Here is a 190626-nt window from a genome sequence, read left to right as displayed (position 1 = left end):
TGTAGGTGATGTCCGTGACCCAGGCCTTGTCCGGAGCCGCGACGTCAAATTGCCGATCGAGTGTGTTGTCGATAGTGACGGCAGGCCTGCCGCCATAGATGCCGGGACGGCGTTTGTAACCGATCTGCGCCTTGATCCCGGCGAGACGCGTCAGACGCGCGACCCGGTTCGGGCAGCACATCTCTCCCTGATCGAGAAGATCGTCGTGCAGCTTGCGATAACCGTAGACCTTGCCGCTCTCTTCCCATGCCTTCAGGAGCAAATCGGTCTGTCGCCTGTCCTCGTTGGCTCGCCTGCTCAGCGGGTTCTTCAGCCAGGTGTAAAATCCACTCGGGTGAACCCGCAGGAGACGGCACATCGTCCGCACCGAAAACTGCAAGCGATGCAGGGCAATGAACGCGTACTTCACTTTGCATCCCTGGCGAAATACGCGGCCGCTTTTTTTAGGATGTCTCGCTCTTCGGTGACGCGAGCCAGTTCCTTCTTCAGCCGCCTGATCTCCTCGGCCTCGTCGTTGCCTTTGGCGTTCGACGCGGCAAACTTCTTCTTCCACTCATACAGGGAATGCTGGCTCACGCCGAGGCGCTGAGAAACCTCCGCAACCGGATAGCCTCGCTCCGTGATCTGACGCACAGCGTCGCGCTTAAAATCTTCGCTGAAATTCGATTTGCTCATGATGCTCTTCCTGCCTCAAAATTAGGAAAGAAGGCGTCTACAAATCTAGGGGCTATTCATGCCATGCTTTCAGTTCTTGATGACGCCGTCGGCTTACGAGAAAATCCCCACTGTTCTCAGACTTGTTCACCAAGGTGCTGTTGGACCCAATCGATTGGGCGTTCATGCGGCGACAGAAGTATCGTTTAGGAACTTGCGATACGACATTGACGGTACCGATTTCGAAGAATGATCGGGGAGCGAACCGTGGCCCCGCGGGCTTGACCGCAGGCAAGCAAAATTTCCGCCCCATACGTGAAGAAACGTGCTTCCCTAAAGCGATGTTATGCCTACATTTGCCGAAAACATTTGAATGGTCCCGCAATGTCCGACGATTTCGATTTCCTTGCCCACCAGGGCAACCTTGCAGGCTTGATCCGTGCCTTCCATTGGTCGAAGACCTCGCTCGGGCCTCCCTCTCGCTGGCCGCAAGCGGCGAGGGTGACGACAGCGACAATCCTTCAATCACCTGTCCCGATCGTCACCCTTTGGGGCGAGGACGGGATCATGATCTATAATGACGCCTATGCCGTTTTCGCCGGCGGCCGCCATCCTGCACTACTCGGGTCGAAGGTCCGTGAAGGGTGGCCTGAGGTCGCAGCCTTCAACGACAACGTCATGAAAGTGTGCCTCGCCGGAAGGACATTGGCTTACGAAGACCAGGAATTAACCCTCCATCGGAGCGGAAAGCCCGAGCCAGTGTTCATGAACCTAGACTACTCGCCTGTCATGGACGAAAGCGGTACGCCGTGCGGAGTGATAGCGATCGTTATCGAGACGACGGCCAAGGTCGAAGCAGAACGCTGGCGCCAGGACGAGCAGAACCGTCTTCGTCGTATGTTTGAACAGGCCCCCGGCTTCGTCGCGATGATGCAAGGCCCGGACCATGTTTTCGAGTTGACCAACGCCGCATACCAGCGGCTCGTCGGCCGTCCCGATGTCGTCGGCCGGTCTGTGCGGGAGGCTTTGCCAGACCTGCAAAGCCAGGGCTACTTCGAGATCCTGGACGAGGTTTATTCCACCGGCGTGCCATACGAAGGCAAAGCGCTTCCCGTCGACCTGCAATCAGAAGTCGGTGCCCAGGTTGAGCGCAAATACATTGATTTGATTTATCAGCCCGTTTTGGATCCAGATGGCGCTGTCGTCGGCATTTTTGCGCAAGGTTCTGATGTCACTGACCGCGTAATCGCCGAACAAGCACTGACAAACAGTGAGCGGCAAAGCCGCCAGATCCTCGATGGGGCGGTCGACTACGCCATTATGGCGTTGGATATGAACGGACGTATCCTTCGCTGGAACGAAGGCGCTCGGCACATCTTCGGTTGGACGGAACAGGAAGCGGTCGGGATCCACTGGGAGATGCTGTTCACGCCCGATGACCGGGCAGCAAACCGGCCGCGAGAGGCGATGGAAGCTGCCTTGCAGCTGGGGACTGCCCATCACGATCGCTGGCATGTTCGAAAGTCTGGCGAGCGGTTCTGGGCGAGCGGCGAGATCAGCCCGATCATCCGCGATGAAGACGGTCATCCGATCGGTCTGGTCAAGGTCTTGCGTGACCAGACTAGCCAGCATCTGGCGGAGCAGGCGCTGGAGGAGGCGGACGCGAGGCTGCGCCGGGCGCAAGAAGCTGGAAAGGTCGGGGTATTTTCCCTCGACATCGAGACCAACATCCTGACGCCAACGCCGGAATTCTGCAAGATCTATGGGCTCTCCGAGGCGAAGGCGGTCGATATCTCGACGGTCGAGGCGCTCGTCTTCGATGAGGATAAGGAGATCGGCTCCAACGCCAGGACACGCCGCACCGGTCAGTCGCCGCTCAATGTCGAATACCGGATCCGACGGGCCGATAACGGCCAGAAGCGCGTGATCGCCCGCCGCGGCGAATTCGAGTTCGATCCTGCAGGAAAGCCTATCCGCTTCGTAGGTGTCGTCCAGGATGTGACGGATGAGCGCAAGATTCGGCGAGACCTGAAGAACAGCGAAGCGCGCTTTCGAGCCCTGGCTCAAGCGATACCCAACCACGTCTGGACGGCAACGCCCGACGGCCAACTCGACTGGTTTAACGAGCGGGTCTACGAGTACGCACGTGCCCGCCCGGGTGAGCTGGACGGCGCGCTGTGGACAAGCATCGTTCACGAGGAAGACGTGGCCAGTGTCGCAGAACGCTGGCAATCAGCGCTGCTCTCTGGTCACGACTACGAAACGGAGGTCCGGCTCAGGCGGTCTGACGGGCGCTATCGCTGGCACATCGTCCGCGCGGTACCCGTTCGAGATGATGGTGGAAGCATCATTCGTTGGGTTGGGACGAACACGGACATCGAAGACCAGCGCGATGCACGCGCCAGACTCGAAGAGCTGAACGAAACGCTCGAGCAAAGGGTAACGGAGCGGACGGCGGACCGCGACCGAATGTGGCGGCTATCGACCGACATCATGCTCGTGGCAGACTTCGGTGCGAGGATTACTGCTGTCAATCCAGCGTGGAAAACCGTATTCGACTGGGAGGAGTCGGACATGGTCGGGCGATCCTTCATGGACCTGATCCACCCGGATGATATTCAGGCGACACTGGCGGAAGTCGGCAAACTCAGCGAGGGCGCGACAACATTCTCCTTCGAGAACCGATACCAGGCCAGGGATGGCGGCTACCGGATGATTTCGTGGACGGCCGTTCCTGACGACGATTATATTCATGCGGTCGGACGCGACGTGACCGAGGAACGTGAAGCCGCCGCGGCCCTTCGCAAGACCGAGCTCGCGCTGCAGCAAGCACAGAAGATGGAAGCCATCGGCAATCTGACGGGTGGTGTGGCCCACGATTTCAACAACCTCCTACAGGTGGTTGCCGGCAATCTCCAGCTGCTGGTCAAGGATGTTGCCGGCAACGATAAGGCAGAGCGAAAAATCTCGAACGCTCTGGCCGGCGTTAATCGCGGATCAAAGCTTGCATCGCAGCTGCTCGCCTTCGGACGCAGGCAGGCCCTTGACCCGCGCGTTGTCAATGTCGGGCGTCTCATCCAGGGGATGGACGAGATGCTGCGACGCACGATTGGAGAGGGCGTCGAGGTCGAAACCGTAGTATCGGGCGGGTTGTGGAATACACTTATCGACCCGATGCAGATTGAAAATGCCGTGCTCAATCTCGCAATCAACGCGCGCGATGCCATGGACGGGTTTGGAAAGCTGACGATCGAGGCTGGTAACGCCTACATAGACGATGCCTATGCCCGTCAGCACCAGGAGGTCGAAGCCGGTCAATACGTCTCTTTATCTGTCACCGACACTGGAACCGGCATGTCACCGGAACTGATCGAGAAAGTCTTCGAGCCGTTCTTTTCCACCAAGCCTGAAGGCAAAGGGACGGGACTTGGTCTTTCCATGGTCTATGGCTTCGTCAAGCAGACGGGAGGGCATGTCAAAATTTACAGCGAGCCCGGGCAGGGTACCACGGTGAAGATGTATCTCCCTCGGTCCGTCCAGCAGGAAGACGTCGAAGTCGCATTGTCCGAAGGCCCCGTGGAGGGCGGCCAAGAGACCATTCTGGTTGCCGAGGATGACGAAGGCGTCCGCACGACCGTAATCGAGATGCTGCAAGAGCTCGGATACCGGGTCCTGAAGGCGAACGATGCCGCGGCCGCCCTCAGCATCATCGAAAGCGGCATTCAGATCGACATGCTGTTCACCGATGTCGTCATGCCGGGGCCTCTAAAAAGCAGCGAGATGGCAAAGAAGGCAAAGGAACGTTTGCCGCACCTCGCTGTGTTGTTCACATCCGGCTACACGGAAAACTCGATCGTCCATGGAGGGCGTCTCGACGCAGGTGTGCAGCTGTTGTCAAAACCCTATACGCGCGAAGCGCTGGCCCGCAAGATCCGCCATGTCCTCAACAATGAGAAGCAGCGCGGGGTAGCTCAGGAGCGCCAGGACCAAGTGTCCACATCTACGCCCAGACCGGTAGCGCAAACTACATCTCGTGTGCTTCTCGTCGAGGACGATCCGTTGATCCGGATGGCGAGTGCCGACATGCTGGCAGATCTCGGCGTCGACGTGTTGGAAGCCGGATCGGCGGAAGAAGCGCTGCCCTTGTTGGAGCAGGGTGGTTTCGACGTTCTGGTGACGGATCTTGGACTGCCGGGAATGTCGGGGGAAAAGTTCTGCCAGGTTGTCAGGCAACGCTGGCCTGAGATTGGCATCGTGTTTGCGACGGGCGCAAGCCACGGCCCGCAACTTGTCGATCAGTCACGGACGGCCTTGCTAATGAAGCCGCACGGTATCAATGATCTTAAACGAGCTCTGGAGGCGGTCCGGTAAGGGGCGTCGGTTTAAAGCGATGCCGGACGCGGGTTTTCTACGAGAGGACAACCAAAAGGAGAAAGGTGCGTTCGTCGAAAACTAAGCGTTGACGAACGCTGTATCCTGACGTATAGAGTGCTTATCGATCTTTTGCTTGCCGAGCTTTGGTTACCACGCGACTGGCACCGCGTTCTAAACGAACTTCTCTCTCAAAAATAGTCGTTACAACCGTCCTCGGAGCGCTGCTTCGCGGATCCTCTCTCTATGCTTTGAAAGGGTTCATCATGACCACTGGCACAGTAAAATGGTTCAATTCCACCAAGGGCTTCGGCTTCATCCAACCTGACAACGGCGGCGCTGACGCCTTCGTTCACATCTCTGCCGTCGAGCGCGCCGGAATGCGCGAAATCGTCGAAGGCCAGAAGATTGGCTACGATCTCGAGCGGGACAACAAGTCGGGAAAGATGTCCGCTTGTAATCTCCAGAACGCTTAAATCGATCTCTGCTTCCCTTTGACCACGGATGTACTGGCACTGCCGGAAGCAATTATCAGTTTGAGGCCAGGCAGATCGCCTGGCCTTTTTCGTTTTGGCCTCATAGCCAACATTGAGGATATCCAATGACAGAGACATACAGCAAGTCTCGCCAGCAGGCCGAGACCGCCTTCGGCAGTCTTCAGACGGAGTTCTTCGCCAAGAACAATGCTGCGGAAGAACTCGAATCCGTGGCTCAGGCGCGCGATGCCAAGACAGTCAGGTTGCGCGAAGCGCGGCTCGCTAAGGAGCAAGCCGACCGGATGTCCGCAACATCCGCGCTGCTTGCCAAACGATCCAAGGCCAGCTGAACATCCGAAACGCAATAGTCAGGATATTGATTTGAGAAACGCTAGAAACAACGAATTCACCGATGGACGCTCCGCTGCGGGGGATGCCAAGGCATCCCTTCTCATTGCCTACCGCGCAGCAAAGACGGCAAACGAGCCGTCGCAATCCGCTAGGCAGGCCGAGCGCATCTCGCTTGTTGAAGCTCGTGAAGCGCGCCGTGCAGAACGGGAACGACTGAAGCAGGAGGAGCGCTCCCGTATTGAGTCCCTTGCGGCTCAAGAGCAAGCAGTCCTCGAGGCCGCGGCGACAGCCGAGATCGAGGCGCGACAACTGGCCGAAAACGCCCGGATATCACGAGTTGTTGAAGACGAGCCCGCCCGCAAGGCTGAACGAGACAGACGCTACGCCGCACGAAAGGCCCGGCAGGTCTAGCATTTAGGCGTCCACCTTCTAAAGGGTTGGTCTGTGCAACAGATCAGATCGTGACATCGTCATGCCCCAATTCACGCTTTTTCAGGAACCTTTTATGGCACCCGATACAAACGAACTGCAGGCGATCAACACGGCCTGGCAAATTGCGATCCAGGAAATCCTGCGCATGATCATCAGAGACATGTATCACGCCGGCGGCGAGGCTGCATTTAACACACATATCAAGCGGATCGAAGAAGCGGCGGTGGACAGCATCCACACGGATTTGCGACTTCGCGGCACCGATGAATGGACCGAGGTGTTGGTCAAGGAACGGGCCAGCAACTTCGTGACGACCCTCCTAACGTCCTTTACCTACGACCGCGCTTGATGAGGATGCGCATCTCTGCAGGCGTTGAAACTGCTGAGAAGTGAATTCTCATGTGGGCTCGCAAGGCCGACTGGCAGCGAGGCGACGGATGACTGACCAAGGCTGGTCAAACAGCGGCTTCACTGGCGTGGCATTCCGCAATCCGAATCCTTTGGATCCGCGCCATCCGGCATGCTAAGTACCGGACGATAAATGGCTGTGAGTTGCAAATGACTGCTGAAGAATCGCCGATGAGCCCTGAGACTGTGGCCGACCTTCCCCATCTTGGTGAGGCGTTGGACGATGACCGCTTCCGGCAATTCCTTGATCATGTCCCGTTCGGTGTAGCGGTGGCGGAACTCGCGCCGCAGGAGGTGCTGGTATACGCCAATATCGAGTTCGAGCGCCTGATGGCGGCTTCAGCTGAGGAGCTGCAGGGTAAGCCATGGTCCTCGCTCCCTCTGGCGCGCTCTCTGAGTGGAGATCAAGACCTCGCAAGTGCCATTGTGGCCGGCGAGGAGTATCTCGGGGTGTTTGCGACACCCTTCCATACGGAGCCGCAGTCGCACATTGACGCGTGGTCGAATACAATCGTCAATGACGCTGGCGCCCCACTCTTTCGTCTTGTGGCCATCGCGACCACGAATAGTGGCCAGACCGGGACTGATCTGGCCAGCACGCTGGCGGAAAAGGACGTGCTTCTCAAAGAGTTGCAGCATAGGGTCAAAAACAATCTCCAGATGATTACAGCGCTGATCCGTATGGAAGCCCGCAACGCTCAACATCCGGAGGAAGGCGAGCGCTTCAACCGACTCGCGGGTCGAGTGGACGCGCTGGCGATCCTCTACCGTTCCCTTTCCGATACCAACGCGGATGAGACGGTCGATCTCGGGATATATGTCAGCCAGATTGCTTCGGCGGTTATGGCCGCGCATGCGGTTCCGGGTATTCGGCTCGATTTGAAAGTCGACACCTGGCCCGTCTCCGTCAACATTGCGATGCCTGTCGGTTTGGTCGTCAACGAGCTAATGACGAACGCCCTTAAACACGCATTCAAGGACCGTGATGGCGGTGAGATCGTCTTGCGCTGCGTGGTGGATGATACAGGCTGCAGGATCTCGGTGGCAGACAATGGCATCGGTCTCAGCAATCCGTCCGACTGGCCGCGTCGCGGTAAGCTCAGTGCGATGATCGTGCAGTCGATCAAGCATAACGCCAAGGCGGACGTTCAGGTAGAAACGGCGTCCGGGATGGGGATGCAAGTCACCATCGTGTTTGAAAAGCGGGAAGCAAATCAAACCTAACTCCGTGAATGCGAACTCGGTGATCAATGAGTGCGGTTTTCAGGTGAACTCGTCGCATACGCAACGGGCGTTCTACATTGAAAATCAGGGCAAGTTCTCTGCACCGTCGATCGCGGTCAACGGCAAGTCCAAGCTTGGGTCAGGCAAAATGATCTCGCCGCCGCCTGTGGATGGCTCTCCCGTTGTCCCCGATCCTCTGGCTGGCATGCCTGAGCCAGATGCGCGAACGGTTTGTACCTCGAACGGCCTGAAGACGATCAACAGTCAGGCAAAGATGTCAATTGAACCGGGTGTATATTGTGGTGGCCTGACGGTGAACGCCGCCGACGAGGTTACGCTGAAGCCTGGCGTATACGGTTTTCGAGACGGTGCCTTCACCTTGAACACATCCGCCAGGGTGACAGGAAAGGACGTGCAGTTCTATTTCGAAGATGCACAGTCACCATTGCTGTTAAACGGTGCCGCGATCCTGCAAGTATCGGCTCCGACCAAGGGTGAGCATGCCGGTATCCTGATGTTTCAAGGGCGCAAGGCAATGGATGGCAATGTGCAATTCCGTATCAACACATCTGCGGGTAGCTTCTACAATGGCCTGATCTACCTGCCATACGCGGTAATCGACTGGAACGTCAGCGGCAGCCTCAATACGGAATCGAGCTATACGGCGCTGATCGCCAAAGTGTTGAACCTTTATGTATCGGGCACCGCGCTCGTCAAGAAACCGACGCAAGACGGGAATGATTTTATACCCACCGGGCTGTCCGGCGGCCGCGGTATCCGGCTGGTGGAATAGTGCTGACACCGCACCCGGAAACTGGTGCGGTGATAAAGAGGATCGAGCAACGTGTGTCACGCTACAAGGTCGCACGGCTCGATCGCCGACCGGCTAACTTTACGGCGCCACGAAAAAAGCCGGCGTGGCTCGTTTTGTTCAATGCTGTGGCCACTTTTATCAACGAACAATGCTGTGCAGGCCCGTTAAAAACGAGGGGATTACTCCTTCATAAGACCTCCACTCATGTGGCAGACCAGACCTCCAGGCGTGCTTGTTCAAAGCGGCCCATCATGGCGTGGATCGGTTCGACATCGGGCATCAGGCAAGCGGCTGTCGACAGTGCATCGGCGATGGCCGCGGAACGGGCTGATACCGAAATTGCGCGCCATTTTGCCGGCGCAGGCATTCCTGTCTCAGGATCGAGGATATGTCCGTCTCTTCCAGCCTGATCGAAGGTCGTGCCCAGAGGAGCGGATGTGGCGAGCGCGCGCTGGCGCAACGCCAAATGTTCGCCGGTTTCCAGTTGCACCGGCCATTCGCCGCCCTCTGGCCGTCCTCCGAGGGCACGTAACTCACCGGTGTCGATCAGTATGTCGGTCAGGCCCTCGGCCTCCAGAAGCACGGCAACCCGGTCGGCGACGTAGCCCTGACCGATCCCGTTCAGCGTCAGCGCCATGCCGGGCTGCAGAGTGATCGCCGCAGCGTCGAGTTTCACCTTGTCCCAGCCGGTCTTGCGCCGCGCCTCTTCGATGGCCCGCGCATCGGGCCGGCTGCTCCGTGCGGCGGCCTCTGCCCAGAGCATCCAGAGAGGTTGCACGGTCGGATCGAACCGCCCGTTGCTCGCTCGCTGAACGGCGCCGGCGATTGACAGGCATTCCAGCAGTTCGAAGGGCGGGGCGTCGAGATGGCCCTCGCTGTTCAGCCGGGAAAGCGCGCTTTGCGTGCGGTAGAGGCTGAGAATGTTTTCCAGTCTGTCGATCTCGGCCACGACGCGGGTCGTGATGGCTTCGGCCTCGGGATGGTCGAGCCTGATCGAGGCGCGTGCGCCGAGAGCTTGGCCGGTCCAGAGCCGGCTGGCTCCCGTCTTGGCGTGGGCAGCGGCAGGCAGAGCGGCCATAACGGCGGAAATGGCGAGCAGGCGGCGTCTTGTCAGCATCATGGGTCAACCTCCGGCTGGATTTGGCAGGGAGCGCAGACGGCCGAGATAATCATCGTCGTCAGGTGCAATTTCCGTATCGGTTTCCACCGGGGCCAGGACCATGGCATCGGTGATATCAGCAAGCGCCAGCACATGGCCGCCCTCCGTCAGGGTGAAAGCGGCAGCGCGCTCCCGGCTGGAAAAGGGCACGGTCTCGGGCGCGCCCATGCCGCCTCGCCGCGCGGAATCGACAACGTAGAATGCCTTGTCGGCGGCAATCCAGTTGCCGTCACCGGGCTTATCCCACGTTGCTCCGGCAATCCCCATGTCATTGACATAGACGGCGAGGATTGGTGCGACCTGCTCGGGTCCGCGCATATAGGCGATGGCGTCGCGTACCTGGCTGAAGAACAACGGCGCGGGATTGCCTTCAAGGAAGACCTGGGCCTTGGGTCCGGGATGCTCCAGAAGGTTCATCTGGCAGTAATGGCCGAGGGTCTCGGGTGTCAGGTCCTGCGGCGTGGTATTGTTGGCCACGTCCTCCTTGCAGGCGGACAACAGCGCGAGCATTGCTACGAGCAGTACGGGGCGAAGGCGGATTCTCATGGCATCACCTTCCGGAAGGCTGCGACGGCAAATGCGATGGCGGCAAGCGGCCATAAAAGAAGAGAAGCCGCCGATTGCCAGAGGGGGATTGCGCCCGCGGCGCCACCGATGCCGCCGGCAACGGAGACAGCTTCCGCTGCCGAAAGATTGAAGACGCGGAAGGCGTCGGCCGGATTGGCGAGCAGTGCCACAGGCAGGGCCTGCGTTGTGAAAGCCCCGCCTCCGTCCGTGACGATCAGCGCCAGCAAAGCGAGGTCGTAAAGCACAACGGCCACCAGCCAGAGTGCTATGGCCAATCCCGCCGCGCCGGAGGGGCGCCGCGCCAGCGCGGAGAGTGCATAGCCCGCACCGAGGAAGGTTGCACCCAGCAGGATCGAAGACCAGATCAGCCGCCACAGCGAGCCAAGCCCTGTGATTGCGCCTGGATCTGACCAGATGGCCGCCAGTGCTGCCGCGCCATAGCCGAGCGTCACCGCAAGACCGAGGATCGCTAGGTGGGCCAACAGCTTGCCGAGCAGGATCTGCAGGCGCGAAACAGGATAGGTGAGCAGAAGCGACAGCGTGCCACGCTCCACCTCGCCTGCCACCGCGTCGAAACTCATCAGCAACGCCAGCAACGGTACCAGATAAACGGCAAGCGACGTCAAGGACGCAACGGTTACCGAGAGCCGGTCCACGCCGACATCGCCCGTTGGGGCAGAGCCAGCGGCGGCTAGAACCAGCGCGAACAGCACCATCATTCCGGTGGCGATGGAGACCCAGCGATTGCGGAAGGCGATGCGGAATTCGCTCATCGCGATGGCGAGGATGCGGCTCATTGTCCATCCCTCCGGCTGAAATGGCTATAGATGTCTTCAAGGCTGGGCGGGATCACATCGAGATCGGCAACAGCGCTCTCAAGCGCTGCGATACGGGTGAGGAGCGGCAGTTTTTCCGCCTGCGAGCAGGAAAGACGCAAAAGACCGTCATCCCCTTGCACGCCTTCGGGAAAAGCCGCCGCCAGGGAAGCCGCATGGCCGGGCGCGGGACGAACAGAAAAGGCGACCGGCAGCGCGGCGCGGGTGCGCAAATCCGCAAGCGTACCTTCCGCCACCAGTTCCCCGCCAGAAAGAATGAGGATGCGGTCGGTGCGGGCTTCCACCTCGGTCAGCACATGGGAGGAGAGCAGGATCGCGGTTCCCTCGGCGGAAAGGCCGTCGAGCAGATCGTAGAAGTCGCGTCGCGATACGGGGTCGAGGCCCGAGGTCGGCTCATCCAGCACCAGCAGACGCGGGCGGCCGATCAGCGTCTGGGCCAGGCCCACGCGCTGGCGCATGCCCTTGGAATAGGTGCCGATCCGCCGCCGAGCGGCATGGGTCAGACCCACGCGGGACAGAAGCTCCGTAGCCTGGCGCGGGTTTTCGCCGCGCAGGGCCAGATAGTGTCGCAGCTGCTCTTCCCCTGTGAGGGCGGGATGGAAGGCGACGTTTTCCGGCAGATAGGCAACCTGCGCCCGTGCGGACGCCGAGCCCGGATGCGCGCCGCAGACTGACACCTCGCCGCCATCGAAAGGAATGAGGCCAAGCACGATCTTCATCATCGTCGATTTGCCGGCGCCGTTGTGGCCGAGCAGCGCCGCACGTTTTCCCGGCGCAAGCGTCAGCGAGACCTGCTTCAACGCTTCGACGGAATGAAACCGCTTAGTGAGCCGAGAGATTGTCAGGGTCGGTGTCATCATAATTTCCTTCGGCCCAGCGACCGGCGGCCTCGGCTTCGGAGCCAAGAATTTCGGGAGGGACGGATATGGTCAGGGGGCGCATCAGTGGCGCGCTGTCGCGCACGCCTCCGGGCAGCGTGGCGGGAAAGTCCCGCTGGCTCCAGCGTACGAGTTGCACGGCGGGCGAGCCGATCAAAAGGCTCGCCGCCGGCTGCGACCAGAGAATCTGGTCCATCAGGTCGTTGGGGCGGTAGAAACTGTCAGCGATGCCGTCGCCGTTCAGGTCGAAGGCAGGATGGTCGGACCAGAAATTGCCTCGACCCTCATGGCTCCATTCCATGTTGCGGGTGCCGACATATTTCACCTGCTCGCGATTTGCGATGAAGGCATTGCCGGTCAGCACGTTCTTCTCCGAGCCGGCGGTGAAGTGAATGCCGATACCGCAGGTCTCGAACCGGTTGTCCCAGATGAGGTTCTTGTGGGCATTGTAGATGAAGAAACATTTCTTCGTACCGCCGCGCACGAGGTTACCGGTAACGTCGGCATTGTTGGCATAGTTCAGCATCAGCCCGTGTTCGCGGTCGCCAAGGCTCAGATTGTTGAGGATCTTCGCCCGGTTGGAGAACATGATGGCGAAGCCGAGATGGTTTCCAACGGAGACATTGCCGGAAACCTCGGTGTTACGGGTGTACATGAAATGCACGGCGAAGCGCAGGTCGCGCATGATGTTACCGCGATAGACACTGTCGGAGCTGGCGTTGGAGAAGATACCGTCGCGGCCGTAACGGATAGAATTGCCCTCCAGCAGCGTGCCGGGGCTATTCCAGACGTAGATGCCGTTGCCGCGTTCGTTCATGCGCGGGCTGTTCGTTCCGACGATCTCGTTTTGCACGACGGTGGCGTTTCGGCCGCCATGCACGTCGATGCCATGCATGTTACCCGTGACGAGTAGCTTTTTGATATGGGCGCGGTCGGCGCCCTGAAGGATTTTCACGCCGGAATCGAGGTCCTGGTTCACCCGGCCCGACCCGATGACGGTAAAGCCCGTCAAGGTCACATCCGGCGCGGAAACCGTCATCACGCTACCTTGGCCCTCTCCGTCCACCACCGCTCCGCGGGGGCCGAGAATGGTGAGCGGACGGTCGACGATGACGGAGCCGCGATAGGCCCCGTCGGTCAGTTTCAGCACATCGCCGGGGGCAGCCCCGGCGATGGCCGCCGGGAGGCTGCCCGTTCCCGGCACAACAGCGCGCTCCGCCGCTGTAAGCGGCGACGCGAGAAGAAGGCCGGTCAGGAGAACGGACAGACGTATCATCGCTCAGGCGCCCTTCGGTTCCACGAACATGCGACCCCGCATTTCCATATGCAGGGCGTGGCAGAACCACTGGCAGTAGTACCAGTAGACGCCGGGGTTGGCCGCGACGAAGGTGACGGAACTCGTCTGCTGCGGCCCGACCTCCATCGCCACGCCGTGATTACCCATGGTGAAGCCATGGGTAAGGTCATCGATCTCGTCGAGATTGGTGACGATCACCGTGACCTCGTCGCCTTCCTTCACCGTGAAACTCGGCTGACTGAAGCTCGGCGCGACCGAGGTCATGTAGACGCGAACCTTGTTGCCGTCGCGGATCACCGCCTCGGTCCATTCGTCGATGTCGACATCGTCGGCTTCGGCCTGCTTGCGCGTTTCGGCCCATAGCGGATCCTTGCGATCCCAGACCGAGCGGATGTTCGGCAGGATCGAGGGGGCGACGGCGATTGCGTCATGTGGCTCGGCGAAGGTCGGGCCGTCATGCACCAGCACCATCTTGTCGCCGGAAATGTCGATCAACTGATCGTTTTCCGGCTTCAGCGGGCCGACGTTCAGGAAGCGGTCCTTCGAGAATTTGCACAGGCAAACGAGCCAATCGTTAGCGGCATCCAGCGTCTCGCCCATCACCGTCTTCAAGTGGCCGGGCTGATACTGAACGTCCAGCTTGTCCTTGATCGGATTGATCTTCTCGCCGGCATAGGCGCGGATGGCCTCGTCGATGTTCCACTTCACCACCTGGCTGTCGAGGAAGAGGGAGGTGTAGGCGTTGCCGCGTCCGTCGAAGGCGGTATGAAGCGGACCGAGGCCCAGTTCCGGCTCCGCCACCACAGCGCTGCGGGGCTCGGCATTGTCGTAGAAGATGGCATCGAACTTTGTCACATCAAGCACGGTGACGGTGGGCGACAGCTTGCCGGCGACGCAGAGGTGCTTCTTGTCCGGCGCCATGTTGCAGCCATGGGGGTTGTTGGCGATCGGGATGTAACGGGTGAAGAGGGATTTGGCCTCCTTGCGCCCGTCCACCACTTTGACGCCGTTGATCTCCTCGTACTGGCCGGCCGCGATTGCCTTCTCGATCTCCGCGAGGTTGAAGACGACGACATGGTCCATTTCGGACTTGGTCATCTCTTCCAGCGTCATGCCCATTTCGGAGTTGTAGCTGGTGGAGAACGCCCACTTGCCCTCGTAGTCGGCATCACAATTGTCGAGATTGCCCGATACCTTCACCTGCCAGGCCACGTCCCACTTGTCCGCATCGACAGCCGTGAAGATATTCACATAGGTTGACACGTCCGTCATGGTCGAGCCGTCATTGATGAGTGGCGCTTCGTCCTCGCCGTTGCAGAACACATAGTTAGACCGCGGCCATTTCTGCGGGCGCATGCCGTGGATACCCTTGGCATTGGGGATTTCCAGGATAGCGTCGGTCTTCATCACGTCACAGCGCACCCGCGCCACGCGGGTGTTGGCCTTGTCGTTCATGAACAGGTAGCGGCCGTCATATTTGCCCTCGGTGAAGGACATGTGGACGTGGTGAAGGTCACCGTTGTCGTGGATCTGCTTGCCATTGGCTGCAAGCTGCTTTTTGGTCTTTTCCGACATCGAACGCTGGTGAATGCGGATCGATTCATTGGTCTGGCCCCAGCCGGTGGCCGAGCAGCGGTTGAACACCGGTACCCGTATCAGTTCACGCATGGAGGGGATGCCGAGAATACGCATCTCGCCGGTCTGGCCCGAGGACCAGAAACCGTAATAGTCGTCCAGCTTGCCGGGTGCGACCGATCCGTCAGCCCCGGTGGCGGCGCGCGCCGGGGTCGCCAGCCCCACTGTGCCGAGGCCCAATGCGGCAGGACCCATCGTCCCGGCCAAAACGGCACTGCCCGCTGTGGCGCTGAACAGCGCTCGGCGGCTCAATCCTTTGTTTTCCTTCGATTCCATAATCGGACTCCTGTTTGTAAACCTTGGGTTCAATTAAACTTTGGCTATGGGTTGGTGGATTGGGGCGCCGCCGGGGCTCGCGGCCAGTTTTGCCCGCGATTTCATTTTCTTGATCACGACCGGGCAGATGGTTTCGGACTGGTAGAGCACCTGGCAGTGAAGGCAGTTGATGCATTCGTTCGGGTTGATCTCGCCGGTCCGGTGGATTGCCTGGACCGGACACTGGTTGGAGCAGCTCTGGCAGGGATTTCCGCATTCATGGTAGCGTTTGAGCCAGTCGAACATGCGCATGCGCGCGGGGATCGCCAGCGCCGCGCCCAGCGGGCAGAGGTAGCGGCAGTAGAACCGCTCGACGAAGAGCCCAGCGACCAAAAGCGCGACGGCATAGGCTGCGAACGGCCAGGCGCGGATGAATTTCAGGATGATCGCGGTCTTGAACGGCTCGATCTCGGCCAGATGCTCGGCCTGCTCGACGCTGACCAGCGATACCCCGAAAAGTCCGAGGAAGATCATGTATTTGATCGGCCAGAGCCGTTCATGCAGGCCCCAGGGCAGCGTCCACTGCGGGATGCGCAGCTTGCGCGCGATCTGGTTGGTCAGTTCCTGCAGCGCGCCAAAGGGGCACAGCCAGCCGCAATAGGCGCCCCGACCCCAGAACAGCAACGCGGCGGCCAGGGAGAACCACAGGATGAAGGTCAGCGGGTCCAGCAGGAAAGCCTGCCAGCTGAAGCCGTTCACGAAACTGCCAAACAGTGCCAGCAGGTTGACGACCGAAAGCTGTGCGTTGGCGTACCAGCCGAGGAAGAAAAGCGTCACCACCAGGAAGCTCATGCGGAAGATATAGAAGCCCCGCGCGTTGAGGACCGCATAGGTCTGGAAGAAGAACACCCCGGTCAAAACCACGAGCATGGCGCCCAGCACGGCGATCTTCAGCTTCGAGTCATTCCAGATGCGTTTCCACAGGTCGGCCTGGGCGGTCCCCTCGTCAGGCTCGGCAACGGTGGTGATGGCCTTTGCCGGCGGCGCGACGGCGCGCAGGTACTTCTGTGGCAGCTGGTAACCGAGATCGAAGGTATGGAAGACCTTTTCGATCGGCCCGACCTCGCGCTGCGCCAACAGTTGGATGCGGAAGGGCTTTGCCGGATCGAAGCCGAGGCCGGCGGGAATGCGGAACAGGTCCATCTCGTTGAATTCCGGCGCGCCGGCAAGCGCAATGGCGCCAAGACGGCGATGGTCGCGGTCGCGGAAGCGGACGGAAACGTCGTCCTGAATGAGTACGATGCGGTCAAAAATGCCACCACGTACATAGCCCGAGCCCTTGAAGGAATAGAGCCCCCGCGCCATCACCGCCACGGCATTCTCGCCTTCACCCAGCCATCCCTCAAGGTTGGACACCTCGTCCGGACCGAGCAGCGCCTTGCCGATAGCGGGAACGGAGACCAGTGCTGCCTGCATCTCGATGAAGGTGGTTTCTGGCGGTTCCCCAATCGCGCGCTCGCGGGCACGTTCGTCGGGATGTTCGGCAAAGGCAGCGTTTACCTGCGCCACGTCGAGCGACAACCGGCGTAGCGTGCCATCCCCCTCTGCCTCGACCCAGTCTGCCGGCGAAGCGGCGGCAGGATCGATCTCGAAGCGAGGCCCCGCATTTTCCACGTCCGGAGCCAGTCCGCCAAGGCCGAGCGCACGTGCGACTTTCAGCCCCGAACGAACGATCGAATCGTCGATCACCATCACCGTCACCGTCGCGCCGGAGATGATATCTACCTCATGGCCCGTGCCGCCGGATTTCGCCTCGGCGACGAGGTCGAGGCCGGCATAACCGGCGACCAGGGCCTTGATCTTCGCATCCGGAATGCCAATGAGGACGATGGGCTCGGAATGTTTCACCAGCCGGACGTTGACGATCCTCGCATCCTTGTCCACCGCCACGAGCGTATGGATCGGCTTGCCGGAATAGCCGGTCGTTCCCACAAAATCCGAGGTGATAAAGACCCATGCGACCGTCTGGCCGCCCTTCAGCACCGGGGCCACCGCCACATCATCACGCACCGCACCGAAACCGTCCGCATCCGGCACAAGATCCGAGGCAGTCACCGCAGGCAGATACTCCTGCAAAATCGATGCGGCGCTGGCCGGGGCCGCAAGGCAGAGGCTGACACAGAGCAGAAAGACAAGACGAAAGATTTTCATTCCAAGGTAATCCCGCGGTTCATTAGCGAAGCATTGGAACGTTCGCGCGGGCCGGTCGTTGATCTAGGACAAACAAGTGATGATTGCGCGACCAAAATCTTGACGCCAGATTTGGAGGCTCGCGTCGTGCTTTTTTGCGAAAACCCCGGAGCGGAGAATCGGCAACCGGATTCCCCGATTTGTTTGCGCGCCGTCAAAGTGGCGTGGCGTGCGGGCGGTTAGCGTTGGCTGGTTCCGGTCGCGCCAGTCTGGAACGGGTTCGCAACGGCAGGGACGGAGCACACAAATCATGTCAGATTTACAGAGCAAGCCTTCCATTGACGTCCGCATCATTCCGCCGTGTGAACGTCATCCGCGCATTTTCGCCATGCTCGGCGCGCTTTTGCCGGGAACTTCGATGCTGATCACCAGTGACCATGACCCGTGTCCGTTGCGCTCCCAACTCGATACGAATTTTCCGGGCCAGTTTGGCTGGGACTATCTCGAGCAGGGGCCGGAGATCTGGCGCGTCGAGGTCGACCGGCTTGCGAACGCCGCTAGCTGTGGAAGCTGATGCGGTTCAGGCCACTGAACCGCTGAAGCCAGAGCAGGTTCGGTGAAATGCGATGCACTCTTTATTCGGAGCTGCATGACAAACAAAAGGATAGGCGGCGGGGGTAAAACAAGATGCAGGGTGGAACGCTATCCCGCTGGACCATGTCTTATTTCGCCGCCGCCTGCCTGATGTTCGTCCTAGGCCAGGGCATGATGCTTGCCGGTTATGGCTACCCTGCCGCTGCCGCCAGCGCGCCGGAAACACTTGTGCTCGTCCACGTCATCGCGATCGGCTGGCTGAGCCTGCTGATGGTGGGTGCGCTGCTGCAGTTCGTGCCGGTGCTGGTCGCCCGCTCGCTTGTCGGTGGGCAGCTTGCGGCCCCGGCCCTTGTTCTTCTTCTCGTCGGCCTCCTTTGTCTCGTTGCCGGCTTTGTCGCGCTTTCGGGTGCGTTGGACCTGGCGCTCGGTCTCCTGCCGTTTGGTGCGGCGCTGCTTGTTCTTGGTTTTGGTCTCATCGCCGCTGTTCTCACGGTGACGCTGATCGCTGCACGGCCACTGCCGCTTCCTGCCAGTTTCGTGGCAGTGGGGCTTGTTTCTTTACTGGGCACGATCCTGCTCGGCGCGGTCTTCTCGTTTGCCCTGTCAGGCCTGACAGGGGGTACATGGCCGCTCCGGCTCGTTACCGGCGGCGTGCCGCTGCATGCAATGCTGGGTCTAGGCGGATGGTTGAGTTTGACGGCTGTCGGTGTGAGCTATCGCCTGCTTGCCATGTTCCTGCTTGCGCCAGAGGTGGAGCGGCCAACGAGCCGGGCAGTGTGGTGGGCGGGCAGCCTTGCGATCGCGCTGGTTGCCGGCTGCGTTCCGCTCGTGGTTTTTGCGCTCCCCGGCACGGAGATGCTGGTTTCCGTGGCGATGGCCTTTACGCTTGTGGCCGTGCTCCTCTATGGCGGCGATGTCGTGAAGCTTTATCGTACGCGCAAGCGCAAGCAGGTGGAGCTCAATATCCATGCTAGTTTTGCCGCCTTCGCGGCGCTCACGCTCTCCGTGCTTTTCTTCAACCTCCCCGAATTGAGGGCAGGCGAGGTAAGCGCGGCCCTCGTCTATCTCTTCGTCTTCGGCTGGCTGAGCGGGCTTGGGCTCGCCCAGCTTTACAAGATCATTGCCTTCCTGACGTGGCTGGAGACCTACGGACCGGTTCTCGGTCGGGTGCCGGTGCCGCGTGTGCAGGATCTTGTGGACGAGCGGCAAGCGCGCCTCTGGTTCTGGCTTTACTATGGCTCGGTGGCCGCTGCCGGATTGGCGCTCTTTGCCGGAGCCGGGCTGTTTTTCCGTGCCTGTGTTTTCCTGCAATTGATTGCGACACTCGGGGTGATGCGGGAGTTTGTCCGCGCACGCCGGCTCTCTTCGGTGCCGGCAGCGTTGCGAGTGCCGCCGGGCGTGATACGCCCAAACCTTTTTCTGCCAATGTTCACTTTATGGAGATGACCGATGTCCGATGTTTCAAACCAGATTGCACCGAGGGTGCTCGACGTACGGCCCATCCTGCAAAGCGGCGGCGAGCCGTTCCAGGCGATTATGGAGGCCGTTCAGGGGCTCGGGCCCGGACAGGGGCTTCGGTTGCTCGCCACCTTCCGCCCGCAGCCTCTATTCCAGGTCATGGCCAACCGCGCCTTTGACCACGAAGCCCGCGAGATCGAGGGTGGCGACTGGGACGTGCTGTTCACGCCGCGGAAAGAGACGATTGCCGTTGCGACTTCGCCCGATACGGATCGCCCCGAGATCTGGCCAGATCCGTCCACATACCTGGATCTGGCCGATCTCGATCCGCCCGAGCCTATGGTTCGTATTCTTGCCGCCGCGGACCGGCTGGAGCCGGGTGAGATTCTCTTCGCGCTCCTCTCCCGCGAGCCGCTTTTCCTGTTTCCGGAGTTGACCAAGCGTGGATACCGGTGGGCCGGTAATTTCGACGCGACCGGTGAAGCCTACCGGATCCTCGTTCGTGCCGGCTCGACGAAGGTGTGAGACGATGGATGAAGAGAAAGAAGCACTGAAAGCGACCATCCGCGATGCGCTGCGGATGATCGTCGATCCGGAAATCGGAGGCAGTCTCGTTGATCTCGGCCTGATCTACGACATTGCCGTGGAGGAGGGCGGCATCGCCCGCATCACGATGACCACGACGACGCGGGGATGCCCGGCGAGTTCCTTCCTCAAGGAGGCGGTCGAACGCTGCGTGTCGGATGTTCCGGGGATCGAACATACGCACGTGCGGTTGACCTACGAGCCGCCCTGGACCCCGCAGATGATGGTGGAAACCTGAAGCCTTGCCGGGCTGACTTGCGTTTACAGCGGTGTGCGGCGCGTGCGAACGAGGATCGGTCCGTATTCCAGGCTGAAGACGCCGAAGGCCGCGATCCAGAGCAGGCCGGAAACGGCGTAGATGACGGGGGCAACATCGGGAAATACTTCACCGAGAGGGCGCAGAAGTGCACAGAGGATCAGCGCGCCATAGGCCGCAACGGTCATGCGCGAGGCCAGAAGCGGCCGGCCCGTGTGGCCGAGGCTTGCCCGCGTCATGACGGCCAGCATCATGCCGGCGATTGCGCCGACCGACAGCAGATGCAGGACGGAACGCTCCTCAATCAGACCCAGCGCATGCAACCCGATGGCGAGGAAGCCAAGTGGCACGAAGGCGTAGGCGACATGGAGAATGAGGAGGAGCTTTTCCGGCCGGGTTGCCCACCCTTGCCAACGATGCAGGCGCACGCAATGTATCACCGCGACGGCAAGGCCGAGCCCGGCCGTCCCGGGGTGTTCCGGGGCAACGGTCCATGCGGCGAGCGCGCCAACGCCTGTGAGAATGGCGACCGTGTCGAAGCCGTTGTAGGGTACGGGAAAATTGGTGCGGCCGGACTTTGCGAGCCAGTTGCGGGTGAAGCTTGGCAGGATGCGGCCGCCGACGATCATCACCAGCACCACATAGGCCGCGACAGCGAGCCGGATCGCCACATGGTCACCGCTGCCATTCATGACCGCGACATGGAAGAAACCGTTGGCCAGGGTAAGCGCCTGCAGGCCGGCAATCACCTTCAAGTCCTTCCACTTGCGCCCGGCGACGATTTCGCGCGTGCAAATCGCAAGCAGAGCCGCCAGGAACAGCCCATCGATCGCAGCGGCCGCGCTGACGCCGATGATGTCTGTCGCGAGCAAGGCGACGCGTCCCGCGCACCAGAGCCCGAAGAGGAAAGCGAGCGGCCAGCCGGAAACGGGCAGGCGGCCGGTCCAATTCGGCACTGCCGTCAGCAGGAAGCCGGCCAGTGCCGCCGGGGCGAAGCCGAAGAGCATCTCGTGGGCATGCCAGTTGTGGGCGCCGTAAGCTCCGGCAAGGTCGAGGTGTCCGGTGATCGCCGCAATCCAGAGCGCCATAGCGCCGACCGCCCAGAGACCGGCGCCGAGGAAGAACGGTCGAAAGCCGTAGGAAAACAGCACCGGACCAGTGTGCGAAAGGCCGCGCGGGACGGCGCGTCTGACGCGTTCCGCATTTTGAATGGTGGGCATGATCGTCTTCCTTTCACATTTATCATCCTTTCCTAGGCCGATCAGCGTGGTCCTTCTTTGCGGGACGGCAAAGAGCGGGGCTGGTCGCCTGACGGGATTCCGCATTTGCGAGAAAATCCCGTTTGTCGCATCACAAAGAGGTCGGCGCGAGTGATTCTGGAAAAAAGGGGCAAGGCGTACACCGCCCCTTCAAACGTGAGAAACAATGCCCCACCCGAAGGGTGCGGCTGTGCCGTTGGCGTGCCGCCGGACAATGTCGAGCTCGTCTTGACGTGGATAAGCGCTGGCATGCGTTGTTGGTGGTGGCGTGCCGGGAAATAGGCCTTCCGGTGCGGCGAGATGATCTGCTTTCTGTTGGAGGAGAGGCGTGGTAGGGGCATGGCACGTATTGTGCGAGAGGGATCTGCCAGTGAAAATCGACCGGACAGTCGTCCGGTCGCTCCTCCTGTTCGACAGGATAAGCGACGCGGACCTTGACAGACTGCTCACCCATGCCACCGCACGTCGCGTGACGGCGGGCGATGCCGTGTTCGAGCAGGGGCAGGTGGCGGAGAATTTTTTCCTGCTGGTGCATGGCCGGCTGAAAGTGACGCAAGTGACGCAGGACGGTCAGCAGATCATCGTGCGTATCGTCCATCCCGGAGACCTCTTCGGTTTTGCCAAAGCGCTGCAGCGGCTGGATTATCCGGGAACGGCCAAGGCCGCTGCGGAGAGCATCATCCTATGTTGGCCAACCGATTTATGGCCACAGTTCGTTGAACAAAACCCGCGCCTTGCCGTCAGCGCCATGCAGACAATCGGACAGCGGCTGGAGGAAGCCCACACCCGTATCCGCGAAATGTCGACCCAGGAAGTCGAGCGCCGCGTCGCCCATGCGGTCCTGCGTCTTTCGCAACAGGCGGGACGGCAGGAAGGGCATGGTATCCGCATCGATTTCCCGATTACAAAGCAGGACATCGCGGAAATGACCGGCACGACTCTCCACACGGTCTCGCGCATATTGACCTCCTGGGAAGAGCGCGGGCTTGTGGAAGGCGGCAGACAGAAACTTCTTGTCATCGATAGCTCAGGGCTGAGATCGCTCGCCGAGGGCGCGCGCGATTAACGCTGCCAAACACCGGTCCTGTTTGATCACGATCAAAGAGCCAGGTCCTATTCGGGCGTATTCCTTGCCCATGGGACCCGCCGGGTTCGGTGAAAAAGGAAAATGAAATGCTAAGAGTTTTCAACGGTCTTGCTGGCGCTGCTGCGATCCTGGTCGCGATGGCCGTTCCGGGGTTTGCCGCGGATTTCGAAGTTCATATGCTCAACAAGGGCGACAGCGGCGCCATGGTGTTCGAGCCCGCTTTCATCAAGGTAAGCCCCGGTGATACTGTAACGTTCATCCCGACAGATAAAGGTCACAATGCTGAGACCGTGAAAGATATGATCCCGCAGGGGGCTGCGCCGTTCAAGAGCAAGATAAACGAAACGTTCAAGGCGACTTTCGATCAGGCCGGTGACTACGTTATCAAGTGCACACCTCATTTCGGAATGGGAATGGTCGGTTTGATCGTCGTGGGCGACGACCCGACCAATCTGGAGGCTGTCAAGACCGGCAAAATGCCAAAAAAGGCCCGCGAACGGCTTGATCTGGCCATTGCAGCCGCAGGCCAATAGACCACGCCGGCACCAGATTTCCGGTAAGCCGGTACAGAAGCCATAGCCTTGGCTTTGGTGCGCGGATTTTTAAACGCGCTGGCGTAGGTGATCGTGGAACGTAAGAACTGGTTTCTCGCACCTATGCCTTTCAAACACCATTCCGGCTGCCGTCAAGCCGCGGCTCGTAGGCTTTCGAGAACAAACAGACATGTGCGGTGCACTTAGGGTATGTAATTGTGCTCTGTATCCAGCCACGGTGGGTTTTCGGCGTACATTTCCTGGATGAGCTTTTTGACCAGGTCGATGTAGGGGGAGGTGTCGCCAGCGAGCGGCCGGTAATGCACGTCGGACCGCATCTGGCGGGCGGAGGCTGGGATCAGGCACAGGCCTGCATCCGCGGCGACGAGGCCAAGGGCAGTCTCGATTTCACGGACCTCGTGAACCTCGGCGGGCCGGGCATCATGGCCTTGCAAAAGGCTCAATACCTGATCGGCATAGCTCGGCCGCGGCTCCTTCGGGTAGACGATGATCTTCCGGTCGGCGAGCGCCACAATGGGGAGGGGGGCATTGCTTTCGGCGAGTGGTGTGCCCTTGGGAATGGCGACGACCAGCCGTTCCTCGCGCAGCACGATGCCGGTGACATTGGGATCGCTGTGGCGCAGACGGCCAAAGCCGATGTCGATGCGTCCTTCCTTCAAGGCGGGGATCTGCTGCACCGAGACCATTTCGAGAAGCTGGATATCGAGTTCCGGCGCGTGCTGGCGCAGCTTGCGGACCAGCGACGGCAGGCCGCCATAGAGGGTTGAGGCGACGAAGCCGATAGAGAAGTGAAATGCATATTATATGGTCGATCGCCGTTTCCGGGAATTCAAATGAAGCTGACGCTGTTCACCGACTACTCGATGCGGGTGCTGCTCTATCTGGCAGCACGTCCGGATCGCCTGTGCTCGATTGCGGAAGTGGCGCAAACCTATCGGATTTCGCAGAACCATCTCATGAAGGTGGTCACCGAACTGGTCCAGTCCGGATACGTTGAAAAGCATTCGTGGGCGGAACGGTGGTATCCGGCTTGGAAAGCCTCCAGAAGACATCAACATTGGCGCACTCGTCCGCCGTACCGAAGGCGGTTTCGATCTTGTGGACTGCGGAAACTGCATCGTCGCTCCCGCCTGCCGTCTAACGGGTATGCTCAAGGAAGCGCTGTCTGCTTTCCTGGCGGTTCTGGATCGGTATTCGCTGGCGGACCTCGTGACGCGGCCCGAGGACTTCGCGCTGATTTTCGATAGCTTGGGCCACAGTCCTGAATTGGCCAACCCGTGAACGCGGCGAGTTGAGACTGCGAGGTTTGTTTCCCTTGATTGCTTCGCGCTTATATCGGTCGGAAAACAATAGGCGGCATGGCTTCAGGGTTCGCGGGATATTGGCTTAGGTCTTGATGTCACCGGAGCTCCCAAGGATTTATGATGCTCAGGGCAAGGCCCTCGAAATCTGCTGCATTCCAGGTAACAAGTGCGGCGCTTCGCGACAGGTAATGGCGGCAATCTGCGCGTCAAACTGCAGCACGCGCCCGGCGAGATTTTCGGAAAACATTGGTAAAATGGCTGCCTCCAAGTCATGCGGCAGCGACCGTCGGGGGAGCAAACGAAGACCGTGTAGAATTTCAGCTTCAGTCACGGCAGTGGTGAAGATTACGCCGGCTCCGGTTCTCCAGCCTCACCCGCGGCGTCATTTTTTATCGTCCAAGATCCTTCTTTGGATGCGATGGTATCGAATTGTATCCGAACGGATACTTCGATCTTGCCTGCTTTCGGACGTATTCTCTCTTGGGATGCGGTATCGAAGTCACAAATCGCGCTGCAAATCACGAAGGATGTCGATCAGCTGTGGTGCCAACTCTTTAATCTCAGCAATGTGTGTTTTTGTCAGCCGCTTCAAAACTGCGTCGGCTTTCTCGGTCAGCGCTAATGTTTGCTTTCTCTTGTCTACGAGATCAGTGGTCCGTGAGACATATCCCGCAGCGACGAGCCTTCCAACAAGTTCGGTGGCCGAATGCGGCGCAATAAGCAGGCGCTCAGCCAGGGCTCCAATCGTCATGGCTTCGAAGCCGCGATGCCCACGGATCGTAAGGAGGGCCTGATGCTGTTGCGCAGGCAAGCCTTCCTGCTGCGCCGCCGATGCGCTAAAATACATAAAGCGGCGAAGCGTATAGCGCAGGTTGGACAGCGCCTCGTAATCGGCGTCCGCTAGATCGTCCTCCAGTTTTTTCACCTTTCCTCCCCGCGATTTGTGCCTTCGAAGCCCATATACGGCCACACCTGTTGGCAGGTAACCCACAGATAGGCGGCCGTCGTAAAAATTCCGGCACCTTATGCGCGTTTCGTAGAAATCGCCTGCCCCAGCAAACCTGCAGCGTTGCGCGCTCATTATCAACTCTCTGATGCCCGCGACATTCGGCCGGTTGCAGGCAGAGATCGCCTGACTGCAACCAGTTCTCTTCGCCAGTTGATATATGTCGTAATACGATATATATGCGCGCCAACCAATATTGGCAGCAGGACCTACAATGTCATCACAAGAAAATCCGCACCGTACCCATGATTTCATGGGCGGCCTCTCCCGGCGCGAGGCCGGGGATTTTACCACCGACAAGCGCGTTCTCGCGTTAACCGGAATGGCTCTGGTTGTTGGCACCGGCGGCGCCTTTGCTGCCTGGGTTCTGGTCAGTCTCATCTCGCTGGTGACAAACCTTACCTGGTTTGGCCGCCTCAGCGTTGCGCCAGCGTCCTTGGCCGAAGCGCATCGCTCGGTCTGGATGGTTCTCATCCCCGTCATCGGAGGCCTCGTGATCGGGCTGATGGCCCGCTTTGGATCCGAAAATATCCGCGGTCACGGCATACCGGAGGCGATCGAGGCGATCCTGATCGGCGGCAGCCGCATGTCGCTTAAGGTCGCTATCCTGAAACCGCTCTCATCGGCGGTCTCGATCGGAACCGGGGGGCCGTTTGGTGCGGAAGGGCCGATCATCATGACGGGCGGTGCGATCGGCTCATTGTTTGCGCAGTGCTTCAATCTAAGCTCGGCCGAGCGCAAGACGCTGCTGGTCGCTGGTGCTGCCGCTGGTATGACTGCGATCTTCGGCTCACCGATCGCGGCGATCATGCTGGCCGTTGAACTGCTGCTCTTCGAGTGGAAACCGCGTAGTTTCATCCCTGTCGCGGTTGCCGCCTGTGTCTCCGTTTGCTGGCGGCCATTCCTGTTTCAGACGGGTCCACTCTTTCCCAAGCAGTTTCATATGGACCTGCCATGGTGGGGCATCTTGCTTTGTGCGGCGATGGGTATCATCGCGGGCATCCAATCTGGCATCCTGACAACGCTGCTCTATAAGGTTGAAGACCTTTTCGAAGCGCTGCCAATCCATTGGATGTGGTGCCCTGCGCTCGGCGGGCTTGTCATTGGCCTCGGCGGTCTGATCGAGCCAAGGGCGCTTGGCGTCGGTTACGATATTATCGACGGTCTGCTGAACAGCAGCATCTTGCCCGCGTCGGTTTTGACGATTTTGCTCGTAAAGGCGGCAATCTGGCTGGTCGCACTCTCGTCGGGAACTTCGGGCGGCGTCCTTGCGCCGCTCCTGATTTTCGGAGGCGCGCTTGGTTGGCTCGTCGGTCTTGTCCTTCCCGGAGATCCCGGTTTCTGGGCGCTGCTTGGTATGGCGGCAATGATGGGTGGCACCATGCGAGCGCCACTGACGGGAACCTTCTTTGCCGTCGAGTTGACCGGCGATGTGTCGGCCCTGCTGCCGCTTCTGGCCGCGACAGTTGCCGCCTATGCCGTGACTGTGCTTCTGCTCCGCCGATCGATCCTGACCGAGAAAATCGCCCGCCGCGGCCAGCACATCACCCGCGAATACGGCATCGATCCGTTCGAATTTGCGCGTGCTCGTGACATCATGATCAAGGAGGTCGACACGCTTCCAACCGATATGACCGTTGATACAGCCACCAGCTTTTTTGTAGCGACGGCAAACGCCCACCGTATCTATCCCGTCGTGGACAGCAACGGCGTTCTTAAAGGATTGGTCTCGCGCGCGGATGCCTTGCGGTGGCAGCAAGAGAAAGAGTTTTCCGGCCAACTCCTTGGAGATCTCGTCTCGGACGCCTCGCTGCCAGTTGCCCATCCCGACGACACGGTTGGTTATGTCGCCGACCTCATGCTCATCACGGACGCTGGTCGCATTCCGATCGTAGATCCACAAAGTGGTCGGCTTAAGGGTCTCATCGCGCGCAAAGACCTGCTCCAGCTTCGCCATACTCTTAGAGCAAGCGAGACAGAACGGCGCCCCTATTTCGGATCGCGCAAGGGCGTGGACAAAGAGCAGATATGAATTTGAAGCAACGGCGAATGCTTGTGTAGACTGGCCCACCATTCACGTGGTGATGGCAGCACAGGCATTCGGCTTGAGGCAGATGCTTGGACAATGTATCCTAATGATCATGGGAGTTTCATTTCATTCGTATCGGTCGTCAATTTCAGAAAGCATCTACAACACTGGTCTGGGTTGCATCTTAAACGTTATTGGAGGTGACCATATTGGGTGTTCGCGACCGTGATACCGTCAGCGCAGCGGTGCACCGAACACTGTATCTTCACTTCAATGGGCGGCCCGAGGAGATATTTGATGTGAAAAGAATCAGGGTACTGATTGCTGACAATACAGTTGCAACAACCGGCGATCTTGCACTGGAGGCGGACATCTCTGCCCTTATTCGCGAAACGATCGAGGATCATATTGCCTTTTTATGGAGAAATGGAGCGTCTCACACGTTTCACCGCGTGAGTGCGCCGGGCGCACCCCCGGCATGGAGCTACGCAAGCGGGGGATCAATTCGACATGGCTGAGCGGCAGGATCGTCGACGTCATTGCCAACTGATCAAAGAACTGGCGACTGTTGGGCAGGAGGGCTTCTCCATTCGCGCAGACCTTTAAAAGATCGCTAGATTCGGGTTAGTGCCGGGTCGTCGAGTGCCGGATTGTAGAAAAGCGAAAGCGTCAGGCTTCGTGCTATGCGATCCGCAGTTTCAGTAAACCAGGCTCTGGCTTCCGGATTAGGAACGACTTCGTCAAGCGTTGCAGCAAACAGCTCCAGCCATTGCGGAAAAAGCTCTGGCGTCATGTTTGCAACGCCAAGGTGAGCCTGAACCGGCTTTCCGCAATAGGCGCCACTGCGGAATGCAACGGCGGACCAGAAGCTCTTCATTTTCTCCATGTGCTCCGGCCACCGCCCCGCCAGCTTCGCATCAAATACTGGTCCGAGCTGCGGATGTGAAAGCACGCGAGCATAAAACGCCTCCACCAACACGCCAATTAAGAACTCATCGATGCCGAGCGATTTCATCTCGGCTTCCGCACGTTCTCGGATTACCGCGCTGTGGGCGCCACGCCCCTGTAGTTTGTCGTCCATTTATCACCCAGCATCTGCCGCATCGGCACACACAATATAGTTGCTGCGAACGCCGTGCCAAGCGTCAAATGGGTGTCAAGGAGTTGTAGCGGCCGGCTTTGATTGCAAGTTTTCTCTCCCTGGCTTGCTAGGCCGTGAACCCATTAATTTCAGCGCAATGAAGCTGCCGAGTTTGATGCGGGGGCGCCAATCAGTTCACATGTTCTAGGTGGATGAGTGGATATGGCCTGCCCTGGCCGTCGATTGGCGAGCGACCTGTCTGTTTGAATCCCATTCGTTCATAGAAGCGGACAGCTTGATCATTCTGCTCGTTGACATCGGTTGTCATTTTTGGATGAAGCACGAGGCCGTGCTTCACAAGGGCAGCACCAATACCGTTTCCACGCAGGGCGGGATCAACGAATAGCGCTTCCATGTGTCCTTCGTCGATCAGCATGAAGGCCAGCGGATAGTCAATTTCATCAACCGCTAGCCAGAGTGGAGCGTGCGGAAGGAACTCGCACACCATTTCGTCAATGGCGAGACGATCGTCAGGCGTTAGAAAATCGTGAGTAGCGTCAACTGCGCCCCGCCAAACTTCAATGATACGGGTGCCCTCGTGGGGGCGGGAAGGTCGGATCATAATCATGGTCTCCGGATACAATGCTTTGATCAAGCGAGTAAAGCCAGTTGCCGAATAGACTTACATTTCACAGCCAATTCTGACTTAGGCTCAGCATGATCAGAGCAGGCAAATCAGTTGATAAGTGGAAGATCTATCGGGACGTCTGCGACGCGCGCGCGTTCCTGGTGTGAGGGACCGTGCCTTGTCGGTCCTTAATGCGCTTCTGTCCTTTTATCCGGAGACATACCTTTTCGATGGAAAGAAGCTTGTTGTCTTTCCATCGAATGCGCAGCTCTCCACGCGAGCCAATGGAATCGCCGGAACGACGCTTCGCGAAAACTTGGCAATCCTCGTGAATGCAGGCATGATCCATCGCAAGGACAGCCCTAATGGCAAGCGATATGCCCGCAAAGATCGCGCAGGGGACCTTGAGGATGCCTTCGGGTTCAGTCTGGCGCCGCTTCTGGCCCGATCAGAGGAACTGGCTCGTTTGGCTCAGCAGGCCGCTGCCGAACGGCAACAGTTAAAAGTCATCTAGGAGAAAATCTCGCTTTGCCGGCGGGACATTCGCAAGATACTCACAGTTGCAGTGGAAGAGGGCGCATCAGGCGACTGGGAAGATTGAAGCCCATTATGTTGGAGTGGTGGCTCAAATACCCAAAGCGCGAACAGCTGATGCCCTGAGCAGCATTCTCGATGAACTAGCGATGTCGCTCGGAGAGACGCTCAACGCGCTGGAAAATCAGTTAAATTCAGAAAAATCCGACACCAATGGTGACGTAGGCCGTCAGCACATACAGAATTCAAATACCGAATCCATCAATGAATCTGAACCTCGCTCAGAAAAAGAGCAGGGCGCGAAATCGAGTCAGGCCATCCGGCCGTTGAACGAGCCAATCAAGGCCTTTCCACTCGGACTGGTGCTCAGGGCCTGCCCGGAGGTGGCTATGTATGGCCCGAACGGGTCGATCAGCAGTTGGCGTGAACTGATGTGGGCCGCGATTACGGTTCGGTCGATGCTGGGGGTGAGCCCGTCGGCGTATCAGGATGCCTGCGACACCATGGGTCCTGAAATGGCGGCCGCGGCGATCGCCTGCATTCTCGAACGGGGAGGCCACATCAACTCGGCGGATGGATATTTGCGGGATCTGACACGGCGAGCCGAGAAGGGTGAGTTCTCGCTCGGTCCGATGCTGATGGCGCTGGTGCGAGCCAATGGCAGTGCTGAACGGCAGACGGGTTAGGGAAGATCATGGCCTACGATGCAGGGCAAGTCCGCAGCGTGCGGGTATCTGAGATCTTCGGTCAAGCCAGCCATGGTCCATCGCGTTACTGCCGTTGCCATCGAGCCCAGATGATCTGATACCGTGAACCCCGAAAACAGTTTTAGGCGGCTTGAGGTTGTGGTCCTCATCTTCTAGCCAGATGATGGCGATTCGATCGGATAGGGCGTCGTTTGAAACATCGGTACCATTTCTGAATTCGTCCCTCGCGCCTGGCAGATCAGCGTGGGTGTCTGAATCGTTCCGAGATGTTGTGTTCTAAACTAAGGCTCAAAAGCTTGCCGGGAGGATGGGATGGATAGCCGAGGCAAAGCAAGCCGACGATTTTGTGTGAGGCATGGAACTCGTCGGAGATCATGCTGGCCACGCGGCTACCCATCGACTTACCGGCGATGATGACTGGCCCTTGGACGCAAAGCGACTCAATGGCAGAGCAATACACGGGCATCGGTTTTTTTGCCTTCGGCGACGGTTTCCTTGAAACAGATATTCTGCGTGACGCCATATAATCGAATTCGAAGCGGGTATCCTGCGAACACGACGTCTTCCGAGGTGCCCCATTTCCGATTGCTATCTTCCTCATGTGAGGCTACATTCCGCCTCAACTGAAAGAGGAAGAGACGATGCTCGCATTCTCAGGTGTGGCCGATGTGCTTGGTCTTCCGGCAAAGGAGATCGCTGCGCGTTCTCCGTTTGGATTGATTTCCCGGATCGAGGACGGATTGCCAATTGGAGCCCTTGAGCGTGTTGCTCACCTTCTCGCACCGAGCGATGCGCAGTTCAAATATCGATTAATTGCTAAGGCGACATATGAGAGACGCAAGACCGCGCTCCGACTGTCTTCGGACGAGGGCACGCGTCTTGCGCGGGTGGCTCGCGTCTGGAGCCTGGCGCTGGATGTCTGGCAAACGGAAGGGGAGGCTCGGGATTTCCTGTTTCGCTCCCACCCTATGCTGGAGGACAGGCGCCCTATCGACGTCGTTATTCAGAGTGAGATCGGCGCGGAGCTTGTTCTCGACGTTCTTGGAAGTCTGAAATATGGCAGTGCTGCGTGACGTGACAGCGCAGGTTCTCGACCGAACATTAACCAGCTTCAAGATTGGCGATCCCAGTGGCGCCTATCCTATTTATGACGCAACCGGCTCGACGATCGCGCCAGGCCGGTGGAACACGCCCGGCAGTCCTTTAATCTATACCAGTGATCACTATTCCACGGCGTTGCTCGAGAAACTGGTGCAAGGTAGTGGCCGTCTGCCACCGAACCAGCACTACGTTGAGATAACGCTTCCCCTCGGCTTGTCGTACGAGGTTTTTTCTCCGCCAGCGCTACCGGGATGGGACAGCATGCCGGCGACGGTCAGCAAGGAATTTGGTGAGCGGTGGTGTTCGCGACGGCGCAGCGCCGTCCTCTTGGTACCGAGCGTCGTGGCCAGACTCGATCACAACATACTGATCAATCCGGCCCATCCGGAGTTCGCAATGATCCGCGCCAGTCTGCATCAGCCGGTATACTGGGATCGCCGTCTTTTCGGAACCTAGGCGCGCGGGAAACCCATCATGTCATCGTCATCCACTGAGTTGGTCGTCGATTTGCAAAAGAGCCTGCCTCCCATTCGAGACGCAAGGGCCCGAAACCGGCGTCAATAAATCAGTCGCATTTGGTCGGCCATCGCGCGTTGTTCGTCACCCCCTTGGGCGATGCTGCCGCTCGGCGATCTCATGAAGGATGCCGGCGTCGCCGACCATCTCGACTTCTATCCCGTCGCATGGGAGGCGGGACAGTTCCGAGATGAACTTTATACCCTGCTCATACGAAGTCGCGGCGGAACTGCTCTGCTATCGCAAGAGCATCCTTGCCAAAGCCGAGATCGATCCTCCCAAGACGCTTGACGGCGTGCTGCATGCGGCACGCCGACTCACGGACAGAAGCCGCGACTTTTACGGCATCGCCTGGTGCGGGAAACGAGGCACGCCTCTTGCGCAGACATTTCTCCAGCTTCTTGCCGATTTCGATCAGCCGCCTCTCACGTTCCCGCGGCATCTCGGCCATGTCGATCTGAGTGCGGCTGAAGATGCCTCCTTGTCGGCGTGTCTTGAAACCGAGGCGGCTTTCGCCGCGGCCGAGCATCTGAAAGCGCTGTTGCCGTTTTCTCCCCCCGAGGTTCTTGAGACCGGGTGGGACGAGCGGCTGTACGCGTATGCCACCGGCCGGGTGGCGCTCGCCTATAATTGGTCGGTCAGGATAGGGGAGCTACAAAGCAGCCCCGGCTCGCCTCTGGCCGATACAGGCTTCCTTGCCCACCCGAGCGCGTTCCCCAGACCGGGCACCGCCCCTCTTGGCGGGTTTGGGCTCGCCATACCGGCAAACCTTGCGCCGGATCGGATCGATGGTGCCGTTCGCATGCTGCGATGGCTTACTTCTCCGACCGTGACTAAACTCGCCGCGTTAAATGGAGGCTCATCCAGTCCCCGCATTACGGTTAGTCGGGATACGGACGTGGCGGAATCGAATCTCGTCATTCCAGTGATAGATCGGTTGGCGCGAAGCGATTTGATCCAGCGGTGGTCGAACCCTCCCATTCCGCACTACTCTGTCTTGCTTAAAGCGCTTGGCAACGAGCTACATGAGATGCTCCTGGGACGTACTTCAATCGCGCATGCCCTAGAGTCGGCACAGAAACGAGTGAACAACGTGCTGGGAGTGGAGAAGGGGTAGAATACTGACGCGCAAGGACCGGGCTCGCCATATCGCATAAATGAGTGCACGTTCGCATCCGTTCAAGAGCGGTCAGCGTGGTTCATTCCTGTATCCGGAGCGCTGCGCCGCTTTTGCGAACAAGAAAAACCCCACACGGGCTCATACGGCAACTCTGCTCTTTTGGCGAGGCGGTCCCGAGTCTCCGGGGACTACGCCGAAATCGCCCCGGAATACTTCCCAGCGCACAGCTTCATTGGAGGCGGCAGAGTCACTCTTGATTTAACGTCCTCCAATCACGCTTCTGCGCGTCGATCCCCTCCCAGATCGTGGCGACATCGCCCATTGGAATTTCGCGGTCGGTGCAAAAGTGCTGTTTCTCCACGAAAAGACCGATTTCAGTGAGTTGCGCTTCCAATATCTCCGTCCCGTAGCTGACTGACGCTTTCTCGACATCCGGATTTTGCGCAAAACGGCCCAAGGGGTCATGATCGACACGGTCGGCCCTACTCATTTCGACCAGATCGGGCCGGATCGCCAGCAACTGAGACAGTTCGTAGCGGCCCGCGTGATCGCCGTCGAATTTTCCCGAGACCAACTCGGGGTCAGTACGAACGAATGTCGAAAAGTCGTATGCGGCTTCGAATGCCGACGAAACCCGGCGAAGGTCCTCTTGGCTACCATGGTGGCCGCTGATGACAACGGCGGCCTGAAACCCGGCATTGTAGAACGCCCTGAATTGGTAGAGCAGCGTCTCGAGCACCAGGTGCGGCGGCAGGGCGGCGAGGCGGGGATTGACGCCACCCATGACCTCCCTCAACCAGGGTTTATGATAACCTGTCTCGTGCGTGTGATAAGCCATGGTCGGCGCTACGATACCGCCAAAACGGCGCGCTGCCTGATCGCAGAGCCAATCGGCTTTGATCGTGTCGAGGCCGAACGGCGCGATATGGCCATGCGGTTCACAGAGCCCCATCGGCAAATACACGACCGGCTTTTCCGCCTGCCGGGAAAGAAACTCGGCAGGCTTCAGCATCTCCCAGCGCACACCCTCGTCGAAGATCATGGCGCACCCTCCACCTGAATGAAGACTTCGCCATCCTGCACCCGGGTCGGATAGGTCCGCAGGTTCACGTAAATGGGTGCGCCCTTCGCCTCTCCCGTTCTGTAATCGAAGCGACCGTTGTGCTTCGGACATTCGATGATGTTCTTCATCACGAGACCATCGGCTAGATGTACCTTTTCATGCGTGCAGAGGCCGTCCGTCGCGAAGAACTCGTCGTCGGGACTGCGGTATATGGCGAAGGTGCGGCCGGAGAAATCGAACCTGATGACGTCCTCTTCGTCCACGTCATCGATTTCGCAGGCTTTGATCCAGTTCTCTCCCATCTTGTCCCCCATCATTCGGCTGGTATTGCATTGGCTGGATACGACCCTGCAGCCTGGCTTCGAGGCTTCGGCAGCGTACGGGTAACGAAGTAGCCAGGGTCATGCGCTTGCCGCCACAGGGCCGGCAGAACCTCGCGCATCACCTCGAAGAGACTGCGATAGGTATGGGGCAACTGCTCCTTCACCAGGCGGTGCAAGACGGGAAGATTGTAGTACGGGATCGACGGATAGACGTGATGCTCGATATGGAAGTTGAGGTTCGCGTAAAGGAATTCGGCAAAGGGGTTCATGCGGAAAGTGCGAGTGTTCTGGCGATGGTCGTGGGAATCTTCGGCGAGACCCGCATGCTGTGTCAGGAACCCGAAGAAATAGAAGCCATTGGCGTAGAACCGGGGACCCCAGATGAACAGCAGCGGGATGATCGTCTGTGCGACGATGCAGTAACCGACGACGGCCAGCATGCAGGCGAGATAGAAGCGGCTCGACCAGAACATCTTGCGCCATTCACTGCGGGGCACGTAGAACTTTGCGTCGCTGCTGACGATGCCGAGGGCGTGAAGAAAGATGCCTTTCAATTCACCCTTTGCCTGCATGAGGAAGAAGAAGTCGGCTCCCACTTTCAACAGGTCGGCCGGTCGTGTGACGAGGATTTCGGGATCGAGGCCCACATGGATCGTATCCGTGTGATGGCGCGTATGCCGCCAGCGCCAGTCGATCGGCTCCTTCATCGTCATGAACAGGCAGAGATTGCAGAAAATCGAGTTCAGCCAGCGCGATTTGAACGTCGCTCCATGCCCGAGGTCATGAGAACGGGGATCGCACGAGCTGTAGATCGTGCCGTAGAGCAGGAATGCGGCGATCGCCCACCATGTCCCGATCGTCTGGTAAGCCAGGACACCCGAGGCGATCAGCAGGGCCAGCCACGTCAGATAGTTGATCAGAGGCCGCCGATCCTCACGCTTCATCAGAAGCTTCAGTTCCTTCCGCTTGATGTCGAATGTCCACCACTCTCCCTGAGAGGGATCGGCGATTTCGAGGTCCGAGTCGGCGTCGAAAGCTTTTGACAGCTCATACTTCTCAGGCCGTGTCTTGAACAGCATGATCTTTTACTCCTCCAATTGAGCAGGCCGGATCATTGCAGTGCATTGCCAAGTCGGCAACACGGGTGATACTTTTCGGCTCATCACATGCCATGCTGCTCAGAGCAATGTTTCAGAAAGTGTCAATCATGAAGCGTGTCACAATCGCCGAGCTGGCGAAAGAAGCGGGCGTCAGCGTCTCCACCGTCAACAGGGTTCTCTCCGGGAAACAGGTTCGCGACGACATGGTCCAACATGTGCTGTCCATTGCGCAAAATGTCGGATTCTACGGGATAGCGACAATCCGAAGCCACCTGAAAGGCGATCTCCCCGTGAAGCGGCTCGGTATTATCGTGCAGCAGGAGAGCATGCCTTTCCACAAAGAGCTTGGCATACGCTTCAAGCAAGCATGTGAGGCCCGCGAAGATAACCGCGTGATTGCCAGCGTCGAGCATATTGAAGACCTCGAACCCCTCGTCGTCGCCAATACGCTGCGGAGGATGGCAGAAACATTCAGTGCCATCGCAATAACCTCCGCTGACCATCCAATCGTGAACCGAGCCGTCGATGAGCTAGCGGATCGTGGGGTCTTGGTATTCACCGCCGTGTCGGATTTGAGTTCTACCGGACGCGCCGGCTATGTCGGTTTGGACAACAGAAAGTTCGGTCGGGCTGCTGGTTGGTTTGCCGATAACCTCCAGCGCAGGGGCACTGAAGTCGCCATTTTGATGGGGACGCACCGACATGTCTGCCAGGAGCAACGCGAAATGGGGTTTCGGTCCTATCTCCGCGAACACGCGCGGGCGCTTAAAGTTCTCGAAGCCGTCACCACCCATGAGACGGACCTGGGAGCCTATGACGCAACCTCAGACCTCCTTCGCAGACATCCCAATCTCACCGCGATTTACGTGACCGGAGGCGGCATCAGAGGCGCAATCCGTGCAATACGAGAAGCCGATGGGAAGCCTCCGCATCTGATCAGCTGCGAATTGAATGATGAAACACGCCATGCCCTGCTGGACGGAGACCTGGCCGTCGCGCTGAGCCATCCCTTGGCAGACCTCGCCGAAAAGCTCGTTACGACCATGATCGAGGAGATTGACGCCGACCGCGCAGTTCGCTTCAGAGCCGAAATCATTCTTCCGTTCACGACATCGACCGCAGAAAGCATCTTCTGAGACAAGTTGAAACAAGGCCTCCGCACGACACGAGATGACATGAGACGAAACAGGTCACGCCAATTGCTTTTATCGCCGTTCGCGCTTTAGCTGACCCTGTTTTTGACAATTGGCAGACGAGGAGGTCTGCCGAAGGAGGAGAAATGCTTAATCTTCGCAACGTCGCATTCGCTGCGGCGGCCGCCACCACTTTGTTCTGTTCCACTCTTTCGGCGCGCGCCGACGATATCGGCGTTTCGATGCCGTACTTCGACGATGTCTGGCTGACGAACCTTCGTAACAGCATCACAACGAATGCGGAGGGTGCCGGCCTTGGCGTTCAGGCCGAAGACGCCCAGGGCGACGTCAGCAAGCAGGCGGACCAAGTCAACAACCTCATCGCGTCGGGCGTCAAAGCCCTCATTATCTCACCCGTCGACACGTCGGCAACCCAGCCGATGACGGCCGCCGCACAGGCGGCCGGTATTCCGCTCATCTACGTCGCGCGCAAACCTGATCAGGAACTGCCGAAGAATGTCATTTATGTCGGCTCCGATGAGCGGACATCTGGCGTGATGCAGGCTGAGGAGTTCGCAAAACAGCTGAACGGCAAGGGTCAGGTAGTGATTTTCCAGGGTGAACTCGCGGTGAACACCACGACCGTCCGAACCGGTGGCATCGATCAGGTTCTGGCGAAATTCCCCGACATCAAAGTCATCCAAAAGCCTGCCGCCAACTATCAGCGCCAGCAGGCAAGCGACATCATGACCAACATTCTCTCATCGGGTGAACACGTCGATGGCGTAATCGCCAACAATGACGAGATGGCAATCGGTGCAATCCTCGCGATGATCGCCGCAGGGGCCGACCCGAAGCCCGTCGTGTTCGCTGGTATCGACGGGACTGGCGAGGCGCTCCACCAGATGTCGGAAGGCAATCTGGATATCACGGTGTTCCACAATGCCAAAGGCCAGGGCGAAAAGGCCGTGGAAGCGGTCACGAAGATGGTCAAGGGCGAGCCTGTCGAGCCCGTTTACTGGGTCCCGTTCGAGCTTGTTACCAAGGCTAATGAGGCTGAATACGCGTCCAAGTGAACATCACGAGACCTGTCGGAAATGATAGAAGGCCCGCCAATTGACGGGCCTTCTTGCTGTGTAACCAATTATGCGGGGCCGCAAACGAGCTCAGTTACCCGCGCTCAGAGATCACCTTCGAACAGGACCAGTTCGCGACGCGACGCGCGGAGTGCAAACTTCAAGGCATCCGCGTATTCCAAGTCTTCGTAGCAAGCCTTGGCGAGCTGATGGCTGGGAAATTCCACGATGATCAGGCGGGGAGCGTCGCGTACTTCTTTCAGGACTGGCTCGGTCTTCGGCGTCGCCATTCTCGCTTGGTATTTTTCGGCAATTGGTTTCCACAAGCGGCCATATTCCGCTTGGGCCTCTTGATCGGTGATCTCGGTCCCGATGATCAGCCAGTACCTTTCATTCCATTTTCCATTCTTCCAACGACCGGTTTGGGAACCTTGGTTCCTGTTTATTCGAGGTCTAGCTTCTCGCGTCTGCGTATGATGGGGAGTTTGCGGGTGCATCCGGCTTCACCAATCCACACGGCCCCATATCGGTCGCTCCACGGAAGATGCGCCGACTTGTGCCGTTGAGCAATTTCCGGGCGTTAGCTCTACTCTTACGACGGGGTCGACGGTTCGTATCGGTTCAAGGCGTGAGAGCCGCCGCAAAATCCTGCCGATTTCCGAGCATTTGATTTCCGCACAGGCCGATCATCTCAGCTGCTTTTGGAAAGCCGGTAAGACCGGTCCGAAAATCTTAATCTACATACTGGGCTGATTGGTCATTTGCAAAGTCCCGGGCAGCCTGAATGAACGCACTAAAGGCGGCCGGTGGGTTTTTTCTGCCGGGGTAATACAGCGCGAGAGGTGCTAAGGAGGGGGTCCAGTCCTCGAGAACGCGTACCAACCGACCGGCCGCAATGTCATCGCGCACGTCTGCCTCCATCACGTACCCCAGCCCAACGCCATTTTGAGCTGCTATCCTGACCAAACTTGACTCGTCGAGAGTTATCGAGCCTTGCACGTCAATCTGGAGAGCGATCCCGTCCTTTTCGAATTTCCACCGAAACAAGGCGTTGTTGGGCAGACGGGCGCGGATGCAGCGAAACCGGTATAGGTCAGCTGGTACGGTAGGCCTGCCGTGAGTGCGCAGGAAGTCTGGTGATGCGACCACGGCATTGCTGCGGTTCAAACCGAGTGGCACGGCGATCATGTCCGTAGGCACCAGATCGGCCGGCCTCAAGCCCAGGTCGAAGCCCGCCGCGACGATATCGACGATCCTCCCCTCTGTGACCAGATCGATATGCACCTGCGGATAGCGCCGCATGAATGAGAGTATCAGCGGTTCCATCACCTCACGGGCTGCCGTCGCGAAGGCGTTGATGCGCAATGTGCCCGTCGGAATTTCCTGAAGAGACTGGACCGTGAGCATGGCATCGTGGATGTCCGTCATCGCCGGTCCAACCCGCTCGACAAACGTTGTTCCAGCGTCGGTGAGCGAAACGCTTCGTGTCGTGCGGTTAAACAGGCGAACACCCAAGCGCTGCTCAAGCTTTGCGATGGCATTGCTGAGTGCTGTCGTGGACATGCCAAGCTCAAGCGCGGCAGCCCGGAACGAGCCCAGGCGCGCGATGCTGAGAACGGCGTCCAGATCAACTAGAACAGAGCGTGTCATTATCCCTTTTTTCGTAATGCCTCATCCTTCTTTATCCCAGTTATCGTGTCAACCGTCTTGCCTTAGATTGTCCTTATCGAACTCAACGGGGGACGATGCCCCCAGCGGGTAACGCTAGAAATTGATGGAGGACTATAATGACAATCTAACTGCCGAAGGGCATCGAAGCCTATTTCGTTGCCGACCGAGACGGCAGTCCCGACGCGATTGCGGCCACTTTTACCGAAAACGGCATCGTCAAGGATAAGGGCAAGACCCATCGGGGCCGTGGTGCCATCCGCGCGTGGATGGCTGATGAAGCTCAGCAGTACAGCTACACGGTAGAACCCTTCTTGTTTGCCACCGAAAACGGGAAAACCCAGGTAACGGCCCATGCCGTCGGTGACTTCCCGGGCAGTCCGATTGATCTGCGCTTCTATTTTGTCCTCGCGAACGACAAGGTCGCTGAACTGGAGATTACCGTATGACACAGTTCCTCACCTTGCAGGGCCGTCGCGCCCTCATCACTGGTGGCACTTCGGGTGCCGGCGCGGCAACCGTGGCGCTGTTCAAGGAGCTTGGCGCCCGTGTCCTGACGACCGCCCGCAAGAAGCCGACGGATTTCTCCGGCGCGGCATTCGTTGAAGCCGACATGACCACTGGTGATGGGGTTCAGACCGTCGTTGATGCGGTGCATCGGGAGCTCGGCGGGCTCGACATCCTCGTAAATGTGCTGGGCGGCTCTTCGGCCCCTTCAGGCGGCTTTGCAGCGCTCACCGACGATGAATGGGAAAAAGAGTTCAACCTCAACTTCTTTCCAGCGGTCAGACTGGATCGCGCTTTGATCCCTGGCATGGTCGCTCAGGGAAGTGGTGTCGTCATCCACGTCACCTCGATCCAGAGAAATCTTCCGCTACCGGAGGCTACGACCGGCTACGCTTCAGCCAAAGGAGCCCTTAACACCTACAGCAAGAGCATCTCCAAAGAGGTATCTCCGAAGGGTGTGCGGGTGGTGCGAGTTTCTCCTGGCTGGATCGCGAGCCCTGGGTCCAATGGTCTTGCACTGCGCATAGCCGAGCAAGCCGGCATCAGCTACGATGACGCGATCCAGGTCATCATGAACTCGCTCGGCGGCATACCGCTCGGACGACCGGCCGCACCAGAAGAGGTCGCCGATCTGATCGCGTTCCTTGCCTCGGATCGAGCATCTTCTATCACCGGCACGGAGCATGTCATCGACGGCGGGACTGTTCCGACCGCCTAAGCGCTTAGGCTATCTGACGCCATTGCAGGTCAGGCGGGTACATCCCACCCGCCGATCTGGGAGTAAATTGCGTCACGAAGATGCCGCACGTCGCGGTTCAAGGCAGCGAGTTCCGGTGGTGTCTGGGTCGAGGCCGCAAGCAAGGTATCGCTGAGGCAGCCTGCCCTGTGTTGCAGGGCACGACCCTGGTCTGTCAGCGCCACCAGAACCTGTCGTTCGTTGTTTGCGTTGCGCGTCCGACTTAAGAGTCCTGCTGCTTCAAGCCGCTTTAAAAGCGGGGTGAGTGTGCTCGATTCCAGAGCAAGCTGATCTGCGATGGATACCACGGTCTGCTCGTCCTGCGCCCAGAGAACGTTGAGGACGAGATATTGCGGATAGGTCAGCCCCAGCTCGTCAAGCAGGGGCTTGTATGCCCGCTGTATCGCGATGCCGGCGGTGTAAATCGCATAGCACAGCTGGTCGCGCAGGGGCGGGGGATCTTTGTGGCGTTTGGTCATTTTGAACTCCTGTCCTCATTTATATAATCGAAATTATCACGAAAACAAATATCGCGATAAGAATCATGTTGACGTGCAGATCAAGATATGAAAACTTACAGATATCGCGATAACAGTTATCGCACTTAAACAAAAGAGAGAGCTATGACACGCAAGTCCATCACCACCATCTCGGCAATCGCAGCTGCAGCCGCATTGTCGGTTGCACTACCGGCAGCGAATGCCGCCGACATCAATCCTAAAGATCAATCCGTAAGAAACGTCGTTCTGGTTCACGGCGCCTTTGCGGACGGATCCGGCTGGAAGGGTGTTTACGACAATCTGACGAAGCGCGGATATCGCGTCACCATCGTGCAGAACCCGCTGACGTCGCTTGCAGACGATGTCGCCGCCACCGAGCGTGCGCTGGAACGGCAGGATGGCCCGGTCATTCTGGTCGGTCATTCCTGGGGCGGCACGGTCATCACGGAAGCGGGCACCGATGCCAAGGTTGCTGGCCTAGTCTACGTCTCGGCTCTCTCACCTGACGCAGGCGAAACCACGGCTCAGCAATACGAGGGATTTGCGCCCTCTTCGGAATTTGTCATCGAGACTACGAAAGACGGTTTTGGCTATGTCAGCCCGGCAAAGTTCAAGGCCGGTTTTGCGCATGACGTCAGCGATGCCGAAGCTGCGTTCATGAGCGCTTCGCAGGTGCCGATCAACATGTCGGCGTTCGGCACTAAGCTCGAACATGCGGCCTGGAAGACTAAGCCAAGCTGGGCCGTCATCGCCACCGAAGACAAGGCGTTCGATCAGGCAATGCTGATCCACATGGCTGAGCGCATCAAGGCCAAGATCACCAAAGTATCGGCAAGCCACGCCCTGTTCATGACGCAGCCGGCGGTCATTGCCGACACCATTGATCACGCAGCCAAGGCCACATCGTCGAAGCAGTGAAAGACTTCGCGCTATCGGGACGGTCAGACCTTTCCCGATAGCGCTTGAACCAAAACTTTAAATGGCTCGGCACGGGCCAAAGCGACTTGTCGCGAGAGGACGGATTCTTGACCGGAATCCAATGGCGTTCCATCGCCTGCCGAAACCCAGACTTCCAAAATCTATCTGAATCAATTCACGGAGGAACTCACGTGAAACTGTCTACCCATGAAAAGAATGCACCCGCGAACTCGACCTTTTCTCATAATACCGTCGGCGATGTCTTTGACTTCATCGTCTGCGGCGCCGGATCCAGCGGATCGGTTGTCGCAGCACGACTTGCAGAGGATGGCAACGCGAGCGTACTGCTGCTTGAGGCAGGTGGCGATGATCAGTCCGAGACTGTATCGAACCCTGCGCAGTGGCCACTCAATCTTGGATCGCAACGCGACTGGGGCTTTGTCGGACAACCGGCACCTGGACTGGATGGCCGGCGGCTCCCGCTCAGCATGGGAAAGGGGCTTGGCGGCGGTTCAAGCATCAACGTCATGGTCTGGGCGAGAGGACATAAGGAAGACTGGAATCATTTTGCAGCCGAGGCAGGCGATGATGCCTGGGGATATGAATCGATCCTCCACTATTATCGCCGGATCGAGGATTGGCAGGGCGCTGCAGACCCGGTTCGTCGCGGAACGCGCGGGCCCGTCCATGTAGCGCAGCCATCGTCTCCCCAGCCGATAGCGCAAGCCTTGTTGAGCGCTGCGTCAGCTATGGGCGTTCCGATCTTCGATTCAACCAACGGCGAGATGATGGAGGCCCCCGGCGGCGCATCGATTGCTGAATTGCGCATCCGGGATGGCAAGCGGGAATCGGTATTCGATTCCTATGTCCGTCCGCTGCTATCACGCTCGAACCTGACCGTAATCACCGATGCGCTGGTCACGCGTCTCATTCTCGATGGCACGCGGGTGAGAGGCGTGGAAGCTGTGATTGACGGTCAACCGCGCCGGTTCATGGCGTATTGCGAAACGGTGCTGTCACTGGGGGCTATCAACACACCAAAGGTCCTGATGCAGTCCGGTATCGGCCCGGAAAACGAGGTGCACTCGCATGGCATTCCGGTGGTGCAACACCTGCCAGGCGTCGGTCGCAATCATCAGGATCATATCGCGTTCGGTTGCACGTGGGCCTACCGAAAGCCAGAAGCCATCGGCGGTAGCGGCTGTGAGGCCAACATCTACTGGAAGAGTGATGCGCGCCTGTCCCAGCCGGACATCCTTCAGTGCCAATTGGAGTTCGCGGTGCCTTCGCCGGCCGAAACGGGTCTTGAGACGCCGGAGCATGGCTGGACGATGTTCAACGGCCTCGCCCAGCCAAAAAGCCGTGGCCGCTTGCGGCTTTCCGGTCCTAATGCAGGCGATCCCGTTTTGATCGACCCAAACTCACTCAGCGTGCCGGAAGACATGGCTGCCGCATTGGCCGCGGTCGAATTGTGTCGCGAACTCGGCAACAGCGAGGGCTTTTCCCCGTTGGTGACAGGCGAAACAGCTCCAGGTACACGCGACAAAGCAGGAATGATCGATTTCATCCGACGCTCGGCCGTCACCTACTGGCATCAAACCTCCACCGCCAAGATGGGACGCGACAACATGTCGGTCGTCGACAATGAGCTCAAAGTCTATGGCATCGAGGGTCTTCGCATTGCGGACGCCTCGGTTATGCCCCGGATCACTACCGGCAACACGATGGCGCCCTGTGTTGTCATCGGTGAGCGGGCGGCCGATCTGATCGGAAATTCACATGGACTAAGCGCTCAGCGCGAACTCGTCGTTCCGTTTGTCTGATCCTGACAGTTGGGACTTAGCGCTTTGTTCCGCATGGCGCTGTGTTTCCGAACTGGACGATCATGGAATACCATGTCGTCAAGAGCGTTCGGCGCTGGGATATGATACGGTCAGTAAACGGGTGCGATGGTTTTTATCCGTTTAAGCCAACGGGAGGCCCCGAAAGCGGCCTCCCGTCGGACGAAGTTTAACCAGAGAGCACCGCCGATTAGGCATCGGCGAAGTCGGTCGAGACCGAGACGGCGCGCCATTCGGAGAGAATAGCAGCATCCTGCGCATGCTTTTTCTCAATCGCGGCAACCGTGTCGCTTCCCAGCGGCAGGCGGACCGGCGGATTGGGGGCATCAGTAAAGGCGATGAGCGCATCTGCCAGCTTTTGAGGGTCGCCGGGTTGGTTATGGCTGAGACCGGCTGCTATCGTGCGCACCTTGCCGACGGTTTCTGCATAATCGCCGATGATGTTGCCGCTGACCGACAAGGACGAGCTGTCGAGGAAGTCGGTGCGGAAATAGCCCGGCTCTACCACGGTGACGTGGACGCCAAGCGGCGCCAGTTCGTCATGCAGGGCTTCGCTCAGCCCTTCGACCGCGAATTTCGTCGAGGAGTAGACACCGAAGCCAGCGGCGCCGCGATAGCCGCCGATCGATGAGATATTCAGGATGCGGCCGGAACGCGCCTGACGCATTGAGGGCAGGACGGCGCGGGTCACGTTGAGGAGGCCAAAGACATTGGTGCGATAGACGGCCTCGATCTCAGCCACGGTTGCTTCTTCGACGGCACCCATCAATCCGAACCCAGCATTGTTGAGCAGGATATCGATGCGGCCGAAGCGCTCGATCGCGACTTTCACTGCTGCGGTCGCCTGGCTTTCGTCGGTCACATCGAGGGCGACCGGAAGCAGGTTGGGATGTTTGCCGAACCGCTCGGTAATCGCCTTTGGATTACGAGCGGTGGCGACGACGGCGTCGCCCTGTGCAAGAGCGCGCGTAGTGATGAGGGCGCCAAAGCCGCGCGAGGCGCCGGTGATGAACCAGATTTTCATGGAGATGTTCCTTGATGTTCGATTTGATAGGGAGAGGTTGTCTGGCCACCGCGATGTCGGGATGGCCAGCCGGGTTGGAAAGGGTCACGGCAGGATTTCTGCCAGCTCGATCAGATTGCCGAAGGGATCGCAGAAGAAGGCGAGGCGACGGCTGATCGCCAGCAGTTCGAACGGCTCGGTGACGATGGTGACGCCACGTGCCCGCAGTTCCTCGACGGTGGCGTCAACGCTTGCGACATTCAGGCAGAAATGGTGGTAGCCCGCATATTTGAGACTGTCGCCAAGATCGGTGTAGGGGCGGACGTCTGCCGGCGACGGATCGCCACCACCAAGGATTTCCACATAGAAATGGTCGTCGGTGGCAGGTGCGAGATAGGCGAGTTGCTCGTCGGCATAGTCCCATTCGGCAACGACACGAAAGTCGAGCTTTTCCACATACCAGCGCTTGGCGGTTTCGAGGTCCGGCGTGCGGACGGCGACGTGATGACCGCGCATGTCAGCGAAGGGCGATGCCGTGTTGTGGGCGGGAGGAATGAAGTCGGCCATTGTCTTGTCTCCTGTGTGGTCCGGCACCAGCGCCGGTTTGCAAGGAGAAATCTGGACCTTTTCGACGATAAGAATTAGAGAGATAATCTTCCTCTCAATGATGAGTGAGATTTGACAATGCGCAGCACGGATCTCTCGGAACTGGCCGCATTCGATGCCGTCGCCCGTCACCGCAACTTTCGCCGCGCCGGCGAAGAGCGTGGGGTGACGGCCTCGGCGATCAGCCATGCGGTGGGCAATCTCGAGGCGCGCGTCGGCATTCGCCTGCTCAACCGTACGACCCGCAGCGTGTCGCTGACCGATGCCGGCGCGATGTTGCTTGCGCAACTGTCGCCCGCCTTCGGGGAAATCGGGTCGGCGCTCGATGCCCTCAACCAGTTTCGCGACACGCCGTTTGGCAAGGTGCGCATCAATGCGCCGAATTCGGTCGCGCCTTTCGTGTTCCGCTCGGTCATCGGCCCTCTGATCTCAAAAAATCCTGGTCTCCAGCTGGAAATCGTCGCCACTGACCGCCTCGTCGATATTGTGGAGGAGGGGTTCGATGCTGGCATCCGTCTCGGCGAAAGCCTGCGCGATGGCATGACGGCTGTGAAGATCAAGCCGCGACTGCGGTTTGCCGTCGTGGGCTCAACAAGCTACTTCGAGCTCAATCTGCTCCCCAAAACCCCGGATGAGCTGCGTCACCATGTCTGTATCCGCAATATCTATCCAAGCGGCAAGCCGTATGCCTGGGAGTTCAGCCGCGCAGGCAAGATCATAGAATTCGAGCCGACCGGGTCTCTGTCGCTCGATGACCATGAACTGATGGTTGAGGCAGCGCTTGCGGGCGTGGGGCTGGCTTATGTCTGGGAGGAGCGGGCGCGCGCCTATATCCAGAATGGCAGCCTGGTAGAATGCCTGGCACCCTGGAGTGCGCCCGAGGACTGGCTTTATCTCTACTACCCGACGCGGAAATACCTGTCGGCCGGCCTGCGCGCCGTCATCGATGCGCTGCGTGTATGAATGGAGGGGGTGCGCCGGTGTTTGGTTTTTTATCAGAAGCTTGCAGAGTGCGCATCGTCCGGCCAATGGACGTCGGGAAGTTAAGCGGCTCAAAGGCGTAATGCTTGGACCGAGTAAAAATTCGGGGAGACGCCGCCAACATCGACGATAAATTGCTGGTCGGCGGTATCTGTAACGGCGAGCTTTAGCAGGCTCCAGTCGTCGTGCTCTCCATCTAGTGTTACTTCGCGGCCGTCGATCACAGCAAGTTGGTCACCTGCTGAGAGCTCGGCCCAATAGCCGTCCGTGGAAATTAGATAGACTCCAGGGACAGTATCCGTTTCGATGATTTCAGGCGCTATATATTCGCGGGACCGGAAGCTTTTGGTGAGGCGATGTCGAGCTGGTATCTTTGACAATTCATCAAGTGCAACTTCGGTGAAAACGTTGGCGAGCGTGTGAGGGTGAGTTTGCCACTGAATTCTGTCGCCTTGGGTGATCTCGCCCAGAAGACAGTCGCCAGCATGGACAACGGCCGTGCGTCCTTCAGTTGCTATATGCACGATAATAAAACTGGCCGAACCCCGAGGAAAACGGGCCTGCAAATCCGCGTGGATCCTGCGCAGCTGTTTCATGAGTGCGTCGGGATACAACGCTTCCTTCAGGCCGATGAACCAGTCGACCATTTCCCGTACGATCGCGCCCGCGTATTCGCCATTGTCGGCGCCTGCGGTAGAGCCATCAACGACGATGCTCATAACGCCGCTTGTACTGACGCCAAGCCCTGCATGGTCACGATTGTCAGCGGTCTTTGTGCCTTTCCGGCTATACCAGTTTGCTTCAATGCGCATCCGCGCCACCGTCTGCGCAGTGGTTTATTGCAGCATAGCGCTCGCGCACGATAGCTGTGCGTCCGGGCTGCCCACGCAAATTTCCCTCAAGGAAATCGTCAAAGTCGCGATGCTTGAGTAGCGCCTGGAATTGTTCAGCGATGTATGTCTTGACGTCGAGATCGGCATTCGCCAACTCCTGACCAAGTTCCTCTCTCCCATCAACGACGAGAAGTATGTCTTCGGCATCTCTGCTAGAATAAAGGTCATCACCGCCCCTGCCGGCGAATGCTTCCAGTTTCGTCGCTATAAAGAGGGCCGGCGTGAGGAGCCGGATGGTGAGACTTTCAGTGAGTTGGTGAACCTCAGCGGTTTCGATACCTTTTGCGTACCAGCGATTGCTAAAGCCAAGGATCGCTTCATCATCCGGCATGAAATCGACTTTGAGCGGGCCGAGGCGCATTCGGCAAATGACGTCGTCATCCGAGGACTCTTTGAACCCCCTTTCTCGCAGCTGTTCCAAAAGCTGGCCCCATTCGGCAAGCCCCGCAAGATCGACAATAACGTCAATATCGTCGGTAGCCCTGACATCTTCGAGGGTCACGGGGTCTGTGATGAAAAGCGCCGTTGTGCAGCCCCCAACGAACACAAGGCGATCGCGCAAATCTTGTTCAAGCGCTGTGGCGACGACTTTTAACATTTCAAGCAGTTGGCCGCGGACAGTTGTCATTTGCCGAGTATCCGTGTTGAGAGGCGCTCACTTGCCAAACCCACTTCCCTCTGGTTTCCGAGACGGATTGCGTCGCAGAGTGCGAGATATTCGTAGAGGCGGTCGTCTCTTTGGACAGCTTCCGGCACGCTTTTAAACAATGGATCGACTGACTGGCCCATTTCACGGCCGCTCGCATGCGGCCACACGTAATTGTAGTTGCCGGCACTCATCAGAAGACCTTCAAGCATGGGAGCGGCGAACGCGGTAGGCATACCCCGTTGCATTGATCCAGGCTTTGCCGGAAAGGTGAATTTCAAACCGTGGACGACGAAATTGAACAGATTCCGTCGGCTCGGCCTGGGTCGGCCAAGTTCGCGATCTTTGCTGGCAATACCAGACGCTAGGCTCCTCTTGATCGACTCATTGACCTCGGTCTTGCTTATGCCGAGAGATGCCTCCAAATTCCGGACGGAGTATGGGTCATCGCCCTGCGCCTCTAGGCGCAAGTGCTTGCCCCCTTGGTCTTGTTCCTGCTCTTGGAGGCTAATGAGCTTGAGCAATATGACGATGTCCTGGCTTTTCATATGGGTTCCGCTTTGATGTCCTCTGTCCTAGGACCAGGGACAGAAAAGCACGCCAAGGCTCCGTTGTCAAAGTCCACGCCTCGAGCATGCCGGTTTCTCCACTTCAGCAGTGGTCTAGCGTGCCTGGAAAGGGCTTCAAAAACAGCCTTGCGGCATACTTAAAAACATCTAAATGATGCCTTCGCCCGCCGTATCGTCGGTTGGCGGGCAAGCCGAACGGCCCATGCGGGCCGATTGACACTATTGCGGCAGTATGTCTGCGGTGAACCGGTAAACTCCACCCCTAAAGGCACTCAGTTCCATAAATCGCGTTATCTGATACACGCATAAAGGGTAAATCTATAAATAACACTAAAAGATGGCAACGCAAATTTCAAGCTAACTGGCACAGGATTTGTCAAATCATTATCGGTGGATTCGAGCTTACGTGCCGCCGTAGCGGTCAATCATACGACGCAACTGGGCGTTCTGCTCAAGCAATTTCGCAGACAGCGTCAATCGAAGACTTTTGATTTCAAGGTCTAGCTCACTGGCTTCGGCAGTGGCCGTTTTCTTCGTCGCCACAGGCTGGGCTAACGCTGTCTTGAAAACCGCCCGCTTACCTAGGTTTTCTCGCGGTGAAACCGCTTTCGCCCGTCGCCCTTTTGATTTTTTGGGAACGGTCTCTGTCCCACCGATCCCATCGATAGTCGTCACGGCCGTCGCTACCGGTGCGGGCTGGTCAGGTGCTTCCGGTGCAACGCTAGCTGCCGGCTGCGAAGGCACGGGATCGGTTTGCGCCGCAGGTAAGGATTGCTGGGCGTCTGCTCCGACGGAAGCGGGCTGCCGGTCTGTTTTGTTCCCGTCAGCGATCGATTGAGGGCGCCCTTCCAATTCCCTTTGCCGTGCATTGAGCTGCTCGAACAAATCAACTTGCGGGTCAGATGTACGCGCGGCCTCATCGACCGATGCAACGGTAACATCTGACTTGCGGCGTGATGCAAAGTCTTTGAATAGTTGCCAGGGTGATCTCATCGTCGTCTCCCGACTCGTTTCCTGGCCGATTGTACAGAGCGGGAAACCGGGCTTGCAATGCAAGCCCGGTTTTTAATCGCCAAGCGGCTTTAGATCGGCGGCTGTTGGCGATCGTCTACGATCAAGCTATCCCGAGCTTTTTACGGAGATCAGCGTTTTCGGCGCGGAGTTTGCCGGAAAGCTCTTTACGAAGCTTCTGGTTTTCTTCTTCGAGCTTGAGAAGCTCGGCAAAACCGTCCGTATCAACCGGCGCGGCCTCGGGTTTCGGCGCGCGCTTGCCGGGCTGTGCCTTCGCAGCTTTGGCCTTCTTTGCCGGAGCTGGTGCCTTTGCGGCCGACTCTGCTGCAACAGACGCGCTCACAGCCACTGCTTTCTTTGCGGGACCGCGGGTCTTCTTTACCGGCGCGCTTACCGAAGTGTCAGCCACAGCTTCCGCAGCGGCTTTTGGCTTCCGCGGTGCGCGCGTCTTTTTTTCTTTTGCCTTCGAAGCCGCCTCAGCGGACGCAGTGTCGACTGCAGGAGGTAAATTCGTATCATCAGCCATTGGTGGGTCCTTGCTTAGGGAAAATCGTTCACGACCGTTTTAAGTCGCTGTCAATATGCACAGAATATTATTTCGAGTTTATTGACGAGAAATTTCAGAGCGTTGTCGCCCTGCGCGGAGGCTTCTTGGTATGCGTCATGTCACGAACACTTTTTCCCAGACACGGTTGCCTATAGCAGCAACTGATCAGCGGGTGGGCTTGCAATCGAAATCGGGCATTCAAGTACCCCTGCCGGTCCTATTGTCAGTCGCACAACAGATCACCTTCGGTACTGCCACGATCCGGATCGGGTTGTTATTGAATTATTGGTGAAACACTCATTGGGATCCATTAATTCTCGATAGATCGACGCGGGGATCAGCGCTCGCTGGGTGGTCCCCGTGGCTGGTCACATCTTTCGCGGGGGTGGCCAGCGTAGATGGGGCACCATCGTGGTTCTCCGACTTTATGTTAGCAGCGCCGGTCTCCGGCTTCCCGGGCTCCGGCTCAAGAAACACGGACCTACCCTCGAAATACCCCCTCTGCCAAGCATAGACGGCATCATCGAACGCCTCTGGCGGCTCAGACCCATACCATTTCGTGACGATGCGATAGACCTTCGCGAACAGTCCGGTCCCCACACGAATATTTTCGCAGGCGTCAACGAGGTCGACCTTTAGCTCGGAGGCTTCGTTCACACCGATCCCGGCGGGGTATCGCGTAACTCCAACTCATGACGACCGCGTGGCCAACATATTTTGACACGAACGCCATCGCCTCCTCGCTCGTCCTTGCAACGGGCACGAGAACGAGCCGATCGCCGGATTTCACGGTAACTGATAGGGGGTTCTCGGAACCGGCCTCGGCAATGAACCGTTCGATGATGGCGGGCTTCAGGGCTGGATCCGCGCATTTGGTGATCAAGGCAGGATCAAACATAGATGTTCCAAAGGCTCACGTGTTGAAGGATACGATGATGGGGGTGTTGAACAGAGTTGCCCAGGCGAGTGCACTCGTGCGCTGGATCTGGACGATTGAGGTTCCAGCCGTCCACCAGCCGTTCCCGCTTGCGACGATTACATCAGGCTTATGAAGCTTCGACTGCAGGACGGCCACGTGAGCAGCTGCTCGTAGCAAATCAGAGTGGCAACGCGAGCGCCGGCCACGACGACGATCGGATTGGCGAAGAAGTTGGCCCGGGCGCCGCCACTTCTTCCCAACCATGACAGCCATGGTTGCCACATGGACACGGGTACCGGCATGCGCTGGCGATACCCTGGCGATCCGCCATCCCTGTTCACTGCGACCATGACGTTGTCGTAACCGGCAAGATCAACCACCGAAGCGCCGGCGAACACCGTGACTTCGCTTCCCTCCAGAGCTGTTCGCCAATATCGTTCCATCGTCGGCGTCCAGAAGCCAAGCGCGCTCCCGGGAAGGACCACCACTCGAGCTCTGAGTGCCGCTTCCGCTCGCACTGCCCTGATAAGTAACTGTTGCTGCTCAAGATCAAAACCGCGGCCCATTGATTGGCCAAGAAGTGTGTGGACACCCACCCAGCCTTTCGGCGAGGAAGGAGGCGCCCAGCTTGCGGCAGACCAGCGGGCGATGTGGAGAGGCTCAAGGCGGCGGGGCAAATGGATATGGCGCGAGACATCGACGCTGTAATCAAGTCCATGCGACGGCTGGTTGACCATGAAATGGCGCGGGCGAGAATCGCCGATAGCAGCCATCATGCCAGCTCCAATCTGGCCAAGGTAATCGCCAGTGTCATCGCCGTTGTCCAGCGTACCCCGGCCGGCCAGAACATCGAGTGGATCGTCGTTGTTCCCGTAAATCTGAAGGTGCGGATTGATCCTGACGATCTGGCTGAACTCATTGGAATCTCTGCGAAAACGCGGCCCGCTATGTCAGGGAAGAAGTCTCCATCCAGGCGAAACTTAACGGGGCGATGGTGGAGATTGACATTCGCGACGATGGTCCCGGAATTCCGGAAACGCTTCTGCCTTACGTGCTTCGGCGCGGCGGCCGTCTGGATACGACAAGCGGGGGAGCTGGCCTCGGACTTTCAATCAGCGAAAGCATCGTTCAGGCCGCAGGGGGCACGATCACTCTTGAGAACGCCGGGCCGGGGCTCAGGGCTTCCGTCCGATTGCCCGGGATAGCGTAGTGGTGGTTTAGTTCAATGCCGCATTTTGGCCTCCGCCGAGTGAGCGGGTAGCGTCCATCAATCTAGCTTGAAAAGATTGAACGCGTGTGCAATATGAACACGTGTTCAACGCGCTATCTACGGTTAGAGTCCATGGAATCAAAGTCCTACCCAGACACATTGGAAGCTCGTGCCGACCTCTGCCGCGACGTCATTCGCTCTGCCGGAGAGCTGGTATTGAACGGGTTTCACGGCGAGGCAACGCGCAACTATTCGATGAAGGGCCCCCAGGATTTCCTGACGGTCACGGATGCTGCTTCCGAAGCGCATATTCGAGATGCGCTTTCAGCGCATTTTCCGAATGACAGCTTTTTTGGGGAAGAGGGTGGTGGCGATATTGCCGAGCGGGTCTGGGTCGTCGATCCGGTCGATGGAACAGCCAATTTTGCCCGTGGCATCCCGCATTTTTGTATTTCCATCGCGTATGTCGAAAATGGCCGCACCGAAATCGGAGCCATCTACAATCCTGCCCTCGATGAACTCCATTTCGCCCGCCGCGGCGAAGGCGCAACGCGCAATGGGCTGCCGATCAAGGTCGCTGACACAAAGCGCTTCGATGCGGCCTCCATCGAAATGGGATGGTCGACCCGCGTGCCGAACGCCACCTATCTCGATGTCATCAAGAATCTGCTCGATATGGGCACCAATGTCCGCCGCGCGGGGTCTGGCGCTTTGGCGCTCGCTTATGTCGCCGATGGCCGCTCGGATGGTTATATCGAGTTGCACATGAATTCCTGGGATTGCCTCGCAGGCCTGCTACTTGTCAGCGAAGCTGGTGGGGACGTCTGCCCGTTCCTCGATATCGGCAGCTTGAAGGATGGCGGGCCGGTGCTCGCCGCCGCCGCGGGCGTCGCGCGGGGTGTCAGCAAGGCTTCGAATATTCCGCTCGCCGCATCGCAAGTGCAGGACTTGCAGTTGGCAACGTCGGCCTGATTTGTGAAGACGAGCCTGTGAAGGGCGCGCCGCGTGCGTGCGAAGGAGTAGAAATGGATGGACCCGTTTATAGCCGGCCTGCAATCAGCCTGATTGGCGAAGGCCTTGGCCCGCATGGCGCAGCGCTTTACATCGGTGGCAGCGATGGTGCACGCGATCTTGGGCTTCTGCGCCAGCACGGTATTACCACGGTGGTCAATTGCGCGGTCAATCTCGATATCAATTTTGTGCCGGGGGCAGGGGAAGAGGGCGATCTGCGGGCAAGCGGTTACGGCGACATTCGGTATTACAAGCTCGGCCTGATCGATGGAGAAGGCAGCCCGGACACGATGATGCTTGGCGCCTATTATATTCTCGATGGCGCGCTGCGGCAGACGATGCCGAAGCGGGAAACCTATCCCTTTCCGGACGGCGGCAACGTGCTCGTCAATTGCCGGAGCGGTCGCAGCCGGTCCGTCTCGCTGGTGGCGCTTTTTCTGCACAAGCAGCAGCCGCATCTTTACCCCACTTTGGACGATGCAGTCGCCGTGATCCGCGAAAAGCGGGAATTGCGGCCGGATGAATGGTTCGAAACGCCAAAACCGATGCTCTACGCCGCCGCCCGTCGCGCTTCTGAATGGATTGATCTCATCGAAGGCAGGAAGCAGCCGCAATCATGTTGACACGCAGCCTCCCGTCAGTCGCCGTCATCGCCGACGCTCATTTCCATGACACGGCTGCCGATTTCGGCTTTCCCGGTATCGAGATCGATGGCCAGCGCATAACCATGCGCAGTTGGTCGGACACCCGCCAATCGACCCGCGTCTTCAACGAAAGTGCCGATGCGCTGCATGCGGCGCTTGACGAGGTGCAACGCCGGGGTATCCGCCATGTCGTGCTGCTCGGCGACTATACCGACGATGGGCAGCGGGCCACCACCGGAATGCTGAAAAGCATCCTGCAGCGCCACAGCGATAAGTATGGCACCGGCTTCTACGCGCTGCCGGGCAACCACGATATCTTCGGCCCGCGCGGTCGGCACCATATCAAGGAATTCCTGGCGGAGGACGGTAGCGGCCTTTCCGTTTCCAGTGATGCCCGCCTTGCTGGTGAGCGTGTCGTTATCAACGGTGGCATGTATTGCGAAGGCTATCCCGCGGGCCTTACCCCCATGGCCGCCTTCGGTTATTTTCGTCGCCCTGACTACTTGCACTGGGAAACACCTTTCGGCGGATCCGATGCGCCGGAAGATCGTCTCTACGACGTTTGCTCGCCGGATGGCAGGAATGTCTACCGATTGATGGACGCTTCGTATCTCGTCGAGCCTGAAGCCGGGCTCTGGTTGTTGATGATCGACGCCAACATCTTTGAACCACACGACGGCATCTTCGAGGCAGGAGAAGAAGCGGCCTTCACCGACAGTACATCGGGCGGCTGGAATGCACTTTTGCGCAGCAAGCCCTTCATCATCGACTGGATTGCCGATGTCAGCCGCAAGGCGCAGGCTCTTGGCAAGACGCTGCTTGCCTTCTCTCACTATCCCGCCCTTGATCCCTTTGTCGGAGCAACCCGTGCCGAAGGCGCGCTGTTTGGTGAAACCAATGGTGTGCGCCGGACGCCGCGCAAGGCGGTTGAAGATGCCTTGCTGCAGGCGGGACTCGCCGTCCATTTTAGCGGGCATCTGCATGTCGAAGGCGTCACGCGGCGCGAAGCTGCGGATCGATCGTTGACCAATATCGCCGTGCCATCGCTTGTCGCCTTCCCACCCGCGTTCAAGGTCGTTCATCCATCGCAGGATGCGATCGCGATCGAAACCGTGGAAATGTCCGCATTGCCGGTCAACGGCCAAATCAGTGCCGGATATGCGCGGGAAACTGCGTTTGCCGGTGAGGGGATGGACCCTGCCTTCACGGCCGGCAACTACGGCATCTTCCTGCGCTGCCACAAGCGCGCGCTGGTCCGGCATCGCTATTTCCTGAAAGAATGGCCGGCCGACATCGTGGCAGCGCTCCAGGATCGCACCGTTGCGGAGGTCCTTGGCTCGTTCAGCAGAAAACCCGGGCCGCCGGCCGACGCAGTTCTGTCTGCCGCTCTGCCGATGCTGGATTTGATCGCCGACTGGTACTGCCTTCGCCAGGGAGCAGCGTTGGCATTGCCACATATCGAGCCCGAAAGGCTCGTCCTGTATCGCGCACTGGCGGAGCGCTTCGGCCACGAACCTGAGGATCACGACGGCACCCTTGAGGGCTTTCTTGGCATTTTCTTCGGCGCACTCGGGCTGTTTCTCGACCGCGCCGAACGCGGGTCGCGGAGGATAACGGTAGACCTTGCACCGCGGCACGAACTGCTCGCGGTATGACCGCGGACCGCCTTCCGACGGGCGAGGCCGTCCATGAATTGCGTATCTGCGACCCCCGACAGCAAGCGAGGTGATCTGATGGAATCGATTGTTATCAGCCTCAATCTCTTCGGCGCCGTTGCACTGCTGCTGTTTGGGCTCGGCCAGATCAAGGAGGGCATGACGCGTGCCTTTGGCGCCAAGCTACGCATCGGGTTGGCCGCCGGCACGCGTGGCGGGCTCCGCTCCTTCATCGCCGGCTTCATCGCAACGGTCGCCCTGCAGAGTTCCACGGCAACAGCCTTGATGGTGGCCTCTTTCGTCGAGAAGGATCTGATCGTTCCGGCCATGGCGCAAATCGTATTGCTTGGTGCCAATGTCGGCACGGCAACAACGGCGTGGATCGTTGCCCTTGGCCTCGGTTGGCTTTCGCCGATGTTGATCCTTGCCGGTGTCATTCTTTCGCGCACCAAGTCGGCACCGCGACACGGGGCGGGTGCCGCTCTCGTCGGTGTCGGCATGATGCTGCTTTCGCTGCACCTGCTTTCCGCGGCGACCGATCCCATACGGCAATCCCCGGCGCTCAGCCTGTTCATCACCATGCTCGGCAATGCCTGGCCCGTCGCGCTGATCTTCTCGGCGGTTCTCGCAGTCCTGGCATCCTCAAGCCTTGCCATCGTCGTCCTCATCCTGTCGCTTGCGGCAAACGGCAGCATTGATAACAGCCTGGTCATCGTGCTGGTTCTCGGTGCCAATCTTGGAGGCGCTATTCCGCCCGTGCTGGCAACGTTGAAGGCGCCGGTTTCTGCCCGCCGGGTCACGCTTGGCAACCTCATAGTACGGGCGATCGGCTGTGTTGCGGCCCTTCCACTCGCCGGGTACGGCGCCGGGCTGCTGGAAATGTCGCCTTTCTCGCACACCAATTTCGCTGTTGATGCGCATCTGCTTTTCAATGTCGCCGTTGCCATCATCGCCTGGCCGCTATCGTCGCTGCTTTTGCGCGCAACCACGGTCCTTCTTCCGGAGAAGAAGGAAGACGATGGCGATCGTAGTTATCTCGACAGCCATGATCTCGACCGGCCGGTCGCAGCCCTGGCTGGGGCAAGCCGTGAGGTCATGCTGGTGGGCGATTTGATCGAGCGCATGCTGGTACAGGCCAGTGAGGCCATGCGCCACAACGATCTGTCCAAGCTCGCCGGCATCAGCGTATTGGAGGGGCGGGTGGACCACATCCAGCATGGGATCAAGGTCTATGTCTCGAAGGTCGGTCAGGACGGGTTAAGCGGCAAGGACCATCGCCGCGCCATGGATATCGTCGAATATGCCATCAATCTCGAACATATCGGCGACATCATCGAGAAGGGGATTCGCCCGGAAATTGCCAAGAAGATCAATCTCGGCCTGCAATTCTCCGGCGACGGCAAGAACGAGCTCGAGCAGCTTTTCACCATCACGCTCGACAATATCCGCATGGCGCAAACGGTATTCGCGACCCAGAATGCGGATCTCGCGCGCCGGTTGGTTGAAGTGAAGGAAGATGTGCGCCGGCTGGAAAAGCAATCCGCCGAACGGCACCTGCAGCGCCTTCGCGACGGCCGGGCCGACAGCATTCAGACGAGTTCCGTGCATCTCGACATGCTGCGCGATTTGAAGCGGATCAATGCCCATATCGCCTCGGTCGCCCACCCAATCCTGGACCAAAGCGGCCTTCTGAGCGAAAGCCGGATCAAGCAGGCGCTTTAACGGGCGGTAATGCGCTCGACCAAGGCGACAGGTACGATTTGGAGCCGGGTTTCCGGCTCGTCGCTTGCAAGCGCCGTCAATACCTTCTCGGTCAAGGCGTCGACGGACTGCCTGACCGTCGTCAATTGATAGCTCTTCCAACCGGCCTGCGGAATGTCGTCAAAGCCGACAATCGACAGGTCTTCCGGTACACGACGGCCCATTTCCAACCGGGCAGCATCTGTAAAGCCCAGTGCAAGCAGATCCGTCACGCAGAATGCGCCATCAATTGCTTTATCGCCTAACAGGTCGCACCCCGCCTGATAGCCACTTTCATAGCTTGTCGGGCCGTCGAACCAGGAAACGACTTCGGCACCTTCCATGGCCATGCGTTTGCTGAAGGCCGTCGCTCGCCGCACCTGTGCCGGTGTCTGGCTTGCGCTGGATATCACCGCGACTTTTCGGCAGCGAGCCTCGATCAGCCGCATCGCGGCGAGATCGGCTCCATGGGAATCGTCGCTCAGCACCATATTTGTATCCGTGCGGTCGAGCCTCTGATTGATCAGGATGAGCCTGACACCATTGGCCATGCACTCGTCGATAATCGATGCTGGCGGCTCGCCGGAAAGGACCACGATTGCCTGCGCACGGAATTCGAAGAGAAGCTCGATGAGCGGCGCGATATCCTTGCGGGCGTCTGCCGCATTCAGCAAAAGACATTGCAGCCCGCGCCGCAGGAGGCCGAGGCTCAGGAGATCAAGCTGCTTGGAAATGAAGGGCGAACTGAGATTTGTTCCGACAACGCCAATCAAGTTCGACCGGTCGTTGTTCAGCCCCTGGGCCAGACGATTGACACGGTAGCCCAAGTCACGGGCAGCTTTTAGGACCTTGCGCCGAACCGACTGTGAGACGCTACCGCCGGGGGTGAATGTGCGCGAAACAGCCGAGCGCGAAACCCCGGCCTTCTTGGCCACTTCCTCGGCCGTTACGAAGCCTCTTGCCATGCACGTCCCCAATTCAAATCAAGTGCCTGATATTACAGGCCACATTGTATTGGTTTTTCCAACCTAAAAATTTGCGCCGATGCAGAGTCGGAGCAGCGAGACACGCGCAATCCACCGTCGATGAACGTGCATCCGGCTTCAGGCGATTGCGATGCATCGTTTGCGAAGAGGCACACGTTCGCAGAGCGCGCGAAACTTTGTGCAAAACACGCAAAAATAATCACATAAAATCAAATAGATAAACTAATGACCGCGTGTGCATTTTTTCGTTGACAAAAGGGCGATGCCGATAGATCATGTATTCCAAGGTGATCCAAAAAACGGAATATTTATTCCATTTTTCTGAAGAAACGATGCCTCTGGGAGGAGCCGCATCATCGCCGTCAAGTAGGCCCGGCCTGATGCTGGAGGATTGAAACCATTGCCCGCGCCCAAGCGCATCGTGTCAGCCCGTCACGGGAGAACGCGACGTATTTGAAGGTATCTGCCGGAGGGCAGGGGCAATGCTGTGGTTGCGAGGGAATATAATGGCACTTCTAAGTGAAACAGCGAAAGTGGAGGGTCTGGTTCGAAAGCCGGTCGCCACGCCTTCGGCATGGCAGGCCTGGCGATACCGCTTAAAGGTTGCGTTGCGCGAACCAACGACACTCGTCGGCGTCCTGACGGCTCTCATCTTTACCTATCTGATCGTTGTTCCGATCATCTCGATCGTTCTCGACGCAGTGCGCGTGCAATTCGGGCATGAGCGGCGTCTCGGCAAGGATGTCGGCGATCTCACGCTTTACTACATTGAGCGGGCATTCTTCTCACCGGTCGCACACGATCTCTTCTGGCGGCCGCTGTTCAACACCCTCACCGTGGCGCTCGGGGCCATCTCGCTGTCCCTTGTTATCGGCACCGTGCTTGCCTGGCTGATCAGCCGTACGGATATGTTTGGCCGACGCTGGTTCGCAACGGCCCTGATCGTGCCTTACATGCTGCCCGCCTGGACGTTTGCGCTGGCCTGGACGACGCTGTTCAAGAACCGCACGATCGGCGGCCAGCCCGGCTGGTTCGAGGCCATGGGTTTTACGCCGCCGGACTGGGTCGCCTATGGCCGCTTTCCGATCACCATCATTCTGGCGCTGCATTACACGCCTTTCGTCATCCTGCTGTTCGGCTCGGCGCTTCGTCGCTTCGATTCGCAGCTGGAAGACTCCGCTCGAATCCTCGGTGCTCACCGCTACCAGGTTGCCATCCAGATCATCATGCCGCTGATGCGTCCGGCGCTTTTGTCTTCGATGGTGCTGATTTTCGCAAAATGCCTTGGCGAATTCGGCGTTCCCTATGTGCTCGGCCTTCCGGTCAAGTTCGAAGTCCTCTCGACCTCGCTGTTCCGCAGCATCGCATCCCGCCAAACCGGCGTTGCCGGGGTCGTGGCCGCATCGATCATGCTCATTGGCATAATCACACTGATGATCGACGCACGGCTGGTGCGCGAAGCCCGCCGCTTTGTCACCATTGGTTCAAAGGGCTCGATGAACAGGCAGAGCCGCCTCGGCAAGATGCGTCTCCCGGCGACGGGCTTTGCAGCAACGGTCTTCATTCTCTCCGTCGGCCTGCCGCTGCTGACGCTTGCGCTGTCGACCGTGATGAAGATGCCGGCGAAATTCACGCTCGACAATTTCACCCTCGACTACTGGATCGGCACCGACCTTCATACCGTGGCGCTGCAGACAGGCATCCTGCTCAGCCCCGAGCTATGGGCTGCAGCCAAAAACACGATGATGATCGTTGGGCTCGCGTCCCTGGTGTCCGGGGTCCTCGGTCTGCTCGTCGGCTATGTCGTCATTCGCACACCGGTTCGCGCCCTGTCGGTCTATCTGCGCCAGGTCACATTCCTTCCCTACCTGGTTCCCGGAATTGCCTTTGCAGCGGCCTATCTTTCGCTGTTTGCCGTTCCGCGCGGCCCAATGCCAGCTCTCTATGGCACGGTAACCATCCTTATTCTGGCTCTCATCGCCGACCAGATGCCTTACGCTTCACGTGCAGGCATCTCCGCCATGACCCAGCTCGGCAAGGATCCGGAAGAAGCAGCCCAGATCGCTGGTGCCGGCTGGTTCCGCCGCATGATTTCCATCGTCATCCCGATCCAGAAGGGATCGCTGGTGACAGGCGTGCTCCTGCCGTTTATCTCGGGCATCAAGGGGCTCAGCCTCTTCGTCATCCTGGCTGTGCCGAGCACGGACGTGCTGACCACCTATTCCCTGCGGCTGGTCGATTATCACTACACGCAAGCCGCAAATGCCGTGGTGCTGATCATCGCCGCCATCGCCTATTTCGGTACGCTTTTGGCCCAGAAGCTGACCCGTACAAATCTTGCAGAAGGACTTGGAAGCTGATGCCTACCATCAACTTGCGCGGTGCGCAGAAGAACTACGGTGTAAACTCCGCCAACGCGGTTTCCGACCTCGACCTCGAAATCCGCGACGGTGAATTCATGTGCCTGCTTGGCCCGTCCGGCTGCGGCAAGACCACGACGCTGCGCATGATCGCCGGCCTCGAAAACCTTTCCGGTGGCGAAATCCGCGTCGGAGACCGGGTCATCGATTCCGTCGCGGACGGGATCTTCATCCCGCCGGAAAGGCGCGAAATGGGCCTCGTCTTCCAGAGTTACGCGCTGTGGCCCCACCTGACGATCGAACGCAATACCGATTTCGGCCTGCGCCTGCGCAAGCTGCCGAAGGCCGAACGTGAGGCGCGCGTCGAGCGCGTCATGCAGGCACTCGACATCGCCAAATACCGCGACCGCTATCCGTCACAGCTTTCGGGCGGGCAGCAGCAACGCGTGGCGCTCGCCCGCATGCTTGCCGTCAATCCCGGTGTGCTTTTGCTCGATGAGCCGCTGTCCAATCTGGACGCGCGGCTGCGGCTGGAAATGCGTGCCGAGTTGAAGCGGCTGCACAAGGAGTTCAAGACGACCATCGTTTTCGTCACCCATGACCAGTGGGAAGCCATGACGCTGGCGACGACGATTGCCGTCATGAATGAGGGCACGCTGCAGCAGATGGGTACGCCCAACGATATCTACGACCGCCCGGCCAACCGTTTCGTCGCGGAATTCGTCGGCAGTCCGCCGATCAACATCCTGACGTTTGGAAAACCTGGCGCCTCCGATATCGCCGACAAGGCCGAGACCTATTTCGCGGCTCGCTATCCGCAGCTGCGCGGCATCGGCTCCATCGGCATGCGGCCGGAAGCCATGGGTTACGCAGCCAAGATCGACGATGTGCCGCAGGGCAGCTTCTCCGGCGAAATGACAGTGACTGGCGTGCTGCCAACGGGGGGCAGCTGGATTCTCGAATTGAGGAGCGAGAACCATACGCTGTTCCTGACCACGCATGCGCTGCCGCGCGTCGATAGCGGCGATCGCGTGTTTTTCCATGTTCCGGCCGAAGCCCTTCATGTTTTCGATGCGGACGGTCAGCGCATAACCGAAGCCGACGCGCTGCTGAGGAGCAGTACCTACAACTAAGATCACCAGGAAACGGACATAAGCTTGCTGAAGGAGGAGCAGTATGAAGCGTAAAATGACAGGCGGCAGGCACACCCTGCTATGTGCAACGGCCATCTTAACATTGCTTGGCGGTGCGGCGAAGGCGGAGGAGCCTTTCGACCTCAATGCGCTGATCGAGGCAGCCAAGCAGGAAAAGCCGATCACGGTTTATGACAGCACCGGCAAGATCGTCGAAATGGCTGAGAATTTTGCCAAGAAATACGGCGTCGGGGCCGAAGGCTCGAAGGTCAAGGCAACGGCCCAGCTTGAGATGATCATTCGCGAAGCGCGCGCCAACAACATCCAGGGCGACGTGTCGATCATCAGTGATGCACCGGCCGCCATGGCCCAGCTCATCCCGCAGGGGTTTGCCGAAAGCTGGCTGCCGCCGGATCTCGCCAAGACCATTCCCGCCGAGTACCAGGACCCTCTGACGGTCGTCACCAGCGCCAATGTCTGGGCCTACAACACCGAACTCTTCGACAAGTGCCCCGTTGCCAATATCTGGGAACTGACGGAGCCGAAGTGGAAGGGCAAGGTCGCCATGCAGGATCCGCTCGGCAAAGCGTCCTATGTCGACTGGTTCAACCAGATGGCCAAGCATGGCGACGACAAGGTCGCCGGTGCCTACAAGGAGTTTTATGGCAAGGACCTCCAGACCGGAGAGACGAGCGCCACCGCGGCCTGGATCAAGGCGCTCGCCGCCAACGCGCCGCTGCTTACAGATGCCGATGCCGCGGCAGCCGAAGCCGTCGGTGTTCCCGGTCAGAAAGAGCCTTTCATGGGCCTGATCAGTTCGGCGAAATTCCGCGACAATGCCGACAAGGGCATGAAGCTCGGTCTCTGCAAGGACCTGAAGCCATGGCTTGGCTGGCTCTATCCCGGCGTCGGCCTGATCACCAAGGGCACCAACAGCCCGAACGCCGCCAAGCTGTTCATCCACTACGTGATGACCGAAGAGGGCATCGCACCGCAGGCGATCGACGGCAAGATGTCAACCAATACCGAGGTCAAGCCCCCTGCCGACGAGCCGTCCGGTATCGGCGCCGTTCTCGACCACGTCCTGCCCTACAGCATGGCAACCAGCCTCGATGACTGGGATCAGCGCGAGACCTGGCAGGACTTCTGGCGGTTGAACTATCAGAAATAACGGGAAGATCAGGGAACAGTCACCATGACCCAAACCATGCAGGCAAACAAGCGGAGGCGGCGTGCAGCCGCCTCCGCACTGGCCCTCATTCTTGCAACGGCGATCGGCGGCGCAGCGCATGCCGACGAGGCTTTCAATCTCGACGCCCTCATCGATGCAGCGAAGAAGGAACCACCGATCACCGTCTATGCCGTGACCGGTAAGATCGTCGACACGGCCGAGGCCTTCACCGCCAAATACGGCGTGCGGGCCAGTGGCAAGAAGGTCAACGAGGCGACTCAGGTCGAATTGATGATCCGCGAGTATCAGGCCGGCAACATCGTCGGTGATGTCAGCGTCGCAACCGATGTTGCTTCGGCCATGGGTGAGCTTCTGCCGGAAGGCATCGCCACCAGCTGGACGCCTGGCGACCTGGCAACCGACATTCCGGAAAAGCTGCGTAGCCCGCTCGTCGTCGTCTCCGATCCGCATGTGTGGACCTACAACACCGAGAAATACGACAAATGCCCGATCACCAACATCTGGCAGCTGACGGAGCCGCAGTGGAAGGGCAAGCTTGCCATGCTCGACCTCTTCGACAAGCCGCTCTACGCGGATTGGTTCAACCAGATTGAAACACATCATGATGCGGATGTGGCCAAGGCGTACGAAGATCTCTACGGCAAGGCGCTGGCGACGGACGAAAAGAGTGCGACAGCAGCCTGGGTGAAGGCCTTTGCCGAAAACGCACCGCTGCTTTCGGATTCAAGCACTGTCGCGGAAGCCGCCGGTGCACCGGGACAGGCAGAGCCATTCTTCGTCATCACGTCAACGGCGAAGTATCGCGACAACGAGGCCAAGGGGCTGAAGCTCGGGCTTTGCGATGGCGTAAAACCCTTTTCCGGCTTTCTATATCCCGGGTTTGGCCTGATGGCCGCCCAGACGAAAAGCCCCAACGCAGCAAAGCTCTTCTTGCGCTACCTGATGACCGAAGAGGGCATCGCGCCACAGACAATCGATGGGAAGATCTCCGGCAATTCCAAGATCGGCCTGCCGGCGAACGAAGCTTCGGGCGTTGGCAAGCATCTTGACGAGTTGATGGCCTTCGATGCCGCAACCGCTGCAGACGATCTCGACAAGCGCGAGAGCTGGCAGGATTTCTGGCGCGTGAACTACAAGAAGTAAACCGGAGGCAGGTCCAAGCCTGCCTTCACTTTTCCTTGGGAGGGGAAACGATGAGAAAAAGCACATACGCGACGATGACGGCGATCGCCATCATTCTGACGGCGGGGATTTCCACTGGCCCGGCTGCGGCGGACGACGCCTTCGATCTCGATGCTCTTGTTGCTGCGGCAAAGCAGGAAAAACCGATCAATATCTATGACAGCACCGGCAAGATCGTCGAGATGGCCGAGAATTTCAGCACCAAATACGGGCTGAAGGCGACGGGCATGAAGGTTTCGGCCAATAGCCAGCTGGAAATGATCATCCGCGAAAGCCAGGCGGACAATGTCCAGGGCGATGTCGTGCTGATCACCGACGCACCAGCCGCACTGGCGCAGCTGCTGCCGGAAAACTTCGTCGAGAACTACCTGCCCGGCAACATGACCTCGAAGATCCCGGCTCAGTTCCAGAATCCGCTGGCGATCTCCACCAACGCCAATGTCTGGGCCTATAATACAGAAGCCTACGACAAATGCCCCGTTTCCAATATCTGGGAACTGACCGAGCCGAAATGGAAGGGCAAGGTCGCCATGGTCGACCCGCTGACCAAAGGCAATTACACCGACTGGTTCAATCAGCTCGAAACGCACAGCACCGACAAGGTGGCCGCAGCCTACAAGGCGCATTTCGGCAAGGACCTCGAAACAAGCGAAAAGAGCGCGGCCGCGGCTTGGATCAAGGCGCTGGCACAGAACGCACCGCTGGCAACGGATGGTGACGATCCGGTTGCCGAAGCCGTTGGCGTTGCCGGCCAGAAAGAGCCCTTCATTGGCCTGCTCAGCTCCGCCAAGTTCCGCGACAATGCGGACAAGGGGTACAAGCTCGGCATCTGCACTGATCTCGATCCCTGGGTTGGCTGGAGCTACATCAAGCTTGGCCTGATCGCTTCAAAGACAAAGAGCCCTAACACCGCCAAGCTCTTCATCCACTATATCCTGACCGAAGAAGGCATCGCGCCACAGATGAAGGACGGCAAGCTGCCGACCAGCACTGACATCAAGATGCCGGCCGACGAGCCGTCAGGCCTGATGAAGGTCGCCGGCAAGCTGCTTGGCTACGATTCATCCACCGGCCTCGACGATTTCGATCGCCGCGAAGAGTGGCAGGATTTCTGGCGCGTAAATTACACCAAGTGACCCCCTTGCCGGCGCGTCCTCCACCGCGCCGGCCCTTTTATCGAACGAGCAGACTGGACATGCCGATGCCAAGCCCTTCCTCAACCGAACCGAAATCCGTAACCGGGGAGCCGCTTTCCCGCTCGATACATTTGATGGAAATCGCGAAATCGGCAGCCCTTGCCGTGCGCGACCCGCTGCTTGAAGCGTTCCGCTCGGATATGGCGGTCGACTACAAGGTCGATCTCCATGACATCGTCACCATCCACGACAAGCGCGCCGAAGCGACCATCCGGGCTTTTATCCTTGAGCATGAACCCAACTCGGCAATCATGGGCGAAGAAGGTGGTCAGATCGGCACCGGCGAAATCCAGTGGTATGTCGATCCTATCGACGGGACAGCAAATTTCGCCCGCGGCCTTGCCTTCTGGTGCATTTCGATTGCAGCCGTCATCGACGGTGAGGTCGTTGCCGGCGCGATCTACGATCCGGTCGCTGACCTGATGTTTGCTGCCGATCTCAAGGCATCCTATGTCAACGAGAAGAGATTGCGTTCCTGCGCAAATCCTGAGGAGACCCGTGCCACGCTGATCACCGGCTATCCGGTGTCGCGTGATTTTCGGCTTGATGGCCGTGAGGTGGCGCTCACCAATCTCGGCGCGCTGGTCGAGACCTTCTCGACATTGCGGCGGCCGGGAAGCGCAGCCCTCAGCCTCGCCCATGTCGCCGCCGGCTGGACGGATGCGGCCACCGGCTTCGGCGTCAATGCCTGGGATGTGGCGGCGGCCACACTTATCCTCAGGAACGCGGGCGGACGTTACGAACCATTGACGCTTGGCAAGGTGGCGGAAGGCTCCGCCGACTTTCTTTGCCCCGGCTATATCGCAACGGGGGAGGGGGCCAACTATCAGACACTTGAACGGGTCGCCCGCTCCATTTCCGAAGGCCGGATCGCAAAGGCTGCGGCACAGCGGGACCAGATTGCGGCTCGCGCTTGAGCAGGCCCTAAACACCAGAGACTTGAAAGGCAGCCGCATCGGCGCCGACGGAGATATGACATGCAACAGCTGGAACGGGATATCGCCCAACAACCGGAATCGCAAGAACTGCCGAAACTCAGCCTCATCTACGAACGCCACCCGCTGTACGGCGTCGATCTGTTCATCTCCGGCAAGGAGGGGGCAAGCGACCTCAATCTCCTGCGCAGCAGGGGCATCACCACGGTTGTCAATTGCGCCGTCAATCTCGACTTCAATTTCGTTGAGCAGCCACAGGTCGTCTCAGATCATGAGGGCAGTGTCTATGGGCCGGGCGAGATCCGCTATTTCAAGATCGGTCTGATCGACGGCGAGGGCAATCCGGAAACCCAGATGGTCGCGGCCCATTATATCTTGCGCGCTGCACTCGAGCAGGTACTCCCGGAAAAGCCCTCCTATCCGAGGCGCGAACGCGGCAGCGTGCTGATCAATTGCCGCGGCGGCCGCTCCCGTTCCGTTGCCGTTGTTGCGCTCTTTCTCCACCTGACTGTGCCACAGGAATTCCCGGCGCTCGACGATGCGATAGCCTTTGTTCGCCTCAAGCGCGACCTGCCGGAAAACGAATGGTACAAGGCGCCTAAACCCGTTCTGGCCAACGCCGCCCGCCGGGCAGCCGCCTGGGTCACCATGATTGACGCTGCCCAGTGAAAGGCAGGCGGCGTTGGCGCCTAGAGGCAATGTCCTGAAGCTTCGGAGAAATCCTGAAAGACAAATAAGTGCCGGCGTTTTACCGCCGCCCTGACGGGTGATCGTGCAAGCCGATTGACGGAATTCCTCTGACTTTCTTCCATCGCCCTTTGCCAGGCGATCGCTGTTTTGGAGTTGTTCTCAGACGCCAGAACCCAGTTTTCAAGGGTGCCCTAACGGACTGGAATCCGATGTTCACGCTGTCGGGAAATTGGTGATCCGGCCAAGAGGCCAGGCGTCCGGCAAGGCGTGTTCGAGCGCTGCCTTTAACCACATCAGGTCCTCCGCCGCGCCATCGTGAAGCGCCTCCGCAACGATCAGGACCGATGCCGTTTGCGGCCGTATGATAGAGCGGCCGCTCTGACGATTCGACCAGCGGCGTGCATGCGCATGGCCCGCATGGTCTGCGAAAATCACTTCACCCGCTTCCGGCGTCTCGGTCTCTCCGGAGAAGGTCTGATAGACCTCGGTTCCTTCGGCTTGCCGGACTTCTAGCTGAGTGTGCACTCGTGCCGTATCAAAGAGCGCGATGGGGATGGCGAAAGCGACGGATATCGCATTGCACAGATCGACAAGGGGATGGATGGCGGGAAGGTTTTGTTCCTTTCGCAACCGGCGAAGCAGTGCTTCTGCGGCGCACCTATATTGTGTCGGCTTCAAGCCCATCTTGGCGAATGTACGCCGCCATGCCTGGACTTCCGGGAATTCGCCCTCTGATCCTGCCTCGAGCCGGACATTGGCGATGCGGGTGAACTCTCGCACTGGCCCGGAGACATCTGCCTCTGTGGTGATGCCATAGAAAAGTATCGCCTGCGAGGCCAACTCCGGAAATCGATGTTTGATGGCGGTGGAGTAACCGAAGGTGATCAAGGGCGTTCCTGTCTTCATGCGGAGTTCCGGTGATTGCAGCTCGAAGACGCGCCAGTCTTGAACAAAATTGCAGCGTCCAAAGCGTCGCGCCCGTTCAAGACGGATGAACGGCGACGGCGATGTCACGTTGTCTGCGGCTTAAAGGTTCGCGGATAATGGTTTGGGATGAACAATCCCACCGTCAGCTACAAGAACCACCGCTTTCCGAGGCAGATCATCGCGCATGCGGTCTGGCTGTATTTCCGGTTCCCTCTTAGCCTGCGGCTGGTCGAGGAAATACTGTTAGAGCGCGTTATGGTCGTGTCGTATGAAACGATCCGGCGATGGGGCCGCAAATTCGGCCCCCTTTACGCCAAGCAGCTACGCAGAAAGAAACCGTCGCGCGAGGATATCTGGCATTTGGACGAGGTCGTGATTTCCATCGGCGGCACAAAACATTGGCTTTGGCGTGCCGTTGACGAGGACGGTTACGTTCTCGACGAGATCGTCCAAGCCCGCCGCGATACCAAAGCTGCCCAGCGATTGCTGGTCAGGCTGCTGAAGAAGCAAGGCCTGACGCCGAAGCGGATCGTCACTGACAAGCTGCGCTCATATGGAGCGGCAAGGCGGACCGTCATGCCCGCTGTCGAACATCGCTCGCACAAGGGGCTGAACAATCGTGCAGAGAATTCTCACGTGCCACTTCGAAAACGGGAGCGAATGATGCAGGGATTTCGATCTGTCGGTGGCTTGCAACGCTTCGTCTCGGTCTTCTCAGCACTCCGAAATCTTTTCGTCTATCCGCGCCAAAAAAGCTCAGCTCTCACCACCCACATTCATCGGATCCGCGCAATGGCACAGTGGAAAGCCGTGACCGGTGTAACTGACTGAGATAACAGTCAAACGCCTTGTCCGGGCGTTGATGAAACAACGTGACAGCGCCTTCATATCCCTTCAAGGCGAAGGCGCTGAGCTATAACGTGTATCGAAAATTCGCGGCGCAGCCGGATGTATATCCCATTGACATATCCCAGGTGAGGCATTATGTATATTATATAGTCGGAGATGTAATCCGGAGGGACGTCGGTGGAGCAGGGTGCAGTATTTCAGAGCAATCGAAGCCAAGCTATCCGTCTTCCAAAGGCAGTCGCTTTGCCTGACCATGTAAAGCGCGTCGATATAGTCGCCGTCGGACGCACCCGCATTATCGCACCTGCTGGCGAGGTCTGGGACAGCTGGTTTGAAGGAGCGGCGGCTACATCCGACTTCATGAGCGAGCGTGATCAGGCCTCCTCCCAGGAGCGCGAGGCATTTTAGTGCTGAAGTACATGCTAGACACCAACATTTGCATTTTCACAATCAAAAATAGACCGCAGCAGGTGCGCGAGGCGTTCAATCGTTTCTATGATCAATTGTGCATCAGTTCGGTTAGTTTGATGGAGCTGATTTACGGAGCGGAAAAGTCAGTCAGCCCTGAAAAGAACCTTTCCGTGGTGGAGGGCTTCGCAGCGCGTCTTGAAGTGTTATCGTACGATGAACCCGCCGCAAGCCATACGGGGCAACTACGAGCCGAACTGGCGCGCAGTGGAACTCCAATCGGTCCATATGATCAATTGATTGCGGGACACGCTCGCTCGCGGGGGTTGATTGTGGTTACTAATAATCGCAGGGAATTTGATCGCGTTCCCGGATTACGGGTGGAAGACTGGACGAGCTAGTCTCAAGCGTTTCACGACAGCCCCGGATAACGCCTCTCTGTCGGCATCTACTGCCGGGCCGCAGGTTCATATAGGTTCAAGAGCTTAAAAATCCGGTCTTCGATTTGGCAGGCAGTTGGGGCGAGCGGCAAATAGTTGTGGCTTTGAACAGATGGCCGCCTATGCTGGCGGCCATCTGTCTCGGCTGCTTCTAAAGGATCAGCTTTCCTTGACGCCGGCGACTGCGGTGATTTCGATGAGCCGGCGAGGGTCGCCCAGGTCGGCGACGCCGATGGTGGCGCGGGCCGGCAGGTCTTCGCATTGGCCTCATCGATACGGCGATCAATGCCGGCCACGTGAGCCTGACGAATACGCAGCTGGAGGTCATACGTCTTGGCGAAGGGGAAGAGACGAAGTCGGGCGCGCAGCATGGTACTGCCGTCGCCGGCCTCTTGATCGGAGCGTCAGACAGCCGGGTCCCGGGCCTGTTGCCTGGAGCGGAACTCATCGCCGTCGACGCCTTTCAACGGTTCGGAAAATCCGCGGATATCGCCAGTATCTACGACCTGGTTCGTGCGCTGGATCTGCTCGTTCAGCGTGACGTCAAGGTCGTCAACATGAGCTTGACCGGTCCGGCGAACGCGGTGCTTGAGACCTCGGTGAAAACGGCGGCCGATCGCGGGATGATCCTCGTGGCTGCCGCCGGCAATGACGGGCCGAACGCCAAGCCGGTCTACCCCGCAGCCTATGACGACGTGATTGCCGTGACGGCCGTGACAAGGGGCGCAACCCTTACCGCCGCGCCGTGCGTGGCGAGTATGTTGATATTGCCGCTCCTGGCGTCGGGGTCTGGACTGCCGCGTCCGTTTCCGGCGCGCGGCAAAAGACCGGCACATCCTTCGCGGCCGCCTTCGTAACGGCGGCGGTCTCGGTGCTGATTGCCAGCGAGCCGGATATGTCGCCTGAGAAGCTGGAGGTAAGAATAAGGCAATTTACCGATGACATCGGGAAGCCCGGCAAGGACCCGGTGTTCGGATGGGGGCTTTTCAACGCAAGCAGGCTTTGCGACGGTGGCAGCGGCATCAAGCCGTCGGAACTATAAATTCAGGCCGCTGACGCTTGCGCCGGAGCGTAGCACTGGTACTTTCCGAGACGCGGCACAGCACCCAGGTCATTCTTTATTGCGACAGGCGCGCGACAGCGCCAGAGCGGGGCTGGATCGACAGGTCTTCATCCTTCTGACCGCTTTCGAGGCTTTGCAGGATTGGGCAGTGGGGGCGGTGGTCGCCGTGGCAGGCGTTGACCAGGGTTGTCAGCGTATGGGCCATGTCCTGCAGCCCCTTGATCTTGTTTTTCAGTTCATCGATGTGGCCTTGTGCCAGCCGTTTGACCTCAGCGCTCTGGCGGGTCTCGTCGCGCCAAAGACCCAGAAGGTCGCTGATCTCGGCAACGGAAAAACCAAGATCACGTGCGCGGCGGATGAAACGCAGCATATGGACATCGGTGTCGGAATAATCGCGGTAGCCGGACAGCTTCCGGTCTGCAGCCGGAATGAGGCCGGTTTGCTCGTAGTAACGGATCATCTTGGCCGAAACGCCCGATGCCTTTGATGCCTGTCCGATGTTCATCTGTATTCTCCCTAAAATGGAACAGCAGCCGCCCCGTATAGAGGGCCGGCTGCTGTGGTTTGTCAGCTTACCATTTTGAACGTGCGTAGCCGCAGCGCATTGCCGAGCACGAACACACTCGACAGTGCCATGGCGCCGGCGGCAAAGACCGGCGACAGCAAAATGCCGTAGGCTGGATAGAGAGCGCCTGCCGCAACCGGGATCAAAGCCGTGTTGTAGGCAAACGCCCAGAACAGGTTCTGGCGGATATTGCCGATCGTCGCCTTTGACAGCGCAATCGCGTTGGGCACACCTTGCAGGCTGCCCGACATCAGGACGACATCCGCCGCCTCGATGGCGATATCCGTACCCGAGCCGATGGCAAGGCCTACATCCGCTTCGGCCAGTGCGGGGGCATCATTGATGCCGTCGCCAACGAAGGCAACCTTGCCGTACTTGGCCCGGAGATGGCGAACCGCATCGACCTTGCCGTCCGGCAGCACTTCCGCCACCACCTCGTCGATCCCCAGCCGGGCAGCGATGGCCCAGGCTGTGCGGGCGTTGTCGCCGGTGATCATCGCGACTTTGAGACCAAGAGCATGCAGCGCGTTGATGGCCGCAGGCGTGGTCGTCTTGACCGGGTCAGCCACGGCGATGATCGCTGCGAGCTTGCCGTCGATCGCGGTATAAAGCGGCGACTTGCCCTCATCGCCCAGACGCCCGGCAACCTTGGAGAACGCTGCCACATCATGGCCAAGCTCGACCATGTAGCGGTCCGCACCGATCTCGACACGCTTGCCTTCGACCACGGCCTTGACGCCGAAACCCGTCACCGATTCAAAGTCCGACACGGCGGACAGCGAAATGCCTTCCGCAGCGGCCGCATCGACGATCGCACTGGCAATCGGATGTTCCGACTTGGCCTCGACAGCGGCGACTAGACTGAGGACAGCCCGGCGGTCGAAGCCATCAGCCAGCTCCAGATCGGTCAGGGCCGGCTTGCCTTCGGTCAGCGTGCCAGTCTTGTCGAGCGCCACGACCTTGGCGTCCTTCAGCAACTGGAGCGCTTCCCCCTTGCGGAAGAGCACGCCGAGTTCGGCACCCCGGCCGGTACCCACCATGATGGAGGTCGGTGTCGCCAGACCCATGGCACACGGGCAAGCGATGATCAGCACGGCCACAGCATTGACCAGCGCGAAAGTGAGTGCGGGCGACGGGCCAAAGGTGAGCCAGGCGGCAAAGGTCAGCGCCGCGACCGCAAAGACCGCCGGCACGAACCACATGGTGACTTTGTCGACCAGCGCCTGGATCGGCAGCTTGGAGCCCTGGGCCTCTTCCACCATACTGATGATTTGCGACAGTACCGTATTGCCGCCGACCGCCGTTGCCCGGAACGAGAACGCGCTCTTCTGGTTGACCGTGCCACCGACAACCTCGCTACCCACCGATTTCGAAACCGGGATCGGTTCGCCTGTGATCATCGACTCGTCGACATAGCTGGCGCCTTCGACCAAGTCGCCATCGACGGGCAGGCGCTCGCCGGGACGAACCTCGACGATATCGCCATAAACGACCGAACCGATCGGCAGATCGATCGTCTTGCCGTCCCGGCGAACGCGTGCCGTCTTGGCCTGAAGGCCGGCCAGGCGCTTGATCGCTTCGGATGTCCGGCCCTTGGCGCGAGCCTCGAGCAGACGGCCAAGCAGAATAAGCGTCACGATGACTGCCGCTGCTTCAAAATAGAGGTTGATCGTGCCGGGCGGCAGGAAGCCGGGGGCGAAGGTCGCGACCAGCGAATACCCGTAGGCGGCAAGCGAGCCGACCGCCACAAGCGAGTTCATGTCCGGGGCAAGACGCCAGAGCGCCGGCAATCCCTTGTCATAAAACCGGATGCCCGGAATGAAGAGGACGAGCGTTGTCAGCGCAAACTGGATGTACCAGCTCCACTGCATGCCGATCGTCGCTTCGATAATGCCATGCACGCCCGGAATGAGGTGCGACCCCATCTCAATGAGAAAGATCGGCGCTGTCAGCACGGCCGCAATGGTGAAGTCTCGGGTTAGCTCGCGGCGCTCTGCGTCCTTCTTTTCGGCACGTTCGGCATTCTCGTCCTCAACGTCATTGGCGGCAGCACCGATTACCCTTGCATCGTAACCGGCATCCCCAATCGCGGTAATCAGGGCAGCAGTACCGGCTGTTCCGTGGATCGTTGCGCGTTCTGTCGCCAGATTGACAACTGCTTCCGTCACGCCGGGGACTGCCTTCAGTGCGCGCTCGACGCGGCCAACGCAGGATGCGCAGGTCATGCCATCAATCGACAACTCTGTGGGACCGACGGAAGCGGCGGATTTGACCGGCACGGAGTATCCGGCGGTTTCGACTGCAGCGACAAGTTTTTCACGGGCAACAGCCGATTTTGTCGTGATGCTCGCCCGTTCCGTTGCCAGGTTGACTGAAACGGTGTCGACGCCAGGCACGTCTTTCAATGCTCTTTCAATACGGCCGACGCAGGACGCGCAAGTCATGCCCTCGATGGGTAGCGATATCGCTCCAGATAAGTCTGTTGGTCGAACGGGGGCATTCATAGCCGCCTCCTTTTCTCGTTCCGAAATTCAGGTTCGGACGGAAGATGGGGCTTCCAACCATGGGAAGGTCAATAGCAGATTTTTCTTTTCCGCACCACTTGACCTTCCCATGGTTGGAAGCCCCACCTTCAGCGTCATAGGACCCAAGCAAGGAGAATTCCAGTGAAACTGAAAATCGAGAACATGACCTGCGGTGGCTGCGCCAGATCCGTCACCAAGGCGATCCAGTCCGTCGATCCCAACGCGGTGATCGAGACCAATCCCGCCGCGCGCATCGTCAGGGTCGAAACGACTGCGAGCGCGGTTGTTGTTCAAAAGGTTCTCGATGATGCCGGCTATCCGGCAACCGCGAACTGAACAGGAGCGTTTGCATGAACAAGCTCACTCCGATTTTCATCGCAGGCTCGCTCGCGATCAGCGCGGGTCTGGCGACAGCACAGAGCCAAATGAACAAGAACAATCCGATGCAAGAACACGACATGACAGGAATGGAGATGCCAGCATCCGGCAGTCCTTCCACGAAGGCCTACATAGCCGCCAACGATCGCATGCATAAGGCCATGATGGTCGAGTTCAGCGGCGATGCCGACATCGACTTCATGCGGGGCATGATCCCGCACCATCAGGGCGCGATCGACATGGCAAAAATCGTGCTTGAGCACGGCAAGGACCCGCAGGTCCGCCAACTCGCCGAGGAGGTGATCAAAGCTCAGGAAGGCGAGATTGCAATGATGAGGGCATGGCTTGCCGCACAAGGCCACTGATAGCCGGAGGGCGGCTCTTTGGAGCCCTTGCCTTCCGGTCCTGTCCACTAGCCATCAACGCTCCAGATCAGATAAGCCGTCGGCGGCGAAGGGCAATGGTCGCAGCCACGGTCATGATGGCAAGCGCATACCAGGTGATCGCATAGACGAGATGGCTGTTGCGGAAGTTGATCACCGTCAGCCCACCGACTGGCAATCCGCCGGGATTGGGGGTCGCATCTGCGTCGATAAAATAGGGCGCGACGGAGGGGCCAAGGCCTTTAGCGAGCGCGATGGCAGCAACGTCACGGGAATACCAGCGGTCATTGCCCGGGTCGTTTAAGCGCAGAAAAGCGCCGCCGGGTTCGCTTATGCGCAGCAGGCCGGTGACTGCGACAGGTCCGGCCGCGATCTCGCTTGCGACGCGTGACGTGGAATCACTTTGTCCGCTCGGCAAAAAACCACGATTGACGAGAATCGTCGACGCATCCGAAAGATGCAGGGGCGTCAGCAGCCAGAATCCGGCGCCGCGCTCGGTCACGGCCTGAACAAGGACCGATTTGTCATGCTCGAAGAGGCCGGTCACGGTAACGTGCCGGTATTCGTCTTTTTCCGTGCTGATCGTCCCCCAATCCGCCACCGCCGGCGCCGGATCGGGAGCCGCGTGGATACGGGCTTCCACGCGGGCAATGAGGTCAAGCTTCCAGAACAACCGCTGGACCTGCCAGGTACCGAGCGCGAGGAAGGCAGTTGTCAGCACCAGCATGACGCTGACGAAAACCAGCCGGGCGCGGCGCGGGTTGCCCGTGGTCGCGGGATGTTCTGCGGCCACCGTGACCACCCGTCAGGGCATATTCTTCATCATCTCCGGCGACATCGGCATCATGTTCGCATTGAGATGATGCATGACCCAGAGTGAGCCGGCGAGCGTAATGCCGACGATGACAAGCGTGAAGATCAGCGCCATCATCGTCCAGCCGCCCTCTGAGCGCGGGCTCATGTGCAGGAAATAGACCATGTGGACGATGATCTGGACGACGGCAAGCGCCATCACGAGGAAAGCCGTCAGCAACCTGCTGTCGAAGGTCCCGGCCATGACGAGAATGAACGGAACGGCCGTCAGGATGACGGAAAGCCCGAAACCAATCATATAGCCCTTCAGTGAACCATGCCCTGCCTCGTGACCATGGCCGTGGTGAGCGTCGGCGGCATTTTCATGCGCGGGGGCGTGCGGGTGTGAGCTCATCCGAGGACTCCCATTAGATAGACAAAGGAGAAGACGCCGATCCAGATGACGTCAAGGAAGTGCCAGAACATCGACAGGCACATCAGCCGGCGGCGGTTTTCCGGAATCAGACCGCGCTTGGAGACCTGAACCATCAAGGTGACCAGCCAGATGATGCCGAAGGTGACGTGCAGGCCGTGGGTACCGACCAGAGTGAAGAAGGACGACAGGAACGCACTGCGCGTCGGGCCGGCGCCTTCGTTGATCAAATGGGCAAACTCGTAGAGTTCGAGGCCGAGGAAGGCCAGACCGAACAGGCCGGTGATGGCGAGCCAGAACAGCGTTTCAGCCTTGGCGTTCCGCTCCATCTGCAACATCGCGAAGCCATAGGTGATGGAAGAGAACAAGAGCATTGCCGTATTGATCGCTACCAGCGGCAGATCAAAGAGGTCAGCTGGCGATGGACCGGCCGCATAGTTGCGGCCGAGCACGCCGTGGGTGGCAAACAGCACGGCGAAGATCAGGCAGTCGCTCATCAGGTAGAGCCAGAAGCCCAGATTGGTGCTGCTTTCCGGATGATGATCTTCGGTCAGGTAGAAGACCGGCTTCTCGCCCGCTTGCGTTTGAATGTCGTGTGCCATGTCAGGTCCGCTCCGCGAGCAGTTTCGTGCGCGCATCTTCCGTCGACGTAACGGTTTCCGCCGGGATGTAGAAGTCGCGGTTGTAGTTGAACGTATGTCCGATCGCGACAGCGACGAGAGCGACGAAGGAAAGGATGGCCAGCCACCACATGTACCAGATCATAGCAAAGGCAAACGCAATGCTGATGGCGGACAGAATGAGGCCGGTGCCCGTGCTCTTCGGCATGTGGATCCGCTTGAATCCGGTGAGCGGACGCTCATAGCCGCGGTTCTTCATGTCGTACCAGCTGTCATGATCGTGAACCACCGGCGTGAAGGCGAAATTGTACTCCGGCGGCGGCGATGACGTCGACCATTCGAGCGTGCGGCCATCCCAGGGATCGCTGCCGCAAGCCAGCTGGTCACGGCGCAGGAAGCTGACGACAAGCTGGATGACGAAGGAAGCAATGCCGAGCGCGATGAGGACAGCACCGAAGGCCGCGATGATGAACCAGATCTGCAACGAGGGATCTTCGAATTGCGAGACGCGCCGCGTCACGCCCATCAGGCCGAGCACGTAGAGCGGCATGAAGGCAAAGAAGAAGCCGATCTGCCAGAACCAGAAGCTCATCAGGCCCCAGAACCGGTCAAGCTTGTAACCGAAGGCCTTTGGCCACCAATAGACGATGCCCGCCATCAACCCGAACAGCACGCCGCCGATGATGACGTTGTGGAAATGGGCGATGAGGAACAGCGAGTTGTGCAGGACGAAGTCCGCTGGCGGAACGGCAAGCAGAACACCGGTCATGCCTCCGATGACGAAGGTGATCATGAAGCCGATCGTCCAGTACATCGGCAATTCGTAGCGAATGCGGCCGCGATACATGGTGAAAAGCCAGTTGAATATTTTGGCTCCAGTCGGGATCGAGATGATCATCGTGGTAATACCGAAGAAGGCATTCACCGAAGCGCCCGAACCCATCGTGAAGAAGTGGTGCAGCCACACGAGGTAGGAGAGGATCATGATCACGCAGGTCGCGTAGACCATCGAGGCATAACCGAAGAGGCGCTTGCCACTGAAGGTTGCCACCACTTCGGAGAAAATGCCGAAGGCCGGTAGCACGAGGATGTAGACTTCCGGGTGACCCCAGATCCAGATGAGGTTGATATACATCATCGGATTGCCGCCGAGGTCGTTCGTGAAGAAGTTCGTACCGGCGTAACGGTCGAGGGTCAGCAGAGCGAGCGTTGCGGTCAGGACCGGGAACGTGGCGACGATCAGGATGTTGGTGCAGAGCGCGGTCCAGGTAAAGACCGGCATCTTCATGAAGGTCATGCCTGGCGCGCGCATCTTGACGATGGTGGCGATCAGGTTGATCCCGGACAATGTCGTTCCTACGCCGGCGACCTGAAGCCCCCAAATATAATAGTCGACCCCGACGCCCGGACTGTAATCTGAGCCAGACAATGGCGGATAGGCAAGCCAGCCCGTGCGGGCGAACTCGCCGACGAAAAGCGACATCATGATGATGATCGCGCCAGCGGTGGTCATCCAGAAGGAGAAGTTGTTGAGGAACGGGAACGACACGTCGCGCGCGCCGATCTGCAGCGGCACGACATAGTTCATGAAACCCGTGACGAACGGCATTGCCACGAAGAAGATCATGATCACGCCGTGGGCGGTGAAAATCTGGTCATAATGATGCGGATTGAGATAGCCCTCATTGCCGTTGAAGGCGATCGCCTGCTGGACCCGCATCATGATCGCATCGGCAAAGCCGCGCAGCAGCATGATGATCGCCAGGATGATGTACATGATGCCGATCTTCTTGTGATCGACGCTGGTAAACCATTCCGTCCACAGGTAGCCCCAGAGCTTGAACTTGGTGATGAGGGCGAGAACCGCGATACCGCCAAGTGCCACGCCAAGGAACGTCACGACGAGAATAGGCTCGTGATAGGGGATGGCCTCCAAGGTCAGCCGCCCAAAGATGAATTCCGTCAAGGTATTATAGCCGAACATTGTTTTGTCCAAAATGTCGCGGGCGCGGCCTCACGGCTGCGTCGTGCTGTTGGTATTCAGTTGCGCCGGAGCAGGGCTGTTCTGATCGTTTTCGGGCATGGAGTGGCCCTGATGCATGTCGTGGTTCATCGGCTGCTCATCCACACCCTCTGCCGGCTGCTCGCTGCGTGCCGGGTTGCCGGTTGCGGGGAACGTGGCAGCCGGTGCCTGTTCGGTGCTGTGGCGGGTATCGTATTCGAGGCGAGCCCGGTTTTCATGGCTCTCGACACCGGCGCCCCCCATCATGTCGATATGCATCATCTCGCTCATGCACATCTTGCCGGGATGTGTGCACATGTTGAGGACCGCGTCGTAGAGCCCGTCAGCAACGGTGGCGTAGTAACGCACTGGTTCCTTGGCGCTCGGCTTTTCGAGCTTCAGATAGGTGTCGCGGTTCAGCGCCGTGCCCTGCGCCTTGACCCGTGCAACCCACTGGTCGAAGCCTTCCTGTTGCAGGCCATGGAACTTGAAGCGCATATGAGAGAAGCCGTCGCCGGAATAGTTGGCGGAGAGGCCTTCATATTCGCCTTCCTTGTTGATGACGGCATGAAGGCGCGTCTGCATGCCCGGCATGGCGTAGATCATGCCGGCAAGAGCAGGCACGTAGAACGAGTTCATCACCGAGGATGCCGTGATCTTGAAATTGATCGGCACATCAACGGGCGCCGCCATCTCGTTGACTGTGGCTATGCCGTATTCCGGATAGAAGAACAGCCATTTCCAGTCCAGCGCGACCACTTCGACGGTGATCGGCTTTACATCGGCAGGAAGGGCGCGTTCCGCGTCGATCCGGTCCAGCGGGCGATAGGGGTCAAGCTTGTGTGTGCTGATCCAGGTGATCGCGCCGAGCGCGACGATGATGGCGAGAGGCGCAGACCAGATAACCACTTCCAGCGCCGTCGAATGATGCCATTCGGGGGCGTAGGTGGCGCTGGTGTTGGAGCCGCGGTACCTCCAGGCGAAAAACACGATCAGGAACAGCACGGGCACAATGATCAAAAGCATCAGCACCGTCGAGATGATGATAAGGTCCCGCTGCTGCATGGCGATATCGCCGGACGGGGCCATGACAACCATGTTGCACCCGGCCAAAGCCAAGAGTGGCAACAGGGCGAGAAAGCGGCTGGCGGATTTCCATTTTGACATAGCGGGCTCGAGTTTTTGCGTTCGTCTGGTCCGCACTAACGAAGCACCTCGGATGACGGAATGAGGTGGTTCGTCGCAGTGCAGCAATTTGTCGCGTTGCAAAAAGTGTGGCTGCGATCGAAGTCGAATGTCTGGCTGGGCTAAGGTATAGACGGTCTTTGGTTGAGGTCAAAGCGTCTGTTGCATTTCCTGAATGGTACAATCGTTTATAGGATGGACCGCAACGGTTTTGCACCATATTCTTGATCAAAGCCCGGCCTGGGTTCACATTGTGATGAAATCGCAATCCTGCGAGGAGAAAAGATTATGGGCGTGGCTGGAAATCCATCGTCATCAGGGCTCGAACAGGACGCCCGGCGAATGCACGGCGACAAGCCGCTTTCTGCCGGCAGTATTGCCCTCGGTGTGATCATCGGCCGCATGTCGGAATTTTTCGACTTCTTCGTCTACGGCCTTGCCTCCGTCCTTGTCTTTCCGCGGCTGGTTTTTTCGTTTGCGCCCAACCCGGTTGCGGCAACGATGATGTCCTTTGCAGTCTTCTCGCTGGCATTCCTGGCGCGTCCGGTCGGTTCCTTCGTCTTCATGTGGATCGATCGCAATTACGGACGTGGCACCAAGCTCACCATTGCCCTTTTCATTCTCGGCGGCTCCACGGCCTCCATCGCGTTCCTGCCGGGCTATGAAACCGTCGGATACTGGTCGGTCGCACTTCTGGCGCTGTTCCGGCTGGGCCAGGGGTTCGCGCTCGGCGGGGCCTGGGATGGTCTCGCGTCGCTGCTCAACCTCAACGCGCCGTCGCATCGCCGCGGCTGGTACGCCATGATCCCGCAGCTCGGCGCACCCATCGGGTTTGCGCTTGCAAGCACGCTCTTCGGTTATTTCGTGACCAATCTGCCCGACGCGGACTTTCTGTCCTGGGGATGGCGTTATCCGTTCTTCGTCGCCTTCGCGATCAACGTCGTGGCGCTGTTTGCCCGCCTGCGCATCGTTGCCAGCCAGGAGTTCGGCTCGGCACTGGAAAACAACGAGCTGCAGGCGCGGCCGGTTTTTGAGATGCTGAGCAAGCACGCGTCTGACGTTGTGCTCGGAGCCTTCGCGCCGCTGGCGAGTTTTGCGATGTTCCACCTCGTCACGATCTTCCCGCTGAGCTGGGTCACGCTGTTCGGCGGACAGTCGGCGGCGCAGTTCCTCTGGGTACAAGTAGCGGGTGCGGCCGTCGGCCTCATCGGCATTGTCCTGTCCGGCGTCATTGCCGACCGTATCGGACGCCGCAATCAGCTGATGATTGGCGCGATCATCATCGCCATCTTCTCGTTCTCGGCACCGTTCCTGCTGGATGCAGGCCGCACGGGGCAGGATGCCTTCATCATCATCGGCTTTGGCATTCTGGGGCTGTCCTTCGGCCAGGCCTCCGGCGCCGTTTCGTCGCGCTTTGGCCAGTATTACCGCTATACCGGTGCGGCGCTGACCTCCGATCTCGCATGGCTGATTGGCGCAGGCTTTGCGCCACTCGTTGCGCTTGGCCTCGCCAGCAATTTCGGGATCATCTTCATTGGCGGTTATCTGATCTCCGGCGCGATCTGCACGATCATCGCGCTGAGCGTCACCCGGGCGCTGGATTTGAGCGGCGAACCCGACGCGAAATCAGACGCATCTTCGAATGCTAGATGATGCGGCAGAGTCGGATTTCCGATCTCTGGGCTAACGCTTGACAAGAATTGCGTTGACGCCAACACGCTGGCCTAAACGCTCTTGATCCAAAGCATCGTCGGATGAGAATATCGTAGGATAATTGAGGCTCTCGTCCGACCCATACCCTGCCGTCTTATGAGACCTTTGCGCAGGGAGCGTTTTGCGTTGATTTGTTTTCTCTTTTTGGCTTCCAAGGCAAATTTCACAAAGACACCGGCGCCGACGAACTGGCTGTGGTTTGTGAAGCTCTCGTGGTGTTCTTGCCCGCTCTCCAGCCATGGCGATGACCATTGTATTGTAGGCGATGGCGGTGAGATGAATTTGAGCGCCGGCCTTTGCATCTTCCCGCGATCGCATTCAGCGAAGGTCGTACCATCGTTTCCAGGTGCCGAAGATCCTCTCCATCCGGCCTCGAATTCGGTGGATCGGTTGGTCAAAGGTCTCACGGCATGCGCGTGTTTCGGCTTCGTCACGTCCCTATGCCGGTCGCGACGAAGCGCGGTGTTCCACGGCGCATACCGCACCTCCGAAATGATTGCCCCGGTAGGCGCTGTCAGCAAAACACATCGCCGGAAGAAAAAAGGAATCGGCTTCCCGCTGTAGGAAGTTTGTTATCGCCAACATGGAGCCGTTGTGGGGTGCTCCCGATTCCGGCGGCATTCAGCCAAGCTATTGAACAACGATGAAAGTTTGGCTGGGGAACCTGGATTCGAACCAGGACTAACGGAGTCAGAGTCCGTGGGTCTACCGTTAACCTATTCCCCAAAACTGCGTGGGCGATGTTTGTGCCCAGCCGGTGAGGCGGGCTTATAAACAAAAGATCGGGGGATGCAATAGATATTGGCAAAAAAATCCGCGGGCTTCGGCAAAAACTGTTGAAGGCGGCCGCGAAGGTGGGTTCTCCGACGGGTATTGCTCGGTGTGCAAAAAGAATTTGGCGATTTGGGAAGGCGCTGGTAAAGTCCATCCAACGAAAATCAAGAGAGCGCCTTGAGCGGCTAACGTTCCGCGCGGCGCAATGGACAGACACGTGAGAGACCCCGACAGCGGCGAACAGCCGTCCGTTTCCGGGGCGTCGGCAGCAGGCCGCAACGATGGGCAGTCAGAGCCCCGTTCCGGCAAAGGTAAGCGCAGGCGGGGAAAACCGTCCCGCGCAGCCTCTGCGAATGCCAGTTCCTCCGTTGGTAACGGAGAAACACGGCGTCCCGAAGTGACAGAAGCGACCGGAGAACCGGTGCGCAAGCGCAAGCGCAGGCGGCGCTCCAAATCCGGTCAGCCGCAAACATCCGTGACAACGGGCGTCAGTGCTGAGGCTGCTGGTGCAAAACCGGCCTCAGGGCCGGGCGCGGACAATTCAGGCCGCAAACGTAGCAAGAAGAGCCGGCAGCGCCGCACTCTGCAGGGACGCCCGTTGGCGGTCAGCGATAAGCCGCGCCAGATCAGCGACACCACACGGCAACCGGCGCCTCAGCCGGTTGCGTCCGGTGCGCGGACCGAGGAGCGCTTTGGCGCGCCCAGCCATGACCGGCGCAACAATGGCCAGTCCTTTTCCTATGGCTCTGATTCGGGTTCGTCGCTCTATGCGGCGCTCGATCTTGGCACCAACAATTGCCGACTGCTGATTGCACAGCCGACCCGCCCCGGCCAGTTCCGCGTCGTCGATGCCTTTTCGCGCATCGTGCGGCTGGGTGAGGGGTTGGGTTCATCCGGTCGCCTGTCGCAAGATGCGATGGATCGCTCGATCGAGGCTTTGAAAGTCTGTGCTGCCAAGCTGAAGACCCGCGATATCCGCAAGACACGGCTGATCGCCACCGAGGCCGCACGCGCGGCTGAAAACGGCGAGGAGTTTCTTGAGCGCGTTCTGGCTGAGACCGGACTGGAACTGGAGATCATCAACCGCGAGACCGAAGCGCGGCTGGCCGTCTCCGGCTGCTCGTCGCTGGTTGGGCGCGAAACCAAATCGGTGGTTTTATTCGATATCGGCGGTGGTTCCTCGGAAATTGCCGTCATCAAGATCGGCGAGAACCGGTCGAGCCGGCTTGCCAATCATATCACCCACTGGACATCGCTGCCGGTCGGCGTCGTGACGTTGTCGGAGCGGCATGGCGGCCAGGACGTTTCGCCCGCCAGCTTCGAGGCGATGGTGGTCGAGGTGCAGGGCATGCTCTCCAATTTCGATTGCCCGGCTATCCACACGCTGGAAAACCCAGGCGACGAGAATGGCTTCCATCTGATCGGCACCTCCGGCACGGTCACGACGCTGGCCGGAGTGCATCTCGATCTGCCGCGTTATGACCGCCGCAAGGTCGATGGCCTCTGGCTGTCGGACGACGAGGTTTCGGCGATGCAGGCGCGTCTGCTCTCCTGGGATTTTACCGCGCGTGCTGCCAATCCGTGCATCGGACCGGACCGGGCCGATCTGGTTCTGGCCGGATGCGCCATTCTCGAGGCTATTCGCCGCCGCTGGCCTTCGGAGCGCATGCGCGTTGCCGATCGCGGATTGCGCGAAGGCTTGCTCACAGACATGATGGCCGATGACGGTGTTTGGCGGCGCGGACGCGCCCGCCGCCACGCGCGCGGCCCGTATGGTTCCCACGAAGGAAACACGCAATGACAAAACCCCCGATCGGCGGAAACCGCACCGGGCGCAAGCTTGGCCAGAAGGTCAAGAAGGGCAAGCTCAAGGCGTCGTCGCGGCGCTGGATCGAGCGGCATATCAACGACCCCTATGTGCAGCGTGCTCAGCTCGAGGGCTATCGCGCCCGTGCGGCCTTCAAGCTTCTGGAGATCGACGAAAAGCACAAGATTCTCTCCGGTGCCAAGCGCATCATCGATCTGGGGGCGGCGCCCGGTAGCTGGTCGCAGATCGCCGCCAAGGTGACGAATTCGACCGATGCCGAGCCCCGGGTGGTGGCGATCGACTTTCTCGAACTCGATCCGCTGGCCGGTGTGCATATCCTCCAACTGGACTTCCTCGATCCAACGGCGCCGGAAAAACTGATGACGGCACTCGGCGGTACGCCCGACCTGGTGTTGTCCGACATGGCCGCGCCGACGACAGGCCATCGCCAGACCGACCATATCCGCACCATGCATCTTTGCGAGGTCGCCGCCTATTTCGCGATCGACGTGTTGGCTGAGGGCGGGCATTTTCTGGCGAAAACCTTCCAAGGTGGCGCCGAGCGCGAATTGCTGACGCTGTTGAAGCAGAATTTCAAGCAGGTCATTCATGTGAAGCCAGCGGCGTCGCGGGCCGAATCGGTGGAAATGTTCCTGCTGGCGAAGGGCTTCAAGGGCCGCAAGCCTGGCGCCCGCTCGCTCTATGACAGCGAAACCGAAATCGATGACCGCGACATGGTTGACGAGCGGGATTCCGTCGAGGCGGATTAAACCGTGCTGCTCTATGTGACCATTGGCAGTAACGATCTTGCCCGGGCGCAGTCGTTTTACGACGCTGCACTTGCGCCGCTGGGTCTCAAGCGCCGCAAGCAGGATGAGATCGAAATCGGTTATGGAGCCGAGGATGACAGCCGTTGCCGTCTCTGGGTGGTAACACCGCACAACCGTAAGACCGCCACGATCGGCAATGGGTCGATGGTGGCGCTGGAAGCGGAAAGCCGGGCGGCTGTCGATGCCTTCTATCAAGCCGCGCTGGCAAATGGCGGCACCGATGAGGGCGCGCCGGGCTTGCGGCCGTTCCATGCGCATTTCTACGCCGCCTATGTCCGCGACCCGGACGGCAACAAGCTTTCGGCGGTCTGCGAGCGGCCGGAGTAATCGGCCCACTTCTATTTGACGCCAATGGTCTCCGCTTCCGGATCTGCCCGCATCTTATGTCCGGACACGGATGCTCCGGCGGTTTTCGACATGCGGATAAGCGGGATGATCGCTGAAAGAGTGATCGCTGAAATCAGCATGAAAGCCAGCTGGAAATCTCCCAATTCAAGCTTTGATCCCGTCAGTGTCGTCTCGATTTCAAGGATGGCACCGGCAACGGCGACGCCAAGCGCCAGGCTCATCTGCTGCAGCACGGCGGTCATCGAGGTCGCTTTGCTGGCGTGCGAATCCGGAATGTCGGCGAAAGCCAGTGCATTGACGCTGGTGAAGAAGAACGAGCGGGCAAAACCGGCGAGCAGAAGGATGAACATCATAACGGCATAGGGCGTTGCCGGGGTGAACAGGCCGTTGACGAAGGTCAGGATCGCGCCGCTGATACAGGCAAAGATCAGCGTCGTGCGGAAACCAGCGAAGATCAACACGCGCTTGGCAAAGAATTTTGTCGTCAGCGCCCCGACTGCGCCGACAAAGGTGATCATGCCGGATTGAAACGGCGTCAGGCCAAAGCCGACCTGCAGCATCAATGGCATCAGGAAAGGCACGGCGCCGATCGAGATGCGAAACAGCGTGCCACCGATTGCTGCCGCTCTAAACGCACTGTCCTTGAACAGGTTGAGATCGAGCAGCGGCGCCGGGTGGCGGCGTGCGTGCCGGACGTAGAGCACCGCGCAAATACCGCCGATGGCTACGGCGGCAGCGCCGAATTGCGGCGGCAATGCCGGCAGGCTCATGACCGAGAGCCCGAACATTGTGCCGGAGGCGGCAATCGCGCTGAAGAAGAACCCCTTGATATCGATTGGTGGCGGGGCGTCGCTCTTGATCTCCGGCAAATAGATGCCGGACAGAATGTAGCCGAGGATGCCGACCGGAACGTTGATCAGAAAGATCCAGTGCCAGGAGAAATAGGTGGTGATGAAGCCGCCGAGCGGTGGGCCAGCCAGCGGCCCGACAAGGGCTGGGATGGTCAGCAGCGCCATGGCGCCAACCAGTTCGCTGCGCTGCGTCGAGCGGACCAGGACAAGGCGAGCCACCGGCGTCATCATCGCGCCGCCCATGCCCTGCAGAAAACGAGAAACGACGAAGGCGAGCACGCTGTCAGCGATGGCGCAGAGGATGGAACCGCAGATGAAGACCAGAATGGCGGCGCGAAAGATGCGTTTGGCGCCAAAACGGTCGGCCATCCAGCCGCTCAGGGGAATGAAGATCGCCAGCGATACCATGTAGGAGGTCAGCGCCAGCTTGAGGGTGATCGGCCCGACGCCGAGATCATGGGCGATTGCCGGCAGCGATGTGGCAATGACGGTCGAGTCCATCTGCTCCATGAACAGGGCGACGGCGAGGATCATCGGGACGATGCGGTTCATGCGAAATGGCCTTGCGCGACTGCGGAGCGACCGGAACATAGGGCTTTTGGGGCAAAAGTCGTCATGCGGCGCTCACTTTGCGATCACATCCGTGTGAATCCAGCGGCCATCTCCTGTCAAGACGCTAGATGTTGCCTTGCCGGATGAGCGGACCCGCCGTTCAATCCGGATAAGCCCGCCCCCAAAAAATGGAGAACAGCATGACGCCGTCTATTCCCTTGAGCCGCCGTGCCTTATTTGGAGCAACAGCCGTTGGTGCGCTGGCGGCGCCGTTCGTGATGACACGGATGGCTTTTGCGCAGATCGAACCGAAAGCGGACACAATGAAAATACCGGCAGGCAGGACCAGCAGCTTCAAGATCGGCAATTTTGGCGTCACCGTCATCAGCGATGGCATCCGCATCAGCGAAAAGCCGGAAGAAACGTTTGGTACCAACCAGACGCCACAGGCGGTCGGTGACCTGCTCAAGGCAAATTTCCTGCCCACCGACAAATTCGTCAACGGTTTCTCGCCGACGCTGATCGATACCGGCTCCGAGGTGATCCTGTTCGATACCGGCATGGGTGAGGGCGGCCGGGAGGCTGGTGCCGGCCATTTGCTGGAGGGCATTGCCAACGCCGGTTATACGCCGGATCAGGTCAGCATCGTCGTGATCACCCATATGCACGGCGATCATATCGGCGGCCTGATGGAAGGGGGAGCACCGGCGTTCAAGAATGCCCGCTACGTCGCAGGCCAGGTGGAATATGATTTCTGGAAGGATGAGGCCCGCGTTGGAACTCCGGCCGAGGGCGGGCACAAGGGTGTTTTGAAGAATGTCGTGCCGCTGGCCGAAAAAATGACCTTTATCGGTGACGGGGCCGAGGTCGTTCCCGGCATCACCAGCATGGCGGCGTTTGGTCATTCGCCGGGTCACATGATCTTCAAGGTCGAATCGGAGGGCAAGGGGCTTGTGCTGACCGCCGATACCGCCAACCATTTCGTCCTGTCGCTGCAGCGGCCCGATTGGGAAGTGCGGTTCGATATGGACAAGGCCAAGGCCGCCGCCTCGCGCAAGAAGGTTTTCGACATGATCGCTACCGACCGGCTGCCCTTCGTCGGTTACCACATGCCGTTCCCGGCTGCCGGCTTCATCGAAAAGCAGGATCAGGGCTATCGTTTCGTGCCGGAAAGCTATCAATTCGAAATCTGATATCGCATCTGCGAAAAGAATCTTGGCTGGCCCGGCACTCTTGCCGGGCTTTGCACTTTCCAACCCGTCATATCCGTGTTACCAGCCCTCGCCAACTTCCAAGAAACTCTCGCCCGCTTGAGCGCGGCGAGTCTTCGCCGCACTGTTGACCAACTGTGCGGGGAGAACACCTTTTACTGAAGGGATTTGGCCATGGCACGCATCATCGAAACGGCGACCGGTTTGGAGGCTTTGACCTTCGACGACGTTCTTCTGCAACCCGGACATTCCGAAGTCATGCCGGGGCAGACGAATATCGCCACCCGCATCGCCCAGGACATCGACCTCAACCTGCCGATCCTGTCGTCCGCGATGGATACGGTCACCGAGGGCCGCCTGGCCATCGCAATGGCGCAGGCGGGTGGTATCGGCGTCATCCACCGCAACCTCACCCCGATCGAGCAGGCCGAGCAGGTCCGTCAGGTCAAGAAGTTTGAAAGCGGCATGGTCGTCAACCCGGTCACCATCGGCCCGGATGCCACGCTGGCAGATGCCCTGGCGCTGATGAAGATGTACTCGATCTCCGGCATCCCGGTCGTCGAAAACGCAACCGGTAAGGTTCCAGGCCGCCTCGTGGGTATTCTGACAAACCGCGATGTGCGTTTTGCCTCCGATCCGGCCCAGAAGATCTATGAACTGATGACCCGCGACAACCTGATCACGGTCACGGAAAATGTCGAGCAGCAGGAAGCAAAGCGTCTCCTCCACGCCCACCGCATCGAAAAGCTGCTGGTCATCGATGGCGACGGCCGTTGTGTCGGTCTGATCACCGTCAAGGATATCGAAAAGTCGCAGCTTCACCCGAACGCATCGAAAGACGCGCAGGGCCGCCTGCGGGCCGCCGCCGCCATCAGCGTTGGCGATGACGGTATCGAACGGGCCGAGCGTTTGATCGATGCCGGCATCGACCTGATCGTCGTCGATACGGCCCACGGCCATTCGCAGCGCGTTCTCGATGCCGTGACCAAGGTCAAGACCATGTCGAACTCGGTTCGCGTCATGGCAGGTAACGTTGCCACGGCTGATGGTACCAAGGCGCTGATTGATGCCGGTGCGGATTCAGTCAAGGTCGGTATCGGCCCGGGTTCGATCTGCACCACCCGTATCGTCGCCGGTGTCGGCGTGCCGCAGCTCGCAGCCATCATGTCGGCGGTCGAGGCTGCCCAGGCTGCCAATATCCCGGTTATTGCTGATGGCGGCATCAAGTTCTCGGGCGATCTCGCCAAGGCGATCGCAGCCGGTGCGTCGGCCTGCATGATCGGCTCGCTGCTGGCCGGTACGGATGAAAGCCCGGGCGAAGTGTTCCTCTACCAGGGCCGTTCGTTCAAGGCCTATCGTGGCATGGGTTCTGTCGGCGCCATGGCGCGCGGCTCGGCTGACCGTTACTTCCAGGCGGAAGTGCGCGACACGCTGAAGCTGGTACCGGAAGGCATCGAAGGCCAGGTTCCGTACAAGGGGCCGGTTTCCGGCGTTCTGCACCAGTTGGCCGGCGGTCTGAAGGCCTCGATGGGCTATGTGGGCGGCAAGACGATCAAGGATTTCCAGGAACGGGCCACGTTCGTGCGGATCTCCGGTGCGGGCCTGCGCGAAAGCCACGCCCATGACGTGACCATAACTCGCGAAAGCCCGAACTATCCGGGCTCGATGTAAGCATCGGCTGCAAACCTGAACCATGAAAAAGCGGCGGAGTTGTCTTCGCCGCTTTTTCTTTGTCAGGCTTCCAACGCACGTTGAAGCGCGGCGTTACCGTAACGATGGCCCTTGATCTCGTATCCGACCACGGGAACGAGCGGCGCGAACATCAGGATGATGAGGCAGGTGGTCATGTTGATGCCCCCGGCCGCACACAGGATGGAAAGCACCACCACTGCGGTCATGCCGATCATCAGCCCGAGATAGAAGGTCTCCATCTTGCGCAGCAGATAAACGTAGTGTGCGAAGACCAGGGTCACATAGGCAAACACCGGCACCGCGACGGTGAGAACGGCGGCAACCTCGCCGATATGTGCTTTGTGCTCGATATAATAGGCGGCCACATGCAGGCCGGCGCCGGTCGCTGCAATGGAGGCGAAGATCAGTATGTGGCCATAGCCCCAAGGGAAAGCGCGGTTGCGGAAGCGATGCAGGATCTGGCCGGACGGCAACAGAAAATACAGCCACCACATGCCGAAGGTCAGTCCGGTCCCGGCAACACAGATGAGGATGGCGTCGAGGCTCCATCCCTGCTCACCGACGATGGCCGAAATCGACGCCACCGTTCCAACGACACCTTCCCCAAGCGTTATAATGGCCAGTAGCCCGTAACGCTCGGCAATATGGTGCGCATGCCAGGGCGTACCGCCGCCGCGGCGTTCAGCGAGAATGGGACCAAGCATTTCGATCAGAGTCAGCGTGACGACGCAGAGAAAGGTCGGCAGCAGCGGCATGTCGATGAGGATCACCGCGATCCAGCCGATCTGGGCAATGGCGATGGCGGTCACATAGGACAGGCAGGCGGAACGCCGGTCCGCCGTTTGCCGCGCCGCGCGCAGCCACTGGAAGATCATCGCCACCCGCATGACGACATAGCCCAGCACCATGACGCCGTTATCGACATGGGCGCCCTTGTCGATGGACTCGAACATTTGCGGCAGGCCGAGCGCTAGGATCAGCACACCGGCCATCTGTACCATCGTCGTCAACCGGTAGATCCAGTCGTCCGTGTCGAAGGCGGAGGCGAACCAGGAGAAATTCACCCAGGCCCAGCAGATGGCGAATATGGCAAAGCCAAAACCCATCAGGCCGGCGGCATAATGGCCTTCCGCCAGCAGATGCGCCAACTGCGATCCGGCAACGCCGAACGCGATGACGAAGGTCAGGTCGAACAGCAGCTCGAGTGGCGTTGCCACCCGGTGGTGTTCATGCGGGTCACGCCCGCGCATCGCAGCGGCATGATGGGTAGGCAGCGGGACGGCGGCGGCATGTGGATCGGACATACGGTTCTTTCTCTCTGAGGCTGCTTCGTTGAACATCGTTCATTGGTAAAACAGCTGTCAAGCATGGAGCGCTGCACGGGCGCGGCGGCGGGCGGTTCTGGATTTTCCACACGTCCGCTATAGATCAGGGGCAATTCTAAACGACGGAGTGACCATGCCCACATCGACTGCAATCTTCTGGCCGGTCATTGCGCAGGTCGCCCTCATCCACCTCATCTATTTCCTGATGTTGAAACGCCGCTCCGGTGCCATGCGGGCAGGAACAGCCAAGGCCTCGGATTTCTGGGTTCCTGCCATCGAACCGGAGCCGAGCGCGACGGTCGCGCGCAGCCTGATCAATCAGTTCGAGTTGCCGATGCTGTTCTTTCTGGTCTGCACGCTGTTATACGTAACGGACGGCGTCAATCACGTCGTGGTGGCCATTGCCTGGCTCTTCGTGCTCAGCCGTTACGCGCATGCCTGGGTTCATGTCACCTCCAACCGGCTGCGGATACGGCAACGCCTGTTCGTCTCTGGCTTTGTTCTCAATTTCAGTCTGTGGTTGCTTTTCGCTACCCACTTGCTCGGGATCTGAAGGTTGCTGCTGTCACATTGTCTTGCATTGCGCAGTGCACAAGACCGGACTATCATCCGGTTTCCACGTGCGGGAACAAATGGCGCTTCATGTGCAACCTATTGAATTAACGGATTATACCACCTCAAAATTGCCTTTCCACGTTACCGAAACTTAATCTGTGAATGCGGAACCGGACAACCCTCCAGTCGTTGTCTGTTCGCAGGTGCAGTCGTCCGAAGGAAAGCATTCAGTGAGCATACCCACAGAGAAGACCGTTCTGGTGTTTCAGGGCGGCGGTGCTCTCGGCGCCTATCAGGCTGGAGCCTACGAGGCGCTGCACGAGGCCGGTGTCCGGCCCGATTGGCTGGCCGGCATTTCCATCGGCTCGATCAATTCCGCAATCATCGCAGGCAGTCCCGTTGACCGGCGCGTCGATAATCTGAGGGCATTCTGGCACCGGGTTTCGTCGGGATTGCCGGGCCATTTCCTCGGCAATGGCGATGCGATGCGCAAATGGTTCAACGAATCCTCCGCGTTTCTGGGGTCACTCACCGGCGTTCCCGGCTTCTTCACGCCGCGCGCCTTTGCACCGTGGAAAATCCCCGGCGATCCGATGGCGGCCATCAGCCTTTACGACACCGCGCCACTCGAAGAGACGCTTTCCGGTCTGGTGGATTTCGACCTGATCAATTCCGGCGCCATCCGGCTCAGCCTCGGCGCCGTCGATGTGATGAGCGGCAATTTCAATTACTTTGACAATCACCACTGCGCCTTCTCAGCCAAGCATGTCGCCGCCTCCGGCGCCTTGCCGCCGGGGTTTGCACCGGTCGAGATCGATGGCCGCTTCTATTGGGATGGCGGCATCGTTTCCAACACGCCGCTGCAGCGGGTGCTTTCAGGCCAGGAACTGGAAACCGATCTCTGCATCTTCCAGGTCGATCTATTCAGCGCAAAGGGGCCGCTGCCGCGGGATCTTTTCGACGTCGAAGCGCGTGAAAAGGAAATCCGCTTTTCCAGCCGCACGCGGTTGAACACCGACCAGTTCCGCAAGCTTCAGTCGGTACGCATGGCCGCCAAGCGGTTGATGGAAAAGCTGCCACCGGAATTGAAGGATGATCCTGATGCAAGGCTCCTTGAAAAGATCGGCAACGATTGCGCCGTCACCATGGTGCACCTGATCTACCGGCATGCGGCCTATGAAACCGGTTCCAAGGATTATGAGTTTTCGCGCCTCTCGGTGGAAGAGCACTGGAAGGCAGGACATGACGATGTGGTCGAGACGCTCAATCATCCCGATTGGCTGAACCGCACGCGTCCGACCAACGGAATCCGGGTTTTCGATCTTGCCGAGCAACGCCTGCGTGGGAAAAAGCCATGAAAATCGAAGATGTCGTTCGCAATGCCTTTGCCATGCCGCTGACGAGCCCGTCCTATCCGCCGGGGCCGTACCGGTTCGTCAACCGCGAATACATGATCATCACCTATCGCACTGACCCCGAAGCCTTGCGCCGGGTGGTGCCAGAGCCGCTGCAATTCGATGAGCCGCTGGTGAAATACGAGTTCATCCGCATGCCGGATTCCACCGGCTTTGGCGATTATACCGAGTCCGGCCAGGTCATTCCGGTGACCTATCAGGGCGTTCACGGCGGTTATGTGCACTCGATGTATCTGAACGATGACGCGCCGATTGCCGGCGGCCGCGAGATCTGGGGCTTTCCAAAGAAGCTGGCCGAACCGTCGCTGACCCCGGTCAAGGATGCGCTGGTCGGTACGCTCGACTATGGCGGCCAGCGGGTGGCAACCGCGACGATGGGCTTCAAGCATCGTACGCTCGACAAGGCCAAGGTGCTGGAAAGCCTGAAACAGCCGAATTTCATGCTGAAGATCATTCCGCACGTGGACTGCACGCCGCGCATCTGCGAGCTGGTCCGCTATTATCTCGAAGACCTGACGGTGAAAGGTGCCTGGGAAGGGCCGGGGGCTCTGGCGCTGTTTCCGCATGCGCTGGCGCCGGTTGCCGACCTGCCGGTGCTGGAGGTCAAATCCGCCGTCCATATTCTCTCCGACCTGACGCTGGGCCTCGGCGAAGTGGTCCATGATTATCTTGCAAAATAGGGAGTTAAAACCATGAAACTCAAGGACAAGGTCTGCATCGTCACCGGCTCCGCCAGCGGTATCGGTCTGGCGATCGCCAAAAAGTATGTTTCGGAAGGCGCCAAGGTCGTCATCGCCGACCTGAAGCTCGAAGCGGCGGAAGCAACGGCCAAGGACCTGACGGCGGTGGGACCGGGCGAGGCCATGGGCCTTGCCATGGACGTTACCAGCGAAGACGCTGTCAACTCGGGCGTTGCTGTGGTCGTTGCCAAATGGGGCAGGGTCGATGTGCTCGTCTCCAATGCGGGCATCCAGATCGTCAACAAGATCGAGGATTACGCTTTCTCCGACTGGAAGAAGATGCTCGCCATCCATCTCGATGGCGCGTTTCTGACGACGAAGGCCTGTGTGCCGCATATGAAGGCACAAAAGGGCGGGGCGATCATCTATATGGGCTCGGTGCACTCGCATGAGGCCTCGCCGCTGAAATCGGCCTATGTCACGGCCAAGCACGGACTGTTGGGCCTCGCCCGCGTGGTTGCCAAGGAAGGCGGCCCGGACGGCGTTCGCGCCAACGTCATCTGCCCCGGTTTCGTTCGCACGCCGCTGGTCGACAAGCAAATTCCGGAACAGGCCAAGGAACTTGGTATTTCCGAGGATGAAGTAATCAAGAAGGTCATGCTCGGCGGCACGGTGGACGCCCAGTTCACCACTGTCGAGGATGTTGCCGAGGTGGCGCTGCTGTTTGCCGGTTTCGAGACCAATGCGCTCACCGGCCAGTCACTCGTCGTCAGCCACGGCTGGTACATGCAATAAGCAAAAACCGATCCGGCCGTGCTTTCATGGCCGGATCACTTTTGCGTCAAGTCAACGGTGTTGCCGTTGTCTAATGCCGCCACTGCCGCAATTCTATGATCCTGACCGGTGATGCTCTTGCTGCCTCTACCGGGTACCATTCACAGCGCGCCTGGATGTCCTTTGGACCGAACGGCGCCGGTTTCAGGAGGAACGCATGGAAAAGCCGCAGATCACCCAGGCGATGATCAACGCCTATGACGAGTACACCCATCTGAGCCTGGACCGGCGCGCGTTCATGCGCACCTTGACGGCGCTGAGCGGATCGGCCGCGGCCGCCGCCGCTATCGCGCCGCTGCTGGCGGCCAACAGCGCGCAGGCGGAAATCATTCCCGAGGCCGATGCGCGCGTGAAAACCGAGGATGTTACCTATTCCGGCGCCGGTGGTGATATGAAGGGCTATCTGGTGCGCCCGGCCGATGCGGCCGGAAAGCTGCCCGCCGTCATCGTTATCCATGAAAACCGCGGCCTCAATCCGCATATCAAGGATGTCGCCCGCCGTATGGCGCTGGAAGGTTTTGTGGCGCTTGCCCCGGATTTCCTGTCGCCCGCAGGCGGCACCCCGGCTGATGAGGACAAGGCCCGCGAAATGATCGGGGCGCTGGATGGCAAGCAGACGGTCGATAATGCGGTTGCAACCGTCACCTATCTGGAAGGCAACGACCTCACCACCGGCAAGGCCGGGGCGATCGGCTTCTGCTGGGGTGGCGGCATGGTCAACAAGCTGGCCGTCGCGTCGCCCGATCTCAAGGCCGGTGTCGCCTATTATGGCGCCCAGCCGCCAGCCGAAGACGTGCCGAAGATCAAGGCTGCGCTGCTGCTGCAATATGCCGGTCTGGACGACCGTATCAACGCCGGTATCGATGCCTATAAGAAGGCGCTGACCGACAATGGCAAGGATTTCACCATCCAGATCTACGAGGGCGTCAACCACGCCTTCAACAACGATACATCGGCTGCGCGCTACGACAAGAAAGCCGCCGATCTGGCCTGGAGCCGGACGGTGGAATTCTTGAAGGCCAAGGTGGTTTGAGGAATGTTTTGAGGCTGGGGTAGAACCTACCCCAGCAACGCCTTGCCAGCTTCCGTGACGAGGGCGGCCAGCGCCTGCTGATCGCTGTCGCGGCCACTGCGGTTGCGCCAGATGAGGCCGATCTGGCGCGACGGTTGCGGTTCGGCGAAGGGGACGATCCGCATGCGGTTGCGGGTTCGCTCGTCCTTGACAGCGATTTCGGGGATCAGCGTGATCCCCATGCCGTGGCTCACCATTTGCAGCAGCGTGGCCATCGAGGTAGCGCCATAATTCGCAACGCTGCGGCCCGCGGTCGAACCACAGACGGCAAGCGCCTGGTCGCGCAGGCAATGACCCTCTTCCAGAAGCAGCAGCCGGTCCATATCGACTTGGGCCTCCGAAATCGGTGAGACCAGCACGGTGCTTTCGTCATCGGCGCTGGCGATCAGGAAGCGGTCTTCGAACAAGGGACAGGATTGCAGGCTGTCCTCGCCATGCGGCAGCGCGACGATGGCGCAATCAAGTTTACCGTGCTTGACGTCGTCAACGCACCCGGTCGTTAACAGTTCGCGCAGTTCCACATCCAGTTTCGGGTAGCGCTGCCGCAGCATGGGAATGAGTTTGGGGACCAGATACGGCGCAACGGTTGGGATGATGCCGAGCCGCAAGCGGCCTTCCAGCACGCCCGTTGACTGCCGGGCGCGGTCATGCAGGGCGTCGACAGACAGGAGAATGGCCCGGATATCCGGAAGCAAAGCTTCGCCCTGCCGGGTCAAAAGCGCGCCGCTGCGGTTGCGCTCGATCAGTTTGACCTCGAGATGATTTTCCATCTCCATGATCTGTGCCGATAACGCCGGCTGGCTGACATTGACCATTTCAGCCGCCCGGCCAAAGTGCCGCGTGGTCGCCAGAGCATCGAAATAGCGCATTTGCCGGATCGTAATCATGATAGGTTTATCCTATCGATAATTCCATTAAATACAATTGGAAATTATGAATCGTATGGGGGATGTTGCGGCGGAACTAACGAAATTGCATTTGAAACAGGAGGCAGAAATGGACGCCAAAGTCGAGAAAACGGGCAAGTGTCCGGTCATGCACGGGTCGCTCACCAGCAACTCGGGCGAAGGGACTTCGAACCGTGAATGGTGGCCGAACCAGCTTAACCTCAAGATTCTTCACCAGAATTCCGCACTCTCCGATCCGATGGGCGTGGGCTTTGATTATGCCGAAGCCTTCAAGACGCTCGATCTTGCGGCGGTGAAACAGGACATCTTTGCCCTGATGACGGATTCCAAGGATTGGTGGCCGGCCGACTTCGGTCATTATGGCCCGTTCTTCATCCGCATGGCCTGGCATAGCGCCGGCACATACCGCACCGGCGATGGCCGTGGCGGTGCATCCTCGGGCACCCAGCGTTTTGCGCCGCTCAACAGCTGGCCGGATAACGTCAATCTCGACAAGGCCCGCCGCCTTCTCTGGCCGATCAAGCAGAAGTATGGCAATGCGCTCTCCTGGGCCGACCTTCTGGTCCTCGCCGGCAACTGCGCGCTCGAATCCATGGGCTTCAAGACCTTCGGCTTCGCCGGTGGCCGCGCCGATGTCTGGGAGCCGGAAGAAGACATCTACTGGGGTGCGGAACGCACCTGGCTCGACGACAAGCGCTATAGCGGCGACCGCGATCTGGAAAACCCGCTCGCAGCCGTGCAGATGGGGCTGATCTACGTCAACCCGGAAGGCCCGAACGGCAATCCGGACCCGCTGGCGTCCGCCCGCGACATCCGCGAAACGTTTGCCCGCATGGCCATGAATGATGAGGAAACCGTCGCCTTGATCGCCGGTGGCCACACCTTCGGCAAGACCCATGGTGCCGGTGATGCCGCCCATGTCGGTCCCGAGCCTGAAGGTGCCGATATCGAGCAGCAAGGTCTCGGCTGGGCCAGCAGCTACGGCAGCGGCAAGGGTGGCGACACGATCTCCAGCGGCCTCGAAGTCACCTGGACCTCGACGCCGACGCGCTGGAGCAACAACTTCTTCTGGAACCTGTTCGGCTATGAATGGGAACTGACGAAGAGCCCGGCCGGCGCCCATCAGTGGACGCCGAAGCATGGCATGGGCGCCAATTCGGTTCCGGATGCCCATGACCCATCGAAGCGCCATGCCCCGGCCATGCTGACCAGCGACATCGCGCTGCGCACCGATCCGGCCTACGAGAAGATCTCGCGCCGTTTCTACGAGAACCCGGAGCAGTTTGCCGATGCCTTTGCCCGCGCCTGGTTCAAGTTGACCCACCGCGACATGGGACCGAAGGCTCGCTATCTCGGCCCGGAAGTGCCAAGCGAAGACCTGATCTGGCAGGACCCGATCCCGGCTGCCGGTCATCCGCTGGTCGATGCGGCCGATATTGCCGGCCTCAAGGAAAAGATTCTGGCGTCCGGCCTGTCGGTGTCGCAGCTGGTTTCGACCGCCTGGGCCTCAGCCTCGACCTTCCGTAGTTCCGACAAGCGCGGTGGTGCCAATGGCGCCCGTATCCGTCTCGCACCACAGAAGGATTGGGAAGCCAACCAGCCTGAGCAGTTGGCAACGGTGCTTGCTACGCTCGAAGGCGTCCAGCGGGCCTTCAACGATGCCCATCAAGGCGGCAAGCAGGTGTCGCTTGCCGATCTAATCGTGCTCGGCGGGGCCGCAGCCGTTGAAAAGGCGGCAAAGAGTGCCGGTCAGGATGTTTCGGTTGCCTTCGTGCCCGGCCGCACCGATGCAACGCAGGAACAGACCGATATCGAATCCTTCTCGGTGCTTGAGCCGGTTTCGGATGGTTTCCGCAACTATCAGAAGGCCAGCTTCACTGTATCTGCCGAAGAACTCCTGATCGACAGGGCACAGCTCCTGACCCTGACGGCTCCGGAAATGACGGTGCTGGTCGGCGGCCTTCGGGCACTGAACGCCAACCACGGCCAGTCCCAGAATGGCGTCTTTACCACGCGCCCTGAAACCTTGACCAACGACTTCTTCGTCAACCTGCTCGACATGGGTACGGTCTGGAAGGCGGCAACGCCGGAGAAGGAGGTCTTTGAGGGGCGCGACCGGGCAACCGGTGAGGTGAAATGGACTGCCACCCGCTCCGATCTGGTCTTCGGCTCGAACTCGCAGCTGCGTGCATTGGCCGAAGTCTATGGTCAGAACGATGCACAGGGCAAGTTCGTCCGTGACTTCGTTGCTGCCTGGAACAAGGTGATGAATGCAGACCGGTTCGACCTGGTCTGATCCCGTTCATTGATACCGGTTGCTACTGTGTGAGCAGCCGGTTTCATCATGATCTACAAGGCCGGGCTCTCAAGAGGAGCCCCGGTTTTGCGCCGTTTTTCGCCGCTGACGATGGCAAGATCAAGGACCTTTTGAAGGCCGCTGCATGGCGGAAATCGGGGTCTCCGGAAATCCCCGACGCAACGGCATCCGCAAACCGCTGGTAGTCGGTTGGCACCACGCCGGCAGCGACATCTTTCCAGATACCCTTGTCGACATCTGCCTGATCGACTCTCAGATGGATTGCTGGGTGTGGGGTAGCAAGATATAGCTGATACGAGCATTCCAAACCGGAAGACTGCCGTCGAATCCCATGAAACTCAAAGACTTTGCCAAGCATCTTGATCTGTCTCCAACCACGGTAAGCCGGGCCTTGAGCGGCTATCCGGAGGTTCGCGAAAGTACCCGCAAGCGTGTTGCCGATGAGGCGTTGCGTCTGGGCTACCGCCCCAATATCAATGCAGTGCGGCTTGTGACCGGCCGGGTCGGCGCCATCGGCATCCTGATGGGGCGAGGCCGCGAAGTTCATTTCGCCGAATTCCTCAGCGGCATGGGTGAACGCCTTGGTGGTGAGGACATCGACATTCTCGTCACTCCGATTGCCGAGCATGATGCGAGAGAGGAGATCCAACTCTACAGCCGGTTGGTGGAGAGCCGGCGCGTCGATGCCATCATCGTCAATGGCCCGCGGCCCGATGACGAGCGCATCAGTCTGCTCCATCGGCTGGGCATGCCCTTTCTCGTGCACGGGCGGTCGGAAACGGCTGTTCCCTATGCCTGGCTCGATATCGACAATGAAGGGGCAATCAAGCGTGCCACCAGTCATCTGCTCGATCTGGGACATAGGCGTATCGCCATGATCAACGGCCGTCCCGGAGTGACTTTCTCCGTGCACCGTGACAAGGGCTATCGCGACGCTTTGGTGGAGCGGGGCCTGCCGTTTGACCCGAAACTGGTTGCGCACGGTAATTTTACCGACGAGGTCGGCTTCCGGTTCGCGCGATCCTTTCTCGAGCAATCGCCACGCCCGACAGCGTTTGTTGCCGGTTCTATGATGACGGCGCTCGGGGTTTATCGTGCGGCACGTTCCCTTGATCTTGTTGTCGGCAAGGATATTTCGGTCATCGCCCATGACGATGTCTTCCCTTACCTAAATGCCGACAACATGGCCCCATCGCTCTCGACGACGCGGTCGTCGATGCGTGCTGCTGGCACGCGCTCGGCCGAACTGGTGCTACAACTCCTCTCCGGCAAGCCGCCGGCGGAGATCCACGAGTTATGGCCAGTCGAGCTTATTCTTCGTGAATCCACAGGCCTGGCCCCATAGTCTTTCCTGAATGTGGGCCGGTCGTCGCGTTTTCCATTTCTGCAGCGGACATGCGCATGGCCACTGGCCTGCACCATTGCGGTCTCTTGTGGCGGCCTCATCGTGGCCGGTGGTAGCCAGGCATGCCAGATCACGCCGGTGCCTCGCAGGGCGTTCGCAGGAAGCCGCACGAAACTCGCTGCCTTGTGCTCGCGAAAAACAATCCGTGGATTTGATGTTAGTTGAAACACAATTCCCTTTAATTTCCGCAAATTAGAGCAGATGTGAATATCTTGCGTGTGTGCGGTTCGATACAATTACCGCCAGGGCGCCGTAAAAGGGCGTCGCGAAACAGGAGAATAGAATGAGCGCTTCCACAACCCGCAACTCCGGACTGGCCGCGGGACTTGCCGTTGCTCTTGCAATGAGCGTCTTCGGCCCGGCGCTTGCCGCGGAGAGCGATCCGGACGCCACGATCAACATCGGTTCGCTTTATGAGCCGCAAAATCTCGACAATACCGCTGGCGCCGGTCAGGGCATCAACGAAGCCTTCAACGGCAATGTTTATGAAGCGTTGTTCCGGCTCACGGATGCGGGCACGGTCGAGCCGTCGCTTGCCAAGGATACAAAGGTGAGCGAAGACGGCCTCACCTATACGTTCACGCTGCAGCCCGACGTGACCTTTCATTCCGGTGCGCCGCTTACGTCAAAGGATGTGAAGTTCTCCATCGAGCGCGTCACCTCCGAAACTTCCAAAAGCTCGCGCAAGAACAGCCTGAAGACCATCGCAAGCGTCGAGACGCCGGACGATGCCACCGTTGTGGTGAAACTGGCGGCGCGCTCGGTCTCGCTGCCTTACAATCTGAGCTATGTCTGGATCGCCAACGACGAGGCCAAGGACTTTCAATCGAAGGAAGATGGCACCGGCCCCTACGCACTGCAGGAGTGGCGGCGCGGCTCGTCGCTCGCCATCGCCCGTTTCGACAAATACTGGGGTGAAAAGCCGAAGAATGCCGAGGTGGTTTTTCAATATTTCACCGAAGCGACAGCGCTCAACAACGCGCTGCTGACCGGCTCCGTCGATATCATCACCTCCGTGCAGAGCCCGGATTCGCTTGCCCAGTTCAAGGATAATCCGCAGTTTTCGGTCAGCGAGGGCAAGTCCACGACGAAGCTTCTGCTCGCCTATAACGACCGCGTTGCGCCCTTCGACAATGTGAAAGTTCGCAAGGCTCTCGCCCGCGCCGTTGACGATGGGAAGCTCTTGAAGGCCGTCTGGGGCGATTACGGCACGCTGATCGGTTCCTTCGTGCCACCGACGGATGCCTGGTATGCCGATCTGACCAAGGTCGATGCCTATGATCCGGAAAGCGCCAAGGCTCTGCTCAAGGAAGCCGGCTATCCCGATGGCTTCACCTTCACCATCGATACGCCGAACTACGATCCGCATCCGATTGCAGCACAGTTTATCCAGAGCGAGCTGGCCAAGGTCGGCGTCAAGGTCGAGATCAACGTCATTACTGCCAACGAATGGTACACAAAGGTCTACAAGGCGCATGACTTCCAGGCGACCCTGCAGGAGCATGTCAACCATCGCGATATCGTCTTCTATGGCAACCCGGATTTCTACTGGGGTTACAACAACCCGAAGGTTGCCGACCTGATCAAGCAGGCGGAATCAAGCGGAACGGAAGAGGGGCAGACTGAGAAGTTGAAGGAAGCCAACACGATCATCGCGGAGGATGCAGCCAGCAACTGGTTCTACCTCTATCCGCAAATCGTCGTGTCCAGGGCCTCGGTCAGCGGCTATCCATTGAACGGTCTCAACTCGCAGTTCTTCGCCTACGGCATCACCAAGGCCGAGTAACAACTGCCACGCCGGATACTCGACACAAGGCGCCGCCCGGCATATGAATGCGCGGGCGGCGTCCGCGCATGAGAGGTCAAGACCATACTTTCCTACATACTTCGCCGCTCCGCCATCCTGGTGCTGTCGGTCATCATTGCCGCCGTCATTCTGTTCGTGCTGCTGCGCCTCTTGCCGGGCGACCCCGCAAATGCGCTGGTCTCCGTTGGCGCCGATGCGGCGCAGATCGAGGCCGCCCGCAAACAGGTGGGTTCCGACTTGCCGCTCTACGAACAATTTCTACGTTTTGCCGGCAGTCTGGCCCGCTTCGACCTCGGCAACTCCTTCGTCAGCGGTGCGCCGGTACTCGATGAAATCGGCAAGCGCCTCATCGTGACCGTACCGTTGACCCTGATGGCCTTTGCCGTTTCCATCGCCATCGCTGTTCCTCTTGGCATCCTCTCTGTCGTGCGCCAGAATCGGTGGTACGGCGCGTTGATCTCGGTCGTTTCGCAGCTTGGAATTGCCGTGCCTGTGTTCTGGATCGGCATTCTTCTGGTCACGGTGTTTGCGGTCAATCTGCGGCTTTTTCCCTCCGGAGGCTTTCCCTCGCGCGGCTGGCAGGCGCCCGGCGCCGCCGTTCAGGCCTTGGTGCTGCCGGTTGTGACCATCGCCATCGTCATGTCGGCGTCTTTGATCCGGTATGTGCGATCGGCAACCCAGGATGTTCTGGGCAGCGACTACTTGCGCACCGCGAGGGCGCTGGGCGCGACCTTCTCCGAGGCGCTGATCCGCCACGGCATCCGCAACGGCGCCGTTCCGGTCATTTCCTTGCTTGGTATCGAGCTGGCATCCACCCTGCTTGGCGCTGTGGTGGTGGAACGGGTATTTGCCCTGCCGGGCCTTGGTTCCATGCTGCTGCTCGGCATCGAACAGCGGGACTATCCGAATGTGCAGGGCGTGCTGTTCGTTTCGACATTGCTGGTGCTGCTGGTCGGCTTTGCAGCCGACCTTATCCAGCGTTTGATCGATCCACGTCTGCGTACCCGAGCTGTAGGAGGTGGGGCATGAGCGTGCCAGAACCTCTGATTTCAACTGAAAGCGTGCCGCAAAAATCGACCGTTCCCTGGCCGCTTGCCATCGGCGGACTTCTCGTTGGTCTGCATGTCGTGATCGCGCTCCTCTCGCTCGTTTGGACACCTTACGGCGTGGCCGACATGGTCGGCGGCCGGCTCGAAGGTCCTTCGTTCGCGCACTGGGCAGGCACAGACCGGCTCGGCCGCGATCTCATGACCCAGATCATGGTCGGCTCACGCATCGCGCTCGTTGTCGGCTGCGGGGCGGTTGCGCTCGGCGCCTTGATCGGTGTGACAGCCGGGGTACTCTCGGCCTTTGCCACGCGCACGCTGGATGATGTGCTGGCCGCAGCCCTGGATATCCTCATCGCTTTCCCGACGCTGCTGCTCGCCATGCTGATCGTTGCCTCCGGCGACGGGGCAAGCCTGTGGACGGCGATCCTCGCCATCGGCATCGCCGGTTCGGCCATCGTGGCGCGGTTGTCGCGCATTCTTGCAAAGCGCATCCTCGCAATGGATTACATCACGGCGGCGCGCATTTCCGGTACGTCGTGGCCGGGTATCGTGCGTATCCATGTCCTGCCGAACATCTGGCCGACGCTCGTTGTCAATTTCGCGCTGCAGTTCGGATTGGCCATCATTGCCGAGGCATCGCTGTCCTATCTGGGGCTCGGTGCGCCGCCGCCGAACGCCTCCTGGGGCCGGCTGCTGCAGGAGGCGCAGGCATCCGTTTATACCGCCCCCTTCGGCGCCATCGCCCCCGGCCTTGCGCTGGTCTCACTGGTCATTGGTCTCAATCTCTTTGCCGACGGCCTGCGTGAGGTTGCGGATCCGACCCGAAGGAGAAGCCGGTGAACGCCTTACTGTCAGTCGAAAATCTGGAGATTCGTACGCCTGGACGGACGCTTGTTTCCGGCATTTCCTTTTCGATCGCCGCTGGCGAGCGGGTCGGGCTCATCGGTGAATCCGGGTCAGGCAAATCGTTGACGGCGCTGGCCATGCTGGGCCTCCTGCCGGAGCCGATGCGGGTTGCCGGCTCAATTCTGCTGGACGGTCATCAGGTGATCGGTACACGCGATCGCGATCTCGTGCCATTGCGTGGAACGGGCGTCGCCGTCGTGTTTCAGGAGCCTATGACCGCGCTCAATCCGCTGATGCGGATCGGTCACCAAGTTGGGGAAGTGGTGCGCCGCCGGGCCATGCGCGACGGAATCGCTTGCGGCAGGGAAGAGGTATCGCGGCGAGTACTGGGACTTTTGGAACGCGTTGCGCTTCCGGAGGCGGATCGTATTGCCCGCGCCTTCCCGCACGAGATTTCTGGCGGCCAGCGTCAGCGTGCGGCCATCGCCATGGCACTCGCCTGCCGGCCGAAGCTGCTGATTGCCGACGAACCCACCACCGCGCTTGATGTCACCACACAGATGGAAATTCTGAAACTGCTGGAAGGCTTAGTTCAGGACGAGGCGATGGGGCTGCTTTTCATCAGCCACGATCTGCCAGTTGTGGCGAACATCGCCACCCGCGCGCTGGTGATGCGCGGCGGCAGGCTGATCGAGGAAGGGCCGGTCGCGACACTCTTCAACCGGCCGGCACATCCCTATACCGAAAGTCTGGTCGCCGCCGCTCGTGCGTTCGATGCGGCGCTGGAGATGACGCAATGACCCTTCTCGATCTTACTGGCGTTTCCTTCGCCTATGGCGGCGGCAAGACTGTTTTGCAGGGCATAGACCTGTCCATCCGTGCAGGAAACAATCTCGGCGTTGTCGGCGAATCCGGTTCCGGCAAGACGACACTTCTGAAGCTGCTGCTTGGGCTGGAGCGTGCCTCCGCCGGCACGGTATCCTTTCGCGGCCAAAGCCTCGACACCGACAACCGCAGCTTCATGCGCGGTTTTCGCCGTAGCGTACAGGCCGTTTTCCAGGATCCATATTCATCACTAGACCCGCGCCAGCGGGTCTTCGACATCATAGCGGAGCCATTGCGCTCGCTGAAAATCGAAACCGACATTACCAATGCTGTGACTGAGGCCTTGCGGGATGTTGATCTGCCAGCAGATGCGGCCGGACGCTATCCGCATGAATTTTCCGGCGGCCAGCGCCAGCGTATCGCAATCGCGCGCGCAATCGTCGCCAAGCCTGACCTCATTATCGCCGACGAGGTGGTCAGCGCTCTCGATCTGTCTACCCGCACCCGAATCATCGACCTCATGCGCACTCTCTCGTGCCGGATGACTTTTATCGTCGTCTCGCATGATATTGCCCTGGTGGCGCTGCTTTGCGAGCAATTGGTGGTGCTGGAAAAGGGCCTGATTGTCGAAAAGGGCGCCACGCGCGACCTGCTTGCCCGTCCCGCGCATCCTTATACGCAAAAGCTGCTTGCGAGCATGCCGAGAATGCCGGTGCCTGGCTGATAGGCCGGCACCGGCCGGCCCTGGCCTGAGGTCTGAAGCTGGCTTTGAGGAAAAGCGCATCATCCTTCTTACCACTCTATTGCCCCGCCCGGTTTGTCGGGCCTCTACACGGTGTTGAGGATCACTATCCTGAATGACGCCGCGCGTGCCGGATGGGCGCCAAATTCACGCCTCGCGTTGTCGATGTTGAGGCCGCCATGGCCAATAGAGCGAGACGCTAGCCCGGAACCGTGAAATTCTCGGCCTCTTTCTACGGGGCTATTTTCATGGGGCGTCAGGCCTGCTTCAGGCTTGTCACAGCTCTTGTCAGTACCTGCGTCTTCAAGGCGATTGATATTCAAGCAGGATTCACAACGGGCAGGACTTCTCCGGTTGATAACCTTGTAATTTCGGCATGAAAATTTCGCGCGGAAAACGCCAATTAGAGAAAATTCATTTCATATTAAAGTGCTAATGGAGAAAATTATATTGACTGCGAAGGAATTCTACGCATCATTTGGAAAATAAATTACGCCGCTCGGCGATGACATATAACGGGAACATACGGGTTCAGAGCATGAGGGAATACGGTTCAGCAGGGCGCGCGCCGCGACAGGCGCCAGCACGCCTCGGCTGGACGGTGTGTGCTTGGGCCCTTTTCGGAGCAGACTGACATGCCCATTCTTTTAGCCCAACTTGCCTCCAGGGCAGGTATCTCATCGTGCGCCGCCGTCGAGATCGGGGCTGTTTGGCGTTGAAATCGCTCATCCCCCTCCAAGCGGGATTCCAGTCGGTCTCCCCAGCGATCACGCATGCCGCCTTGCCGAATTTCTCCCTGGCTAAGGCGGGCAGGGGGCCGTCCAAACGCGGCCCCCTGTACCTGCGGGGCGCCGGCCTGCTCGCACCGAAGCCAGCCTGCGTGACCTGTTTGACGATCAAAGGAAAGACCTGATGACTGTGCCTTCCGAGCCCAACCTCTCCCTGCTTTTCGAAACGTTCTGGACGCCGGCTGCCGGCGAAGAGGCGCCGCTCTATACGGTGCGGCTGACCAATCTCGGCGCGACGCCGTTGGCAGATTTCGTGCTCTGCTTCAGCGGCCCGGGCCGATTGCAGGCGACGGCGGCAATTCAGAATGGGCGGCTGGTGCGGCGCTTTTCCAACCACAGCACGATAGCACCGCCGGACGGCTTCGTGCTATTGCCTGGCGCAACCTGGGAGGCGAGCAGCCGCCAGCTCTCCTATCCATTGCGCCACTGGAGCGACGGCGCGCACAATGCCTATGTGGTCACCGCCGAAGGAACGATCCTGCCGGCGCGTGTGCTGCCAACCATCTCCACGACCGTGGACAATGCACCGCGCCGTGGCACTGCCCGCGCGCCAGTCCCGTTCAATCCGCCAGAGCCGCTGTCCATCCTTCCCTGGCCGAAGGATGTCCGGGGTATCGCAGGTGGACAGGTGCCGCACGGGCTTGCCCTTGGCACTGGATCTGCAGCAGCGGTTGAGGCGGCCGACGCCTTCGCGGACATCACGGCGCGGCTTTTTCCCGGCGAAGGGTTGGTACGGGACGCGCATCAGGGCGGTTTGACAGTGCGTTTTGCCGAACGGGCAGGTGAAGCGGAGGCCTATCGCCTCGACTTTGCAGCCGATGGTGTGCGGGTCACTGCCGCCACGTCTGCGGGCTTCCTCTATGGCCTCATCACCCTCGGTCAAATTCTTCGCGGCGCGCGGCGCCAGCCGGCGACCTTCCTCTTCCCCGTGGCGGGCGCGATCGAGGATGCTCCGCGCATGGACTTTCGCGGCTGCCATCTCGACGTGGCGCGGCAGTTTTATGCGGGCGCGGAGGTCAAGCAATTCCTGGCAGTGCTCGCCTGGAACAAGCTCAACCGCTTCCACTGGCACCTCACCGACGACGAGGCTTGGCGCATCGAGATCGCTGCCTATCCGCACCTGACGGAAAAGGCCGCCTGGCGTGGGCATGGCCTGTCTGTGCCGCCGCTCTTAGGGTCCGGGCCTTTCGCCACTGGCGGTTACTACACGCAGGCCGAAGTGCGCGAGATCGTGGCGCTTGCCGGGCGTTACGCCATTGCAGTCATCCCGGAAATCGATGTTCCCGGCCACAGCTTTGCTCTGCTGCAGGCACTGCCTGAACTGCGTGACCCCGATGAGACCGGCGAATATGCCTCCGTGCAGGGCATGCCGAACAATTGCCTCAACCCCGCCCAGCCGAAGGCGATCGCCTTCATGGAGACGGTGATGCGGGAACTCGCCGGGCTCTTTCCCGCCGGCATCCTGCATGTCGGCGCCGATGAAGTGCCTCTCGGGGCCTGGTCCGGTTCGCCGATGGCGCTCGCCATGCTCGCCAGCCTTTCCGGCGAAGACGCGGCCAGGAGCCACGCGCGGCAAAACAATATGGAGACCAACCAGGACGGCGCGGACGATATTGAGAACGCGCCGACTGCCGTGCTGCAAGCCGCCTTCCTGCGGCAGGTGCATGAAAGCGTGCGTTCGCTCGGCTGCGTGACCGGCGGCTGGCAGGAGGCGGCGCATGGCGACGTGCTCGACAAGGGATCGTCCTACCTGGTCGGCTGGCGTGACGTGCCGGTGAGCGCCCGTCTTGCTGAGGCGGGCTATGACATGGTCGTATCTCCGGGGCAGGCTTATTACCTCGACATGGCCCAATCCGCCGACTGGAACGAGCCCGGCGCCGGATGGGCAGGCTCCCCGTCTGCGCGCGACACCTACGATTTCGATCCGGTCCAGGGTTGGACAGTGGAGCAGCTCACGCATTTCAAGGGCATTCAAGCCTGTATCTGGAATGAATCCATGGCCGATCGCGGCGTCTTCGACCGCCTCGTCTTCCCGCGCCTCTCGGCCATAGCGGAGACCGCCTGGACGCCGTGGGCACAGAAGGACTGGGACCGTTTCATCGTCAATGCGGCGCTGATGCCCAACCTCTATGGCCACTGGGTCTGACGGAGAGCGAAGCGATGCCCGATCTTCTTGTCAACCTCCATTCCCAAAAGTTCAAGGCGCTTGCCGGGTTGCCACCAGTCGCGGGCGTCGCGATCCGCGCGGCGCTGGCGCCGGAAATGGCGCTCGTCGTCGATTGGGTACGCGAGAACTTTTCCGACAACTGGGCAAGCGAGGTGACTGTCGCCTTTTCGCGTCGGCCGGCCGCGTGTCTCATTGCGGTGTCGGAAGGACAACTCATCGGCTTTGCCTGCCATGACATTGTGGCGCGTGGCTTTTTCGGCCCAACGGGCGTGCATCCGGATGCACGCGGCAGGGGTGTCGGCGTGGCTCTGCTGGCCGCCGCGTTATCGGCGCTGAAGGCGAATGGTTATGCCTATGCGGTGATCGGCGATGCCGGGCCGGTGGATTTTTATGCACGTACGGTCGGTGCAACACCGATCCCTGCGGAGGACAAGGGTGTCTACGAAGGCATGTTGCGCCGACCGAAATCTGACAGAACGAGAGAGGAGTGAGTGAAATGAAATTCCATACCCTGACGGCCGTTGCGGCCCTCATGCTCGGTGCGGCGCCTGCCGCCGCCGAAACCGTCCTGACCGTGAATATCGAGCCCGCGACGACATGGGTGCGCAACTTCAACCCCTTCAACCAGACGTCGGCGCGCCAGAGCACGCTCGACTTCATTTATGAGCCGCTGGTCGTCTTCAACCAATTCGACAGCAACAAGCCGGTCTTCCGTCTTGCCGAGACTTTCAAGCTCGCCGACGACCTGAAGAATATCGAATTCAAGCTGCGCGCCAACCTGAAATGGTCAGATGGCCAGCCGTTGACCGCTGAGGACGTGAAGTTCAGCTTCGACCTCGTCAAAAAATTCCCTGCACTCGATTTCGTCAGCATCTGGACGCAGATCGATGGCGTCGAGGTTGTCGATCCGCAAACCGTGCGCTTCACCATGAAGCAGCCGACGTCGATTGCCGCGGAGACGCTAGTGCAAATCCCGATCGTGCCTGCGCACGCCTGGAAGGATATTGCCGATCCGGTCACCTTCTCGAACGAGACCCCGGTCGGCAGCGGCCCGATGACGGAGATCGCCCGGTTCACTGGCCAGACCTATGACCAATGCCGCAACCCTAACTATTGGGACGCAGCGACCCTCAAGGTCGGTTGCATGCGCTTTCCGCAGCTGGCCGACAACAACCAGATTCTGACTGCGACGGTGGACGGCACGCTCGACTGGGGCGTCTCCTTCATTCCTGACATTGAGAAAGTCTATATCGCCAAGAACCCGGAGCACTTTCACTACTGGTATTCGCCGAGCAGCATGGTGGCGTTCGTCTTCAACCAGGAGAGTGCCAATGCCGACAACCGCAAGGCCTTTTCGGACCTGAAGTTCCGCCAGGCGGTTTCCATGGCGCTCGACCGGCAGGGCATGGTCGATATCGCCGGGTACGGCTATCCGACGTTGAACCAGGATCCGGGACTGATGGGCGAGCTTTACAAGGCCTGGGCCGATCCGGCGGTGACGGCCGAGTTTGGCAAGTTCGCGACCTATGATGAGGCGGCGGCTACGGCCCTGCTTGACGAGGCGGGGTACGTCGACAAGGACGGCGATGGCATGCGCGACAATCCCGATGGCACCCAGATCGCCTTTTCGGTTATCGTGCCATCGAGCTGGACCGACTGGATCGACACAGTCAACATTGCGATCGACAACATGAAGGCGGTCGGCATCGACGCAAAGATCGAGACGCCGGAAGAAGCCGTCTGGAGCCAGAACCTGATTTCCGGCAAGTTTGATGCCGCCATCAACAGCCTTCCGGCCTCCGCCTCACCCTACTATGCTTACAAGCGCGCCTTCACCGAGGCCGACAAAGGCAAGACGCGCTTCACCTCGCAGCGTTGGTTCAATGCGGATGTTGAAAAGCTGATCGGTGAGTTCACCCATACGGCCGATGCCGGAAAGCAGAAGGAAATCATGAATTCGGCGCAGCGCATCGTTGCGGAGAACCTGCCGCTGATGCCGGTGTTCAACAATCCGAACTGGTACCAGTACAACACCGCCCGGTTCACAGGCTGGTCGACGAAGGAAAATCCTTTCGCCAACCCGTCGATCACCAAGAATAACCGTGCGCGTCTGCTGAACCTTCTGGCTCTTCAGCCGGTCCAGTGATCCGTTTATAGAGGAGGCGGGGACCGTAACAGGCCCCGCCAGTTCCAAACAATGCCCTTTCTGCTCCGCCGCATCCTGTTCTATCTGGCTGCCTTCGTTGCTGCGGCAACGATCAATTTCTTCCTTCCCCGCCTGATGCCCGGCGATCCGGTGGCGCTGATGTTTTCCTCGGCTGCCTCGGAATTGCCGCCGGAAAGCCTGGAAGCCCTGAAGCTTACGTTCGGTTTCGTCGATGGGCCGCTCTGGAAGCAGTACCTCACCTATCTTTCATCCATTTTCACGGGCGACCTCGGCGTCTCGGTGAAATATTTCCCGCTGCCGGTAACGGATCTGCTCGGGCGGGCGCTGCTGTGGACTGTCGGCCTGGTCGGCACGGCGACGCTTGTCAGTTTCGTGCTCGGCAGCTTCCTCGGCATGGTGGCGGCCTGGCGCCGCGGCAGCCGTCTCGACGTGGTGCTCTCGGTTTCGGCGATTTTTGCCACGTCCATTCCAGCGGTCGTCACGTCGCTCGTCGCGCTGTTCGTCTTCGGCTTCACGCTCGGATGGTTCCCCACCGGTTATGCGCATGACCCGGCGCTCGACCCGTCCTTCAGCTTCGCCTTCCTCGCCAGCGTTGCCCACCACGCCATCCTGCCGCTCATCACGCTCTGCTTCGTTTTGACCGGTGGTTTCACCGTGACCATTCGCAACAACATGATCAATCTGCTTGGGCAGGATTATGTGGTGATGGCCCGCGCCAAGGGGCTTTCCGACCGGCGCGTCATGGTTTGGTATGCGGCACGCAACGCGCTGCTGCCGACGGTCTCGAGCCTAGCCATTGCGCTTGGCACCGTGCTCGGCGGCTCGCTGGTGACGGAGGTGGTGTTCAACTATCCCGGCCTCGGCAACACGCTCTACCAGGCGATCCTTGCCCGCGACTATCCGGTCATCCAAGGCCAGCTCCTCGTCATGACCGCCGCCATGCTGGTCTCCAATTTCATCGTCGATGTCAGCTATGTGCTGCTTGACCCGCGTCTAAAGGGGAGTGGCTGAGATGGGCCAGCTCTGGATCGGCCTTCGCCGCAATCGCAAGGCATTTATCGGCCTTGCCATCGTGCTCTTCATCGTGCTGGTCGCGCTCGCCGCGCCGCTCTTGACAGAGTATAATCCGGCCGCCCGCACGGGCCGCCCGCACCAGCCACCCTCGGCCGAGCACATTCTCGGCACGACGCGCCTCGGGCAGGACGTCTGGGCGCGTCTGATCTACGGCGCGCAGACCTCGCTTGCCGTGGGCTTTGCCGCAGGGCTTCTCATCACGGTTGTCGGTACGACACTCGGCATCGTCGCTGGCTATCGCGGCGGCAAGACGGACGAGGTGATCAGCTTCTTCACCAACATGGTGCTGGTCGTGCCGAACCTGCCATTGCTGCTCGTCATCGCCTCCTTCGTCGGACAGGCGGGGCCGATGGTCATCGCGCTCATCCTCGGTCTGACCTCCTGGGCCTGGGGAGCGCGTGTCACGCGGGCCGAAACGCTCTCCGTCAAGCAGCGCGATTTTGTGAAAGCCGCCGAGATGATGGGCGAGCCGCAATGGCGCATCATGGCGTTCGAAATCCTTCCGAATGTCTTTTCCATCGTCGGCATCAATTTCATCGGCAGCGTCATCTTCGCGGTCATCACTGAGGCAACGCTGGAATTCCTCGGGCTCGGTGATCCCAACGTGATCTCCTGGGGCACCATGCTCTACAACGCCCAGAAGGCCTCGGCGCTATCGGTCGGCGCCTGGTGGGATATCCTCGCGCCATGCCTGGCGCTGGCGCTGCTCGGCATCGGCCTATCACTTCTCAACTTCGCGGTGGACGAGATCGCCAATCCGCGGCTGCGCACCGGCGGGCGTCTCGCCCGCTGGACAAGCCTCGTCAAATCCGGGGAAGGACGCCTGTGAGTGATACTCTGCTTTCCGTCAGCAATCTGACGATCGACTATATTGGCGCAGAGACGGATTTCCGCGCGGTGGACGATGTCTCGTTCGACGTCGCGCCGGGCGAGGTTTTCGGGCTCGCGGGCGAATCGGGCTGCGGCAAGAGCACGATCGCCTTTGCCGTCAGCCGGCTGCATGCCCCACCGGCACTGATCCGCAAGGGCAGCCAGATCCGCCTTGCTGGCCGCGACGTGCTCGGCCTTAACCGCAAGGACCTTGCCGATTTCCGCTGGCGGGAGGTGGCGATGGTGTTCCAGAGCGCCATGAACTCACTGAACCCGGTGCTGCGGATTGAAGAGCAGTTCTATGACGTGCTGCGCACCCATACGGGCTGCACGCGCAACGCGGCGCGCGACCGCACCGCTGAGATGCTGAAGCTTGTCGACATCAAACCGGAGCGCATGCGCGACTATCCGCACCAGTTCTCGGGTGGTATGCGGCAGCGCATCGTCATCGCTATCTGCCTGGCACTTGATCCCAAGCTTGTCGTCATGGACGAGCCGACGACAGCGCTGGACGTCGTCGTTCAGCGCGAGATCCTCCAGCGCATCGACGAATTGCGCCGTCAGCGCGGTTTCTCGGTTCTCTTCATCACCCACGACCTTGGCCTGATGGTGCAGTTCTGTGATCGCATCGGTGTGATGTTGTCGGGCAAGATGGTGGAGCAAGGCCCATCGGAAGCGATCTTCCGTGCGCCGCAACACGATTATACGAAGAGGCTCTGGGCCTCGTTCCCCTCACTCAAGGGAGGTGTGCTCGGATGAACGCCCCGCTTCTGCGCTTTGACAATGTCAGCAAGATCTTCGGCAGTCCGGCAGGCGGGGTGCACGCCGCGCGCGCCGTCAATTTCTCGCTCCATAGCGGGCGAGCGCTTGCCCTCGTCGGGGAATCGGGCAGCGGCAAGACGACATGCGCCCGCATGGCCATGCTCGAATACTTGCCGTCGGGCGGCCAAGTCCTGTTCAAGGGCGAGCCGACGGCGGCGCGGCGCGGCCGCGATCTTGCCGCCTACCGGCAGGCCGTGCAGATGATTTTCCAGGATCCCTTCGCCTCGCTCAATCCCGCGCACACCATCGCCTATCACCTGAAGCGTACCCTGCCCCTGCATCGCCCGGATATCCGCTCGGCGGATCTGGATGCGGCGGTCGAATTACAACTTGCCGGCGTCAAGCTCGACCCGGCGCTCGTCGCGCCGAAATATCCGCATGAGCTTTCCGGCGGTCAGCGCCAGCGCGTCAATATCGCCCGTGCGCTTTCGGCCCGGCCGCAGATCCTCGTCGCCGACGAGCCGACCTCGATGCTGGACGTATCGGTGCGCCTCGGCGTCTTGAACCTGCTGAACGAGATGAAGACGAAGCGCAATCTCGGCCTGCTCTACATCACCCACGACATCGCCACCGCCCGCTACGTGGCAGAAGACATCGCGGTCATGTATAGCGGCCAGATTGTCGAATGGGGCGCTTGCAGCGCGGTGATCGACAATCCGCAGCATCCCTATACGAAGCTCCTGCTTTCGGCCGTGCCCGACCCCGAGCGCCGCTTCTCCGACGCCGCCTCGCGGATCGATCCAGGCGCGGTGGAGGCCGTTCGCCGCATGGCGGCAAAGGAACAGAGCACAATCGTCAAGGCGGCCGAAAACCACTTCTCGCTTGCGATCTAACCCGGCGCGCCGGGGCTTGGCAGCGCCCTGATCAGAAATCCGCAGTGCTATCATGCACGCCGAATCGAGACCTTTTGGGTCTCTTCCGTTCGGCGTGCTCCCTTTTTTCGCAGGGGGTAAAAGAAAAAACTCTGCCAATCTGCCCTTTCAGGCTTAAATTCGGTGATCGGCAGATTTAACAGTGCTCCTCGAGCGAGATGTCGAGAAACGCGGCTAAAAGTCCCAAACCGTCTCGATCCATAATCATATGCATATGAAATCCCGTTTGATATTTCATTTTACATTACCATTTGGCATGACAAACTGAGACCAGCTGTTGTGTCAGTCATCATGTGCCGGTTCTTTGGGAGCATGCCGGTCATTCAGGGAGGAGAGTTATGAAACGGGCCATCATCGCCGCGTTCGCGGCCATCATCATGGGCAGCGGTGCCTATGCCGACACGATCAAGATCGGCGTTGTCGGCCCCTTCTCCGGGCCATTTGCGTTACAGGGCAAGAACTTTAAAGCCGGCATCGACGCCTATATGGCGATGAACGGGACAACGATCGGCGACGACACAATCGAGATCATCTACCGCGACCTCCCGGCAGCCGACCCTGCGCAATCCAAGGCGCTGGCGCAGGAACTGGTGGTCAAGGAAAAGGTGCAATATCTCGCAGGCTTCTACTTCACGCCGGATGCCATGGCCGTCACGCCGATCCTCAAGCAGGCAAACGTGCCACTGGTCGTCATGAATGCTGCGACGTCGGCAATCGTCACCAAAAGCCCGCTGGTCGTGCGCACCTCCTTCACCACCTGGCAGACTTCCACGCCGATCGCCAAGGTCGCGCATGACGCAGGCGTTGCCAAGGTTATCTCCATCGTCAGCGACTATGGCCCGGGCATTGACGCCGAAAACGCATTCAAAGCCGGCTTCGAGAAAGAGGGCGGGGCTGTCATCGAGGCGATCCGCATGCCGCTGTCCACCAATGACTTCAGCCCGATCATGCAACGCATCAAGGATTCCGGGGCACAGGGCGTTTTCGCCTTCCTGCCGTCTGGCCCAACGACGCTTGGCTTCGTCAAGGCCTACAATGAAAACGGTCTCAAGGCTGCGGGCATCAAGTTTTTCGCGCCCGGCGACTTGACGCAGGAATCCGACCTGCCGGCTCTTGGTGATGCCGCCCTCGGTATCCAGACCACGTTCCACTATGCGGTTTCCCACGATTCTCCGGAAAACAAGGCCTTTGTCGAAGCGGCTTCCAAGGCAATCGGCAATCCGGCCGAGCTTTCGTTCCCCTCGGTTGGTGCCTTCGACGGCATGAACGTCATCTACAAGATGATCGAAGCGACCGGCGGCGAGCAGGATGCGCAAAAAGCGGTCGATGCGGTCAAGGGCCTCTCCTGGGTCAGCCCGCGCGGCCCGGTTTCAATTGATCCGGAATCGCGCCACATCACGCAAAACATCTATCTGCGCGAAGTCACGAAGGCAGATGACGGTACCTATTATAACAAGGAAATCCAGACGTTCGAAAAGCAGGGCGATCCCGGGCTTGCGGCCATCAAGTAGACCGCTAAAGCACATCGTATCGGTGCGTAACGAGGCAGACCGCACCGCCTGTACCTTGCACCATTTTCTTGCGATAGCGGGGGAAGGGAGGATACTCCCATCTCCCGCATACAACCGGATGGACATCGCGCGATGCAGACAGTCTTCAGCATAGCCATCGACGCATTTGCCTATGGCATGGTGCTCTTCGTCATTTCAATCGGCCTTTCCGTCACCATGGGCCTGATGCGCGTCGTCAATCTGGCCCATGGCGCCTTTGCCATGATCGGCGGTTACATCGCCTCCTATGCGGCACAGAATCTCGGCCTGGGTTATGCGGTGGCCGTTCTCCTTGCCGTTGTCGGCACGGTGATCATAGCCATTCCGATCGAACGGCTGCTCTACCGGCGAATTTACGGCGCACCGGAGTTGACGCAGGTCTTGATGACCATCGGCATCACTTTCTGCATCATCGGCATTGCCAATTATGTCTTTGGCCCGACGCTGAAGACGATACCATTACCTCCGGAGTTGCAAGGTTCCGCTGACCTCGGTTTCCGCTCGATCGCTGTGCACCGCCTGTTTGCTATCGTCTGTGGTCTGGTTGTCGCGGGCGGCCTTTGGTATGCCATCGAAAAAACGGCGTTCGGCGTCAAACTGCGCGCCTCCGTCGATAATGCCTCCATGGCCGCTGCCCTCGGCGTGCGCACGGAAATCATCTATGCGGTGAGTTTTGCTGTTGCGGTGGGTCTTGCCGCCTTCGGCGGCGTACTGGGTGCAGAGCTTCTACCCGTCGAGCCCTATTATGCGCTGCGTTACATGGTGACCTTCCTGGTCGTCGTTTCCGTCGGCGGCGCCGGCTCCATTCCCGGCGCGCTTCTCGCCTGTCTCCTGCTGGGCGGCATCGATACGACCGGCCGCTACCTCATGCCGGAATTTGGCGAATTCTTCTTCTACCTCGCGGTCATCGCCATCATCTGTGTTTTCCCGCGTGGCCTTGCCGGGCGGGCACGCTAGGATGACGCTCATTATGAACACTGAAACGGTCGTAACAAAGTCCCGGCACAACCGTACTATCGGCCGCGACCTGATCGGCATCGGCGCCATCACTGCTGTCGCTGTGCTTGGCTACCTGCTGTTTCCGGACAATCTCGCGCTCCTGACCCGGATCATCGCCATTGCGCTGCTGGTGCTGTCGCTCGATCTCGTCACCGGCTATTGCGGCGTGGCGACCCTTGGTCATGCCGCCCTGTTCGGCTCCGGCGCCTATGCCGCAGGCATTGCGGCAGCGCATTACGGTATCACCAGCCCCATGCTGATGATGCTTGCCGGTATTCTTGGTGGAGCGATTGCTGGCATTATCTGTGGCGTGATCATCCTGCGGGCACATGGATTGCCGCAACTCGTCCTGTCTATTTCGCTGATCTATCTGTTCCACGAATTCGCCAATAAGGCATCATCATGGACGGGCGGTAGCGATGGCTTGTCTGGAATTTCACCCGACCCGCTGTTTGGCGTCTACGAGTTCGACCTCTGGGGTCAGACGGCTTATATCTTCGGTGTCGCTCTGCTGCTCGTTGTCTTCATCCTGCTGCGCTTTCTCGTCCGCTCACCATTCGGGATGCTTTGCCGGGGCATCAAGGAAGATCCTTTGCGCATCATGGCCATGGGCGCCTCGCCGAAGATCGCACTGATCAAGATGTACATCATTTCCGGTGCGGTCGCGGGCGTTGGCGGTGCGTTGAATGCGATCTCGACGCAGGTCGTCGGTCTCGACAGCCTCTCCTTTACGCAATCGGCCGAAGCGCTGGTCATGCTGGTTCTGGGTGGCACCGGCTCACTGTTCGGTGCGCTGATGGGCACGGTCGTCTTCATGCTGTTCGAGGATTATGTCTCTGCCGCCAATCCTTTTCATTGGCTGACCATGGTGGGTGTTCTGCTGATCGCCGTCGTCCTGTTTGCGCCGAAAGGCCTTTACGGCACGGCCGCCGGTTTCATCGCCCGCCGTATGGACAAACGCTCGTGAGCGCGATTTTTGACGTTCTCAATCTGAAAAAGGCCTTCAGCGGCCTGGCCGTCACCAATGACGTTTCCCTGTCGATGGCGCCGGGAGACCGGGTGGCGTTGATCGGCCCGAACGGCGCGGGAAAGACCACCTTCGTCAATCTCGTCACCGGAAATCTGCGGCCGGATTCAGGCGAAGTTCGGCTCAACGGCGAAACCGTCACGAAAATCGATGCAATCGGCCGCGTCAGGCGCGGGTTGGTCCGCTCGTTTCAGGTAACGCGGCTGTTTCAGGAGATGACGCCCGCCGAACATGTTGCGCTCGCCATCCTGCAGCGGGACGGTCGCGCCGGAAAGATGTTCGGCAATTTTCTGTCAATGCCCGACGTCATGGACGAGGCGGGCATCCTCCTCTCCAAGCTCGGCCTGGCTGACCTGATGCACCGCAAGGTGAGCGAGATCGCCTATGGGCAGCAGCGCCTGCTCGAAATCGCCGTGGCGCTGGCCCTCAAGCCGAAAGTGCTGCTGCTCGACGAACCGGCCGCAGGGGTACCGCAGTGCGATACGGGGCGGATCGAGCAGGCCCTTGCCGACCTGCCGGCCGATCTTGCCGTGCTGATGATCGAGCATGACATGGAACTGGTTTTTCGCTTCGCCAAGCGGGTCATCGTGCTGGCCGCCGGCACCATCATCTTCGACGGCTCGCCTGCCGACGTCACCAAGGATGCCGCCGTGCGTGAAGCCTATCTCGGGAGCTACGCCAATGCCAGCCACGCCGCTTGAGGTCGAAAACCTGTCGGCCGGCTATGACCCGACACGGGTTCTGGAAAACGTCTCCTTCTCGGTTCCCGCCGGACAGCGTCTCGCCGTGCTCGGGCGCAACGGCATGGGCAAGACGACGCTGCTTGCCACGCTGGCCGGGCAGACGAAACGCTATGACGGACGCATCTGCATCGGCGCAACCGACGTCACCGGCATTTCCAGTGCGCTGCGCGCCCGCACCGGACTAGGCTACGTCCCGCAGACACGCTGCATCTTTCCGACGCTGACCGTCGAGGAAAACCTGTTCGTCGGCCTCAAGGACCGGCCGAAAAGCGATCTTCAGGACGCCTACGCGATGTTCCCCCGGCTTTTTGAGCGCAAGGGCAATCTCGGGTCCCAACTTTCCGGCGGTGAGCAGCAAATGCTATCGACGGCCCGGACCATTCTCGGCCGTCCTTCGGTGCTGCTGCTCGATGAGCCGCTGGAGGGGCTGGCGCCAGTCATCTGCGAGGAGCTGATGAAGGCGTTTTCCGAGCTTGCGAGTACCGGTAACATGACCATCATTCTCGTCGAGCAGCGCATCCAGAGCGCCCTTGATTTCGCCGACCAGGTGATCGTGCTTGAACGGGGCAGGGTGGCGTGGAACGGCACGCCGCAGGCGCTGGCTGCCGATCATGACGCGGTAGACCGGCTGCTGGGTGTCGGCGGTCTGCACTGACAAAAAACAGGGAGCTTCATAGTTGTATCAGGCGCATGGAGGACCTCCAGACATCTCCTGCAAATTTATTTTGAACCGGAGGGAACAATCCGTTTTCTCGCGCATTTGTGCGTCAGGTCGATTTCTGTCGGCACCAACCACCGTTCACAACGATGAGGATGTGCAGATGAACAACCTTTTACCCGAACTGCATGAGGGTCACGCCCCGATCACGCTGCATCTGCTGTTTCGCGATGCACTGGAAGCCTATGACGACTGGGCAGAAGGGGCGGACGTTCCGGTGGTTTACCATCTTGGCATGCCAGTGCCGATCGGGTCGGTATTCGATCATATGCGTGGTTGTACCGACATCCTGCCCAATAACATGGTCAGCGCCATTACCGAAAGGCTGACCAAGCCTTGGAGCAGCAATAGCCCGCTGGACGAAATGACGTTTTCGACCGCTGCCCGGGTCATGTGCGTGATGGTGCGCAAGAGGGAGTTGCAGCGCAACGGCAGCGATATCGGCGCCTTCATCCGCCGTTTTGAGAAGCTGCGTTCCGGCCGTTCCGATCCATGACGCTTTTGCGTTGTGAGGCTGCTTCTGGCTCCGCCGGAAGCAGCGCGTTTCACGCATATGCCGGTTAAGTAACGGAAACGTATCGCGTTTTAACAGGTTGTGAAAACGGCTTGATAGGACGGGTTCTCCGTGTTTAAAATGACAAATTACATAGAGTATGCCGCATATTGATGAACTGGCGTTTGAGTAGGGGTGCCGAGGTTCAACCATCCAGCCGCATGATGCGGGGAGGAAATGATATGACGGTTCACGGTCTTTCGTCGCCCTTCAGTTCGCTGAGCGATCAGCCTTTGCAGATAGCCATCGTCGGGCGCGGCTTTTCCGGTCTGATGATGGCCATCGCCCTGTTGAAGACGGTCAAGCAGCCATTCCGGTTGCGCATGTTCGACCCCCGCCCGATCGTCAGCGGCGGCCAGGCGCTGGCCACGGCGCGTTCCACCGAAATTTTGAACAGCCGCGCTCGCGACCTCTCGGTTTCGACCGGCGAACCCAAAGATTTTACCCGCTGGCTGCAGGCAAACGCCCCGTTTCGTGAAGCCGTGACAGCGGCAATCCCCGGATTTGGTCAGATTTTCGTGCCGAAGGCCACTTTCAGCGACTACGTCTATCAGCGGTTTTCCGAAGCGCTGGCTCAGCGTACGGACGTGACCGTGCAAATGTCCAACGACGGCATCGCCCATATCCGCCGTAACGACGACGGCATGTTCACGCTCAGCCTCGCCGACGGCGGAGACGCAGTCTACGGCACGGTTGTGCTGGCGACCGGCTACGGTTTGAAGCCGCCGCTGGAAACGACTGAACAGGATATGGACTCGCTTCTGCTTGAACGTCCTGACACACGCCGGCATGTCGTCGTTATGGGCAATGGCCTGCGCGCCGTCGATCAGGTTCTGCAATTACGCGACGGCGGTTTCACCGGTCATATCACCATCCTGTCACGCCGTGGTTTCCTGCCACAACCGCACACCCGCATGCCGGCTGACGCGGTTTTCCCGACACAGCCCATGCCGTCACAGCTGCGCAATATCGTTCGTTTCGTCCGTGATGCCTGCGCTGAAGCCGAAGAAAACGGCTGGAGCTGGCAGGCTGCGATGAACGGCCTGCGCAAACGCGCCCGCACCCTTTGGGCATCGCTCCCGCCCAGCGAAAAACGCCAGTTTAACCGGCATCTGCGCGCCATCTACGACAGCCACCGTAACCGGCTTCCGGCCGATGTGCATGCCAGACTGGAACGCGAATTTGCCAGCGGCCTCACCGAATTGAAGCGCGGAACCACGCTCAAGCGTACAGCAGATGGTCTTATCGTCCGGTGGGCGGGCCAGTCGGCGGAAAGCCATTTCGCCGCCGATGAAGTGATCGACTGCCGCTGCCTGTCGCCGGACCTCAAAGATCCTGTCGTAGCCGACCTCCTCGAGGCTGGCCTTGCCGCGACGGACGAGCTCGACCTCGGTCTCGCCGTCAATCCGGCCGGGGAGCTGTTGACGCCGAAGGGCCGGCCAGCCGGGCTTTTCGCCGTTGGTCCGCTTGGTCTCGGTTCACTTCCGGATATCGATCTGGTTCCAGAGATTGTCACCCAGACCTATGCCGCAGCAACGCTGATCGGCGCGCGGTCGCTGCCGCAGTTGCAGGCAAGCTGATAGGCCTCAGCCAACGGCTCTATCACCCCGCCGAATTGCCTTGATGGGCCGCAGCTGCGCTTCATCCTTTTTCCCAGACCTGAGCTGCAAGCAGTCCTTTCACGGGGCGTAACGCCTCAAAAAGGTGGCAAACGCGAACGGATTTTCCATACCCGATAAAATTTATAGATATTATAATTTTGCGGTCGGCGCCGTTCCCGGAAAAACTAGGAAGACCCATTCTGCAGACGCTGGAGACAATCGCACATGAGCCCCGTTCCGGAAAAGATCGACGTTCTCTGGTTTCTGCCGACCCACGGTGATAGCCGTTATCTCGGCACGTCCATCGGCGGCCGCAATGTTGATCTCAACTATCTGAAGCAGGTGGCGCAGGCGGCCGACACGCTCGGCTATTTCGGCGTGCTGATCCCGACCGGCCGCAGTTGCGAGGACAGCTGGATCGTTGCTTCGGCATTGGCGCCGCTGACGGAGAAGCTGCGCTATCTCGTCGCCGTGCGCCCAGGCCTGCTCAGCCCGACGCTGGCAGCGCGCATGACCGCGACGCTTGACCGGATCTCGAATGGCAGACTTTTGATCAACGTCGTCACCGGCGGTGACCCGATCGAGAACAAGGGCGACGGCATCCACTACTCGCATGAGGAACGCTACGAGGTCACCGAAGAGTTCATCAACATCTACAAGGCGGTTCTGCGCGGTGAAGACGTCACCGCCAAGACCAAGCATTTCGACATCGAGGATGCCAAACTTCTATTCAAGCCGGTTCAGGAGCCGCATCCGCCGCTCTATTTTGGCGGCTCGTCCGGGGTCGGCCAACAGGTTGCGGCCCGCACGATCGACAAATATCTGACCTGGGGCGAGCCACCCGAGGATGTCGAGAAGAAGGTGGCGGAAGTGCGGGCGCTCGCCGCGGCAGAGGGCAGGGAGGTCACCTTCGGTATTCGCCTTCATGTCATCGTCCGCGAAACCGCCAAGGAGGCCTGGACCGCGGCCGACGAGCTGATCAAATATGTCGATGACAACACGATCGCCGCAGCCCAGAAGGTTTTCGAGAGGATGGATTCCGTCGGCCAGAGCCGGATGAGCAAGCTGCATGGCGGCCGCAAGGACAAGCTGGAAATTGCCCCGAACCTGTGGGCCGGTGTCGGCCTCGTGCGCGGCGGCGCCGGAACTGCGCTGGTCGGCGATCCCGATCAGGTCAAGGCGCGGATCGATGAGTACCGCCAGATCGGCATCGATACCTTTATTTTCTCCGGCTATCCGCATCTGGAAGAGGCCTACAGGTTCGGCGAACTCGTATTGCCGAACCTGCCGCTCAACCACCCGGTCAAGACCCACAAGGCAAGCGCCAATACCGGTCCCTTCGGTGAGACAATCGCCGGCGACCACCGTCCGCCGCTCAAGGTGTCGCAGTCCTGATAAGATATAGTCAGGATTGGCGTTTTTATTCGTGACACCGCGATTAAATGGTAACGTTCAACCGTTAACCAGGGCAGTGGCTACGGAACAGCCGCTGTCCGTGTCCGGTTGACAAGCTCAAGGCGAGCCTAAAGAGTAAACCGGTCAAAACGGCAGCGTTGGGGAGGACTTTTGTCTATGCGCGCGTTTATCCGGTTTTCAGCGATTGCTCTCAGCGTTCTTGCGTTTTCACCCCTGGTTCAGGCGGCGGAAACGGGCAGGCATATCGTCACCACGCAGGACGGCGATTATTTCGGCTTCGACCTGCGCACGGAACAGAACGTCTCGCTTGCCGATTGCGAGAAAGTCTGCGTCGCAGACTCGTCCTGCCGCGCCTTCACCTATAATCCCAAGGTGAAATGGTGCTTTCTCAAATCCGACTATAACACGCTGAACACGTTTACCGGTGCCGTCGCCGGCAAGGTCGTCGATGCCGCTGCCGCCGAACCGGATATCGGCGCGCCGCCCGCCCTGCCATTCGTCACGGAACAACTTCTGACTGACGCCCGCGCCACCAAGGAAAATCTCTCGGTGCTGGCGGACCAGGATGCCCTCGGTCTGAATGGCCGCAAGGCTGAAGCTTATCGCGAACTGACGGCCGGCAATGTCGGTCCGGCGCTGAAGGCTTTTCAGGGCGCGCTATCCATTACGCCGGATGATGGCGCGCTGTGGATCGAAGCTGCGCGGGCGGCAAACCGCGTTTACGGCAATTCCGATTTCGCCACGCAGGCATCGCTTGCGGCTCTTAACGCCTATCAACTGTCGCGCACAACGCAGACGCGGGCGGAGGCCTTGGCCGTTCTGGCAACGGCTTTGAAAAACGTCGAGAATTTCCGGGCCGCACTCAGCGCCTACAAGGCGAGCCTCGAACTGGTCGAAGCCAAATCCGTTCGCGCCGATTATACCGACCTACGCACCCGCCAGGGGTTCCGCGTTACCGAACATACGATCGACTCCGACAGCGCGACACCGCGCGTCTGCGTCCAGTTTTCCGAACCGCTGGTCAAGGCCGGTGTCGATTACACGCCATTCGTTCTTCTGGATGGCGCGACCCCCAAGGCTGTCGAAGCCAAGGGCAGCGAAATCTGCGTCGAAGGCCTTACCCACGGGCAGAGATACAAGGTGGCCTTGCGCTCCGGCCTGCCGTCATCCGTCGATGAGCCACTGGAAGCCAATGTCAATCTCGACGTCTATATTCCCGACCGTGCAGCGATGGTGCGCTTTACCGGCGACAGTTTCGTGCTGCCCGGAACAGCCCGCCGCGGCATTCCGATCGTTTCGGTCAACACTGCCAGCGCCAATCTGAAGCTTTACCGCATCGGTGACCGCAACATCGCCTCGTTGCTGACCGCCTCGCAGTTTCTCACCCAGCTCGACGGCTACAGCGCCCAGCGGATCCAGGATGAAAACGGCGAAATGGTTTGGCAGGGATCGATCGATATTGCGACCGACCTGAACAAGGAAGTCGTTACCAGCTTTCCCGTCGATGAAGCGCTGCCGCAGCGCAAGCCAGGTGTCTATGTCCTGACCGCCGTCTCGGCGACGGGCGCTTCCAACGAGTGGGACAGCCAGGCGACACAATGGTTCGTCATCTCGGATATCGGCCTGTCCACTTACTCCGGCACCGACGGACTTTCGGTGTTTGCCCGGTCGCTGGCATCGGCCAAGCAGGTCACCGGCATCGAATTGACGCTGCTTGCCAAGAACAATGAAATCCTCGGCACCGCCACGACCGACGCCGATGGCCGCGCGACCTTTGACGCCGGCCTGCTGCGCGGCACGGCCGCCATGACCCCGGCCGTTATCACCGCAAAGAGCGGCGAGGACGATTTCGTTTTCCTCGACCTTACCCGGGCCGGCTTTGACCTGTCGGATCGCGGCGTCACTGGACGCGCCGCTCCGGGCGCCATCGACGTGCTGACCTGGACCGAACGCGGCATCTACCGCGCCGGCGAGACCGTGCATGTCTCGGCACTCGCCCGTGACAGCGCCTCGGTAGCGATCGAGAAACTGCCGCTGACCTTCATCTTCATGCGCCCGGATGGCGTCGAGGATCGCCGTGTCGTCAGCGATGGTGGGCTGGCAGGTGGCTATGCGCTGGATCTCCCACTACAACCGAATGCGATGCGCGGCACCTGGACGGTCCAGATTTTCACCGACCCGAAGGGGACGGCGATCAGCGAGAAGCAATTCCAGGTCGATGACTTCGTCCCTGACCGGGTCGAGTTCGACATGGCAAGCACAGTCAAGCAGATCGAGATCGATACGCCAGCGCCGATCACCATCGACGGCCGCTTCCTCTATGGCGCACCGGCCGCGGGACTGGAACTCGAGGGTGAAGTCGGCCTGAAGCCGACCCGCGAAAGCGCCGATTTCAAGGGCTACTTCTTTGGCCTTGCCGATGAGGAAGCCACCGAAGACAGCCGCACGACGCTCGAAGGGCTGGAGCCGCTCGACGAAGATGGCAAGGCGACTTTCGACGTCACGTTGACCGACGTTCCCTCGACCACCCAGCTGCTGAACGCCAATATTACCGTTCGCGTTCAGGAAGCCGGCGGCCGGGCGGTCGAGCGCTCCCTGACGCTGCCGGTCAAACCGGCGGGCGCGATGATCGGCATCAAGCCGGAATTCTCAGGTGATCTCGCAGAAAACGCCGTCGGTAAATTCCACGTCATTGCGATCGATGAAAGCGGCACCAAACAGGCAAAGACCGGTCTTTCCTGGAAACTGCTGCGCGTCGAGCAGGACTATCAATGGTACCGCGATGGTACCGCCTGGAAATACGAGCCTGTGACCTCGACCAAGCAGGTTTCGACCGGCAAGTTGGATGTCACCACGGATGGCGGCGAGATCGCCATCTCAGCTGGATGGGGCCGCTACCGACTGGAAGTGGAGACGGCCGACATCGATGGTCCCACCTCAAGCGTCGAATTTGATTCAGGCTGGTACGTCACGGCAACCTCGACCGAAACGCCGGACGGGCTGGAAATCGCGCTCGACAAACAGAACTACGCAATCGGCGACACCGCCAAGCTGCGCATCTCGCCGCGCTTTGCTGGCGAAGTTTTGGTTACGATCGGTTCGGAAAAGCTGATCGCCACGCAAACCGCGACTATTGCCGCTGAGGGTGGCGAAGTCGATATTCCGATTACCGCGGATTTCGGCGCTGGCGCATATGTGACCGCAACGCTCTATCGCCCAGGCGATGCGCAGGAAAGCCGCATGCCGATGCGGTCCATCGGCATCAAGTGGCTGGCCGTCGATCCAGCCGAGCGCAAGCTATCCGTCAAGCTCGGTCTTCGGGAAAAGACGCTGCCACGCCAGACATTGAATATCCCGGTCGAGGTCACCGGGGCAGGGGTAGGTGACGAAGCCTATGTCACGGTTGCCGCCGTCGATGTCGGCATTCTCAACCTGACGCGTTACGAGGCGCCCGATCCGGCTGGCTGGTATTTTGGCCAACGGCAGCTCGGCCTTGAAATCCGCGACCTCTATGGACGGCTGATCGATGGCTCGCTCGGAGCGACCGGGCGCCTGCGCACCGGCGGCGATGGCGGCCAGATGGCGCTGCAGGGCAAACCGCCGACCGAGAAGCTGGTGGCGTTCTTCTCCGGCCCCGTCCAGCTCGATGCAAACGGCAAGGCGATCATCAGCTTCGACATTCCGCAGTTCAACGGCACGGCCCGTGTCATGGCTGTCGCCTGGTCGAAGGCCGGCGTCGGCCACGCTTCGACCGATGTCGTCATCCGTGATCCCGTCGTGGTCACGGCGAGCATGCCGCAATTCCTGGCCCCCGGCGACAAGGCGGAGCTTCGGCTCGATATCGCCAATACCGACGGCCCGGCCGGCGACCTGAAACTCAATGTGACAAGCAGTTCCTCCGTTGTGATCGATGCGGCGCAAGCGCAGCAGACGTTCAGCGTCAAGCCGGGCAGTAAATTCGACCTGACATTGCCGCTCTCCGGCGTCCACCCGGGAGATGGGGCGATCAACATCGAACTGACCAGCGCCGACGGCCTGTCGCTGCAACAATCGGTTTCCGTTCCGGTGCGGCCTGCCGCCCTGCCGTTGACGACCCGGCATCCGCTGACCATCGAGCCGAATGCTAGCTTGAAAATTGATGGCGATCTGTTGGCTGAAAGCATGCTGCAGGGATCGGCCGTCAGCATCAGCGTCACCCGCTCCGCTGCCTTTGATATTCCAGCCCTGCTGACATCGCTCGACCGCTACCCCTATGGCTGCGCCGAGCAGACGACGAGCCGGGCTCTGCCTCTGCTTTATCTCAGCGAACTGGCCAAACAGTCCGGCCTGCCGGAGGATGGCGATGTCCAGAAGCGCGTCCAAGAAGCAATCTATCGGGTTCTGTCCTATCAGTCCTCCACCGGCAGCTTCGGCCTCTGGAGCCCCGGTTCCGGCGATCTCTGGCTCGACGCCTATGTCACGGACTTCCTGACGCGGGCACGCGAACAGAAATACCAGGTGCCGGACCAGGCGATGATACAAGCGCTTGACAATCTGCAGAACGCGATGAGCTACGATGTCGACATGAAGAGCCAGGGCAATGAAATTGCCTATTCTCTCTACGTGCTCGCCCGTAACCGCAAGGCGGCGATCAGCGATCTGCGGTACTACGCCGACACCAAGCTCGCCGAATTCCCGACGCCGCTGTCGAAGGGGCATCTGGCCGCGGCTCTCGCCCTTTATGGCGACGCGCAGCGCTCGCAGAGCATTTTCGAAGATGCGCTGCAGATGTCGACTGCAACGGCAAGCAATGCCAGCCTTGATCGCTCCGATTATGGCTCGGCTCTGCGTGATGATGCTGCTGTTCTGACATTGGCCGCGGAAGCGCGGCCCGTGCCGACGATTATCCCGCAACTCGCCAAGATCGTTGCCCGCGAATGGGAGCAGAAATCCTATACGAGCACGCAAGAGCAGATGTGGACGCTGATGGCGGCCCGCGCTATCCAGGGTGGCGACAGTGACCTCAATCTCGACATCAATGGCACGCCGCATACCGGCGGTTATGCGGCACGTTTGACCGGTGACGAAGTCCTCGATCAGCCGGTGACGATCACCAACCGGTCGAGCGAGCCAGTCGCTGCCGTCGTGACAACGGTCGCCGCGCCCGCGTTCCCCCTGCCTGCCGGCGGCAACGGTTTCAGCATCGAGCGCACCTACTACACACTTGACGGCGATGCGGCCAATGTCACGCAGGCTAGGCAGAACGAGCGTTATGTCGTTGTTATCAACGCCACGGAAAGCAACGCCTGGCCGTCACGCGTGCTGATCACCGACCTCTTGCCGGCCGGTTTCGAGATCGACAATCCGACGCTGGTCGATAGTGCCAAGCTGTCGAACTTCGAATGGATCGGCGAAGTCGAGGCCGCCCATACGGAGTTCCGCAGCGACCGTTTCGTTGCCGCCTTCGATCGCACGGCCGGCGACAACCGCACGATCACCGTTGCCTATGTCGTCCGTGCCGTCACACCCGGCACCTACGATCATCCGGCGGCCAGCATCGAAGACATGTACCGGCCGCAATTCTCCGCGCGTTCCGCGATGGGACGCATGGAGGTTCAGGCGGTCCAATAATGTCTTTCTGGGCGAAAACCTGCGCTGCATTGGTGGGCTCCGCACTTGTGTGCGTCGCCATCATGTTCGGCCTGGACGTGGCGGATCGCGCTTATCCGCCGCCGCTGGAACAGGCCCGCACGGTATCGGCCGAAGTGCTGGATGCCGATGGACAGCTATTGCGCGCATTTGCGGCACCGGAAGGCCGCTGGCGGTTGCAGACGACGGCAAAGGATGTCGACCCGCAATTCGTCCGCATGCTGATTGCCTATGAGGACCAACGTTTCTGGGAGCACAACGGCGTCGATCCCTTCGCTTTGATGCGCGCCGCCTGGCAGTTTGCGACCCATGGGCGGATCGTCTCCGGCGCCTCGACGCTCTCGATGCAGGTGGCGCGACTGATCGAACCACGCGAAGGACGGTCCTTCACTGCAAAATTCCGCCAGCTTGCCCGCGCCGTACAGATCGAACGCCGCCTGAGCAAGGCCGAAATCCTTGATCTCTACCTCACCCACGCGCCCTATGGCGGCAATCTCGAAGGGATCCGCGCCGCCAGTCTTGCCTATTTCGGCAAGGAACCGCGCCGCCTCACGGTATCGGAAGCGGCGCTGTTGGTGGCACTTCCACAGTTGCCGGAGAAACGTCGTCCCGACCGCCATTTAAAGGCGGCAGAGACGGCCCGGCAACGGGTTCTGGAGCGCATGGCAGTTTCTGCCGTCATCGGAGAAGGGGAGGCGGAGCGCGCCACCTTGGTCGGCGTGCCAGCCCGACGCCTGCAATTGCCGGCCTTCGCCGCCCATGTGGCCGAGGCCGCGCGGCGCAAAGAGCCGAAGGTCATCCAGCATCAGACGACGCTGCGCCGCACGATCCAGAAGGGTCTGGAAACAGTTGCCAAAGAAGCCGCCGTACGCCTCGGCCCGAAAGTCTCGATCGCCATGGTCATGGCGGATGCGCGCACCGGCGAGATCGTCGGCGAACTTGGTTCGGCCGATTACTTCGACGCCAGCCGCTCCGGCTGGATCGACATGACGCGCATCTCGCGCTCGCCGGGCTCGACCCTTAAACCGTTTATCTACGGCCTCGCCTTCGAGGAGGGCCTCGTTTCCCAGGAAACCATCATCGAGGACAGGCCAGCCGATTTCTTCGGCTACCGGCCACGCAATTTCGACATGACCTATCAGGGCGATGTCAGCATCCGCCAGGCACTGCAGCTGTCTCTCAACGTTCCCGCCGTGCGGCTGCTCGATTCCGTCGGTCCGACACGGTTGATGGTACGGTTCCGTCGTGCAGAAGTGCGGCCTGTCCTGCCGCCGAATGAGGCGCCCGGTCTGGCCATCGGCCTTGGCGGCTTGGGCATCAATCTGAAGGATCTCGTGCAGCTCTATGCCGCCCTGGCCAATCGCGGCAAGCCGGTCCGGCTCGGCGATGGCATCCGCGAACAACCGGGTGCGCTCGAGAACGAACCGCTTCTCGATCCCGTTGCCACATGGCAGGTTGCCGATATCCTCTCCGGCGTGCTGCCCCCGGCTGGAGCCGTCCAGCGCGGCATCGCCTACAAAACCGGAACAAGCTACGGTTACCGCGATGCCTGGTCGGTCGGATTTGACGGCCGTTACGTTCTCGGCGTCTGGGTCGGTCGCCCGGACAATGGAGCGGTTCCGGGCCTCACCGGCTACGGCACCGCAGCCCCGATCCTGTTCGAAGGTTTTGCCAAATCCGGCGTCGCCATGACGCCGCTGCCGCGCGCTCCGGCCGGTGCGGTGCGCATTGCCCAGGCCGAATTACCGATCAGTCAGCGGCGATTTTCCCTGACCGCCAACGGTCTCGTGTCGGCAACGGTCCGCGAGGCAGCACCGCAGATCGTCTACCCTCCAGAGGGCGCCCGCGTCGAATTGGGCGTCGACACCGATGGGATGTCCATGCCGCTTGTCCTCAAGCTTCAGGGCGGGAGGGCGCCCTTCCGCTGGCTTGCCAATGGCAAGCCGCTGCCCGAAACATCAAGGCGCCGCGTCAATCAATGGATACCGGATGGCGCCGGTTATTCCACGTTGACCGTAATCGACGCAGCCGGGCGCGCGGCAAGCGTGCGGGTTTTTCTCAACTAGAATCATCCCCGATTTCAGACCTGTAGCCGTCATCAGCCAAGGAGTTGGCAACTCCGAATAGTCCCTGTCATCAATGGGGATTCCCGAATCTGGCCTCATGATCTATCAGTAAGAGAAGATTCGATCCGATCTGATTCGAAATCGCGCTTGGCAGTGATCCATCCGCGAAGAAATTGACGGAGGCATATTGTCCTTTCCACGAACCCCAGCCATTCGATATACGCTTGCCGGCATCGTCGTGACGCTCGGTCTTGCAGGCTGTGGTGCCCGTGAAGGCGTGAGGCTGTCCGATACCGTAACCACAGTGCCCAATGAGACCGCATTTGCCCTGCCAGGCCCTGGCGGACCGGCCATCGTCAACATCGTCGAGCGCACGTTCAGAAATGCGACCCAGCAGGACATCCTCCTGTTCACATCGGCATCCACGCCCGGCCAGAATGTCATGCGCGTGCAACTGTTCGGACCCGTCGGATCGAAGTTCGAAGGAACGCGGTCTCTTGGCTACTCATCCGTGCGGGCGAGCGAAATCGCCAGGGAAATGCGCAGCGCCCTTCCCGGAATCGCGCTCAAGCAGTCGCCGATCTACCTGCAGAACAATTACGGCCCCTTCAGCTATGCCTATGGCCGTGGCCGCGGCAACGATGCCTGCCTTTATGGCTGGCAGCAGATCCGTTCGCCGGAGGATGCGCGAACGGCTTTCCAGAATCGCGGCACGATCCAGGTTCGCCTGCGGCTCTGCGAAGAGAATGCCAGCGAAGAGAAGCTGGTGAGCAACATGTACGGCTATACGATCCGCGGCGCCTTCAATGCAGCGGGCTGGAACCCTTACGGGGAGCCGCCCAGCGTTGACCCGACATTGGGCCGGAGCGGACATCCGATCTATCCCAAGACGCAAGACGTGCATGACAATGTGATGCCGGTCGTCGAGGTCGAGCGCCCACGCCCCGCCGTGCGGTCCCGGCAAGTCGTTGTTGCCAGCGAAAAGATCGAGCCAGTCAAACAACCGGCAGCGGAAGAAACCATTCCTTTACCAACAACGGGGGATATCAGGGGGATCGTTGTGCCTTCGCCCGATTGTGTGAACCAGTCAGCGGATGCCGGACGATGCAAGTAACTTCGGCATGATCCGAATTGCCGGATGCAGTTTGGGTTGACCATGGCGTTTTGAGGGCTTCCGCCGGCATTTGAGTGCCACCGGCAGGCCTCCTGAAGGGTACCAACCATGCGCAAAGCGAGCATCGTTCTTTTCTGGGGAATCGCTTCCCTTTGCGTGATTGCGCTGGTTACCCTGCCGATCAACCTGCAGACCCAGCTGATTGCCAGCATCGCCGTCGTCACGTTCATGGCTGCTCTGAAGATCCTGAGAGCAGAGGGAACCTGGCGTCTCACAGCACTTGCGTTCGGCACGGCAATCGTCATGCGTTACGTCTACTGGCGCACGACCAGCACGCTGCCGCCGGTCAATCAGCTTGAAAACTTCATTCCGGCCTTCCTGCTCTACCTGGCTGAAATGTACAGCGTGATGATGCTGGCGCTGAGCCTGTTCGTCGTTGCCATGCCGCTGCCATCGCGCCCGTCACGCGCTGCAACGAAAGGGCAGTATCCAAGTGTCGATGTCTATGTGCCAACCTACAACGAAGACTCGCATCTGCTTGCCAACACGCTGGCTGCCGCAAAAGCCATGGACTATCCCGCCGACAAGCTGACAGTGTGGCTGCTTGACGATGGCGGCACGCTCCAGAAGCGGAACTCGGCAAACCTGCTCGAAAGCCAGATGGCCAAGTCCCGGCATGAGGAACTGCAGGTCCTCTGCGCCGATCTTGATGTCCGCTACCTGACGCGCGAACGCAACGAGCATGCCAAGGCCGGCAATCTCAATAACGGCATGCAGCATTCGCAAGGCGAGCTGATTGCCGTCTTCGACGCGGACCATGCGCCTGCGCGGGACTTCCTTTTGGAAACGGTCGGTTATTTCGAAGACGATCCGAGACTGTTTCTCGTTCAGACACCGCATTTCTTTCTCAACCCCGATCCGGTCGAACGCAACCTGCGAACATTTGAAAAGATGCCGAGCGAGAACGAGATGTTCTACGGCATCATCCAGCGCGGCCTCGACAAGTGGAATGCCTCTTTCTTCTGCGGTTCGGCGGCGGTGTTGCGCCGGCAGGCGCTCGACCAGACCGGCGGCTTCAGCGGCGTCAGCATCACGGAAGACTGCGAAACCGCGATTGATCTTCATGCTAGCGGCTGGAACAGCGTTTATGTCGACCGACCGCTGATCGCCGGCCTGCAGCCCGCAACTTTTGCCAGCTTCATCGGTCAGCGCAGCCGCTGGGCGCAGGGCATGATGCAAATCCTGCGCTTCAAGTTCCCGCCGCTGAAGCGCGGCCTGTCGATCCCGCAGCGCCTCTGCTACATGTCGTCGACATTGTTCTGGCTCTTTCCTTTTCCCCGGACGATCTTCCTGTTCGCGCCGCTCTGCTACCTGTTCTTCGATCTGGAAATCTTCACGGCATCCGGCGGCGAGTTCCTGGGCTATACCCTTGCCTACATGCTCGTGAACCTGATGATGCAGAACTATCTGTACGGCTCTTTCCGCTGGCCATGGATTTCCGAACTCTATGAATACGTCCAGACGGTTCATCTCCTGCCTGCGGTTGTCTCGGCAATCGTCAACCCGAGAAAGCCCAGCTTCAAGGTGACGGCAAAGGACGAATCCGTTCTGGTCAGCCGTCTTTCGGAAATCAGCAGACCGTTCTTCATCATTTTCGGCATTCTGCTGCTTGCCCTTTTGGTGACGATCTATCGTGTCTACACCGAACCCTACAAGGCAGACGTCACGCTGGTGGTCGGCGGCTGGAACCTGCTCAACCTCCTTCTTGCGGGATGCGCACTTGGCGTCGTTTCCGAGCGCGGTGAATTGTCGGCAACACGCCGGGTTAAAGTGACGCGCCAGTGTGAATTTGGCCTCGGGGAACATTGGTATCCGGCAACGATCGATGACGTTTCGGTCTATGGTGCCCGCATCAATGTCTATGCCAAGACGATCGGCTCGCCCGCTGTTGATACACGCGGCCTGATCCGTTTCACGCCCCATGGCCGCGAGACCGCAGAAATTCTTCCGGTCGCCGTCCGCAATACGCAGGTGGATGGCGATATCGTCACGATGGGTTGCCAATACCTGCCGGAAGCGGCGCGCGATCACAGTCTCGTCGCCGATCTGATTTTCGCGAATTCGCAGCAATGGACAGAGTTCCAGCTGTCGCGCCGCGGCAATCCCGGCCTTTTCCGTGGCACGCTCTGGTTTTTTGGGTTGGCCTTCTATCAGACTAGCCGGGGGCTCGCCTATTTCTTCAGCAATCGGGGAGCAAGCGGCAAGCCCCGGGTTTCGGCGGGAGTACGAAAATGACAAAGGCCGTCATCCTCGCCCTGACGTTGCTTGCTTTGCCGGCCGTCCCGCTGCGCGCCCAGACGCTTCCTTTCGACATGACGCCGGAGCGCCCCGCCTCGGATAGTCCTGCCGTCACAGTGCCGCCGGAAGATCAGGGCAAGAATCCACCCGGTTCCCAGCCGGTGACCGTCGCACCGGTTGCCGAGACGGTCATAACCGAACCCCTCCGGCGGTATGTTCTTCCGGAAGGCAGCCTCGGGTTGACGGGGGAATTCGAAGACCGGCTCTGGTCGGTCTATCTCACCCCCCAGCAGGCCGCCACAGGGGCGAAGCTCAATCTTGGCTATCAGAATTCGATTTTCGTTGCCCCGGAAACATCGCGCCTGACCGTCGAGGTGAACAATACGAAGATCGCCGATGAAGCGATCCGTTCACCGGAATCCATATCCGATCTTGGCCTCAACCTTCCGAAGGACCTGTTGAAGCCGGGATCGAACCTGATCCGTCTGCGCTCCAGTCAGCGTCATCGCACCGATTGCTCCGTTCAATCGACCTACGAACTCTGGTCGAACATCGACGCAGAGAAAACCTATCTCAGTTTTGCCGGCAACGAGCCCCTGACCATGCAGAGCCTCGATGACATCAAAGCCATCGGCGTCGATGAAAGCGGTCTCACCCGGTTTAATTTTGTGGTTCCGGCGCTGGAACAGCCCGGCTCGACCGCCCCTTTGATGCGCCTTTCGCAGGGCCTTGCGGTTCTGGCCGATATGCCAAACCAGTCGTTCTCGTTTGAAACCAACAAAGTGACGCCATCAGGTCCTGGCGAAATGACCGTCCTCGTCGGCACGCCCACGGAACTGTCGCCGCTGTTTGCGTCCTTGCCTGTTGGCGCCGCCTCCGGGCCGGTTGCCGGTTTTGTTCAGGACGCAAAAACCGGAATGCCGGTCCTCGTGATCACCGGGCCGACATGGCAGGCGATCCGCAGTGCGATCGAAAGCATTGTCGCCCCGACCGATATTACAGCACCGGTCCGCCGCGACGTGATTACCACCCAACGCTGGCGCGCTCCGGACGCGCCATTCCTGTTTTCCAACACCCGGCTTCCCTTTTCGCAACTGGGGCTGAAGACCGAAGAATTTTCCGGCAGGCGCTTCCGCACGGACTTTACCATCGGTATTCCATCGGACTTCTACGCCTCCTCCTATGGCGAAGCGGTGATCCTGCTCGACGCGGCCTATTCGTCGGCGGTCATGCCCGGAAGCCACATCGATATTTACGTCAATGACAGTATTGCCTCCACGGTTCCCATCACCTCATCGGGCGGCGGGCTCCTTCGTCATCTGCCGATCAATGTAACCATGCGGCATCTTCGTCCGGGCGTGAATACGATTGCAATCGAAGCCATTCTGGAAACCGAAAGCGATAAGGTTTGCGCGCCTGGAGCGACCGGTGCGGATGCCCCGCGTTTTGCACTGTTCGATACCTCAGAATTTCACATGCCGGACTTCGCCCGCGTGGGCCAACTGCCCAACCTCGCGGCGACATCAGGAACGGGAGCGCCTTACAACAGAAGCGTTGATCCTGTTCCACTGTTCATGGATCGCATCGATGCGAACACGCTTTCGGCGGCGGCGACATTCCTGGGACGGCTGGCTACGGGGGCTGGGCATCCTGTCGCTGTCGAAACAGTGGCCTCCCCGGCATTGATCGGCAACAGAAGCGCAATCTTCATCGGCTCCCTGTCGCAGATGCCGCAGATGGTCTTCACTCAGATGAACATTTCGGAGGCGAGCCGCAACACGTGGGGACCTGATACAGGCGCTCAGGCGCAAGGTGTCAATACGCAGGCCGCCTATGATGAGTGGCGTGATAAGTTGAAGGGTGGCTTGTTCAGCCGCCAGATCAGCGCGCTTGAGGGGTGGCTGAAGCAGAATTTTGACATCACGCTGACATCCCTGCGGTTTGCGCCCAGATCGGAAAGCAGCTTCATGCCATCAAACGCCGCATCGTTGCTCCTGGCGCAGGCATCCAGCCCCGATGGGACGGGAACATGGACGGTTGTCGCCGCACCGACCGGCAAGGAACTGCGCGACAGCATGCAGGCCCTGAGCGGACACACGCCGTGGGCGCAGCTTGCCGGGCGTATCTCGACATATGAGGCCGGCACCAAGACAGTGCAGACTGTACCGGTGAACAGCTTCAAGTTCCTACCGACACAGCCCGGTTCGTTTTCCAATTACCGGCTCATCGCGGCCAACTGGTTGTCGACGAACATCCTGTCCTATGCGGTGTTGCTTGCGGTGCTTGCCGTCATACTCGGATTGGCGACTGCAACGATGCTCAGCAATCTCGGGCGGCGGCAATGAGAGGAAAACTGCTGGCGGCCTTCCTTGCGGGACTTTTCAGCTTCTGTCTGGCGAGTACTCCGGCGGCTGCACAGCAACCCTTGATCGCCGCCGATGCATGGCAGGCTTACAAAGCGAAATTTCTCGACCCCGGTGGCCGCATCATTGACGATGCTAACGGCAATATCAGCCATAGTGAAGGCCAGGGCTATGGATTGCTGCTGTCCGTGCTTGCAGGCAATCCTGCGGATTTCGAACTCATCTGGTCTTTTACCCGCACTGAACTTCTGTTGCGGAGCGATGGCCTAGCGGCCTGGAAATGGAACCCTGCCAGCAAGCCGCATGTCACCGACATCAACAATGCGACGGATGGAGACATCCTGATTGCCTACGCGCTGGGGCTGGCGGGGAAACAATGGAACCGGCCGGACTACATCAAGAATGGCGCGAGCATCGCCCGCGCCATTCTTGATAAGACCGTTATTCAAAATTCGGGGCGGACGCTGCTCTTGCCGGCCGCCACAGGCTTTTCCGCCAAAGACCGCGATGATGGCCCCGTCATCAACCCTTCCTACTGGATTTTCGAGGCCTTTCCGGTGCTCGATCAATTGGCACCTTCTCCGGTCTGGGAAAAGCTGGGTACCGATGGCATTGCTATTCTCGGTGAGCTTCGCTTTGGTCCAAAACAATTACCCACGGATTGGGTATCGCTGACATCGCCGTTAGCCCCCGCAACCGGGTTCCCTGCGGAATTTGGCTACAATGCCTTGCGCATCCCACTTTACCTCGTGCGTGGCGGGATAACCGATCGAGACTTGCTGACGAGATTGATGCGGGGGACATCCGGTGCAAATGGAGAATACGCAACCATAGATATTTCTTCTGGTCTGCCGAAGGACAACCTCTCTGATCCGGGTTATCAAATAATTAACCATATTCTGGCCTGTGTGGTGAACAAGACAGCCGTGCCGGAAGATTTGAAGCAATTCGCGCCGACCCGCTATTATCCTTCTACGCTCCATTTGCTGGGGCTATCATTTATAGCTGCTCAGCAGCGGGAGTGCTCATGAAGTCAACCTTCATCGCATTGTCAGCAGCGATCGTCGCCATCAGTGTCTTCGGGATGAATAAGCCTGATTACATCAAGCATGCGATGCAATCCCTTTCGCTGGCCGATGCGGAAGAGCCTGTTGCGCTGTCGCCGCGTCTGGTTCAGCAGTCAGACTCGGGCGTCACTGGCGTAAACGCGCCCGTATTCCGCGAGATCAAACGTTCAGCGCGGCCGGTACTCGACACGGTGGTGACTGCTGCAACGGCGGCAACCGTCGATGAAAGCGCGTTGCGTTATTTTGCCAGCCGTGGCGATACGGCGCGGCTTCAGGCAGAAATCTCCCGATTGAAGGCTCTCTATCCGGATTGGGTGCCGCCGAAGGATCCGTTGGCTGTTCCTCAAAATGAGGACAAGCAGCTGGAGACGATGTGGGATCTCTATGCACAAGGCCGTTACGCCGAAGTCCGCAAGGCCATTGCGGAACGTCAGATCGCGGAACCCGCGTGGAAACCGCCGGCGGACCTGATCGACCGTTTGACCGTTGCCGAAGCCCGTACGCGGCTGATCAACGCCTCGGACCTGAAGCAATACGACACCGTCGTACGGATCGGCTCGGAAACGCCGAGCCTGCTCACCTGCAGTGAAGTCGATGTGCTTTGGCGCGTGGCCGAGGCCTTCTTCCGCACAGACAAGGCACAGCGGGCGACGGACGCCTATTCCTATATCCTGAACAATTGCCAGAATGCCGCCGAGCGGCTGGCGACGGTCCAGAAAGCAGCCGCCATTCTTCCCGCCAAGAGTGTCGAGGATTTGCTCGCTAAGGAGAAAACGGCTCCTGACGGCACGATGGAATTCGACAGTATCCGCGACGATCTCGCGCGCCGGTTTGTTGCTGAAGCCAATGCCGACGGAAAGCTTGTCGTTCCGCCGCAATATCTGGCGCGTGTGGAACATCTGGCCGAGACGGGCGGTCTTGCCTCCGATGCCCTCTTGCTTGGCTGGTATCATCTGCCGCGGGGCGACATGGAAGCGGCGGAAAAATGGTTCCGCAAAGCGCGTGACAAGGAGGATACGGCGTCCGCTTCGCAAGGGCTGGCGCTCACCTTGATCGACCGCAACGATCAGCTTGCTGCCGAAGACACGATGTATCGCTGGCGCGACGATTCCAAGGACGCAAAAGCAGTTTATCTTGCGGCCACCGCCAATCTGCTGGCGCTCGAGCCGCCCGTCGCGATTTCCGGTGAGGTGCTGAAGCGCATTGCCGCCGAAGTGATAAAGTCGCGTGATGCATCAACCGCCCAGCAGTTCGGCTGGTACGCCCGCGCACTGAACCAGCCGCAAACGGCCCTGCAATGGTTCCGGGCCGCACTCGGTTTGAAGCTTGACGACGAACCGTCGGCTTACGGACTGGCGGTGACCTATCAGCAGCTGGACGATTTGAAGGGGCTCTCAGAAATCCAGCGCCTGTGGGCGGGACGCTCGGAGCGTATTGCCAAGGTCGGCGAAGTCGAAAAGCCGGAAACGGCAAACAGGCAGCTACCGGTAGCGAATGAAACGGTTGCCGTCAGACGGCAGCCGCGCAAGGTCGTGACGTCGCAGGATGTGGAATACGACCAGCAGGAGCAAGTGGCTGTCACACGTCCACGCAGAACCGTTTCGGCCGATCGGGGCTGCAAGTCCACGATCAATCCGCAAACGCTGGCGCCTGAAGCCGCTCTGACGCGCGGTTGGTGCCTGATGGAGCGCAACAGGCCAATGGAAGCCGCGGCGGCTTTCGAGGTTGGCATGCTTGGTTCATCGGCAAAAACCCGCGAGGATGCAGCCTATGGCCAAAGCCTCGCCTACTTGCGCGCCGGTCTCTCAGCCAAGGCTGCGGTCTCCGCGATCAAGGCGCCACAAAACCGCCAACGCGCTTTCGAACTGCAACAGGCGATCCTCGCCGACAAGGCGGTGGCAGCGTTTGATGCCGGCCGCTCGCGGGAAGCGATCCTTATCCTCGATCAACTGAGGCAGATCGGGCCAGAAAGAACCGACCTCCTGTCGCTTCGGGGCTATGCCTACCTGAGGCTGAAGCGTTACGCCGACGCTCGGCGGGTGTTCGAAGCGCTGGCTGCCATCGGCAATCGCGATGGTCAGCGTGGACTTGGCATTCTCTACCAGATATTCAACGACAAGGATTGACCGGGACGCAAGGCTCCCCCCGGCTTTCCGGTTTGGCCATCGGGAGCGGAGTGGACAACGTGACAACTTCCCCTTTGGATATCCCGGTCAAGACAGCCGACGGGCGCCAGACGACGCTTGCCGAATTTCGCGGCCGCGTCATGCTGGTCGTCAACGTCGCGTCGAAATGCGGCCTGACGGTCCAGTATGAAGGTCTCGAAAAGCTGTATGAAGCCAAGCGCGACGCAGGGTTTGTCATCCTTGCCTTCCCGGCCAATGATTTCATGGGGCAGGAGCCGGGAACCGAGGCCGAGATCGTCGAATTCTGCACCAGCACTTACGATGTACAGTTTCCCATTTTCTCAAAGATTTCCGTCAAAGGGCAAGCGGCTCATCCGCTCTATCGCAGCCTGACGGCAATTGCGCCCGACGCTACCGGTGAAGGCCCGATGCGGGAACGGTTGAAGGGATACGGCGTCGAGCCGGAAAACAAGGCCGACGTGCTCTGGAACTTCGAAAAGTTCCTGATCGGCCGCGACGGCAAGGTCGCCACGCGCTTTTCACCCGATGTCACCGCAGAGGACGGCCGCCTCGTTTCCGCGATCGATAGGGAACTGGCGCAGAGGGCCTGAAATGCCGGAGCTTTAAAATGCAACGACCGGCCATGCATCTAATCATAGCCGGTCGAAGTGGATACAGTGCGGCTTACTTGCCGCCAGACTTGGAAATATAATCTGCCGCCACCCGCGCGACGAGCGCCAGTGACACTGCACCGGCATCGGGATGACCGATGCTCTTTTCGGCGAGCGGCCGGGCGCGGCCGAGTTTCGGGGTGAGCGCCGAGGTCGCGTCGGCGGCAGACTTCGCAGCATCTGCCGCCAGAGACCACGCTTCTGGTAGCGATTTTCCGGAAGCGGACTCGCTCTCCAGCGTCTCGACAAACGGGATGAGTGCATCGACCAAGGTCTTGTCGCCAAGCCGCGCGCGGCCAAGCCGGGTAACGCCATCCAGCGCAAGCCGGGCGCCCTTGACGGCCGCATCCTTCTCGATTGCGTCATTGTCGCTCAGTGCATTGCTCCACGAGCGCAGCAAAAGGCCCCAGATCGCACCCGAGGTTCCGCCAGCCCGGTCAGCCCAGGCATCACCGGCAATGGCCAGCACGCTTGCGGCTCCCGCACCCGCTGCGACAGCCGCGTTGGCAGCATCGAGTGCCGCAGCCGAACCACGGCGCATGCCCTGGCCATGATCACCATCGCCCGCATGGGCATCGATCCGGCCGAGTTCTTCTTCCGCATCTTTCAATGCTGCGGCGATGCCGGTGAGCAGACCGGCGACGCATTTGCCCGCTTCCTTCGACGCTTCGGAGGAAGGCGCGAACGTCAATTTTCCTTCGACGTCCTCAAGCGCGTCATTTGCTTGCTCCGTCGAAAACGTCGCGCCGCGGCGCAGCACAGGCGTATCGCAGGCGGCCGACCACAGTGTTTCCAGTTCGTCGTCGAGCCAGAGCAACGTCAGCGAGCAGCCCTGCATGTCGAGGCTGGTTACGAATTCGCCGGCTTCCGGAGCTACGACATCCAGTCCGGCATCCTTCAGAAGCGTCGAAACGGACGTCCAGAGTACGAACAGCTCTTCATATTTCGTCGCCCCCAATCCGTTGAGGATAACGCCAACCTTGGCTGTTCCGGATGGACGTTCCGCCAGCAGCTTTTCGGTCAGGAGCTTTGCCAAGTCCTTCGCAGGAAGGATCGCTTCGTCCTTGATGCCCGGCTCGCCATGGATACCGAGACCGAGCGCCATCTGGCCATGCGGTACAGTGAACAGCGGTCCAGCAGCCCCTGGCAAGGTGCAGCCCTTGAAGGCAACGCCGAAAGAGACGGTGCGGTCATTGGCAAGGCGGGTGACGCGCTCGACTTCGTCGAGGTTCATGCCGGCTTCGGCGGCAGCCCCGGCGATCTTGAAGACGACGAGATCGCCCGCAATACCACGGCGTTTTGCGGCCGCATCTGCTGGCGCACTGGCCACATCATCAGTCACCGGCACGATGCGAACATCGATGCCCTCGGCGCGCAGGCGTTCCGCCGCAACCCCGAAGTTCAGAACGTCACCGGCATAGTTGCCGAAACCGAGCAGGATGCCGCCGCCCTGGTCCGCATGGCGGCAAACGCGTGCCACGGCAGCCGTGGAAGGGGAGGCGAACACGTCACCGGCGACGGCCGCATCGGCAAGGCCGGGGCCGACATAACCGGCGAAGGCCGGATAGTGTCCGGATCCGCCGCCGATCACCACCGAGACCTTGCCCTTCGGCACTTTGGTCGAGCGCACAACGCCGCCCTTCACATGGCGGACATACCGGCTGTAGATCGCGGCAAAGCCGGCGAGCGCGGTCGTTGCGAATTCCTCGGGCTCATCGAAAATGGTGGTCATGACGTCTGTCCTTGGTCGCGAGGCAGGATACGCCTCAGATAATCGCGATTGGCTGCGCTGACGGAAAGCCCGTCACCGCCATAATGTTCACAAAGGAAGGGGCTCGAAAAGCCATGTGCCAGCGCCATGCGAATGGCGGCGCGATAATTGATTATGCCAGACTCCAGCGGCGCCGGATGCGTGACGATGACGCCGGATGCAGGATCTTCGGTGCGGGTGTAGTTCTTCACGTGCCAATATTTCGCATAAGGCGCAACCTTGGCCATCATCTCCTGCCAGTGCTCGACCGGCCGGTGCAGGCGGATCAAGTTGCCGAGATCCGCGTTGATGCCGACATTGGCAAGGCCAATGTCCTCGACCAGCCGGACGGAGCTTTCCGCCGTGCCGAGATAGGTGTCCTCGTACATTTCCAGCGCCAGTTCGATGCCGAGCTCTTCGGCATGGCGTCCGAGTTCGCGAATGCGTGTAACAGCCTTGTTCCACACTGCCGCATCGTCCGGGTTCTTCGCGCCATCGACGGTCCAGAACCATAGCGCTTTCTTCTGGGCATCGGTCAGTGCCTCGAACAGGCCGAAAGATACGGAGCCTGCGCCGATGGCCTTGGCGGTATCGATAACCCGATGTCCATAGGCAAGATACTCGTCGCCGTGCTGCGCGTCGATAACGCTACGCCGTGCCGTCGAAATCGCTGGCATCGTCAATCCCAGTGACTGGGTCAGCGCCACGAAAGCGTCAAGCCGTGCGAGTGAAAGATCGGCGAGCCGGATCCAGCTGTCAGTCGGGTCAAGCTCGGTGAAACCGGCATCGACCACATCGGCAAGCGTCTCCGCCCATTCCTCAACCGACTGATCCTGAACGGAGCGCCCATCGGGCAGGGTGTTCGGATACTGGATCATCGCGGCTGCGATCGGCCAGGTCTCTCTATTCCATTGGCGCGGTTTGGCGGTCATGGCTTTATCCTTCAAATTTCAGGGACATGTGGCGGCCGGTCAGGCCGCCGTCTTTCCATCATTGGCGGATGCCGGGGTTTCCTTCTTGCCGCCACGGACAAGACCGATCAGCCAGAACACCAGCGGCGAGAGGAGCAGCGCCAAGCCCAATGCCATCAGGCCGGAGACGAGGCTATTCGACCAGAAGATCGAGAGATCGCCATTCGACATCAGCATCGACTGGCGGAAGGCGTCTTCAGCCTTGTCGCCAAGAACCATGGCCAGAACCAGCGGCGCCAGCGGATAGTCGAGCTTCTTGAAGATATAGCCGAGCAGGCCAAACGCGATAACCAGCCAGATATCCATCACCGAATTGGCGACCTGATAGGCGCCGGAGAAGATGACGGCAACGATGATCGGGCCGATAATGGCAAACGGCACCCGCAGGATCGACGCATAGAGCGGTACGGTGGCAAGCACCAGGATCACGGCAACGATATTGCCGAGATACATCGAGGCGATCAGCCCCCAGACGAAATCTGGACGGTCGGTAAACAGTGTCGGGCCAGGTGTCAGGCCCCAGATCATCAATCCGCCCATCATGACGGCAGCCGTAGCAGAACCCGGAACACCGAGCGCCAGCATGGGCAGCAAGGCGGAGGTTCCGGCCGAATGGTCGGCCGTTTCCGGCGCAACGATACCGCGCGGATCACCCTTGCCGAACATCGACTTGTCGCGCGCCGAGCGGCGGGCAACACCGTAGCTCATGAAGGAAGCAGCGGTTGGGCCGGCGGGTGTGATACCCATCCAGATGCCGATGATGGTGGAGCGCAGAATGGTGAACCAGTAACGCGGCATCTCGATCAGCGTGCGGCCGATTTCCGCCATTTTCACGCGTGCCTTGATGCCTTCGAAACGCAGGCCTTCTTCCGTGGTCAGGAGCAGTTCGCCGATACCGAACAGGCCCATGACGGCGATGAGGAAGGAAACGCCCTTGATCAGTTCAGGAATATCGAAAGTGAGGCGCAGGTTGCCGGAGATCGTGTCCATGCCGACCGAGGCCAGCGCGAAGCCAAGCATCATCGAAACCAGGGTCTTGAACGGCGATTGCGCGCCCATCGAGATAAAGCTGGCGAAGGCGAGGAAATAGACGGCGAAATATTCAGGCGACGAGAATTTCAGTGCGAAATTGGCGACCCAGCCGGACAGGAGCGTGATCATCACGACACCCGACAATGCGCCGATACCGGCGGACACAAATGCCAGTGTCAGCGCACGGCTCGCCTGGCCGGTCTTTGCCATCGGATAGCCGTCGAAGGTCGTCGCGACAGAGGAGGGTTCGCCGGGGATGTTGAACAGGATGGACGTCGTCGATCCGCCGAAAAGCGCTCCCCAATACATGCAGGACAAGAGGATGATCGCCGAAATCGGGTCCATCGAGAATGTCAGCGGCAAAAGCAGCGACACGCCGTTGGGAGCCCCCAACCCGGGGAGCACGCCGACGAGGATGCCAAGCGTCACGCCGAGCATCATCAGCAGAATATGATTGAAGCTCAGGATATGGCCGAAGCCGTCGATCAGGAGACCGATATTTTCCATGTCTTTCCTCCTAAAGACAACAAGGCGGCAGGATCAATAGATCCCGAACCACGCCTCGACCGGGCCTTTCAGGAGCGGAACCTTGAAGCCGATTTCGAAGATGACGAAGAAGAGAAGCGAGACTGCGATGCCCGATGGCAGGCCGATCCACCACTTGTAGCGGCCCTGGAAAGTCATGGCGCCGGCGATATAGAGCGCCGTTCCGACATAGAGACCGAGAAAGGTGGAGACTGCTGCGAAGGCAACAAGCGGCAACAGAAACGACAAGACGACCTTGAATCGCGAAGCTTCAAAGAAGATTTCGCCGCTGCTGCGGTGCTTGAACAGAGCGGCGACCAGATTGGCGGCGCTACCGAACATGATCAGAAGGCCGATATAGAAGGGGAAATAGCCTGCATCCGGCCCCATGTCGGTCCAGCCCGTGCCGGCTTCGACCGACCCGTAGCAGACTGCGGCACCGAAGGCGCCAGTCAAGAGGGCGACGCCGATTTCCATCGCGAAACGGGACAATCCCTTGGCGCTGTTCTCGCTCATCGTTCAAACCTTTCCGGTGGGTGCGGACGCCCTGAAGCGTCCGCAGGGAACCTTAATGGGTTCAGTTGGCGAGCCAACCTTCGCGCTTCAGCACTTCCGTCACCGAAGCCTCGTTGCCCTTGATGAAATCGGCAAGCTGCGTGCCGCTCATATAGTCGGCCGACTGCGAGGTATCAGCAAGATACTTGGCCCATTCCGGTGTCTCAGACACCTTCTTCAGGACACCGGCGTAAAAATCAACAACGTCCTGTTCGACGCCAGCCGGCAACCAGACGGTACGCGGCATGGAGTAGTTGTCGATCGCGATGCCGCTTTCCTTGCAGGTCGGGATATCCCCCCAGCCCTGTTCGCCGGCAACCTTGCCGTCGCTCTTCAGCTTTTCCGACTTGAACACGCAGACCGGCTTGACCATGCCTGCCTGCCACTGGCCGAGGTTTTCGCTCGGGTTGTTGACGTTGGCGGCAATGTGTTCGCCAGCCAGTTGGACGGCCGCTTCGCCGCCGCTCTTGAATGGGATATAGCCGAGCTTGGCACCGCTTGCATCGTTGATCATCGAGGTGAGGATCTGGTCGACGTCCTTCGACTGGCTTCCACCAACTTTGTAATCGCCGGCTTCCTTGGCCTTGGCGACGAAATCGGCGGCCGTCTTGATGTCAGACTTGCCGTTGACCCAGAGCACGAATTCATCGGAGGCGAGTGCGGCCACCGGCGTCAGGTCTTCCGACTTGTAGGGAACCTTGGCACGAACCGGCAGCAGGTAGGCATTGTTGGTGCCGAAAGCGAGCTTGTAGGCGTCGCCCTTGTAGCCCGCCGCATAGACGAAGCCTTCAGCACCACCGGCGCTGCCCTTGTTGGTGACGACGACTGGCGCCTTCATCAACTCGTACTTGGAGATGATTGACTGGATCGTGCGCGCGAAGATATCCGTGCCGCCGCCGGGGCCGGCGGTAACGACGAACTCGACCGGGCGGTTCGGCTCGAAAGCCATTGCCGGTGCGGCAACGCCGAATGCGGCAACCATGATGCATGCGATTGAGACTGATGTTTTCATCTAAAACTCCTCCGTTGAATGAACGGCGTGGACCTCCTCCACGCCGGTAGAAACCAAAACAGGTCGAATTCAGGCAGCAGCGGCCTGGGCCGCACTTCTTTTCGCCATGCGCGCCGCCAGAAGAATGGCCTCACGGCTTGCGCCAACATCGGCAATACCCTTGCCGGCGATGTCGTATGCAGTGCCGTGAGCGGGCGTGCACAGAGCGAATGGCAGTCCGCCCATCATCGTCACGCCCTTGTCGAAGCCCATCATCTTCATCGCGATCTGACCCTGGTCGTGATACATGGTCAAAACCGCCTGGAAACCTTCCTTCAGCGCCCGCAGGAAGACGGTGTCGGCCGGGAAGGGGCCTTCGACATCCCATCCGCGTTGGCGGGCAAACTGCACAGCCGGCTCGATGATGTCGATTTCTTCCATGCCGAAGCTGCCGCCGTCGCCGGCGTGCGGGTTGAGGCCTGCGACCGCAATGCGCGGATTGTCATAACCAGCTGCCTTCAGGCACCCCCGCGTCAGCTCGATTTCAGCAAGGATGCCGTCGACCGACAGGTTGGCCGAAACTTCGGACAACGGAATGTGCGAGGTGACGCGCGCATTCCAGACCTTCTCCAGAACATTGAATTCGCGCACCTTGCCGGTGAAGCCGATGACATCGGCGACGAAACGGATTTCATCGTCATAGCCCGGATAAGCAAAGCGCATCGCCTTCTTGTTGAAGGGGGTGAAGCAGACGGCCTGTGCACGGCCCTTGTCAGCCAGCTGCAGCGCAGTGCGGAAGTTGGTGGTGGCGAATGTGCCGCCGGCAAGCGTTGCCTCGCCGCGATCGACATCGGCCGGATCGAGATGGGCAAGATCGATGAATACGTGCTTGTCAGTGCCGGCGCCCTCGAAATTCTCCAGCGATGCGGAAGCGAGATCGAGCGCGAGCCCGGCGCATTCGGCACCTTCATCGAGAATACGGCGATCGCCGATCACAACCAGATGTGCCGCTTCGCGAATATCGTCCATCGACAGGAGCTTGGCGGTCAGTTCTGGGCTGATGCCTGCCGGATCGCCCATGGCGAGCGCAATAACAGGACGCGCATCGTTGGCGCTCAGGGTCATGATGAAAGTCCTCCGCTTCATGCTGTTGCAGCCGTCATACGGCATTCATAATTCTGCATCAAGTCTTTTGTATTCTGTATGCAGCATTTTTTGTTGACGTTGGATCAGGCAATCTTCATGTTCGCAATGCGCTTCAGAAACACAACGCGCCAGAGCGGAACGGGCACGAAAGACATGGACGAGATCTCCTCACTGCAACGCCGTGCTGATGGCAGCGCCGGTCCGATCCGGCGCACGGCCCTGCACGACACGCTGGTCAACCACCTGCGCGACATGATCATTGAGGGGGACCTTGAGCCGGGCACGCGTCTGCATGAAGGCCAGCTGGGAGAACAGCTCGGGGTGTCCCGCACGCCGTTGCGCGAGGCAATCAAATATCTGGCCAGCGAGGGTCTGGTCGAACTGGTGCCGAGCCGGGGCGCGGTGGTCAAACGCTTCAGCCCGAAAGACGTCCATGACATGCTGACGGTGCTGCGAACGCTCGAAGAACTCGCAGGCCGTCTCGCCTGTGAAGCCGCAACCGATGCGGAAATCGCCGAGGTGCGGGCGCTGCACGACGAGATGATCGACCGCTACAAGGCCGCTGACCGTCTGCAATATTACAAGCTCAACCAGGACATCCACACCGCGATCGTCCGGCTGGCGCAGAACAGCTCGCTGATCGATATTCATGCCATCCTGCAGACCCGGCTGAAGCGCATCCGCTTCATCGGCCATGAAGGTCCTGAAAAATGGGCTGCCGCCGTTTCCGAACACGAGGAAATGATCTCGGCGCTGGAAGCCCGCGACAAGACCCGCCTGTCCGAAGTCCTCGGCCGGCACTTGTTCAATGCGTGGGACAGGGTGCGGGCATCACTCTGATCCGCCCGGATTCTCCTCATCAAATCCCGACAGCACGTGCGAATCTATTTGACTGCTGATGCAGCTGCCTGCCGCCGGAAGGCCGCGGGGCTCTTCGTGGTCCATTTGCGGAAAGCGCGGTGGAACGCGCTTGGTTCGGAGTAACCGAGCTGCGCGGCGATGTCTCCAACGCTTGCGTCACTGCTTTGCAGCATCTCGACGGCGCGGTCGCGGCGGATTTCGTCCTTGATACCGGCATAACTTTGGCCTTCGGCCTGCAGCCGATGGCGCAATGTCGAAGGCGACATGTGCATCTGCGCGGCGAGGTCGTCAAACCCGGACCACGCCGCTGGCGCCTGTTGGCGAAGCCGCTTGCGAACGGCGGCCGCCAGCCCCGCATCATACCGGTAACGCACGAGAATGTTGGCAGGCGCTCCCCGAAGAAACTGTTTCAGGGCCTGTTCGGTCCGCACGATCGGCAGCTTCAAGACTGCACGATCGAAGGCCAGGCGGCTGACGGGCTGTGAAAACTGTACGGGCGCGCCGAAGAAAAGGCGGTAATCGGCGCCCTCCAGCGGTTCGGCGCAGCGAAAGTCCACCCGGCGAATCGGGATGCGGCGGCCGACCAGCCAGCAGGTGATGCCGTGTAGCAGTATCCAGTAGGTCCGATAGGCAAAGGCCGACCTGGCCTCTCCCTTGTCCGTCAGTACGATCTCGGCGAGCCCATCGCGGATCACCAGTTCGCCGCTTGGATCTTCCAGTACCACGCCGAGAAAACGAAGCGCCCGGCGAAGGGCCTGATCAAGCGTCTTGGCATGCAGCACGCAATGACAGAGAAGCGTAAAGCTGCCGCGCCGCATCGGCCGCTCGCCCATCCCGAAGAATTCATCATCCACTTCCGCTGCAACCGCCAGCCACAGAGCACCGTAACTTTCGGCAGAAATCGGTTTTTCGACCACGAGCGGTAAACCCAGTGAAGCCAAAAGCGGCGCCGTCGGCTTTCCGGCCCGGCGCAGGCAGTCAAGCGCCTCCTCGACAAACGAGGGCGAAATCATCCGCCGGTCCGCGTCCATCATCGATTTTCCTCCCATATGGCAAAACCGGCCGAAAAATGAGGCGCAGTTCTGTCATCGCTTGCAATATCGCGCGAGCGTAGAGTCCGGCAAGATGCTATGATCAAAATCAGGCATGATGGACGGAACGCGGCGGGGAGGCTGCATGACGGATCAGGGGCTGACTGTTGCGCGCCTTCACATGAGAAAGGCAGCGCTATGAATATTTCCGGCAAGGTTTTTGTGGTCACCGGCGGTGGTTCCGGTCTTGGCGCGGCTGTCGCGCGCATGCTGGCTGAGGCTGGCGCCCGCATCGTTATCGCCGACATCAACCAGGACGCAGGTGCGCAGACCGCTGCAAGTCTCGGGGCAAGCGCCCGGTTTGTCCGCACCGATGTCACCAGCGAGCCGGACGCTCAGGCCGCCATCAACACTGCGCTTGAAACATTCGGCCATCTCCATGGCCTGGTGAATTGTGCCGGCGTTGCTCCGGGTGAAAAAGTTCTCGGCCGCGACGGCCCGCATCGTCTTGAGAGTTTTGCGCAGGCGATCGGTATCAATCTGGTCGGCACATTCAACATGATCCGGCTTGCCGCTGCCGCCATCCAGACACAGGAACCGGACAGCGAAGGCGAGCGCGGCGTCATCGTCAATACAGCCTCCGTTGCCGCGTTCGACGGCCAGATCGGTCAGGCTGCCTATTCCGCCTCCAAGGGCGGCGTCGTCGGCATGACCCTGCCGATTGCGCGCGAACTCGCCCGCTACGGCATCCGCGTCGTCACCATCGCGCCTGGCATTTTCGAGACGCCGATGATGGCCGGCATGCCGCCCGAGACGCAGGAAGCGCTTGGAAAGAGCGTACCGTTTCCGCCACGTCTTGGCCGTCCGGCTGAATTTGCTGCTTTGGTGCGCCACATCTGTGAGAACACCATGCTGAATGGCGAGGTCATCCGTCTGGATGGCGCGCTGCGCATGGGCCCGCGCTGAGCGGCTTGGGAGGTTTGAAATGACAGCACATGATCCCATCGTCATTGTCGGCGCCGCCCGTACCGCCATGGGCGGATTTCAGGGTGATCTGCAGGGCGCCACCGCGCCGGACCTCGGGGCTGCGGCCATTCGCGCCGCATTGGAGCGTAGCGGCCTGGCATCGGAGCTGGTGGATGAAGTCGTGTTCGGCTGTGTGCTTCCGGCCGGGCAGGGGCAAGCACCAGCCCGTCAGGCGGCCATCGGCGCGGGTCTTCCATTTGCAACCGGCGCCAGCACCGTCAACAAGATGTGCGGCTCTGGCATGAAAGCGGCGATGCTGGCGCATGATCTTATCCTGGCCGGCAGCGCCAACATTGCTATCGCCGGCGGCATGGAAAGCATGAGCAATGCGCCCTATCTGCTGGATCGGGCCCGCGGCGGTTACCGGCTCGGTCATGGCCGCGTCATCGACCACATGTTCCTCGACGGGCTGGAGGATGCCTATGACAAGGGACGGCTGATGGGCACGTTTGCCGAAGATTGTGCCGAGGCCTATCAATTCACGCGGCCAGCCCAGGACGACTTTGCCGTGACCTCGCTCACACGGGCCAAAAAGGCCATCGAGGATGGATCGTTCGATAGCGAGATCACGCCGGTCACCCTGAAGACTGGAAAGACGGAACAGGTCGTCAGCCGCGATGAGCAACCGGGCAAGGCGAAACTTGAAAAAATTCCGACGCTGAAGCCTGCCTTCCGCGAAAATGGCACGGTGACGGCGGCCAATGCCAGCTCGATTTCCGATGGCGCTGCAGCACTGGTGCTGATGCGCCGCTCCGAAGCGGAGCGTAGGGGCTTGACGCCTCTTGCCACCATCACCGGCCATTCCACCCATGCGCAGGCACCCAATCTGTTTGCCACCGCACCGATCGGCGCGCTGAAGAAGCTCAGCGAGCGCACCGGATGGGCCTTGAAGGATGTCGATCTGTTCGAGATAAATGAGGCCTTCGCCGTGGTCGCGATGGCTGCGATGCGCGATCTCGATCTGCCGCATGACAAGGTCAATGTGCATGGCGGCGCTTGCGCGCTCGGCCATCCCATCGGCGCATCCGGCGCCCGCGTCATCGTCACATTGCTGGCGGCTCTTGAGCGCTACGATCTGAAGTGCGGCATGGCCTCGCTCTGCATCGGCGGCGGCGAGGCGACGGCGATCGCGGTCGAGCGGCATTGAGCGGGACGGGGAGGAGAGAACACATGATCCTGTCTGAACAACAGATCCAGATTCGCGACGTGGCCCGCGATTTTGCCTGCGAGCGGCTGGCACCGGGTGCCGCAGAGCGCGACGTGTCGCATGCTTTTCCAAAGGCTGAGCTGAAGGAGATGGGCGAACTCGGCTTCCTCGGCATGCTGGTGCCGGAAGCCTATGGCGGCTCGGAAACCGGAACCGTGGCCTATGCGGTCGCGCTCGAGGAAATTGCGGCCGGTGATGGTCCTTGCTCGACGATCATGAGCGTGCACAGTTCGGTGGGTTGTGTGCCGATCCTGAAATTCGGCACAGAAGAGCAGAAGCAGCGTTTCCTGCCGAAACTTGCTTCCGGTGAATGGATCGGCGGCTTTGCTCTGACGGAACCACAGGCAGGGTCCGACGCCTCCAACCTGCGCACCCGCGCCCGCCGCGATGGCGACGACTATGTGCTCGACGGCGCCAAGCAGTTCATCACATCCGGCAAGAACGGCAATGTCATCATCGTCTTCGCCGTTACCGATCCGGATGCCGGCAAGAAAGGCATCACGGCCTTCATCGTGCCGACAGACACGCCCGGTTATGAGGTCGTTCGCGTCGAACACAAGCTCGGCCTGCATTCTTCGGACACCTGCCAGATTGCCTTCAGCAACATGCGTATCCCCGCCGAATTGCGGCTGGGCGCGGAAGGTGAGGGGTACAAGATCGCGCTCGCCAATCTCGAAGGTGGCCGCATCGGCATCGCCTCGCAATCGGTCGGCATGGCGCGTGCGGCCTTCGAGGCCGCCCGCGACTATGCCCGCGAGCGCATCGCCTTCGGCAAGCCGATCATCGAGCATCAGGCCGTGGCTTTCCGCCTTTCCGACATGGCGACGCAGATTGCCGCAGCCCGGCAGATGGTGCTGCATGCGGCCGAGTTGAAGGAAGCCGGGGAGCCCTGCCTGACGGAGGCGTCGATGGCAAAACTGTTTGCCTCGGAAATGGCCGAAAAAGTCTGCTCGGATGCGATCCAGATCCATGGCGGCTACGGTTACATGTCGGATTACCCGGTCGAGCGTATCTACCGCGATGTCCGCATCTGCCAGATCTATGAAGGAACAAGCGACGTGCAACGCATCGTCATTGCACGTAGTCTATAAAACAATGCGCCCGCTTCCGGGAGGAGACTGGAAGGTAAGGGCAAAAATGGGAGGAAGAGCACGGCATGACCGAGTTCCCACAGTTGAGTCTGCATGTTCCTGAACCGGCCGTCCGGCCCGGTGGCATGCCGGATTTTTCCAATGTTGATATTGCCAAGGCCGGCTCAGTGCCGCGCCCTGCAGTCGATGCCGCATCCGAAGATATCCGCGATCTCGCCTATTCGATCATTCGCGTGCTGAACCGCGAGGGCGAAGCGGTCGGCCCCTGGGCTGGGTTACTGTCGGATGAGGAATTGCTGACCGGCCTCAGGCACATGATGAAGCTGAGGGCCTTCGATGCGCGGATGCTGATGGCACAACGCCAAGGCAAGACCTCCTTCTACATGCAGCATCTGGGTGAGGAAGCCGTCAGCTGTGCTTTCCGCAAGGCTCTGCGCAAAGGCGACATGAACTTCCCGACCTATCGTCAGGCGGGTCTGCTGATTGCCGACGATTATCCGATGGTCGAGATGATGAACCAGATCTTCTCCAACGAGAAGGATCCGTTGCGCGGGCGCCAACTGCCGATCATGTATTCCTCCAAGGAGCACGGCTTCTTCACCATTTCCGGCAATCTCGCCACACAATATGTCCAGGCGGTCGGATGGGCGATGGCGTCTGCCATCAAGAACGACACCAAGATCGCGGCTGCCTGGATCGGCGATGGCTCGACGGCGGAATCGGATTTCCATTCGGCGCTGGTCTTCGCCTCGACCTACAAGGCGCCTGTTATCCTCAATATCGTCAACAACCAGTGGGCCATTTCCACTTTTCAGGGCATCGCCCGCGGCGGCTCCGGCACGTTTGCAGCGCGTGGCCTCGGCTTCGGTATTCCGGCGCTGCGTGTCGATGGAAACGATTATCTTGCCGTCTATGCCGTGTCCCTTTGGGCCGCGGAGCGCGCCCGGCGTAATCTCGGCCCCACTCTGATCGAATATGTCACCTACCGAGTCGGCGCGCATTCCACCTCCGACGATCCGAGCGCATACCGCCCGAAAACAGAATCCGAGGCGTGGCCGCTCGGCGATCCCGTCCTCAGGCTGAAGAAACACCTGATCATGCGCGGTGTCTGGTCCGACGAGCGGCATGTGCAGGCAGAGGCCGAAATCCTCGACGAGGTCATTCAGGCGCAGAAGGAAGCCGAAACCCACGGTACCCTGCATGCGGGTGGAAAACCGTCTGTGCGCGATATCTTCGAAGGCGTCTATGCCGAGATGCCGCCCCATATTCGCCGCCAGCGGCAGAAGGCAGGATACTGACATGGCCAGAATGACGATGATCGAGGCCGTGCGCAGCGCCATGGACGTCTCGATGGAACGTGATGACGATGTGGTGGTGTTTGGCGAGGATGTCGGCTATTTCGGTGGCGTCTTCCGGTGCACCCAGGGGCTTCAGGCGAAATACGGCAAGACCCGCTGCTTCGACGCGCCTATCAGCGAAAGCGGCATCGTCGGCACCGCGATCGGCATGGCCGCCTATGGCCTCAAACCCTGCGTCGAAATCCAGTTCGCCGATTACATGTACCCGGCCTACGACCAGATCACCCAGGAAGCCGCCCGTATCCGTTACCGCTCGAACGGCGACTTCACCTGCCCGATCGTTTTGCGCATGCCGACGGGCGGTGGTATCTTTGGCGGACAGACGCACAGCCAGAGCCCGGAGGCGCTGTTTACCCACGTCTGCGGCTTGAAAGTCGTTGTGCCTTCCAACCCATACGACGCCAAGGGCCTGCTGATCGCCTCGATCGAAGACCCCGACCCGGTGATGTTCCTTGAACCGAAGCGCCTCTACAACGGTCCTTTCGACGGTCATCACGACAGGCCGGTCACACCATGGTCCAAACACGAACTCGGCGAGGTGCCGGAGGGACATTACAGCATCCCGATCGGCAAGGCCGAAATACGCAGGCAGGGTTCTGCGGTCACCGTGATCGCCTATGGCACAATGGTGCATGTGGCGCTGGCGGCCGTCGAGGAAATGGGCATCGATGCCGAAGTGATCGACCTTCGCAGCCTGTTGCCGCTTGATCTCGATACGATCGTGCAATCGGTCACCAAGACCGGCCGCTGCGTCGTCGTCCATGAGGCGACGCTGACATCGGGCTACGGCGCCGAACTCACAGCCCTCGTGCAGGAACATTGCTTCTACCATCTGGACGCCCCGGTCGTGCGCGTCACGGGCTGGGACACGCCCTATCCGCATGCGCAGGAATGGGATTATTTCCCCGGACCCGGCCGCGTCGGGCGCGCGCTTGCCGAAGTGATGGAGGCATAATCATGGGTGAATTCATCATCAAGATGCCGGATGTCGGCGAAGGCGTGGCGGAGGCTGAGCTTGTCGAATGGCATTGCGAGGTTGGCGATCCCATCCGCGAGGACATGATCCTGGCCGCCGTCATGACCGACAAGGCGACGGTCGAAATCCCGTCGCCGGTTACCGGTACTGTTCTCTGGCTGGGTGCCGAGATCGGCGATACCGTTGCCGTCAAGGCGCCGCTGGTCCGCATTCAGGTCGCGGGCGAGGGCGGCGAGTTGGAAGCCGTTCCGATGGCGGAAACGGTGCCGATCGCCCCGTCTTCTCCCCAGCGGGGAGACGGTGCCCGAAGGGCGGATGAGGGGGCCTCTTCGCCCTCAATTCGCCAGCCAGCCCCCTCATCCGGCCCTGCGCGCCACCTTCTCCCCGCTGGTGAGAAGGCAAGCCGCACTGTCCCCGATACGCTAGCCAAACCGCTGGCTTCGCCCGCCGTGCGTCTGCGGGCACAGGACTGCGGCATCGACCTCAGGCAGGTGATCGGCACTGGTCCGGCCGGACGCATCACCCACGACGACCTCGACCAATTCCTTGCCCGTGGTGCGCAACCGCAACCAGCACCGACCGGTCTTGCCAAAAAGACCGCCGTCGAGGAGATCAAGGTCACCGGCCTGCGCCGCCGTATTTCCGAAAAGATGGTGCTGGCGACGTCGCGCATTCCCCATATCACTTATGTTGAGGAAATCGACGTCACCGATCTGGAAGATTTGCGGGCGACGATGAACGCCACCCGCAAGCCCGACCAGACGAAGTTGACGATCCTGCCCTTCCTGATGCGCGCGATGGTGAAGACCATTGACGAGCAGCCCGTTGTCAACGCCACCTTCGACGACGACGCGGGCATCATCAGCCGTCACGCCGCTGTCCATATCGGTATCGCCACGCAGACACCGGCGGGCCTGACCGTTCCCGTGGTGCGCCATACGGAAGCGCGCGGTATCTGGGACTGCGCAGCCGAAGTAGTGCGGTTGGCCGACGCCGCCCGTACAGGCTCGGCGCTGCGTGAAGAACTCTCCGGCTCGACCATCACCATTACTTCGCTCGGCGCCATGGGAGGCATCGCCACCACGCCGATCATCAACCACCCGGAGGTGGCGATCGTCGGTGTCAACAAGATCATGACCCGGCCGGTCTGGGACGGCAGCCAGTTCATCCCGCGCAAGATGATGAACCTGTCGTCCAGCTTCGACCACCGTGTGGTGGACGGCTGGGATGCGGCGACCTTCGTCCAGCGGATCAAGGCGTTGCTCGAAACTCCCGCGCTGATTTTCATTGAAAGCTGAGCCCATGAAAGAGATCGTCTGCAAACTTCTCGTCATCGGCGCCGGTCCGGGGGGCTATATTTGCGCCATCCGGGCCGGGCAGCTCGGAGTCGATACCGTCATCGTCGAAGCCGTCAAGGCCGGTGGCACCTGTCTCAATATCGGCTGCATCCCCTCCAAGGCGCTGATCCATGCGGCCGAGGAATTCGAAAAAGTCAGCCACATGGCGAGCGCCAAAAGCCCGCTCGGAATTTCCGTCGAGGCGCCCAAACTCGATCTTGCCAAGACCATCGCCTGGAAGGACGGCATCGTTGGACGCCTGAACAGTGGCGTGCTGGGGCTCCTGCGCAAGGCCCGGGTCAAGATCGTCCACGGCCGGGCAAAATTCCGTGACGGCAAGACCGTCGAGGTCGAGACGGAAACGGGCGTGCAGGTCATCCGCGCCGAAACGATCGTCATCGCCACTGGTTCGGAGCCGGTGGAACTGCCATTCCTGCCCTTCGGCGGGCCGGTCATTTCTTCGACGGAAGCGCTGTCCCTGAAAACCGTGCCGCAAAAGCTGGTAGTGGTCGGTGGCGGCTATATCGGCCTTGAGCTGGGCACCGCCTTCGCCAAAATAGGGTCCAAAGTCACCGTCGTTGAAGCGACATCACAAATCCTGCCGCAATATGATGCCGAACTGGTGAAGCCCGTGGCCAAGCGGTTGGCCGATCTCGGCATCCGTGTTCTGACAGGCGCCAAGGCTAAGGGGCTTTCCGGCAGTGCGCTGCTGATCGAGACCGCCGAAGGCGCGGAAGAGCAGCTTGCCGCCGACAAGATCCTCGTCACCGTCGGCCGCAAGCCCAGGACGGAAGGCTGGGGGCTGGATGAACTCGACCTTGATCGCACCGGAAAATTCCTGCGCATCGACGACCGCTGCCGCACCTCGATGCGTGGTGTCCATGCGATCGGCGATATCACCGGCGAGCCGATGCTGGCCCACCGCGCCATGGCGCAGGGCGAGATGGTTGCCGAAATCGTCGCCGGCAAAAAGCGCATATGGGACAAACGCTGCATTCCAGCCGTTTGCTTCACCGACCCGGAAATCGTCACTGCCGGTCTCTCACCGGATGAGGCGCGGGCGCAGGGCTACGAAATCCGCGTCGGCCAATTCCCGTTTAATGCTAATGGCCGCGCCATGACCATGCTCTCGGAAGAAGGCTTCGTTCGCATCGTCGCTCGCGCCGACAGCAACCTCGTCCTCGGTATTCAGGCTGTCGGCTCTGGCGTTTCCGAACTGTCGAGCGCGTTTGCGCTGGCGATTGAAATGGGTGCCCGCCTGGAAGATATCGCCGCGACGATCCACGCCCACCCGACCCGCAGCGAAGGCTTCCAGGAAGCCGCCTTGAAAGCGCTTGGCCATGCCCTCCATATCTGAAACTCGTGCGACAGAAGCCGAAACGCTGATCGAGCGTCATGGTGCGCTCGGGCGCATCCGGCTCAATCGTCCAAAGGCGCTCAACAGCCTGACGCTGCAGATGGTGCGTGACATGGAGGCAGCGCTCGACGGTTTCGAACGTGCTTCTGACGTCGCTGCGGTGCTTGTCACGGGCGAGGGGGAGCGGGGCCTGTGCGCCGGCGGTGATATCCGCGCGATCTATGACGGCGGCAAAGCCGGATCGAACGCGCCAACGACATTCTGGCGGGAGGAGTACAAGCTCAACGCGCGTATCGGTCATTATCCCAAGCCTTATATCGTCGTCATGGACGGCATTGTCATGGGCGGCGGTGTCGGCATCTCCGTTTATGGCAGCCATCGGATCGTCACCGAACGGACCCGGTTTGCCATGCCGGAAACCGGCATCGGGTTTTTTCCGGATGTGGGTGGATCATGGTTCCTGACGCGTCAGGCCGGCGAACTCGGCACCTATGTCGGCTTGACCGGCGAACCGCTGGGGGCTGCCGACGCGATCCTCGCAGGCCTTGCTGATATTTTTATCCGCTCCGAGCGGCTTCCAGAGTTGATCGAGGCTTTGGCATCATTGCCTGCTGACAGCCCGCACGAAGCCGTTTCAGCCACCATCGCAGGCTTTTCGGAGACACTGCCAGCCGGCGTTCTGGAACCGCAACAACAGACCATCGATAGCCTCTTTGCGTTTGACACCATCGAAGGCATTCTGGAGGCGCTGCGCCGGGACAACAGTCCTTTTGCTGAAAGGATTTCATCCGTTCTCTCGACAAAATCGCCGCTCAGTCTCAATGTCACGTTGCGGTTGTTGCGGCTTGGCAAACATGCCGAACGTCTGGAAGATTGCCTCGAACGGGAATTTGCAGCGACGGCAGCGGTTTTGACCAGCCACGATTTTTACGAGGGCGTCCGTGCCGCCGTGATCGACAAGGACCGCAATCCGCAATGGCGGCCAGCGCGGCTTGCGAATGTCACCGCAACCGACGTCGATGCCTATTTCCAGCCATCCGCCCATCCGCTCTTTGCGGCGAAGATCAAGGAAGGATCACGAACATGACGATCGGTTTTATCGGCCTCGGTCATATGGGCGGCCCGATGGCTGCCAATCTCGTCAAGGCACGCCATGTGGTCAGGGGATTCGACCTCGCGCAGCCTCTAATGGACGAAGCGCGTAGTAAGGGCATCACCGCCTGCGCGTCGCTTGCCGAAGCGGTCGCTGGGGCCGATACCGTCATCACCATGCTTCCTGCCGGCAAACACGTCCTGTCGGTCTGGCAGGAACTGCTGGCCTTGGTGCCATCCGGCACACTTTTGATCGATTGCTCGACCATCGACATCGACAGCGCCCGTGGGGCGCATGACATGGCGGCCGCAAAAGGCTGCCCCTCGCTCGATGCGCCCGTATCCGGCGGAACCGGTGGCGCCACGGCGGGCACGCTGACCTTCATGATCGGCGGCGAACGGGATGTTTTCGCGAAGTCCCAGCCAATATTCGAAGCGATGGGCAAAAAGATTATCCATTGCGGTGGCATGGCTGCGGGGCAGGCCGCGAAGATCTGCAACAACATGATCCTCGGCATCAGCATGATTGCGGTCGGCGAAGCTTTCGTGCTTGGCGAAAAACTCGGCCTCTCGCATCAGGCGCTGTTTGATGTCGCCTCGGTATCGTCAGGCCAATGCTGGTCACTGACCACCTATTGCCCAGTTCCTGGACCTGTCCCTACATCGCCTGCCAACAACGATTATAAGCCTGGCTTTGCCGGTGCCCTGATGCTGAAGGACCTGAAGCTTTCTCAGGCGGCGGCGCAATCTGCCGGCGCAGTCACGCCGCTTGGCGCCAAGGCGGCAGAGCTTTACGCGCTGTTCAACGAGCTTGGCAATGACGGCAAGGATTTCTCCGGCATCATCAACATGTTACGGCAACAATCCGGCGACACTGCCTGACCAAGCCCGAAACGTCCGCAAGAGGATCACGCCCATGGAAAAACCGATCATCATTGAGCAGCAAGACCGGGTCGTGATCGTCACGCTGAACCGGCCTGCCGCCCGCAACGCGCTCAATTCCGAGATCATGAACGCGCTGGCGAGCGACCTCGCACCGCTTGACCGCGATCCCGGTGTCGGCTGCTTTGTGCTGAAGGGTTCCGACAAGGCCTTTGCGGCCGGCGCCGATATCAAGGAGATGGCGGACAAGTCGTTCCCCGACATGTTCGGTGAGGATTTCTTTGCCGCCTGGGACAAGTTCGCGTCGTTCCGCACGCCAAAGATTGCCGCGGTTTCCGGTTATGCACTCGGTGGCGGTTGTGAGCTGGCAATGATGTGCGACATGATCTTCGCCGCCGACACGGCGATGTTCGGCCAGCCGGAAATCAAGCTGGGCGTCATCCCCGGCATGGGTGGCTCGCAGCGGTTGACGAAGCTGGTCGGCAAGGCGAAGGCCATGGACATGGTCCTCACCGGCCGGATGATGGATGCGACCGAGGCCGAACGCTGCGGCCTCGTCGCACGCGTGCTCCCGGCGGAAAAACTGCTGGAGGAAACGCTGAAGGCCGCTCAAACGATTGCGGGATACGGCAAGGCCGCCACGATGGCGGCGCGAGAAGCCGTCGACCGCGCGCTCGAAGGCGGCTTGCGCGAAGGCATCCTGTTCGAACGCCGCATTTTTCACGCGCTGTTCGCCACACAGGACCAGAAGGAAGGCATGGCGGCTTTCATTGAAAAACGGCCAGCGCAATTCCAGGGGAAGTAGAAGGCGATATGGACAAAGCCAGCCTACTGAGCGTCAAAAACAACCGAATGCCGTGTGCGCCCTCGGTTCGGCCCATCCGCGTAGCGATCTTGGAAACTGAGGTTTGGTAATTCCAATCTCCTAAATCCGCTTTGAATGGCAAACTTCTTCAAAGCTCACAGCAAGCTCAGCCCCGGAGAGCCGTGCAATATCGAAACCGGTCCGGCGAGCAATGATGCCCGCCGCACCTGTTTCTGCTACTCGGCCATCAAACCGTCGAAAACCTCCAGCATTGCCTCCGCGATGGCCTTGCCGAGTGCGGCGCCATTTTCCTGCAGGGCTTCCTCGTTCATGTCGCGGGCAGCCAGTGCTAGCGCCGCACCTTCAGCCATGACGATCTCTTGCGCGCGCTGAATTGCCCAAAGCGCAAAATCGCTTCTGCCATTGATTTCCACGGTTTCCATATCGATTTCCATTCCTGCCATCGTGCCGGGAGCCTAGCGTTTCAGCCTGACCCATCTTCCCATAGCAGGGGAGAGCAGCGTTGGGAAAGACGCTTGTAATCTTCGATGTCCGCTCCAGATTGTTGTGACTGGAATTGATGGAGGCGGTCATGACGGAGGAAGCAAAAGCGGTATTGGTCCGCATAACCGGGCATGTTCAGGGTGTCGGCTTCCGGTTCTGGACGCGGGGGCAGGCGCAAAGGCTCGGTCTGTCGGGTTGGGTCCGCAACGAAACCGATGGCACCGTGGCGGCCTTGATCTGCGGTCCAGCCGCAGCCGTTGCCGCCATGCTGGAGCGCTGCTGGACCGGCCCTTCCGGTGCATCCGTTACCGATGTCCGGTCGGAGATGACGTCGCTTGACGAGGAACCGGTAGGGTTTCGCATCACGAAATAATCGGCCAAAACGGCGCGAGGAAAATCCGTCAAGCCATTGTTTTTATGTAAATTTACAGAAATTTATCCGATTTGCTTTCAAAGCCGTTGGGCCGAGTCATCTAGCAGGTGCAGCAATATTTACTTGTCGATGGCGCAATGCAGCAATAAAAGGAAGTCGTATTTTTGCGGTCAGTCATAAACGGGGAACCATACACGCAGACCTTCAATTCATGAACAACAGGAGACTTCCATGTCCATTGCAGTCAACAACTTCGACACCCTTGGCCTCGGCGCAATTGCCGGCGGAACAGTTGCCTCACGCGTCAAAGCCTATCGCGAATCCGCCGGGTACAGCGTTGAGGATCTCGCCGTGACCTGCGGGCTGGCGAATTCCGAGATTACAGCGATTGAAGATGGCAACGATGCCGATCCGGCCAAGTTGAGAAGAATTGCCGCCGCACTCCAGGTCTCCCTATCTGCCTTGTTGGAAACCGAAGTCTAAACCGGTTGCGCTCTCCGCCGCCTTGCGGTTAGCCTGCGGCCGGATGTGCTTTTGAAACCGTTCCGGGTGTGTTGCGCTTCAGCAACCGCCTCCCCCGGTGCGGCCGAGCAGAAACCCGAAACTCCGTCACTACTCCGAATATGCATCGACCGGTTGCTTGCCGCCAAGCGCCGGAGGGGCGTCAGCCATTCATCTGCAGACGCCGGCATCGCAGGCTTGTTCTCCCCACGGTCCCTGCCTCGGGCGGCCGTGATTTAACCGTGTTGGTCAGCGGGCTGATTGTCTTTTCCAGAAAATATACTGATAACGGGCTCAAACGCTGAGTCGTCCTGCCGCCTGTCGGATGGTTCTTTGCCGCGTAAAGAGGAACTGGATAGGATTTTGACGCCGAACGCCAAGGACCGGACGCTTGAGCTCCACAATGTAAGCCGCAGTTTCGGCGCAACAGTCGCGCTTGACGACGTGTCGCTGACAATTGCGTCCGGTGAAATCATCTGCCTCGTCGGTCAATCCGGCTGCGGAAAATCGACATTGCTGCGTATGATCGCTGGGGTGGACACTGTTGATGGCGGCCGTATCCTGCTCAACGATCAGGAGATTTCTGGTCCGGCACATTTCGTCGAACCGGAAGACCGCAAGATTGGTTTCGTGTTCCAGGACTATGCACTCTTTCCGCATCTGACGGTCGAACAGAATATCCAGTTCGGCCTGAAGCGCCGCTCGAAACAGGAGGCTGCTGCCAGAACGGCCGATGTTATCGCGCATATTGGCATCGCGCATCTGAAGGGGCGATATCCGCATATGCTGTCGGGTGGAGAGCAGCAGCGTGTAGCGCTTGCCCGCGCTCTGGCTCCGCAGCCGGACATCCTGCTGATGGATGAACCGTTTTCCAACCTTGACCGGGGGTTGAGGGAAAAGGTCCGCGATGAAACGCTGTCGCTTCTGAGAGGCCTTGGAACCACGGTCATTATGGTCACGCATGACCCTGAAGAAGCGCTCTCGGCGGGCGACCGGGTTGTGTTGATGAAGGCTGGCAAGATCGTTCAGGCCGGATCGGGTTACGACCTGCATGATCGGCCGGTTTCTCCTTATGCCGCCGAGTTCTTCTGCGCTTTCAATCGGATTTCCGGCGTTTATCGTAACGGACATGTTGAAACCGCGATTGGCCGGTTTGCGCAGGTGCTTGACGCACGCGACGGGACGCCGTCGATGCTCTATATCCGCCCGCAGGGAATTACGGTCTCGCGCGGTCCAGGAGATTTTTCCGGGGAAGTGAAAAATCGGATGTTCCTTGGCGAGGTCGAACAGCTTGCCATTGCCGTCAAGGGGCTGGAACAGCCGTTGCAAGTCCGCACAATGCATCGCTTGCCGTCCGGAATAGAGACGGTCGGCCTGACCGTTCTGCCAGACAGCTGGCTGGTTTTCCCCGCAGCGTAGAGGCGGGTGCTTTATCGGCATGCCTGTTTACGGTAAATTTGCCTGCGTAAACTTGACTGCTTTCATCAATTAATGCTCGACAGCTGGCATTGTTCACCTGGAGAGATTTAATGAACACGTCAAGCATCGCAAAATCCACCCTGTTTACGGCGTCATTGCTCCTCAGCACGAGCGCTGTCTCGGCTGCTGAACTCAACATCTACACGACCCGCGAGCCGGGCCTCATCCAGCCGCTGCTCGATTCTTTCACGGCCGCGACAGGCACCAAGGTCAACACGGTCTTCATGAAGGACGGCTTGGCTGAGCGCGTCGCCACCGAAGGCGCAAGCTCGCCGGCCGACATTCTGATGACCGTCGATGCCGGTAACCTGATCGATCTCGTCGAAAAGGGCATCACCCAGCCGGTCGAATCCACCGTTCTGACAGAATCGATTCCCGCGCAGCTGCGTGACGCCAGCGGCCACTGGTTCGCACTATCGATGCGCGCCCGCGTTATCTATGCGGCGAAGGACCTCGATCTCGCATCCGTCACCTATGAAGACCTGGCGGATCCGAAGTGGAAGGGCAAGATTTGCATTCGCTCCGGCCAGCACCCGTACAACACGGCCCTGTTTGCCGATCACATCGCCCATTACGGCGCCGAAGCCACTGAAAAGTGGCTGACGGGCCTGAAGGACAATCTGGCCCGCAAGGCAGCTGGTGGTGACCGCGACGGCGCCAAGGACATTCTCGGCGGCGTTTGCGATATCGCCATTGCCAATTCCTACTATGTTGGCTTGATGCGCTCCGGCAAGGGCGGCGAAGAGCAGGCCACCTGGGCCAATGCCATCAAGGTTGTTCTGCCGACGTTCAAGGACGGCGGTACGCAGGTCAACATCAGCGGCGCGGCGGTTGCGAAGAATGCGCCGAACAAGGCCGAGGCCGTCAAGCTTCTGGAATATCTCGTCTCCGACGAAGCCCAGAAGATCTACGCGGAAGCCAATTTCGAATATCCGGTCAAGGCCGGTGCAACGGTCGATCCGATTATCGCCTCGTTCGGTGAACTGAAGATCGATCCGAAGCCGCTGACGGAAATCGTCAGCCATCGCAAGCAGGCGAGCGAGTTGGTCGACAAGGTCGGCTTCGACAACTAAAGAACGGCAGGCGCCTGCGGTATCGCGGGCGCCTTTTCTTCTGACCAAAAGATGGATTTCAGCCGATGATCAGCGCCGCCCGAAGCTGGCCCGGAGGCCGCACCGGAGCCCGCTGGTTGCTTGGCGCAGGTGCTGTCGCCTGTCTGGTCATGCTGCCGATTTTCGCCCTGTTGCTGCAGGCGCTCCAGGGGTCGGCGGGGTTGTGGTCGCATCTTGCCGCCACCGTCTTGCCCGTGGCGTTGACGGACACCATCATTCTTCTCTGCGGCGTCGGCCTGATCACTGCCATTCTCGGGACATCCACGGCCTGGCTGGTCACGGCCTATGCCTTTCCCGGCCGCCGCGTCCTCGAATGGGCGCTGCTTTTGCCGCTAGCGGTTCCCACCTACATCATCGCCTATGCCTATCTCGATATTCTGCACCCGATCGGCTCGATGCAGGGGGCGATCCGCTGGCTGCTTGGCTATTCCAGCCCGCGGGAATTCCGCCTGCCGGATGTGCGCTCGATGACGGGCTGCATCCTGCTTCTGGGGTTCGTGCTCTATCCCTATGTCTATATCCCGACACGGGCGATGTTTCTGACCCAATCGGCCAATCTGATTGACGCCTCGCGCACGCTCGGCATTTCGCGCCGCGCCGTCTTCTGGCATGTCGCGCTGCCGCTGGCGCGCCCGGCAGTCGCCGTCGGGGTCAGTCTCGCCCTGATGGAAACGCTCAACGATGTCGGCGCATCCGAATTTCTCGGCGTGCGGACGCTGACCGTCTCGATCTACACCACCTGGATTACCCGCACCGATCTGCCGGGGGCTTCCCAGATCGCGCTGTCATTGCTGATGGTCGTGGTGGCGCTGGTGGCTTTTGAAAAATGGGCAAGGGGCAAACAGCGTTACTCGACCGGCGCGCAGCGCAGCCGCGCCTTCGAACCGCGCCGCGTCTCAACGGCAAAGGGGCTGGCGCTTTTTTCCGCCGGGCTCTTGCCGATCCTCATCGGTTTTGGCGCGCCCGCGATCTACCTTGTGAACGAGGCGTGGAAGCGCATCGAGTTTGCCGGGCTTTCCTCGCGGTTCCTCGACGAGGCTTTCAACACCATCGTCCTGGCATCGGCAGCCACGATCTTCACGGTTCTGTTCGGTCTGCTCGTCGCCTATGCCAGCCGCTTGCGGCCCGGTGCCGCGACGGCGTGGCTGCAGCGGCTTTCGACGCTCGGTTACGCAGCGCCCGGCACGGTTGTCGCCATCGGCGTCTTGATCGTGCTTGCCACGCTCGACGGTTTCATCGATCGCACGGCCACCGCCTGGTTCGGCGTATCGACAGGCTTGCTGTTCATCGGTTCGGGCGCCGCGCTGCTTTACGCCTATTCCGTCCGGTTCCTGGCCATCTCCGCCGGCGGCATTGATGCTGGGCTGGCGCGCATCCCGGTGTCCTTCGATCACGCGTCCCGCGTCCTTGGCCAATCGGCAGCCGGCACCTTCCGCCATGTGCATCTGCCGCTGTCGAAGGCGGCGATCACGGCGGCTGGTCTGCTGGTGTTCGTCGATTGCGTCAAGGAACTGCCCGCCACGCTGTTGCTGCGGCCGCTCAATGTCGAGACATTCGCGACACATCTGTATGGCGAGGCCGCGAGGGGCACCTATGAGGAGGCGTCCATCGCGGCTCTGGCCATCGTCGTCATCGGAATATTGCCGGTCATCCTGCTATCGCGGATGGGGCAGGCCCGCCACTAAGACTTACATGGTGTGGCCAATGCCGCTTCCGGTCAGGATCATCACCAGCATCCAGACCGCCATGGCGACCATCATCACGTTTTCCGTCAGCGAGACGAAGCCGAGCGGCACGTTGCTGTCGCCACCGACACAGGCGCATTTCAGTTCGCGCTTGTCGATATAGACGGCCTTGAACACCGAGACGGCCCCGATCGTGCCGATGAACAGTGCCACGGGGATCGAGATCCAGTTGAGCGCCCCGGCAATCATCAGGATACCGGCGCCCGCTTCTGCGAAAGGGTAGATATAGCTGTAGCGGACCCAGCGCTTGGCAAGCAGGTCATAGTTGAGGAACATCGTTGAGAAACTCTCGATGTTCTGCAGTTTCAGGATCGCCAGCACCGCCATGGTGAAGGCGATGAACCATTCAGCCGAGCGCACGGTGAAAATGCTGCCATAGGCGGCATAACTGGTTGCCAGCGCCATCAGCGCGGTGACGGCAAACACGGCGATCACGGGCCGGTAGGTCACTGCCTTCGGATCGCGGATCGTCTTGCCGAAATACCGGCGCAGGTCGTCATAGCCACCGATACGGGCTCCGTCGATAAAGGTTTGCGGTGTCGTCTGAACACCATGCTGCACCTTGAACGCGTCGGTCTGTTCCCGCGTCGTCAGCCAGCGATCATCAACCGTATAGCCCTCCTGTTCCAGAAGATCCTTGGCCTTCAGGCCGTAAGGGCAGGTGTGCTTGTCCATCACCATCCGGTAGAGAGTGGCGGTTTTCGATGTCTTGCCGGTCATATCGCAATCTTTCATTTCGCTTGGTTTGATCGATTGCAAGGACTATAACATCCGTACCATGGTACGGAGTCAAGCGATGAAAGAGACGACGATTGCAGGGCTGGCGCGTGAGGGCGGCGTTGGCGTCGAAACGGTGCGCTACTATCAGCGGCGCGGTCTGCTCGGCACGCCGCAACGCACCGGTGGCACCGGTCTGGGCGGCGGCATCCGGCGCTACGGCGAAGACGATATCCGCCGTCTGCGATTCATCCGGACTGCGCAAACGGCTGGTTTTACGCTCGACGAGATCGGCGAGCTGCTGGCGCTGGATGCCGGCGAGGACCGGCATCGTGCTCATACATTGGCGCGCGAGCGTATCGTTGCACTCGACGAGAAGATTGCCGAGCTGAGTGCTGCCCGTGCGTCGCTGCTCCGCCTTGCCGATGCTTGCGGCTCCACGTCAAAAGGCCCATGCCCGATCATCACGGCCTTCGACCTGGAGTGATGGGATCGTCAACGGTCTCGCGAACGCCTGTAGGTATCAAGGACCGAGTTTGCGATGGCGATATCCTGAACCGCGACGCCGGTGAGATCGGCAATGGTGATATCACCGGGATGGATCCGCCCCGCGGCCCTGCCACCCAGAACAGCTCCAAGTTCGGCGCAGGTGTCGGCGGAAATGTCTCCAGCCCGGAACGCGGTGGAAAATTCGCCATGGTCGAGAGATTGCGCAGCGCTGTCGCAGATGCGGCGGCTGGCCCGGGCCACCAGATCTGTCTCCAGTTCCTGCTTGCCGGGCGCATCAGCGCCGATTGCGGTAATGTGGGTGCCGGGCTGTATCCAGGCGTTGCGGATCAACGGCTCGCGTGAGGGCGTGGTCGTGATGATGATCTCGGCGCCACGGCAAAGGCGTTCCAGGTCGGAAGAGACGAGCACATCAATACCCTCGGCCTTGAGAGCATTCGCCGTTGCCCGCGCCTTGTCTTCCGAGCGTCCCCAGATCGTGAAGGAAAACGGCGTTCCCGGCATTGCCCGCTGCAGGCAGCGGGCCTGCCAGCGGGCCTGAATGCCGGTTCCGACGATTGCCACCCGCCGCGCATCCGGACGGCACAGCGCCCGGGTGGCGATGGCGCCGCCAAGGCCGGTGCGCAGGTCGGTCAGAAAACCTTCATCGAGCAGGATCGCTTCGAGAACGCCGGTTTCGGCGGACAGGACCAGCATCACCCCATTCGACGTCGGCAGGCCGATGGCCGGATTGCCGTAGAACCCGGCCGCGACCTTGACGACGAAGGACGGATCGCTGGCGATATGTCCATATTTGATATGGCAATCGCCATCCTTGTCGGGAAATGCGAGATAGCCGACCGGCGGCATCACGGCCCGGCCCTCGGACGCGGCTATATAACCTGCTTCGACGGCGGCAAGCGCATGGTCGAGATCGATCAAGGCTTCGATTTCCGGGCGGGAGAGAATGATCATTCGTCCGCCGACCGTTCCTGACTGAGATACTTGTAGACCGTTGCGCGGCCCATGCCGAGGATGCGGGAGATGTAGGCGGCTGAGTTTTTGCCGCCGAACGCGCCGTCGGCAGAAAGGTCCTTCACCACCTGCTGTTTCTGCTCGCGGGTGAGATCGGCGATGATCAGGCCGCGTGATCCTGTCCAGTTCTGGATGTATTCGTTGATGCGCTCATGCCAGTCCTCCTTGAACAGGCTGGCCGGCTTGGCATGATCGACGGGGATCGAGGCAAAGGCGCTCAATGTCTGCATCACCGCATGAAAATGCGAGACGTCGGCATTGATGCACATCACGGCTATCGGCCGCTCGCTGCTATCGCGCAGGATGATGCTGATCGACTTGATCCGGCGACCGTCCCAGTTGACCTTTTCATAGGGGCCGAGAAGACGCTCGGTTGGACGGAAATCGATCTCGTGCAGCAACGAAGGCTCGCCGATTTCGCGCTTTGAGAAATTGCCAGCAATATGCACCGCCGTCTCGGTTTCGAGATCGTGCAGCACGACCTCGACAAACGGCTGGAACAGCTGGGCTACACCATCGCAGACGGCCGCGTAAGAGGCGAGTTCGGGCTTCATCCCATCAGCCCCGCATGAAGTCCGCAAGGCGCTCGAGGCCTGCCTCCAGATGATGTTTCTGCGCGCCGATACCGATGCGGACATAGCCGTCGAGGCCGTAGACGTCGCCGGGCACCAGCATGACGCTCTTCTGCTCCCGCACCCGATCGACCAGCACCGAGGAGTTGATGTCCCTGTTGTAGCGGACAAATGCCATGCCGCCGGCGCGTGGGGGCAGGTAGGAAAACAGGTTGTTGTGCGCTTCGATCCAGGAGGTGAGCAGCGCCCGGTTCTCCCGCAGCAGATGGCGGCTGCGGGCCAGAATTTCGGCGCGCTTGGCGGGCTGCAGCACGATATTGGCGATATGTTCGCTGAGCGCCCCGGTGGTGATCGAGGTGTAGTCCTTGCGCTGCCAGGTGCCGTAGATTTCCTTGGCCGGACCGGTCAGCCAGCCAAGCCGCAAGCCCGGAAGCGCCATTGCCTTGGATAGGCCGGCGGTGACCACAGCCTTCTCGTAGAGGTCGGCGAAGCTGACGGTTTCTTCGGTGTCGAGTTCCGAGCCCTTGTAGATCTCGTCGGCATGCAGGTAGACGCCGTGTTCGCGGGCGATATCGACAAGCGCGTCCATCGTCTGGCGCGGCAACAGGCTGCCGGTCGGGTTGTTGGGATTGCACAGGCTGATCATCCTGGTTTTCGATGTCACGGCGGCGCGGACCTCGTCGAGATCCGGCAACCATCCCAGCTCCTCGCGCAGGACGATTTCCTTGACGGTGACACCGAGTGCCTTGGCCCAGCCGCGGATCTGCAGATAGTTCGGCACGAACAGCACCAGCTCGTCGCCGGGCTCCAAAAGGGTCATGACCAGAATGAAATTCGCTTCCGCCGAGCCATTGGTGACCATGACGTTGTCGCGGTCGCGACCCTTGTAGAGCCGGGCGATGGTGTCGCGCAATTCGACGCCGCCATTGGTCCAGCCGTAGCCGAGTTCGACCTCATGCAGGCCGAGCAGCTGGTCTGGCGTTAGCAGTTCCTTCAGCGAATAGGGATGGACGCCGACCAGATTCTCGTAGAGCGACTGGATCCGTTCGAGCGTGAATTCCTCGATCTGCATGACTGGGCTTCTCCGTGATGGCTTTACAGCTGTGTATCACGAAGAACATGGACTATAAAGTACATAATAGAAAATTTGTCTACATCACCTCACGTGGGCTTTGTAGCCCGGATCGCATAACGATGTTGCGTCCCGCGGGCGAGCCCTTTGAGGATGTTCCAGTGCTTTGCCTGGGTGCGGTGGATCTCGCCCAGGTTGGTATCGATGACGATGTTTTCAAACCCGGCTCTGGCCAGCATGGCGGCCACGGCTTCGGCCCGTGCGCCTTGCGAGAAATAGACCCTGGAAATGATGCTGCGATGGGTCTCCATCATGCCGGGCGGAGCATGCAGTGGATCACTCTTCAGAAGACCGCAGCGCTGCCCCCAGCCGGCGGCTTTCATCAGCATCCGTTCGAACAGGGTCGTGTTGACGAAATCGCCGTCGATCACCAGCAATGTCCCGCCGGGTTTTAGCACCCGCAACCATTCGGTAAAGGCGTTGGCCGGATCGACCAGCGTCCAGACCAGATGCCGGTTGATGATCGCGTCAAAGTGATCGTCCGGCTCCATGGTGTTCTCCGCGTCGCCGATGCGGAAAGTAATGTTGCGGGAGCGGATTTTCGCCTTGTTGCGGGCGCGCTCCAGCATCGGTTCGGCCCAATCGAGGCCGGTCACCTTGAAGCCGAGATCGTCCATCAGGTGCGAAACGACGCCCGTGCCGCTGGCAAGATCCAGGGCGGCGCGGCCTTTGCCCTCGCCAAGGTGTTTTACGATCAGCCGATGCCAGGCGGCACGTTCTTCCTCGGAAAAAATCTCGTGTCCCGGCGATTGATCGAAGGTTTCGGCGCGCACCGACCAATAGGCCTTGATCTCGTCGCGCAGGTCATAGTTCGAGAGACGGGGCGTGTCGGTCATATTGGCCTACCTTGGATGAAGTATGAGCGAATGCTTTCTGGAAAGCTTCTAAAAGATAAAACTTGACTGTCAATATCATGATAACTACGAAACGCGCAGTTCCCCGATGGAGTAGATAACGATGGGTATGTTTGGCAAGGCGGCCTTGGTCGCCGTGGGTTTCTGCGCGCTTTTTTCCAGCACGGTGCTGGCCGGTGAAAAGGTTGTCATCAAGGACATAACCGGCCGTGATGTCGAGGTCAGCGTCCCCGTCGAGAATGTCATTCTCGGTGAAGGCCGCCAGATCTATTTCGTCGCCGCTCTGGATCGGGAAGCGCCGTTCAAGCGCGTCGTCGGCTGGCGGGACGACCTGTCCAAGGCTGACCCGGAAAGCTATGATGCCTACCTCGCCAAATACCCTGAAATGGCAAAGCTGCCGACATTCGGCGGCATGAAGGATGGCACGTTCGATATCGAGCAGGCTGTTTCACTGAAGCCCGATGTCATCATCATGAACCTCGATGCGAAAACCTCGACCGAAGAGGCCGGCTATATCGAAAAGCTGGGCAAGGTCGGCATCCCGCTCGTCTATATCGACTTCCGCGAAAAGCCGATGGAAAACACCGAAGCCAGCATGCGGATCATGGGCAAGCTGCTCGGCCAGGAAACGAAGGCCGAGGACTTCATCAAGTTCCGCGCCGACAGCATCGCCAAGGTAACCGACGTGCTGGCCAAGACCGACCTGGTCCGCCCGGTCGTCTTCGTCGAGCGCGCCGGCGGCTATTCCGACGATTGCTGCATGTCGTTCGGCAACGAGAATTTCGGCAAGATGGTCGAAATCGCCGGCGGCACGAATATGGCCAAGGACATTATCCCGGGCACGTTCGGCGCGGTCAATCCGGAACAGATCATCGCCTCCAATCCCGATCAGGTCATCATCACCGGCGGCAATTGGCAGGGTTATGTTCCCGGTGGCAACTGGGTCGGCGTCGGCTATGGTGCCGATCTGAGCGAGGCGCATCGCAAGCTCGAGAACCTGACCAAGCGTCCGGCATTCACCGGTATCAAAGCGGTCAAGGACGGCAATGTGCACGCCATCTGGCACCAGTTCTACAACAACCCGTACCAGTTCGTAGCGATCCAGGAGATTGCCAAGTGGCTGCATCCGGAACTGTTCAAGGACCTCGATCCGGAAGCCACATTCAAGGAACTGCATGCACGCTTCCTGCCGCTGGACTACAAGCCCGGCTATTTCGTCTCCCTGAAGGACGAATAACCGATGGCCGTCGCTGCCGAACAGCTCGAAACGACAACAGGGCGCGCGCAATACCGCGCCCTGGCTTTGCGCCGGATCGTGCTGATCTGCGGCATGGTCGCAGCTCTCTTCCTCAGCATGTCGATCGACATGGCGCTGGGGCCGGCCAATTACACCCTGAAAGAGGTGCTGACGTCGTTGTTTTATGCTGACTCGGTCAGCGATCAGTTGCGTGTCGTCATCTGGGATATCCGCATGCCCATCGCGCTGATGGCGGTCACCGTCGGCGCATCGCTCTCCGTCGCGGGCGCGCAGATGCAAACTATTCTCGCCAATCCACTGGCGAGCCCCTTTACCCTCGGGATTTCCGCTGCCGCCGGATTTGGCGCAGCACTTGGCCTCGTCGGCGGCGTGGCGCTGTTTCCGGCCGCCGTGCAGTTCATGATCCCGATCAATGCCTTCCTGATGGCGATGGCCGCGGCGCTGTTCATCCACTTCGCTTCCACCATGCGCGGCGTGACTGTCGAAACCATCGTGCTGCTCGGCATTGCGCTGGTCTTTACCTTCAATGCGCTGCTGTCGCTGCTTGAATATCTGGCGTCTGAACAGGCGCTGGCCGCCGTCGTCTTCTGGACCATGGGCAGCCTCACCAAAGCGACGTGGCCGAAGGTCTGGATCACCGGTGCGGTGCTCCTGTTCGCGTTGCCGCTGTTTGCCCGCCAGGCCTGGGCGTTGACCGCTTTGCGGCTCGGCGAAGACAAGGCCGCAAGCCTTGGCATCAATGTGCGCGGTCTGCGGCTGCAGACGATGATGACGGTCAGCCTGCTGGCTGCCATCCCGGTTTCCTTCGTCGGCACCATCGGGTTCGTCGGCCTGGTCGGCCCGCATATCGCCCGCATGCTGGTCGGCGAAGACCAGCGGTTCTTCCTGCCCGCGTCCGTGCTTTGCGGGGCGTTGCTTCTGTCGGCAACGTCCGTCGTGTCGAAGACGCTCATTCCCGGTGCCATCCTGCCGATCGGGGTCATTACCGCGCTGGTCGGCGTACCGTTCTTCTTCATCCTGATCTTCACCAATCGGAGGCGGGCATGGTAGGTCTGGCACTCAAGGGCGTCGGCGCCAAATACGGCAAGCACGTCGTGCTATCGAACGTCGATACCGATGTCCTCAACGGCGGTGTCATGACCGCCGTGATCGGCCCGAATGCAGCGGGCAAATCCACCTTGTTCAAGCGTATCGCTGGACTCGCTTCTGGTCCGGGGACAGTGGTCCTGTCCGATACGCTGAAAGGCCCGGAAACCATCTGCTACATGCCGCAGGATACCGGCGCCAATGCCGTTCTGACGGTCTACGAATCCGTACTTTTGGCTAGCAAGCAAGGTTCGAGCTGGAAGGTGCGCGATAGCGAACTTCTGGAAATCGACCGTATCCTGCAGGCCCTGCGGATCGACGACCTTGCGTTTCGCGGTCTCGGCGAACTGTCCGGCGGCCAGCGGCAACTCGTTTCCATCGCGCAGGCTCTTGTCCGCAAGCCGGAAATCCTCCTGATGGATGAACCGACCTCGGCGCTGGATCTTTTCCGGCAGATCGAAGTGCTGGGGTTCATGCGATCGCTGGCGGCAAAATCCGGCATGTCGGTGCTGATCGCCCTGCACGATCTCAATCATGCGCTGCGCTATTGCGACAATACTATCGTCATCGCCAACGGTGCGATGGTGGCGAGCGGCCCCACCGGCGATGTCATCACCGGAACGATGTTGCGCGATATCTACCGGGTCGAGGCGCGGGTCGAGACGTGCTCTCACGGCAAGCCCGTCGTCATCGTCGATCACTCCATCCTCTGACCGGTTCAATTTTCAACGCCTGCATCGCGGGACGATTGCGAATTCTAGAATCGGGTGTTATGAGAGACGCCTATCGAGAAAGGAGGGCTGCGCAATGATTACATTTTTCCGGCACCATCGCCAGCGTGGCCCCGTCAACGCCCTGCAAATGCGTTTGCAGGGCTGACCAAAGTCCGTTTCTCTTAAAAACCGCCTTCTGGTCTGCCCTTCGTGGCCCTGTAGCGCCGAGCCTATGGTTCGAGCGCCTGCGTTTTTCTACCCGCCGCGCGCATCGCATCGATGATGGCTTGAGAGCCCTCGATGGATGTCTGTGCGGCAAGACCAGAGACTGATCATGACCCTTATCAATATCCGCAATCTCGGCATCGTGCTGGGCAACCCGCTGTTTTGCAAACTCAACCTCGTCGTCAATGCTGGCGACCGCATCGGCCTCGTTGCCGCTAATGGCCGCGGAAAGTCGACACTGTTTCGCTGCATTTCCGGCATGCTCGAGGCCAACGAGGGAGAGATCACCAAATCGCGCGGCCTGACGGTCGGCTATGTTGAACAGAACGTCCCGTCTCGCCTGTTCGATCTGCCCTTCTATGCGGCCGTTCTGGACGCGCTATCGGCTGATCAGCAGGAAAGCGAGAGCTGGCGTGTCGATGTGGTGCTGGAGGAACTCGATGTGCCGGAGGCCCTTCGGCAGAGGCCTTTGAACCAGTTGAGTGGCGGATGGCAGCGTATTGCCATGCTCGCCCGCGTCTGGGTGGCCGAGCCTGATGTCCTAATGCTCGACGAGCCGACCAACCATCTCGACCTCGGCAAGATCGCCATGCTCGAAGCCTGGCTGAATGCGCTGCCGCGCGACGTGCCGGTCATCATCGCCAGTCATGACAGGGCCTTCCTCGACACTGTGACGAACCGGACGCTCTTTCTTCGCGCCGAGCAATCGCAGATCTTTCCGCTGCCCTACACACGGGCGCGGGTTGCGCTGGACGAGGCTGACGCTGCCGATGCGCGCCGCTATCAACGCGATATCAAGGTCGCCGATCAATTGCGCAAGCAGGCGGCCAAACTCAACAATATCGGCATCAATTCCGGCAGCGATCTGCTGGTGGTCAAGACCAAGCAGCTCAAGCAGCGGGCGGACAAGCTCGAGGATGCCGCCAAGCCCGCGCATCTGGAGCGCTCAGCCGGGGCGATCAGGCTCGCCAATCGCGGCACGCATGCCAAGGTGCTGATCACGCTGGAGGATGCGCCGGTTCAGACGCCGGATGGCACCGTGCTGTTCAGGACCGGCAAGCAGTTCGTCTGCCAGGGCGACCGGATCGTTCTGCTCGGCGCCAACGGCGCCGGAAAGACCCGCCTTGTTTCGATGTTGCGCAAGGCAATCGAACAGCCTGATGTGGCGCAGGAGGGCATCAAGGCGACGCCGTCGCTGGTGCTCGGCTATGGCGATCAGGCGCTGGCCGACCTGCGCGACAGCGACACGCCGATGGGAACGGTCATCCGCCGTTTTGATATCGGCGACCAGCGGGCGCGGGCGCTTTTGGCCGGAGCCGGCATGTCCGTCGAGCTTCAGGGCCGGCCAATAAGCCAGCTGTCCGGTGGCCAGAAGGCACGGCTCGGCATGCTGATCCTGCGGCTGACCAATCCCAATTTCTACCTGCTCGACGAACCGACCAACCATCTGGATATCGACGGTCAGGAAGCGCTGGAAGGGGAACTGATGGCGCATCAGGCGAGCTGCCTGTTCGTCTCGCACGACCGCAGCTTTGTTCGCGCGGTCGGTAACCGGTTCTGGCTGATCGACAAGAAGAAGCTGATCGAGGTCGACAGTCCGGAAGGCTTCTTCGCCGAAGCGGCCAAGCAGAACTAGGTGGGTGTGGGCAGCCGGGAAACCGGCTGCCCGCACGATACGGGAAGGGCTGCCGCCGTTTTGGCCGTTGCGCTTTGCGTGTGATTTTTCTATAGCCGGGGAGCGGGATGGTGCGCGCCTATCCCGATCCGATCTGTCCGCGTGTCCGGTTCCCCGATGTCCCATCCTCAAAAGCCAGTGCCGGACGGCCGTTTTCGCATCTTCGCACCCATCCTGGCCGGCGCCACGTTGCGCGAGCGGCTTATCGCCTGCATCGGTGCGCTGATCGGTATCGGTTTGACCGGCCTGATCAGCAGTTATCTGCTCGGGCAGGGGCCGCATCTGCCGTTGATCGTGGCGCCGATGGGCGCTTCGGCCGTTCTGTTGTTTGCTGTACCGGCAAGCCCCTTGGCGCAGCCATGGTCGATCATCGGCGGCAATACGATTTCGGCGCTGGTGGGTATCCTGACTGCCTCCGTGATTCATGATCCGGTGATTGCTTCCGGTGTAGGCGTATCGCTCGCCATCGCTGCGATGTCATTGACACGCTGCCTTCATCCGCCTGGTGGCGCGGCAGCGCTGACCGCCGTGCTCGGCGGGCCGGTCGTTGCCGGTTGGGGGCTGTTGTTTCCGTTCGTGCCGGTCGGCCTCAATTCCTGCATTCTTGTGGCGCTGGGCTTGCTGTTTCATAAGCTCGGCCGGCGCAACTACCCGCATGTTGCTGCCATCGCTGCAGTCAACACGCACCAGACTGCAGATTTGCCCGCGTCGCTGCGTGTCGGCTTCCGCGAGGAAGATCTCGACGCAGCCCTTGCCGCGTTCGACGAAACCTTTGACATCGACCGGGGTGATCTCAGCCGCCTGCTGCAGCAGGTCGAACTTCAGGCAACCATCCGCGCGCATGGTGATATCAGTTGTGCGGATATCATGTCGCGCGACGTCATTTCGATTGGCGCACAGGCCAACCCAGCCGAGGCGCGCGAGCTTCTCTTGAAGCACAATATCCGGACGTTGCCGGTGAAGGACGAGAACGGCCGTCTGGCCGGGACCGTTGGTTTGCGTGAACTCTCAAGAGGAGATGATCACGTCGGCAATATCCTGTCGAAAGCTGCGACCGCATCGGAAAGTGATCTGGCATTTTCATTGTTGCCGGTCCTGACCGACGGGCATGCTCACGCCGTCATCGTGATCGACAGCGAGCAGCGCATTGTCGGCCTGATCTCCCAGACCGATCTTTTGAGCGCGGCAGCACGCGCCTTACCGGCCAGCCGCGCCACGATTTGAGGTCTGGCTCTGATCGCAAGGGCGGCGCCGGGTGATGCCAGCCCTTAGGTCCGTTTTCAAAGACCGGCGATTTTCATTAGATCTTCGCGTGCGCCGGGAGCCGTCGCCAGTACGGGCGAACCCTTGGTCAGCTGTTCTCCTTCAACAGGGAAGGGATGATACCAACCGCCGGCTTCCTTGACGAGGCAATAGCCGGCCAGGCAATCCCAGGCATGCATGTAGGGCTCGTAGTATCCAACCAGCCGCCCAGCCGCGACATAGGCGAGCATCAGCGCACCAGAACCGTTGCGGATGAAGTTGCCGCCGGCCGTCAGAAGATCCTCGACCATTTTGGCGACAAAGGCCGGTGTCACGTAGTTGTTGGCGCCGATGCCGGTGACGGCGTTGCGGATGGTTCGGGACGGGTCAAGGGTCAGCACCCGTCCATTGAGCGTCGCGCCCTTGCCGGCGGCCCCGGCATAGAGTTCATCGTGGCAGGGCGCGTAGATGACGCCGATCACCGGTTCGTTGTTATGCAAAACGGCGATCGAGACGCACCAGTTCGGCATGCCGTTGACGAAAGGGCTGGTGCCGTCGATCGGATCGACCACCCAGGTATAGCCGGAATCGCCACGGGCAAGACCATATTCCTCACCCAGAAATCCGTCGTTCGCATGGACTTCCGCGACGCGAGCGCGAATGAGGTTCTCCACCTCGCGGTCGGCAATGGAGACGACGTCCTGCGGGTCGCGCTTGGTTTCAATCACCAGCGTTTCGCGTCTGTTGTAATAGTCGAGCGCGACGGCGCCCGCTTCCCTGGCGATGGCCTGTGCCAGGGCAAAACGGACGTCCAGCCCGGAGATCTGCGATGTCATGAAGTTGGTCCTTTTGCGATATGCTTGCGGCTCAGCCGTTGATGATGGCGATGCCGCGTCCCTTGAAACCGATGGCGACCTCGGTTGCCGGCGCAAGTGCGCGCTCGACGGCCGGATCGACAACGAAAAGTCTGCCTGTGCTCGTCTCTACCTCGTATTCGACATGGTCGCCAAGATAGGCAGCATGGGTGATCTGGCCCGGATAGGCGGCCCCGGATGCCGGCTCCAGGGTGATTGAATTCGGCCGCACGGCAAGCTTTGCCGGTCCCGGTTTCGCGTTGCGGCTCGGAACCCGATGTTCCAGTCCGGCGATGCGGATCGTCGCGTCAGCGCCATCCACACTGATGACGTCGCAGGCAACCACATTGGCCTCGCCCATGAAGTCGGCAATGAAGGCCGAAGCCGGTGCCTCGTAGAGATCGCGAGGCGAACCTTCCTGTGCAATCACGCCGTCCTTCATGATGACGATGCGGTCGGAGACGGCCAGCGCCTCGTCCTGGTCATGGGTGACGTATACTGCGGTAAAGCCGAGGCGCTGCTGCAATTCGCGAATTTCGGTGCGCACCTGACGGCGTAGCCGGGCGTCGAGATTGGACAACGGTTCGTCGAGCAAAAGCACCTGCGGTTCCAGCACAAGCGCGCGGGCAACGGCGACGCGCTGTTGCTGGCCGCCGGACAGTTCGGCCGGAAGCCGCCCGCCCATGCCGGCGAGGCCGACGAGCTTCAGGCCTTCTTCTGCTTTCTCGCGCGCTTCTTTCTTCTTCAGCCCGGAGGACTCCAGGCCATAGGCGACATTGTCGAGCGAACTCATATGCGGAAACAGCGCATATGACTGGAACACCATCGAGACATCGCGCTCATTGGCTGGCAGCATGGTCACGTCCTTGCCGCCGATCAAGATCTTGCCGGAGCTCGGATGTTCAAGCCCCGCCAGCATGCGCAGCGTCGTGGTCTTGCCGCAGCCCGACGGGCCAAGCAGCGTCACCAACTGGCCGGGCTCGATGGTCAGGGACAGGTCGTGGATCGCGGTAAAGGCGCCAAACTGCTTCTTGATGTTCTGAAAGACGACCGAGCCGGAGCGGGGAGTGATCATGCGGTTTTCTCCTGACCGAGGGTGAGGGAAGGGGATGCGGTAACGCCGGCGACGCGATTTTCGCGCCGCAACCGGCGTTCACCGACGAGAAGCTGGAAGCCGGCGATGACGACGATCATCACGACGATCAGCATCGAGGAATAGGCGATCGCCACGCCATACTCGCCGTTTTCGACGAGGCCGACGATATAGGAGGTCGCCATGTTGTATTCGGCGCTGACGAGGAAGATGACGGCGCTGATCGAGGTGATGGCTCGCACGAAGGAATAGACCAGCGCTGCGGTGATCGCCGGGCGCAGCAGCGGCAGGATGACCTTGCGGATCGTCCGGAAGCTGGTGGCGCGCAGGGTCAGCGACGCCTCGTCGAGGCTTTTGTCGAGCTGGCTCATCGCCGCCACGCCGCCGCGCACGCCGACCGGCATGTTGCGGAAGACGAAGCAGGCAATCAGGATCAGTGCCGTGCCGGTCATTTCCAGCGGCGGCAGGTTGAAGGCCATGATGTAGCTGATGCCGATGACCGTGCCGGGGATGGCAAAGCTCATCATCAGGGCGAATTCGAAGACGTTACGGCCGGCGAACTTCTGGCGGACGATAAGGTAGGCCGTCAGCAGGCCGACAGCGGCGGTCAGAGGTGCCGAAATCAGCGCGATCTCGATCGTCGTCCAGAACGAGTTCCAGGCCACGCCGGTCCAGGCCAACGCGCCATCGCGCATTTCGACGGAGAAGGCGCGGGCGTAGTGGTCAAGCGTCAGCGAGTTGTCCAGACCCCAGGTCTTCACGAAGCCGCCGAACAGGATCATGCCATAGATCACGATGGTGAAGATCATCCACGGAATGACCATGGCATGCACGGCAATGGAAACCGGGCGTGGAAGGGCGATGTGAGCACCGCTGTCGCCCTTGCCGGTAACGGTGGCAAAGTTCTTGCCCGACAGCCAATAGCGCTGCGCAAGAAACGCCGTCAGCGTGAAGCAGAGCAGGATGATGGCAAGCACGGCGGCGCGTGACGGATCGTTTTGCGAGCCGACAACGGCAAAGAAGATTTCGGTCGACAGTACGCCATGGCTGCCGCCGAGCACCAGCGGATTGCCGAAATCGGCCATGCTCTCGATGAAGCCGATCAGGAAGGCGTTGGCGATGCCCGGTTTCATCAAGGGCAGCGACACGCGCCAGAATGTACGCCAGCGGTCGGCGCGAAGCGTTTGCGATGCTTCTTCCATTGACGGGCTGACGCCTTCGACGACGCCGATGAGCACGAGGAAGGAAATGGGCGTAAACGACAGGACCTGGGCGATCCAGATACCGGTGAGGCCATAGAGCCAGCGGCCGGGCTCGATGCCGAACAGGCTGGACATCCACTCGGTGATGACACCGGCGCGGCCGAACAGCAGCGTCAGCGCAAGACCGATGACGAAGGGCGGGGTGATGATCGGCAGGACCGTCAGGAGCCGCAGGCCCTTCTTGAAGGGAAAGCGCGTGCGGGTGGCGACCAGCGCAAAGGCAAGACCCATGATGGTCGAGCCGCCGGCTGTCATCAGGGCCAGCCACAGAGTACGCCACGCGACGCCGCAGCGTTCGCCACCGACCACGCAGCCGAGGCTCCAGATCGAATTGTCCTGAATGTTGCGGGTAAAGCCGTCCGGATTGAACGAACCGTCGATATCCTGGAAGGCGCCGACCAGCATGCTTCCGACGGGGTAGAACACGAAGATCGCAACGAGGAAAACCAGCATGGCGATGGAGGCGACAACGAAGGCATCGCCCTTCATGACGCCGCGTTCTGCAAGGCCGAAGGAGAAAATGAGCACGAAGGCGACGGCCGAGAGTACGGCGCCGGCTCCCATCGAAGGCTGTCCGTCGGCAAGCGCGCCGAACAACGTTTCGGTGATCGTCCAGGTCCAGCCGGAAAAGCCGATCGCCAGCCCCTGAAGCGTCAGGAAAAGAACGCCGGCGGCACCGGCTGCAGCAAGGACCGCGCCTCGCTGCATCGGATCGCGCAGGAACCGCGCGGCGACGGCAGTGGCCATGATCAGTGCCGGAATGGTCAGCCACCAGCGGCCGTACTCAAGAATCTGCAGGATGCCGGGTGCGACGGAGGCCTCGGACGGGAAACCGGAGAACCAGCCAAATCCGAGAAAGCCGCCCTCGATCCTGTACCATGGAACGAGAATGAACGCGGCGATCCCCAATGCGAGGACGATATCCAGTCTGCGGTTGCGATGGTCCATGACGATCCCCGCGCCTTTTCATGATGTCAAATGTGGAGTGATGAGTGGCCGGAGACCGCACCGCAATCTGTGGAGGGTCAGTGCGGTCCCCGGACCTGGAGAAACCTTGGGTCAGGCCGCAGCAACAGCCACGGCCCGGCCGGTTCTCTCTTAGTTGGCGTTGGCGCTGATCTCGCGATCCCAGCGCTCAAGCAGTTCCTTGCGCTTGGCAGGATCGCCATAGGTCTTGAAGTCGTAGTCGATCAGCTTGATGTCCTCGAAGCGTGGCGCTTCCTTCGGGATTTCGGCCGTCTTGTTGGACGGCAGCTGGAAGGACTTCGCATCCTTCATGCGCGACTGCACATCCGGCTGGAGCGCCCAATCGTACCATGTCTTGGCATTGTCGAGGTTTTTCGCGCCCTTGACGATCGACATCGAGCCGATCTCGTAACCGGTGCCTTCGCACGGAGCGACCGACTTGACCGGAAAACCTTCGGCCGTCTGGGCAACCGCATCGTGCATGAAGACGATGCCGATCGCTGTTTCGCCGCGCGCTGCAGCCTTTACCGGGGCAGAGCCGGATTTGGTGTATTGCGAGATGTTGGCGTTGAGCTTCTTCAGGTAGTCGTAGGCCTGGTCTTCGCCCATGATCTGGACGAGCGAGGCAAGCGCCGTATAGGCGGTGCCGGACGAGTTGGGGTTGGCGATCTGGATTTCACCCTTGAAGGCAGGATCGAGAAGGTCGGCCCAGCACTTCGGTTCCTTGAAGCCCTTGGTCTTGAAAATCTCGGTATTATAGCCCCAGCCGAGCGCACCAGCATAGACGCCGACCGTCTTGTAGCCGGAGCTTTCCGCCTGTTTCTTGGCCCAATCCTGCAACTGGTCGAGCATCGGCGACTTGTATTCCTGCGTCAGGTTTTCAGATGCTGCCTGCAGGTGCGGATCGCCTGTGCCGGCCCACCAGATATCGGTCTTCGGGTTGCGCGCTTCGGCACGGATCTTGGCATAGGTCTCGCCGGATGACAGGCGCACCATGTTGACCTTGATGTCACCATGCGCCTTCTCGAAGTCGCCCTTCATCTGCTCGCAGATGACCACGTCAGCCGAGCAGATCAGGTTGAGATCGCCGGCGGCCTGGGCCGAAAAGGCGGACAGTGTCGTTCCGGCGGCAAATGCAGCGACGGCAATATATCGTGAACCCATGAAACTTCCTCCTGTTGAAACAGCGCCTCCACGCCGATCGCTTTTGCAAGCGTGTGCAAATGCTGCATGAGATGAAAACGGCTGTCAAACAAAATCTTCATAAAACTGTCACATTTCGATCAATCGAATGCTTGCACGCAATTGCAAAATTGTGCAGATTATCCATCAAGGGTGGAGTGCGCCGGTGTCGCAGAAATTGTTCGTCAGTGCTCAGGAAGTGGCGGAAAAAGCAGGCGTTTCGCGCTCTGCGGTTTCCCGCACGTTTACGTCCGGCGCCAGCGTTTCGCCGAAAACGCGGCAAAAGGTCCTCGATGCCGCTGACGCGCTCGGCTACCATGTCAACCATCTCGCCCGCGGCCTGATGCGCAACGAAAGCGGAATCGTCTGCCTGATCGTTTCGGAGATCGGCACGCCCTACCGCTCGGCCCTGTTGCGCTCCCTGACGCAGCAGTTGCAGAATTCCGGCAAGGTCGCGATGCTGATCAACACCGACCGCTCGGATGGCAGCGCCGACCTGGCGCTCCGGCAAGCTATTCGCTACCGCGCCGATGCCTCAATCATCCTGTCCGGCTTGCCGGACAAGTCGATCACCGATCTCTGTCTGAAGAATGGCCAGCGGCTGGTGCTGATCAATCGCGATGACGACAGGGAAGGTCCGCTGAAGATCAATCTCGACGATGCGGACGCGGCGGCGCGTATCGCCACGGCATTCGTGCGAGCCGGCTGCCGCAAGCTGGCCTTTGCCAATTCGCAGGCGGGCACCCCGAGCCTGATGGCCCGTGAGCACGGCTTCGTTGCCGCTGCCAAGGCTATGGGTCTCGATGTGATGGTCGAGCGGTTTGGCCATACCGGGTACGAAAGCGGCCGGGCTGTCGCCCAGCAGCTTCTGACCCGCAAGGAGCGCCCTGACGCGGTGTTCTGTGCCACGGATCTGCTCGCCTGCGGCTTTATGGATGCCGCACGGCACCAGTTTTCAATGTCTGTGCCGGATCAGATCTGCGTGGCGGGTTTTGATGATATCGAACAGGCGTCCTGGTCATCCTATGGGCTGACCACATTCGCGCAGCCAGTGGATATGACGGCGCGCGAGGCCGTGTCCTGGCTGGTATCGGAGACGGCGGAATCCGAGAACCATACGGTGCGCCTGCATGCCGATCTGGTGTGGCGAACCTCCATCCGGGGCGGTTGAGTCCCATGGGCAGTGCGCTGAAAAAAACATCGAAAAAATCGGCGACATTTCTATCTGAACTGGCACCTTTTACCGGCACGCTGTTCAAGGAGAGAATGCGCGAGCAGTTTGCCGCCCTTTGCTACCGTATCGGCGGAGACGGCGGCATGTTCGAGGTGCTGTTGGTTACCAGCCGCGAAAGCGGCCGCTGGATTATTCCGAAGGGCTGGCCGATGGCTGGCAAGAAGCCACATGAGGTTGCTGCGATCGAAGCCTTCGAAGAGGCCGGCGTGCGCGGCAAGGCGAAGAAAAAGCCGTTCGGATATTTCACCTATCTGAAAATGTTCGACAATGGCCAACGCGCGCCCTGCTGTGTTCAGGTCCATCTGCTCGATGTCAGCGAAAGCTGTGATGTGTTTCGCGAGAAGGGTCAGCGGCTCAGCGAATGGGTGTCCTGCGTCGAGGCGGCCCGGCGTGTTCGCGAGCCGGAGCTGAAGGGGCTTTTGCTATCGATGCAACGGGCTGTCACCGTAAAGCCATCCCGAATACGAGCTAAGTCTGAATTAATCCGCGGTATTCACTCTCGCGATCACGCATGACCGCGATGATTTCAGTGAATTCCTGCAACTGCGCCTAGCCAAACCGCTCCATGGCGAAATCCGCGGGGGCAACGTTATAGGCAGGCGTGGCCGTCGGGTTCAGACGGCTGGTTTTCGATAATGCCATGCTGCTGTTGTTGACCATTGTCAGGGTCAATAGCAGAGCGGCGCCCAAAACGAACCCAAACGCGAGATAGGAAAATTTTGCGAGCATGTTAGAAACTCCTGTTTGCTCAGCGATTGCAATGCTGCACGGTGAGAAAAGTTCCTGCCAGGAATGCAAAAAACAATCTTACGCCTTTTCCCGCGTTCTTCGAAGTGGGCATGTGCAATTTCCTGCAAGCGGCCTGCCGCTTAACGCGGATCTGGACTATGCGGCCAGTGCATGGGTGGCCTGAAGATTTGGCGCTGTTCCTCCATAATCGGGAGGCTTATATACAGCTCATCAAAACGACAACGGCGCCGCTGAATGGCTGCCGGGCCCGGAAAGCCCTAGAAAGGGGATCATCATGAACGTAGCACGCTCTTTCAACAATTGGCGCAAGTACCGTCAGACGGTCACCGAACTGGGCCGTATGACCTCCCGCGAACTGCGCGATCTTGGCATTGACCGTGCCGACATCGAAAGCATCGCCCGCGCCTCAGTTGCTCGTTAATACCTGACATACCGCCTCCAGCGAAGCTTACAGAAACGCCCGTTGCCTTGCAGCGGGCGTTTTTGCGTTTCGCGTTATCGACGAAGGGACGGTGGGCCGCGCTCATCTGAAAGTTGACAAACGGCGCTCCGATTTGTCATTCGCGTTCACACATGGTTGTGCCAATCTGCCTGCAATCTGATTCCGGGGGGCAAGAGATTGGAACATGCTTTCTTGCGGCGGGCGGCATTGTCGCGGCCCGATGTGAATGCCGAGGATGCCGCGAGCCTTTTTGCCGTGCACTATGGTCTGTCGGGGCCGATCGCCGAACTCGGCAGCCAGCAGGACCGCAATTATCGCATTGACGCGGCAAACGGCCGTTTCGTCCTGAAAATCTGCCGTGCCGACTATGCGACTATCGAGCTTGAAGCGCAGAACGCCGCATTGCGCCATATCGCCGGCAAGGCCGCCGCACCCCGCGTGCCGAAAGTGTTTGCTGGCGGCAATGGCGCCGACATCGTGTTCGTCACGGTGCGCGGTGAGGATTATCAGATCCGCCTGCTTGACTATATCGAGGGCCAACCCCTGACGCGGCGCAAACATCTGCCGGAGGTGACGGTTGCGGCACTCGGCGCCCTGGGCGGCAGGTTGGCGCTGGCACTTGCAGATTTTACGCATCCGGGCCTGTCGCGGGATTTGCAGTGGGATCTGCGAAACGCCGAACCCGCCGTCAACCATCTCCTGTCAGCGGTGAAGGATGCGGATCGCAGGCAGCGTATCAGCCGGGCGATGGATGCAGCCATGCGCCGGCTTGACGGCCTGAAGTCTGAATTGAGGCAGCAGGCGATCCACCATGACGTCACTGACGATAATGTCGTCTGCCTGCCCAATGATAGTGGCCAGTTGATGCCGGATGGCGTGATCGACTTCGGCGATGTCATCAATGGCTGGATTGCCGCAGATCTCGCGGTCACTTGTGCCTCACTTTTGCATCATGCCGATGGTGACCCTTTCATGATCCTGCCTGCGGTCAAGGCGTTCCACGAGGTCTTTCCGCTCAATCAAGCGGAACTGCGCGCGCTTTGGCCCTTGATCGTCGCACGCGCCGCCGTTCTGGTGGCAAGCAGCGAGCAGCAACTCGCGCTCGACCCGGACAATGGCTATGTCAGCGGCAATATCGACCATGAACGTCAGATATTCGAGGTCGCTGTCTCTGTGCCTTCAGCCCTCATGGAAATCGCCATCCTGCAAGCTGTCGGCCAAATGGGCGATCCGGGCGCTGCAATCGGCGGCGAGCGGCTATTGCCGGAGCTCGACTTATCTAAAATCACAGTGATCGCACTGGATACGCAAAGCGATCTGCTCGATGGCGTTGCGTGGCCGCAGTCCGGGCTCAAGAACCAGCTGCTTTCGGCAGCGTGTCGGGACAATGCTTTTGTCTCGACCCGTTACGGCGAATACCGTCTGACCCAGACCGTGCTGCGTTCACCGCAGCCTGGGCAAACATATGCTTTGCATGTCGATCTGCTTTTGCCCGCAGGCACCAGCATGTCTGCGCCTTTCGGCGGCATTCTGAAATCCATCGATGATGGCCTGATATTGCTGGGGCGGGATGCAGCGCTGCATCTTTCCGGCGTCAAAGCCGTGCCAGGCCCGGACGATTTCATCCATCCAGGTCAGCCGCTTGGCCTTGTCGCCGGAACATCCGGTGAAAACGGAGTGCTGCGCGTCCAGCTCTGCAGCGAAAAGGATATCGTGCCACCGCCGTTCGTTTCGCCCGGTCAGGCTGCAGCATGGACGGTTTTATGCCCATCACCGGCAAAGCTCCTCGGATTCGACTGCGACGCGCCAGCGCCCCAGAGTGCATCGCTTCTAACCCGCCGCCAGAGCCATTTTGCCAGGCCGCAGAAGAATTATTACGAGGCCCCACCGCAGATCGAACGCGGCTTGCGCGAACATATGGTCGATGTCGAAGGCCGCGCCTATCTCGACATGGTCAACAACGTCACGATCCTTGGCCACGGTCACCCGCGTCTCGCCGATGCCGTGCACCGGCAGTGGCAGCGGCTGAACACTAATTCCCGTTTCCACTATGCAGCCGTCGCGGAATTTTCCGAACGGCTGGCCGATCTTGCGCCGGAGGGATTGGATACGGTGTTTCTGGTCAATAGCGGCTCGGAAGCCAACGATCTGGCGCTCCGGCTCGCCTGGGCAGCCAGCGGCGCGCGCAATATGCTGTGCCTGCTGGAAGGCTATCACGGTTGGTCGGTTGCCAGCGATGCGGTCTCCACCTCGATTGCGGACAATCCGCAGGCGCTGACCACCCGGCCGGACTGGGTGCACCCGGTGATGTCGCCCAATACCTATCGCGGCCCGTTTCGCGGGGACGGATCGACCGCCGCCTATATCGACGCCGTCATGCCGGCGCTGGAAAAACTGGACCGGGACAGCAAGGGGCTGGCCGGGTTCATCTGCGAATGCGTCTATGGCAATGCCGGCGGCATTCCCCTCCCTCCAGGTTATCTCACGGAGATCTACGCGATGGTCCGGGCGCGCGGCGGTGTCTGTATCGCCGATGAAGTCCAGGTCGGTTACGGCCGTCTCGGTCATCACTTCTGGGGTTTTGAAGAGCAGGGCGTGATCCCCGATATCATCACCGTCGCCAAGGGCATGGGCAACGGCCACCCGCTCGGCGCCGTGATCACCACCAAGGCGATCGCCGATGCGCTGGAGAAGGAGGGTTATTTCTTCTCGTCTGCAGGCGGTAGCCCGGTGAGTTCGGTCGTCGGCATGACAGTGCTCGACATCATGCGCGACGAGAAGCTGCAGGAGAACGCCCGTCGTGTTGGCGATCACTTGAAGCGGCGTCTGGAGGCACTGGGCCAGCGGTTCCCGATTGTCGGCGCCGTGCACGGGATGGGCCTCTATCTCGGGTTGGAGTTCGTGCGCGACCGCGAGACGCTGTCGCCCGCGACCGGCGAAACAGCCGCGATCTGCGACCGGCTGCTGCAACTCGGCGTCATCATGCAGCCGACCGGCGATCATCTCAACGTCTTGAAGATCAAGCCGCCGCTTTGCCTGTCGCGCGCGAGTGCCGATTTCTTCGCCGACATGCTGGAGCGTGTGCTGTCGGACGGATGGTGAGGAAATATTCCTACCCCTGTTGAATTGCGTGGCCGGATCGGCTTAGCTCGCGGCACATTCTTTGTGGCAAGCAGTGAGTAGCATCATGACGCAGACCGCCGATATCATCATCCTCAATGCTCGTGTTCTGACGCTGGATGAGGATAGGCCGCGCGCCGAAGCGGTGGCGTTGGCCGCCGGCCATATCCTGGCCGTTGGCACAGAAGCGCAGATGGAGCCGTTTCGAGGCGCTGCCACACAGGTGATCGATGCCGCAGGCGGCACGGTGCTACCGGGTTTCTCCGAAAATCACATGCACCTGTTTTCAGGCGCTGCCGAGCTCGATCATCTCCAGCTGGCCGGCGTCAGCGGACTGGCGGCGCTGAGCGAAGCCGTGCGGGCCTATGCTGCGACGCGCACTGCAGAAAAGGTGTTGTTCGCCCAAGGCACCGACTACACAATCCTTGGCGACACCGAACGGCTGACGCGCCATCATCTCGATGCGATCCTTGCGCACCAGCCGTTGGTTCTGTTTGCGCCCGATCATCACACCGCTTGGGCCAATACCAGGGCGCTTGAACTGGTCGGCATGCTGCATGGTGCCGAACTGGGGCCGGGCAACGAGGTGGTCGTCGGCGCGGATGGCCTGGCGACCGGGGAATTGCGCGAGATGGAAGCGTTCAGCCCCTTGCAGGCGGTCGGCGGATTTGACCGCTATCGCCTCGGCCTGTCGACCGGCGGCGAGCCCGATCCCTATCCGAACGAGGCGGAATGGGCGCAGGATATCGCCGTGATGCGGCGCGGCCTCGACTATTGCTCCCGGCACGGTATTACCACCATCCAGAACATGGACGGCAATCTCTACCAGCTGCAGCTGCTGGCGGCGATCGAGAAGCAGGACGGCAGCCTGCCGTGCCGGGTGATCATCCCCTTCCATTTCAAGAATTTCATGTCGATCGACATGCTCGAAAAAGCGTCCGAACTGGCCCAGCGGTACGATAGCGACTGGCTCTCATCCGGCGTCGTCAAGGTGTTCTACGACGGCGTACTCGACAGCTGGACTGCGGTGATGGTCGAGCCTTACGCCGACAAACCCGGCGATTGCGGCGAGGGGCTCTTCACGCCTGAAACGTTCCGGGAGGTTGCCGTTGAAGCGGACCGGCGCGGCTTGCAGATTGCTGTTCATGCGATTGGCGATGGCGCGGTGCGGGCGGTGCTCGACGGCTATGCGGCCGCGCGCGCGCAGAATGGCACTCGAGACAGCCGCCACCGCATCGAGCATATCGAGGTGGTGCATCCCGATGACATCGCCCGGTTTGCCGAACTCGGTGTCATCGCCTCGATGCAGCCGCCACATCCGCCGGGTTGCGCCGGTGTGCCGCTAGAGCCGACCGTATCGCGCATCGGCCGGGATCGCTGGCCGCTCAGCTATGCCTGGCGTACGCTCAAGGATGCCGGTGCGCATATCTGCTTTGCCTCCGACTGGCCGGTATCGCCGATCGATCCGATCATCGGGATCGAGGCGGCCGTCACGCGGGAACGCTGGGCAGAGAGTGATCCGGATCAATCCTTCTCGCTGATGGAAGCGCTCAATGCCTATTGTGTCGAAGGCGCCTACGCGGAGTTCAAAGAAGATCGCAAGGGCAGGATTAAGGAAGGGTATCTTGCCGATATCGTCGTGTTGAACGGCGATATCGAGGATGTGGCTCCCAGCGAGTTGCAGATGATTAAGCCCACCACCACAATTTGTGGCGGACGGATCAGTTTCTCGACCCGGTAATATTTTGATCAAAATATTAAGAATCCAGTTGTCAACGCGAAGCCGCTGTGGTCACCTAGCGCAAAGCCGAAAAGGCGGGAACAGCTTCATGCAACGGGTAGTGGGCCGCATATGGCGGAATTGAACGCGGTCGAAATCCGCCAGGTTTCTAAGATATTCGGCTTTGGCGAGTTTGCGTTCGCCGCCGTCGACAACACATCGGTATCGATCCGCCAGAACGAGTTCTTCACGCTTCTGGGACCCTCCGGTTGCGGCAAGACCACGCTGCTGCGGCTGATTGCCGGGTTCGAATATCCGACATCCGGCGAAATCCTGTTGAACGGCGAGAACATCGCCGCCATGCCTCCTTTCAAGCGGCCGATCAATACGGTTTTCCAAAGCTATGCCCTGTTTCCGCATATGACGGTGGCGGAAAATATCGGCTTCGGCCTCACCATGCTCGGCAAGCCGAAGCAGGAAATCAAGAGCCGCGTCGATGCCATGCTGAAGCTGGTGCGCATGGAAGCGCTTGCCGGACGGCGTACGAGCCAGATTTCCGGCGGCCAACAGCAGCGTGTCGCGCTGGCGCGTGCCCTTGCGCCCCAGCCGAAGGTACTGCTTCTCGACGAACCGCTGTCGGCGCTCGATTACAAGCTGCGCAAGGACATGCAGATCGAGTTGAAGCGGCTGCAGGCAGAAACCGGCATCACCTTCATTTTCGTCACCCATGACCAGGAAGAAGCGCTGACCATGTCGGATCGCATCGCCGTGATGTCGTCGGGCAAGATCCTGCAGGTCGGCAATCCGAGAGAGATTTATGATGCGCCGGCGGATCGCTTCGTTGCCGACTTCATCGGCGAGACCAATTTTTTGAAAGGCCGGATTGGCTCGGTCGTGAACGGCGTTGCGGATGTCGACACTTCGGTCGCTGGCCGCATTTCGGCAACGGTGCCACAGGATTTCCATGCCGAGGGCGAAGTGACCGTGGTTCTACGGCCGGAGCATGCAACGCTCTGCCCGCCCGATCAGCCGGCCGCGTGCCAGATGAACGGCACGCTTGAAAATGTCGTCTATTTCGGCACGGATACGCACTACCACGTCCGCCTATCCGACGGCGAGACGGTGTTTACGTT

166 protein-coding genes, 1 tRNA gene and 8 pseudogenes (1 of these 175 running past the window's edge) are annotated in these 190626 nt (G+C 60.0%); 115 read left to right on the top strand and 60 right to left on the bottom strand.

Annotated features, from left to right (window positions below; genetic code table 11):
• Positions 1 to 675: pseudogene (locus ACSQ3J_RS22110) on the bottom strand (IS3 family transposase); the annotation flags it as partial.
• Positions 676 to 1038: 363 nt separating this feature from the next.
• Between ACSQ3J_RS22110 and ACSQ3J_RS22105 the strand changes: the two are divergent.
• The 7 genes from ACSQ3J_RS22105 to ACSQ3J_RS22075 all read left to right on the top strand — a co-directional run bounded on the left by ACSQ3J_RS22105 (position 1039) and on the right by ACSQ3J_RS22075 (position 8709).
• Positions 1039 to 5025, top strand: coding sequence for a PAS domain S-box protein (locus ACSQ3J_RS22105; RefSeq protein ID WP_436040275.1), 3987 nt, complete (start codon positions 1039 to 1041; stop codon positions 5023 to 5025).
• Positions 5026 to 5291: 266 nt separating this feature from the next.
• Complete coding sequence (locus tag ACSQ3J_RS22100) at positions 5292 to 5501, top strand: cold-shock protein (protein WP_056540424.1); 210 nt, start codon at positions 5292 to 5294, stop codon at positions 5499 to 5501.
• A gap of 125 nt (positions 5502 to 5626) precedes the next feature.
• Positions 5627 to 5851: a hypothetical protein gene (locus ACSQ3J_RS22095; RefSeq protein ID WP_436040273.1), complete on the top strand. Its 225-nt coding sequence runs from the start codon at positions 5627 to 5629 to the stop codon at positions 5849 to 5851.
• 31 nt (positions 5852 to 5882) lie between these two features.
• Positions 5883 to 6263 carry a DUF6481 family protein gene (locus ACSQ3J_RS22090; protein ID WP_436040271.1) on the top strand — a complete coding sequence of 127 codons (381 nt, stop codon included), beginning with the start codon at positions 5883 to 5885 and terminating at the stop codon, positions 6261 to 6263.
• Positions 6264 to 6357: 94 nt separating this feature from the next.
• Positions 6358 to 6633 (top strand): hypothetical protein, encoded by a 276-nt coding sequence (locus ACSQ3J_RS22085; RefSeq protein WP_060504299.1) that lies wholly within the window; start codon positions 6358 to 6360, stop codon positions 6631 to 6633.
• A 203-nt stretch (positions 6634 to 6836) separates the two neighbouring features.
• Complete coding sequence (locus ACSQ3J_RS22080) at positions 6837 to 7916, top strand: sensor histidine kinase (protein WP_436040269.1); 1080 nt, start codon at positions 6837 to 6839, stop codon at positions 7914 to 7916.
• A complete protein-coding gene (locus ACSQ3J_RS22075; protein ID WP_436040267.1) occupies positions 7888 to 8709 on the top strand; it encodes a hypothetical protein in 822 nt (273 codons plus the stop codon). The genes ACSQ3J_RS22080 and ACSQ3J_RS22075 overlap by 29 nt, the downstream gene beginning before the upstream one ends.
• 223 nt (positions 8710 to 8932) lie before the next feature.
• Here ACSQ3J_RS22075 and ACSQ3J_RS22070 read toward each other — a convergent pair whose 3' ends face one another.
• From ACSQ3J_RS22070 to ACSQ3J_RS22040, 7 genes are read right to left on the bottom strand one after another with little or no spacing between them, the layout of a single operon-like run.
• Positions 8933 to 9850, bottom strand: a complete 918-nt coding sequence (locus ACSQ3J_RS22070; RefSeq protein WP_060504302.1) for an FAD:protein FMN transferase — start codon at positions 9848 to 9850, stop codon at positions 8933 to 8935.
• 3 nt (positions 9851 to 9853) lie between these two features.
• Positions 9854 to 10435: a nitrous oxide reductase accessory protein NosL gene (locus ACSQ3J_RS22065; protein ID WP_436040265.1), complete on the bottom strand. Its 582-nt coding sequence runs from the start codon at positions 10433 to 10435 to the stop codon at positions 9854 to 9856.
• Positions 10432 to 11253 carry an ABC transporter permease gene (locus ACSQ3J_RS22060; RefSeq protein ID WP_060504304.1) on the bottom strand — a complete coding sequence of 274 codons (822 nt, stop codon included), beginning with the start codon at positions 11251 to 11253 and terminating at the stop codon, positions 10432 to 10434. Before ACSQ3J_RS22060 ends, ACSQ3J_RS22065 begins: the two co-directional genes overlap by 4 nt.
• Positions 11250 to 12149, bottom strand: coding sequence for an ABC transporter ATP-binding protein (locus ACSQ3J_RS22055; protein ID WP_436040263.1), 900 nt, complete (start codon positions 12147 to 12149; stop codon positions 11250 to 11252). The genes ACSQ3J_RS22060 and ACSQ3J_RS22055 overlap by 4 nt, the downstream gene beginning before the upstream one ends.
• A complete protein-coding gene (locus ACSQ3J_RS22050) occupies positions 12115 to 13446 on the bottom strand; it encodes a nitrous oxide reductase family maturation protein NosD (protein ID WP_436040261.1) in 1332 nt (443 codons plus the stop codon). Before ACSQ3J_RS22050 ends, ACSQ3J_RS22055 begins: the two co-directional genes overlap by 35 nt.
• 3 nt (positions 13447 to 13449) lie before the next feature.
• Positions 13450 to 15378 carry a TAT-dependent nitrous-oxide reductase gene (gene nosZ / locus ACSQ3J_RS22045; protein WP_436040259.1) on the bottom strand — a complete coding sequence of 643 codons (1929 nt, stop codon included), beginning with the start codon at positions 15376 to 15378 and terminating at the stop codon, positions 13450 to 13452.
• A gap of 33 nt (positions 15379 to 15411) precedes the next feature.
• Positions 15412 to 17568, bottom strand: coding sequence for a 4Fe-4S binding protein (locus ACSQ3J_RS22040; RefSeq protein ID WP_436040257.1), 2157 nt, complete (start codon positions 17566 to 17568; stop codon positions 15412 to 15414).
• Between the two features lie 289 nt (positions 17569 to 17857).
• Here ACSQ3J_RS22040 and ACSQ3J_RS22035 point away from each other — a divergent pair, with 289 nt between their 5' ends.
• From ACSQ3J_RS22035 to ACSQ3J_RS22020, 4 genes are all read left to right on the top strand, one after another.
• Positions 17858 to 18121, top strand: coding sequence for a DUF2249 domain-containing protein (locus ACSQ3J_RS22035; RefSeq protein WP_060504309.1), 264 nt, complete (start codon positions 17858 to 17860; stop codon positions 18119 to 18121).
• A 113-nt stretch (positions 18122 to 18234) separates the two neighbouring features.
• Complete coding sequence (locus ACSQ3J_RS22030) at positions 18235 to 19587, top strand: hypothetical protein (RefSeq protein ID WP_436040255.1); 1353 nt, start codon at positions 18235 to 18237, stop codon at positions 19585 to 19587.
• A 3-nt stretch (positions 19588 to 19590) separates the two neighbouring features.
• A complete protein-coding gene (locus tag ACSQ3J_RS22025) occupies positions 19591 to 20124 on the top strand; it encodes a DUF2249 domain-containing protein (protein ID WP_436040253.1) in 534 nt (177 codons plus the stop codon).
• Between the two features lie 4 nt (positions 20125 to 20128).
• The gene (locus ACSQ3J_RS22020) at positions 20129 to 20422 is read left to right on the top strand and encodes a metal-sulfur cluster assembly factor (RefSeq protein ID WP_436040251.1); all 294 of its coding nucleotides are present in this window, start codon (positions 20129 to 20131) and stop codon (positions 20420 to 20422) included.
• Positions 20423 to 20445: 23 nt separating this feature from the next.
• Here ACSQ3J_RS22020 and ACSQ3J_RS22015 read toward each other — a convergent pair whose 3' ends face one another.
• Positions 20446 to 21660 (bottom strand): NnrS family protein, encoded by a 1215-nt coding sequence (locus ACSQ3J_RS22015; protein ID WP_436040249.1) that lies wholly within the window; start codon positions 21658 to 21660, stop codon positions 20446 to 20448.
• 409 nt (positions 21661 to 22069) lie between these two features.
• Here ACSQ3J_RS22015 and ACSQ3J_RS22010 point away from each other — a divergent pair, with 409 nt between their 5' ends.
• Entirely contained in the window at positions 22070 to 22765 is a 696-nt protein-coding gene (locus ACSQ3J_RS22010) for a Crp/Fnr family transcriptional regulator (RefSeq protein ID WP_436040247.1), read from the top strand.
• A gap of 107 nt (positions 22766 to 22872) precedes the next feature.
• Positions 22873 to 23319 carry a pseudoazurin gene (locus tag ACSQ3J_RS22005; RefSeq protein ID WP_436040245.1) on the top strand — a complete coding sequence of 149 codons (447 nt, stop codon included), beginning with the start codon at positions 22873 to 22875 and terminating at the stop codon, positions 23317 to 23319.
• Between the two features lie 203 nt (positions 23320 to 23522).
• On the opposite strand, the gene ACSQ3J_RS22000 is transcribed toward ACSQ3J_RS22005, so the two are convergent.
• The gene (locus ACSQ3J_RS22000) at positions 23523 to 24122 is read right to left on the bottom strand and encodes a LysR substrate-binding domain-containing protein (protein ID WP_436040296.1); all 600 of its coding nucleotides are present in this window, start codon (positions 24120 to 24122) and stop codon (positions 23523 to 23525) included.
• A 51-nt stretch (positions 24123 to 24173) separates the two neighbouring features.
• Between ACSQ3J_RS22000 and ACSQ3J_RS21995 the strand changes: the two are divergent.
• Both ACSQ3J_RS21995 and ACSQ3J_RS21990 read left to right on the top strand, forming a co-directional pair.
• A pseudogene (locus ACSQ3J_RS21995) lies at positions 24174 to 24281 on the top strand (Rrf2 family transcriptional regulator); the annotation flags it as partial.
• A gap of 52 nt (positions 24282 to 24333) precedes the next feature.
• Positions 24334 to 24621: an Rrf2 family transcriptional regulator gene (locus ACSQ3J_RS21990; RefSeq protein ID WP_436040243.1), complete on the top strand. Its 288-nt coding sequence runs from the start codon at positions 24334 to 24336 to the stop codon at positions 24619 to 24621.
• Between the two features lie 522 nt (positions 24622 to 25143).
• On the opposite strand, the gene ACSQ3J_RS21985 is transcribed toward ACSQ3J_RS21990, so the two are convergent.
• A complete protein-coding gene (locus ACSQ3J_RS21985) occupies positions 25144 to 25569 on the bottom strand; it encodes a MarR family winged helix-turn-helix transcriptional regulator (RefSeq protein ID WP_436040241.1) in 426 nt (141 codons plus the stop codon).
• 295 nt (positions 25570 to 25864) lie between these two features.
• Between ACSQ3J_RS21985 and ACSQ3J_RS21980 the strand changes: the two genes are divergently transcribed.
• A complete protein-coding gene (locus ACSQ3J_RS21980) occupies positions 25865 to 27682 on the top strand; it encodes a chloride channel protein (protein ID WP_436040239.1) in 1818 nt (605 codons plus the stop codon).
• 206 nt (positions 27683 to 27888) lie between these two features.
• Positions 27889 to 28197, top strand: coding sequence for a hypothetical protein (locus ACSQ3J_RS21975; RefSeq protein WP_436040237.1), 309 nt, complete (start codon positions 27889 to 27891; stop codon positions 28195 to 28197).
• A 95-nt stretch (positions 28198 to 28292) separates the two neighbouring features.
• Here ACSQ3J_RS21975 and ACSQ3J_RS21970 read toward each other — a convergent pair whose 3' ends face one another.
• Together ACSQ3J_RS21970 and ACSQ3J_RS21965 are read right to left on the bottom strand one after the other, a co-directional pair.
• Positions 28293 to 28760, bottom strand: coding sequence for a group III truncated hemoglobin (locus ACSQ3J_RS21970; RefSeq protein WP_436040235.1), 468 nt, complete (start codon positions 28758 to 28760; stop codon positions 28293 to 28295).
• A 190-nt stretch (positions 28761 to 28950) separates the two neighbouring features.
• Positions 28951 to 29388: an acetyltransferase gene (locus ACSQ3J_RS21965; protein ID WP_436040294.1), complete on the bottom strand. Its 438-nt coding sequence runs from the start codon at positions 29386 to 29388 to the stop codon at positions 28951 to 28953.
• A 92-nt stretch (positions 29389 to 29480) separates the two neighbouring features.
• Between ACSQ3J_RS21965 and repC the strand changes: the two are divergent.
• Positions 29481 to 30608 (top strand): annotated as a pseudogene (gene repC, locus ACSQ3J_RS21960) (plasmid replication protein RepC); the annotation flags it as partial.
• Positions 30609 to 30867: 259 nt separating this feature from the next.
• On the opposite strand, the gene ACSQ3J_RS21955 reads toward repC, so the two are convergent.
• The gene (locus ACSQ3J_RS21955) at positions 30868 to 31152 is read right to left on the bottom strand and encodes an alpha/beta family hydrolase (protein WP_436040233.1); all 285 of its coding nucleotides are present in this window, start codon (positions 31150 to 31152) and stop codon (positions 30868 to 30870) included.
• A 118-nt stretch (positions 31153 to 31270) separates the two neighbouring features.
• Here ACSQ3J_RS21955 and ACSQ3J_RS21950 point away from each other — a divergent pair, with 118 nt between their 5' ends.
• The 3 genes from ACSQ3J_RS21950 to ACSQ3J_RS21940 all read left to right on the top strand — a co-directional run bounded on the left by ACSQ3J_RS21950 (position 31271) and on the right by ACSQ3J_RS21940 (position 33363).
• Positions 31271 to 31702 (top strand): antitoxin Xre-like helix-turn-helix domain-containing protein, encoded by a 432-nt coding sequence (locus tag ACSQ3J_RS21950; protein WP_436040232.1) that lies wholly within the window; start codon positions 31271 to 31273, stop codon positions 31700 to 31702.
• A 1-nt stretch (position 31703) separates the two neighbouring features.
• The gene (locus ACSQ3J_RS21945; protein WP_436040292.1) at positions 31704 to 32186 is read left to right on the top strand and encodes an RES family NAD+ phosphorylase; all 483 of its coding nucleotides are present in this window, start codon (positions 31704 to 31706) and stop codon (positions 32184 to 32186) included.
• A 250-nt stretch (positions 32187 to 32436) separates the two neighbouring features.
• Complete coding sequence (locus tag ACSQ3J_RS21940; RefSeq protein WP_436040230.1) at positions 32437 to 33363, top strand: extracellular solute-binding protein; 927 nt, start codon at positions 32437 to 32439, stop codon at positions 33361 to 33363.
• Positions 33364 to 33613: 250 nt separating this feature from the next.
• Here the strand turns inward: ACSQ3J_RS21940 and ACSQ3J_RS21935 are convergent, their stop codons facing one another.
• From ACSQ3J_RS21935 to ACSQ3J_RS21925, 3 genes are read right to left on the bottom strand one after another with little or no spacing between them, the layout of a single operon-like run.
• Positions 33614 to 34408, bottom strand: coding sequence for a creatininase family protein (locus tag ACSQ3J_RS21935; protein ID WP_436040228.1), 795 nt, complete (start codon positions 34406 to 34408; stop codon positions 33614 to 33616).
• Entirely contained in the window at positions 34405 to 34731 is a 327-nt protein-coding gene (locus ACSQ3J_RS21930) for a MocE family 2Fe-2S type ferredoxin (protein ID WP_436040226.1), read from the bottom strand. The genes ACSQ3J_RS21935 and ACSQ3J_RS21930 overlap by 4 nt, the downstream gene beginning before the upstream one ends.
• 11 nt (positions 34732 to 34742) lie before the next feature.
• The gene (locus ACSQ3J_RS21925; RefSeq protein WP_436040224.1) at positions 34743 to 35831 is read right to left on the bottom strand and encodes a fatty acid desaturase; all 1089 of its coding nucleotides are present in this window, start codon (positions 35829 to 35831) and stop codon (positions 34743 to 34745) included.
• Between the two features lie 128 nt (positions 35832 to 35959).
• Here ACSQ3J_RS21925 and ACSQ3J_RS21920 point away from each other — a divergent pair, with 128 nt between their 5' ends.
• Together ACSQ3J_RS21920 and ACSQ3J_RS21915 are read left to right on the top strand one after the other, a co-directional pair.
• Entirely contained in the window at positions 35960 to 36988 is a 1029-nt protein-coding gene (locus ACSQ3J_RS21920; RefSeq protein ID WP_436040222.1) for a LacI family DNA-binding transcriptional regulator, read from the top strand.
• A 143-nt stretch (positions 36989 to 37131) separates the two neighbouring features.
• Positions 37132 to 38061: a substrate-binding domain-containing protein gene (locus ACSQ3J_RS21915; protein WP_436040220.1), complete on the top strand. Its 930-nt coding sequence runs from the start codon at positions 37132 to 37134 to the stop codon at positions 38059 to 38061.
• A 104-nt stretch (positions 38062 to 38165) separates the two neighbouring features.
• On the opposite strand, the gene ACSQ3J_RS21910 is transcribed toward ACSQ3J_RS21915, so the two are convergent.
• On the bottom strand, positions 38166 to 38558 hold the full coding sequence (locus ACSQ3J_RS21910; protein ID WP_436040218.1) for a DUF1330 domain-containing protein: 393 nt from the start codon (positions 38556 to 38558) through the stop codon (positions 38166 to 38168).
• Positions 38559 to 38793: 235 nt separating this feature from the next.
• Complete coding sequence (locus tag ACSQ3J_RS21905) at positions 38794 to 39711, bottom strand: LysR family transcriptional regulator (protein ID WP_436040216.1); 918 nt, start codon at positions 39709 to 39711, stop codon at positions 38794 to 38796.
• Between the two features lie 149 nt (positions 39712 to 39860).
• On the opposite strand from ACSQ3J_RS21905, the gene ACSQ3J_RS21900 reads away from it, so the two are divergent.
• Positions 39861 to 40178 (top strand): nuclear transport factor 2 family protein, encoded by a 318-nt coding sequence (locus ACSQ3J_RS21900; RefSeq protein ID WP_436040290.1) that lies wholly within the window; start codon positions 39861 to 39863, stop codon positions 40176 to 40178.
• Complete coding sequence (locus tag ACSQ3J_RS21895) at positions 40175 to 40954, top strand: SDR family oxidoreductase (RefSeq protein ID WP_436040214.1); 780 nt, start codon at positions 40175 to 40177, stop codon at positions 40952 to 40954. Before ACSQ3J_RS21900 ends, ACSQ3J_RS21895 begins: the two co-directional genes overlap by 4 nt.
• Before the next feature lie 29 nt (positions 40955 to 40983).
• Here the strand turns inward: ACSQ3J_RS21895 and ACSQ3J_RS21890 are convergent, their stop codons facing one another.
• Positions 40984 to 41451, bottom strand: coding sequence for a MarR family winged helix-turn-helix transcriptional regulator (locus ACSQ3J_RS21890; RefSeq protein ID WP_436040212.1), 468 nt, complete (start codon positions 41449 to 41451; stop codon positions 40984 to 40986).
• Positions 41452 to 41595: 144 nt separating this feature from the next.
• On the opposite strand from ACSQ3J_RS21890, the gene ACSQ3J_RS21885 reads away from it, so the two are divergent.
• A complete protein-coding gene (locus tag ACSQ3J_RS21885) occupies positions 41596 to 42390 on the top strand; it encodes an alpha/beta fold hydrolase (RefSeq protein WP_436040210.1) in 795 nt (264 codons plus the stop codon).
• A 191-nt stretch (positions 42391 to 42581) separates the two neighbouring features.
• Positions 42582 to 44213: a GMC family oxidoreductase gene (locus tag ACSQ3J_RS21880; RefSeq protein WP_436040208.1), complete on the top strand. Its 1632-nt coding sequence runs from the start codon at positions 42582 to 42584 to the stop codon at positions 44211 to 44213.
• A 208-nt stretch (positions 44214 to 44421) separates the two neighbouring features.
• Here ACSQ3J_RS21880 and ACSQ3J_RS21875 read toward each other — a convergent pair whose 3' ends face one another.
• The gene (locus ACSQ3J_RS21875) at positions 44422 to 45255 is read right to left on the bottom strand and encodes an oxidoreductase (protein WP_436040206.1); all 834 of its coding nucleotides are present in this window, start codon (positions 45253 to 45255) and stop codon (positions 44422 to 44424) included.
• Positions 45256 to 45339: 84 nt separating this feature from the next.
• On the bottom strand, positions 45340 to 45801 hold the full coding sequence (locus ACSQ3J_RS21870; RefSeq protein WP_436040204.1) for a VOC family protein: 462 nt from the start codon (positions 45799 to 45801) through the stop codon (positions 45340 to 45342).
• Between the two features lie 117 nt (positions 45802 to 45918).
• On the opposite strand from ACSQ3J_RS21870, the gene ACSQ3J_RS21865 reads away from it, so the two are divergent.
• On the top strand, positions 45919 to 46803 hold the full coding sequence (locus tag ACSQ3J_RS21865; RefSeq protein WP_436040202.1) for a LysR family transcriptional regulator: 885 nt from the start codon (positions 45919 to 45921) through the stop codon (positions 46801 to 46803).
• Positions 46804 to 46892: 89 nt separating this feature from the next.
• Here the strand turns inward: ACSQ3J_RS21865 and ACSQ3J_RS21860 are convergent, their stop codons facing one another.
• From ACSQ3J_RS21860 to ACSQ3J_RS21830, 7 genes and pseudogenes are all read right to left on the bottom strand, one after another.
• Complete coding sequence (locus ACSQ3J_RS21860; protein WP_436040200.1) at positions 46893 to 47633, bottom strand: hypothetical protein; 741 nt, start codon at positions 47631 to 47633, stop codon at positions 46893 to 46895.
• The gene (locus ACSQ3J_RS21855) at positions 47623 to 48342 is read right to left on the bottom strand and encodes a hypothetical protein (RefSeq protein ID WP_436040198.1); all 720 of its coding nucleotides are present in this window, start codon (positions 48340 to 48342) and stop codon (positions 47623 to 47625) included. The genes ACSQ3J_RS21860 and ACSQ3J_RS21855 overlap by 11 nt, the downstream gene beginning before the upstream one ends.
• Positions 48339 to 48908, bottom strand: coding sequence for a hypothetical protein (locus ACSQ3J_RS21850; RefSeq protein WP_436040196.1), 570 nt, complete (start codon positions 48906 to 48908; stop codon positions 48339 to 48341). Before ACSQ3J_RS21850 ends, ACSQ3J_RS21855 begins: the two co-directional genes overlap by 4 nt.
• 423 nt (positions 48909 to 49331) lie before the next feature.
• Entirely contained in the window at positions 49332 to 49922 is a 591-nt protein-coding gene (locus ACSQ3J_RS21845; protein WP_436040194.1) for a hypothetical protein, read from the bottom strand.
• A gap of 121 nt (positions 49923 to 50043) precedes the next feature.
• The gene (locus ACSQ3J_RS21840) at positions 50044 to 50466 is read right to left on the bottom strand and encodes a hypothetical protein (protein WP_436040192.1); all 423 of its coding nucleotides are present in this window, start codon (positions 50464 to 50466) and stop codon (positions 50044 to 50046) included.
• 318 nt (positions 50467 to 50784) lie between these two features.
• Positions 50785 to 51385, bottom strand: a pseudogene (locus ACSQ3J_RS21835) (TraH family protein).
• 15 nt (positions 51386 to 51400) lie between these two features.
• Positions 51401 to 51756, bottom strand: a pseudogene (locus ACSQ3J_RS21830) (nitrilase-related carbon-nitrogen hydrolase).
• Between the two features lie 581 nt (positions 51757 to 52337).
• Here ACSQ3J_RS21830 and ACSQ3J_RS21825 point away from each other — a divergent pair.
• From ACSQ3J_RS21825 to ACSQ3J_RS21805, 5 genes and pseudogenes are all read left to right on the top strand, one after another.
• A pseudogene (locus tag ACSQ3J_RS21825) lies at positions 52338 to 52616 on the top strand (sensor histidine kinase); the annotation flags it as partial.
• Positions 52617 to 52748: 132 nt separating this feature from the next.
• A complete protein-coding gene (locus ACSQ3J_RS21820; RefSeq protein WP_060504343.1) occupies positions 52749 to 53588 on the top strand; it encodes an inositol monophosphatase family protein in 840 nt (279 codons plus the stop codon).
• Positions 53589 to 53641: 53 nt separating this feature from the next.
• Entirely contained in the window at positions 53642 to 54250 is a 609-nt protein-coding gene (locus tag ACSQ3J_RS21815) for a dual specificity protein phosphatase family protein (protein WP_436040190.1), read from the top strand.
• Entirely contained in the window at positions 54244 to 55926 is a 1683-nt protein-coding gene (locus ACSQ3J_RS21810) for a metallophosphoesterase family protein (protein WP_436040188.1), read from the top strand. The genes ACSQ3J_RS21815 and ACSQ3J_RS21810 overlap by 7 nt, the downstream gene beginning before the upstream one ends.
• Positions 55927 to 56004: 78 nt before the next feature.
• Positions 56005 to 57648, top strand: a complete 1644-nt coding sequence (locus tag ACSQ3J_RS21805; RefSeq protein WP_436040186.1) for a Na/Pi cotransporter family protein — start codon at positions 56005 to 56007, stop codon at positions 57646 to 57648.
• On the opposite strand, the gene ACSQ3J_RS21800 is transcribed toward ACSQ3J_RS21805, so the two are convergent.
• On the bottom strand, positions 57645 to 58631 hold the full coding sequence (locus ACSQ3J_RS21800) for a LacI family DNA-binding transcriptional regulator (RefSeq protein WP_060504347.1): 987 nt from the start codon (positions 58629 to 58631) through the stop codon (positions 57645 to 57647). The two genes, ACSQ3J_RS21805 and ACSQ3J_RS21800, sit on opposite strands and share 4 nt — an antisense overlap.
• A gap of 527 nt (positions 58632 to 59158) precedes the next feature.
• Here ACSQ3J_RS21800 and ACSQ3J_RS21795 point away from each other — a divergent pair.
• The 7 genes from ACSQ3J_RS21795 (at position 59159) to ACSQ3J_RS21765 (ending at position 67319) form a co-directional block, all read left to right on the top strand.
• Positions 59159 to 61012, top strand: coding sequence for an ABC transporter permease (locus ACSQ3J_RS21795; protein WP_436040183.1), 1854 nt, complete (start codon positions 59159 to 59161; stop codon positions 61010 to 61012).
• Positions 61012 to 62145 carry an ABC transporter ATP-binding protein gene (locus ACSQ3J_RS21790; RefSeq protein ID WP_060504349.1) on the top strand — a complete coding sequence of 378 codons (1134 nt, stop codon included), beginning with the start codon at positions 61012 to 61014 and terminating at the stop codon, positions 62143 to 62145. Before ACSQ3J_RS21795 ends, ACSQ3J_RS21790 begins: the two co-directional genes overlap by 1 nt.
• 43 nt (positions 62146 to 62188) lie before the next feature.
• Positions 62189 to 63316 carry an ABC transporter substrate-binding protein gene (locus tag ACSQ3J_RS21785; protein WP_436040181.1) on the top strand — a complete coding sequence of 376 codons (1128 nt, stop codon included), beginning with the start codon at positions 62189 to 62191 and terminating at the stop codon, positions 63314 to 63316.
• A 24-nt stretch (positions 63317 to 63340) separates the two neighbouring features.
• Positions 63341 to 64480 (top strand): ABC transporter substrate-binding protein, encoded by a 1140-nt coding sequence (locus ACSQ3J_RS21780; RefSeq protein ID WP_436040179.1) that lies wholly within the window; start codon positions 63341 to 63343, stop codon positions 64478 to 64480.
• A 74-nt stretch (positions 64481 to 64554) separates the two neighbouring features.
• The gene (locus ACSQ3J_RS21775; protein ID WP_060504352.1) at positions 64555 to 65655 is read left to right on the top strand and encodes an ABC transporter substrate-binding protein; all 1101 of its coding nucleotides are present in this window, start codon (positions 64555 to 64557) and stop codon (positions 65653 to 65655) included.
• Between the two features lie 59 nt (positions 65656 to 65714).
• Positions 65715 to 66632 carry an inositol monophosphatase family protein gene (locus ACSQ3J_RS21770; RefSeq protein ID WP_060504353.1) on the top strand — a complete coding sequence of 306 codons (918 nt, stop codon included), beginning with the start codon at positions 65715 to 65717 and terminating at the stop codon, positions 66630 to 66632.
• A 60-nt stretch (positions 66633 to 66692) separates the two neighbouring features.
• A complete protein-coding gene (locus tag ACSQ3J_RS21765) occupies positions 66693 to 67319 on the top strand; it encodes a dual specificity protein phosphatase family protein (RefSeq protein ID WP_436040176.1) in 627 nt (208 codons plus the stop codon).
• A 234-nt stretch (positions 67320 to 67553) separates the two neighbouring features.
• Here the strand turns inward: ACSQ3J_RS21765 and ACSQ3J_RS21760 are convergent, their stop codons facing one another.
• A complete protein-coding gene (locus ACSQ3J_RS21760) occupies positions 67554 to 68225 on the bottom strand; it encodes a B3/B4 domain-containing protein (protein ID WP_436040288.1) in 672 nt (223 codons plus the stop codon).
• A gap of 122 nt (positions 68226 to 68347) precedes the next feature.
• Here ACSQ3J_RS21760 and ACSQ3J_RS21755 point away from each other — a divergent pair.
• From ACSQ3J_RS21755 to ACSQ3J_RS21740, 4 genes and pseudogenes are all read left to right on the top strand, one after another.
• Positions 68348 to 69098, top strand: a pseudogene (locus ACSQ3J_RS21755) (IS6 family transposase).
• A 195-nt stretch (positions 69099 to 69293) separates the two neighbouring features.
• A complete protein-coding gene (vapB, locus tag ACSQ3J_RS21750) occupies positions 69294 to 69524 on the top strand; it encodes a type II toxin-antitoxin system VapB family antitoxin (protein WP_436040174.1) in 231 nt (76 codons plus the stop codon).
• Positions 69524 to 69925 (top strand): type II toxin-antitoxin system tRNA(fMet)-specific endonuclease VapC, encoded by a 402-nt coding sequence (gene vapC, locus ACSQ3J_RS21745; RefSeq protein ID WP_060504356.1) that lies wholly within the window; start codon positions 69524 to 69526, stop codon positions 69923 to 69925. Before vapB ends, vapC begins: the two co-directional genes overlap by 1 nt.
• A gap of 287 nt (positions 69926 to 70212) precedes the next feature.
• Positions 70213 to 71006: pseudogene (locus ACSQ3J_RS21740) on the top strand (S8 family serine peptidase); the annotation flags it as partial.
• 76 nt (positions 71007 to 71082) lie between these two features.
• Here ACSQ3J_RS21740 and cueR read toward each other — a convergent pair.
• Both cueR and ACSQ3J_RS21730 read right to left on the bottom strand, forming a co-directional pair.
• Entirely contained in the window at positions 71083 to 71532 is a 450-nt protein-coding gene (gene cueR / locus ACSQ3J_RS21735) for a Cu(I)-responsive transcriptional regulator (RefSeq protein WP_060504357.1), read from the bottom strand.
• A gap of 62 nt (positions 71533 to 71594) precedes the next feature.
• Complete coding sequence (locus ACSQ3J_RS21730) at positions 71595 to 74096, bottom strand: heavy metal translocating P-type ATPase (protein ID WP_436040172.1); 2502 nt, start codon at positions 74094 to 74096, stop codon at positions 71595 to 71597.
• Between the two features lie 162 nt (positions 74097 to 74258).
• Here ACSQ3J_RS21730 and ACSQ3J_RS21725 point away from each other — a divergent pair, with 162 nt between their 5' ends.
• Positions 74259 to 74453, top strand: coding sequence for a heavy-metal-associated domain-containing protein (locus ACSQ3J_RS21725; RefSeq protein ID WP_436040170.1), 195 nt, complete (start codon positions 74259 to 74261; stop codon positions 74451 to 74453).
• A 14-nt stretch (positions 74454 to 74467) separates the two neighbouring features.
• On the top strand, positions 74468 to 74860 hold the full coding sequence (gene copM, locus ACSQ3J_RS21720; protein WP_060504360.1) for a CopM family metallochaperone: 393 nt from the start codon (positions 74468 to 74470) through the stop codon (positions 74858 to 74860).
• A gap of 67 nt (positions 74861 to 74927) precedes the next feature.
• On the opposite strand, the gene ACSQ3J_RS21715 is transcribed toward copM, so the two are convergent.
• The 5 genes from ACSQ3J_RS21715 to cyoA form a co-directional block, all read right to left on the bottom strand.
• Positions 74928 to 75605, bottom strand: coding sequence for an SURF1 family protein (locus ACSQ3J_RS21715; protein WP_436040286.1), 678 nt, complete (start codon positions 75603 to 75605; stop codon positions 74928 to 74930).
• Positions 75606 to 75683: 78 nt separating this feature from the next.
• Positions 75684 to 76085: a cytochrome o ubiquinol oxidase subunit IV gene (gene cyoD / locus ACSQ3J_RS21710; RefSeq protein WP_060504361.1), complete on the bottom strand. Its 402-nt coding sequence runs from the start codon at positions 76083 to 76085 to the stop codon at positions 75684 to 75686.
• Positions 76082 to 76705, bottom strand: coding sequence for a cytochrome o ubiquinol oxidase subunit III (cyoC, locus tag ACSQ3J_RS21705; protein WP_060504362.1), 624 nt, complete (start codon positions 76703 to 76705; stop codon positions 76082 to 76084). Before cyoC ends, cyoD begins: the two co-directional genes overlap by 4 nt.
• Before the next feature lies 1 nt (position 76706).
• Positions 76707 to 78707, bottom strand: a complete 2001-nt coding sequence (gene cyoB, locus ACSQ3J_RS21700) for a cytochrome o ubiquinol oxidase subunit I (protein WP_060504363.1) — start codon at positions 78705 to 78707, stop codon at positions 76707 to 76709.
• Between the two features lie 30 nt (positions 78708 to 78737).
• The gene (gene cyoA, locus ACSQ3J_RS21695; RefSeq protein WP_060511556.1) at positions 78738 to 79892 is read right to left on the bottom strand and encodes a ubiquinol oxidase subunit II; all 1155 of its coding nucleotides are present in this window, start codon (positions 79890 to 79892) and stop codon (positions 78738 to 78740) included.
• A 306-nt stretch (positions 79893 to 80198) separates the two neighbouring features.
• Here cyoA and ACSQ3J_RS21690 point away from each other — a divergent pair, with 306 nt between their 5' ends.
• Positions 80199 to 81563 carry an MFS transporter gene (locus tag ACSQ3J_RS21690; protein ID WP_060504365.1) on the top strand — a complete coding sequence of 455 codons (1365 nt, stop codon included), beginning with the start codon at positions 80199 to 80201 and terminating at the stop codon, positions 81561 to 81563.
• A 712-nt stretch (positions 81564 to 82275) separates the two neighbouring features.
• Here the strand turns inward: ACSQ3J_RS21690 and ACSQ3J_RS21685 are convergent.
• A tRNA-Gln gene (locus ACSQ3J_RS21685) sits at positions 82276 to 82349 on the bottom strand.
• A 265-nt stretch (positions 82350 to 82614) separates the two neighbouring features.
• On the opposite strand from ACSQ3J_RS21685, the gene ACSQ3J_RS21680 reads away from it, so the two are divergent.
• From ACSQ3J_RS21680 to ACSQ3J_RS21670, 3 genes are read left to right on the top strand one after another with little or no spacing between them, the layout of a single operon-like run.
• A complete protein-coding gene (locus tag ACSQ3J_RS21680; protein ID WP_436040166.1) occupies positions 82615 to 84198 on the top strand; it encodes a Ppx/GppA phosphatase family protein in 1584 nt (527 codons plus the stop codon).
• Positions 84195 to 84974, top strand: coding sequence for an RlmE family RNA methyltransferase (locus ACSQ3J_RS21675; RefSeq protein ID WP_060506995.1), 780 nt, complete (start codon positions 84195 to 84197; stop codon positions 84972 to 84974). Before ACSQ3J_RS21680 ends, ACSQ3J_RS21675 begins: the two co-directional genes overlap by 4 nt.
• A 3-nt stretch (positions 84975 to 84977) precedes the next feature.
• A complete protein-coding gene (locus ACSQ3J_RS21670) occupies positions 84978 to 85361 on the top strand; it encodes a VOC family protein (RefSeq protein ID WP_060506993.1) in 384 nt (127 codons plus the stop codon).
• 11 nt (positions 85362 to 85372) lie between these two features.
• Here ACSQ3J_RS21670 and ACSQ3J_RS21665 read toward each other — a convergent pair whose 3' ends face one another.
• Complete coding sequence (locus ACSQ3J_RS21665; protein ID WP_060506991.1) at positions 85373 to 86785, bottom strand: DHA2 family efflux MFS transporter permease subunit; 1413 nt, start codon at positions 86783 to 86785, stop codon at positions 85373 to 85375.
• A gap of 200 nt (positions 86786 to 86985) precedes the next feature.
• Between ACSQ3J_RS21665 and ACSQ3J_RS21660 the strand changes: the two genes are divergently transcribed.
• Positions 86986 to 87978 carry an MBL fold metallo-hydrolase gene (locus ACSQ3J_RS21660; RefSeq protein WP_060506990.1) on the top strand — a complete coding sequence of 331 codons (993 nt, stop codon included), beginning with the start codon at positions 86986 to 86988 and terminating at the stop codon, positions 87976 to 87978.
• 192 nt (positions 87979 to 88170) lie between these two features.
• Positions 88171 to 89667: an IMP dehydrogenase gene (gene guaB, locus ACSQ3J_RS21655; RefSeq protein WP_060506988.1), complete on the top strand. Its 1497-nt coding sequence runs from the start codon at positions 88171 to 88173 to the stop codon at positions 89665 to 89667.
• 62 nt (positions 89668 to 89729) lie between these two features.
• On the opposite strand, the gene ACSQ3J_RS21650 is transcribed toward guaB, so the two are convergent.
• A complete protein-coding gene (locus ACSQ3J_RS21650; protein WP_436040163.1) occupies positions 89730 to 90992 on the bottom strand; it encodes a low temperature requirement protein A in 1263 nt (420 codons plus the stop codon).
• Between the two features lie 154 nt (positions 90993 to 91146).
• Here ACSQ3J_RS21650 and ACSQ3J_RS21645 point away from each other — a divergent pair, with 154 nt between their 5' ends.
• The 5 genes from ACSQ3J_RS21645 (at position 91147) to ACSQ3J_RS21625 (ending at position 95530) form a co-directional block, all read left to right on the top strand.
• Positions 91147 to 91566, top strand: a complete 420-nt coding sequence (locus ACSQ3J_RS21645; protein ID WP_436040161.1) for an MAPEG family protein — start codon at positions 91147 to 91149, stop codon at positions 91564 to 91566.
• A 232-nt stretch (positions 91567 to 91798) separates the two neighbouring features.
• Positions 91799 to 92926 (top strand): DUF3734 domain-containing protein, encoded by a 1128-nt coding sequence (locus tag ACSQ3J_RS21640; protein WP_436040159.1) that lies wholly within the window; start codon positions 91799 to 91801, stop codon positions 92924 to 92926.
• Positions 92923 to 93663, top strand: a complete 741-nt coding sequence (locus tag ACSQ3J_RS21635; protein WP_436040158.1) for an acetoacetate decarboxylase — start codon at positions 92923 to 92925, stop codon at positions 93661 to 93663. Before ACSQ3J_RS21640 ends, ACSQ3J_RS21635 begins: the two co-directional genes overlap by 4 nt.
• Positions 93664 to 93675: 12 nt before the next feature.
• Positions 93676 to 94458 carry a 3-hydroxybutyrate dehydrogenase gene (locus ACSQ3J_RS21630; RefSeq protein ID WP_436040157.1) on the top strand — a complete coding sequence of 261 codons (783 nt, stop codon included), beginning with the start codon at positions 93676 to 93678 and terminating at the stop codon, positions 94456 to 94458.
• 196 nt (positions 94459 to 94654) lie between these two features.
• Positions 94655 to 95530: a dienelactone hydrolase family protein gene (locus ACSQ3J_RS21625; RefSeq protein WP_436040156.1), complete on the top strand. Its 876-nt coding sequence runs from the start codon at positions 94655 to 94657 to the stop codon at positions 95528 to 95530.
• 26 nt (positions 95531 to 95556) lie between these two features.
• On the opposite strand, the gene ACSQ3J_RS21620 is transcribed toward ACSQ3J_RS21625, so the two are convergent.
• On the bottom strand, positions 95557 to 96456 hold the full coding sequence (locus tag ACSQ3J_RS21620; protein WP_060506974.1) for a hydrogen peroxide-inducible genes activator: 900 nt from the start codon (positions 96454 to 96456) through the stop codon (positions 95557 to 95559).
• Positions 96457 to 96565: 109 nt separating this feature from the next.
• Here ACSQ3J_RS21620 and katG point away from each other — a divergent pair, with 109 nt between their 5' ends.
• The 30 genes from katG (at position 96566) to ACSQ3J_RS21470 (ending at position 140108) form a co-directional block, all read left to right on the top strand.
• Complete coding sequence (katG, locus tag ACSQ3J_RS21615) at positions 96566 to 98773, top strand: catalase/peroxidase HPI (RefSeq protein ID WP_436040153.1); 2208 nt, start codon at positions 96566 to 96568, stop codon at positions 98771 to 98773.
• A gap of 352 nt (positions 98774 to 99125) precedes the next feature.
• A complete protein-coding gene (locus tag ACSQ3J_RS21610; protein WP_436040151.1) occupies positions 99126 to 100139 on the top strand; it encodes a LacI family DNA-binding transcriptional regulator in 1014 nt (337 codons plus the stop codon).
• Positions 100140 to 100482: 343 nt separating this feature from the next.
• On the top strand, positions 100483 to 101985 hold the full coding sequence (locus ACSQ3J_RS21605; protein ID WP_436040150.1) for an ABC transporter substrate-binding protein: 1503 nt from the start codon (positions 100483 to 100485) through the stop codon (positions 101983 to 101985).
• A 96-nt stretch (positions 101986 to 102081) separates the two neighbouring features.
• Entirely contained in the window at positions 102082 to 103035 is a 954-nt protein-coding gene (locus ACSQ3J_RS21600) for an ABC transporter permease (RefSeq protein WP_436040284.1), read from the top strand.
• Entirely contained in the window at positions 103032 to 103895 is an 864-nt protein-coding gene (locus tag ACSQ3J_RS21595; RefSeq protein ID WP_436040149.1) for an ABC transporter permease, read from the top strand. The genes ACSQ3J_RS21600 and ACSQ3J_RS21595 overlap by 4 nt, the downstream gene beginning before the upstream one ends.
• Positions 103892 to 104701 (top strand): ABC transporter ATP-binding protein, encoded by an 810-nt coding sequence (locus ACSQ3J_RS21590; RefSeq protein ID WP_060506962.1) that lies wholly within the window; start codon positions 103892 to 103894, stop codon positions 104699 to 104701. The genes ACSQ3J_RS21595 and ACSQ3J_RS21590 overlap by 4 nt, the downstream gene beginning before the upstream one ends.
• Positions 104698 to 105450 carry an ABC transporter ATP-binding protein gene (locus ACSQ3J_RS21585; RefSeq protein WP_060506961.1) on the top strand — a complete coding sequence of 251 codons (753 nt, stop codon included), beginning with the start codon at positions 104698 to 104700 and terminating at the stop codon, positions 105448 to 105450. Before ACSQ3J_RS21590 ends, ACSQ3J_RS21585 begins: the two co-directional genes overlap by 4 nt.
• 930 nt (positions 105451 to 106380) lie before the next feature.
• Positions 106381 to 108402 carry a beta-N-acetylhexosaminidase gene (locus ACSQ3J_RS21580; RefSeq protein ID WP_436040148.1) on the top strand — a complete coding sequence of 674 codons (2022 nt, stop codon included), beginning with the start codon at positions 106381 to 106383 and terminating at the stop codon, positions 108400 to 108402.
• 14 nt (positions 108403 to 108416) lie between these two features.
• Positions 108417 to 108914 (top strand): GNAT family N-acetyltransferase, encoded by a 498-nt coding sequence (locus tag ACSQ3J_RS21575; RefSeq protein WP_060506957.1) that lies wholly within the window; start codon positions 108417 to 108419, stop codon positions 108912 to 108914.
• Between the two features lie 5 nt (positions 108915 to 108919).
• Complete coding sequence (locus tag ACSQ3J_RS21570) at positions 108920 to 110569, top strand: ABC transporter substrate-binding protein (RefSeq protein WP_436040146.1); 1650 nt, start codon at positions 108920 to 108922, stop codon at positions 110567 to 110569.
• A 51-nt stretch (positions 110570 to 110620) separates the two neighbouring features.
• Entirely contained in the window at positions 110621 to 111601 is a 981-nt protein-coding gene (locus ACSQ3J_RS21565) for an ABC transporter permease (RefSeq protein ID WP_436040145.1), read from the top strand.
• 1 nt (position 111602) lies between these two features.
• A complete protein-coding gene (locus tag ACSQ3J_RS21560) occupies positions 111603 to 112493 on the top strand; it encodes an ABC transporter permease (protein ID WP_436040144.1) in 891 nt (296 codons plus the stop codon).
• The gene (locus ACSQ3J_RS21555) at positions 112490 to 113293 is read left to right on the top strand and encodes an ABC transporter ATP-binding protein (protein WP_060506949.1); all 804 of its coding nucleotides are present in this window, start codon (positions 112490 to 112492) and stop codon (positions 113291 to 113293) included. Before ACSQ3J_RS21560 ends, ACSQ3J_RS21555 begins: the two co-directional genes overlap by 4 nt.
• The gene (locus tag ACSQ3J_RS21550) at positions 113290 to 114189 is read left to right on the top strand and encodes an ABC transporter ATP-binding protein (RefSeq protein ID WP_436040142.1); all 900 of its coding nucleotides are present in this window, start codon (positions 113290 to 113292) and stop codon (positions 114187 to 114189) included. Before ACSQ3J_RS21555 ends, ACSQ3J_RS21550 begins: the two co-directional genes overlap by 4 nt.
• 377 nt (positions 114190 to 114566) lie before the next feature.
• Positions 114567 to 115739 carry an ABC transporter substrate-binding protein gene (locus ACSQ3J_RS21545; RefSeq protein WP_060506946.1) on the top strand — a complete coding sequence of 391 codons (1173 nt, stop codon included), beginning with the start codon at positions 114567 to 114569 and terminating at the stop codon, positions 115737 to 115739.
• 132 nt (positions 115740 to 115871) lie between these two features.
• Entirely contained in the window at positions 115872 to 116735 is an 864-nt protein-coding gene (locus tag ACSQ3J_RS21540; RefSeq protein ID WP_436040141.1) for a branched-chain amino acid ABC transporter permease, read from the top strand.
• Between the two features lies 1 nt (position 116736).
• Positions 116737 to 117744, top strand: a complete 1008-nt coding sequence (locus ACSQ3J_RS21535; RefSeq protein WP_060506944.1) for a branched-chain amino acid ABC transporter permease — start codon at positions 116737 to 116739, stop codon at positions 117742 to 117744.
• A complete protein-coding gene (locus ACSQ3J_RS21530) occupies positions 117741 to 118505 on the top strand; it encodes an ABC transporter ATP-binding protein (RefSeq protein ID WP_060506943.1) in 765 nt (254 codons plus the stop codon). The genes ACSQ3J_RS21535 and ACSQ3J_RS21530 overlap by 4 nt, the downstream gene beginning before the upstream one ends.
• Entirely contained in the window at positions 118486 to 119202 is a 717-nt protein-coding gene (locus ACSQ3J_RS21525; RefSeq protein ID WP_436040139.1) for an ABC transporter ATP-binding protein, read from the top strand. Before ACSQ3J_RS21530 ends, ACSQ3J_RS21525 begins: the two co-directional genes overlap by 20 nt.
• Positions 119203 to 119368: 166 nt before the next feature.
• Entirely contained in the window at positions 119369 to 119761 is a 393-nt protein-coding gene (locus ACSQ3J_RS21520) for a hypothetical protein (RefSeq protein WP_060506941.1), read from the top strand.
• Between the two features lie 239 nt (positions 119762 to 120000).
• On the top strand, positions 120001 to 121398 hold the full coding sequence (locus ACSQ3J_RS21515) for an FAD/NAD(P)-binding protein (protein WP_060506940.1): 1398 nt from the start codon (positions 120001 to 120003) through the stop codon (positions 121396 to 121398).
• A 246-nt stretch (positions 121399 to 121644) separates the two neighbouring features.
• Positions 121645 to 122814, top strand: coding sequence for an FMNH2-dependent alkanesulfonate monooxygenase (ssuD, locus tag ACSQ3J_RS21510; protein WP_060506939.1), 1170 nt, complete (start codon positions 121645 to 121647; stop codon positions 122812 to 122814).
• Between the two features lie 177 nt (positions 122815 to 122991).
• Complete coding sequence (locus tag ACSQ3J_RS21505) at positions 122992 to 128445, top strand: MG2 domain-containing protein (RefSeq protein ID WP_436040138.1); 5454 nt, start codon at positions 122992 to 122994, stop codon at positions 128443 to 128445.
• A 62-nt stretch (positions 128446 to 128507) separates the two neighbouring features.
• Positions 128508 to 130529, top strand: a complete 2022-nt coding sequence (gene pbpC, locus ACSQ3J_RS21500) for a penicillin-binding protein 1C (protein WP_436040282.1) — start codon at positions 128508 to 128510, stop codon at positions 130527 to 130529.
• A 187-nt stretch (positions 130530 to 130716) separates the two neighbouring features.
• Positions 130717 to 131643, top strand: coding sequence for a cellulose biosynthesis protein BcsN (gene bcsN, locus ACSQ3J_RS21495; protein WP_060506936.1), 927 nt, complete (start codon positions 130717 to 130719; stop codon positions 131641 to 131643).
• A gap of 108 nt (positions 131644 to 131751) precedes the next feature.
• On the top strand, positions 131752 to 133938 hold the full coding sequence (gene bcsA, locus ACSQ3J_RS21490; protein ID WP_436040136.1) for a UDP-forming cellulose synthase catalytic subunit: 2187 nt from the start codon (positions 131752 to 131754) through the stop codon (positions 133936 to 133938).
• Positions 133935 to 136286 carry a cellulose biosynthesis cyclic di-GMP-binding regulatory protein BcsB gene (locus ACSQ3J_RS21485; protein WP_060506934.1) on the top strand — a complete coding sequence of 784 codons (2352 nt, stop codon included), beginning with the start codon at positions 133935 to 133937 and terminating at the stop codon, positions 136284 to 136286. Before bcsA ends, ACSQ3J_RS21485 begins: the two co-directional genes overlap by 4 nt.
• The gene (locus tag ACSQ3J_RS21480) at positions 136283 to 137335 is read left to right on the top strand and encodes a glycosyl hydrolase family 8 (protein WP_082512338.1); all 1053 of its coding nucleotides are present in this window, start codon (positions 136283 to 136285) and stop codon (positions 137333 to 137335) included. The genes ACSQ3J_RS21485 and ACSQ3J_RS21480 overlap by 4 nt, the downstream gene beginning before the upstream one ends.
• Positions 137332 to 139497, top strand: a complete 2166-nt coding sequence (locus ACSQ3J_RS21475) for a tetratricopeptide repeat protein (RefSeq protein ID WP_436040134.1) — start codon at positions 137332 to 137334, stop codon at positions 139495 to 139497. The genes ACSQ3J_RS21480 and ACSQ3J_RS21475 overlap by 4 nt, the downstream gene beginning before the upstream one ends.
• 59 nt (positions 139498 to 139556) lie before the next feature.
• Positions 139557 to 140108: a glutathione peroxidase gene (locus ACSQ3J_RS21470; RefSeq protein WP_060507042.1), complete on the top strand. Its 552-nt coding sequence runs from the start codon at positions 139557 to 139559 to the stop codon at positions 140106 to 140108.
• A 73-nt stretch (positions 140109 to 140181) separates the two neighbouring features.
• Here ACSQ3J_RS21470 and ACSQ3J_RS21465 read toward each other — a convergent pair whose 3' ends face one another.
• The 6 genes from ACSQ3J_RS21465 to ACSQ3J_RS21440 form a co-directional block, all read right to left on the bottom strand.
• Positions 140182 to 141900, bottom strand: a complete 1719-nt coding sequence (locus ACSQ3J_RS21465) for a dihydroxyacetone kinase family protein (protein WP_060506932.1) — start codon at positions 141898 to 141900, stop codon at positions 140182 to 140184.
• Entirely contained in the window at positions 141897 to 142850 is a 954-nt protein-coding gene (locus ACSQ3J_RS21460; protein ID WP_060506931.1) for a sugar phosphate isomerase/epimerase family protein, read from the bottom strand. Before ACSQ3J_RS21460 ends, ACSQ3J_RS21465 begins: the two co-directional genes overlap by 4 nt.
• A gap of 39 nt (positions 142851 to 142889) precedes the next feature.
• The gene (locus tag ACSQ3J_RS21455; protein WP_060506930.1) at positions 142890 to 144428 is read right to left on the bottom strand and encodes a tripartite tricarboxylate transporter permease; all 1539 of its coding nucleotides are present in this window, start codon (positions 144426 to 144428) and stop codon (positions 142890 to 142892) included.
• Between the two features lie 33 nt (positions 144429 to 144461).
• Positions 144462 to 144962: a tripartite tricarboxylate transporter TctB family protein gene (locus tag ACSQ3J_RS21450; RefSeq protein ID WP_060506929.1), complete on the bottom strand. Its 501-nt coding sequence runs from the start codon at positions 144960 to 144962 to the stop codon at positions 144462 to 144464.
• A 61-nt stretch (positions 144963 to 145023) separates the two neighbouring features.
• Positions 145024 to 146013: a Bug family tripartite tricarboxylate transporter substrate binding protein gene (locus ACSQ3J_RS21445; RefSeq protein WP_060506928.1), complete on the bottom strand. Its 990-nt coding sequence runs from the start codon at positions 146011 to 146013 to the stop codon at positions 145024 to 145026.
• 69 nt (positions 146014 to 146082) lie between these two features.
• Positions 146083 to 147117, bottom strand: coding sequence for a 4-hydroxythreonine-4-phosphate dehydrogenase PdxA (locus tag ACSQ3J_RS21440; RefSeq protein WP_060507040.1), 1035 nt, complete (start codon positions 147115 to 147117; stop codon positions 146083 to 146085).
• Positions 147118 to 147291: 174 nt separating this feature from the next.
• Here ACSQ3J_RS21440 and ACSQ3J_RS21435 point away from each other — a divergent pair, with 174 nt between their 5' ends.
• Positions 147292 to 147978, top strand: coding sequence for a GntR family transcriptional regulator (locus ACSQ3J_RS21435; RefSeq protein WP_060506927.1), 687 nt, complete (start codon positions 147292 to 147294; stop codon positions 147976 to 147978).
• Between the two features lie 44 nt (positions 147979 to 148022).
• Here the strand turns inward: ACSQ3J_RS21435 and ACSQ3J_RS21430 are convergent, their stop codons facing one another.
• Complete coding sequence (locus tag ACSQ3J_RS21430; protein WP_060506926.1) at positions 148023 to 149033, bottom strand: AraC family transcriptional regulator; 1011 nt, start codon at positions 149031 to 149033, stop codon at positions 148023 to 148025.
• Positions 149034 to 149228: 195 nt separating this feature from the next.
• Between ACSQ3J_RS21430 and ACSQ3J_RS21425 the strand changes: the two genes are divergently transcribed.
• From ACSQ3J_RS21425 to ACSQ3J_RS21380, 10 genes are all read left to right on the top strand, one after another.
• The gene (locus tag ACSQ3J_RS21425; RefSeq protein WP_060506925.1) at positions 149229 to 149996 is read left to right on the top strand and encodes a 3-hydroxyacyl-CoA dehydrogenase; all 768 of its coding nucleotides are present in this window, start codon (positions 149229 to 149231) and stop codon (positions 149994 to 149996) included.
• A 19-nt stretch (positions 149997 to 150015) separates the two neighbouring features.
• Positions 150016 to 151203, top strand: coding sequence for an acetyl-CoA C-acyltransferase (locus tag ACSQ3J_RS21420; protein WP_060507038.1), 1188 nt, complete (start codon positions 150016 to 150018; stop codon positions 151201 to 151203).
• Between the two features lie 23 nt (positions 151204 to 151226).
• Positions 151227 to 152354, top strand: coding sequence for an acyl-CoA dehydrogenase family protein (locus tag ACSQ3J_RS21415; protein WP_060506924.1), 1128 nt, complete (start codon positions 151227 to 151229; stop codon positions 152352 to 152354).
• Positions 152355 to 152419: 65 nt separating this feature from the next.
• Positions 152420 to 153652 carry a thiamine pyrophosphate-dependent enzyme gene (locus ACSQ3J_RS21410; protein WP_060506923.1) on the top strand — a complete coding sequence of 411 codons (1233 nt, stop codon included), beginning with the start codon at positions 152420 to 152422 and terminating at the stop codon, positions 153650 to 153652.
• A gap of 1 nt (position 153653) precedes the next feature.
• Entirely contained in the window at positions 153654 to 154667 is a 1014-nt protein-coding gene (locus tag ACSQ3J_RS21405; RefSeq protein ID WP_436040130.1) for an alpha-ketoacid dehydrogenase subunit beta, read from the top strand.
• Between the two features lie 2 nt (positions 154668 to 154669).
• The gene (locus tag ACSQ3J_RS21400; RefSeq protein ID WP_436040129.1) at positions 154670 to 155986 is read left to right on the top strand and encodes a dihydrolipoamide acetyltransferase family protein; all 1317 of its coding nucleotides are present in this window, start codon (positions 154670 to 154672) and stop codon (positions 155984 to 155986) included.
• Between the two features lie 4 nt (positions 155987 to 155990).
• Entirely contained in the window at positions 155991 to 157382 is a 1392-nt protein-coding gene (gene lpdA, locus ACSQ3J_RS21395; RefSeq protein ID WP_060506920.1) for a dihydrolipoyl dehydrogenase, read from the top strand.
• On the top strand, positions 157366 to 158469 hold the full coding sequence (locus ACSQ3J_RS21390) for an enoyl-CoA hydratase/isomerase family protein (RefSeq protein ID WP_060506919.1): 1104 nt from the start codon (positions 157366 to 157368) through the stop codon (positions 158467 to 158469). The genes lpdA and ACSQ3J_RS21390 overlap by 17 nt, the downstream gene beginning before the upstream one ends.
• Positions 158466 to 159356 carry a 3-hydroxyisobutyrate dehydrogenase gene (gene mmsB / locus ACSQ3J_RS21385; protein WP_436040127.1) on the top strand — a complete coding sequence of 297 codons (891 nt, stop codon included), beginning with the start codon at positions 158466 to 158468 and terminating at the stop codon, positions 159354 to 159356. The genes ACSQ3J_RS21390 and mmsB overlap by 4 nt, the downstream gene beginning before the upstream one ends.
• Before the next feature lie 34 nt (positions 159357 to 159390).
• Positions 159391 to 160161, top strand: coding sequence for an enoyl-CoA hydratase (locus tag ACSQ3J_RS21380; RefSeq protein WP_060506917.1), 771 nt, complete (start codon positions 159391 to 159393; stop codon positions 160159 to 160161).
• A 236-nt stretch (positions 160162 to 160397) separates the two neighbouring features.
• Here ACSQ3J_RS21380 and ACSQ3J_RS21375 read toward each other — a convergent pair whose 3' ends face one another.
• On the bottom strand, positions 160398 to 160604 hold the full coding sequence (locus tag ACSQ3J_RS21375; protein ID WP_060507036.1) for a hypothetical protein: 207 nt from the start codon (positions 160602 to 160604) through the stop codon (positions 160398 to 160400).
• 149 nt (positions 160605 to 160753) lie between these two features.
• Between ACSQ3J_RS21375 and ACSQ3J_RS21370 the strand changes: the two genes are divergently transcribed.
• From ACSQ3J_RS21370 to ACSQ3J_RS21350, 5 genes are all read left to right on the top strand, one after another.
• Entirely contained in the window at positions 160754 to 161038 is a 285-nt protein-coding gene (locus tag ACSQ3J_RS21370) for an acylphosphatase (protein ID WP_060506916.1), read from the top strand.
• Between the two features lie 231 nt (positions 161039 to 161269).
• Entirely contained in the window at positions 161270 to 161521 is a 252-nt protein-coding gene (locus ACSQ3J_RS21365; protein WP_060506915.1) for a helix-turn-helix domain-containing protein, read from the top strand.
• Positions 161522 to 161872: 351 nt separating this feature from the next.
• Positions 161873 to 162958: an ABC transporter ATP-binding protein gene (locus ACSQ3J_RS21360; protein ID WP_436040125.1), complete on the top strand. Its 1086-nt coding sequence runs from the start codon at positions 161873 to 161875 to the stop codon at positions 162956 to 162958.
• Positions 162959 to 163068: 110 nt separating this feature from the next.
• Complete coding sequence (locus tag ACSQ3J_RS21355) at positions 163069 to 164091, top strand: Fe(3+) ABC transporter substrate-binding protein (protein ID WP_060506913.1); 1023 nt, start codon at positions 163069 to 163071, stop codon at positions 164089 to 164091.
• A 65-nt stretch (positions 164092 to 164156) separates the two neighbouring features.
• Positions 164157 to 165815, top strand: a complete 1659-nt coding sequence (locus ACSQ3J_RS21350; RefSeq protein WP_156397741.1) for an ABC transporter permease — start codon at positions 164157 to 164159, stop codon at positions 165813 to 165815.
• Between the two features lie 3 nt (positions 165816 to 165818).
• Here the strand turns inward: ACSQ3J_RS21350 and ACSQ3J_RS21345 are convergent, their stop codons facing one another.
• Positions 165819 to 166595 carry a MauE/DoxX family redox-associated membrane protein gene (locus ACSQ3J_RS21345; protein WP_436040123.1) on the bottom strand — a complete coding sequence of 259 codons (777 nt, stop codon included), beginning with the start codon at positions 166593 to 166595 and terminating at the stop codon, positions 165819 to 165821.
• A gap of 58 nt (positions 166596 to 166653) precedes the next feature.
• Between ACSQ3J_RS21345 and ACSQ3J_RS21340 the strand changes: the two genes are divergently transcribed.
• Entirely contained in the window at positions 166654 to 167079 is a 426-nt protein-coding gene (locus ACSQ3J_RS21340) for a MerR family DNA-binding protein (RefSeq protein ID WP_200956652.1), read from the top strand.
• 8 nt (positions 167080 to 167087) lie between these two features.
• On the opposite strand, the gene ACSQ3J_RS21335 is transcribed toward ACSQ3J_RS21340, so the two are convergent.
• The 4 genes from ACSQ3J_RS21335 to ACSQ3J_RS21320 form a co-directional block, all read right to left on the bottom strand.
• Positions 167088 to 168053, bottom strand: a complete 966-nt coding sequence (locus ACSQ3J_RS21335; protein WP_060506910.1) for an ornithine cyclodeaminase family protein — start codon at positions 168051 to 168053, stop codon at positions 167088 to 167090.
• A complete protein-coding gene (locus ACSQ3J_RS21330) occupies positions 168050 to 168667 on the bottom strand; it encodes a helix-turn-helix transcriptional regulator (RefSeq protein WP_060506909.1) in 618 nt (205 codons plus the stop codon). The genes ACSQ3J_RS21335 and ACSQ3J_RS21330 overlap by 4 nt, the downstream gene beginning before the upstream one ends.
• Positions 168668 to 168671: 4 nt before the next feature.
• Complete coding sequence (locus tag ACSQ3J_RS21325; protein ID WP_436040121.1) at positions 168672 to 169757, bottom strand: aminotransferase class I/II-fold pyridoxal phosphate-dependent enzyme; 1086 nt, start codon at positions 169755 to 169757, stop codon at positions 168672 to 168674.
• 89 nt (positions 169758 to 169846) lie between these two features.
• Positions 169847 to 170653 carry a class I SAM-dependent methyltransferase gene (locus ACSQ3J_RS21320; protein WP_060506907.1) on the bottom strand — a complete coding sequence of 269 codons (807 nt, stop codon included), beginning with the start codon at positions 170651 to 170653 and terminating at the stop codon, positions 169847 to 169849.
• A gap of 121 nt (positions 170654 to 170774) precedes the next feature.
• Between ACSQ3J_RS21320 and ACSQ3J_RS21315 the strand changes: the two genes are divergently transcribed.
• The 5 genes from ACSQ3J_RS21315 to ACSQ3J_RS21295 all read left to right on the top strand — a co-directional run bounded on the left by ACSQ3J_RS21315 (position 170775) and on the right by ACSQ3J_RS21295 (position 176852).
• A complete protein-coding gene (locus tag ACSQ3J_RS21315; protein WP_060506906.1) occupies positions 170775 to 171908 on the top strand; it encodes an ABC transporter substrate-binding protein in 1134 nt (377 codons plus the stop codon).
• A gap of 3 nt (positions 171909 to 171911) precedes the next feature.
• A complete protein-coding gene (locus ACSQ3J_RS21310) occupies positions 171912 to 172979 on the top strand; it encodes a FecCD family ABC transporter permease (RefSeq protein ID WP_060506905.1) in 1068 nt (355 codons plus the stop codon).
• Positions 172973 to 173728, top strand: coding sequence for an ABC transporter ATP-binding protein (locus ACSQ3J_RS21305; protein ID WP_060506904.1), 756 nt, complete (start codon positions 172973 to 172975; stop codon positions 173726 to 173728). The genes ACSQ3J_RS21310 and ACSQ3J_RS21305 overlap by 7 nt, the downstream gene beginning before the upstream one ends.
• Before the next feature lie 334 nt (positions 173729 to 174062).
• Entirely contained in the window at positions 174063 to 175589 is a 1527-nt protein-coding gene (locus ACSQ3J_RS21300; RefSeq protein ID WP_436040119.1) for an ABC-F family ATP-binding cassette domain-containing protein, read from the top strand.
• 156 nt (positions 175590 to 175745) lie between these two features.
• Positions 175746 to 176852, top strand: a complete 1107-nt coding sequence (locus ACSQ3J_RS21295; RefSeq protein ID WP_060506903.1) for an HPP family protein — start codon at positions 175746 to 175748, stop codon at positions 176850 to 176852.
• 56 nt (positions 176853 to 176908) lie between these two features.
• Here the strand turns inward: ACSQ3J_RS21295 and ACSQ3J_RS21290 are convergent, their stop codons facing one another.
• The 4 genes from ACSQ3J_RS21290 to ACSQ3J_RS21275 all read right to left on the bottom strand — a co-directional run bounded on the left by ACSQ3J_RS21290 (position 176909) and on the right by ACSQ3J_RS21275 (position 182209).
• Positions 176909 to 177706 (bottom strand): inositol monophosphatase family protein, encoded by a 798-nt coding sequence (locus tag ACSQ3J_RS21290; RefSeq protein WP_436040117.1) that lies wholly within the window; start codon positions 177704 to 177706, stop codon positions 176909 to 176911.
• 31 nt (positions 177707 to 177737) lie between these two features.
• Positions 177738 to 178799 (bottom strand): ABC transporter ATP-binding protein, encoded by a 1062-nt coding sequence (locus ACSQ3J_RS21285; protein ID WP_060506901.1) that lies wholly within the window; start codon positions 178797 to 178799, stop codon positions 177738 to 177740.
• The gene (locus ACSQ3J_RS21280) at positions 178796 to 181027 is read right to left on the bottom strand and encodes an ABC transporter permease (protein ID WP_436040115.1); all 2232 of its coding nucleotides are present in this window, start codon (positions 181025 to 181027) and stop codon (positions 178796 to 178798) included. Before ACSQ3J_RS21280 ends, ACSQ3J_RS21285 begins: the two co-directional genes overlap by 4 nt.
• Before the next feature lie 150 nt (positions 181028 to 181177).
• Positions 181178 to 182209 carry an ABC transporter substrate-binding protein gene (locus ACSQ3J_RS21275; protein ID WP_060506899.1) on the bottom strand — a complete coding sequence of 344 codons (1032 nt, stop codon included), beginning with the start codon at positions 182207 to 182209 and terminating at the stop codon, positions 181178 to 181180.
• Between the two features lie 184 nt (positions 182210 to 182393).
• On the opposite strand from ACSQ3J_RS21275, the gene ACSQ3J_RS21270 reads away from it, so the two are divergent.
• Positions 182394 to 183398 carry a LacI family DNA-binding transcriptional regulator gene (locus ACSQ3J_RS21270; protein WP_060507030.1) on the top strand — a complete coding sequence of 335 codons (1005 nt, stop codon included), beginning with the start codon at positions 182394 to 182396 and terminating at the stop codon, positions 183396 to 183398.
• Positions 183395 to 183976 (top strand): NUDIX hydrolase, encoded by a 582-nt coding sequence (locus tag ACSQ3J_RS21265; RefSeq protein ID WP_436040114.1) that lies wholly within the window; start codon positions 183395 to 183397, stop codon positions 183974 to 183976. The genes ACSQ3J_RS21270 and ACSQ3J_RS21265 overlap by 4 nt, the downstream gene beginning before the upstream one ends.
• A gap of 34 nt (positions 183977 to 184010) precedes the next feature.
• Here ACSQ3J_RS21265 and ACSQ3J_RS21260 read toward each other — a convergent pair whose 3' ends face one another.
• Positions 184011 to 184190 carry a hypothetical protein gene (locus ACSQ3J_RS21260; RefSeq protein ID WP_060506897.1) on the bottom strand — a complete coding sequence of 60 codons (180 nt, stop codon included), beginning with the start codon at positions 184188 to 184190 and terminating at the stop codon, positions 184011 to 184013.
• Positions 184191 to 184485: 295 nt separating this feature from the next.
• Between ACSQ3J_RS21260 and ACSQ3J_RS21255 the strand changes: the two genes are divergently transcribed.
• The 4 genes from ACSQ3J_RS21255 to ACSQ3J_RS21240 all read left to right on the top strand — a co-directional run.
• Entirely contained in the window at positions 184486 to 184632 is a 147-nt protein-coding gene (locus ACSQ3J_RS21255) for a DUF1127 domain-containing protein (RefSeq protein WP_082512336.1), read from the top strand.
• 198 nt (positions 184633 to 184830) lie between these two features.
• On the top strand, positions 184831 to 187755 hold the full coding sequence (locus ACSQ3J_RS21250) for an aminotransferase (RefSeq protein ID WP_436040113.1): 2925 nt from the start codon (positions 184831 to 184833) through the stop codon (positions 187753 to 187755).
• Between the two features lie 85 nt (positions 187756 to 187840).
• Complete coding sequence (locus ACSQ3J_RS21245) at positions 187841 to 189514, top strand: amidohydrolase (RefSeq protein ID WP_436040112.1); 1674 nt, start codon at positions 187841 to 187843, stop codon at positions 189512 to 189514.
• Positions 189515 to 189625: 111 nt separating this feature from the next.
• Positions 189626 to 190626: the 5' portion of an ABC transporter ATP-binding protein gene (locus tag ACSQ3J_RS21240; RefSeq protein WP_060506894.1), read on the top strand. The gene runs 100 nt beyond the window's last position; only the first 1001 of its 1101 coding nucleotides appear in the window; it begins with the start codon at positions 189626 to 189628; the stop codon falls past the right edge of the window.

It is taken from the genome of Rhizobium sp. LjRoot98 (assembly GCF_964252935.1).
Taxonomy (GTDB): Bacteria; Pseudomonadota; Alphaproteobacteria; order Rhizobiales; family Rhizobiaceae; genus Pararhizobium.
Note: the sequence above shows the minus strand (reverse complement) of the source record. Positions and strands in the feature narration are given on the sequence as shown.

What these genes read in the sequence shown, in the direction of transcription:
- ACSQ3J_RS22105 (WP_436040275.1), top strand. Translation starts at nt 1,039, where the DNA reads ATGTCCGACGATTTCGATTTCCTTGCCCACCAGGGCAACCTTGCAGGC.
- ACSQ3J_RS22100 (WP_056540424.1), top strand. Translation starts at nt 5,292, where the DNA reads ATGACCACTGGCACAGTAAAATGGTTCAATTCCACCAAGGGCTTCGGC.
- ACSQ3J_RS22095 (WP_436040273.1), top strand. Translation starts at nt 5,627, where the DNA reads ATGACAGAGACATACAGCAAGTCTCGCCAGCAGGCCGAGACCGCCTTC.
- ACSQ3J_RS22085 (WP_060504299.1), top strand. Translation starts at nt 6,358, where the DNA reads ATGGCACCCGATACAAACGAACTGCAGGCGATCAACACGGCCTGGCAA.
- ACSQ3J_RS22070 (WP_060504302.1), bottom strand. Translation starts at nt 9,850, where the DNA reads ATGATGCTGACAAGACGCCGCCTGCTCGCCATTTCCGCCGTTATGGCC.
- ACSQ3J_RS22065 (WP_436040265.1), bottom strand. Translation starts at nt 10,435, where the DNA reads ATGAGAATCCGCCTTCGCCCCGTACTGCTCGTAGCAATGCTCGCGCTG.
- ACSQ3J_RS22060 (WP_060504304.1), bottom strand. Translation starts at nt 11,253, where the DNA reads ATGAGCCGCATCCTCGCCATCGCGATGAGCGAATTCCGCATCGCCTTC.
- ACSQ3J_RS22055 (WP_436040263.1), bottom strand. Translation starts at nt 12,149, where the DNA reads ATGACACCGACCCTGACAATCTCTCGGCTCACTAAGCGGTTTCATTCC.
- ACSQ3J_RS22050 (WP_436040261.1), bottom strand. Translation starts at nt 13,446, where the DNA reads ATGATACGTCTGTCCGTTCTCCTGACCGGCCTTCTTCTCGCGTCGCCG.
- nosZ (WP_436040259.1), bottom strand. Translation starts at nt 15,378, where the DNA reads ATGGAATCGAAGGAAAACAAAGGATTGAGCCGCCGAGCGCTGTTCAGC.
- ACSQ3J_RS22040 (WP_436040257.1), bottom strand. Translation starts at nt 17,568, where the DNA reads ATGAAAATCTTTCGTCTTGTCTTTCTGCTCTGTGTCAGCCTCTGCCTT.
- ACSQ3J_RS22035 (WP_060504309.1), top strand. Translation starts at nt 17,858, where the DNA reads ATGTCAGATTTACAGAGCAAGCCTTCCATTGACGTCCGCATCATTCCG.
- ACSQ3J_RS22030 (WP_436040255.1), top strand. Translation starts at nt 18,235, where the DNA reads ATGCAGGGTGGAACGCTATCCCGCTGGACCATGTCTTATTTCGCCGCC.
- ACSQ3J_RS22025 (WP_436040253.1), top strand. Translation starts at nt 19,591, where the DNA reads ATGTCCGATGTTTCAAACCAGATTGCACCGAGGGTGCTCGACGTACGG.
- ACSQ3J_RS22020 (WP_436040251.1), top strand. Translation starts at nt 20,129, where the DNA reads ATGGATGAAGAGAAAGAAGCACTGAAAGCGACCATCCGCGATGCGCTG.
- ACSQ3J_RS22015 (WP_436040249.1), bottom strand. Translation starts at nt 21,660, where the DNA reads ATGCCCACCATTCAAAATGCGGAACGCGTCAGACGCGCCGTCCCGCGC.
- ACSQ3J_RS22005 (WP_436040245.1), top strand. Translation starts at nt 22,873, where the DNA reads ATGCTAAGAGTTTTCAACGGTCTTGCTGGCGCTGCTGCGATCCTGGTC.
- ACSQ3J_RS21980 (WP_436040239.1), top strand. Translation starts at nt 25,865, where the DNA reads ATGTCATCACAAGAAAATCCGCACCGTACCCATGATTTCATGGGCGGC.
- ACSQ3J_RS21970 (WP_436040235.1), bottom strand. Translation starts at nt 28,760, where the DNA reads ATGGACGACAAACTACAGGGGCGTGGCGCCCACAGCGCGGTAATCCGA.
- ACSQ3J_RS21965 (WP_436040294.1), bottom strand. Translation starts at nt 29,388, where the DNA reads ATGATTATGATCCGACCTTCCCGCCCCCACGAGGGCACCCGTATCATT.
- ACSQ3J_RS21955 (WP_436040233.1), bottom strand. Translation starts at nt 31,152, where the DNA reads ATGGCGTCACGCAGAATATCTGTTTCAAGGAAACCGTCGCCGAAGGCA.
- ACSQ3J_RS21950 (WP_436040232.1), top strand. Translation starts at nt 31,271, where the DNA reads ATGCTCGCATTCTCAGGTGTGGCCGATGTGCTTGGTCTTCCGGCAAAG.
- ACSQ3J_RS21940 (WP_436040230.1), top strand. Translation starts at nt 32,437, where the DNA reads ATGAACTTTATACCCTGCTCATACGAAGTCGCGGCGGAACTGCTCTGC.
- ACSQ3J_RS21935 (WP_436040228.1), bottom strand. Translation starts at nt 34,408, where the DNA reads ATGATCTTCGACGAGGGTGTGCGCTGGGAGATGCTGAAGCCTGCCGAG.
- ACSQ3J_RS21930 (WP_436040226.1), bottom strand. Translation starts at nt 34,731, where the DNA reads ATGGGAGAGAACTGGATCAAAGCCTGCGAAATCGATGACGTGGACGAA.
- ACSQ3J_RS21925 (WP_436040224.1), bottom strand. Translation starts at nt 35,831, where the DNA reads ATGCTGTTCAAGACACGGCCTGAGAAGTATGAGCTGTCAAAAGCTTTC.
- ACSQ3J_RS21920 (WP_436040222.1), top strand. Translation starts at nt 35,960, where the DNA reads ATGAAGCGTGTCACAATCGCCGAGCTGGCGAAAGAAGCGGGCGTCAGC.
- ACSQ3J_RS21915 (WP_436040220.1), top strand. Translation starts at nt 37,132, where the DNA reads ATGCTTAATCTTCGCAACGTCGCATTCGCTGCGGCGGCCGCCACCACT.
- ACSQ3J_RS21910 (WP_436040218.1), bottom strand. Translation starts at nt 38,558, where the DNA reads ATGCACCCGCAAACTCCCCATCATACGCAGACGCGAGAAGCTAGACCT.
- ACSQ3J_RS21905 (WP_436040216.1), bottom strand. Translation starts at nt 39,711, where the DNA reads ATGACACGCTCTGTTCTAGTTGATCTGGACGCCGTTCTCAGCATCGCG.
- ACSQ3J_RS21895 (WP_436040214.1), top strand. Translation starts at nt 40,175, where the DNA reads ATGACACAGTTCCTCACCTTGCAGGGCCGTCGCGCCCTCATCACTGGT.
- ACSQ3J_RS21890 (WP_436040212.1), bottom strand. Translation starts at nt 41,451, where the DNA reads ATGACCAAACGCCACAAAGATCCCCCGCCCCTGCGCGACCAGCTGTGC.
- ACSQ3J_RS21885 (WP_436040210.1), top strand. Translation starts at nt 41,596, where the DNA reads ATGACACGCAAGTCCATCACCACCATCTCGGCAATCGCAGCTGCAGCC.
- ACSQ3J_RS21875 (WP_436040206.1), bottom strand. Translation starts at nt 45,255, where the DNA reads ATGAAAATCTGGTTCATCACCGGCGCCTCGCGCGGCTTTGGCGCCCTC.
- ACSQ3J_RS21870 (WP_436040204.1), bottom strand. Translation starts at nt 45,801, where the DNA reads ATGGCCGACTTCATTCCTCCCGCCCACAACACGGCATCGCCCTTCGCT.
- ACSQ3J_RS21865 (WP_436040202.1), top strand. Translation starts at nt 45,919, where the DNA reads ATGCGCAGCACGGATCTCTCGGAACTGGCCGCATTCGATGCCGTCGCC.
- ACSQ3J_RS21860 (WP_436040200.1), bottom strand. Translation starts at nt 47,633, where the DNA reads ATGCGCATTGAAGCAAACTGGTATAGCCGGAAAGGCACAAAGACCGCT.
- ACSQ3J_RS21855 (WP_436040198.1), bottom strand. Translation starts at nt 48,342, where the DNA reads ATGACAACTGTCCGCGGCCAACTGCTTGAAATGTTAAAAGTCGTCGCC.
- ACSQ3J_RS21850 (WP_436040196.1), bottom strand. Translation starts at nt 48,908, where the DNA reads ATGAAAAGCCAGGACATCGTCATATTGCTCAAGCTCATTAGCCTCCAA.
- ACSQ3J_RS21845 (WP_436040194.1), bottom strand. Translation starts at nt 49,922, where the DNA reads ATGAGATCACCCTGGCAACTATTCAAAGACTTTGCATCACGCCGCAAG.
- ACSQ3J_RS21840 (WP_436040192.1), bottom strand. Translation starts at nt 50,466, where the DNA reads ATGGCTGATGATACGAATTTACCTCCTGCAGTCGACACTGCGTCCGCT.
- ACSQ3J_RS21820 (WP_060504343.1), top strand. Translation starts at nt 52,749, where the DNA reads ATGGAATCAAAGTCCTACCCAGACACATTGGAAGCTCGTGCCGACCTC.
- ACSQ3J_RS21815 (WP_436040190.1), top strand. Translation starts at nt 53,642, where the DNA reads ATGGATGGACCCGTTTATAGCCGGCCTGCAATCAGCCTGATTGGCGAA.
- ACSQ3J_RS21810 (WP_436040188.1), top strand. Translation starts at nt 54,244, where the DNA reads ATGTTGACACGCAGCCTCCCGTCAGTCGCCGTCATCGCCGACGCTCAT.
- ACSQ3J_RS21805 (WP_436040186.1), top strand. Translation starts at nt 56,005, where the DNA reads ATGGAATCGATTGTTATCAGCCTCAATCTCTTCGGCGCCGTTGCACTG.
- ACSQ3J_RS21800 (WP_060504347.1), bottom strand. Translation starts at nt 58,631, where the DNA reads ATGGCAAGAGGCTTCGTAACGGCCGAGGAAGTGGCCAAGAAGGCCGGG.
- ACSQ3J_RS21795 (WP_436040183.1), top strand. Translation starts at nt 59,159, where the DNA reads ATGGCACTTCTAAGTGAAACAGCGAAAGTGGAGGGTCTGGTTCGAAAG.
- ACSQ3J_RS21790 (WP_060504349.1), top strand. Translation starts at nt 61,012, where the DNA reads ATGCCTACCATCAACTTGCGCGGTGCGCAGAAGAACTACGGTGTAAAC.
- ACSQ3J_RS21785 (WP_436040181.1), top strand. Translation starts at nt 62,189, where the DNA reads ATGAAGCGTAAAATGACAGGCGGCAGGCACACCCTGCTATGTGCAACG.
- ACSQ3J_RS21780 (WP_436040179.1), top strand. Translation starts at nt 63,341, where the DNA reads ATGACCCAAACCATGCAGGCAAACAAGCGGAGGCGGCGTGCAGCCGCC.
- ACSQ3J_RS21775 (WP_060504352.1), top strand. Translation starts at nt 64,555, where the DNA reads ATGACGGCGATCGCCATCATTCTGACGGCGGGGATTTCCACTGGCCCG.
- ACSQ3J_RS21770 (WP_060504353.1), top strand. Translation starts at nt 65,715, where the DNA reads ATGCCGATGCCAAGCCCTTCCTCAACCGAACCGAAATCCGTAACCGGG.
- ACSQ3J_RS21765 (WP_436040176.1), top strand. Translation starts at nt 66,693, where the DNA reads ATGCAACAGCTGGAACGGGATATCGCCCAACAACCGGAATCGCAAGAA.
- cueR (WP_060504357.1), bottom strand. Translation starts at nt 71,532, where the DNA reads ATGAACATCGGACAGGCATCAAAGGCATCGGGCGTTTCGGCCAAGATG.
- ACSQ3J_RS21730 (WP_436040172.1), bottom strand. Translation starts at nt 74,096, where the DNA reads ATGAATGCCCCCGTTCGACCAACAGACTTATCTGGAGCGATATCGCTA.
- copM (WP_060504360.1), top strand. Translation starts at nt 74,468, where the DNA reads ATGAACAAGCTCACTCCGATTTTCATCGCAGGCTCGCTCGCGATCAGC.
- ACSQ3J_RS21715 (WP_436040286.1), bottom strand. Translation starts at nt 75,605, where the DNA reads ATGCTGGTGCTGACAACTGCCTTCCTCGCGCTCGGTACCTGGCAGGTC.
- cyoD (WP_060504361.1), bottom strand. Translation starts at nt 76,085, where the DNA reads ATGAGCTCACACCCGCACGCCCCCGCGCATGAAAATGCCGCCGACGCT.
- cyoC (WP_060504362.1), bottom strand. Translation starts at nt 76,705, where the DNA reads ATGGCACACGACATTCAAACGCAAGCGGGCGAGAAGCCGGTCTTCTAC.
- cyoB (WP_060504363.1), bottom strand. Translation starts at nt 78,707, where the DNA reads ATGTTCGGCTATAATACCTTGACGGAATTCATCTTTGGGCGGCTGACC.
- cyoA (WP_060511556.1), bottom strand. Translation starts at nt 79,892, where the DNA reads ATGTCAAAATGGAAATCCGCCAGCCGCTTTCTCGCCCTGTTGCCACTC.
- ACSQ3J_RS21690 (WP_060504365.1), top strand. Translation starts at nt 80,199, where the DNA reads ATGGGCGTGGCTGGAAATCCATCGTCATCAGGGCTCGAACAGGACGCC.
- ACSQ3J_RS21675 (WP_060506995.1), top strand. Translation starts at nt 84,195, where the DNA reads ATGACAAAACCCCCGATCGGCGGAAACCGCACCGGGCGCAAGCTTGGC.
- ACSQ3J_RS21665 (WP_060506991.1), bottom strand. Translation starts at nt 86,785, where the DNA reads ATGAACCGCATCGTCCCGATGATCCTCGCCGTCGCCCTGTTCATGGAG.
- ACSQ3J_RS21660 (WP_060506990.1), top strand. Translation starts at nt 86,986, where the DNA reads ATGACGCCGTCTATTCCCTTGAGCCGCCGTGCCTTATTTGGAGCAACA.
- guaB (WP_060506988.1), top strand. Translation starts at nt 88,171, where the DNA reads ATGGCACGCATCATCGAAACGGCGACCGGTTTGGAGGCTTTGACCTTC.
- ACSQ3J_RS21650 (WP_436040163.1), bottom strand. Translation starts at nt 90,992, where the DNA reads ATGTCCGATCCACATGCCGCCGCCGTCCCGCTGCCTACCCATCATGCC.
- ACSQ3J_RS21645 (WP_436040161.1), top strand. Translation starts at nt 91,147, where the DNA reads ATGCCCACATCGACTGCAATCTTCTGGCCGGTCATTGCGCAGGTCGCC.
- ACSQ3J_RS21635 (WP_436040158.1), top strand. Translation starts at nt 92,923, where the DNA reads ATGAAAATCGAAGATGTCGTTCGCAATGCCTTTGCCATGCCGCTGACG.
- ACSQ3J_RS21630 (WP_436040157.1), top strand. Translation starts at nt 93,676, where the DNA reads ATGAAACTCAAGGACAAGGTCTGCATCGTCACCGGCTCCGCCAGCGGT.
- ACSQ3J_RS21625 (WP_436040156.1), top strand. Translation starts at nt 94,655, where the DNA reads ATGGAAAAGCCGCAGATCACCCAGGCGATGATCAACGCCTATGACGAG.
- ACSQ3J_RS21620 (WP_060506974.1), bottom strand. Translation starts at nt 96,456, where the DNA reads ATGATTACGATCCGGCAAATGCGCTATTTCGATGCTCTGGCGACCACG.
- katG (WP_436040153.1), top strand. Translation starts at nt 96,566, where the DNA reads ATGGACGCCAAAGTCGAGAAAACGGGCAAGTGTCCGGTCATGCACGGG.
- ACSQ3J_RS21610 (WP_436040151.1), top strand. Translation starts at nt 99,126, where the DNA reads ATGAAACTCAAAGACTTTGCCAAGCATCTTGATCTGTCTCCAACCACG.
- ACSQ3J_RS21605 (WP_436040150.1), top strand. Translation starts at nt 100,483, where the DNA reads ATGAGCGCTTCCACAACCCGCAACTCCGGACTGGCCGCGGGACTTGCC.
- ACSQ3J_RS21595 (WP_436040149.1), top strand. Translation starts at nt 103,032, where the DNA reads ATGAGCGTGCCAGAACCTCTGATTTCAACTGAAAGCGTGCCGCAAAAA.
- ACSQ3J_RS21585 (WP_060506961.1), top strand. Translation starts at nt 104,698, where the DNA reads ATGACCCTTCTCGATCTTACTGGCGTTTCCTTCGCCTATGGCGGCGGC.
- ACSQ3J_RS21580 (WP_436040148.1), top strand. Translation starts at nt 106,381, where the DNA reads ATGACTGTGCCTTCCGAGCCCAACCTCTCCCTGCTTTTCGAAACGTTC.
- ACSQ3J_RS21575 (WP_060506957.1), top strand. Translation starts at nt 108,417, where the DNA reads ATGCCCGATCTTCTTGTCAACCTCCATTCCCAAAAGTTCAAGGCGCTT.
- ACSQ3J_RS21570 (WP_436040146.1), top strand. Translation starts at nt 108,920, where the DNA reads ATGAAATTCCATACCCTGACGGCCGTTGCGGCCCTCATGCTCGGTGCG.
- ACSQ3J_RS21565 (WP_436040145.1), top strand. Translation starts at nt 110,621, where the DNA reads ATGCCCTTTCTGCTCCGCCGCATCCTGTTCTATCTGGCTGCCTTCGTT.
- ACSQ3J_RS21560 (WP_436040144.1), top strand. Translation starts at nt 111,603, where the DNA reads ATGGGCCAGCTCTGGATCGGCCTTCGCCGCAATCGCAAGGCATTTATC.
- ACSQ3J_RS21550 (WP_436040142.1), top strand. Translation starts at nt 113,290, where the DNA reads ATGAACGCCCCGCTTCTGCGCTTTGACAATGTCAGCAAGATCTTCGGC.
- ACSQ3J_RS21545 (WP_060506946.1), top strand. Translation starts at nt 114,567, where the DNA reads ATGAAACGGGCCATCATCGCCGCGTTCGCGGCCATCATCATGGGCAGC.
- ACSQ3J_RS21540 (WP_436040141.1), top strand. Translation starts at nt 115,872, where the DNA reads ATGCAGACAGTCTTCAGCATAGCCATCGACGCATTTGCCTATGGCATG.
- ACSQ3J_RS21535 (WP_060506944.1), top strand. Translation starts at nt 116,737, where the DNA reads ATGACGCTCATTATGAACACTGAAACGGTCGTAACAAAGTCCCGGCAC.
- ACSQ3J_RS21525 (WP_436040139.1), top strand. Translation starts at nt 118,486, where the DNA reads ATGCCAGCCACGCCGCTTGAGGTCGAAAACCTGTCGGCCGGCTATGAC.
- ACSQ3J_RS21520 (WP_060506941.1), top strand. Translation starts at nt 119,369, where the DNA reads ATGAACAACCTTTTACCCGAACTGCATGAGGGTCACGCCCCGATCACG.
- ACSQ3J_RS21515 (WP_060506940.1), top strand. Translation starts at nt 120,001, where the DNA reads ATGACGGTTCACGGTCTTTCGTCGCCCTTCAGTTCGCTGAGCGATCAG.
- ssuD (WP_060506939.1), top strand. Translation starts at nt 121,645, where the DNA reads ATGAGCCCCGTTCCGGAAAAGATCGACGTTCTCTGGTTTCTGCCGACC.
- ACSQ3J_RS21505 (WP_436040138.1), top strand. Translation starts at nt 122,992, where the DNA reads ATGCGCGCGTTTATCCGGTTTTCAGCGATTGCTCTCAGCGTTCTTGCG.
- pbpC (WP_436040282.1), top strand. Translation starts at nt 128,508, where the DNA reads ATGTTCGGCCTGGACGTGGCGGATCGCGCTTATCCGCCGCCGCTGGAA.
- bcsA (WP_436040136.1), top strand. Translation starts at nt 131,752, where the DNA reads ATGCGCAAAGCGAGCATCGTTCTTTTCTGGGGAATCGCTTCCCTTTGC.
- ACSQ3J_RS21485 (WP_060506934.1), top strand. Translation starts at nt 133,935, where the DNA reads ATGACAAAGGCCGTCATCCTCGCCCTGACGTTGCTTGCTTTGCCGGCC.
- ACSQ3J_RS21480 (WP_082512338.1), top strand. Translation starts at nt 136,283, where the DNA reads ATGAGAGGAAAACTGCTGGCGGCCTTCCTTGCGGGACTTTTCAGCTTC.
- ACSQ3J_RS21475 (WP_436040134.1), top strand. Translation starts at nt 137,332, where the DNA reads ATGAAGTCAACCTTCATCGCATTGTCAGCAGCGATCGTCGCCATCAGT.
- ACSQ3J_RS21465 (WP_060506932.1), bottom strand. Translation starts at nt 141,900, where the DNA reads ATGACCACCATTTTCGATGAGCCCGAGGAATTCGCAACGACCGCGCTC.
- ACSQ3J_RS21460 (WP_060506931.1), bottom strand. Translation starts at nt 142,850, where the DNA reads ATGACCGCCAAACCGCGCCAATGGAATAGAGAGACCTGGCCGATCGCA.
- ACSQ3J_RS21455 (WP_060506930.1), bottom strand. Translation starts at nt 144,428, where the DNA reads ATGGAAAATATCGGTCTCCTGATCGACGGCTTCGGCCATATCCTGAGC.
- ACSQ3J_RS21450 (WP_060506929.1), bottom strand. Translation starts at nt 144,962, where the DNA reads ATGAGCGAGAACAGCGCCAAGGGATTGTCCCGTTTCGCGATGGAAATC.
- ACSQ3J_RS21445 (WP_060506928.1), bottom strand. Translation starts at nt 146,013, where the DNA reads ATGAAAACATCAGTCTCAATCGCATGCATCATGGTTGCCGCATTCGGC.
- ACSQ3J_RS21440 (WP_060507040.1), bottom strand. Translation starts at nt 147,117, where the DNA reads ATGACCCTGAGCGCCAACGATGCGCGTCCTGTTATTGCGCTCGCCATG.
- ACSQ3J_RS21435 (WP_060506927.1), top strand. Translation starts at nt 147,292, where the DNA reads ATGGACGAGATCTCCTCACTGCAACGCCGTGCTGATGGCAGCGCCGGT.
- ACSQ3J_RS21430 (WP_060506926.1), bottom strand. Translation starts at nt 149,033, where the DNA reads ATGATGGACGCGGACCGGCGGATGATTTCGCCCTCGTTTGTCGAGGAG.
- ACSQ3J_RS21425 (WP_060506925.1), top strand. Translation starts at nt 149,229, where the DNA reads ATGAATATTTCCGGCAAGGTTTTTGTGGTCACCGGCGGTGGTTCCGGT.
- ACSQ3J_RS21420 (WP_060507038.1), top strand. Translation starts at nt 150,016, where the DNA reads ATGACAGCACATGATCCCATCGTCATTGTCGGCGCCGCCCGTACCGCC.
- ACSQ3J_RS21415 (WP_060506924.1), top strand. Translation starts at nt 151,227, where the DNA reads ATGATCCTGTCTGAACAACAGATCCAGATTCGCGACGTGGCCCGCGAT.
- ACSQ3J_RS21410 (WP_060506923.1), top strand. Translation starts at nt 152,420, where the DNA reads ATGACCGAGTTCCCACAGTTGAGTCTGCATGTTCCTGAACCGGCCGTC.
- ACSQ3J_RS21405 (WP_436040130.1), top strand. Translation starts at nt 153,654, where the DNA reads ATGGCCAGAATGACGATGATCGAGGCCGTGCGCAGCGCCATGGACGTC.
- ACSQ3J_RS21400 (WP_436040129.1), top strand. Translation starts at nt 154,670, where the DNA reads ATGGGTGAATTCATCATCAAGATGCCGGATGTCGGCGAAGGCGTGGCG.
- lpdA (WP_060506920.1), top strand. Translation starts at nt 155,991, where the DNA reads ATGAAAGAGATCGTCTGCAAACTTCTCGTCATCGGCGCCGGTCCGGGG.
- ACSQ3J_RS21390 (WP_060506919.1), top strand. Translation starts at nt 157,366, where the DNA reads ATGCCCTCCATATCTGAAACTCGTGCGACAGAAGCCGAAACGCTGATC.
- mmsB (WP_436040127.1), top strand. Translation starts at nt 158,466, where the DNA reads ATGACGATCGGTTTTATCGGCCTCGGTCATATGGGCGGCCCGATGGCT.
- ACSQ3J_RS21380 (WP_060506917.1), top strand. Translation starts at nt 159,391, where the DNA reads ATGGAAAAACCGATCATCATTGAGCAGCAAGACCGGGTCGTGATCGTC.
- ACSQ3J_RS21375 (WP_060507036.1), bottom strand. Translation starts at nt 160,604, where the DNA reads ATGGAAACCGTGGAAATCAATGGCAGAAGCGATTTTGCGCTTTGGGCA.
- ACSQ3J_RS21370 (WP_060506916.1), top strand. Translation starts at nt 160,754, where the DNA reads ATGACGGAGGAAGCAAAAGCGGTATTGGTCCGCATAACCGGGCATGTT.
- ACSQ3J_RS21365 (WP_060506915.1), top strand. Translation starts at nt 161,270, where the DNA reads ATGTCCATTGCAGTCAACAACTTCGACACCCTTGGCCTCGGCGCAATT.
- ACSQ3J_RS21355 (WP_060506913.1), top strand. Translation starts at nt 163,069, where the DNA reads ATGAACACGTCAAGCATCGCAAAATCCACCCTGTTTACGGCGTCATTG.
- ACSQ3J_RS21350 (WP_156397741.1), top strand. Translation starts at nt 164,157, where the DNA reads ATGATCAGCGCCGCCCGAAGCTGGCCCGGAGGCCGCACCGGAGCCCGC.
- ACSQ3J_RS21345 (WP_436040123.1), bottom strand. Translation starts at nt 166,595, where the DNA reads ATGACCGGCAAGACATCGAAAACCGCCACTCTCTACCGGATGGTGATG.
- ACSQ3J_RS21340 (WP_200956652.1), top strand. Translation starts at nt 166,654, where the DNA reads ATGGTACGGAGTCAAGCGATGAAAGAGACGACGATTGCAGGGCTGGCG.
- ACSQ3J_RS21335 (WP_060506910.1), bottom strand. Translation starts at nt 168,053, where the DNA reads ATGATCATTCTCTCCCGCCCGGAAATCGAAGCCTTGATCGATCTCGAC.
- ACSQ3J_RS21330 (WP_060506909.1), bottom strand. Translation starts at nt 168,667, where the DNA reads ATGAAGCCCGAACTCGCCTCTTACGCGGCCGTCTGCGATGGTGTAGCC.
- ACSQ3J_RS21325 (WP_436040121.1), bottom strand. Translation starts at nt 169,757, where the DNA reads ATGCAGATCGAGGAATTCACGCTCGAACGGATCCAGTCGCTCTACGAG.
- ACSQ3J_RS21320 (WP_060506907.1), bottom strand. Translation starts at nt 170,653, where the DNA reads ATGACCGACACGCCCCGTCTCTCGAACTATGACCTGCGCGACGAGATC.
- ACSQ3J_RS21315 (WP_060506906.1), top strand. Translation starts at nt 170,775, where the DNA reads ATGGGTATGTTTGGCAAGGCGGCCTTGGTCGCCGTGGGTTTCTGCGCG.
- ACSQ3J_RS21310 (WP_060506905.1), top strand. Translation starts at nt 171,912, where the DNA reads ATGGCCGTCGCTGCCGAACAGCTCGAAACGACAACAGGGCGCGCGCAA.
- ACSQ3J_RS21305 (WP_060506904.1), top strand. Translation starts at nt 172,973, where the DNA reads ATGGTAGGTCTGGCACTCAAGGGCGTCGGCGCCAAATACGGCAAGCAC.
- ACSQ3J_RS21300 (WP_436040119.1), top strand. Translation starts at nt 174,063, where the DNA reads ATGACCCTTATCAATATCCGCAATCTCGGCATCGTGCTGGGCAACCCG.
- ACSQ3J_RS21295 (WP_060506903.1), top strand. Translation starts at nt 175,746, where the DNA reads ATGTCCCATCCTCAAAAGCCAGTGCCGGACGGCCGTTTTCGCATCTTC.
- ACSQ3J_RS21290 (WP_436040117.1), bottom strand. Translation starts at nt 177,706, where the DNA reads ATGACATCGCAGATCTCCGGGCTGGACGTCCGTTTTGCCCTGGCACAG.
- ACSQ3J_RS21285 (WP_060506901.1), bottom strand. Translation starts at nt 178,799, where the DNA reads ATGATCACTCCCCGCTCCGGCTCGGTCGTCTTTCAGAACATCAAGAAG.
- ACSQ3J_RS21280 (WP_436040115.1), bottom strand. Translation starts at nt 181,027, where the DNA reads ATGGACCATCGCAACCGCAGACTGGATATCGTCCTCGCATTGGGGATC.
- ACSQ3J_RS21275 (WP_060506899.1), bottom strand. Translation starts at nt 182,209, where the DNA reads ATGGGTTCACGATATATTGCCGTCGCTGCATTTGCCGCCGGAACGACA.
- ACSQ3J_RS21260 (WP_060506897.1), bottom strand. Translation starts at nt 184,190, where the DNA reads ATGCTCGCAAAATTTTCCTATCTCGCGTTTGGGTTCGTTTTGGGCGCC.
- ACSQ3J_RS21255 (WP_082512336.1), top strand. Translation starts at nt 184,486, where the DNA reads ATGAACGTAGCACGCTCTTTCAACAATTGGCGCAAGTACCGTCAGACG.
- ACSQ3J_RS21245 (WP_436040112.1), top strand. Translation starts at nt 187,841, where the DNA reads ATGACGCAGACCGCCGATATCATCATCCTCAATGCTCGTGTTCTGACG.